The organism is Streptomyces sp. NPDC091289 (assembly GCF_044757365.1).
Classification (GTDB): Bacteria; Actinomycetota; Actinomycetes; order Streptomycetales; family Streptomycetaceae; genus Streptomyces.
In genome coordinates this window covers 1-221,790 of the sequence record NZ_JBIVUT010000007.1, presented here as the reverse complement: position 1 = coordinate 221,790, position 221,790 = coordinate 1, and the positions used below count along the sequence as shown (strand labels likewise).

At 71.9% G+C, this 221,790-nt stretch carries 204 protein-coding genes, 1 tRNA gene, 1 other RNA gene and 1 pseudogene (1 of these 207 only partly in view); 108 read left to right on the top strand and 99 right to left on the bottom strand.

Annotated features, from left to right (window positions below; translation table 11 throughout):
• Positions 1–78, bottom strand: the 5' portion of a protein-coding gene (locus ACIQPT_RS11635; protein WP_401155005.1) for an MMPL family transporter. Its footprint begins 2,040 nt before the window's first position; the window shows 78 of its 2,118 coding nt (coding positions 1–78); its start codon is at positions 76–78; the stop codon falls past the left edge of the window.
• 246 nt (positions 79–324) lie between these two features.
• Between ACIQPT_RS11635 and ACIQPT_RS11630 the strand changes: the two genes are divergently transcribed.
• The gene (locus ACIQPT_RS11630) at positions 325–1,593 is read left to right on the top strand and encodes a sensor histidine kinase (protein WP_401155003.1); all 1,269 of its coding nucleotides are present in this window, start codon (positions 325–327) and stop codon (positions 1,591–1,593) included.
• Complete coding sequence (locus tag ACIQPT_RS11625) at positions 1,578–2,225, top strand: response regulator transcription factor (RefSeq protein ID WP_007454938.1); 648 nt, start codon at positions 1,578–1,580, stop codon at positions 2,223–2,225. The genes ACIQPT_RS11630 and ACIQPT_RS11625 overlap by 16 nt, the downstream gene beginning before the upstream one ends.
• Positions 2,226–2,257: 32 nt before the next feature.
• Here the strand turns inward: ACIQPT_RS11625 and ACIQPT_RS11620 are convergent, their stop codons facing one another.
• Positions 2,258–2,752, bottom strand: coding sequence for a MarR family winged helix-turn-helix transcriptional regulator (locus tag ACIQPT_RS11620; RefSeq protein ID WP_401155001.1), 495 nt, complete (start codon positions 2,750–2,752; stop codon positions 2,258–2,260).
• A 39-nt stretch (positions 2,753–2,791) separates the two neighbouring features.
• On the opposite strand from ACIQPT_RS11620, the gene ACIQPT_RS11615 reads away from it, so the two are divergent.
• Complete coding sequence (locus ACIQPT_RS11615) at positions 2,792–3,340, top strand: carboxymuconolactone decarboxylase family protein (RefSeq protein ID WP_401154999.1); 549 nt, start codon at positions 2,792–2,794, stop codon at positions 3,338–3,340.
• A gap of 121 nt (positions 3,341–3,461) precedes the next feature.
• A complete protein-coding gene (locus ACIQPT_RS11610; protein ID WP_401154997.1) occupies positions 3,462–5,036 on the top strand; it encodes a DUF1996 domain-containing protein in 1,575 nt (524 codons plus the stop codon).
• Between the two features lie 33 nt (positions 5,037–5,069).
• On the opposite strand, the gene ACIQPT_RS11605 is transcribed toward ACIQPT_RS11610, so the two are convergent.
• On the bottom strand, positions 5,070–5,558 hold the full coding sequence (locus tag ACIQPT_RS11605; protein WP_401154995.1) for a hypothetical protein: 489 nt from the start codon (positions 5,556–5,558) through the stop codon (positions 5,070–5,072).
• Between the two features lie 27 nt (positions 5,559–5,585).
• Positions 5,586–6,338 (bottom strand): class I SAM-dependent methyltransferase, encoded by a 753-nt coding sequence (locus ACIQPT_RS11600; protein ID WP_401154993.1) that lies wholly within the window; start codon positions 6,336–6,338, stop codon positions 5,586–5,588.
• Between the two features lie 91 nt (positions 6,339–6,429).
• Here ACIQPT_RS11600 and ACIQPT_RS11595 point away from each other — a divergent pair, with 91 nt between their 5' ends.
• The 3 genes from ACIQPT_RS11595 to ACIQPT_RS11585 are packed head-to-tail and all read left to right on the top strand — an operon-like array spanning position 6,430 to position 9,193.
• Positions 6,430–7,335 carry a metal-dependent hydrolase gene (locus ACIQPT_RS11595; protein WP_401154991.1) on the top strand — a complete coding sequence of 302 codons (906 nt, stop codon included), beginning with the start codon at positions 6,430–6,432 and terminating at the stop codon, positions 7,333–7,335.
• 2 nt (positions 7,336–7,337) lie between these two features.
• Positions 7,338–8,414 (top strand): PDR/VanB family oxidoreductase, encoded by a 1,077-nt coding sequence (locus ACIQPT_RS11590; RefSeq protein ID WP_401154989.1) that lies wholly within the window; start codon positions 7,338–7,340, stop codon positions 8,412–8,414.
• Positions 8,415–8,449: 35 nt separating this feature from the next.
• Positions 8,450–9,193, top strand: coding sequence for a TetR/AcrR family transcriptional regulator (locus tag ACIQPT_RS11585; RefSeq protein WP_401154987.1), 744 nt, complete (start codon positions 8,450–8,452; stop codon positions 9,191–9,193).
• On the opposite strand, the gene ACIQPT_RS11580 is transcribed toward ACIQPT_RS11585, so the two are convergent.
• From ACIQPT_RS11580 to ACIQPT_RS11540, 9 genes are all read right to left on the bottom strand, one after another.
• Entirely contained in the window at positions 9,190–9,894 is a 705-nt protein-coding gene (locus ACIQPT_RS11580) for a DUF2470 domain-containing protein (RefSeq protein ID WP_401154985.1), read from the bottom strand. The two genes, ACIQPT_RS11585 and ACIQPT_RS11580, sit on opposite strands and share 4 nt — an antisense overlap.
• A 104-nt stretch (positions 9,895–9,998) precedes the next feature.
• Complete coding sequence (locus ACIQPT_RS11575; RefSeq protein ID WP_401154983.1) at positions 9,999–12,248, bottom strand: ATP-binding protein; 2,250 nt, start codon at positions 12,246–12,248, stop codon at positions 9,999–10,001.
• 187 nt (positions 12,249–12,435) lie between these two features.
• Entirely contained in the window at positions 12,436–17,757 is a 5,322-nt protein-coding gene (pulA, locus tag ACIQPT_RS11570; RefSeq protein WP_401154981.1) for a pullulanase-type alpha-1,6-glucosidase, read from the bottom strand.
• A gap of 220 nt (positions 17,758–17,977) precedes the next feature.
• Positions 17,978–19,708 carry a carbohydrate-binding module family 20 domain-containing protein gene (locus ACIQPT_RS11565; RefSeq protein WP_401154979.1) on the bottom strand — a complete coding sequence of 577 codons (1,731 nt, stop codon included), beginning with the start codon at positions 19,706–19,708 and terminating at the stop codon, positions 17,978–17,980.
• Positions 19,709–20,139: 431 nt separating this feature from the next.
• Positions 20,140–21,201: a LacI family DNA-binding transcriptional regulator gene (locus tag ACIQPT_RS11560; protein ID WP_401154977.1), complete on the bottom strand. Its 1,062-nt coding sequence runs from the start codon at positions 21,199–21,201 to the stop codon at positions 20,140–20,142.
• Positions 21,186–22,862 (bottom strand): glycoside hydrolase family 13 protein, encoded by a 1,677-nt coding sequence (locus tag ACIQPT_RS11555; protein ID WP_401154976.1) that lies wholly within the window; start codon positions 22,860–22,862, stop codon positions 21,186–21,188. The genes ACIQPT_RS11560 and ACIQPT_RS11555 overlap by 16 nt, the downstream gene beginning before the upstream one ends.
• 111 nt (positions 22,863–22,973) lie before the next feature.
• Positions 22,974–23,852 carry a sugar ABC transporter permease gene (locus ACIQPT_RS11550; protein WP_401154974.1) on the bottom strand — a complete coding sequence of 293 codons (879 nt, stop codon included), beginning with the start codon at positions 23,850–23,852 and terminating at the stop codon, positions 22,974–22,976.
• A complete protein-coding gene (locus ACIQPT_RS11545; protein WP_401154972.1) occupies positions 23,849–24,868 on the bottom strand; it encodes a carbohydrate ABC transporter permease in 1,020 nt (339 codons plus the stop codon). The genes ACIQPT_RS11550 and ACIQPT_RS11545 overlap by 4 nt, the downstream gene beginning before the upstream one ends.
• A gap of 19 nt (positions 24,869–24,887) precedes the next feature.
• Entirely contained in the window at positions 24,888–26,159 is a 1,272-nt protein-coding gene (locus tag ACIQPT_RS11540; RefSeq protein ID WP_401154970.1) for an extracellular solute-binding protein, read from the bottom strand.
• A gap of 357 nt (positions 26,160–26,516) precedes the next feature.
• Here ACIQPT_RS11540 and ACIQPT_RS11535 point away from each other — a divergent pair, with 357 nt between their 5' ends.
• Both ACIQPT_RS11535 and ACIQPT_RS11530 read left to right on the top strand, forming a co-directional pair.
• On the top strand, positions 26,517–27,560 hold the full coding sequence (locus ACIQPT_RS11535; protein WP_401154968.1) for a LacI family DNA-binding transcriptional regulator: 1,044 nt from the start codon (positions 26,517–26,519) through the stop codon (positions 27,558–27,560).
• 76 nt (positions 27,561–27,636) lie between these two features.
• Positions 27,637–28,626 (top strand): phosphatase PAP2 family protein, encoded by a 990-nt coding sequence (locus ACIQPT_RS11530; RefSeq protein WP_401154966.1) that lies wholly within the window; start codon positions 27,637–27,639, stop codon positions 28,624–28,626.
• 127 nt (positions 28,627–28,753) lie between these two features.
• Here ACIQPT_RS11530 and ACIQPT_RS11525 read toward each other — a convergent pair whose 3' ends face one another.
• Positions 28,754–30,352, bottom strand: a complete 1,599-nt coding sequence (locus ACIQPT_RS11525) for an amidohydrolase (RefSeq protein ID WP_401154965.1) — start codon at positions 30,350–30,352, stop codon at positions 28,754–28,756.
• Between the two features lie 25 nt (positions 30,353–30,377).
• Positions 30,378–31,856 carry an APC family permease gene (locus ACIQPT_RS11520; protein WP_401154963.1) on the bottom strand — a complete coding sequence of 493 codons (1,479 nt, stop codon included), beginning with the start codon at positions 31,854–31,856 and terminating at the stop codon, positions 30,378–30,380.
• 153 nt (positions 31,857–32,009) lie between these two features.
• On the opposite strand from ACIQPT_RS11520, the gene ACIQPT_RS11515 reads away from it, so the two are divergent.
• Complete coding sequence (locus tag ACIQPT_RS11515) at positions 32,010–32,648, top strand: TetR/AcrR family transcriptional regulator (protein ID WP_401154961.1); 639 nt, start codon at positions 32,010–32,012, stop codon at positions 32,646–32,648.
• 91 nt (positions 32,649–32,739) lie between these two features.
• Here ACIQPT_RS11515 and ACIQPT_RS11510 read toward each other — a convergent pair whose 3' ends face one another.
• Positions 32,740–35,736, bottom strand: coding sequence for a bifunctional [glutamine synthetase] adenylyltransferase/[glutamine synthetase]-adenylyl-L-tyrosine phosphorylase (locus ACIQPT_RS11510; RefSeq protein ID WP_401154959.1), 2,997 nt, complete (start codon positions 35,734–35,736; stop codon positions 32,740–32,742).
• 169 nt (positions 35,737–35,905) lie between these two features.
• On the opposite strand from ACIQPT_RS11510, the gene ACIQPT_RS11505 reads away from it, so the two are divergent.
• The gene (locus ACIQPT_RS11505) at positions 35,906–36,442 is read left to right on the top strand and encodes a pyridoxamine 5'-phosphate oxidase family protein (RefSeq protein WP_401154957.1); all 537 of its coding nucleotides are present in this window, start codon (positions 35,906–35,908) and stop codon (positions 36,440–36,442) included.
• Here ACIQPT_RS11505 and ACIQPT_RS11500 read toward each other — a convergent pair.
• Together ACIQPT_RS11500 and ACIQPT_RS11495 are read right to left on the bottom strand one after the other, a co-directional pair.
• Positions 36,435–37,256: a putative protein N(5)-glutamine methyltransferase gene (locus ACIQPT_RS11500; RefSeq protein WP_401154956.1), complete on the bottom strand. Its 822-nt coding sequence runs from the start codon at positions 37,254–37,256 to the stop codon at positions 36,435–36,437. The genes ACIQPT_RS11505 and ACIQPT_RS11500 overlap by 8 nt on opposite strands.
• 241 nt (positions 37,257–37,497) lie before the next feature.
• A complete protein-coding gene (locus ACIQPT_RS11495; protein WP_401155166.1) occupies positions 37,498–38,997 on the bottom strand; it encodes an MFS transporter in 1,500 nt (499 codons plus the stop codon).
• A gap of 215 nt (positions 38,998–39,212) precedes the next feature.
• Here ACIQPT_RS11495 and ACIQPT_RS11490 point away from each other — a divergent pair, with 215 nt between their 5' ends.
• Positions 39,213–39,812: a TetR family transcriptional regulator gene (locus ACIQPT_RS11490; protein ID WP_401154954.1), complete on the top strand. Its 600-nt coding sequence runs from the start codon at positions 39,213–39,215 to the stop codon at positions 39,810–39,812.
• A 31-nt stretch (positions 39,813–39,843) separates the two neighbouring features.
• Here the strand turns inward: ACIQPT_RS11490 and ACIQPT_RS11485 are convergent, their stop codons facing one another.
• Entirely contained in the window at positions 39,844–41,121 is a 1,278-nt protein-coding gene (locus tag ACIQPT_RS11485; RefSeq protein WP_401154952.1) for a helix-turn-helix domain-containing protein, read from the bottom strand.
• 224 nt (positions 41,122–41,345) lie between these two features.
• Here ACIQPT_RS11485 and ACIQPT_RS11480 point away from each other — a divergent pair, with 224 nt between their 5' ends.
• The 5 genes from ACIQPT_RS11480 to ACIQPT_RS11460 all read left to right on the top strand — a co-directional run bounded on the left by ACIQPT_RS11480 (position 41,346) and on the right by ACIQPT_RS11460 (position 45,235).
• Entirely contained in the window at positions 41,346–41,867 is a 522-nt protein-coding gene (locus ACIQPT_RS11480; RefSeq protein ID WP_401154950.1) for an ATP-binding protein, read from the top strand.
• An 80-nt stretch (positions 41,868–41,947) separates the two neighbouring features.
• A complete protein-coding gene (locus ACIQPT_RS11475) occupies positions 41,948–42,082 on the top strand; it encodes an albusnodin family lasso peptide (RefSeq protein ID WP_401154948.1) in 135 nt (44 codons plus the stop codon).
• Positions 42,083–42,152: 70 nt separating this feature from the next.
• On the top strand, positions 42,153–43,970 hold the full coding sequence (locus ACIQPT_RS11470) for an albusnodin/ikarugamycin family macrolactam cyclase (RefSeq protein ID WP_401154946.1): 1,818 nt from the start codon (positions 42,153–42,155) through the stop codon (positions 43,968–43,970).
• Complete coding sequence (locus tag ACIQPT_RS11465; RefSeq protein ID WP_401154944.1) at positions 43,912–44,685, top strand: lasso peptide biosynthesis B2 protein; 774 nt, start codon at positions 43,912–43,914, stop codon at positions 44,683–44,685. The genes ACIQPT_RS11470 and ACIQPT_RS11465 overlap by 59 nt, the downstream gene beginning before the upstream one ends.
• Positions 44,686–44,698: 13 nt before the next feature.
• Positions 44,699–45,235 (top strand): GNAT family N-acetyltransferase, encoded by a 537-nt coding sequence (locus tag ACIQPT_RS11460; protein ID WP_401155164.1) that lies wholly within the window; start codon positions 44,699–44,701, stop codon positions 45,233–45,235.
• 62 nt (positions 45,236–45,297) lie between these two features.
• Here the strand turns inward: ACIQPT_RS11460 and ACIQPT_RS11455 are convergent, their stop codons facing one another.
• Positions 45,298–46,062, bottom strand: coding sequence for a GntR family transcriptional regulator (locus ACIQPT_RS11455; RefSeq protein WP_401154942.1), 765 nt, complete (start codon positions 46,060–46,062; stop codon positions 45,298–45,300).
• Between the two features lie 160 nt (positions 46,063–46,222).
• Between ACIQPT_RS11455 and ACIQPT_RS11450 the strand changes: the two genes are divergently transcribed.
• Both ACIQPT_RS11450 and ACIQPT_RS11445 read left to right on the top strand, forming a co-directional pair.
• Positions 46,223–46,561 (top strand): hypothetical protein, encoded by a 339-nt coding sequence (locus ACIQPT_RS11450; RefSeq protein WP_401155163.1) that lies wholly within the window; start codon positions 46,223–46,225, stop codon positions 46,559–46,561.
• Positions 46,562–46,660: 99 nt separating this feature from the next.
• Positions 46,661–46,957 carry a hypothetical protein gene (locus ACIQPT_RS11445; protein ID WP_401154941.1) on the top strand — a complete coding sequence of 99 codons (297 nt, stop codon included), beginning with the start codon at positions 46,661–46,663 and terminating at the stop codon, positions 46,955–46,957.
• 53 nt (positions 46,958–47,010) lie between these two features.
• On the opposite strand, the gene ACIQPT_RS11440 is transcribed toward ACIQPT_RS11445, so the two are convergent.
• Complete coding sequence (locus tag ACIQPT_RS11440; RefSeq protein WP_401154939.1) at positions 47,011–47,925, bottom strand: helix-turn-helix domain-containing protein; 915 nt, start codon at positions 47,923–47,925, stop codon at positions 47,011–47,013.
• Positions 47,926–48,231: 306 nt separating this feature from the next.
• On the opposite strand from ACIQPT_RS11440, the gene ACIQPT_RS11435 reads away from it, so the two are divergent.
• Together ACIQPT_RS11435 and ACIQPT_RS11430 are read left to right on the top strand one after the other, a co-directional pair.
• On the top strand, positions 48,232–48,597 hold the full coding sequence (locus tag ACIQPT_RS11435; protein WP_401154937.1) for a peptidase inhibitor family I36 protein: 366 nt from the start codon (positions 48,232–48,234) through the stop codon (positions 48,595–48,597).
• A gap of 122 nt (positions 48,598–48,719) precedes the next feature.
• Positions 48,720–49,664 (top strand): hypothetical protein, encoded by a 945-nt coding sequence (locus ACIQPT_RS11430; RefSeq protein ID WP_401154935.1) that lies wholly within the window; start codon positions 48,720–48,722, stop codon positions 49,662–49,664.
• Positions 49,665–49,686: 22 nt separating this feature from the next.
• Here ACIQPT_RS11430 and glnA read toward each other — a convergent pair whose 3' ends face one another.
• A complete protein-coding gene (gene glnA / locus ACIQPT_RS11425) occupies positions 49,687–51,048 on the bottom strand; it encodes a type I glutamate--ammonia ligase (RefSeq protein WP_003969536.1) in 1,362 nt (453 codons plus the stop codon).
• Between the two features lie 290 nt (positions 51,049–51,338).
• On the opposite strand from glnA, the gene ACIQPT_RS11420 reads away from it, so the two are divergent.
• From ACIQPT_RS11420 to ACIQPT_RS11395, 6 genes are all read left to right on the top strand, one after another.
• The gene (locus tag ACIQPT_RS11420; protein WP_401154932.1) at positions 51,339–52,031 is read left to right on the top strand and encodes a DUF3105 domain-containing protein; all 693 of its coding nucleotides are present in this window, start codon (positions 51,339–51,341) and stop codon (positions 52,029–52,031) included.
• Between the two features lie 56 nt (positions 52,032–52,087).
• Positions 52,088–52,831, top strand: coding sequence for a DUF305 domain-containing protein (locus ACIQPT_RS11415; protein WP_401155161.1), 744 nt, complete (start codon positions 52,088–52,090; stop codon positions 52,829–52,831).
• 159 nt (positions 52,832–52,990) lie between these two features.
• The gene (locus ACIQPT_RS11410; RefSeq protein ID WP_401154930.1) at positions 52,991–53,416 is read left to right on the top strand and encodes a CBS domain-containing protein; all 426 of its coding nucleotides are present in this window, start codon (positions 52,991–52,993) and stop codon (positions 53,414–53,416) included.
• 73 nt (positions 53,417–53,489) lie between these two features.
• On the top strand, positions 53,490–53,954 hold the full coding sequence (locus tag ACIQPT_RS11405; protein WP_401154928.1) for a hypothetical protein: 465 nt from the start codon (positions 53,490–53,492) through the stop codon (positions 53,952–53,954).
• A gap of 69 nt (positions 53,955–54,023) precedes the next feature.
• Positions 54,024–55,592, top strand: a complete 1,569-nt coding sequence (locus tag ACIQPT_RS11400) for a multicopper oxidase family protein (protein WP_401154926.1) — start codon at positions 54,024–54,026, stop codon at positions 55,590–55,592.
• A 122-nt stretch (positions 55,593–55,714) separates the two neighbouring features.
• Positions 55,715–57,469: an NAD+ synthase gene (locus ACIQPT_RS11395; protein ID WP_401154924.1), complete on the top strand. Its 1,755-nt coding sequence runs from the start codon at positions 55,715–55,717 to the stop codon at positions 57,467–57,469.
• A gap of 114 nt (positions 57,470–57,583) precedes the next feature.
• On the opposite strand, the gene ACIQPT_RS11390 is transcribed toward ACIQPT_RS11395, so the two are convergent.
• From ACIQPT_RS11390 to ACIQPT_RS11375, 4 genes are all read right to left on the bottom strand, one after another.
• Positions 57,584–58,834: an MFS transporter gene (locus ACIQPT_RS11390; RefSeq protein ID WP_401154922.1), complete on the bottom strand. Its 1,251-nt coding sequence runs from the start codon at positions 58,832–58,834 to the stop codon at positions 57,584–57,586.
• A 176-nt stretch (positions 58,835–59,010) separates the two neighbouring features.
• On the bottom strand, positions 59,011–60,036 hold the full coding sequence (locus ACIQPT_RS11385) for an endonuclease/exonuclease/phosphatase family protein (protein ID WP_401154921.1): 1,026 nt from the start codon (positions 60,034–60,036) through the stop codon (positions 59,011–59,013).
• A gap of 203 nt (positions 60,037–60,239) precedes the next feature.
• A complete protein-coding gene (locus ACIQPT_RS11380) occupies positions 60,240–60,914 on the bottom strand; it encodes a TetR/AcrR family transcriptional regulator (protein ID WP_401154920.1) in 675 nt (224 codons plus the stop codon).
• A 175-nt stretch (positions 60,915–61,089) separates the two neighbouring features.
• Positions 61,090–62,727 carry a DHA2 family efflux MFS transporter permease subunit gene (locus ACIQPT_RS11375; RefSeq protein WP_401154918.1) on the bottom strand — a complete coding sequence of 546 codons (1,638 nt, stop codon included), beginning with the start codon at positions 62,725–62,727 and terminating at the stop codon, positions 61,090–61,092.
• A gap of 186 nt (positions 62,728–62,913) precedes the next feature.
• On the opposite strand from ACIQPT_RS11375, the gene panB reads away from it, so the two are divergent.
• The 3 genes from panB to ACIQPT_RS11360 all read left to right on the top strand — a co-directional run bounded on the left by panB (position 62,914) and on the right by ACIQPT_RS11360 (position 65,859).
• Complete coding sequence (panB, locus tag ACIQPT_RS11370) at positions 62,914–63,816, top strand: 3-methyl-2-oxobutanoate hydroxymethyltransferase (protein ID WP_401154916.1); 903 nt, start codon at positions 62,914–62,916, stop codon at positions 63,814–63,816.
• 172 nt (positions 63,817–63,988) lie between these two features.
• Complete coding sequence (locus ACIQPT_RS11365; protein WP_401154914.1) at positions 63,989–65,002, top strand: ATP-binding cassette domain-containing protein; 1,014 nt, start codon at positions 63,989–63,991, stop codon at positions 65,000–65,002.
• Positions 64,999–65,859: an ABC transporter permease gene (locus ACIQPT_RS11360; protein WP_401154912.1), complete on the top strand. Its 861-nt coding sequence runs from the start codon at positions 64,999–65,001 to the stop codon at positions 65,857–65,859. The genes ACIQPT_RS11365 and ACIQPT_RS11360 overlap by 4 nt, the downstream gene beginning before the upstream one ends.
• 11 nt (positions 65,860–65,870) lie before the next feature.
• Here the strand turns inward: ACIQPT_RS11360 and ACIQPT_RS11355 are convergent, their stop codons facing one another.
• Entirely contained in the window at positions 65,871–69,299 is a 3,429-nt protein-coding gene (locus tag ACIQPT_RS11355; protein WP_401154910.1) for an AfsR/SARP family transcriptional regulator, read from the bottom strand.
• Between the two features lie 183 nt (positions 69,300–69,482).
• Here ACIQPT_RS11355 and ACIQPT_RS11350 point away from each other — a divergent pair, with 183 nt between their 5' ends.
• Positions 69,483–70,289, top strand: coding sequence for a site-2 protease family protein (locus ACIQPT_RS11350; RefSeq protein WP_401154908.1), 807 nt, complete (start codon positions 69,483–69,485; stop codon positions 70,287–70,289).
• Between the two features lie 13 nt (positions 70,290–70,302).
• On the opposite strand, the gene ACIQPT_RS11345 is transcribed toward ACIQPT_RS11350, so the two are convergent.
• On the bottom strand, positions 70,303–70,485 hold the full coding sequence (locus ACIQPT_RS11345; protein ID WP_401154906.1) for a hypothetical protein: 183 nt from the start codon (positions 70,483–70,485) through the stop codon (positions 70,303–70,305).
• Between the two features lie 101 nt (positions 70,486–70,586).
• Entirely contained in the window at positions 70,587–71,297 is a 711-nt protein-coding gene (gene npdG, locus ACIQPT_RS11340; protein WP_401154904.1) for an NADPH-dependent F420 reductase, read from the bottom strand.
• 139 nt (positions 71,298–71,436) lie between these two features.
• On the opposite strand from npdG, the gene ACIQPT_RS11335 reads away from it, so the two are divergent.
• Together ACIQPT_RS11335 and ACIQPT_RS11330 are read left to right on the top strand one after the other, a co-directional pair.
• The gene (locus tag ACIQPT_RS11335; protein WP_401154903.1) at positions 71,437–72,039 is read left to right on the top strand and encodes a hypothetical protein; all 603 of its coding nucleotides are present in this window, start codon (positions 71,437–71,439) and stop codon (positions 72,037–72,039) included.
• Between the two features lie 165 nt (positions 72,040–72,204).
• Complete coding sequence (locus tag ACIQPT_RS11330; RefSeq protein ID WP_401154901.1) at positions 72,205–73,518, top strand: MFS transporter; 1,314 nt, start codon at positions 72,205–72,207, stop codon at positions 73,516–73,518.
• Between the two features lie 116 nt (positions 73,519–73,634).
• On the opposite strand, the gene ACIQPT_RS11325 is transcribed toward ACIQPT_RS11330, so the two are convergent.
• Positions 73,635–73,913 (bottom strand): hypothetical protein, encoded by a 279-nt coding sequence (locus ACIQPT_RS11325; protein WP_401154900.1) that lies wholly within the window; start codon positions 73,911–73,913, stop codon positions 73,635–73,637.
• A gap of 58 nt (positions 73,914–73,971) precedes the next feature.
• Here ACIQPT_RS11325 and map point away from each other — a divergent pair, with 58 nt between their 5' ends.
• Together map and ACIQPT_RS11315 are read left to right on the top strand one after the other, a co-directional pair.
• A complete protein-coding gene (gene map / locus ACIQPT_RS11320) occupies positions 73,972–74,829 on the top strand; it encodes a type I methionyl aminopeptidase (protein WP_401154898.1) in 858 nt (285 codons plus the stop codon).
• Between the two features lie 209 nt (positions 74,830–75,038).
• Positions 75,039–75,704: a heme oxygenase (biliverdin-producing) gene (locus tag ACIQPT_RS11315; protein WP_103530932.1), complete on the top strand. Its 666-nt coding sequence runs from the start codon at positions 75,039–75,041 to the stop codon at positions 75,702–75,704.
• Positions 75,705–75,770: 66 nt separating this feature from the next.
• Here the strand turns inward: ACIQPT_RS11315 and ACIQPT_RS11310 are convergent, their stop codons facing one another.
• From ACIQPT_RS11310 to ACIQPT_RS11300, 3 genes are all read right to left on the bottom strand, one after another.
• On the bottom strand, positions 75,771–76,448 hold the full coding sequence (locus ACIQPT_RS11310) for a PhzF family phenazine biosynthesis protein (protein WP_401154896.1): 678 nt from the start codon (positions 76,446–76,448) through the stop codon (positions 75,771–75,773).
• Between the two features lie 125 nt (positions 76,449–76,573).
• Positions 76,574–78,181, bottom strand: coding sequence for an HtaA domain-containing protein (locus tag ACIQPT_RS11305; protein ID WP_401154894.1), 1,608 nt, complete (start codon positions 78,179–78,181; stop codon positions 76,574–76,576).
• A gap of 92 nt (positions 78,182–78,273) precedes the next feature.
• Positions 78,274–79,740, bottom strand: a complete 1,467-nt coding sequence (locus tag ACIQPT_RS11300) for an HtaA domain-containing protein (protein ID WP_401154892.1) — start codon at positions 79,738–79,740, stop codon at positions 78,274–78,276.
• Between the two features lie 143 nt (positions 79,741–79,883).
• On the opposite strand from ACIQPT_RS11300, the gene ACIQPT_RS11295 reads away from it, so the two are divergent.
• From ACIQPT_RS11295 to ACIQPT_RS11280, 4 genes are all read left to right on the top strand, one after another.
• Positions 79,884–80,972, top strand: coding sequence for a hemin ABC transporter substrate-binding protein (locus ACIQPT_RS11295; RefSeq protein ID WP_401154890.1), 1,089 nt, complete (start codon positions 79,884–79,886; stop codon positions 80,970–80,972).
• Positions 80,969–82,087 carry a FecCD family ABC transporter permease gene (locus tag ACIQPT_RS11290; protein WP_401154888.1) on the top strand — a complete coding sequence of 373 codons (1,119 nt, stop codon included), beginning with the start codon at positions 80,969–80,971 and terminating at the stop codon, positions 82,085–82,087. Before ACIQPT_RS11295 ends, ACIQPT_RS11290 begins: the two co-directional genes overlap by 4 nt.
• Positions 82,084–82,923 (top strand): heme ABC transporter ATP-binding protein, encoded by an 840-nt coding sequence (locus ACIQPT_RS11285; protein ID WP_401154886.1) that lies wholly within the window; start codon positions 82,084–82,086, stop codon positions 82,921–82,923. Before ACIQPT_RS11290 ends, ACIQPT_RS11285 begins: the two co-directional genes overlap by 4 nt.
• A 131-nt stretch (positions 82,924–83,054) precedes the next feature.
• On the top strand, positions 83,055–84,089 hold the full coding sequence (locus tag ACIQPT_RS11280; protein ID WP_401154884.1) for a hypothetical protein: 1,035 nt from the start codon (positions 83,055–83,057) through the stop codon (positions 84,087–84,089).
• Positions 84,090–84,142: 53 nt separating this feature from the next.
• Here the strand turns inward: ACIQPT_RS11280 and ACIQPT_RS11275 are convergent, their stop codons facing one another.
• Entirely contained in the window at positions 84,143–84,889 is a 747-nt protein-coding gene (locus tag ACIQPT_RS11275) for a bifunctional DNA primase/polymerase (protein WP_401154882.1), read from the bottom strand.
• Positions 84,890–85,052: 163 nt separating this feature from the next.
• On the bottom strand, positions 85,053–85,703 hold the full coding sequence (locus tag ACIQPT_RS11270; RefSeq protein ID WP_401154881.1) for a TetR/AcrR family transcriptional regulator: 651 nt from the start codon (positions 85,701–85,703) through the stop codon (positions 85,053–85,055).
• Positions 85,704–85,948: 245 nt separating this feature from the next.
• On the opposite strand from ACIQPT_RS11270, the pseudogene ddaH reads away from it, so the two are divergent.
• Positions 85,949–86,785 (top strand): annotated as a pseudogene (gene ddaH / locus ACIQPT_RS11265) (dimethylargininase); the annotation flags it as partial.
• On the opposite strand, the gene ACIQPT_RS11260 reads toward ddaH, so the two are convergent.
• The gene (locus ACIQPT_RS11260; RefSeq protein WP_401154880.1) at positions 86,782–87,780 is read right to left on the bottom strand and encodes a small ribosomal subunit Rsm22 family protein; all 999 of its coding nucleotides are present in this window, start codon (positions 87,778–87,780) and stop codon (positions 86,782–86,784) included. The pseudogene ddaH and the gene ACIQPT_RS11260 sit on opposite strands and share 4 nt — an antisense overlap.
• Positions 87,781–88,011: 231 nt before the next feature.
• Here ACIQPT_RS11260 and ACIQPT_RS11255 point away from each other — a divergent pair, with 231 nt between their 5' ends.
• The gene (locus ACIQPT_RS11255) at positions 88,012–89,340 is read left to right on the top strand and encodes a hypothetical protein (protein ID WP_401154878.1); all 1,329 of its coding nucleotides are present in this window, start codon (positions 88,012–88,014) and stop codon (positions 89,338–89,340) included.
• Between the two features lie 43 nt (positions 89,341–89,383).
• Here the strand turns inward: ACIQPT_RS11255 and ACIQPT_RS11250 are convergent, their stop codons facing one another.
• Positions 89,384–90,835: a multidrug effflux MFS transporter gene (locus tag ACIQPT_RS11250; RefSeq protein WP_401154876.1), complete on the bottom strand. Its 1,452-nt coding sequence runs from the start codon at positions 90,833–90,835 to the stop codon at positions 89,384–89,386.
• Between the two features lie 98 nt (positions 90,836–90,933).
• Between ACIQPT_RS11250 and ACIQPT_RS11245 the strand changes: the two genes are divergently transcribed.
• Positions 90,934–91,929, top strand: a complete 996-nt coding sequence (locus tag ACIQPT_RS11245) for a Gfo/Idh/MocA family protein (protein ID WP_401154874.1) — start codon at positions 90,934–90,936, stop codon at positions 91,927–91,929.
• Between the two features lie 6 nt (positions 91,930–91,935).
• Here the strand turns inward: ACIQPT_RS11245 and ACIQPT_RS11240 are convergent, their stop codons facing one another.
• Positions 91,936–93,603 (bottom strand): alkaline phosphatase D family protein, encoded by a 1,668-nt coding sequence (locus ACIQPT_RS11240; RefSeq protein ID WP_401154872.1) that lies wholly within the window; start codon positions 93,601–93,603, stop codon positions 91,936–91,938.
• Between the two features lie 144 nt (positions 93,604–93,747).
• Here ACIQPT_RS11240 and ACIQPT_RS11235 point away from each other — a divergent pair, with 144 nt between their 5' ends.
• The 3 genes from ACIQPT_RS11235 (at position 93,748) to ACIQPT_RS11225 (ending at position 96,121) form a co-directional block, all read left to right on the top strand.
• The gene (locus ACIQPT_RS11235; protein WP_401154870.1) at positions 93,748–94,503 is read left to right on the top strand and encodes an SDR family oxidoreductase; all 756 of its coding nucleotides are present in this window, start codon (positions 93,748–93,750) and stop codon (positions 94,501–94,503) included.
• Between the two features lie 146 nt (positions 94,504–94,649).
• Entirely contained in the window at positions 94,650–95,129 is a 480-nt protein-coding gene (locus ACIQPT_RS11230) for a lamin tail domain-containing protein (RefSeq protein ID WP_401154868.1), read from the top strand.
• Positions 95,130–95,266: 137 nt separating this feature from the next.
• The gene (locus ACIQPT_RS11225) at positions 95,267–96,121 is read left to right on the top strand and encodes a PhzF family phenazine biosynthesis protein (RefSeq protein WP_401154867.1); all 855 of its coding nucleotides are present in this window, start codon (positions 95,267–95,269) and stop codon (positions 96,119–96,121) included.
• 31 nt (positions 96,122–96,152) lie between these two features.
• Here the strand turns inward: ACIQPT_RS11225 and ACIQPT_RS11220 are convergent, their stop codons facing one another.
• Positions 96,153–97,175 (bottom strand): hypothetical protein, encoded by a 1,023-nt coding sequence (locus ACIQPT_RS11220; protein WP_401154865.1) that lies wholly within the window; start codon positions 97,173–97,175, stop codon positions 96,153–96,155.
• 103 nt (positions 97,176–97,278) lie between these two features.
• Entirely contained in the window at positions 97,279–97,905 is a 627-nt protein-coding gene (locus ACIQPT_RS11215; RefSeq protein WP_401154864.1) for a TetR/AcrR family transcriptional regulator, read from the bottom strand.
• Between the two features lie 110 nt (positions 97,906–98,015).
• On the opposite strand from ACIQPT_RS11215, the gene ACIQPT_RS11210 reads away from it, so the two are divergent.
• The 3 genes from ACIQPT_RS11210 (at position 98,016) to ACIQPT_RS11200 (ending at position 101,249) form a co-directional block, all read left to right on the top strand.
• The gene (locus ACIQPT_RS11210) at positions 98,016–99,482 is read left to right on the top strand and encodes an MFS transporter (protein WP_401154862.1); all 1,467 of its coding nucleotides are present in this window, start codon (positions 98,016–98,018) and stop codon (positions 99,480–99,482) included.
• A gap of 69 nt (positions 99,483–99,551) precedes the next feature.
• Positions 99,552–100,259, top strand: a complete 708-nt coding sequence (locus ACIQPT_RS11205) for a GNAT family N-acetyltransferase (RefSeq protein WP_401154861.1) — start codon at positions 99,552–99,554, stop codon at positions 100,257–100,259.
• Between the two features lie 78 nt (positions 100,260–100,337).
• Complete coding sequence (locus ACIQPT_RS11200; RefSeq protein ID WP_401154859.1) at positions 100,338–101,249, top strand: glycosyltransferase family 2 protein; 912 nt, start codon at positions 100,338–100,340, stop codon at positions 101,247–101,249.
• Positions 101,250–101,266: 17 nt separating this feature from the next.
• Here the strand turns inward: ACIQPT_RS11200 and ACIQPT_RS11195 are convergent, their stop codons facing one another.
• Positions 101,267–101,779 (bottom strand): GNAT family N-acetyltransferase, encoded by a 513-nt coding sequence (locus tag ACIQPT_RS11195; protein ID WP_401154857.1) that lies wholly within the window; start codon positions 101,777–101,779, stop codon positions 101,267–101,269.
• Positions 101,780–101,932: 153 nt separating this feature from the next.
• On the opposite strand from ACIQPT_RS11195, the gene ACIQPT_RS11190 reads away from it, so the two are divergent.
• Positions 101,933–102,337, top strand: coding sequence for a hypothetical protein (locus ACIQPT_RS11190; protein WP_401154855.1), 405 nt, complete (start codon positions 101,933–101,935; stop codon positions 102,335–102,337).
• Between the two features lie 34 nt (positions 102,338–102,371).
• Here ACIQPT_RS11190 and rnpB read toward each other — a convergent pair.
• Together rnpB and ACIQPT_RS11180 are read right to left on the bottom strand one after the other, a co-directional pair.
• Positions 102,372–102,779, bottom strand: an RNA gene (rnpB, locus tag ACIQPT_RS11185) — RNase P RNA component class A.
• A gap of 57 nt (positions 102,780–102,836) precedes the next feature.
• Positions 102,837–103,406: a Uma2 family endonuclease gene (locus ACIQPT_RS11180; RefSeq protein WP_401155159.1), complete on the bottom strand. Its 570-nt coding sequence runs from the start codon at positions 103,404–103,406 to the stop codon at positions 102,837–102,839.
• A gap of 179 nt (positions 103,407–103,585) precedes the next feature.
• Between ACIQPT_RS11180 and ACIQPT_RS11175 the strand changes: the two genes are divergently transcribed.
• Positions 103,586–104,332 carry a MerR family transcriptional regulator gene (locus ACIQPT_RS11175; protein ID WP_401154853.1) on the top strand — a complete coding sequence of 249 codons (747 nt, stop codon included), beginning with the start codon at positions 103,586–103,588 and terminating at the stop codon, positions 104,330–104,332.
• Positions 104,329–105,216, top strand: coding sequence for a hypothetical protein (locus tag ACIQPT_RS11170; protein ID WP_401154851.1), 888 nt, complete (start codon positions 104,329–104,331; stop codon positions 105,214–105,216). The genes ACIQPT_RS11175 and ACIQPT_RS11170 overlap by 4 nt, the downstream gene beginning before the upstream one ends.
• Here the strand turns inward: ACIQPT_RS11170 and ACIQPT_RS11165 are convergent.
• Positions 105,167–106,615 (bottom strand): RNB domain-containing ribonuclease, encoded by a 1,449-nt coding sequence (locus tag ACIQPT_RS11165; RefSeq protein ID WP_401154850.1) that lies wholly within the window; start codon positions 106,613–106,615, stop codon positions 105,167–105,169. The two genes, ACIQPT_RS11170 and ACIQPT_RS11165, sit on opposite strands and share 50 nt — an antisense overlap.
• Positions 106,616–106,894: 279 nt before the next feature.
• Between ACIQPT_RS11165 and yaaA the strand changes: the two genes are divergently transcribed.
• Both yaaA and eda read left to right on the top strand, forming a co-directional pair.
• Entirely contained in the window at positions 106,895–107,695 is an 801-nt protein-coding gene (gene yaaA / locus ACIQPT_RS11160) for a peroxide stress protein YaaA (protein WP_401154848.1), read from the top strand.
• Between the two features lie 90 nt (positions 107,696–107,785).
• Positions 107,786–108,445 (top strand): bifunctional 4-hydroxy-2-oxoglutarate aldolase/2-dehydro-3-deoxy-phosphogluconate aldolase, encoded by a 660-nt coding sequence (eda, locus tag ACIQPT_RS11155; protein WP_401154846.1) that lies wholly within the window; start codon positions 107,786–107,788, stop codon positions 108,443–108,445.
• A 16-nt stretch (positions 108,446–108,461) separates the two neighbouring features.
• On the opposite strand, the gene ACIQPT_RS11150 is transcribed toward eda, so the two are convergent.
• From ACIQPT_RS11150 to ACIQPT_RS11130, 5 genes are all read right to left on the bottom strand, one after another.
• Positions 108,462–109,250 carry a TSUP family transporter gene (locus ACIQPT_RS11150; RefSeq protein WP_401154844.1) on the bottom strand — a complete coding sequence of 263 codons (789 nt, stop codon included), beginning with the start codon at positions 109,248–109,250 and terminating at the stop codon, positions 108,462–108,464.
• A 12-nt stretch (positions 109,251–109,262) separates the two neighbouring features.
• Positions 109,263–110,708 carry a bifunctional RNase H/acid phosphatase gene (locus ACIQPT_RS11145; protein ID WP_401154842.1) on the bottom strand — a complete coding sequence of 482 codons (1,446 nt, stop codon included), beginning with the start codon at positions 110,706–110,708 and terminating at the stop codon, positions 109,263–109,265.
• Complete coding sequence (locus ACIQPT_RS11140; protein WP_401155158.1) at positions 110,708–111,451, bottom strand: zinc ribbon domain-containing protein; 744 nt, start codon at positions 111,449–111,451, stop codon at positions 110,708–110,710. Before ACIQPT_RS11140 ends, ACIQPT_RS11145 begins: the two co-directional genes overlap by 1 nt.
• Positions 111,448–112,284 (bottom strand): Nif3-like dinuclear metal center hexameric protein, encoded by an 837-nt coding sequence (locus tag ACIQPT_RS11135; protein WP_401154840.1) that lies wholly within the window; start codon positions 112,282–112,284, stop codon positions 111,448–111,450. The genes ACIQPT_RS11140 and ACIQPT_RS11135 overlap by 4 nt, the downstream gene beginning before the upstream one ends.
• Before the next feature lie 173 nt (positions 112,285–112,457).
• The gene (locus tag ACIQPT_RS11130) at positions 112,458–113,501 is read right to left on the bottom strand and encodes an ABC transporter substrate-binding protein (protein WP_401154838.1); all 1,044 of its coding nucleotides are present in this window, start codon (positions 113,499–113,501) and stop codon (positions 112,458–112,460) included.
• A gap of 212 nt (positions 113,502–113,713) precedes the next feature.
• Here ACIQPT_RS11130 and ACIQPT_RS11125 point away from each other — a divergent pair, with 212 nt between their 5' ends.
• Positions 113,714–115,057, top strand: coding sequence for a hypothetical protein (locus ACIQPT_RS11125; protein ID WP_401154836.1), 1,344 nt, complete (start codon positions 113,714–113,716; stop codon positions 115,055–115,057).
• A 383-nt stretch (positions 115,058–115,440) separates the two neighbouring features.
• On the opposite strand, the gene ACIQPT_RS11120 is transcribed toward ACIQPT_RS11125, so the two are convergent.
• The 6 genes from ACIQPT_RS11120 to ACIQPT_RS11095 all read right to left on the bottom strand — a co-directional run bounded on the left by ACIQPT_RS11120 (position 115,441) and on the right by ACIQPT_RS11095 (position 123,697).
• Complete coding sequence (locus tag ACIQPT_RS11120) at positions 115,441–116,388, bottom strand: 3-oxoacyl-ACP reductase (protein ID WP_401154835.1); 948 nt, start codon at positions 116,386–116,388, stop codon at positions 115,441–115,443.
• 34 nt (positions 116,389–116,422) lie between these two features.
• The gene (locus ACIQPT_RS11115) at positions 116,423–117,499 is read right to left on the bottom strand and encodes a Zn-dependent alcohol dehydrogenase (protein ID WP_401154834.1); all 1,077 of its coding nucleotides are present in this window, start codon (positions 117,497–117,499) and stop codon (positions 116,423–116,425) included.
• Between the two features lie 48 nt (positions 117,500–117,547).
• Positions 117,548–118,402, bottom strand: a complete 855-nt coding sequence (locus ACIQPT_RS11110; protein ID WP_401154832.1) for a MaoC/PaaZ C-terminal domain-containing protein — start codon at positions 118,400–118,402, stop codon at positions 117,548–117,550.
• 224 nt (positions 118,403–118,626) lie between these two features.
• Positions 118,627–120,090, bottom strand: a complete 1,464-nt coding sequence (locus ACIQPT_RS11105; RefSeq protein ID WP_401154831.1) for an MFS transporter — start codon at positions 120,088–120,090, stop codon at positions 118,627–118,629.
• A gap of 132 nt (positions 120,091–120,222) precedes the next feature.
• The gene (locus ACIQPT_RS11100) at positions 120,223–121,413 is read right to left on the bottom strand and encodes a lipid-transfer protein (RefSeq protein ID WP_401154829.1); all 1,191 of its coding nucleotides are present in this window, start codon (positions 121,411–121,413) and stop codon (positions 120,223–120,225) included.
• A 28-nt stretch (positions 121,414–121,441) separates the two neighbouring features.
• Positions 121,442–123,697 (bottom strand): acyl-CoA dehydrogenase, encoded by a 2,256-nt coding sequence (locus ACIQPT_RS11095; protein WP_401154827.1) that lies wholly within the window; start codon positions 123,695–123,697, stop codon positions 121,442–121,444.
• Between the two features lie 176 nt (positions 123,698–123,873).
• Here ACIQPT_RS11095 and ACIQPT_RS11090 point away from each other — a divergent pair, with 176 nt between their 5' ends.
• Complete coding sequence (locus tag ACIQPT_RS11090) at positions 123,874–125,403, top strand: MFS transporter (RefSeq protein ID WP_401154825.1); 1,530 nt, start codon at positions 123,874–123,876, stop codon at positions 125,401–125,403.
• Here the strand turns inward: ACIQPT_RS11090 and pepE are convergent.
• Both pepE and ACIQPT_RS11080 read right to left on the bottom strand, forming a co-directional pair.
• The gene (gene pepE, locus ACIQPT_RS11085; protein ID WP_401154823.1) at positions 125,366–126,094 is read right to left on the bottom strand and encodes a dipeptidase PepE; all 729 of its coding nucleotides are present in this window, start codon (positions 126,092–126,094) and stop codon (positions 125,366–125,368) included. The genes ACIQPT_RS11090 and pepE overlap by 38 nt on opposite strands.
• Before the next feature lie 62 nt (positions 126,095–126,156).
• Complete coding sequence (locus ACIQPT_RS11080) at positions 126,157–126,984, bottom strand: IclR family transcriptional regulator (RefSeq protein WP_401155157.1); 828 nt, start codon at positions 126,982–126,984, stop codon at positions 126,157–126,159.
• A 148-nt stretch (positions 126,985–127,132) separates the two neighbouring features.
• On the opposite strand from ACIQPT_RS11080, the gene ACIQPT_RS11075 reads away from it, so the two are divergent.
• The 7 genes from ACIQPT_RS11075 to ACIQPT_RS11045 all read left to right on the top strand — a co-directional run bounded on the left by ACIQPT_RS11075 (position 127,133) and on the right by ACIQPT_RS11045 (position 134,784).
• Positions 127,133–128,086 carry a DUF1177 domain-containing protein gene (locus ACIQPT_RS11075; RefSeq protein ID WP_401154821.1) on the top strand — a complete coding sequence of 318 codons (954 nt, stop codon included), beginning with the start codon at positions 127,133–127,135 and terminating at the stop codon, positions 128,084–128,086.
• Positions 128,086–129,480: a cytosine permease gene (locus ACIQPT_RS11070; RefSeq protein WP_401154819.1), complete on the top strand. Its 1,395-nt coding sequence runs from the start codon at positions 128,086–128,088 to the stop codon at positions 129,478–129,480. Before ACIQPT_RS11075 ends, ACIQPT_RS11070 begins: the two co-directional genes overlap by 1 nt.
• On the top strand, positions 129,477–130,784 hold the full coding sequence (locus ACIQPT_RS11065; protein WP_401154817.1) for a M20/M25/M40 family metallo-hydrolase: 1,308 nt from the start codon (positions 129,477–129,479) through the stop codon (positions 130,782–130,784). Before ACIQPT_RS11070 ends, ACIQPT_RS11065 begins: the two co-directional genes overlap by 4 nt.
• 210 nt (positions 130,785–130,994) lie before the next feature.
• Positions 130,995–131,582, top strand: a complete 588-nt coding sequence (locus ACIQPT_RS11060; protein ID WP_401155155.1) for a class I SAM-dependent methyltransferase — start codon at positions 130,995–130,997, stop codon at positions 131,580–131,582.
• Positions 131,583–131,660: 78 nt separating this feature from the next.
• Positions 131,661–132,617, top strand: a complete 957-nt coding sequence (locus ACIQPT_RS11055) for an N-acetylmuramoyl-L-alanine amidase (RefSeq protein ID WP_401154815.1) — start codon at positions 131,661–131,663, stop codon at positions 132,615–132,617.
• A 176-nt stretch (positions 132,618–132,793) separates the two neighbouring features.
• Complete coding sequence (locus ACIQPT_RS11050) at positions 132,794–133,648, top strand: hypothetical protein (protein ID WP_401154813.1); 855 nt, start codon at positions 132,794–132,796, stop codon at positions 133,646–133,648.
• 125 nt (positions 133,649–133,773) lie between these two features.
• Positions 133,774–134,784: an LLM class F420-dependent oxidoreductase gene (locus tag ACIQPT_RS11045; protein WP_401154811.1), complete on the top strand. Its 1,011-nt coding sequence runs from the start codon at positions 133,774–133,776 to the stop codon at positions 134,782–134,784.
• Positions 134,785–134,794: 10 nt separating this feature from the next.
• On the opposite strand, the gene ACIQPT_RS11040 is transcribed toward ACIQPT_RS11045, so the two are convergent.
• Both ACIQPT_RS11040 and ACIQPT_RS11035 read right to left on the bottom strand, forming a co-directional pair.
• Complete coding sequence (locus ACIQPT_RS11040) at positions 134,795–135,592, bottom strand: maleylpyruvate isomerase family mycothiol-dependent enzyme (protein WP_401154810.1); 798 nt, start codon at positions 135,590–135,592, stop codon at positions 134,795–134,797.
• Between the two features lie 121 nt (positions 135,593–135,713).
• The gene (locus ACIQPT_RS11035) at positions 135,714–136,292 is read right to left on the bottom strand and encodes a hypothetical protein (protein WP_401154809.1); all 579 of its coding nucleotides are present in this window, start codon (positions 136,290–136,292) and stop codon (positions 135,714–135,716) included.
• Between the two features lie 158 nt (positions 136,293–136,450).
• Between ACIQPT_RS11035 and ACIQPT_RS11030 the strand changes: the two genes are divergently transcribed.
• Positions 136,451–136,756 carry a hypothetical protein gene (locus tag ACIQPT_RS11030; protein WP_401154807.1) on the top strand — a complete coding sequence of 102 codons (306 nt, stop codon included), beginning with the start codon at positions 136,451–136,453 and terminating at the stop codon, positions 136,754–136,756.
• 23 nt (positions 136,757–136,779) lie between these two features.
• Here ACIQPT_RS11030 and ACIQPT_RS11025 read toward each other — a convergent pair whose 3' ends face one another.
• From ACIQPT_RS11025 to ACIQPT_RS11015, 3 genes are read right to left on the bottom strand one after another with little or no spacing between them, the layout of a single operon-like run.
• Positions 136,780–137,853, bottom strand: coding sequence for a prenyltransferase (locus tag ACIQPT_RS11025; protein ID WP_401154805.1), 1,074 nt, complete (start codon positions 137,851–137,853; stop codon positions 136,780–136,782).
• Positions 137,850–138,581 (bottom strand): class I SAM-dependent methyltransferase, encoded by a 732-nt coding sequence (locus ACIQPT_RS11020; RefSeq protein WP_401154803.1) that lies wholly within the window; start codon positions 138,579–138,581, stop codon positions 137,850–137,852. The genes ACIQPT_RS11025 and ACIQPT_RS11020 overlap by 4 nt, the downstream gene beginning before the upstream one ends.
• Before the next feature lie 52 nt (positions 138,582–138,633).
• The gene (locus ACIQPT_RS11015) at positions 138,634–139,947 is read right to left on the bottom strand and encodes a glycosyltransferase family 4 protein (protein ID WP_401154801.1); all 1,314 of its coding nucleotides are present in this window, start codon (positions 139,945–139,947) and stop codon (positions 138,634–138,636) included.
• Positions 139,948–140,235: 288 nt separating this feature from the next.
• On the opposite strand from ACIQPT_RS11015, the gene ACIQPT_RS11010 reads away from it, so the two are divergent.
• Entirely contained in the window at positions 140,236–140,859 is a 624-nt protein-coding gene (locus tag ACIQPT_RS11010; RefSeq protein WP_401155153.1) for a TetR family transcriptional regulator, read from the top strand.
• Here ACIQPT_RS11010 and ACIQPT_RS11005 read toward each other — a convergent pair.
• The 3 genes from ACIQPT_RS11005 to ACIQPT_RS10995 are packed head-to-tail and all read right to left on the bottom strand — an operon-like array spanning position 140,813 to position 142,743.
• On the bottom strand, positions 140,813–141,565 hold the full coding sequence (locus tag ACIQPT_RS11005) for a 4'-phosphopantetheinyl transferase family protein (protein WP_401155151.1): 753 nt from the start codon (positions 141,563–141,565) through the stop codon (positions 140,813–140,815). The genes ACIQPT_RS11010 and ACIQPT_RS11005 overlap by 47 nt on opposite strands.
• A 13-nt stretch (positions 141,566–141,578) precedes the next feature.
• A complete protein-coding gene (locus ACIQPT_RS11000; RefSeq protein WP_401154800.1) occupies positions 141,579–141,830 on the bottom strand; it encodes an acyl carrier protein in 252 nt (83 codons plus the stop codon).
• A 55-nt stretch (positions 141,831–141,885) separates the two neighbouring features.
• Complete coding sequence (locus ACIQPT_RS10995) at positions 141,886–142,743, bottom strand: hypothetical protein (RefSeq protein WP_401154798.1); 858 nt, start codon at positions 142,741–142,743, stop codon at positions 141,886–141,888.
• Positions 142,744–143,271: 528 nt separating this feature from the next.
• On the opposite strand from ACIQPT_RS10995, the gene ACIQPT_RS10990 reads away from it, so the two are divergent.
• From ACIQPT_RS10990 to ACIQPT_RS10975, 4 genes are read left to right on the top strand one after another with little or no spacing between them, the layout of a single operon-like run.
• Complete coding sequence (locus ACIQPT_RS10990) at positions 143,272–144,387, top strand: phytanoyl-CoA dioxygenase family protein (RefSeq protein WP_401154797.1); 1,116 nt, start codon at positions 143,272–143,274, stop codon at positions 144,385–144,387.
• Positions 144,369–145,685, top strand: a complete 1,317-nt coding sequence (locus ACIQPT_RS10985; RefSeq protein ID WP_401154795.1) for a DUF6271 family protein — start codon at positions 144,369–144,371, stop codon at positions 145,683–145,685. Before ACIQPT_RS10990 ends, ACIQPT_RS10985 begins: the two co-directional genes overlap by 19 nt.
• The gene (locus ACIQPT_RS10980; protein WP_401154793.1) at positions 145,682–147,466 is read left to right on the top strand and encodes a condensation domain-containing protein; all 1,785 of its coding nucleotides are present in this window, start codon (positions 145,682–145,684) and stop codon (positions 147,464–147,466) included. The genes ACIQPT_RS10985 and ACIQPT_RS10980 overlap by 4 nt, the downstream gene beginning before the upstream one ends.
• On the top strand, positions 147,456–148,733 hold the full coding sequence (locus tag ACIQPT_RS10975; protein WP_401154791.1) for an MFS transporter: 1,278 nt from the start codon (positions 147,456–147,458) through the stop codon (positions 148,731–148,733). Before ACIQPT_RS10980 ends, ACIQPT_RS10975 begins: the two co-directional genes overlap by 11 nt.
• 25 nt (positions 148,734–148,758) lie before the next feature.
• On the opposite strand, the gene ACIQPT_RS10970 is transcribed toward ACIQPT_RS10975, so the two are convergent.
• Together ACIQPT_RS10970 and ACIQPT_RS10965 are read right to left on the bottom strand one after the other, a co-directional pair.
• Positions 148,759–149,133, bottom strand: coding sequence for a type II toxin-antitoxin system VapC family toxin (locus ACIQPT_RS10970; protein WP_401154789.1), 375 nt, complete (start codon positions 149,131–149,133; stop codon positions 148,759–148,761).
• Between the two features lie 253 nt (positions 149,134–149,386).
• Positions 149,387–149,818, bottom strand: a complete 432-nt coding sequence (locus tag ACIQPT_RS10965) for an ATP-binding protein (protein ID WP_401154787.1) — start codon at positions 149,816–149,818, stop codon at positions 149,387–149,389.
• Between the two features lie 213 nt (positions 149,819–150,031).
• On the opposite strand from ACIQPT_RS10965, the gene ACIQPT_RS10960 reads away from it, so the two are divergent.
• The 5 genes from ACIQPT_RS10960 to ACIQPT_RS10940 all read left to right on the top strand — a co-directional run bounded on the left by ACIQPT_RS10960 (position 150,032) and on the right by ACIQPT_RS10940 (position 152,962).
• Positions 150,032–150,916 (top strand): helix-turn-helix domain-containing protein, encoded by an 885-nt coding sequence (locus tag ACIQPT_RS10960; RefSeq protein ID WP_401154785.1) that lies wholly within the window; start codon positions 150,032–150,034, stop codon positions 150,914–150,916.
• Complete coding sequence (locus tag ACIQPT_RS10955; protein WP_401154784.1) at positions 150,913–151,116, top strand: DUF397 domain-containing protein; 204 nt, start codon at positions 150,913–150,915, stop codon at positions 151,114–151,116. Before ACIQPT_RS10960 ends, ACIQPT_RS10955 begins: the two co-directional genes overlap by 4 nt.
• A gap of 191 nt (positions 151,117–151,307) precedes the next feature.
• Entirely contained in the window at positions 151,308–151,577 is a 270-nt protein-coding gene (locus ACIQPT_RS10950) for a hypothetical protein (RefSeq protein WP_401154783.1), read from the top strand.
• A gap of 494 nt (positions 151,578–152,071) precedes the next feature.
• Positions 152,072–152,431: a hypothetical protein gene (locus ACIQPT_RS10945; protein ID WP_401154781.1), complete on the top strand. Its 360-nt coding sequence runs from the start codon at positions 152,072–152,074 to the stop codon at positions 152,429–152,431.
• Positions 152,432–152,524: 93 nt separating this feature from the next.
• A complete protein-coding gene (locus ACIQPT_RS10940; RefSeq protein ID WP_401154780.1) occupies positions 152,525–152,962 on the top strand; it encodes a hypothetical protein in 438 nt (145 codons plus the stop codon).
• Positions 152,963–153,112: 150 nt separating this feature from the next.
• On the opposite strand, the gene ACIQPT_RS10935 is transcribed toward ACIQPT_RS10940, so the two are convergent.
• The 3 genes from ACIQPT_RS10935 to ACIQPT_RS10925 form a co-directional block, all read right to left on the bottom strand.
• Positions 153,113–153,547: a hypothetical protein gene (locus tag ACIQPT_RS10935; protein ID WP_401154778.1), complete on the bottom strand. Its 435-nt coding sequence runs from the start codon at positions 153,545–153,547 to the stop codon at positions 153,113–153,115.
• Between the two features lie 89 nt (positions 153,548–153,636).
• On the bottom strand, positions 153,637–153,870 hold the full coding sequence (locus ACIQPT_RS10930; protein ID WP_103531809.1) for a ferredoxin: 234 nt from the start codon (positions 153,868–153,870) through the stop codon (positions 153,637–153,639).
• Positions 153,870–155,339 (bottom strand): aldehyde dehydrogenase, encoded by a 1,470-nt coding sequence (locus ACIQPT_RS10925; RefSeq protein WP_401154776.1) that lies wholly within the window; start codon positions 155,337–155,339, stop codon positions 153,870–153,872. The genes ACIQPT_RS10930 and ACIQPT_RS10925 overlap by 1 nt, the downstream gene beginning before the upstream one ends.
• Positions 155,340–155,530: 191 nt before the next feature.
• Here ACIQPT_RS10925 and ACIQPT_RS10920 point away from each other — a divergent pair, with 191 nt between their 5' ends.
• From ACIQPT_RS10920 to ACIQPT_RS10895, 6 genes are all read left to right on the top strand, one after another.
• Positions 155,531–156,613 (top strand): MBL fold metallo-hydrolase, encoded by a 1,083-nt coding sequence (locus ACIQPT_RS10920; protein ID WP_401154774.1) that lies wholly within the window; start codon positions 155,531–155,533, stop codon positions 156,611–156,613.
• Positions 156,614–156,961: 348 nt separating this feature from the next.
• Positions 156,962–158,212, top strand: a complete 1,251-nt coding sequence (locus ACIQPT_RS10915) for a prenyltransferase/squalene oxidase repeat-containing protein (protein ID WP_401154772.1) — start codon at positions 156,962–156,964, stop codon at positions 158,210–158,212.
• Entirely contained in the window at positions 158,209–158,952 is a 744-nt protein-coding gene (locus ACIQPT_RS10910) for an SCO2322 family protein (protein WP_401154770.1), read from the top strand. Before ACIQPT_RS10915 ends, ACIQPT_RS10910 begins: the two co-directional genes overlap by 4 nt.
• On the top strand, positions 158,949–160,124 hold the full coding sequence (locus tag ACIQPT_RS10905; RefSeq protein ID WP_401154768.1) for an energy-coupling factor transporter transmembrane component T: 1,176 nt from the start codon (positions 158,949–158,951) through the stop codon (positions 160,122–160,124). Before ACIQPT_RS10910 ends, ACIQPT_RS10905 begins: the two co-directional genes overlap by 4 nt.
• Positions 160,121–161,926: an ABC transporter ATP-binding protein gene (locus tag ACIQPT_RS10900; protein ID WP_401154767.1), complete on the top strand. Its 1,806-nt coding sequence runs from the start codon at positions 160,121–160,123 to the stop codon at positions 161,924–161,926. The genes ACIQPT_RS10905 and ACIQPT_RS10900 overlap by 4 nt, the downstream gene beginning before the upstream one ends.
• On the top strand, positions 161,923–162,801 hold the full coding sequence (locus ACIQPT_RS10895) for an ECF transporter S component (protein WP_401154765.1): 879 nt from the start codon (positions 161,923–161,925) through the stop codon (positions 162,799–162,801). The genes ACIQPT_RS10900 and ACIQPT_RS10895 overlap by 4 nt, the downstream gene beginning before the upstream one ends.
• Before the next feature lie 61 nt (positions 162,802–162,862).
• Here ACIQPT_RS10895 and ACIQPT_RS10890 read toward each other — a convergent pair whose 3' ends face one another.
• Positions 162,863–164,041 carry a steroid 3-ketoacyl-CoA thiolase gene (locus ACIQPT_RS10890; RefSeq protein ID WP_401154763.1) on the bottom strand — a complete coding sequence of 393 codons (1,179 nt, stop codon included), beginning with the start codon at positions 164,039–164,041 and terminating at the stop codon, positions 162,863–162,865.
• Between the two features lie 338 nt (positions 164,042–164,379).
• On the opposite strand from ACIQPT_RS10890, the gene ACIQPT_RS10885 reads away from it, so the two are divergent.
• A complete protein-coding gene (locus tag ACIQPT_RS10885; protein WP_401154761.1) occupies positions 164,380–165,633 on the top strand; it encodes a cytochrome P450 in 1,254 nt (417 codons plus the stop codon).
• A 122-nt stretch (positions 165,634–165,755) separates the two neighbouring features.
• Here the strand turns inward: ACIQPT_RS10885 and ACIQPT_RS10880 are convergent, their stop codons facing one another.
• Positions 165,756–167,840 (bottom strand): phosphatase PAP2 family protein, encoded by a 2,085-nt coding sequence (locus ACIQPT_RS10880; protein ID WP_401154759.1) that lies wholly within the window; start codon positions 167,838–167,840, stop codon positions 165,756–165,758.
• A 155-nt stretch (positions 167,841–167,995) separates the two neighbouring features.
• Positions 167,996–169,108: a serpin family protein gene (locus tag ACIQPT_RS10875; RefSeq protein ID WP_401154757.1), complete on the bottom strand. Its 1,113-nt coding sequence runs from the start codon at positions 169,106–169,108 to the stop codon at positions 167,996–167,998.
• 141 nt (positions 169,109–169,249) lie between these two features.
• Here ACIQPT_RS10875 and ACIQPT_RS10870 point away from each other — a divergent pair, with 141 nt between their 5' ends.
• Positions 169,250–169,738 carry a GNAT family N-acetyltransferase gene (locus ACIQPT_RS10870; protein ID WP_401154756.1) on the top strand — a complete coding sequence of 163 codons (489 nt, stop codon included), beginning with the start codon at positions 169,250–169,252 and terminating at the stop codon, positions 169,736–169,738.
• A gap of 55 nt (positions 169,739–169,793) precedes the next feature.
• On the opposite strand, the gene ACIQPT_RS10865 is transcribed toward ACIQPT_RS10870, so the two are convergent.
• Positions 169,794–171,923, bottom strand: a complete 2,130-nt coding sequence (locus tag ACIQPT_RS10865; protein ID WP_401154755.1) for a DHA2 family efflux MFS transporter permease subunit — start codon at positions 171,921–171,923, stop codon at positions 169,794–169,796.
• Positions 171,924–172,102: 179 nt separating this feature from the next.
• Between ACIQPT_RS10865 and ACIQPT_RS10860 the strand changes: the two genes are divergently transcribed.
• Together ACIQPT_RS10860 and ACIQPT_RS10855 are read left to right on the top strand one after the other, a co-directional pair.
• The gene (locus ACIQPT_RS10860) at positions 172,103–173,293 is read left to right on the top strand and encodes a peptidoglycan-binding protein (protein WP_401154753.1); all 1,191 of its coding nucleotides are present in this window, start codon (positions 172,103–172,105) and stop codon (positions 173,291–173,293) included.
• A 170-nt stretch (positions 173,294–173,463) separates the two neighbouring features.
• The gene (locus ACIQPT_RS10855; protein WP_401154751.1) at positions 173,464–174,126 is read left to right on the top strand and encodes an HAD-IA family hydrolase; all 663 of its coding nucleotides are present in this window, start codon (positions 173,464–173,466) and stop codon (positions 174,124–174,126) included.
• 50 nt (positions 174,127–174,176) lie between these two features.
• On the opposite strand, the gene ACIQPT_RS10850 is transcribed toward ACIQPT_RS10855, so the two are convergent.
• Entirely contained in the window at positions 174,177–174,911 is a 735-nt protein-coding gene (locus ACIQPT_RS10850) for an ABC transporter permease (protein WP_401154749.1), read from the bottom strand.
• A gap of 347 nt (positions 174,912–175,258) precedes the next feature.
• On the opposite strand from ACIQPT_RS10850, the gene ACIQPT_RS10845 reads away from it, so the two are divergent.
• From ACIQPT_RS10845 to ACIQPT_RS10835, 3 genes are all read left to right on the top strand, one after another.
• Positions 175,259–175,903 (top strand): HNH endonuclease family protein, encoded by a 645-nt coding sequence (locus ACIQPT_RS10845; RefSeq protein ID WP_401154747.1) that lies wholly within the window; start codon positions 175,259–175,261, stop codon positions 175,901–175,903.
• Between the two features lie 81 nt (positions 175,904–175,984).
• Positions 175,985–177,793: an alkaline phosphatase D family protein gene (locus tag ACIQPT_RS10840; RefSeq protein WP_401154745.1), complete on the top strand. Its 1,809-nt coding sequence runs from the start codon at positions 175,985–175,987 to the stop codon at positions 177,791–177,793.
• 84 nt (positions 177,794–177,877) lie between these two features.
• Positions 177,878–178,327 (top strand): DoxX family protein, encoded by a 450-nt coding sequence (locus tag ACIQPT_RS10835; RefSeq protein ID WP_401154743.1) that lies wholly within the window; start codon positions 177,878–177,880, stop codon positions 178,325–178,327.
• A 92-nt stretch (positions 178,328–178,419) separates the two neighbouring features.
• On the opposite strand, the gene ACIQPT_RS10830 is transcribed toward ACIQPT_RS10835, so the two are convergent.
• Positions 178,420–179,274 (bottom strand): superoxide dismutase family protein, encoded by an 855-nt coding sequence (locus ACIQPT_RS10830; protein WP_401154741.1) that lies wholly within the window; start codon positions 179,272–179,274, stop codon positions 178,420–178,422.
• Between the two features lie 199 nt (positions 179,275–179,473).
• On the opposite strand from ACIQPT_RS10830, the gene ACIQPT_RS10825 reads away from it, so the two are divergent.
• Positions 179,474–180,328, top strand: coding sequence for a DedA family protein (locus ACIQPT_RS10825; RefSeq protein ID WP_401154739.1), 855 nt, complete (start codon positions 179,474–179,476; stop codon positions 180,326–180,328).
• Positions 180,329–180,347: 19 nt separating this feature from the next.
• Here the strand turns inward: ACIQPT_RS10825 and ACIQPT_RS10820 are convergent, their stop codons facing one another.
• From ACIQPT_RS10820 to ACIQPT_RS10805, 4 genes are all read right to left on the bottom strand, one after another.
• Positions 180,348–180,569 (bottom strand): DUF2277 domain-containing protein, encoded by a 222-nt coding sequence (locus ACIQPT_RS10820; RefSeq protein WP_030075838.1) that lies wholly within the window; start codon positions 180,567–180,569, stop codon positions 180,348–180,350.
• A 79-nt stretch (positions 180,570–180,648) separates the two neighbouring features.
• The gene (locus ACIQPT_RS10815; RefSeq protein ID WP_401154736.1) at positions 180,649–181,113 is read right to left on the bottom strand and encodes a hypothetical protein; all 465 of its coding nucleotides are present in this window, start codon (positions 181,111–181,113) and stop codon (positions 180,649–180,651) included.
• Between the two features lie 155 nt (positions 181,114–181,268).
• The gene (locus ACIQPT_RS10810; protein ID WP_401154735.1) at positions 181,269–181,619 is read right to left on the bottom strand and encodes a hypothetical protein; all 351 of its coding nucleotides are present in this window, start codon (positions 181,617–181,619) and stop codon (positions 181,269–181,271) included.
• Between the two features lie 27 nt (positions 181,620–181,646).
• On the bottom strand, positions 181,647–181,865 hold the full coding sequence (locus ACIQPT_RS10805; protein ID WP_007459297.1) for a hypothetical protein: 219 nt from the start codon (positions 181,863–181,865) through the stop codon (positions 181,647–181,649).
• 139 nt (positions 181,866–182,004) lie between these two features.
• Here ACIQPT_RS10805 and ACIQPT_RS10800 point away from each other — a divergent pair, with 139 nt between their 5' ends.
• Positions 182,005–182,631, top strand: a complete 627-nt coding sequence (locus tag ACIQPT_RS10800; protein WP_401154733.1) for a histidine phosphatase family protein — start codon at positions 182,005–182,007, stop codon at positions 182,629–182,631.
• 6 nt (positions 182,632–182,637) lie between these two features.
• Here the strand turns inward: ACIQPT_RS10800 and ACIQPT_RS10795 are convergent, their stop codons facing one another.
• The 4 genes from ACIQPT_RS10795 to ACIQPT_RS10780 all read right to left on the bottom strand — a co-directional run bounded on the left by ACIQPT_RS10795 (position 182,638) and on the right by ACIQPT_RS10780 (position 185,046).
• Positions 182,638–183,456 carry an inositol monophosphatase family protein gene (locus tag ACIQPT_RS10795; RefSeq protein WP_401154731.1) on the bottom strand — a complete coding sequence of 273 codons (819 nt, stop codon included), beginning with the start codon at positions 183,454–183,456 and terminating at the stop codon, positions 182,638–182,640.
• A gap of 55 nt (positions 183,457–183,511) precedes the next feature.
• Positions 183,512–184,180 (bottom strand): GNAT family N-acetyltransferase, encoded by a 669-nt coding sequence (locus tag ACIQPT_RS10790; protein ID WP_401154730.1) that lies wholly within the window; start codon positions 184,178–184,180, stop codon positions 183,512–183,514.
• A gap of 22 nt (positions 184,181–184,202) precedes the next feature.
• Positions 184,203–184,868, bottom strand: coding sequence for a nucleoside deaminase (locus ACIQPT_RS10785; RefSeq protein ID WP_401154728.1), 666 nt, complete (start codon positions 184,866–184,868; stop codon positions 184,203–184,205).
• Between the two features lie 103 nt (positions 184,869–184,971).
• A tRNA-Val gene (locus ACIQPT_RS10780) sits at positions 184,972–185,046 on the bottom strand.
• Between the two features lie 208 nt (positions 185,047–185,254).
• Here ACIQPT_RS10780 and ACIQPT_RS10775 point away from each other — a divergent pair.
• From ACIQPT_RS10775 to ACIQPT_RS10765, 3 genes are all read left to right on the top strand, one after another.
• On the top strand, positions 185,255–186,055 hold the full coding sequence (locus tag ACIQPT_RS10775; protein WP_401154727.1) for a DUF4097 family beta strand repeat-containing protein: 801 nt from the start codon (positions 185,255–185,257) through the stop codon (positions 186,053–186,055).
• A 71-nt stretch (positions 186,056–186,126) separates the two neighbouring features.
• Positions 186,127–187,620 carry a hypothetical protein gene (locus ACIQPT_RS10770; protein WP_401154725.1) on the top strand — a complete coding sequence of 498 codons (1,494 nt, stop codon included), beginning with the start codon at positions 186,127–186,129 and terminating at the stop codon, positions 187,618–187,620.
• A 57-nt stretch (positions 187,621–187,677) separates the two neighbouring features.
• Positions 187,678–187,896 (top strand): zinc ribbon domain-containing protein, encoded by a 219-nt coding sequence (locus ACIQPT_RS10765; protein ID WP_401154723.1) that lies wholly within the window; start codon positions 187,678–187,680, stop codon positions 187,894–187,896.
• 8 nt (positions 187,897–187,904) lie between these two features.
• Here the strand turns inward: ACIQPT_RS10765 and ACIQPT_RS10760 are convergent, their stop codons facing one another.
• Genes ACIQPT_RS10760 through ACIQPT_RS10745 form a run of 4 tightly spaced genes read right to left on the bottom strand, consistent with a single transcriptional unit; the run spans position 187,905 to position 193,213 of the window.
• Complete coding sequence (locus ACIQPT_RS10760) at positions 187,905–188,564, bottom strand: O-methyltransferase (RefSeq protein WP_401154722.1); 660 nt, start codon at positions 188,562–188,564, stop codon at positions 187,905–187,907.
• Positions 188,565–188,605: 41 nt separating this feature from the next.
• A complete protein-coding gene (locus tag ACIQPT_RS10755; RefSeq protein ID WP_401154720.1) occupies positions 188,606–189,427 on the bottom strand; it encodes an HAD family hydrolase in 822 nt (273 codons plus the stop codon).
• Positions 189,424–191,985, bottom strand: coding sequence for a phosphoribosyltransferase (locus ACIQPT_RS10750; RefSeq protein ID WP_401154718.1), 2,562 nt, complete (start codon positions 191,983–191,985; stop codon positions 189,424–189,426). Before ACIQPT_RS10750 ends, ACIQPT_RS10755 begins: the two co-directional genes overlap by 4 nt.
• Positions 191,986–191,995: 10 nt before the next feature.
• Positions 191,996–193,213: an HpcH/HpaI aldolase/citrate lyase family protein gene (locus ACIQPT_RS10745; RefSeq protein ID WP_401154716.1), complete on the bottom strand. Its 1,218-nt coding sequence runs from the start codon at positions 193,211–193,213 to the stop codon at positions 191,996–191,998.
• A 221-nt stretch (positions 193,214–193,434) separates the two neighbouring features.
• Between ACIQPT_RS10745 and ACIQPT_RS10740 the strand changes: the two genes are divergently transcribed.
• A complete protein-coding gene (locus ACIQPT_RS10740) occupies positions 193,435–194,322 on the top strand; it encodes a TerD family protein (RefSeq protein WP_401154714.1) in 888 nt (295 codons plus the stop codon).
• Between the two features lie 70 nt (positions 194,323–194,392).
• Here ACIQPT_RS10740 and ACIQPT_RS10735 read toward each other — a convergent pair whose 3' ends face one another.
• The 6 genes from ACIQPT_RS10735 to ACIQPT_RS10710 form a co-directional block, all read right to left on the bottom strand.
• Positions 194,393–195,127: a Tellurium resistance gene (locus ACIQPT_RS10735; protein WP_401154712.1), complete on the bottom strand. Its 735-nt coding sequence runs from the start codon at positions 195,125–195,127 to the stop codon at positions 194,393–194,395.
• A 131-nt stretch (positions 195,128–195,258) separates the two neighbouring features.
• A complete protein-coding gene (locus ACIQPT_RS10730) occupies positions 195,259–196,410 on the bottom strand; it encodes a DUF475 domain-containing protein (protein ID WP_401154710.1) in 1,152 nt (383 codons plus the stop codon).
• Positions 196,411–196,478: 68 nt separating this feature from the next.
• The gene (locus ACIQPT_RS10725; RefSeq protein WP_010057499.1) at positions 196,479–197,054 is read right to left on the bottom strand and encodes a TerD family protein; all 576 of its coding nucleotides are present in this window, start codon (positions 197,052–197,054) and stop codon (positions 196,479–196,481) included.
• Positions 197,055–197,186: 132 nt separating this feature from the next.
• Positions 197,187–197,762: a TerD family protein gene (locus ACIQPT_RS10720; RefSeq protein WP_030585954.1), complete on the bottom strand. Its 576-nt coding sequence runs from the start codon at positions 197,760–197,762 to the stop codon at positions 197,187–197,189.
• A gap of 138 nt (positions 197,763–197,900) precedes the next feature.
• Entirely contained in the window at positions 197,901–198,359 is a 459-nt protein-coding gene (locus ACIQPT_RS10715; RefSeq protein WP_073801621.1) for a peroxiredoxin, read from the bottom strand.
• A gap of 212 nt (positions 198,360–198,571) precedes the next feature.
• Positions 198,572–199,009 (bottom strand): DUF3052 domain-containing protein, encoded by a 438-nt coding sequence (locus tag ACIQPT_RS10710; protein ID WP_030585952.1) that lies wholly within the window; start codon positions 199,007–199,009, stop codon positions 198,572–198,574.
• A 506-nt stretch (positions 199,010–199,515) separates the two neighbouring features.
• Between ACIQPT_RS10710 and aceE the strand changes: the two genes are divergently transcribed.
• Positions 199,516–202,248: a pyruvate dehydrogenase (acetyl-transferring), homodimeric type gene (gene aceE, locus ACIQPT_RS10705; RefSeq protein WP_401154708.1), complete on the top strand. Its 2,733-nt coding sequence runs from the start codon at positions 199,516–199,518 to the stop codon at positions 202,246–202,248.
• Positions 202,249–202,310: 62 nt separating this feature from the next.
• Here aceE and ACIQPT_RS10700 read toward each other — a convergent pair whose 3' ends face one another.
• Together ACIQPT_RS10700 and ACIQPT_RS10695 are read right to left on the bottom strand one after the other, a co-directional pair.
• Positions 202,311–202,718: a peptidase inhibitor family I36 protein gene (locus ACIQPT_RS10700; protein WP_401154706.1), complete on the bottom strand. Its 408-nt coding sequence runs from the start codon at positions 202,716–202,718 to the stop codon at positions 202,311–202,313.
• 177 nt (positions 202,719–202,895) lie between these two features.
• Complete coding sequence (locus ACIQPT_RS10695) at positions 202,896–204,392, bottom strand: MFS transporter (RefSeq protein ID WP_401155150.1); 1,497 nt, start codon at positions 204,390–204,392, stop codon at positions 202,896–202,898.
• Between the two features lie 250 nt (positions 204,393–204,642).
• On the opposite strand from ACIQPT_RS10695, the gene ACIQPT_RS10690 reads away from it, so the two are divergent.
• The 7 genes from ACIQPT_RS10690 (at position 204,643) to ACIQPT_RS10660 (ending at position 212,397) form a co-directional block, all read left to right on the top strand.
• Positions 204,643–205,356, top strand: a complete 714-nt coding sequence (locus ACIQPT_RS10690) for a TetR family transcriptional regulator (protein WP_401154704.1) — start codon at positions 204,643–204,645, stop codon at positions 205,354–205,356.
• A gap of 117 nt (positions 205,357–205,473) precedes the next feature.
• Positions 205,474–206,682 carry an alpha/beta hydrolase gene (locus ACIQPT_RS10685; RefSeq protein ID WP_401154702.1) on the top strand — a complete coding sequence of 403 codons (1,209 nt, stop codon included), beginning with the start codon at positions 205,474–205,476 and terminating at the stop codon, positions 206,680–206,682.
• 96 nt (positions 206,683–206,778) lie between these two features.
• The gene (locus ACIQPT_RS10680) at positions 206,779–207,744 is read left to right on the top strand and encodes a DUF4429 domain-containing protein (RefSeq protein WP_401154700.1); all 966 of its coding nucleotides are present in this window, start codon (positions 206,779–206,781) and stop codon (positions 207,742–207,744) included.
• A gap of 112 nt (positions 207,745–207,856) precedes the next feature.
• Entirely contained in the window at positions 207,857–209,260 is a 1,404-nt protein-coding gene (locus ACIQPT_RS10675) for a sensor histidine kinase (RefSeq protein ID WP_401154698.1), read from the top strand.
• Complete coding sequence (locus tag ACIQPT_RS10670) at positions 209,257–209,946, top strand: response regulator (RefSeq protein WP_401154697.1); 690 nt, start codon at positions 209,257–209,259, stop codon at positions 209,944–209,946. The genes ACIQPT_RS10675 and ACIQPT_RS10670 overlap by 4 nt, the downstream gene beginning before the upstream one ends.
• A gap of 142 nt (positions 209,947–210,088) precedes the next feature.
• Positions 210,089–211,168, top strand: coding sequence for an alpha/beta hydrolase (locus ACIQPT_RS10665; protein WP_401154695.1), 1,080 nt, complete (start codon positions 210,089–210,091; stop codon positions 211,166–211,168).
• On the top strand, positions 211,165–212,397 hold the full coding sequence (locus ACIQPT_RS10660; RefSeq protein WP_401154694.1) for an acyltransferase: 1,233 nt from the start codon (positions 211,165–211,167) through the stop codon (positions 212,395–212,397). The genes ACIQPT_RS10665 and ACIQPT_RS10660 overlap by 4 nt, the downstream gene beginning before the upstream one ends.
• A 70-nt stretch (positions 212,398–212,467) precedes the next feature.
• Here ACIQPT_RS10660 and ACIQPT_RS10655 read toward each other — a convergent pair whose 3' ends face one another.
• Positions 212,468–213,481 carry an aldo/keto reductase gene (locus tag ACIQPT_RS10655; protein ID WP_401154692.1) on the bottom strand — a complete coding sequence of 338 codons (1,014 nt, stop codon included), beginning with the start codon at positions 213,479–213,481 and terminating at the stop codon, positions 212,468–212,470.
• Positions 213,478–213,885, bottom strand: coding sequence for a MerR family transcriptional regulator (locus tag ACIQPT_RS10650; RefSeq protein ID WP_401154690.1), 408 nt, complete (start codon positions 213,883–213,885; stop codon positions 213,478–213,480). Before ACIQPT_RS10650 ends, ACIQPT_RS10655 begins: the two co-directional genes overlap by 4 nt.
• Positions 213,886–214,045: 160 nt before the next feature.
• Here ACIQPT_RS10650 and ACIQPT_RS10645 point away from each other — a divergent pair, with 160 nt between their 5' ends.
• From ACIQPT_RS10645 to ACIQPT_RS10620, 6 genes are all read left to right on the top strand, one after another.
• Positions 214,046–214,309, top strand: a complete 264-nt coding sequence (locus tag ACIQPT_RS10645) for a small hydrophilic protein (RefSeq protein ID WP_401154689.1) — start codon at positions 214,046–214,048, stop codon at positions 214,307–214,309.
• Positions 214,299–215,786 carry an ATP-binding protein gene (locus ACIQPT_RS10640; protein ID WP_401155148.1) on the top strand — a complete coding sequence of 496 codons (1,488 nt, stop codon included), beginning with the start codon at positions 214,299–214,301 and terminating at the stop codon, positions 215,784–215,786. The genes ACIQPT_RS10645 and ACIQPT_RS10640 overlap by 11 nt, the downstream gene beginning before the upstream one ends.
• On the top strand, positions 215,783–216,442 hold the full coding sequence (locus tag ACIQPT_RS10635) for a response regulator transcription factor (protein ID WP_401154688.1): 660 nt from the start codon (positions 215,783–215,785) through the stop codon (positions 216,440–216,442). The genes ACIQPT_RS10640 and ACIQPT_RS10635 overlap by 4 nt, the downstream gene beginning before the upstream one ends.
• Positions 216,443–216,525: 83 nt before the next feature.
• Entirely contained in the window at positions 216,526–217,971 is a 1,446-nt protein-coding gene (locus ACIQPT_RS10630) for an SLC13 family permease (RefSeq protein ID WP_401154686.1), read from the top strand.
• On the top strand, positions 217,968–219,173 hold the full coding sequence (locus ACIQPT_RS10625; RefSeq protein ID WP_401154684.1) for a glycerate kinase: 1,206 nt from the start codon (positions 217,968–217,970) through the stop codon (positions 219,171–219,173). The genes ACIQPT_RS10630 and ACIQPT_RS10625 overlap by 4 nt, the downstream gene beginning before the upstream one ends.
• 92 nt (positions 219,174–219,265) lie before the next feature.
• Positions 219,266–220,078, top strand: coding sequence for a serine hydrolase domain-containing protein (locus ACIQPT_RS10620; protein WP_401154683.1), 813 nt, complete (start codon positions 219,266–219,268; stop codon positions 220,076–220,078).
• Here the strand turns inward: ACIQPT_RS10620 and ACIQPT_RS10615 are convergent.
• Entirely contained in the window at positions 220,047–220,520 is a 474-nt protein-coding gene (locus ACIQPT_RS10615; protein WP_401154681.1) for an ATP-binding protein, read from the bottom strand. The two genes, ACIQPT_RS10620 and ACIQPT_RS10615, sit on opposite strands and share 32 nt — an antisense overlap.
• An 83-nt stretch (positions 220,521–220,603) precedes the next feature.
• Here ACIQPT_RS10615 and ACIQPT_RS10610 point away from each other — a divergent pair, with 83 nt between their 5' ends.
• Complete coding sequence (locus ACIQPT_RS10610; RefSeq protein WP_401154679.1) at positions 220,604–221,428, top strand: helix-turn-helix domain-containing protein; 825 nt, start codon at positions 220,604–220,606, stop codon at positions 221,426–221,428.
• Positions 221,412–221,681, top strand: a complete 270-nt coding sequence (locus ACIQPT_RS10605) for a DUF397 domain-containing protein (RefSeq protein ID WP_401154677.1) — start codon at positions 221,412–221,414, stop codon at positions 221,679–221,681. Before ACIQPT_RS10610 ends, ACIQPT_RS10605 begins: the two co-directional genes overlap by 17 nt.
• The last annotated feature ends 109 nt before the right edge of the window (positions 221,682–221,790 follow it).

Sequence of the window (221,790 nt, the reverse complement as noted above, 5' to 3'; positions counted from 1 at the left end):
GAGCAGCCAGCCGAGAATGGCCGTCTTGCGGTGGTGTGTGCTCCACACGCCGATGCGTGCGGCGAGGTTACGCCTCATGTGGTCTCTCCCCCAGAGGTAAGCGTCGGGTAAGTGGATCGGGACGCTTCGAATCTAGGAATCGGACGTGGTCCGCCCCAGCCGTCGAAGCCCCCGGTCACGGAGGTGTAGGGGGCGGATCCGGGGGTGGTGCCAGGTACACCCCCGCCGGGTGGCGGACCGGCTGCCGCGACGGGGATGGTCCGGGTGAGACTGGCACCCGGACCGGGAACCAGCCCGGGGCCGGTGATGGGGAGAGGGACCACGATGAAGGTGTTCTCGGAACGGCTGCGGCCGTCGATGGTGGCGGCGGGGCGGGGGCTGTTCCTGTCCGTCGTGGGTCTTGCGGGGTCCATCACCCTGTTCGTCCTCGCGGTGCTCTCGATCTCCTTCATCCTGCTGGGCATCGGGGTGTTCACCACCCCGGTGGTGCTGGAGGCGGTCCGCAAGCACGCCAACCAGCGGCGGCTGTGGGCGGTGACCTGGTCGGACGTACGGATTCCGGTCCCGTACCGGCCGATGCCGAAGGACCTGCGGACGGGCGTGACGGGTCAGGTGGAGCGCACGACGCTGATGCTGAAGGACCCGGCGACCTGGCGGGACCTGCAGTGGCTGCTGGTCGACATGACGGCCGGCACGGTGGTGGCGTTCCTGGCGGCGGGCCTGATGATCTACCCGGTCGAGGGGCTCGTCCTGGCGGCCGGCCTGTGGCGCGTGTTCCGCGACGACCCGTACTGGTACGGGTTCGTGCCGGTGGACAGCCAGCTGACCGCACTCGCCGCGCTGGCGCTGGGGGTCGTGCTCTTCCACTTCGGGATGTGGGCGAGCAGGCCGCTGCTGCGATCGCACTTCCTGCTCGCCCGGGCGCTGCTCGCCCCCACCCAGGACCAGGAGCTGGAGCAGCGCGTCCAGCGGCTGACCGAGACCCGGCACGAGGCCGTGGACACGGCGGCCACCGAGCTGCGCCGCATCGAGCGGGATCTGCACGACGGGGCGCAGGCCCGGCTGGTCGCGATGGGCATGAACCTGGGCACGATCGAGGCGCTGATCGAGAAGGACCCGGCGCAGGCGAAGAAGATGCTGGCGATGGCCCGGGAGTCGTCGGCGGAGGCGCTGACCGAGCTCCGTGATCTGGTCCGGGGCATCCACCCGCCGGTCCTCGCGGAGCGGGGCCTCGGCGACGCGGTCAAGGCGCTGGCCCTGCGGCTGCCGGTCGCCTCCGAGGTGACGGTGGAGCTGTCGGGGCGGGCGGAGGCCCCGGTGGAGTCGGCGGCGTACTTCGCGGTCAGCGAGGCCCTGACGAACACGGTGAAGCACGCGGAGGCCGAGCGGATCTACGTGGACCTGCACCACACGGAGGGGATGCTCCGGATTTCCGTGACGGACGACGGCAAGGGCGGTGCGGTGCTCGGATCGGGCTCGGGACTGAGCGGAATCGAACGACGACTGGGTACATTCGACGGCGTACTGGCCGTCAGCAGTCCCGCAGGCGGTCCCACCATGGTGACCATGGAGATTCCTTGCGAGTTGTCCTAGCCGAAGATCTCTTCCTGTTGCGCGACGGCCTGGTGCGCATGCTGGAGGCGTACGACTTCGAGATCGCCGCGGCTGTGGAGACCGGGCCCGAACTGACCAAAGCACTGGCCGAGTTGGAGCCGGACGTCGCCGTCGTCGACGTCCGGCTCCCGCCGTCCCACACGGACGAGGGCCTCCAGTGCGCCCTGGCCGCCCGCCGGGCCCGTCCGGGGCTTCCGGTGCTGGTGCTCTCGCAGCACGTGGAGCAGTTGTACGCCCGGGAGTTGCTGGCGGACGGCAACGGCGGCATCGGCTATCTGCTGAAGGACCGGGTCTTCGACGCGGACCAGTTCATCGACGCCGTACGGCGGGTGGCGGCGGGCGGCACGGCGATGGACCCACAGGTCATCTCCCAGCTCCTGTCCCGCCGTTCGCAGGACAAGCCGATGGGCGGCCTCACCCCGCGCGAGCGGGAGGTGATGGAACTGGTGGCCCAGGGCCGCTCGAACGCGGCCATCGCCTCGCAACTGGTGATCACGGAGCGGGCGGTGGCCAAGCACACGTCGAACATCTTCGGCAAGCTCGACCTGCCCCCGTCGGACGACGACAACCGGCGGGTGCTCGCGGTGCTGGCGTATCTGGACCACGGCTGACCCACGGGCACCGTCACGCCCCGGACCTCCGCTCAGCCCGTGAACCAGCCCGCCGCGTCCAGCCGGAACGCGCCGCCGGGGGCCATCGTGCGCAGGTCCCGCTCCAGGGCGGCCAGCCGCTCCTCGCCGAGCGTCCGGGCCCAGTCCGCCCGCAGCCGGTCGAAGCCCTCGGCGGACCGGGTCAGCAGGTCGAGGCCGTGCGGGGTGAGGTGGATCAGGGTGCGCCGGCCGTCGGCGGGGTCCGGGGCGCGCTCCACGTAACCGAGCGTCTCCAGCTTTTCGACGGTCTTCCCGGCGGCCTGCTTGGAGACCCCGAGCCGCCGCCCGATCTCGCTGATGGCCGCGCCGTCGCGTCCCACCGCCTGGAGGGCGAAGCCGTACGCGGGCCGGGTCCCGGGGTGTCCGTGCTCGGCCAGGTCCCGGTGCAGGGCGTCGATGATCGAGCGGAACCCGGCGAAGAGGAGCAGCGGCAGCTCAAAGCCATTGCGGGACTCGACAACCTGGTTTACCTTTTTTTCGTCAACCATATTGTCGATCCTAGGCGCTCCCGCACCGAGAGGTCCGTCATGCCCTTTCCCGATCTCACCCCCGAGACCGCCCCGCCCGCGTCGCGGCGCGCCATGGAGGCGGTGACGGAGCGGCTGGGCTACCGGCCCACCGCCATCGCCCGGCTCGCCGCCTCGCCCCACACTCTGGACGGCTTCCTGAAGATCAGCGCGATCTTCGAGGCCTGCACCCTGGACCCGCTCTCCCGCGAGGTCCTGATCATGACGATGGCCACCCGCAACGACTGTCACCTCTGCGTCGCGATGCACACCGCGAAGCTGACCGCCCTGGACGCCGACCCGGCGCTGATCTCGGCCCTGCGCGACCGTGACCGTACAGGGGCCCCGCTGCCGGACGAACGCCTGGAAGCCGTACGGCGGTTCACCCTGGAGGTGCTCGCCTCGGCGGGGGCGGTGGACGACGCGGTCCTGCGGGACTTCCTGGCGTACGGCTACACCGAACAGAACGCCCTCGAAGTGGTCCTGGGCATCGGCGCGTACACCCTGTCGACCCTGGCCAACCGGCTCACCGGAGCGCCGGTGGACGCCCCATTGGCCGCCTTCGCCTGAGAGCCGGTGGTTCGGGACGCTTTCCGGCTGGAGCTTCGCACGAATCGGCCGGAGGGCTGAACGGGCCGCGGGACCCGCGCGTATGGGACGTCACGCTTCTCCCTCGAAGCAGAGGAGTCCCATGCGACGCACATCGCGCAAGAAACGTTCCACACTGGCCAACCGGGCCATTGCCGCCTCCGCAGCCCTGATCCTGGGGGGAGGTGGGCTGGTCGCGGTCAATGTCTATGCATCCGCGGGAGAAGGGCCGTCCGGTTCTCCGCCCCCGCGGACGCAGAACGCCGGCCGCCAGATGTCCACCATCGACTGCCCCGAAGCCGTGAACGGACTGCCCGAGGTGCCGGATCAGGCACGCGGGGAGGTCGACCGTGAACTCGCGGCGATGGATACCCAGATCACCGACGCCTACCGGCAGTTCGCGGACCGGAAGGAGCAGATAGCCCAGGATCCCGGGCTGGCGGAGAACGCCGTGCTCGGCCCGTTGCGCAGCAAGCGGACGGCCAGCCTCGACCGCATCGGCATCGCGATCGGGCGGGTGGGCGAGCGGCCGGCGGGGCTGGAGAGCCTCGCCGGATGCAGCCTGCGCGCCGACGACAGCCGCCCCGGAACCGGGAACGGGAACGACGGTGACGGTGATAGCGGCGACGGCAACGGCAACGGCGGTCAGGACGACGGCCAAGGCCAGGACCAAGGGCAGAATCAGGGCCAGAATCAGGGCCAGAACGAAGGACAGGGGCAGGACGGTGGCCAGGACCCGGGCGGCCAGGACCCCGGCCAGGGCGAGGACCCCGGGCAGGGCGGCCAGGGCGGCAACGGGCCGGAGGCCTCCGACTTCGTCGATATCCAGTCCGTACAACCCAACGTGGACCGGCCCCGTCAGCGCCGCGGCGCGTCCCGGGGCACCTTCACCACCGACTGCGGCCGTAATGAGAACGGGAAGTTCAACCCGGACAACGTCATCGTCGCGCCCGGCGTGAGCAACGGTGCGCACCATATGCACGATTACATCGGCAACCAGGCCAACGACGCCTTCGCGAGCGACGACGATCTGGCGGACGGCGCGACCACCTGCCGCAATCAGGGCGACCGGTCGACCTACTACTGGCCCGTCCTGCGTCTGCAGAACGGGCAGGACGAGAACGACGTGGACGCCGACGGCGGCGGCCGGGACCAGAACGTCGGGGAGATCCAGACGCCGTCCGAGGTGACGCTGAAGTTCGTCGGCTCGCCCGTCGGCAGGGTCACCGCGATGCCGCGCTTCCTGCGGATCATCACCGGGGACGCGAAGGCGTTCACCAACGGCGACGCCAACGCCAACGCCTCGTGGAGCTGCACCGGATTCGAGGACCGGCAACTGACGGACAAGTACCCGATCTGTCCCGAGGGCAGTCAGGTGGTGCGGACGTTCGCCTTCCAGAACTGCTGGGACGGGCAGAACACCGACAGCGCCAACCACCGCACCCATGTGGCGTTCGCCCAGGAGAACGGGCGGTGCCCGAACGGGTTCCGGGCGGTGCCGCAACTGGTGCAGCGCATCGTCTACGACGTGCCGCCGGGGCCGGGCTTCGCCGTCGACTCCTTCCCGGAACAGTTGCACAAGCCCATCACCGATCACGGTGACTTCATCAACGTCTTCGACAGCGGGCTGATGAAGAAGATGGTGCGGTGCATCAACGACGGCCGCCGCTGCCGCTGACGCGGCGCGTGCGGCCCCCGTGAACCTGCGCGGTCAGCCCGGGTGGTGACCGGAGTGCCCGTCCTCGCTCCCCCCTCCGCCACTGTCCCCCGAGTGGTGAGGCGAGGCGGTCTCCACCGTCCCCCCGAGCCGGCCGCGCAGCGCCGCGACCACGTCCGGTTCGCCGACGGCCACCCACCGCCGTCCGACGAGGTACGAACCGCCGTAGTCCTTGGCCTCGTTGATCCACTCCCGCTGCCCGCGGTCGGTGGCGAAGGTGGTGAGGACGTAACGCCCTTCGTCCGTCCTGCAGTTGGCCTGCCGGAGCTCGGCCGCGTCGGTCTGCACGTTCGGGTCGCAGCCGGCCTTCTTGGCCAGTTGCTCCAGCGTGCCCGTCGCGGCCGGCTTCGGCGTGGGCCGCTGCTGTCCCGCGCCGTCGTCGGCCGGTTCCGCACTGCACCCGGCCAGGAGCAGAACTCCCGCCAGGACCACCGCGGTTACCCTGCCGCGCCGTGCGCCTCGCCCTTCCGGTTCTGTCGCCATCGGGCCATCCTGCACCCGAATCCGGGTTCAGGGGTGGGCTACGGCAAGACTCACGAGATAGGCCTCCTCGACCTCGCCGTCGGGGAACAGGGCGGCCAGCAGAGCCCGTTCGCGGTCGAAGAAATCGCGGACCTCGACCGGGTCACCGATCAGGAAGTCGGAGTGGGTGGCCATGTTGGCGACATGGGCGTCGACCGGGACACGGCGGCTCCACTCCACCTGCCGGGTGCGGAAGTCCAACCCGTCGGGCAGCGCGGCCCGGAAGCGGGCCCGGTGGGACGGGACGGCGGGAACGTCCACCCCGAAGAAGACCCGCATCCGGTTCTCCTGGTCGACCAGCCACTCCACGGACGGGTCGCTGTCGTTCCACCACAGGGCGAGCGCCCCGCCCGGCCGCAGCACCCGGCGGGCCTCGGGTATCGAGCGGGCCGGGTCGGTCCAGTGCCAGGCCTGGGCGTACGTGATCAGGTCCATGGAGCCGGTCCGCAGCGGGAGGTTGTTCCCGTCGCCCCGGACCAGGGGCACGTCCGGCAGGCTCCGCCGGAACTGCCCGGCCATCCCGTCGCCCGGTTCCACCGCGGTGACCCGGGCCCCGCGCTCGTACATCCGGGCCGTGCCGAGACCGGTGCCCGCCCCGACGTCCGCGACCCGGGCTCCGGCGAGCGGCAGCCCGGCCAGCTCCTCGATCGCGTCGAACAGGGCGGGCGGGTAGCTGGGGCGGTGCGCGTCGTAGGCGGCGGCGATCGCGTCGAAGGACCGGGCCTGCACAGGTTTCGTCATACAGGCAATCATCGCGCGGGGCCTCGCGGAACCGCACGGAAATCTCTGCACGCCTCTGGTCCCCCCGCATACCCGTCAGTACATTGACACCATGTCTAACACGCAGCCAGCGGCGGTCGCGTCGGAGCGGACGCCCCTCAAGGCCCGCAAGGTGTCCTTCGCCTGGGAGAAGACGCCCCTGCACTGGGTGCCGGGCGACCCGTTCACCACGCACACCATCAACGTGCTCCATCTGCTGCTCCCGGCCGGCGAGCGCTGGTTCATCCACGTCTACCGGCAGATACTCCCGTACATCCATGACGACCAACTGCGCGAGGACGTCATCGGGTTCATCGGGCAGGAGGCGGTGCACTCGCAGGCGCACGACGACGTTCTGCCGCATCTGCGGGAGTTGGGCCTCGACCCGACCCCGTACACCGCGCAGGTCGACTGGTTCTTCGAGAAGCTGCTCGGGGACCGGACCCTGCCGCCGGGGCGGGCCTCCAAGTGGTGGCTGATGGAGCGGGTGGCGACGATCGCGGCGATCGAGCACTACACCGCGTTCCTCGGTGACTGGGTCCTCAACGCCGAGGCGCTGGACCGCCGGGGCGCGGACCCGACCATGCTCGACCTGCTGCGCTGGCACGGGGCGGAGGAGGTCGAGCACCGGTCGGTGGCCTTCGACGTCTTCATGCACGTGGACGGCGGCTACCGGCGGCGGGTGCGCACCTGGGCGGCGGCGTTCTCCGCTCTGGTGTTCCTCTGGCAGCGCGGCACCCGCTTCTTCATGGAGAACGACCCCACGCTGCTGGACGGCAAGGCCTCGTTCAGGGCGTTCCACGCGAGCGGGAAGCAGGGCACGCTGCCCAGCACGGGGGCGATCCTGCGGTCCGTCCCCAGCTATCTCAGCCGGTCCTACCACCCCTCGCAGGAGGGCAGTACGGCCCAGGCCGTGGACTATCTGACCCGCTCCCCCGCCGCCCTCGCCGCCGAGGCCGCCACGACGGAGAGGTCCTGACCATGGCCCTGCCCCGACTGCGTACGGTCGTGCTCGTCTCCGGCGTCGCCCTGCTCACCCGGCGGGCCCTGAAGCGCCGGATCGCCCGGTCGCCGCTGTGGCCGCTGCCCGCCCTGCCCGAGCCGATATCGGGACACTCCCAGCGGCGCGCGACCTCGGTCCGCCGGCTGCTGATCACCGGGCGGAGCGAGGTCGCCGACGGTGTCGTGCAGCTCCGGCTGGAAGGCGTCGGGCTGCCGTCCTGGGAGCCGGGGGCCCATCTGGATCTGGTGCTGCCGTCCGGTCTGGTGCGGCAGTACTCGCTGTGCGGCGACCCGGCGGACAGCGGTGCGTACACCGTGGCGACCCGGCTGGTGGAGGACGGCCGGGGCGGGTCGCGGGAGGTGCACGAACAGCTCCAGGAGGGCCTGGAGGTGGAGGTGCGCGGGCCGCGCAATCGTTTCCCGCTGGCCGAGGCTCCGGCTTACGTCTTCGTCGTCGGCGGCATCGGGATCACCCCGGTCCTGCCGATGCTGCGGTCGCTGGCCGCGTCGGGGGCCGAGTGGCGGCTGCTGTACGGGGGCCGGTCGCGGGCGTCGATGCCGTTCCTGGAGGAGGTCGAGAAGCTCGGCGCGGACGGGGACCGGGTCACGGTCGTCGCCCAGGACGAGGCCGGGCACCCGGACGTGGCGGGGGCGCTGGCGGACCTCGCCCCGGACACCGCGGTCTACTGCTGCGGGCCGGAGCCGCTGATGGACGCCGTCGCCGCCGCGCTGCCCGAGGGACACCCGCTGCACCTGGAGCGGTTCTCGGCCGCGACGGGCCCCGGTGCGAGCTCAGAGGCGTTCGAGGTGGAGTTGCGGCGCAGCGGGCGCACGGTGCCGGTCGCGGCCGGGCAGTCGGTGCTGGCCGCCGTCCGCGCGGAGCTGCCCCATGTCGCGTACTCCTGCGAGCAGGGGTTCTGCGGGACCTGCCAACAGCGGGTCCTGGAGGGTGAGATCGACCATCGCGATGAGCTGCTGACCGACGACGAGCGGGGCGACTCGATGCTGATCTGCGTCTCGCGCTGCCGGGGCGGGCGTCTCGTCCTGGACCTGTAGGCCATTCCGGCCGGTGCCCCGGATAGGCTGTTCGCATGACGACCGGGGTGCGGCGCAGGATGGGCGTCGACGAGCGCAGACAGCAACTGATCGGCGTCGCGCTGGACTTGTTCAGCCGCCGCTCGCCCGAGGAGGTGTCGATCGACGAGATCGCCGCCGCCGCGGGGATCTCCCGTCCACTGGTCTACCACTACTTCCCCGGGAAGCAGAGCCTGTACGAGGCGGCGCTGCGGCGGGCCGCCGACGAGCTGGCGGCCCGCTTCCTGGAGCCCCTCGAAGGGCCCCTGGGGGCGCGGCTGCTGCGGGTGATGGGGCGGTTCTTCGACTTCGTCGACGAGCACGGGCCCGGCTTCTCGGCGCTGATGCGCGGCGGGCCCGCGGTCGGTTCCTCGACGGCGAACGCCATGATCGACGGGGTGCGGCAGGCCGCGTACGAGCAGATCATCACGCACCTCGGGGTGAGCGAACCGCCCGCCCGGCTGGAGCTGGTGGTCCGCTCCTGGGTCTCGCTCGCCGAGTCGACGGCGCTGATCTGGCTGGACGGACGGCGCATTCCACGCGCCGAGCTGGAGATGCAGCTGGTGCACGACTTCGCGGCGCTGGCCGCCGTCAGCGCCGCGTACGACCAGGAGATGGCGGGCATCGTGCTGCGGGTGCTGGCCCAGGAGCCGGCGGACGGTCCGTTCGGGGAACTGCTGGCCCGGCTCTCCGCGTTCGCCCCGGACGTGCCCGCCGTTCCGGCGCAGCGCCTGCCGCGCGAGCCCTCTGACCCCGCCTAGGCGGGGAGGCCGTTGCGGTGGGAGACGCGGCGGGCGGCGGCCAGCAGGGCATGGATCTGCGGGCCCGCCTGGTCGATCTCGGTGACCGGGCGGGGGAACGGCAGCCGTACGTCCTCGTGGGTGCGCGGGTATTCGAGCCGCAGGGTCACCCCGTAACGGTCCATCGCCAGCGGCACGGCCCGGGTCATGCCGCGCTCCGGGCGGGGGTGGACGAGGCGCAGGAGCAGCGGGACGAGCTCGGCGTGGTCGTCGACCAGATGGGTGAGCATGCCCGCCTCGCAGGCGGCGATCGGGTCGGTCTCGACCTCCTCCAGCTCCTCCAGGGTGACGAAGGTGCGCCCCTCGGCGTCCTCCAGGACGGCCTGTCCGAACTCCATGCAGGTGCTCTGCTCGGTGTCGTTGCTGTACGGGGCGGCCAGCAGCCCGGTGACCGTGACGCGGGCGCGCAGCCGGTCGCGTACGGGGGTGGGGGCGACGTCCGTGAACTCCAGGCGGGCCGGGACGCGTTCGGCGCTCGGCGCGTGGCTGCCGTCGTTCGGGGCGTGCAGGTGGATGTGGCCCATCGCGCCCGTGCCGTCGAGGCGGCGGACTTCGGTGTGCAGGCCGTCGCTGACCACCGTCATGGAGTGGGCGACGGTCAGGATCGACCGGACACGCTCGGTGCGGGTCGGCTGCGTGGCGCGGGGGCGGGAAAGACGCATCCGAGTTCTCCAGGAAGGTCAGCGAAACCCAAGCGGCTACTTAGGTATGCCTAACCTTACCCACATTGCCGGTGTGCGGGTAGTCCGGGGACATGACAGGCAGGTCAGAGCTGGAGTCCGGTGCGCAGCGCGGCGGCCAGACCGACCTCCGCGTTGTCGGACTGGCCGCGCTCGAAAGCGCGCTGATAGGCCTCGTCGCCGACGGCCGCCCGCGCCTGGAGCTCGCACGCCTCGCGGACCGGGCCCAGCTCGGGCGTGCCCCGCTGAGGGTGGCCGACCATGCGCCAGTACGCGTGCCCGGTGCCGTAGACCCGGGCGGCCTGTGCGCCCGCGCCCTGGGCGGCGATGGCGGCGGCCAGGATGTCCAGGCCCAGCGCGATGCCGAAGCTGTCGCGGAGCCGATGCTTGCCCGCGAGCATCGACCGGGCGTGCGCGGCGGAGGCCGCCGGCCTGCCCTGGAGCAGGGCGATCAGGGCGAGCTGGTAGTCGGCGTAGGAGCGGGTCCAGTATTCGCCGCCGCGTTCGCAGGCCCGGCGCAGTGTGGTGGCCGCCTCCTCGGACTCGGTGAGCCGACCGAGCGCGGTGAGCGCGAAGACGGTGATGAGGCGGCAGCGCAGCCGGTGGGCGGAGTCCACCGGAACGCTGTCGGTCATCCGCAGGACGCGCCCGGCCGCTTCCAGGGCCGCCGCGGGCTCCCCGGTCATCAGCTGGGTGAGGCCGGAGAGATAGGTCGCGCCGAGCATGCCCTCGTCGTCCCCGTCGTACAGGGCGGTGGCCGTGCAGAGCGCGCCGTACTTCTCGGCGGTCGCGAAGTCGCTCTGCAGGAGCGCCGAGACGCCGAGGACCCAGTGCAGCCTGGTCCGGTGGGGGCCGTCGACGGAGCCCGCGTCCAGGGCGCGCTGGGCGTAGTTCCGGGCCTCGGAGAGGTGGCCGCAGCAGGCCCAGAAGAAGCCGACGCGGCCCGCCATCTCCTGGGCCCCGCCGATGTCGTGGAGAAGCAGGTGCTCCAGGGCGGCGCACAGGTCCAGGTGGGTGTCGGACACCTTGTGGTACCAGAGCACCTGGTCCGGTCCGGTCCAGCCGTCGTGGGCGCGGCGGGCCAGACCGAGGAAGCTTCGCGCGTGCCGGTCGGCGGCGGCGCGGGCCTCGCCCAGCTCGGTGAGCCACATCCGGCCGTACTCGCGCAGGGTGTCGAGCATCCGGTAGCGGTCGCCGTCGCGCTGGACGACGGACTGGGCGACGAGGCCCTGGAGCGCCCGGTCCACCTCGTCGGCGGTGAGCGGGCCCCCGGCGCAGACCTCGCGGGCGACCTCCGCGTCGAAGTCGGTGCGCAGCGGGGTGAGGCGGGCCCACAGGAGGCGTTCCAGCGGGGTGCACAGCTCGTGGGACCAGCCGATGGCGGTGCGCAGGGTGCGGTGGCGGCGGGGCCACACGGTCGCGTCGGCGAGGAGGTCGAGGCGGGCCGTGCCCAGGCTCCCGCCGCCCCCGTCGATCCCGTCGATCGCGCCGGCCCCTTCGATCCCGTCGGCCTCTTCGGTCCCGTCGGCCTCTTCGGTCCCGTCCACCCCGCCGGCACCGGGGGCGCCCGGTGCGCCGAAACCGGGGGCGAGGGCGAGGCCGCCGCTCCGGCCGGGCGCGCCGAAGCCGGCGCTCCGGGCGTCGAAGCGGCTGCCGATGCGGGCGGCGAGCTGGGCCACGCTGTGGCGGCCGATGCCCGCGGCGGCCAGTTCGATGGCGAGCGGGATGCCCTCCAGACGGCGGCAGATCTCGGCGGCGGCCGCCTCGTCGCCGGGGGCCCGGAGTCCGGCCCCGGGGTCGGCCGCGCGCAGCCGGTCGGCGAAGAGCTGGAGGGCGTCGGGCGCGCCGTCGACCGGGAGCGGCGGCACCTGGACGACGTACTCGCCGTGGGTGCCGAGCGGCTGCCTGCTGGTGACCAGGACGGTGAGCCCCGACGAGGTGGTCAGGATCTCGGCCAGCAGATGGGAGCAGGGGCCGCGGAGGTGTTCGGCGGAGTCGAGGACCAGCAGGAGGTGTTTGTCGCCGAGCCATTCGCAGAGCGCCTCGACGGGCATCCGCAGGGTGTGGTCGGCGAGGCCGACCGCGTCCGAGACGGTGGGGAGCAGCAGCCCGTCGTCGTAGAGCGGGGAGAGGTCGGCCCACCAGGCGCCGTCCGCGTAACGGTCGGCGGCGGCGCGGGCCGCCCGGAGCGCGAGCCGGGTCTTGCCGACGCCGCCGGGGCCGATCAGGGTGGTCATCCGCCGGGTGGTCAACGCGGTGTGCAGCCGGGCCAGTTCGGCCCGCCTCCCGACGAAGCTGCTCGTCTCCTCGGGAAGGTATCCCACCGTGGTCATCATCACCGTCCGCGCGCTGGGGCAGGGGTCGCCGGCGGGCCGACCGCCCCGGGTGGGGCTTCTCCTGCCGCGCACACGGGCCGGTCCCGCCTCCCCCGACGCGGGGGGAGAACGGGACCGGCCCGGTGTACCAGGACGGCTGTCGCGGCTCCGTTGCCGACGTCTGCCGTCACCGTAGTGCCGCCCGGGGTCAGCGCAGAGTGAAGACGGCCACCGTGCGTCCCGGGACGGTGAAAGTGGCCGATTTCCCGTCGTACCTGGCTCGTTTGACCGTAAGATCCGCGCCCTTGGCCTGCACCGGGTGCAGCGCGTACGTCTTGCCGGCCGGTGCGGCGAGCCGCTGGGTGGCGGTGTCGGGCGCGGCGTTGAGGACGACGACGAGCTTGCCGAGGCGCATGGTGATCACGCCCGGGGTCTCGGCGGTTCCGGAGAGCGGGAAGGACAGGGCGGACTGCACCTGGCCCGCGGTGCTCAGGGAGAACTCCTTCTCGGTGGAGCGGATGGTGAGCAGGTCCCGGTAGGCGGCCGAGGCCCCGTCGATCTGCGCGCACTTCGGCGCGATGGTTCCGGTGGCGGCCAGGAGCGGCTTCGCGTACGCCCACTTGTCCTGGTTGTCGGCGGCGGGCGGCAGGCCCCGGCCGAAGCCGTTGCCGGCGCGGCAGTCCCAGTGCAGGGCGTTGAACCAGTCGCCGCTGTCGTAGGAGTTGCGGTCCAGGGACTTCGAGCGCAGCAGGTCGGTGCCCGCCTGGGAGAGCGAGGGCCCCTGGGAGAGGACGGCGGCGCCCATCGCCACCACCTGGGCCCTGGCCCGTTCGGCGGCCGTGGTGTCGGCCGGGAGCTTGAAGGCGAGGGTGTCGAAGAGGGTCTCGTTGTCGTGGGCGTCGGAGTAGGCGAGCGCGTCGCCGGGGACGGCCGCGTATCCGGCGGGCGCCCCGTTGTAGTCGACGTCGGAGCCCTTGACCGTGCGCCCGGTGGTGTCGGTGAAGGTGTAGTCGGCGAGGTTGCCGGTGAGGCCGACCTTGATCAGGTCCTGGTAGTGCAGCAGCCGGGCCTTCTGCTCGGCGCGGGTGCCGTTGGCGGGCGAGGAGTTGGGGTCGGTGTAGAGGCCGGTGGCGAAGCCCTGGACGCCGGGGTCCTCGTCGAAGGGGCCGCCGCCGCGCACGGCGTCGCGGGCCCGGTCGGAGAAGGTGGCGATGCCGGTGCCGGCCATGTTCTGCTGGGTGGCCTGGACGAAGCGGGCGTCGTCCGCGATCTCGCCGAAGTTCCAGCCCTCCCCGTACAGGACGATCTTCTTCCCGTCGACGCCGTCCTTGGCGAGCGTGAGGGAGTCGAGCGCCTTGCGGACGGCGAGGATGTTGTCCTTGGGGTGGTGGCCCATCAGGTCGAAGCGGAAGCCGTCGACCTTGTACTCCTTCGCCCAGGTGACGATCGAGTCGACGACGAGCTTGCCCATCATGGTGTTCTCGGGCGCGGTGTTGGCGCAGCAGGTGGAGGTGGCGACGGTGCCGTCCTCCAGGAGCCGCTGGTAGTAGCCGGGCACGACCTTGTCGAGGACGGACTTGTCGTCCTGTCCGGAGGCGACGGTGTGGTTGTAGACGACGTCCATGACCGTGCGCAGCCCGGCCTGGTTGAGTCCCTGCACCATCTGCCGGAACTCGACCGTGCGCCGCGTGCCGTCGGGGTCGGAGGCGTAGGAGCCCTCGGGGACGGTGTAGTGCAGCGGGTCGTAGCCCCAGTTGAAGCCGTCCTTGGCCGCCGCCTTGCTCACGCACTCCTGCTGCTTCTCGGAGTCGGGGGCGTGGGCGGTCAGGTCGCAGGCGGGCTTCTGCTGGTCCTTCTTCTTCTCCGGGATCGTCCCGATGTCGAAGACGGGCAGCAGGTGGACGTAGCTGGTACCGGAGTCGGCGAGCTTCTTGAGGTGCTTCATGCCGGCCGAGCGGGTGTCGGTGAAGGCGAGGTATTCACCCGGGTGCTGGGCCGTGCGGTCCGTGATGGAGAAGTCGCGGACGTGCAGCTCCTGGATCTGGGCGTCCCGCAGCGGGGTGGCGGCGGGCTTCTTCAGGCCGGACCAGCCGCGCGGCGCGAGCTTCGGGTCGGTGAGGTCGACGACGAGGCTGCGGGCGGAGTCGGCGGTCAGGGCGGTGGAGTAGGGGTCGGTGACCTTGTTGGTGACCAGCTTCTGGACGCTCGGAGCCCAGACGGTGACGGCGTACCGGTAGGGCTTGCCCCGCCAGTCCTTCTTCCCGGTGACCGACCAGACGCCGGTGCGGTCGTCGCGCTTCATCGGGTGCGTACGGCCGTCGAGTTCGAGGGCGACGGTCGCGGCGGTCGGGGCCCACACGGAGAGGGTGGGCGTCGACTTGCGAAAGACCGGGCCGAGTTGGGCGGCGGCCGCCTTCTTCCCGTACAGGTCGTCCAGGATGCCGGCCGTCTGTACGCCGGTGGCGGCGAGCAGAGCGCCGTTGGCGGCACGCTGGGTGGCGATGAGCTGACCGCGGAGGGATTCGCGTACGCGGTCGCGGTCACGGGCATCCACGGCGAACGCCGGATAGTCCTTCAGGTGCGGGTACTTCGCCTTCTGCGCGTCACTCAGCGCGGCCGAGGTGAGCCGCAGCCACTGCCCCTCGTCGGAGAGCGCCCCGTCGACGACGGAGATGCCTCCCTTCTTCGCGTACACGAGCTGCTGACTGGTGGCGTCGGTGGCCTTTACCTTCCAGACGACGGTGTTCGCGTCGATCCACTGCGCCTCGGCCTTGTCCAGGTCGGGGGCCGCGCCGCCGCCGGTCTGCGGGAGGAGGTAGCCGGGCTTGCCGCCGAGCATCCACACCTCGTGGCCATAGGTGGCGAGGTCGAGGGACTGGTCGGTGGGGAGGTCCTTCTCGTCGCCCTTGTGCAGGATGTAGCTGAGCGTGGTGGCGCCGTCGACGAGCGGCACCTCGAAGGTGACCCCGTAGGAGTCCTCCTTCACGGGCATCAGCGGCTTCGACCAGTCGGTGGGCTCCTTGGCGCCGGCCCAGGTGTGCAGCCCCCAGCCGTCGTAGTTCCCGTCCGGGCGGTGGTAGTTGAGGACGGCCTTGGCGGTGTCCTGCGGCGGGGCTTCGGGGGCTTCGGCCGTCTGCTCGTCCTTGCCCTGCTCGATCCAGACCTGACCGGTCGCACCGAGGTCGACGGTCCGCTCCGGGCCGTCGGCCGTGCCGTCCTTCTCGACGGTGTACGGGAGCGAGCTCGCGCCCTCCTCCAGGTCGATCCAGGCGAACGCGCCGTAGGCGTCCCGCCCGATGAATTCGGCGGTCGTGTCACCGGACGTGAGCTGCCAGCCGTCGTAGTCGCCGTCGGGGCGCTGGTAGTGGACGACGGCCCGGTCGCGCTCGACGGCGACGGGCTTGCCGGGGTCCGGGGCCTGGCCTGCGGTGGTCGAGGCGAGAGCACTGGAGGTGCGGCCGGTCCGGTCCACGACGACGGCCTTGTAGCGCAGCGGGGTTCCCGCCTTCACCGATGCGTCGAGGTACTGGGTGACCTTGTACGGGGCGTGGTCGGCGGTGCCGAGGGTCTTCCACTTCCCGTTGCCCGCCTGCGCGGCGAAGACGACCCGGTTGAGCTGTCCGCCGGCCACGTCGGCGGTGATCTCGACGGTGCCGGTGGCTCCGGCGGCCGGGGCCTTCAGCGAGACGGCGGGCTTGGCGGCGGGAGCGCCCACGGCCTGGTCCGCCTTCAGCACGATGCTGGAGAGGGCGGGCACGGTGACGGTGACCTTCTTGTCCTTGCCGCTGCGGACCTGGCCGGAACCGCCGTAGACCGTACGGAAGTTCATGCCGGCCGACTCGGTGGCGAGCTGGACCTTCCTCGGGCTCGTGCCGTTGTTGGAGGCGACGAGGTATTCGTACGGCCGCTTGGTGTCGATGCGCGAGGTGGCGTACACCGGGCCCTGCGCGAGCCGCTCGGTCTGGGTGCCGTCGCGCAGCGCCGGGTGGGCCTTGGTGAGCTTCGAGAGCGCGGCGATGGAGCGGTAGACGGGGTGGTTCGGGTCGTACGCGTCCGAGGCGTGGGTGCGGTCGGTGCCGAGCTGGTCGTCGTCGAGGTAGTCGGCGGTCTTCGAGGCGAAGAGGGTCTGGCGGGAGTCCTTGTCGCCGCCCGCGCCGGTGAAGCCCTGCTCGTCGCCGTAGTAGATCACCGGGTTGCCCCGGCCGAGGAACATCAGCTCGTTGGCGAGCCGGGCGCGCTTCAGCAGCTCCGCGTCGTCGGCCTTCGGGTTGTCCTGCTTGAGGAAGGTCCCGATGCGGCCCATGTCGTGGTTGCCGAGGAAGGTGACCTGCTCGTAGGCGTTGGCCTTGTCCGTGGTGTAGCGGTAGTCGTTGCCGTACACCGAGGCGAGCTTGTCGGCGGGTGCGCCCTGGGAGGCGAACTGGCGGGCGGCGTCCTGGAAGGGGAAGTCCAGCGTCGAGTCCAGGCGGCCCCGGGTGACGTAGGGCGAGGTGACCTCGGTGTCGGCGGAGTAGACCTCGCCGAACATGAAGAAGTCGTCCCGGCCGCGCTTCGCGGCATACGCGTCGAGGGCGGTGGCCCACTGGGTCCAGAAGTCCAGGTCGACATGTTTGACGGTGTCGATGCGGAAGCCGTCGATGTCGAAGTCGCGGACCCACTTCTCGTAGATCTTCTCCATGCCCTTCACGACCTCGGGACGCTCGGTCCACAGGTCGTCGAGCCCGGAGAAGTCGCCGTACTCGTTGGACTCGCCGGCCCACGTCGAGTCGCCCCGGTTGTGGTACATCGTGGGGTCGTTGAGCCAGGAGGGGACCTTCTTGCCGGTGTTCGGGGTCTGCACCGGGGTGTACGGGAAGGAGTCCTCGTCGACCTTCTTGACACCCTCGCGGTCGTCGAAGGGCCGGCCGGTCCTGTCGAGGTAGGGGAAGGCGCCCTTGGGCTTGTAGCCGTAGGCCTTCTCGGCGTAGTCGACGGTGTCGGCGGTGTGGTTGGTGATGACGTCGAAGAAGACCTTCATGCCCTTGGCGTGGGCCTTGTCGATCAGCTTCGTCAGGTCGGCGTTGGTGCCGAAGTGCGGGTCGACCTGGGTGAAGTCGGTGATCCAGTAGCCGTGGTAGCCGGCCGAGGCGTCCTCGCCGGTGCCCTGCACGGGCCGGTTCTTGAAGATCGGCGCCAGCCAGATGGCGGTGGTGCCGAGGTCCTTGATGTAGTCGAGCTTCCCGGTCAGGCCCTTGAGGTCGCCGCCCTGGTAGAACCCCTTGTCGGTGGGGTCGTAGCCGTGGTCGAGCCGCGAACCGGTCAGCCCTCCCCGGTCGTTGGAGGCGTCGCCGTTGGCGAACCGGTCGGGCAGCACGAAGTAGAACTGCTCGCGTGTGAGGTCGTGCCGGGCCGCCTCGCGGGCCAGCTTGGCGTCCGAGGGCGGCGCGGGCGGCCGGGGCGAAGCGGCGGCGGTGGTGGCCGCCGGGACGACGGGCAGCAGCGCCACGCACAGGGCGGCCACCGCCCCTCGTCTCAGGGTGGTTCGGGACACGGAGGGTGCTCCTCGGCTGGTGTCAGGAGGGGTGGGCCGCGGGGGGGGGGGGCGCCCCCCCCCCCCCCCCCGGGGGGGGGGGGGGGGCCCCCCCCCCCGCCGGGGGGGGGGGGGCCCCCCGCGGGGGCGGGGGCGGGGGGGGGGGGGGGGGGGGGGGGGGGGGGGGGGGGGCCGGGGGCCGGCCGCCCCCCCCCCCCCCCCCCCGCTGAGGGGGTAGGGGTCAGCCGCGCCAGACGTCGGCGGTCAGCGTGACCTTTCCGGAGGCCGGGACGGTGGCGGTGCGGTTCGCGCCGCTCTCCCAGGTGACGTTGCCGCCGGCGTCCTCGCGGACGTACTTGTAGGCGAACGTGGTCCCGGCGGGGAGGTTCACGTCCAGCTTCCACACGGGGTACGCCGCCGGGTCGAGCTTCGGCGCGGTCGCCGGGTTCCAGTTGCCGAGGGCGGCCTGGTCGCCGGTGACGTGGATGTTCTGGCCGGGCTGGGTGGTGGCGTTGACGCCGAAGGAGGCGCCGGACCGGCCGTTGCCGGGATCCGGGTCGGGGTTCGTGCCGCCGCCCCCGCACGTACGGGCATTCACGTGCAGGGCGACGGCGGTGCCGGCCGGGACGGTGGCGGTGAACTGGCCGGAGCCGTTCACCGTGACGCCCTTGCCGGACTGCACGTCGCAGTAGTCTCCGGCGGGCAGAGCGGTCTGGAAGGTCCGGGTGAGCGAGGAGCCCTCGTGGTTGATGGCCACGTACGCCTTGGTCCCCCGGCCGAAGGCGATCTGATCGCCGCCGTTGTCCCACCAGTCGGTGACGGCCTGGCCGCGTGCCGCGTTGCGGAGGCCGACCATGGAGGAGATCTCGCGCCAGTCGTGCTGGCACTTCCAGCCGTCGCTGTAGCAGGCGTTCACCTGGCCGCCGCTGGGCGGTCCCGCGTCGTGGTCGCTGAACTCGTAGCCGGAGTGGACGTCCGGGGAGCCGTAGGGCCAGGCCAGCATGAAGACGCCTGCCAGGGTGTAGGCGGAGCCGTTCTTGTAGCTGAGGGCGTCGCCGCCGCGCTCGGTGTCGTGGTTGTCGACGAAGACGGCGGACTTGCCGGACTCCATGAAGCCCCAGCCCTCGCCGAAGTTCTTCAGGTGGGCGAGGTTCTCGTTGAGGAAGACCTGCTTGAGGCTCCGCCCGTAACGGAACTCCTGGACGTCGCCGGTGCCGAGGTATTCGGACGGCGAGACGGCCTCGCCCGCTCCGAAGATCGCCTCCTGCTTCCAGTAGACGTTCGGGTCGCTCAGCCGGGACTTGATGTTCGCGAGGTCACCGGCGGGCATGTGCTTGGCGGCGTCGATCCGGAAGCCGTCGACGCCGAGCGAGAGCAGGTCGTTCAGATATCCGGCGATCTTCCCGCGTACGTAGTCCTCGCCGGTGTCCAGGTCGGCGAGGCCGACGAGTTCGCAGTTCTGGACGTTGGCGCGGTCGTTGTAGTCGGTGATCTCGGCCCGGCAGTCGTCGAGGTCGCTGCCGGAGTAGAGGCCCGGGTAGTCGTACTTGGTGTACGCGGAGCCTCCGGTGCCGGTGCCGCTGCCCGCCGCCATGTGGTTGATGACGGCGTCGGCGACGACCTTCACGCCCGCCGAGTGACACGTGTTCACCATGGCGGAGAAGGCGGCGCGGTCGCCGAGGCGGCCGGCGATGCGGTAGCTGACGGGCTGGTAGGACGTCCACCACTGGCCGCCCTGGATGTGCTCCTGGGGCGGCGAGACCTGGACGTAGCCGTAGCCCGCCGGACCGAGGGAGTCCGTGCAGGCCTTGGCTATGGAGGCGAAGTTCCACTCGAACATCACGGCGGTGACGTCCTTGTCGCCCGGAGCGGCGGCACGCGCGGGGGACGCGGCGCCGAATCCGGTGGGGATGACGAGGGCGGCGGCGCCGGCCACGAGGGCGAGCGCGGCAGACAGGGGTCTGCGTGCCATGTCTTTCCTCCTGCGGGTGGGGGAAACGCGGGTGACGGTGCAGCCTCAGCCGGCAACGCGCCATGCCCTCAAGGCTCCTGAAGGTTCTTGCTGCAAGAATGCAAACCTTGCCGCGGAGCAGACCGTACGAGGCCTCCCGTTGCCGGTCAACCCTTTGGACATCTCCCGCTCACATCCGCGAAACAGGGGGATTCCCTCACCGATTTCTTGCTGCAAGGTCTTTCGCAAGATATTGCGGGCCTGTTACGTTCATCCCGACTCCGGTCCGGTCGGCCGAGGGTTCCGGTACCGCATCACGGCGTCGGACCCCACGCGCCCGGCCGGCCGGGCCGGTCACGACAAGAGAGGCACCCGGAGTCGCTGCAACTCCCCGCCGGCCCTTCCTGGGCCGACTCCTGGTGCCTCTCCTGTGCGTGCCCCCAAGGGCCTCGTCAGCCCTGGGTGCGTACCGCCGCCGTCGAGCCCCGGACGACCAGCTCCGGCTGGAAGACGTACTCGGTGCGCTGCACCGGGCTTCCGCCGATCTCCTCGAGGAGCGCGCCCACGGCGGCCGCCGCCATCGCCTGCACGGGCTGGCGCACGGTCGTCAGCGGCGGGTCGGTGAACGCGATGAGCTGCGAGTCGTCGAAGCCGACGACCGAGACGTCACGGGGCACGTCGAGGCCTCTCCCCCGGGCGGCGCGGACCACGCCGAGGGCCATCAGGTCGCTGCCGCAGACGATGCCCGTGCAGCCCGCATCCAGCAGGGCGCCCGCCGCCACCTGGCCGCCCTCGACGCTGAACAGCGTGGAACAGACCAGCAGTTCGGCTTCCGAGCGGTCCATACCGAGCATCGAGACGGCCGCCTCCACGAACCCGTCGCGCTTGCGGCGGGAGGGGACGTAGCGCTGCGGGCCGATGGCCAGGCCGATCCGGCGGTGGCCGAGGTCGGCGAGATGCCCGAGCGCCATCCGTACGGCAGCGTTGTCATCGGGTGACACGAACGGGGCGCTGATGCGTTCGTTGTAGCCGTTGATCAGGACGAACGGCACGCCGCGCTCGGTGAGCGCGGCGTACCGGCCGGGGTCGGCGGAGGTGTCCGCGTGCAGCCCGGAGAGGAAGACGATGCCGCCGACGCCGCGCTCCACGAGCTGCTCGACGAGCTCGTCCTCCGTTGCTCCGCCCGGGAGTTGGGTGCAGAGCACGGGGGTGTAGCCGTGCCCGGCCAGCACCTGTTCGACGGACTGCGCGAACGCCGGGAAGATCGGGTTGGTGAGTTCGGGCGTCACCAGGCCGATCAGTCCGGCACTGCGCTGCCGCAGCCGTACGGGCCGCTCGTAGCCCAGGATGTCGAGCGCCGCGAGCACCCGCTGACGCGTGGTGTCCGCGACGCCCTGCTTCCCGTTCAGGACCCGGCTGACCGTCGCCTCGCTGACCGCCGCCTGTCCGGCGATGTCGGAGAGGCGGGGCGCGGCCGTGGTCCTGGGCGCGGGCAGTGTCACACCGTCCACCACACCGTGGTGTCGGCGGGCAGCTCGGTCTCGGCGCCGTCCACGGTGACCGGGGAGCTGGCGAGCAGCACCCGGCCGCGGGCGGCGATCCGGACCGGGGCGCCGGTCGTGTTGACGGTGCAGACGAAGCCGGGGCGGGAGAGGACGAGGACGCCTTCGGGGCCGTCCAGCCACTCGACGTCGGTGCCCGCGCCGAGGCCCGGGTGCTCCCGGCGGGTGGCGATCGCGGCGCGGTACAGCTCCAGGGTGGAGCCCTCCACGCCGGTCTGCGCCTCGACGGACAGCTCGCCCCAGCCGGCGGGCTGCGGGAGCCAGCTGCCGCCGTCGCCGAAGCCGTAACTGCTGCCCTCGCGGGTCCACGGGATCGGGACGCGGCAGCCGTCGCGGAAGCCGTCCTGGCCCTCGGCGCGGAAGAACGAGGGGTCCTGGCGGGCCTCGTCGGGCAGGTCGGTGACGTCGGGCAGGCCGAGCTCCTCGCCCTGGTAGACGTAGGCGGAGCCGGGCAGGGCGAGCATCAGGAGGGTGGCGGCGCGGGCCCGGCGCAGGCCCAGCTCGCGGTCGCCGGGGGTACGGATCTGGGTGCCGAGGCCCGGCGGGTTGGCGAACCGGGTGGAGTGCCGGGTGACGTCGTGGTTGGAGAGCACCCAGGTGGTGGGCGCGCCGACCGGGCGCATGGCGTCGAGCGAGGTGTCGATGACCTTGCGGAGTTCGGCGGCGTCCCAGGCGGTGGACAGGTACTGGAAGTTGAACGCCTGGTGCATCTCGTCGGGGCGCACGTAGTTGGCGGTCCGCTCGACGGTCGGGGTCCACGCCTCGGCGACGGCGATGCGGTCGCCCGGGTACTCGTCGAGGATGGTGCGCCAGCTGCGGTAGATCGCGTGCACGCCGTCCTGGTCGAAGAACGGCATGACGTCGTTGCCGAGCAGCTTGAGCTGCTCGTGGGAGCCGATGTCGGGCAGCCCTTCGGCCTTGACGAGGCCCTGGGCGACGTCGACGCGGAAGCCGTCGACGCCCATGTCGAGCCAGAAGCGCAGGATCGAGCGGAACTCGTCGGCGACGGCCGGGTGCTCCCAGTTGAAGTCGGGCTGCTCGGGGGCGAAGAGGTGGAGGTACCAGTCGCCGGGGGTGCCGTCCGGGTCGACCGTACGGGTCCAGGCGGGGCCGCCGAAGATGGAGTCCCAGTCGTTGGGCGGGAGTTCGCCGTCGGCGCCCTTTCCGGGGCGGAAGTGGTAGCGCTCGCGCAGGGCGGAGCCGGGGCCCTCGGCCAGGGCGCGCTTGAACCACTCGTGCTGGTCGGAGGAGTGGTTGGGGACCAGGTCGACGATGACGCGCAGGCCCAGGCCGTGGGCCTCGCGGATCAGGGCGTCGGCGTCCAGCAGGTTGCCGAACATCGGGTCGATGGCCCGGTAGTCGGAGACGTCGTAGCCGGCGTCGGCCTGCGGGGAGGCGTAGAAGGGGGAGAGCCACACCGCGTCGACGCCCAGGTCCTTCAGGTGGGGCAGGCGGGCGGTGACGCCGGCGAGGTCGCCCATGCCGTCACCGTTGCCGTCGGCGAAGCTCCGTGGATAGACCTGGTAGATCACCGCGTCCTGCCACCAGCCGGTGCGGTGGCCCGGGGCGTCGTCGGACGTGCCGGTGGAGGGGGCAGCGAGGTGCTGGGTCATGTCGTCCCTGGGGTGTCTGGGTGGGGAGCGGCGCCGGTGACCGGGTCGGGGTTTCCGGCGCCGCCGTGACGGGTGCGTTGGTGCGTGCGGGTACTGGTGTCCGGGAGGTCCTCAGCCCTTGACGGCTCCGGCGGACATGCCGGTGACGAGGTGCTTCTGGGCGAACAGGAACACCAGGGCGGCCGGGATGGCGATGAGGACGGAGGCGGCGGTCATGGGGCCCCACTGGGCTCCGTACTGGTTGACGAACTTCTGGAGTCCGCCGGCCAGCGTGAGGTTCTCGTCGCCGACCAGGAAGGCGGAGGCGTAGGCCACTTCGCCCCAGGCGGTGATGAAGGAGTAGAACGCGGTGACCGCGAGGCCGGGCTTGGCCAGCGGCAGGATGAGCCGGAAGAAGGTGCCGAACGGGGTCAGCCCGTCGACCTCGCCGGACTCGTCGATCTCGCGCGGGATGGTGTCGAAGAAGCCCTTCATCATCCAGGCGCAGAACGGCACCGAGATGGTGAGGTAGGTGATGACGAGCCCGGTGGGCTGATTGAGCAGCCCCAGGGTCGACATGATGTTGTAGATCGGCACGATGAGGACGGCGACCGGGAACATCTGGGTGATCAGCAGCGTCCACATCAGCCCGCGCTTGCCGGGGAAGCGGAAGCGGCTGACCGCGTATCCGGTGGTGGCGGCGACGAAGACGCCGATCACGGTGGAGAGTCCGGAGATGATCACGGAGTTGGCGAACCAGTTGAGGAACTCGGTGTCGCGGATGAGGTTCGTGTAGTTGACGAACGTCGTCTCGCGGAAGAAGTCCGTGGTGGTCGCGAGCTCGGCGGGCTTGAGCGAGGTCAGCAGGACCCACAGCACCGGGAAGACCGCGATCACCGAGGCGACGATCAGGGTGAGGTGCAGGCCGACGGAGGCGAGCGGGGAGCGTTCGCCGCGCGGCCGGACCTTGCGCACCGCGTGCCGGGCGGGGGTGTCGGTCACGGTGGTCACCAGTTGTCTCCCTGGGAGCGCAGGACTCGCCGGTAGACCACGGCGAAGAGCATCAGGAGTACGAGGATCAGCACGCCCCACGTGGAGGACTGCGCGTAGTCGCGCGGGCTGATCTCGAAGGAGAACTTGTACGCCTGGGTCACCAGGATCTGGGTCGCCTCGCCGGGTCCGCCGCGGGTCAGCAGGAAGATCACCGGGAACATGTTGAAGGTCCAGATGGTGGAGAGCAGGACCACCGTGGTGGAGACCGGGCGCAGTCCGGGCAGGGTGATGTGGCGGAAGCGCTGCCAGGCGGTCGCGCCGTCCATCTCGGCGGCCTCGTACTGCTCGGAGGGGATGGACTGGAGTCCGCCGAGGAGGGCCACCATCATGAACGGGATGCCGAGCCAGACGTTGACGGCGATGACGGCGAACTTCGCCCAGGTGGGGTCGTTCAGCCAGGGGATGCCGTCGATGCCGGCCCCGCCGAGGATCTTGTTGAGCAGGCCGCGCTCCTCGTTGTAGAGGAAGCGCCAGGCGAAGACGGAGACGAAGCCGGGGATGGCCCAGGGCAGGATGAGGGCCATGCGGTAGGCGGAGCGCCCGGCGATGCGGCGGTTGAGGATGTTCGCCAGGGTCATGCCGATGACGAACGTGACGCTCACGCAGGAGACGGTCCACACCAGCGTCCAGCCGAGCGTGCCGAGGAACTGCGAGCCGGTCAGCGCGTCGATGTAGTTGTCCGCGCCGACGAACTTGTAGGTGGCCGGGATCTCGTTGACGCCGATGGAGCGGGCGACGTTGCGCTCGTCGGCGTCGGTCATCGACAGGTAGATGCCGCGGACCAGCGGGTAGCCGATGATCACGCCGATCACGAGGACGACCGGGGCGACCATGGCCCAGGCGTACCAGTGGACCGACAGGGCCCGCCGGATCCGGCCGGGCCTCGGTGGTGGGGTGCCAGTACCGCGGCTCCGGCCGCGGGCGACGTTCTCGCCCGCGGCCTTCACCACCGACTGGCTGGTGTGGACAGCCATCAGTCGGCCAACCTTCCTGTTACTTCCAGCCCTCGAGGAGCTTGCGGTAGGAGTCGCCGGTGGCCTTGGCCGCCTTCTCCGGCGTGGTCTGGCCGGTGAGGACCTTGGTGTACTCGACGCGCAGCGGCTCGAAGAGGCTGCCGCCCTCGGGGATCCAGGGGCGCTCGACGGCGGTCTCGACGACCGGCTTGAAGAAGCCGACGATCTCGCTGTTCACGGCCTCCTTCTTGGCGTACGCGGAGGTGCGCGTCGGCAGCAGGTTCAGCTCGCCGGCGGCGGTGGCCTGGCTGTCCACGGAGGTCATGTACTCGACGAAGGCGTAGGAGGCCTCAAGGTTCTTGGAGCCCGCGTAGACGGCGAGGTTGTGGCCGCCCTGCGGGGCGCCCTGGGCGGCGGAGCCGGCCGGGACCGGGGCGATGCCCAGGTTGTCCTTGTCCTTGAACTCCTTGCCGGCCAGGGTGTCGGAGACGGCCCAGGGACCGTTGATCATCATCGCGACGTCGCCGTTCTTGAACGCCTGCATCATGTTCTCCCAGCCGTCCGAGGCATCCGTCTTCGCGGTGCCGTCGTCGACCAGGGCCTTGACCGCCTTGAACGCCTTGACGCCCTCGGGCTTGTCGACGGTGACGGTCTTGGAGCCGGCGTCGACCATGTCGCCGCCCTCGCCGTACAGGAAGGAGAGGAAGTAGTACGGGTCGTCGCCGCGGAGGTAGAGGCCGGTCTTGCCGGTCTTGTCCTTGATCTTCTTGGCGACGGTCTTGAGGTCGTCCAGGTTCGCGGGCGCCTCGACGCCTGCCTCCTTGAACATCTTCTTGTTGTAGAAGACGCCCATGGAGTCGATGACCTGCGGCACGGCGTAGGTCTTGCCCTCGTACTCGGTGGATGCGACGGCCTGCTTGAGGAAGTCGTCCTGGTTCTTCAGGGCGGGGGTGTCGTCCAGCGGGGCCAGGTAGCCGAGGTTCGCGAAGTCCGGCGTCCAGGCGACCTCGGAGCGGATCACGTCGGGGGCGCCGTCGCCGGCCTGGGCGGCGTTCTTGAACTTGTTCTGCGCGTCGCCGAAGGGCACGCTGACGTACTTGACGTCGACCTTCGGGTGCTTCTTCTCGAAGCCCTCGGCCAGCTTCTTGAAGACCTTGTCCTCGCTGCCGACGCTGGAGGTGTCCCACCAGGTCACCGTGCCGGAGAGCTCGCCCGAGCTCTTGCTGCCGCCGGTCTCGTCGTCGCTGCCGCAGGCGGTCGCCGCGAGCGCCAGGGCCGCGACCAGGGCGGTGGCCGTTATGCCACGTCGCATCTGAACTCCTTCAACTGCCGTACCGCTCCGTCGCGGCGCCGGGTCGACGTGAACGTAACAAGGATGAAAGACGACCGAAAGACCTTGCGGAAGATTTCTGCAAGCCCTGGTGATCGTTACATTCGCGTGTCCTCAAGGTTGCCGTCAAGCCCCTTGACGGACGTCGCTCTCCCCTGGCAGAGGCAGGCGGGGCACGGCATATCCGCAGTGCGACGATCCGACCGCAGCCCGCGATCCAGGGCCGCAAGTCCTTGCAAGACGTTGCCGGAAAGCCCGCCGTCGATCTTCCCCGCGCGCCCTCTGGAAGACCCCACGCACGGTGGGCAATCCGACACGGGCCCGGTACAGTCCCATCCCATGACCGCACGGCTTGCCGATATCGCAACTCAGGCGGGGGTCAGCGAAGCAACGGTCAGCCGGGTCCTGAACGGCAAGCCCGGAGTCGCGGCGACCACCCGCGAATCCGTCCTCGCGGCACTCGACGTCCTGGGGTACGAACGCCCGGTCCGACTGCGCAGGCGCAGCGCGGGACTGGTCGGCCTGATCACCCCGGAGCTGGAGAACCCGATCTTCCCGGCGCTGGCGCAGGTCATCGGCCAGGCGCTGACCCGGCAGGGCTACACCCCGGTGCTGGCGACCCAGACCCCCGGCGGCTCCACCGAGGACGAACTCACCGAAATGCTGGTGGACCGGGGCGTCTCCGGCATCATCTTCGTCTCCGGGCTGCACGCCGACACCTCGGCCGATATGCAGCGCTACGAGCAATTGCGCGGCCAGGGCGTCCCCTTCGTCCTGGTGAACGGCTTCTCCGCCAAGGTGCAGGCGCCCTTCATCTCCCCGGACGACCGGGCGGCGATGCGGCTCGCGGTGACGCATCTGGTGTCCCTGGGCCACACCCGTATCGGCCTCGCGGTCGGCCCCAAGCGCTTCGTGCCGGTGCTCCGCAAGATCGAGGGCTTCCACTCCACGATGCGGGAGCAGCTGGGCCTCGCCGCCGACGAGGTGGAGGAGTTGATCCAGCACTCTCTGTACACCCTGGAGGGCGGTCAGGCCGCGGCCTCCGCCCTGATGGAGCGCGGCTGCACGGCGGTCGTGTGCGCGAGCGACATGATGGCGCTCGGGGCGATCCGGGCGGCCCGCCGGCTGTCGAAGGACGTGCCGCGGGATCTGTCGGTGGTGGGCTACGACGACTCCCCGCTCATAGCGTTCACGGATCCGCCGCTGACGACGATCCGGCAGCCGGTGACGGCGATGGGCCAGGCCGCGGTCCGCACGCTCCTGGAGGAGATCGGCGGAACCCCGGCCCCGCACAGCGAGTTCGTCTTCATGCCTGAGCTGGTGGTTCGTGGCTCGACGGCCTCCGGACCCGTAGGCGGCTCAGGGTCCCACCCTCGTCCTTGAGACGCAGAATGTGCGACCGGAACCCGACCGGAGGATGATCGGAGGCAGGGGAATCTCTATGGAAGACTCTCTGCCTATGGGTGAAACACAGGTGACAGCGCAGGAAGGCCGGTCGACGGCCGGTCCTTCACCCATCACGGCCGACAGGACGGAACGCTCCGGCTGGTCGGCCCGGTTCCGCTCCCTGCGGGTCCCCCGTCGCCCCCGGCTCTGGTTCGAGATCCTGCTCATCGCGGTCAGTTACTGGCTGTATTCGCTCGTGCGCAACGCCGTGCCGGAGCAGAAGGCCGCGGCCCTGAGCAACGCGGACTGGATCTGGTCGGCGGAGAAGACCCTGGGCCTCGCCTTCGAGGAAACGGTCAATCACGCGGTCAATTCCGTGACATGGCTGATCGTGTCGATGAACTACTACTACGCGACGCTGCACTTCGTCGTGACCATCGGCGTCCTCGTCTGGCTGTTCCGCCGCCACCCGGGCCGTTACGCGGCGACGCGGCTGGTCCTCTTCGCGACGACGGCGGTGGCCCTGCTCGGCTACTACCTCTACCCCCTGGCGCCACCCCGTCTGATGAACGGCGCGAACTTCATCGACACCGTGCTGGTGCACGAGACGTGGGGTTCGATGGCCTCGGGCAACTTCAAGAACATGTCGAACCAGTACGCGGCGATGCCGTCGATGCACATCGGCTGGTCGCTCTGGTGCGGTCTGACGATCTTCGCCCTGGCCTCGGCACCCTGGGCCCGCATTCTGGGCCTGCTCTACCCGACGCTCACCCTGGTCGTCATCGTGGCCACCGCCAACCATTTCTGGCTGGACGCGGTCGGCGGCATGGTCTGCCTCGCGTTCGGTTACGCGGTCTCCCGCGTCTGGTACGGCTCGCTGCCGCACCGACTGCCGAAGTGGGTGCCCGCCGGGAACGGGAAGGGGAACGGGACCGGGAAGGCACGGCTGACCGGCCTGCGCGCCGCCCGGCTGCCACGCCCGGCTTCGGAGCCGGATCCGGCTCCCGATCCGGATGCGGGCGCGAAGCCGGAGCCGGAGGCGGCCGGGTCGCGAAGACCGTAGCAAGCGGCGGCCGCGAGAAAAACAAACAGAGGCACGAGGTACGAGGTGCGGGGTGCGGGGCGGACACGATGTCCGCCCCGCACCCTTTTCCGTACGGCACCCCGTTCGTCCTGCCGGGCCGGGGCCGCTACCCCCGGTGCACGATCCGTCCGCCGGTGACCGTGAGCCGTACCGGGGCCTCGCCCAGCTCGTCGGCCGGGGCGTCGACCGGGTCCAGCCCGAAGGCCGTCAGATCGGCCCGGAAGCCGGGCGCGATCCGCCCCGCCACCTCCTGCTCCCCCGCCGCGACGGCCGCGTGGGAGGTGCAGCCCTCCAGCGCCATCAGCCCGGTCAGTGCCTGCTCCGGGGCGACGGGCTCGGTGTCGTACGCCCCCGGCAGCCGCCGCAGCCGCGCGGTGGCCAGCACCTGGCGTACGTCGTAGTGGGCGATCGGCCAGTCCGAGCCGAGCGCCAGGTAGGCCCCGGCGTCCCGCAGACCACGGCAGCGCCAGGCGCGCGCGGCCCGCTCGTCGCCGAGCCGCCGGGACCAGGCGTCGGTGTGGTCGGCGCGGGTGTACGCGGTGTGGGTGGGCTGCATGGAGGCGATCACGCCGAGCCGGACGAACCGCTCGGCCACCTCGTGCGGGATCGACTCGATGTGCTCGACGCGGTGGCGCAGCCGCCCGCTCCCGCCCAGCCCTTCCACGGTGTCCAGGACGTGCCGCACGGCCGCGTCCCCGATGGCGTGGGTGGCGGTGCCGACGCCGGCGCGGTGCAGGTGGGCGACGGCCTCGGTGTACGCGGCCGGGTCGGGCCAGAACGCCTCGGTGCCCTGGCCGTGGCAGTCGGCGTGCTCCAGCCAGGCGGTGCCGCCCTCGACGGTGCCGTCCATGAAGAACTTCACCCCGCCCACCCGCCACAGCCGCCCCGCCCTGCTCTGGAGCCGCACCAGCTCCTCCAGCCCCTCCTTGTCGACCCCCGGCATGCACCAGGGGGCGAGCCGGAGCCGTACGGGCAGGTCGGTGTCCTCCTCCACGGCGGCCAGCAGATCGGGTACGGAACCGTCGCCGAGGTCCATCACATGGGCCCCGGTCAGCCCGGTGGCGGCCATGGCGGACAGCAGCTCCACCAGTCCGGCCCGCCGCTCGGCGTACGAGGGCCGGGGCAGGAGCCCGGTGAACAGGTCCATGGCGGCGTGCTCGATCAGATGCCCGGTGGGCCGGCCCTCGGGGTCGCAGACGACTTCGGAGCGCTGGGCGAAGGAGCGGGGGCCGGTGATTCCGGCGCGTTCCAGGGCGGGCCCCGAGACGAGGGCGGAGTGCCCGTCGTAGAGCCGGATGAAGGCGGGCGAGCCGCCGAGGGCCTCGTCGATGTGGACATGGCTGACGGGCCGGTCCCCGAAGGCGTTGTGGTCCAGCCCCCACCCGAGCACCCACCCTCCGGTGCGCGGGGCGGCGGCGAGCGCGGCCCGGAGCTGGTCGAGGTCGCGGACGGCGGTGAGGTCGGCGCCGGTGGCCATCTCCAGGCCCCAGACGGGGTGGCTGTGGGCGTCGGTCAGCCCGGGGGTGAGGGTGGCCCCGGCCAGGTCGAGGTGTTCGGTGCCGGGCCCGCGCAGTTCTCGCAGGTCATCGGCGTCCCCGACACCGATGACGGTGCCTGCCCGGACGGCGACGGCGGTGGCCTCGGGGCGGGCGGGGTCGAGGGTGCGGACGCGGGCTCCGGTGATCAGGAGGTCGGCTGCGGGCACGGTACGGGCTCCTTGCGGGTGGTTTTCAGCGGGTGGTGGCGGGGGCGGGGTCGTCGGCGGCCGCGGGCTCGTCCGCGGTGTCCGCCCGGGGTTCGGCGGCGAAGGAGGCGTACACCTCGGGCCGGGTGCGCCGGAGGCGGCGGGCGAGGAGGAGCCCGAGCAGGAAGACCCCGGGCACGAGCGCGACGAGCAGGACGTTCACGCCGGTCGAGGCCCCGGTGAACAGCTCCACGTTGTACGAGACGAGCCCGATGGCCCCGGCCAGCAGCACGGCCGCCAGCAGCGGGGCGACGACGGTGCGCAGGGCGCCTTCCCGGTGCGGGATACGCCGGAAGAAGAGGAACACGGCCAGCGCGGCGAGGAGCTGGAGGACCATGAGCCCGATCATGCCCGGGGTGTTGACCCAGAGCAGGAGCTGCGCGTACGGGTCGGCCCCGGCGGCGGCGAACCCGAGGACGACGACTGCCCCGAGCACGGTCTGCGCGGCCCCGGCGACGTACGGGGAGCGGTGGCGCGGGTGGACGCGGCCGAGGAGCGGGGGCAGGACGCCCTCATCGGCGAGGGCGAGGCCGTACCGGTTGATGGCGTTGTGGAAGGCGAGCAGCGAGGCCAGCACGCTGGTGACGATGAGGACGTGCATCAGGTCGGCGGCCCAGGGCCCGACGTAGGTGGTGATGGCGGAGAAGAAGAGCCCGCCGGGGTCGTCGGCGGCGGCCCGCACCACCTTCTCCTCGCCGAACGCCTGGATGACGGCCCAGACGATGAAGGCGTAGAAGAGCCCCAGGAAGGCGACGGCGATGTAGGTGGCGCGCGGGACGGTCCGCTCCGGACTCCGGGCCTCACGCCGGTAGATGACGGTGGACTCGAACCCGGTGAAGGCGGCGAACGCGCAGGCCAGGACGGCTGCCATGCCGGGGACGAAGACGTTGCCGGGCGAGAAGGAGGCGAGCGAGAGCCCTTCGGCGGAGCCGCCCCGGTCGAGGAGCACCCCGCCCGCGAGCAGCACGAGGATCCCCGTCTCCGCGACGAGCAGCACGCCGAGCACCTTGGCGCCGAAGTCGATGGAGCGGAAGCCGCCGTACCAGATGAGCAGCAGTCCGGCGAGGGACACGGGCAGCCAGGGCACGTCGATGCCCCACAGGGCGTGGGCGGTGTCGGCGGTGGCGGAGCCGAGGAGTCCGTAGACGCCGATCTCCATGCCGTTGTAACCGAGCATGGCGATGAGCGCGGCGGCGATGCCGACCGGCTTGCCGAACCCGCGGGTGATGTACGCGTAGAAGGCCCCGGCGCTGCGGACGTGCCGGCTCATGGTGGTGAACCCGACGGCGAAGACCGCGAGGGTGACCCCCGCGACGAGATAGCCGACGGGGGCGCCGATGCCGCCGAGCATCAGGGCGACGGGGGCGACGCCGGCCATGACGGTGAGCGGGGCGGCGGCGGAGATGACGAAGAAGGCGATGTCGGCGGTGCCGAGCGTGCCCTTTCGGAGGGTGGGCGCAGACATGTGCGGAGGAGCCCTTCTGCGGCAGGCGAGCGGGCGGCGGCCCTGGTTCAGCTCGGGAGGGATAAACCTAAAGCCTTTCGGTTTCGGGGAATGTAGCCTCACCACAGGTCATCGGGGAAGACCTTTCGCCGACGTACGTCAGGAGAACCGCACATGGGACGGCCGCGCACTCCGCTGCTCGACCGGGAGCGCATCGGCGCCACGGCGCTCGAACTGCTCGACGAGCAGGGGGAGTTCAGCGTGCCGCAGGTGGCCCGCAGGCTGGGGGTGCAGACGGGTTCGGTGTATCACCATGTGGACGGCCGGGCCGGCGTCGTCGAACTGGTCCGGGAGCGGGTCAGCTCGGCCATCGACACGGCCACCCTCGACCTCCGCCCCTGGGACACGGCGCTGACCGCCTGGGCCCGCTCCTACCGCGCGGCTTTCGCCGCCCACCCGCACGCGATCCCGCTGCTCATGACGTCACCGGTGCGGGCCCCGAAGGTGCTGGCCCAGTACGAACAGGCGGTACGCCTGCTCCTGGACGTCGGCTTCCCGGTGGATCGGGTGATGGCGGTGATCACGGCCCTGGAGAACCTGGTGCTGGGCTCGGCCCTGGACCTGGCGGCCCCGGAGACGATGTGGGAACTCCCGGCGGACTCCCCGGATACGGAGAAACTGGCGGAGGCCCTGGCGGCGATCGGCCCGGGGAGGGCGGACGCGGCGTTCGAACTGGCACTGGAGGCGTTCGTGGAACACTGCCGGACCAACGTCAGCCCGTCCGGCACACGATCCAGCCCGCCCGGCGCTTGAGGGCGTCTTTATCAGCCCCTCCGGCGTTTGAGGAGCGGGGTCCGGGGCGGAGCCCCGAGGGGCCCCGGGGCCGGGCCCCGGGAGGACACGCCTAGGACGCCGCCCCGTAGAACCGCTCCTCCACCACCGCCCGAGCCCTCCGCGTGATCCGCCGGTAGTCGTCCAACATGTCCCCGACATGCCCCGGCTCGTACCCCAGGTACCGCCCCACCGCCGTCATCTCCCGCGCATCGGACGGGAACGTGTCGCCCGGCCGCCCCCGCACCAGCATCACCGCGTTGCGCACCCGCGTGGCCAGCACCCACGCCTCGTCCAGCGTCTGCGCGTCCTCCGCCGGGATCAGCCCCGCCGCACACGCGGCGGCCAGCGCCTCGCGCGTCCGCGTCGTGCGCAGCCCCGGCTCCGCCCACCCGTGCTGCATCTGCATCAGCTGCACGGTCCACTCGACGTCGCTCAGCCCGCCCCGCCCCAGCTTCGCGTGGAGCGTGGGGTCCGCGCCGCGCGGCATCCGCTCGGACTCCATCCGCGCCTTGAGCCGGCGGATCTCGCGTACGGCGTCCTCACCGAGCCCTTCCATCGGATACCGCAGCGGATCGACGAGCTCGATGAAGTCGCGCCCGAGATCCTCGTCGCCCGCCACCGGTTCGGCCCGCAGCAGCGCCTGGCTCTCCCAGACCAGCGCCCAGCGCCGGTAGTAGGCCTCGTACGACTTCAGCGTCCGCACCAGCGGCCCGGTCTTGCCCTCGGGCCGCAGATCGGCGTCGATGAGCAGCGGCGGATCGGCGGTGGGCAGCTGAAGAAGCCTCCGCATCTCCCCCACGACCGTGTTCGCCGCCCGCGCCGCCTCCTCGTCGCTCACGCCCTCGCGCGGCCGGTGGACGAAAAGGACGTCGGCGTCGGAGCCGTAACTCAGCTCGTGCCCGCCGAAGCGGCCCATGCCGATGACGGCGAACCGGGTCGGCAGCGTGTCGCCCCACTGGGCGCGGACGGCGGCCCGCAGCGCGCCCGCGATGGTGGCGGCGTTGAGGTCGGTGACGGCCGAGCCGACGCGGTCGACGAGCGCCCCGTGGTCCTGCTCGGCGGGGTTGTCCTCGGTGCCGTACGAGCCGATGAGGTCGGCGGCCGTCGTACGGAACAGCTCGCGGCGCCGCACCGCGCGCACCACCGCGACGGCCGACTCCGCGTCCCCGGCCCGCCCCACCGCGGCCAGCACCTCCTGGTCCAGGTGGGCCCGGGTGCGGGGCGTGAGTCCCTCCGGGTCGCCGAGGATCGCCACCGCCTCCGGGGCCCGCATGAGCAGGTCGGGGGCGAGGCGGCCGGCGGAGAGGACCCGGGCGAGGTTCTCCGCGGCCGCGCCCTCGTCGCGCAGGAGCCGCAGGTACCACGGGGTCTTGCCGAGCGCGTCGGACACCTTGCGGAAGCCGAGGAGACCGGCGTCCGGGTCGGCGGAGTCCGCGAACCAGCCGAGCAACACCGGCAGCAGGGTGCGCTGGATGGCAGCCTTGCGGGAGACTCCGGAGGAGAGGGCCTCCAGGTGCCGCAGGGCGGCGGCCGGGTCGGCGTACCCGAGGGCCTCCAGACGGTGGGCCGCGGCCTTCGCGCTGAGCCGGGACTCGGCGGGGGCCAGCTGGGCGACGGCGTCCAGCAGCGGCCGGTAGAAGATCTTCTCGTGCAGTCGCCGTACGACGGAGGCGTGCCGTTTCCACGCCTTGTTCAGCTCGGCCACCGGGTCGGTGCGCATCCCGAGCGACCGGCCGAGCCGCCGCAGATCCGCCTCGTCCTCGGGGACCAGGTGGGTGCGGCGCAGCCGGTAGAGCTGGATGCGGTGCTCCATGGAGCGCAGGAAGCGGTAGGCCTCGTCGAGCTGGGCGGCGTCCGCGCGGCCCACGTACCCGCCCTCGGCGAGCGCCCGCAGCGCTTCCAGGGTGGAGCCGCTGTGCAGCGAGGCGTCGCTGCGGCCGTGCACCAACTGGAGGAGCTGCACGGCGAATTCGACGTCGCGCAGGCCGCCGGGGCCGAGCTTCAGCTCCCGCTCGATCCGGTCGGCGGGGATGTTGTCGACGACGCGGCGGCGCATCTTCTGTACGTCGGGGACGAAGTTCTCCCGGTCGGCGGCCCCCCAGACGAGCGGCGACACCGCCTCGACGTACTCCGCGCCCAGCTCGGGGTCGCCGGCCACCGCGCGGGCCTTCAACAGGGCCTGGAACTCCCAGGTCTTGGCCCAGCGCTGGTAGTAGGCGAGGTGCGAGCTGAGGGTACGCACCAGCGGCCCGTTGCGGCCCTCGGGGCGGAGGTTGGCGTCGACCTCCCAGATGGTGCCCTCGGCGGTGGTCTCGGAGCAGATCCGCATCATGTGGGCGGCCAGCCGGGTGGCGGCCTGCATGGCCTTGGTCTCGTCGACGCCGTCGCGCGCCTCCCCGACGAAGATCACGTCGACGTCGGAGACGTAGTTCAGCTCCCGCCCGCCGCACTTGCCCATCGCGACGACGGCGAGCCGGCACTGCGCGGCGTCCTCGGGCGCGGCCGTCCGGGCGATGGCGAGTGCGGCGCGCAGGGTGGCCGTGGCGAGGTCGGCCAGTTCGGCGGCGGTCTGGGCGAGATCGGTGGTGCCGCACACGTCCCGGGCGGCGAGGGTGAGCAGGCACCGGCGGTAGGCGACCCGCAGCGAGTCCGGGTCGACGGCGCCGGCGAGCCCGGTCTCGAACTCGGCGACACCGGGGTGCAGGTCGACCGCCTCGTACGTGACGAGCGCCTGCCAGTCGCGCGGGTGCCGGGCCAGATGGTCCCCGAGGGCCTCCGAGGAGCCGAGGACCCCGAGGAGCCGGTCGCGCAGGGGTTTGGCGGTGACGAGGGTGTCGAGCAGCACCTGCCGCTCGTCCGCCGCCTCGGCCTCCACGATCCGGACGAGTCCGCGCAGGGCCAGATCCGGGTCGGCGGTGGCCCCGAGCGCCTCCAGGAGGACCGGATCCGACCGTACGGAGGCGAGCTCGTCCAGGCCCAGGAGCTGCTCGGCGGCGGACGGGTCGGTGAATCCGTGCCGCAGCAGCCTGGTGAACGTACTGCTCCTGCGCCCCGGCACCGTCGTCATTGCACGCTCTCCCGCCGCCCGAACCGATCTGCGTAACCGCTCGGCCGCTTCCTTGCCAGCCTCGCAGCTCTCCGAGCCTAGTCCTGTGCCGATGAATTCGGGGCGGCGGCGGAGTCCACCCACGGGGAAAGCACCTGACAGCACCCCTTGACGCCCTCTCGGAGGAACGATGTCCACGACCGAGCGCCCCCAGCCCGCCCGTCTCCCGGCGACCGAGCTGCACTCCGGCTACAGCAGCGAGGGCGCCACGGCCCGCCCCTGGCCGGAGGCGGCCGCCGTACTGACCGATGCCCCGCTGTACTGGCTCTCCACGGTCCGCCCCGACGGCCGCCCCCACGTCACCCCGCTGATCGGCGTCTGGTCGCAGGGCGCCCTCCACTTCTGTACGGGTCCGGCGGAACGCAAGGCGCGCAACCTGACGGCCAACCCCGAGGTGGTCCTGACGACGGGGGCCAACACCCTCGACTCGGGCTTCGACGTGGTGGTCGAGGGCCGGGCGGACCGGGTGACGGACCATGGCCGGCTGACCGCTCTGGCCCGGGAGTGGGAGGCGAAGTACGGCGCCGACTGGCACTTCGACGTCGAGGACGGCAGCTTCGTCCAGGCGGAGGCGGGCCACGCCCACGTGTTCGCGGTCCACCCCCGTACGGCGTTCGGCTTCGGCAAGGGGGAGCCGTACAGCCAGACGCGCTACCGCTTCACGTAACCTTCCCCGCCGTTCCGGCGCCGGCCGTCCCGACGAGGACGGTGGCGTACAGCTCGTCGGAGACCAGGACCCGGATGCTCAGCCCGGCGGCGCGCAGGACGTCGACCGCCGTGTCCCGCTGCCGCTCGCTCGTCTCCACGAGCAGGCTGCCGCCGGGCGCCAGCCACGCGGGCGCTTCGGCGGCGACCCGGCGCATGACGTCGAGGCCGTCGCCGCCCCCGTCCAGAGCGACGCGCGGTTCGTGGACGCGAGCCTCGGCGGGCAGCAGTTCGACGTCGTCGGTGGGGACATAGGGGACGTTGGCCAGCAGCACGTCGACCCGGCCGCGCAGGCCGGCGGGGAGAGGACCGAAAAGATCACCCTCGTAGACCTGCCCGAGGGCGCCGACGTTGCGCCGGGCGCAGCGCACGGCGGCGGGTTCGACGTCGCAGGCGTGCAGTTCGGCGGCGTCCGCCGCGGCGGCGAGGGCGAGGCCAAGCGCGCCGGAACCGCAGCAGAGGTCGACGACGACGGCCCGGCGCGGCGCGAGGGCGGCGGCCTGCGCCACCAGGAACTCCGTACGGCGGCGGGGCACGAAGACGCCGCTGTCCACGGCGAAGCGACGATCGCAGAACTCCGCCCAGCCCAGGACGTGTTCGAGCGGGAGTCCGGCGGCGCGGCGTCCGACGAGCGAGGCCAGGTGGTCAGGGGACCCGGCGGCCTCGTGGAGGAGAGAGGCCTCGTCCTCGGCGAAGACGCAGCCGGCGCGGCGCAGGGTGGTGACGGTGGCGGAGAAGGAACTCCGGGGGAAACGACTCTTGGGGTGAACCGACATGCGGGCGAATGCCTTTCGGGAAATCCGATGGGCGCTCCGCGATCGGTTCGTGCCGTCCGTCCGTCCGGTCTATGCCGGTCGTGTCTATGCCGGTCGTGCGACGCGATCGTGCGAGGTGAGCACCCAGCCTGATCCAGCGGTAATGGGTCTCACCTCCTCGGTCCGTCCCCGTACCGGTGCACGAGGGGTCGTAACACTACAACAGCCCGCGCCACCTGGGCGCGGGCTGTCGTTCGGCCGTCTACAGATCGACGCTGTCCCGCAGCTTGGTGGGCGTCAGGAACAGGGAGGCGATCACGCCGATCACGGCGATGCCGGCCGAGATGAGGAAAATGTGGCCGGTGGCCTCCCCGTACGCGGCCCGGACGACGTCCTGGACCTCGGGCGGCATGGCGGCGACGTTGAGGGTGGAGCCGCTGGAGCCGGACGCGGCCGGATCGATGCCCAGCTTCGTCAGCCCACCGGCGATCTTGTTCGCGACCTGGTGGGCGAGGACCGCGCCGAGCACGGAGACGCCCATGGTGCCGCCGAGGGAGCGGAAGAAGGTGATGGCCCCGCTGGCCGCGCCGATCTCGCTGAGCGGCACGGTGTTCTGGAGGACGAGCACCAGGTTCTGCATCGACATGCCGACCCCGACGCCCACACCCAGCATCCCCAGCGACACCAGGACGAGCGAGGTCCGGTGGTCGATGAAGGACAGCCCGAGAAAGCCGAGGGCGAGGACGACCACACCGGCGACGATGAACGGTTTGACCTTGCCGGTCTTCGACACGAGGCGCCCGGCGACGGTGGAGGAGACGAGCACGCCCGCCATCAGCGGAATGGTGAGGAGCCCCGCCTCGGTCGGCGAGTATCCGCGTCCGATCTGGAAGTACTGCCCGAGGAAGACCGCGCCGCCGAACATGGCCATGCCGACGGCGAGGCTGGCGACGATGGCGAGGGCGGGGTCCCGGCGGCGGACGACGTGCAGCGGAACGACGGGCTCCTTGACGCGCGCCTCGACGAGAACGGCTGCCGTCAGAATGACGACACTGCCCCCGACCATCAGTCCGCTCTGCCAGGAGAGCCAGCCGAAGTCGTCGCCGACGAAGGTGACCCAGAGGAGCAGAAGGCTGACCCCGGCGGCGATCAGCGAGGCGCCGAGGTAGTCGACCTTGGTGTCGGGCCGGCGGACCTCGGCGAGGTGCAGGGTGCGGGCGAGCATCACGGAGGCGAGCAGCGTGAACGGCACGGCGATGAAGAAGCACCAGCGCCAGCCGAGCCAGGAGGCGTCCGTGATGAACCCGCCGAGCAGCGGCCCGCCGACGGTGGCAACGGCCATGACACCGCCGAGGTAACCGTTGTAGCGGCCGCGCTCCTTCGGGCTGATCATCGCGGCGATGATCACCTGGACGAGCACCTGGAGCGCCCCCATGCCGAGCCCCTGGACGGCGCGGAAGGCGATGAGTTGCTCGGTGGACTGGGCGAACCCACAGGCGACGGACGAGACGACGAAGAGGCCGATGGCTATCTGGAGCAGCAGCTTCTTGCTGAACAGGTCGGCCAGCTTGCCCCAGATCGGGGTGGAGGCCGTGGAGGCCAGCAGGGTCGCGGTGACGACCCAGGTGTACTGCGACTGCGTGCCGTCGAGGGACCCGATGATCTGCGGGAGGGCGACCGAGACCACGGTGGTGCTGATCATCGCCACGAACAGGACGATGAGCAGCCCGCTCAGGGCCCGCAGGATGTGGCGGTGGTCCATGGGTGCGGCGGCGGGGGCCCCGGCCGGGGCGGCGGCGGTGTCTGCTGCGCTCACGCGCAACCTCCGGAAAGTTCGTACGAGAGGCCCGTACGGGGCGGTCGTCACGGAGCTGTCCGCGTGACGCCGGTACGGGAGGGAGAAGACTTCACCATACATGCACACTGCGCAATTTTGCCCACTGCGCAACAATCTCGTGCCCGGGGGATAATGCCCTCATGGACAGCAGCACCGCGGGACCGGGACTCCGGGAGCGCAAGAAGGAAGCCACCCGGCAGGCCGTGCACGAGGCGACCCTGCGCCTGACGGTGGAACACGGCTTCGACCAGGTGACGGTCGAGGCGGTGGCGGACGCGGCCGGGATCTCCCGCCGGACGTTCTCCAACTACTTCACCAACAAGGAGGACGCCCTCCTCCACGGCGAGGAGCAGCAGATCAGAGCCCTGGTCCGCACGGTGCGCGACCGCCCCGCCGACGAACCCGCCTGGCCGGCCCTGCGCGCGGCGGTGGCCCAGTTCGCGGAACGCGTGGCGCCCCCGGAACGCGAGTGGGCGGTACGCACCCGGCTGGCGATGCGCCACCCCTCGCTGCTGGCCCGCCAGTTGGCCAACCACGCCGCCCTGGAACGCGACCTGGCCGAAGCGGTCGCCACCCGCCCGGGCCCGGCATCCGCCCCCGTCCGCCCGATCGTGCTGGCGGCGGGCTTCCTCGCCTCGCTCCGGATCGCGATGCGCATGTGGATCGAGGAGGACCTGGCCCGGGAGCCGGCGGCGGTGATCGACGAGGTGCTGGACGAGATGGGGCGGGGGTTCGTGTGAGGGCGGGGCTTCGGCCCTCACACGTGAGGCCTCAGCGGCTGGCCAGCGCCTCGCGCAACGTGTTTCCCGTACGCCCGGGAAGTGACTGGCACAACGACTCGACCCTGGAGCGGACCAATCCGCCCCGGTAGGCAGGGGGAAGCTCACGCCAGATGTCGACGGCGAGATCGGCGGCGGTGGTCGGATCGCCGTCCGCCCGGACACAGACCGCACCATCGACGGCGACCAGCGCGCGGGTCATGACGGACGGGGCCTTGGTGAGCGCGAGTGCGGACTCCTGCTCGGCGTACGCCTCGCGGGTCCGCCCCATGAGCGTGAACGCCTGGGAAAGGTGCACGTGGTGCTTCTGCGGCGGGTAGCCGAACCAGGTATCGGCCACTTGCGCCGAATCGAGTCGCGCCGCGGCGGCGCGGGCGTCACCGACCGCCCGCAGCGCTCCCTCCCGGTCTCCGATGGAGGCGAGTGACCGCGCAGTCACGGCCGCGGCCAGGGCGGCGGCAGCACTTGGCGAGCGACCTGCTTCGGATCGGGCTCGCATGGCCATCGCTGCGGCGGCATTCGGGGCTCCGTAGTTCAGCGGCACCATCGCGTGCCGACTCAGCACCCAGGCGAGCATGTGGCGATCGCCGGATTCGCGAGCAGCCTTTTCGGCCGTGGCGAACCAGCCGACCGCGTCCCGTTGCTCACCTCGATCATGCTGAATGACAGCCACCAATCCGGTGATGCCGGCGGCCGTGCGCGCCAGGTCTTTGCGCACCGCAGCCGGGTGAGGGCGGCCGAGAAGCTCCCGCAGCAGGTCGAGATCGACTTTCATCTGCTCCAGCACCTCATGGGGCGAACGCCCCCGATATCCACCGCGATGACGTTCGAATGCCCCGTTCAGATAGGCGAGATCACTGCCGTCCGAGGCGGACAGGCCTGCATTGATGCCGTGCCGCGCCTCCGAGATGTCCGGCACCCCCGCCATTCCCGTAGCTGCCGCTGCCACGCCGAGAAATTTACGTCGGTCCACTACCGACCCCTCCTCCCTCTCTTCTTGATCAATCAGCCGGTGAAGCCTTCGATGACGCCGGCTGACCACGACGGCACGGACGACTTCCTCCGTGGACCTGCCGTAGCACTCGGCCAGCAGCGCATGCCACATCGGTGTGGGCAGGCGCCGTTCGGTCTCCCAGCGCTTCAGGTTCTCCGGGTCGAACCACTTTCCGCCCTGAGCGGCCTGTAACACCGACGCTTGTTCTTCACGCGTCAGACCAGCCGCTTCGCGGCTTCCCCTCAGCAGCGCCCCGATGCCTTCCGGTGCCATCATGCCCGTCCCCCAAGCTTCTGGAAATTCGCCGTCGAATTCTGGCCCCCCAAAGCGGCCCCCCGGCAGAAATTTGCACCACCGGATGGCCCACGACCGGCAGCCAGTAACGGAGTTGAGTAAACACCAGCAGGCGTAGCGACCGGATGGAACAAGCCTTTCCCAAGGGTGGACATCCCATTCGAGTCCAGACCACACGTTCCGACGAAGGGTTTTCCGTGAGGCAAGTGAGCAGCCAAAGCTTCTTCTTGGTCCGCGCCCCCACTTCGGCGGCGATCAGTCGTCGACGGCTGGTCGAACTCGTCGGCACGTGGCGCTTGCCCGAGGACGAGGACAGCCACATGGCCATGACCACCGTGATCTCGGAACTGGTCACCAACGCTGTCTCCCACGGAGCCGGCGACATGCTCAACGTGACCGTGCGCACGGACATCCGCAGGAGCAGGCTCTTGCTCGAAGTGCACGACAGCTCCCCGGTTCTGCCCCGGCTCCGCCGCCCGAGCCCTGACTCCGAAAGCGGCCGGGGCATGGTTCTCGTCGAGCATCTGTCGATCGCCTGCGGAGCCGAGAACACCGTACGGGGCAAGCGGGTCTGGGCAGAGCTGGCCTTGCCCCAAAACCCGGCGGGTCGGCAGCGAGCCTTCGACCGTCTCGGCCCGTCGCGCGCCATCGTCCAGCGGTTCCTCAACGCCCTCCGGCCCCCTTGCCGTACAAGGTCCGGGGAACCGACAGCCGTCAGCGGCCTCTGACGCACTACCTACCCCGGTCCCGACCCGGTCTGTTCGACCCGCGTCAAGTCACTCATCAACCAACCAGAAGGAGAGACATCATGAACCCGCTTCAGATCGCGGAGAACACCGACGAGAACGACCTGCTCCCCGTCGATATCGGTGATGCGACCGTGCTCACCGAGGGCCAGGGCGGCGGCCAGAGCGAGGACAAGCGCCGCGCCTACAACAGCTGATTCCTGCTCCGTGGGTGCGGACCCCGGCGTCCGCACCCACAGAAGTGTCCTCAACTCAGGAGCTCTGATCATGATCTTCGGTGGTAGCGGTTCCCCTTCCCGGCCGGGATACCGGCCCGTGGGCTCACGCCATCTCACTTCGCGGCTTCACACGTGGGCACTCGGTGCCGTTCCCGCTCGCTCAGTGGGTTGCCCGGACGGTCAGCGACAGGTGCTCATCCTCGGACGATGCGGAGCGACGGACTCCGACCTGCATCGCCTGAGATCGACACTGCCCGAAGACGTCACCTGGAAGTGGCCCGGCACCTACACGGTCATCGAGGAATCCGAGGAGGCTGTAGTGATCCATACCGACCCGGCCTCGGCTCGCCCCATCTACCTCGTCGGCCACGACGGCGGGTGGGTGTGGTGCAGCTCCGCCCGTGCGCTGGCCTCGCTCACTCGTGCGACGGTGGATGTCGAACGGCTCGCCTGCTCGATCTTTCTGCCATCGGTCCCCGCACTCTCCGCGGGACGAACCTTCTTCTCCGGTGTCGAGCAGCTCCCACCCGGGTGCCGGATCGTTCTACCGGTAGACGGAGGCACCCCTCACACCACGGCAGTGTGGAGACCGGATCCGTGCGAAACCATGCCACCCGCGGAACGTTTACGCACGGCGCTCCTCGAGTCCGTAGCCTACAGAGTCAGGTCGGATCCCCTGATCTCCTGCGACCTCTCGGGCGGACTCGACTCCACCTCCATCGCAGCGCTCGCGACCGTCGCTCTGCCGTACAGCACTCGACTCAACGCCGTCACCATCCATCCTGAGGGCGATACAACGGGCGCGGATCTCGGATACGCACGGCAAGCTGCCGCTGCGTACTCAGGGCGGATCAACCACCGACTCCTGGCCATGTCGGCCAAGCACTTGCCGTACACCGCGATGTCGACCGTCCCGGCGACTGACGAACCGGCTCCTTCAACGATCACGCAAGCCCGGCTCACGGGGCAGTTCCGCTGGTTGCGGGAGGAGTTCGGAACCCGCACCCACATGACGGGCGACGGTGGCGACAGCCTGCTCTTCCAGCCCCCCGTTCATCTGGCCGACCTCGTCCGCCACGGCCGCATCCGACGCGCCGTGAGCGAGGGCTTCGGCTGGGCCGGACTGCGCCGCGCATCTCCTCTGCCCTTCCTCCGCGACGCGGTCCTCGTATCGCGGACGCCCCGCACCAGAGCCCTCGCCGACCTCGCCGATGCCGTCGGCGGCAGACGGCACAGCGGCCATGGAAGTGTCTGCTGGTTTCCCCTGCTCCCCTATCCCCCGTGGGCCGGTGTGGCCGCCGCTGCCTTACTGAGCGCCAGTGCGCATAGAGCCGCCTCGGCCCCGGATCAGTTGCCTGACCTCGACGCCTCGGTGCGCACGCTGGTGGACGAGGTTCGTGAGGTCGCGCGCACCGCTGCTGCGGACGTCGAACTGGCGGCGGCCTCGGGAATCGATCTCAACAACCCCTTCCTCGACCCGTCGGTCGTGGACAGCGTGCTCCGGACACCTATCGACCTGCGCCCAACACTCCACTCCTACAAGCCGCTTCTGAGCGCTGCGATGGCCGGTCTCTTGCCTCATGTCGTCGTGAACCGACAGACGAAGGGCAGCTTCGACGCCGACCACTACGCAGGTCTTCGTGCGAACATGCCCGAACTGATGGGACTGGCACACGGCCGCTTGGCGGAAATGGGGCTGATTGATGCCACATACCTGGTTCAGGCCCTGGGGCAAGCTGCTGCCGGCGTACCCATGCCTCTGGCCACTCTCGAACAAGCCCTCGGATCCGAAGCTTGGCTATCGGCGCATGCACGAGAACCTGAGCCCGCCTGGACTTCCTCTCCTGCGGGGCCGGGCCATGACTGACGTCCCACCGTTCGCTCAAGCCTCCCGGCATGTCCGTGCCGTCGCCTTCCCCCACGTCCTGGTCCTCGTCGACTACCGGACCGGCCATGTGCAATGTCTGTTGCCCAAGAGCGCGGCCCACTGGCAGGCGGCCGCCCGATCCGGTCGGCTGACCGCAATGCCGCCGCCACTCGCAGCACGCCTGATCCGCACAGGTGCCCTGTCCCCTGCGCGGGAGCCCGCTCCATGGGACACTCCGCTCCCGGCCCCAACTCCTGCGGCAAGCTGGGGCGGGGCGGAGCATCCTGCCGGGCTCACACGGGCGGTCGGCCCCTTCAGCGCGACGGCGGCATTCGCTCTCGCTGCGACGTGGAGCATCACGCGCGTCGGCAGGAGGAGACGGGCCATGAACCGGCTCATCACAGCTCTTCAGGCATCCACTTCCGCAACCTGCCGATCGGCTTCGCCCGCTGAGGCATGCGAGGCCGTCCTCGCCGTTCGCCGTGCCGCGTGGCACGCGCCCGTACGAACTGCCTGCCTGGAAGAATCGGCCGCTGCCACCTTCCTGCTCGCGGCCCGACGGCTTTCCGTGGTCTGGTGCCACGGAATTGCCGCAGACCCTGTCCGGCTGCACGCTTGGGTGCAGACTGCGGACGGCGGCTTGGTCGCCGAGCCGCCCTCGACTCGCGCGTACACCCCAGCGCTGACCATCGGAGCCCGCCATCAGCACCCCTGACCCCATCCTCTGGATCGGCACCGACACCTGCGCGCTCGGCCCCTACCGGGCGGACCTGGTGGAAACGTACTGGCGCTGGGAGCAGGATCCGGCGCTCCTGGTCGGTTACGGGCGCCAGCAGCCGGTGTCCCTGGAGGCCCGCACGGAGGGCATCGCCCATCAATTGCGCGGGGACAACATCCGCTTCACGGTGTACGACCTCGCCACCGGCACTCCGGTCCCGGCGGGCGTGGCCACACTCCTGCCCGATCCATCCGTACGCACAGCGGAGTACGTCGTCATGCTGGCCCCCGAGGCGCGCGGACGCGGTCTGGGTACGAACGCCACCCGGCTGGTCCTCGACTACGCGTTCCACGTCACGAACCTGCGGATGGTCTGGCTCAAGGTCCTCGCACCCAACAAGGCGGCGGTGCGCTCCTACGAGAAGGCCGGCTTCCGCGCCGCGGGCACCCTCCGGGAGGCGGGCTACTGGCTCGGTGAGGTCTGCGAAGAACTCGTGATGGACGCACTGGCCTCGGAGTTCAACGGACCGTCGGTCATCACGGTCTGATCCGCCGAGAGCGGGGCCCGAAGGTTCAGGCTCGGTGTGCGCCCGGACCTCCGGTGCCCAGCTCAGGAATCCGGCTGGTCGACGCGGATCTCGTAGGCGATCTCCCAGCGGATGTCCGGCACGACGATGTTCGCCGTCTCCACAGGCCGGCCATCACGGTCGAAGTACGTGCGCTCGACCTCGATGACCAGGTCGCCGATGGAGATCCCGAGCAGATTCGCCTGCTCCCGCGTCGCGCGGGCCGGACGCGGCAGTTCGAGTCCGGTGGCGATGTACACGCCGATGGACCGCATGCGCTCGACGACGCCGAGCTTGCCGTGCGGGCCCATCTCCGGGAGCAGGACCGGCGTCCCGTCCGTGATGGCCATCGGCTCCCAGCTCTTGGCGAGCTGTACGGGCAGGCCGTCGGCGAGGAACTCGTAGTCCGTCACGACGCAGAGGTCGCCGGGCTCGATCGCCAGCCGTTCGGCGATGTCCTCCGGTGCGGGGACGCGCGCCGTGCTGGTGCACTCCCAGTCCGCCTCGTGGTCGAGCTCGCTCATGTCCGAGGCGAAGGGGCTGTTGCTGCGCTGCTCGCGGTGGCGTGAGCGGACCATGCGCCGGCGTTCCCGGGCCCGGCGGACGTACGTGCCGGAGCCGGCGCGGCCTTCGAGGATGCCCTCGATGATCAACCGCTCCATGGCCCGCTGCGCCACGGACTGGCCGACGCCGTACTCCTCGGCGAACCGCGCCCGGGACGGCAGCTTGTCCCCCACGGCCCATTCACCGGCCCGCACGCGAGCCCGCAGAGCATCCGCCACCTTCAAGTACGGCGTATCACGTGGCATTTGAGCAGCTCCGTGTGTTCGGCGTCGACAGGGGCGTCGCTGTTGACAAAGCTAACCCATCAGGTTGAAGCTGAATACTCAGCATTACATGGAGTGACATTCGGTCCACCAGGGGAGAAGTGTGCGCTCTGCACAAGCGCGGGTCGCGGCGCTGACCGGCATGCTCGCCGCCGCCACGGACACCGAACCGCGCGTGACCACCGACCTGGACGCCTTCCGCGTCGAGGCCGATCTCCCCTCCGCGTTGAGTGCCACCGCCCACACCGCCGTCCTGGCCGCCCTGGCCACGGCGGACCGCTACGGCCACACGCTCACCCGCACCGCCGAATACGTCTGGGCCGAGATCAGCAGAGAGGCGAACGTGACCACGACCGACTCCCCCGACACGGCGTACCGCGCCCTGCTCGGCCACACGACGGTATGCACCGCCTGCCGGACCGGCGCGATCTGCCCCGACGCGACGAAGCTCGTCCGCATCTGGCGGGAGACCCGCCGGTGAGCCCCACCCGCCACATCGGCCCCACCACGACCAACGACGGAGTCACCTGATGCGCACTGCCTGCCGCCCCTTACCGGCACCACCACCCGGGAGGCCCGGATGATCGCCCTCTCCACCACGGACGTCCACACCTGCGAGGCGTGCTGGAACGCCCCGGTCACCGCCGCCCGGCAGACCCCCGCCGGCCGCGACCTGATCTGCGAGGAGTGCGCGGAGGGCGACTACCCGCGCCGCGTCGACCTCTTCCCGCCGTTCGGCGTCTACGGCCTGACGACCCGCAAGGTCCTGAACGACGGCAAACACGGCAGCGGCCCCCCGAAGCTCCCGCCGAACCCGGGCCCACCGCTGCCCAACCCGCCCCCGGCGCCATCGCCGCCGGGGACGCCGCCGGTGTAGCGCCCGGGACGCGGCCGGTGCAGTGCCAGGCGGTCCCGCCCTGGCCGCGTCGGCTACCGGCCGCTCGCTCCTGTCGCCTCCGCGCTCACCTCTCCGCTCGCCTTGCCGCTGTCCGTCGGCGCGGCCCTCCGGGCCGGTTCGCGTTCGTCGGTGAGCGCGGGCGGCAGGGGCGAGGGCCCGCCCGACGGGGTGCAGACCTCCTTGCCGCCCAACACCCCGCAGGCCCGTGCGGCAGCGGGGTAGGGCGCCTCCACCATGGGCGAGTAGATGTCGTTCTCGTAGGTCACCGAGCGCTGACTGTTCACCCCTTTGGGGCCCTCCACCCTGGCGGTGTCACCGACTTCGGCGTCCGTGATACGGGCCCATGCGGCCCGGCACCGCGGGCTGTAGCGCAGTTCGACATAGGTACGGCCCGACCAGGTTGCGGCGGCGGTCCATGCCCCCAGGTGGCACCCCACCCGCTGCGAGTCCTTGTTCCGGCATTCGTAGTCAGTGCATCCGGGATCGCTGCCAGCGCTCTGCCGGCCCGCCCGGTCCGCTTCATTTCCGCCGAACATCCAGGCGCCGAGCAGGATTCCGGCGACCAGCGCCAGGAACGCGGAAGCCATGGACACCAGCGTCACGCTCTTCCGGTGTTCACGACCGGGCACATCCGCCTTTTCCGGTACGGCGGCCCCTTCGGCGGGTTTCCTGTCGCCGTCCGCCCCGAGCGGTTCACTCTCGCGCTCCGCGCCGTCGTGCGGCGGCGGCCCGTTCCCGGGCCCGGATCTCCAAGAGCGCTCTTCCTCTTCCCTCAACTGCTGGAGAGGGGGCACGGCGACTCCAACAGCCGCCGCGAACTCGTTGAGCGCCGCCCGGGGTGGCACGGCCTTGCCGTTGAGGTACCGCTCCCAGGAGGACCGGCTGTAGGAGGTGCGCTCGGCCAGACCGTTGAGAGTCAGCCCACTGCGCGTGCGCAGGAAGCGCATGTGCTCTGCCAGTGAACCTTGTCTCTTTCGTCGGACCTTTCCCAACTCGTGCCTATCTGTCATTAAATCCGGCTTCCCTTGTGCGGAGATGGCGCGGGACAGGAAATCCCATTCTTTCCCAACTCCCGCCATTGCTCCACCAGAACCCCACGTCGGCGTGCTGCGCGTCCCCGGGACGTCCTGTCCCTGCCCTGGGACCTGCGGGGACGCTTCCCGGCCCGGTTCGGCGACCCATACTCATGCCGTGCCGCCGGTCGGACCGGTCGGCGGATTTCCCGAACGCAGGGACCCAGAAAGGTATTTCACATGCGCTTCACCCGAATTGCCGTCGTCGCTTCCACGCTCGCCCTCGCAGGGGGCGGAATGGTGGCCACGGCCGGCTCGGCCCAGGCCGCGAGGTCGGACTGCCCCAAGACCTACCTGTGCTCGTGGGCCGTCCCGGCCTTCGCGGGCACTCCCGGAAAGGTGGCGGGCAACAACACCAACCTGCGCCAGTACACCAAGTTCGCCAATTCCCGCTCCATGTACAACAACGGGTCGAGCTGTAGCGTGCGCGTCTGGTCGGGGACCTCCCAGACCGGCTCCTCCCTCGTGTTCAAAATCGGCTACTTCATGAACGAGACAAAGGGCAGCGCCCTCCAGAGGGGCGCGGGCTCGAACCGCTGGTGCTGATCGGTCGCATCCGCTGACCAGGTGGCGCCTGTCCCGGCCGCACGACGAAGGACAACCCGGGACGGGCGCCACCGCACCACCGCACCACCGCACCACCGCACCCAGCATTCCGAGGAGACGGCTTGAAGAACCGGATCGGCGCGACCGTGCTGCTGCTCGTCCTGACCGGCGCCACGACCGCGGCCTGCGGCACCCCCTCCCGAACTGCCGCATCCGGCGCGCAGACGGACGCCCTGGTTCCCTTCGGGAAGTCCGTACCGCATCTGACGGACAGCCAGCAGCGAGGGCTGGACGGGCTGGAGCGCCGGATAGTGGACAGCTGCCTGGCGGACAAGGGCGTCGAGGCCGAGCCGGTGGACGTTCCGCCACCGACCGCCATCAGCGACGAGATGCCCGCCTGGAATCCGTACGGCCTGCTCACCGAGGACTTCGCCGCCAAGGAGGGCTACGGCATCACCGGCCCCGTACTGCGCGGCGAGCCGCCCCTCCAGGGGGAGCCCGACCGGGACACGGGCGACGACGAGAAGGCGTACGACAAGGCGCTGACCGGCACCGAGGCGCACAAGAGGACGGTCCGTCTGCCCACGGGCGAGTCCTTCACCGTCAACACCGACGGATGCCAGTTCCGGGCCGGCGAGGAACTGTACGGCCAGGGCTGGGACCGGCTGATGTACACGTACCAGTTCCTCGCGAACCAGGTGGTCGAGAACGTCGAGCAGGCCGCGGAGGTCAAAGGGGCCAGGAGCCGGTGGGCCTCGTGCATGGCGGATGCCGGTCACCCCGTCTCCGCCGGCTCCTCCGCCCGGGAACCGGTCGAGAAGAGGACGGAGACCGCGAAGGCCCGGGCCGCGAAGGGCGAGAGCACCGACGGGACCGAAGCGTTGCGGGCGGCGGCCCAGTACGAACTCGCCGTGGCACGGAACGACGCCCGCTGCCAGCGGGAGCACGGCCTGCGGAAGGCGGTCTCCGACGCCCAGCGCACGGTCGAGCAGCCCCTCGCCGACAAGCATCGCGCGTCACTGGCCGACTACGCCAAGGCTCTGGACAAGGCCGCCCGGCGGCTCTGAGCCGCCGGGAGACCCGGCCCCGCTACAGCACCGGCAGCAGGTTCTTCAGCTCGAAGGCCGTGACCTCGCTGCGGTACTCCTCCCACTCCTGCTTCTTGTTGCGGAGGAAGAAGTCGAAGACGTGCTCGCCCAGCGTCTCGGCGACCAGTTCGCTCTTCTCCATCAGCGAGATCGCCTCGCCCAGGTTCTGCGGGAGCGGCTCGATGCCCATCGCGCGGCGCTCCGCGTCCGAGAGGGCCCAGACGTCGTCGTCGGCGCCGGCCGGGAGTTCGTAGCCCTCCTCGATGCCCTTGAGGCCCGCGGCGAGCAGGACCGCGTAGGTGAGGTACGGGTTGGCGCCGGAGTCGATGGAGCGGACCTCTACGCGGGCCGAGCCGGTCTTGCCGGGCTTGTACATCGGGACGCGGATGAGGGCGGAGCGGTTGTTGTGGCCCCAGCAGATGTACGAGGGGGCTTCGCCGCCCGCGCCGGCCGCGCGGGACGAGCCGCCCCAGATGCGCTTGTAGGAGTTGACCCACTGGTTGGTGACGGCCGAGATCTCCGCCGCGTGCGTCAGCAGGCCCGCGATGAAGGAGCGGCCCACCTTCGAGAGCTGGTACTCCGCGCCCGACTCGTAGAACGCGTTGCGGTCGCCCTCGAAGAGGGAGAGGTGGGTGTGCATGCCCGAACCCGGGTACTCCGAGAACGGCTTCGGCATGAACGTGGCCTGCACGCCCTGCTCCAGCGCCACCTGCTTCATCACCAGACGGAACGTCATGATGTTGTCCGCCGTCGACAGCGCGTCCGCGTAGCGGAGGTCGATCTCCTGCTGACCCGGGGCGCCCTCGTGGTGGCTGAACTCCACCGAGATGCCCATCGATTCCAGCATCGTGATCGCCTGGCGGCGGAAGTCCATGCCCACGTTCTGCGGCGTGTGGTCGAAGTAGCCCGAGCTGTCCGCCGGGGTCGGGCGGGTGCCGTCGACCGGCTTGTTCTTCAGCAGGAAGAACTCGATCTCGGGGTGGGTGTAGAAGGTGAAGCCCAGGTCGGACGTCTTGGCGAGGATCCGCTTGAGGACATAGCGGGGGTCCGCGAAGGACGGGGAGCCGTCCGGCATCAGGATGTCGCAGAACATCCGCGCGGTGCCCGGGGCTTCCGCGCGCCAGGGCAGGATCTGGAAGGTGCCCGGGTCCGGCTTGGCGATCATGTCCGACTCGTAGACCCGCGCGAAGCCCTCGATCGCCGAGCCGTCGAAGCCGATGCCCTCGTCGAAGGCCTGCTCCAGCTCGGCCGGAGCGACGGCGACGGACTTGAGGAACCCGAGGACGTCGGTGAACCACAGCCGCACGAAGCGGATGTCGCGCTCCTCAAGGGTCCTGAGGACGAATTCCTGCTGCTTGTCCATTGCCACATCCTTGCAGTTCAGACGGTCCGTGCACCACCGCCCGGGGTAGGGGAGACACTGCCAGTATCACGACCCGGGATTTCACCCACATTACGCACTCGGTGTGAGAGGGAGCACTCGGCCACCCACTACGATCGGCGACCGTGGCGCACGGGGGCGGCGACCGGGCGGTCGCCGGCTCTCCCGACTGCTTCCCACCTGCTTCCCGCCTGCTTTCCCGCCCGTCCGCGCGCATCGGTCCACGGACCGTTCCCCCCGCCTCCGGCCCCTTCGCAGAAGGACTCGACGACATGAGTTTCGATCCCCGGTACGCCCAGCCCCAGGCCCCCGACCCCCGCGCCCGCTCCACCCGCAACCGGGCTGTCGCCATAGGGGTGAGCGCCGCCGTCGTGGCCGGTCTCGTCGCCTTCGGCTCGTACCTGCTGCTGGAGAACTCCGAGGCGAACGAGAAGTCCGACGACGCCTCCTCGGCCCAGGACGGCAAGCATCCGGACGGGCACGGCGACTCCCACGGCGACGCCAAGGGCGGCGCCATCGAGGGGCTGAAGTCCTGGGACGCCGCGAAGCTCGGCCGCCAGCACGTGGCCGGCCCGGTCGACTATCCGATGAAGCCCCCGGTCGGCGGTGACCACAACCAGTCCTGGATGAACTGCGACGGCGACGTATACGAAAGGGCCCTCCCGGACGTCAACGCCGTGCACTCCCTGGAGCACGGCGCGGTCTGGGTCACGTACAACGGCACGGCCGCCGACGCGGAGGTCTCCAAGCTTGCCGAGCGCGTCAAGAAGACCCCGTTCACGCTGATGAGCCCGTACGCCGGCCAGGAGGGCGCGATCATGCTCAGTGCCTGGGGCAAGCAGGTCACCGTGGACTCCGCCGACGACAAGCGGGTGGACCAGTTCCTCGCCCAGTACGTCCAGGGCGCGCAGACGCCCGAGCCCGGCGCACCCTGCACCGGCGGGCTGGCGACGGTGCCGCAGTGACGGGCCAGGAGGTGACGGACGAGCCGACAGCCGTGGACCACGACCCCCACACGCTCGTGGAGCGGCGGAGGACCCGGCGTGTCCGCCGGGCCGCCGGGGCCGCCGTCGCCCTCGCCCTGCTCTTCGCGGGGGCTGCCACCGTCGCCTCCGCGCGCGGCGACGGGGACGGGGACGGAGACGGGCGGGGGAACTCCCGTGTTCCTGCCGCCTCGTCCGCCGACGCCGGGTTCGCCCGGGACATGGCCGTCCACCATCAGCAGGCCGTCGAGATGTCCTTCATCGTCCGCGACCGCACGGACGACGAGGACGTACGCCGTCTCGCCTACGACATCGCCAACACCCAGGCCAACCAGCGCGGCATGCTGCTCGGCTGGCTCGATCTGTGGGAGCTGCCCAAGGTCGCCCCGGGCGGGGAACCGCCCATGGCCTGGATGGCCCATGCGGATACCGAAGGGCACGGTGGGCATGGCGCGGGCGGTGCCGAGGCCGGTGCCAAGGCCGGTGACGAGGCCGGTGACGAGGCCGGTGACGGTGACGATGGGGTGCTCATGGCGGGCATGGCCAGTCGCTCCGAGCTGGAGCGGCTCGGGCGGCTCGACGGCGAGCAGGCCGAGGTGTTCTTCCTCCAGTTGATGACGGACCACCACAAGGGCGGCGTCGCCATGGCCGAGGCCTGTGCGTCGCTGTGCTCGGTCCCGGCCGAGCAGCGGCTCGCCCGGGGCATGGTCGAGGGCCAGCGGTCCGAGCTGGGGCTGATGCGGGACATGCTGGCCGAGCGGGACGCCGCGCCTCGGTCCTGAGCCGGGCCGGGTCCCGGCAGAGCGCATGCGTCAGCTTTCGTCCTTCCGTCGGCGCACCCGAACGGGTGATTGCGGTCGCGCGGCCGCGGCGGGCCGATGACGATGGGTTGCGCTCGGGGCCGTACGGCAGTGCCATCGGCACGCAGGAGGAAATCCCCCATGACAACCGCCAAGGACATCATGCACAGCGGGGCCCGCTGGATCCCGGCCCACGAGACGCTCGACCGTGCGGCGCAGCTGATGCGCGAGCACAACGTGGGCGCGCTGCCCGTCTCCGCCAACGGTGACTCGGACCGGATGGTCGGCATCATCACCGACCGCGACATCGTCGTCGACTGTGTGGCCAAGGGGCACGACCCGGCGAAGATCACGGCGGGCGATCTCGCGCAGGGCACGCCCCGCTGGATCGAGGCGGAGGCCGATGTGAACGCGGTCCTGGAGGAGATGCAGACCCACCGCATCCGCCGGCTGCCCGTCGTCGAGAACAAGAAGCTCGTCGGCATGATCAGCGAGGCCGACCTCGCGCAGCATCTCACCGAGGAGCAGATCGCGGGCTGGGCCGAGAAGGTCTACTCCCGCGGCTGACCGGCTCCGTGCGCGGGCGAACGGTGCCGGGCCGCCGTTCGCCCGTATACCCGCCGGGGGTAGGGTGACCCGCATGGCGGGCACGGCGCGGAGCGGCAGCGGGACGTACGGGCGGCTGATGCTGTTCGCCGCCCTGCTGTTCGGCATCGTCACCATGCATACGGTCGGGCATCCGGCGGAGCACGGTGACGCGTCCTCGCCCGCCACCGCTGTCGCCGCCGTCGAGCACATGGCCCAGGTCTCGGGCCCGGCTCAGGTCCTGGCCGCCGCCGTCACCGGCTCGTCCCACCCGCCGGCGCACGACTCCCCCGGCCCCGACGACCCCATGAGCGGCATGAGCGGCATGGATCCGCTCTCCGTCTGTCTCGCCGTCCTCGGCGTCTGGGGCCTCGCCCTCGTCGGCGCCCGGCTGCTCGGACTGCGCGCCGATGGGCGACCGCTCGTTACGCCGGTGGGCGCGGGGCTGCCGCGGGCTCCTCGGCCGGTCCCGCCGCCCCGGATATCGGTGCTCGCCAGCGTTTCGGTGCTGCGTATTTAGGAGTGGGCGTTTCACCTCCGCTCTCCCCCAGTGACACCAGCTCCACAGATCTTCAGAGGTGTATTCGGCATGCCCACGCAACCCACTCGACGCGCCGTGCTCGGCGCCGCTCTCGCCGTCGCCGGCACGGGAGCCCTCGCCGCCTGTTCCGACGGCGGCAGCGGCCACGGCGGTACGCACTCCCCCGGCGGGGCGCAGGACTCCGGTACGTACGTCTCCCCCGGCGGCAAGGAGGTCGAGGCGGCCGAGGCGGCGCGCGGGTCCGGGCCCGTACGCGAGGTCTCCCTCACCGCCACCCGTGCCCGGCTCGACCTCGGCGGCGGGCGGACCGTCGCCTCCTGGGCGTACGGGGACCGGCTGCCCGGGCGCGAGGTGCGGGTGACGGCGGGCGACACGCTCGCGCTGACCCTCGCAAACCATCTGCCGGAGCCCACCTCCCTGCACTGGCACGGCCTCGCCCTGCGCAACGACATGGACGGGGTCCCCGGGCTGACCCAGCGGGACATCGCGGCGGGGGCCGGCTTCGCCTACCGGTTCGCCGTGCCGCATCCGGGGACGTACTGGTTCCACCCGCACTCCGGCGTCCAGCAGGACCGGGGGCTGTACGCGCCGCTGATCGTCGAGGATCCGAAGGAGCCGTTGGCGTACGACAAGGAGTGGGTCGTCGTCCTCGACGACTGGGTGGACGGGGTGGAGGGGTCGACGCCCGATGCCGTCCTCGACGAGCTGTCCGGGGGCATGGGCGGCGGGATGGATCACGGCGCGCACACCATGTCGGGCGAGGACGGCCAGGACGACGGCGGGCCCTCCCGGATGATGATGGGCGCCACCAGTGAGCTGCTCGGTGGCGACGCGGGTGATGTGGCCTATCCGTACTACCTGGTCAACGGGCGGGTGCCGGAGGATCCGTCCACCTTCTCCGCGCGGCCCGGTGACCGGATCCGGCTGCGGATCATCAACGCCGGTGGCGACACCGCCTTCCGGGTCGCACTCGGCGGGCACCGGATGACCGTGACGCACACCGACGGGTTCCCGGTCCGGCACACCACGGGGGACGCGCTGCTGCTGGGGATGGGCGAGCGGTACGACGTCCTCGTCACCGCCGGGGACGGGGTCTTCCCGCTGACCGCCCTGGCGGAAGGGAAGAAGGCGTCGGCGCTCGCCGTGCTGCGGACCGGGAGCGGGGGCGCGCCCACCGCCTCCGTACGACCCGAGGAGCTGGACGGGAAGCTGGTGGAGGCGGGGCGGCTGGTCCCGGACCCGTCGGTGGCGCTGCCGGCCCGTGCGCCGGACCGGACGATCCGGATGCGGCTCACGGGCGGAATGGCGCGGTACGACTGGGCCTTCGACGGACAGCCGTACAGCGCGAAGCAGCGGCGGCCGGTCGAGGCGGGCGAGCGGGTGCGGGTCGTCTTCGACAACGGGACGGCCATGTGGCATCCCCTCCATCTGCACGGGCACACCTTCGCGCTGGCGGGGAACGCCGCCGGGGCCCGTAAGGACACCGCGATCGTGCTGCCGCACCGGTCGCTGACCGTGGAGTTCGACGCCGACAACCCGGGGCTGTGGATGGTCCACTGCCACAACGTCTACCACGCGGAGGCGGGGATGATGACGGTCCTCGGGTACCGGGCCTGACTCTCGCGTCCCTGCGGGTCGGGGCCGGATGGGCGGCCCTGACCTGCTGTTTCGGTGGGGCCGGGCAGATTTTGCCCGGCCCGCCGGGACATCGCGTCAGAAAGACGATTACACTGGCGGACGTGCCTCAACTACGCCTCGCACTGAATCAGATCGACTCGACCGTCGGCGACCTCGCCGGCAACTCCGAGGCGATCGTCCACTGGACCCGGCACGCCGCCGAGCAGGGCGCCCACCTGGTGGCGTTCCCCGAGATGGTGCTGACCGGATACCCCGTCGAGGACCTGGCCCTGCGGTCGTCCTTCGTCGAGGCCTCGCGACAGGCGCTGCGCGCGCTGGCCGCCCGGCTCGACGCGGAGGGCTTCGGCGAACTGCCGGTCGTCGTCGGCTACCTGGACCGCTCCGAGCACGCCGCGGCGCGCTACGGGCAGCCGGCCGGTTCCCCGCGCAACGCCGCCGCCGTGCTGCACCGCGGCGGGATCGCGCTCAACTTCGCCAAGCACCACCTGCCGAACTACGGGGTGTTCGACGAGTTCCGGTACTTCGTGCCGGGCGACTCGATGCCCGTCGTCCGGATCCGCGGTGTCGATGTGGCCCTCGCGATCTGCGAGGACCTGTGGCAGGACGGCGGGCGTGTCCCGGCCGCCCGCGCTGCCGGGGCCGGGCTGCTGCTGTCGATCAACGCCTCGCCGTACGAGCGGGACAAGGACGACACCCGGCTGGAGCTGGTCCGCAAGCGGGCCCAGGAGGCCGGCTGCACGACGGCCTATCTGGCGATGATCGGCGGCCAGGACGAGCTGGTCTTCGACGGCGACTCGATCGTCGTCGACAAGGAGGGCGAGGTCATCGCCCGCGCCCCGCAGTTCTCCGAGGGCAGCGTGATCCTCGATCTGGAGCTGCCCGCCGCCGAGGCCGTGGCGCCGTCGGGGGTGGTGGCCGACGGGCTGCGCATCGACCATGTGGTGCTGTCCGACCGGCCCGTGGACGCGTACGAGCCGGAGCTCGCGGGCGGGTACGCGGAGCGGCTGGAGGACGACGAGGAGATCTACTCCGCGCTGGTCGTCGGACTGCGCGCGTACGCCGCGAAGAACGGTTTCAGCAGTGTGCTGATCGGGCTCTCCGGCGGGATCGACTCGGCGATCTGCGCGGCCATCGCCTGCGACGCGCTGGGTGCGCAGAACGTGTACGGCGTCTCGATGCCGTCGAAGTACTCCTCGGACCACTCCAAGGGCGACGCGGCCGAGCTGGCGCGGCGGACGGGGCTCAACTTCCGTACGGTGTCGATCGCGCCGATGTTCGACGCGTACATGGAGTCGTTGCAGCTCACCGGGCTGGCCGAGGAGAACCTCCAGGCGCGGCTGCGGGGTACGACGCTGATGGCCATCTCCAACCAGGAGGGGCAGATCGTGCTGGCGCCGGGCAACAAGTCGGAGTTGGCGGTCGGTTACTCCACGCTGTACGGGGACGCGGTCGGCGCGTACGGGCCGATCAAGGACGTCTACAAGTCGTCGGTCTTCCGGCTGGCGAAGTGGCGCAACCGGGCCGCCGAGGAGCGCGGGCAGACCCCGCCGATCCCGGAGGCCTCGATCACCAAGCCGCCGAGCGCGGAGCTGCGGCCGGGGCAGGTCGACACGGACTCGCTGCCGGACTACGAGGTCCTGGACGCGATCCTGGAGATGTACGTCGACCGGGACCAGGGGCTGGATGCCATCGTGGCGGCCGGGTTCGACGCGGAGCTGGTGGCGAAGACGCTGCGGATGGTGGATACCGCCGAGTACAAGCGGCGGCAGTATCCGCCGGGGACGAAGATCTCGCCCAAGGGGTTCGGGAAGGACCGGCGGTTGCCGATCACGAACCGGTGGCGCGAGTCGTCTTAGCCGGGTTGGCGGTCACCGGGGGCGTCCGGTGGCCGCTTCGTCCTCAAACGCCGGACGGGCTGGGTGTGCGGCCACCCATGGCTGCCTGGCCCGTCCAGCGCATCGGTTCCGTCCTCAAACGCCGGACGGGCTGGAAGGGGTGCCGGACGGGCTGGAAACGGGCGCCCGGTCCGTGCCGTGCGAAGCCGTGGATGCGCCCATGACCACCCGCGACGCCCTTCCCTCGCCCCGGTCCAAATAGCCCGCCGTTGCCGCGATCGCCAGGCCCGCCACCGCCAGCACCGCGCCCACGAACGCCGGGGACGTCCAGCCCCAGCCTGCCGCGATGGCCACGCCGCCCAGCCAGGCGCCGCCCGCGTTGGCCAGGTTGAACGCGGAGTGGTTGGAGGCGGAGGCCAGGGTCGGGGCGTCCTTCGCCTTGTTCATCACCAGCATCTGGAGCGGGGTCGTCGTCATGAAGCCGACGCCGCCCAGCAGCACCACCATCACCAGCGCCGCCCACTGCACGTGCACCACGAACGGGAAGACCACCAGGACCACCGCGAGCGCGCCGAGCGATCCGTAGAGGGTCGGGCGCAGCGCCCGGTCCGTGAGGGGGCCGGCCGCCAGGGCGCCCAGCGTCATCCCGATGCCGAAGAGGGCCAGGACCAGGGTGACGGAGGATTCGCCGAAGCCCATCGCCTCGGTGGTCATCGCCGAGAGGTACGAGTACACCGCGAAGACCCCGGCGAAGCCGAAGACCGCGGTGAGCAGGCCGAGGAGCACCTGACGGTTGCCGAGGGCGCGGAGTTCGCGGCGTACGTCCTGGTGCGCCTCGACCGGGATGCGGGGCACCAGGCGGGCCAGGGCCGCCATCGCGGCGAGGCCGATCGCCGCGACCACGAGGAACGTGGCCCGCCAGCCGAGGTGCTGGCCGAGCAGGGTCGCCGCGGGGACGCCGACGATGTTGGCGACCGTCAGGCCGAGGAACATCGTCGCCACCGCGCGCGCCTGGCGGCCCTCGGAGACCAGCCGGGCGGCCACGACCGCGCCGACGCCGAAGAACGCGCCGTGCGGCAGACCGGCGAGGAAGCGGCCCGCGATCAGCCAGCCGAAGTCCGGGGCGAGCGCGGAGGCCAGGTTGCCGACGGTGAACAGCGCCATCAGGAGCAGGAGCATCCGCTTGCGCGGGACCCGCGAGCCGAGGCCGGTGAGGAGCGGGGCGCCGAGGACGACGCCGATCGCGTACGCCGACACGAGGTATCCGGCGGTGGGCACGGACGTCCCGAGGTCGTCCGCCACGTTGGGCAGCAGCCCCATCATGACGAACTCCGTCGTGCCTATGCCGAAGGCGCTCACGGCCAGGGCGAGGAGAGCCAGGGGCATGGGGAGGGAACCTTTCACGATCACACGGGACAGGGGCAGAACGAAGAGCCGTCGCCTCGGCGGGGACGCCGGGCGACGGCTGAGTCTTCTTTATGTATGCGACTGGAACAAATTGTCGCAGACGTTTTATGCCGCGAGGTGAACGGGCGGTTGCGCGACCGTGGTCGTGGTCATCGTCACAGCTCCACGCGGGCCGCGATCGGGAGGTGGTCGCTGTCGGTCGCCGCGAGCGTCCAGGAGGACAGCGGCTCGACGCCCTTGACCATGATCTGGTCGATCCGGGCCATCGGGAACGAGGCGGGCCAGCTGAAGCCGAAGCCGTCGCCCGCCGCGCCCTGGGTGGAGCGCATCTGGGAGGTGACCGCGTTCAGCGAGCGGTCGTTCATCGTGCCGTTCAGGTCGCCGAGCAGGACGACGCGCTTCACCGGTTCGTCGGCGATGGCCTCGCCGAGCGCGTCGGCGCTGTTGTCCCGCTGGTTGGCGGTGAACCCGGCGTGGAGCTTCACGCGGACGGACGGCAGATGGGCCACGTACACCGCGACCTGGCCCTGTGGGGTCTCGACCGTGGAGCGCATCGCCCGGGTCCAGCCCATCTTGATGTCGACCGGCCTGGTGTTGCTGAGCGGATACTTGCTCCACAGCCCGACGGTGCCCTGGACCGAGTGGTACGGGTAGCGGTCGGCCAGCGACTTCTCGTACGTGGAGACCTGCCGGCCCGGGAGTTCCTGGAGGGCCACGACGTCCGCCCCGGAACCGGCGACCTGCTGGGCGGTGCCGTCGGGGTCGGGGTTGCCGGCGTTGACGTTGTGGGTGGCGACGGTGAGGTCGCCGCCGCCGCCGGACTTGTCGGTGAGCAGACCGCCGAACACGTTGAGCCAGACCACTACGGGCAGCAGCAGCGCGATCAGCGCGGTCGCGGAGCGTCGCACCAGGCCCAGGATCAGCAGCACCGGGACGAAGAGCGCGACCCACGGCAGGAACGTCTCGATGAGGCTGCCGAGGTTGCCGAGCCGGTTGGGGATCTGCGCGTGGACGACCATCAGCAGGGTCAGCAGCACCGAGCAGAGGGCCAGCACGATCCCCCGCCGCCAGATGCCCCGGTCGGACGTCAGTCTGTCCCGCAGGCCCCGGAAGCGGGATCCGTCGGCCCCCGGCTGCTCCGCGCTGCCGTTGCCCGTGTCCGCTCCGTACGCCTGCACCATCGCGCTGTCCTCACTGCCTTGCCCTGCACATCGCCGCGCTCCCGACCCTAGGTGATGGGCGGCGCCTTTCCCTCCGTCGACCTACCGGCCTGCTGCCCGGCGCCCGACGACCGTACGGAGATCCCGTACGGAGAGCAGGACGTCGAAGGCGGGACGACGGGTTCCGGTCTGGGGCCGGCAAGAGGGGCCTTGTGACGAAACGATCACACTCGTCCGGGGGCGAGTCCCCCCAGCAGGGCGGCGATGACGCGGTCCACGAGGTCCTCGGGGAGCGGCGCGTCGGGGCGGTGCACCGTGCGGACGAGCATGGGGCCGACGAGGAGGTCGTCCATCAGCTCCACATCGAGGTCGTCGCGCAGTTCCCCGGCGGCGACGGCACGCCGCACCGCCTCCAGCATCGCGACCCGCCGGGGGGCGATCACCGTGCCGAAGTACTCCTCCCACAGCTTCGGATGGCTCTTCATCTGGGCGAAGATATTGACCAGGAGCACCGAGGAGCGCTGGGCGAGGCCCCGGGTGCGCATCGATTCCAGCATCACGCGCACGTCGGCGAGTCCGGCGGTGCCGGAGACGGGCGGGTCGGTGGGCTCCATGTCGCGTACGACGTCGACGAAGAGCTCCTCCTTTCCGCTCCAGCGCCGGTAGATCGTGGCCTTGCCGACGCCCGCCGTGCGCGCGATGCGCTCGATGGAGAGGCCCGCCAGCGGCTCGCCCGCCTCCAGGAGGGCGATCACGGCGTCCAGGATCGCCCGTTCCGCCGCGGCGGAACGGGGCCGTCCGCGGCGCGGCTCCGGATCCGCCGCCCCGACCGGCGGCTCGCACCCGTCCCGTGCCCCGCACCGGTCCCGCTCGCCGTCCTGGCCTTGCTGGCCTTGCACCTGAAGCCGCCTCTCGCCGCGCCGACGCGTCGTCGTCGTCGTTCCTCAGTACGTCCGTCGCACGTCCGCCGTACGTCCGTCGTACGCGCTTCTGCCGTTCCTCGTACGTACGTCGTCCCGATTCTCGCCGACGCCGGGGGCCCGGAGCGACGGACCTCACCTGTTCGTCAGCGGCTCAGCGGCTCAGCGGTTCCTCCGCGGGTCGTTCCTTCGCGGGCTGTCCGTCCGCGGGCCGGGCTTCCCCGGGGGCCTTCGTCGCCGCAGGGGTCCGGCCGGGCAGGAACAGGCCGACGACGACCGCGCCGATCAGGGCGACGGCAGCCGAGCCGAGCGCGGTCACGTGCATGGCGCTGATGAACGCGTCGTTGGCGGCGGCGACCAGTGGCTTTCCGGCCACCGGGCCGAGCTTCTCGGCGACGCCGAGCGTGGCCTCGATGGACTCCCCCGCCACATCCCTGACCCCGGCCGGGACCGCCCCGAGGTGGCCCTCGATGTCGCCCCGGTAGACGGTGGAGAGCACCGAGCCGAGGACCGCGATCCCGAGGGCTCCGCCGACCTGGCGGAAGGTGTTGTTGATGGCGGATCCGGAACCGGCCTTCTCCCGGGGCAGCGCCTGCATCACGGCGACGGTGACGGGCGGCATGATGTGCGCCATCCCGGTGCCCTGGACGAAGAAGACGAGGCACATCACCCACACCGGCGTACCGGCGTCGAACAGGGCGAACGAGGCGAGTCCGGCGGCGACGAGCAGCATGCCCACCGTGCAGACCGCGCGGGCGCCGAAGCGGTCGACGACCAGCCGGGCCCGGGGCGCGAAGATCATCTGGGCGGCGGCGAGCGGAACGATCAGCAGGCCCGACTCCAGGGCGGTGTAGCCGCGCACGCTCTGGAGGTAGAAGGCGGAGAAGAAGGTCACGCCCATGAGCGCGAAGAAGACCAGCGCGATGGCGGCGACGGCGGCGGAGAACGCGGGCTTCCTGAAGTACGTGATGTCGATCGCCGGGTGGCTGCTGCGCTTCTCGTGCCAGACGAATCCGGCCAGGACGAGGAGCCCGCCGACGATGGCGAGGAGAACGGTGGTGTCGGTGAAGTCGGCCAGCTCGCCGCCCCGGATGATCCCGTACACCAGCAGGACCAGGCCCACGATGGACAGGGCGACGCCCACCGGGTCGACCTTGCCGGGCTTCGGGTCGCGGGAGTCCGGGACCAGGATCGCCATGGCGACCAGGGCGATCACGACCACGGGGACGTTCACCAGGAAGATCGAGCCCCACCAGAAGTGCTCCAGGAGCAGTCCGCCGGTGATCGGGCCGATGGCGATGCCGAGCCCGACGCTGCCCGCCCAGATGCCGATGGCCTTGGGCTGCTCGTCGCGCTCGAAGACGTTCATCAGGACGGCGAGGGTGGCGGGCATCACGAAGGCCGCGCCGAATCCCATCAGCGCCCGCCAGGTGATGAGCTCACCGGGCGAGGCGGAGAAGGCGGCCAGCGCGGAGCCGACGCCGAAGACCAGGATCCCGGCGAGGAGGACCTTCTTGCGGCCGATGCGGTCGCCGAGCAGGCCGGCGGTGAACAGGAGCCCGGCGAAGACGAGCGTGTAGGAGTTGATCGCCCACTCCAGCTCACTCTGGGTGGCGCCGATGCCGGTGGGTGCGGGGGAGGCGATCGTCTTGACCGCGACGTTCAGGATCGAGTTGTCCAGCACCACGATGAGCAGGCTGAACATGAGGACGGTGAGGATCCACCAGCGGCGGCGGTGGATCGCCTCGGGAACACGGGGCACGGCGGCGGGAGCGCCGGACGGTATGGACATGCGGACGATCCTAACCTCATTTCGATACGAGACCGTCTCGTATTGTTAAAGCTTTCTCCATGGCCGACGGGGCCGACGAGGCCGACAGTGCGGGCCCACTTCCCGAGCGGCGGGGCGGGATGCCACCATGGAAGGGATCCGGGGACGCCGTCAGGGCGCCTCGAGATGACGAAGGAGCCGTTGGCCATGTCGCTTCAGGCTGCGCAGAACCAGTCCTCCCCCGCGGGCGCGTCCGCTTCCCCCGCTGGGCCGTCCCCCGACAGCAGCAAGGCGCTGTACGGAGGGAAGTCCACCCGCCGCATCACCGTCCACGACATCGCCGCCGCCACCGAGCGCGGCGAGAAGTGGCCCATGCTCACCGCCTACGACGCGATGACCGCGTCCGTCTTCGACGAGGCCGGGATCCCGGTCATGCTCGTCGGGGACTCGATGGGCAATGTCCACCTCGGCTACGAGACCACCGTGCCCGTCACGATGGACGAGATCGCCATGCTGTCCGCCGCCGTCGTACGGGGCACCAAGCGCGCCCTGATCGTCGCCGACCTGCCCTTCGGCTCGTACCAGGAAGGGCCCGTCCAGGCGCTGCGCAACGCCACCCGGCTGATCAAGGACGCGGGCGTCGGCGCGGTCAAGCTGGAGGGCGGCGAGCGGTCCCACGAGCAGATCCGGCTGCTGGTCGAGTCCGGTATCCCGGTCATGGGCCACATCGGCCTGACCCCGCAGTCCGTCAACGCGATGGGCTACCGGGTCCAGGGCCGCGGCGAGGAGGCCGCCCAGCAGCTGCTGCGCGACGCCAAGGCCGTCCAGGACGCGGGCGCGTTCGCCGTCGTGCTGGAGCTGGTGCCCGCCGAGCTGGCCGCCGAGGTCACCCGTACGCTGCACATCCCGACCGTCGGCATCGGCGCCGGTTCCGCGACCGACGCGCAGGTGCTGGTCTACACCGACATGGTCGGGCTGACCGGCGGCAAGGTGCCGCGCTTCACCAAGCAGTACGCGAACCTGCGGCAGGTCCTCGGCGACGCGGCGAAGGAGTTCGCGGACGAGGTCGTCGGCGGCACGTTCCCGGCGCCGGAGCACACCTTCCACTGACCCACCCGGTCGCCGCCGCTCTTCTACAGCGGCACCCACCGACCATTTCCCGCACCACCGACAGCCCGCCGACATCCCCCATCGGCGGGCTGTCGCCCGCGCGGCGGCCGGTGCCGGGCCGTGTCGGCGGTCTGTCGGTGGGCTGTCGGTGGGCGCTGGTCTGCTGGTGGGCATGGAACGAATCGACAAGAACCCCAGCAGCGGCCGGAACGCCGTCGAGGTGCGGGGGCTGGTCAAGCACTACGGCGAGACCAAAGCACTGGACGGCGTGGACCTCGATGTCCGCGAAGGCACCGTCCTCGGTGTGCTCGGCCCCAACGGCGCCGGCAAGACCACCCTCGTACGCTGCCTGTCCACCCTGATCACCCCGGACGCCGGACGCGCGGTCGTCGCGGGCTACGACGTGGTGAAGCAGCCCCGGCAGCTCCGCCGCACCATCGGCCTGACCGGGCAGTACGCCTCCGTCGACGAGAAGCTCTCCGGCTGGGAGAACCTCTACATGATCGGGCGGCTGCTCGATCTGCCCCGCAAGAAGGCGCGGGCCCGCGCGGATGAGCTGCTGGAGCGGTTCTCGCTCACCGAGGCGGCCAAGCGGGCCTGCATGGAGTACTCCGGCGGGATGCGCCGCCGGCTCGACCTGGCCGCCTCCATGATCGGCAGCCCCGCCGTGCTCTACCTGGACGAGCCGACGACCGGCCTGGACCCCCGGACCCGTAACGAGGTCTGGGACGAGGTGCAGCGGATGGTCGCCGAGGGCGCGACCGTCCTGCTGACCACCCAGTACATGGAGGAGGCGGAGCAGCTCGCCAAGGAGCTCACCGTCATCGACCGCGGGAAGATCATCGCCCGGGGCGGGGTCGACGAGCTGAAGGCGAAGGTCGGCGGACGCACCCTCCAGATCCGGCCCTCGGACCCGGCGGAGCTGGCCGCGATGGCGCAGGCGATCCGGGAGGCCGGGCTCGACGGCATCGCCGGGGCGCAGGCCGTGCCGGACGAGGGACTGCTGTACGTGCCGATCCTCAGCGACGAGCAGCTCACCGCCGTCATCGGGCTGCTGGGCGTCCGGGGCTTCTCCCTCGCCCATGTCGCGACGGCCCTGCCCAGTCTCGACGAGGTCTTCCTCGCGATCACCGGCGACAAGGCCACTCCCCTCTCCGACCAGACTCCCCAGGAGGTCGCCGCATGAGCACCACGACACTGACCCCGGCCCCCGTCGGGTCCGCGGGCACCGGCCCGTCGAAGGCCGCGGTCGCCGAGGAGGGCCGGATCGGGCCGCGGGCCAACCTGCGGCACATCGGGGCTCTGGCGCGGCGCAATCTGCTCCAGATCAAGAAGGACCCGGAGTCGATGTTCGACGTCCTTCTGATGCCGATCATCTTCACGCTGCTGTTCGTGTACGTCTTCGGCGGCTCGGTCGGCGCCAGCCTCGGCGGGGACCGGCAGGTCTACCTGAACTATCTGATCCCGGGACTGATGGCGATGATGGGCATGAACATCGCCATGGCCGTCGGCACCGGGGTCAACGACGACTTCCGCAAGGGCGTCATGGACCGGTTCCGGACGATGCCGATCGCCCGCTCCTCGGTGCTGATCGCCAAGATCGTGGTCGAGCTGGGCCGGATGATGGTCGCCATCGCCATCCTGCTCGCGATGGGCTTCGCCCTCGGCATGACGCTGGGCACATCCGTGTTCGGACTCCTGGCGGCCGTCGCGCTGGCGGCCGTGTTCGGCGCCGCCATCATGTGGATCTTCATCCTGCTCGGGCTGTCCATGAAGACGGCCCAGTCGGTCCAGGGAATGGGAATGCTGGTGCTGATGCCCCTGCAGTTCGGCTCCTCGATCTTCGTCCCGACCCAGACCATGCCGGGCTGGCTCCAGGCCTTCACCGACTACAACCCGCTGTCCAACCTGGCGGACGCGGTGCGGGGTCTGATGAGCGGCGGCCCGGTCGCCCACTCGGTCTGGCTGACCCTCGCCTGGGCGGCGGGCATCACGCTGGTGATGGCCCCGCTGGCGGTGTCCAAGTTCCGCAAGAAGGCCTGAGCGAAGGACCGTTACGCCGGCGGGTCCCGCCGGTACGTCTCCGCCAGGGCGATGGCCTCGTCGAGGGTGAGGCCATCGCCCTGCTCGTACGCCGCCGTGTACGCCGCGTCGTCGTCGAACCGTGCCCGGACGGCCTTCTCCGCGAGCACCAGATTGCGGGCCTCCATCACGCTCGGCACATGCCCCTTCGGCAGAAGGGCCGCCTGGAGCGCCAGCAGCCGGGCGGCGTCCTTCGCCGCGTCGGCGTCGCCGAATCCGGCGAGCGCCTGGGCGATGGCCGTCAGATGGGCCGAGGGCATCTGCGGGGCCACCATCATCGACAGCGGCTCCCGCGCGGCGGTCAGCGCGGTCAGCGCGTTGTCGAGGGCGGAGGCGTGGTCGCCGTCGAGGTTGTCCAGCCAGGCCAGCACGCCGTAGACGAAGCCGCCGAAGATGGCGACATCGCGCGACCTGAAATCCATCCGGACCAGCTCCGCCTGCTCGCGGGCCTCGTCCACCCGCCCCTGGAGCCCGAGGACGAAGACCAGGTGCATACGGGCCATCGGCGTCGCCTCGTGGCCCGACTGCCGGCTGTTCTCAGTGACGTCGCGCAGGATCGCCTCGGCCTCCGGGAGACGGTCGAGCTCAATGAGGGCGCCGGCGTACCGGGCGCGCAACAGCCCCACCTGGCTCTGGGCGCCGATCTTCTGCGCGTACTCCACGGCGGCCCGGTAGTCGTCCAGGGCCGCCAGGAACTCACCGGCCCGCTCATTGGCCTCGCCCCGCGCCGAGAGCGCCTCGGCGGCGCCCCAGTCGTCGCCCAGCCGGGTGTAGATCTCCAGGCTCTCGTCGGCGTCGGCGCGGGCGTCCGCCACCAGCTCGGGGCTGTTGGCCAGGAGGTTGGCCCGGGTGTGGAGCGCGGAGCCCAGCTCCCACTCGTCGCCGAGGCCCCGGGAGACCCGGACCGTCTCGTCGAGCACCGTGTACAGCTGGTCCAGATCGCCGGTGAGCATGATCGCGAACAGCCAGAACGTTCCGGGCAGCCGGCAGGTCTGCGGCATGCCGGGCCGGTAGGTGTCCGCGATGATCCTCAGGCGCGCCTTCCCCGCCGGGGTCGACCAGACGCCGATCGCGTCGTCCACACCGGCCAGCTGGATCAGGGACACCCCGCGCCGCGCCTCCGCGAGCTGCTCGTCGTCCATCGGCGGCGGCCGGTCGGTGGCCCGCTCCGACAGCGAGGGGGCCCGGACGCCGGGCGCGGCGAAGGGGTCGGGGCCGAGCGAGGCGGCGGACTCACCCCACTGGCGGGCGTCCGAGCGCAGATCGCGCAGCATCCAGTACCAGGCCATCGACAGCACGATGCACAGCGCCTCGTGCTCGTCCCGTACGGCGACGGCGTGGCGGAGCGCGGTGCGCAGGTTCTCGTACTCCCGCTGGAAGACCGCGATGGCCGCCCGCTGTCCGCTGCCGCGCACCTTCGGTCCGGTGATCCGGGCCAGCTCGCGGTAGTGGGTCAGATGGCGGCGTTCCACCGCCTCCCGTTCGACGGCCTCGTCGAGACGCTCGGCGGCGTACTCGCCGACCGTCTCCAGCAGCCGGTAGCGCATCTCCTCGTCGTCGCCGGGCGCGGCGACGACGAGGGACTTGTCGACGAGGGAGCCGAGCAGGGGCGCGACGTCCAGAGCGTCCACGGTGACGCCGTCGGCCGGTGCGGGCAGGGCGCAGACCTCCTCGGCGGCCGCCAGCGAGCAGCCGCCGGCGAAGACGGACAGGCGGCGCAGCACGGCGCGTTCGGCGGCGTCGAGCAGGTCCCAGGACCAGTCGACGACGGCGCGCAGGGTCTGCTGGCGGGGCAGCACGGTCCGGCTGCCGCTGGTGAGGAGGCGGAATCGGTCGTCCAGCCGGTCGGCGATCTGGCGCGGGGTGAGCATCCGCAGCCGGGCGGCGGCCAGTTCGATGGCGAGCGGCAGCCCGTCCAGGCGTCGGCAGATCTCGGCGCAGGCGGCCGCGGTCGCCTCGTCCGCGTCGGTACGGAAGCCGGGGCGGGCGGCGGCCCCGCGCTCGGCGAGCAGACGCAGCGCCATCGGGTCGGGCAGCGGCTCGACGGGGCGGACGAACTCGCCCGGTACGCCGAGGGGTTCGCGGCTGGTGGCGAGGACGGTGAGCTGGGGGCACCGGGTCAGCAGATGGTCGGTGAGGGCGGCGGCCGCCCCGACGACGTGCTCGCAGTTGTCCAGCAGGAGCAGCATCCGGCGCGGGGCGCAGTGCTCGGTGAGGCGTACGAGGGGGTCGGCGCCGGTGCGGTCGGTGGCCCGCAGCTCCTCGGCCCCAGCCCCGCGCAGCACGGTCTCCCGGGCGCCGAGTGCCGTCAGGACGGCTTCGGGCACGATGTCCGGGTCGTCGACGGGGGCCAGTTCGGCGAGCCAGACGCCGTCGGGCCAGGCCTCGGCGGCGGCCTCCGCGGCCTCCTGGGACAACCGGGTCTTTCCGGCGCCGCCGGGGCCCAGCAGGGTGACGAGCCGGGCGCGGCCGAGGTCCTCGCGCAGGGTGGCGATATCGGTGTCGCGGCCGACGAAGCTGGTGAGCCGGGCGCGGAGGTTGCCGTGGGCGGGCGGGGTCTTCGGGGAGGATCCCGCACCGGTGTCGGGCGCGTTCCCCGGGACAGGCACGGGGACGGGCGCCGGAGCGGTCTCCGGGACAGGCATCGGGACGGGCGGGGCCGGGGGCTTCGGTCCGGCCGGTTCCTGATGGAGGAGCTCGGCGTGCAGGGCACGCAGGGCCGGGCCGGGGGCCGTGCCGAGGCGGTCGTCGAGCAGGGTGCGGACCTCCTCGTACGCGGCCAGCGCCTCGGCGGGGCGTCCGGCGTCCCGCAGGGCCCTGATGCGCAGGGCCTGGAGCGGTTCGTCGAGCGGGTGCGCGTCGCAGAGCGCGGCCAGCTCCGGCAGCGCCGCCCCGGGGTTCCCGACGGCGAGGAGAGCGCCGAGCCCGGCCCGCCGCGCGTCGAGCCTGCGGGCCTCCCAGCGGGACGCGGTCGCCGCCCGGTCGGGCAGATCGGCCAGGGCGGGCCCGTTCCACAGGGCGAGGGCCTCCCCCAGGAGGACGAGGGCGCCCGAAGCGTCGCCGTCCTCCAGGGCCCGGCTCCCCTCCCCCGTCAGCCGCTCGAAGCGGTGCAGGTCCACGGCGTCCGGCGGGGCGGCGAGCCGATAGCCGCCCGCCACGGACTCGACGGCACTCCGGCCCAGGGCCCGCCGCAGCCGCCCGACGAGGGCCTGGAGGGCGCCGGGCGCGTCGGCGGGCGGGTCGCCGTCCCACACCTCGTCGACGAGGACCCCGGCCGGGACGGTCCGTCCGGGGCTCAGCGCGAGAACGGTGAGCAGGGCACGCAGCCGCGCCCCGCCGAGGGCGACGGCCGTGCCGTCGTCGCGGAGTGCCCGGGTGGTGCCGAGGATGCAGTAGCGCACGGGCCCATTGTCCGTGACGGGGCGGGGAGCGGTGTTGACAGGGGGGAACTCCGTCGCCGGTCCCCGACGTTCCCGCCCTGCCGGAACCGTACGAACCGTGGGAACCGTACGATCGGCCTTCCCGGCCCCGCGCCCTGTGCCTCACCCCGTCCCCTCCCGTCCCGCCCCAGGAGTCGAGTGCCGATGATCACCGCAGCCAAACGCGGAGACCGGCGGATCAGCCCGGTCTTCCTCGGCATCGCCGCTGTCACCGCGGTCGCGGGCTGGGCGGTGTGGACAGGTTTCGCGGACGCCACCGGCTTCGCGGTCTTCCTGTTCGTCACCGGGGCCTGGATCGTCTCACTCTGTCTCCACGAGTACGCGCACGCCCGTACCGCGCTGCACAGCGGCGATACCTCAGTCGGCGCAAAAGGGTATTTGACACTCAATCCGCTCGCCTATACCCACGCGCTGCTCAGCATCGTGCTCCCGGTCCTCTTCGTGATCATGGGCGGGATCGGGCTGCCCGGCGGCGCGGTGTACATCGAGCGCGGCCGGATCCACGGCCGGTGGAAGCACAGCCTGATCTCGGCGGCGGGCCCGCTGACCAACGTGGCGTTCGCGATCATCTGTACGGCCCCGTTCTGGCTGGACGCGCTCGACGGGGTGCCGGTCGCCTTCCGGTACGCGCTGGCGTTCCTGGCGATGCTCCAGGTGACGGCGGCGATCCTGAACTCTCTGCCGATCCCGGGTCTGGACGGCTACGGGGTGATCGAGCCCTGGCTCTCGTACAGGATCCGGCGTCAGGTGGAGCCGATCGCGCCGTTCGGGCTGATCGCGGTGTTCGCGATCCTGTGGATCCCCGAGGTGAACATCGTGTTCTTCGACGCGATCCACGCGCTGCTGCGCGGGCTCGGCGTCGAGGAGTACCAGCGGTACTGCGGTTATGACCTCTACCGCTTCTGGCGGGGCCTCTTCGACGAGCAGGATCCGGGCTGCGCGGTCACGTAAGGGGGGCGGGGGCTCAGCCCGCTTCGGCGGCGACGGCCAGCCGGTGCCTGCGGACGTAGAACCAGGTCATGTTCGACGAGAGCCCCGCGATGAGCACCCAGACGATCCCGAGCAGGCTGCCCTGGGCGAAGGAGACCACGGCCGCCACGACGGCGAGGACGCAGACGACGAGGGCGTAGAGAGCGATGCGGGGCATGGGGGTCGACTCCTGTCGGGAACGGGTCGCGGTCCCGTCCAGTGTCCCCCATGCCCCGTTGTGCCCTGCCCCGGGGAGCGCTCCCGGGCGGCGTGGCCCGGTCAGACGTCGGTGGTGCGCAGCCCGGCGTGGGCCTTGTAGCGGCGGTTGACCGAGATCAGGTTGGCGACCAGCGACTCGACCTGGTGGGCGTTGCGCAGCCGGCCCGCGAAGATGCCCCGCATCCCGGGGATCCGGCCGGCCAGCGCCTGCACGAGGTCCGTGTCGGCCCGGGCCTCGCCCAGGACCAGCACGTCGGTGTCGATCTCCTCGATGGACTCGTCCTGGAGCAGCACGGCCGAGAGGTGGTGGAAGGCGGCGGTGACCCGGGAGTCCGGCAGCAGGGCGGCGGCCTGTTCGGCGGCGCTGCCCTCCTCCGGCTTGAGGGCGTAGGCGCCCTTCTTGTCGAAGCCGAGCGGGTTGACGCAGTCGATGACGAGCTTGCCCGCGAGTTCCTCGCGCAGGGATGCGAGCGTCTTGGCGTGGCCGTCCCACGGCACGGCGACGATCACGATGTCGCTGCGCCGGGCGCACTCCGCGTTGTCCGCGCCCTCGACGCCGAAGCCCAGCTCGGCCGCCGCCTGTTCGGCGCGGGCCGCGTCCCGGGAGCCGAGGGTGACCTTCTGTCCGGCGCGGGCGAGCCGGTAGGCGAGGCCGCGCCCCTGCGGGCCGGTCCCGCCGAGCACGCCGACGCTCAGGCCGGAGACGTCGGGAAGGTCCCAGGGGTCCTTGGCAGGGGGCTTGGGCGCGCTGCCGCTGTCCTGTGTAGTCATGCGCCGACCCTACTGCCAGGTAGGCCCCGGGAAGCCGCCGCCGGGGGCCCCGGTTCCGCTCGCCGCGCGGTCCTCCGTTCGGGTGAGGGAGCGGCCGGCGGGCCCGCCGGGGCGCGCCGTCGGGGCAGGATGCCGGGCCATGGATGCCGTACGTGTCGCCCTGCTCCGCGATGTGCTGGCCGGGACCCGGTGGCCGCAGGACGCCCGCCGGTTCGCGCTGGCGCTGCGCGGCTCCGTCGTCCCCCGGGGCGGCGGTCTGCTGCTGGCGGGGACCGAGGCGTACGAGCCGTGGCATCTGGCGGCCCATCTGTCCGACGAGTCCGCCTGGTCGGGGCTGCCGGAGCTGGCGCCCGTGCTCGTACGGCACCGGGTGGCGGCGGGCGATCCAGCCCATCTGGCGGTCGGGCCGGCCAGGATCGCGGCGGCGGGGCGGGGCGAGACGCTGCTGCTGGTCGCTCCGGAGCGGCCGGGCGACGAGCTGCTGGAGCGGGTGCACGACGCCCGGCGGGCCGGGGCGCGGGTGCTCACCCTGGACGGCGGCGATCCGGAGGTCGGGGGCCTGGCGCACGAGTCGCTCGTGGTCGCCGGGGACGACGACGTGGACCTGGACATCGTGCAGCACCTGGTGAGCGCGGCGGCCGGGGAGAACGGGCGGCCTCCGGCGCGCGGCCGGCGCACCTTCCGGGACCGGCTCGCCCGGCTGGCCGACCAGCTGACCCAGCCGCCGCCCGCCCGCTGGTAGCGCCCGGACCCGGGCGTACGGGAGTCGCGGGCCCGAGGCGTACGGGAATCGCGGGCCCGAGGCGTACCGGAGTCGCGGGACCGAGGCGTACGGGAATCGCCGTCCCGGGGCGTGCCGGAATATCGGCTTGCCCGGAGCGCCCGGCAGTACGGATCATGGCCCTTCGTGACCTCAGCGCCTCCCCCGCCCTCCCCCCGTTCCTCGCCGTTGTCGGCCCGGTTCCGCGCCCTGCTGCCGGATCTCTCGCCGTGGCGTTCCTCGGCGGACTTCCGGCTGCTGTGGGTCCAGGGCCTGATCACGTACTTCGGCAGCTTCATGGCGCTCATCGCGCTGCCGCTCCAGATCAAGGACCTCACGGGCTCGCCGCTCGCGGTCGGGGCGATGGGCGCGGTGGAGCTGGTGCCGCTGGTGGTCTTCGGGCTGTACGGCGGGGCGCTCGCGGACTCGGTGGACCGCCGCCGGGTCATCCTGCTCACCGAGGCGGGGCTCGGTGTGCTCGCCGCGATCCTGCTGGTGAACGCCCTGCTCCCGGAGCCGCTGCTGTGGCCGCTGTACGTGGTGGCCGGCGGGGTGTCCGCGCTCGCCGGGCTCCAGCGGCCCGCGCTGGACTCGCTGATGGCGCGGATCGTGCCGCACGCCCAGCAGACGGCGGCGGCCGCGCTGAACTCGCTGCGCTGGCAGATCGGGGCCATCGCGGGCCCGGCGCTGGCCGGCCTGGTGGTGGCGTACGCCGGTCACGGCACGGCGTACGGGGTGACGGTGTGCACGTTCGCCGTCTCGGTCGTGCTCTGTCTGCGGCTCTCCCCCGCGCCGCCGGCGCGTGACGCGCAGAAGCCGTCGCTGCGCGGGATCGTCGAGGGGGCGCGGTACGCGTGGAGCCGGCCGGTGCTGCTGGGGACGTACGCGATCGACCTGGCGGCGATGTTCTTCGCCTTCCCGAACACGATCTTCCCGTTCCTGGCGGACGAGCTGGACGCGGAGTGGTCGCTGGGCCTGATGTACGCGGCGGGCTCGGTCGGCTCGCTGGCGCTGGGGCTGACCAGCGGCTGGACGTCACGGGTGCGCAGGCACGGGCTGTTCGTGGTGTTCGGTGCGGCGGCCTGGGGTCTGGCCATCGCCGCGGCGGGCTGGTTCTCCAGCGTGTGGGTGGTGCTGCTCTGCCTGGCCGTGGCGGGGGCGGGCGACATGCTGAGCGGGCTGGGGCGGGCGACCATCTGGAACCAGACGATTCCGGAGGAGCTGCGGGGCCGGCTCGCGGGCATCGAGGTGCTCTCGTACAGCGTCGGCCCGCAGCTGGGTCAGGTACGGGCCGGGGCGATGGCCGGCTGGACGGGGACCAGGTCGGCGATCTGGACGGGTGGGGTGGCGTGTGTGGCGTCGGTGGTGCTGTTGACGGCTGCGCTGCCGAAGTTGGTGCGGTACGACTCGGAGACGGATGAGGATGCGGTGCGGAGGCGGGAGGCCCGGGTGGAGGGGTGACCCGGGGCTCCGCCCCGTACCCCGCTCCTCAAACGCCGGAGGGGCTGAAGGATGTCCTCAAGCGCCGGACGGGCTGGGGTGCGGTCTCGAGCGCCGGAGCGGTGGAAGAGATGTCCTCAATCGCCGGACGGGCTTGAGGTGCCGCCGGACGGGCTCGGGTTGCCCCCGGACGGGCCTGGGTTGTTCTTGTCCTCGTCGTGCCACTTCGGGTCCGTGTCCCACTCCAGGTTGCGGTCGCGGGCCGTGTCCATCGCGTGTTGTGCGGCCTCGCGGGAGGTGTAGGGGCCGAAACGGTTCTGGGCAGGGCACTCCGGGCCCTCCTCGACCTTCTTGTGCTCCAGGCAGTAGTACCATTCGCCCGGTTTGCCGACCGTGCGCTTCTTGAACAGGGCCATCGACGGCTCCTTTCCTCACTGCCATGGTGCCCCGGGGCCGCTGGTTAGACTCGCTGGCATGTCTGGCCAGTCGCTTCTCGTACCAGGGGAGATCACTCCCGTCCGTTCCGTCCCCGGAAACATCCGGCGTCCCGAGTACGTGGGGAAGCCGGCCCCGACGCCGTACTCCGGCCCGGAGATCCAGGACGCCGAAACCGTGGAGCGGATGCGCGTCGCGGGCCGTATCGCCGCGCAGGCGATGGAGGAGGCCGCCAAGCACATCGCCCCGGGGGTCACCACCGACGAGCTCGACCGGGTCGCCCACGACTTCATGGTCGATCACGGCGCGTACCCCTCGACGCTCGGTTACCGGGGTTTCCCGAAATCGCTGTGCAGCTCGCTCAACGAGGTCATCTGTCACGGCATCCCCGACTCCACCGTGCTGCGTGACGGCGACATCGTGAACCTGGACGTCACCGCGTACATCAACGGGGTCCACGGTGACAACAACGCCACCTATTTCTGCGGTGACGTGGACGAGGAGTCGCGGCTGCTGGTCGAGCGCACCCGGGAGTCGCTGAACCGGGCCATCAAGGCGGTCAGGCCCGGGCGTCAGATCAATGTGATCGGCCGGGTCATCGAGTCGTACGCGAAGCGGTTCGGCTACGGGGTCGTCCGCGACTTCACCGGGCACGGAATCAACTCCTCGTTCCACTCCGGCCTGATCATCCCGCACTACGACAGCCCGCACGCCACCACGGTGATGCAGCCGGGGATGACCTTCACCATCGAGCCGATGCTGACGCTGGGCACCCACGAGTACGACCTGTGGGAGGACGGCTGGACCGTGGTGACGAAGGACCGGAAGCGGACGGCCCAGTTCGAGCACACGCTGGTGGTCACGGAGACCGGAGCGGAGATCCTCACCCTTCCGTAAATCACCCCAAAGCGTCCACAAGTGCACCCTTCGCTCCCTCTGCGCGTAAGTTTTTACCGACAGGCAGTCGGGAACCAGTTGACTTAGGTAAACCTAAGTAGGAGGATCGGGCCTACTGGCACGCACCGCCGCACCGTCGCGGCGGTCGCCTGCCGATATTTCCGTCTCTTTCTGGACTTCCCGTCCCCCTCGGTCCCCGGAGGCCCGCCTTGGACGCAACCGCCACCGTCACTCCCTTCTCGACGCTCATCCGTACCGCGTCGCACGAGCAGCACACCGAGGCCGAGACCTCGACCTTCATGAGTGACCTGCTCGGCGGGCGGCTGGGAGTGGACGCGTACACGCGCTACACCGAGCAGCTGTGGTTCGTGTACCGGGCGCTGGAGGAGGGTTCGGAGGCTCTGCGCGACGACCCGGTCGCGGGCCCGTTCATACAGCCCGAGCTGATGCGCTCCACCGAGCTGGAGCGCGACCTGGCGCATCTGCGCGGGGCCGACTGGCGCGAGGGCCTGGAGCCGCTGCCGGCCACCGCCGCGTACGCGGCCCGGGTCGCGGAGTGCGCGCGCACCTGGCCCGCCGGTTACATCGCCCACCACTACACGCGCTACCTCGGTGACCTCTCGGGCGGTCAGATCATCCGCGACAAGGCAGAGAAGACCTGGGGCTTCGAGCGCAAGGGCGACGGCGTGCGGTTCTACGTCTTCGAGGAGATCACCAACCCGGCCGCCTTCAAGCGGGGTTACCGCGAGCTGCTGGACGCGGTGAACGCGGACGACCTGGAGAAGCAGCGCATCATCGAGGAGTGCAAGCGGGCCTTCGCGCTGAACACCGCGGTCTTCCGCGATCTGGGCGAGGTCTTCCCGCTCAGCGCGTGAATATCTGAACGACGCGGGAACGGCTCCACCGGGATGTCCGGTGGAGCCGTTTCTGCTGTCCGGGGTTCAGCCCCGGACGGCCAGCAGGACGCGGCCCCCGACCTCCACCGTGCCGTCCGGCGCGGGTGCGGTGAGGATCTGGGAGCCGCGTCCCTGGGTGATGTTGAGGGCCCGGCCGAGGTGCGCGCTGAGCAGCAGGGCCGCCGCGCCGGTCGCCTCGTCCTCGACGATGCCGGACTCCTTCCCGCGCCGCGGGAAGGCCCGCGCGCGCACCCGCCCGGCGGCCTCGTCCTCCCAGGCCCAGGCGTAGAGCCACCCCTCGCCGGGCGGCGGGCCGGGCAGCGCCTCGACCTCGGCGGCGCTCGCGTACTGCTGGAGTGTGCGCGGCGGGACCCACTCGGGGCGGGCGGAGATCCAGGTGAACTCCCCGTCCTGGCGCGCGAACACGTCGCCGACCGTCAGTTCCAGGATCTCCAGGTCCAGCAGCCAGGCGGTGCCCACCAGGGGGTGGCCGGCGAACGGCAGCCGCAGCCCCGGGGTGTGGATGTCCACCCGCCCGCGCTCCGGGTCGTCGACGAACACGGTCTCGCTGAAGCCGAGTTGCCGGGCGAGCCGCTGCCGGGACGCCTCGTCGGGGTGGCCGCTTCCGTCGCGTACGACGCCGAGGGCGTTGCCGTGCCGGCCGTCGGGTCCGCAGAACACGCGCAGGACGTCGATGCCCCGGGGTACGTCGTAGTCGTTCACGGGGGCATTCAAGCACTGCCCGGTGCCGGGGCGGGAACCGAGCGGGTACGGCCGCGGGGCCGTACCGGCGAGCACTGCTGCTCGCGGGTACGGCCCCGGGGGACGTGCGGGTGGTGCGGGGTGGATCAGGCGGTGACGTTACGGCGACGGCGTGCCGCGATCACGACACCGGCACCGGCCGCCACGACGACGCCGGAGGCGGCGATCAGGGCGCCGGTCGGGACGTCGGAGCCGGTGGAGGCCAGGGCGCCGGAGCCGCCGACCGAACCGCCGGTGGAGCCGCCGACCGTGCCGCCGCCGGTGGTGGAACCGCCGGCCGTGGAGCCGCCGGTGGAGCCCGAACCGCCGGTGGAGCCGGAGCCGCCGGTCGAACCGCCCGGAAGCTGGGCGTCCTTGTCGATGGAGACCGCGACGTTCAGGGCGTCGAGCGCCTCGCCCTTCTTGTAGAAGCCGCCGAACGCCTTGGCGCCGTCCGTGGTGAGCGTCGCCGGGACGTTCTTGAGGTTCACGATGCCGCCCTTGGCGGCGAGCGCGCCGGAGGGCACCTTCAGGTCGGCGAAGGACAGGCCGGTGAACTCGCTGACCTTGCCGGTGGTCTGGTCCTTGGAGGAGACGTCGGCGAGGAGCTTGCCGGAGGTGCCCTCGATGTCGACCTTCAGGTTGCTGATCGACAGGTCGAGGCGGTACTCGCCCGCGGTCTCGTGGCCGAGGAAGCGCACCTTGCCCTGGAACGCGGCGTTCAGCGTGTTCTTGTCGGCGTCGAGGCGGCCGGTGGCCTTCGTGAAGCGGTAGCCGTCGGTGACGCTGGTGGCGCCGCCGCTCGTCTCGATCTTGCCGTGGGCGATGTTGCCGACGACGTACGAGCGGAACTTCTCCTTGACGCCCCAGTTCAGGGTGCCGTCGACGACCGGGCCGCTGACGGGCGCGGCGGTCTCGGAGGCGGTCGGCGACGGGTCGGTCGACGGGTCCTTCGTGGGATCGGTCGTCGGGTCCGTGGTCGGGTCCGTCGTCGGGTCGGTCGTCGGGTCCGTGGTCGGATCCGTGGTCGGGTCCGTCGTCGGGTCGGTCGTCGGGTCCGGGCTCGGCGTCACGGCCTTGACGGACAGCGTCGCCGGGTCGAGTTCGGCGCCCTCCGCGTAGAAGCCGGCGAAGGCGTCCGAGCCGTCGGCGGTCAGCGTGGCCGGAATATCGGCGAAGACCATCGCGCCACCCGCACCGCCGCCCGGCTTGACGGCCGTCATGTCGAGCGCGGCGATGGGGGCGTCGTCCTTGGTGACGACGGTGCCGTCCGTCTTCTTGCTGGTGAAGTCGGCGGTGATGGTGCCGGTCTCGCGGCCCGTTCCGACCTTGATGTCGCTCAGCAGGACGTCGAGCTCGCCGTGGTGGCCCTCGAAGTGGACGCTGCCCTTGAACGCGGTGTCGGAGGCGTGCGTCCCGGTGTCGTACGTGCCCTTGCCGTCGGTGAAGGTGAACACACCGTTGCCGTCGGCCTGCTGGGCGCCGTCCGCGACGGTGATCTTGCCCTGCGCGATGGGGCTGACGATGTACTTGCGGAAGGACTCCTTGATGCCCCACTCCAGCTTGCCGTCCACCAGCTCCAGCTTCGGAGCCGCGGCGGGTGCGGCGGCCGGGGATCCGGCGGCGATCGCCGGGAGGGCGAAGGCGGTGGCGCCAAGTGCGGCGGCCGTGGCGACGGCCGCTGCGAGGGCTATGGGGCGGCGAGTTGCTGCCATGTCGGTGTGTCTCCTCAAGGGACAGGGGGTGGAAGCGAAGCGTGGGGGGAGGGGGTGATGATCCATAAGGCACGCATGGGGGGATGCCGGGGTCAGGAAGTCTGGGGTGAGTCGGGGGCCGCGGAAGCGTCGGCCGGCTTCGCGGAGCGGCGGCGCAGGGCGAAGAACGCCGCTCCGGCCGCGGCCAGCAGCAGGACACCGCCGCCGATCGCGGCGTACGTGCCGGTGCCGGGGCCCGAGTCCGAGGCGGCCGCGACCGGTTCGGCGGAGGGCTCGGCCGAGGCCTTCTTCGTGGGCTCGGCGGCCGCCGTCGGCTCGCTGCCGAGGTCGGGCAGCGCGGGCAGCTGGGCCTTCTCGTCGACGGCCACGGCGAGCGACACCGGGTCCATCGCGGTGCCCGCCTTGTACATGGAGCCGAACGCCTTGGCTCCGTCGGCGGTGAGGGTGGCGGGGACCTCGGTGAGGACGGCGAGGCCCTCCTCGGGCTTGAGGTCCTTCGCGGGGAAGGTGACGATCGGGACGTCCTTGGTCGTTTCGCCCTCGCTGGTGACGTCCGCCGACAGGGTGCCCTCGCCCTCGGCGACGGCGACGGTGACGCCGGCGAGCTTCAGGTCGAGGTCGTGGGCGCCGGTGAAGCGGATGCTGCCGCTGAAGTCCGCGTCCAGCGTCTGCTTCTTCGCGTCGTACGTGCCCTTGCCCTGCGGGAAGCGGAACAGGGCCCCGCCGTCCTGGGCGCCGTCGGCGAGCGTCCACTTGCCCTGGCCGATGGAGCCGGTGACGTACTCGCGGAAGGTGCGGCGTACGCCCCAGTCGACGGCGGCGTCCTCGAAGCGGCCCGCCTTCTCCTTCTTCTCCGCCTTGTCCTTGTCCTTGTCCTTCTTCCCGTCCTCGTCGTTCTTCTTCTCCGGGGCGGACGGCTTCGGTTCGGCGGCCGCGCCCTTGGTGTCGACGGAGAGGCTGATCGGGTCGAGCGGGGTGCCCGCGGTGTAGTAGCCGGCGAAGGCGGAGGCGCCCTGGGCGGTCAGCGTGGTGGGGACGTTGGTGAGGGCGATGGGGGTGGAACCGCCCTTCATGTCGATCCCGCCGAGGCCGAGCGTGGCGAGCGGCACCTGGGAGCGGTTGGAGACCTTCCCGGTCCCCCGCTCCTTGCTGACCATGTCCGCGTAGAGCGTGCCGCTGCCGCCGTTGATGCGGACGGTGGGGCGGCTGATCGTGAGGTCCAGCTCGTTGCTGCCGTCGGGCTTCGTGTGGCCGGTGAAGTGGACGCCGCCGGAGAAGCCGGAGCTGAACGCCCCGGTGTCCGGGTCGTAGGAGCCGGTCGCCGAGTGGAAGCGGAACTGGCTGCCGCCGACCGTGGCCGCGCCGCCGGTCAGGCTCCAACTGCCGTTCGCGATGGGGCCGGTGACGTAGCTCTGGAAGGAGGACTTGATGCCCCAGTCCAGCCGCCCGCCCTGCACCGTGCGGCTTGCCGCTTGCGCGGTGGCGGCGGGGAGCAGGGCTCCCAGCAGTACCGCGAGAAGCGCGACAGCGAGCGCGCGGGCCGATCTGGACGACGACATGACGTACCCCTCCGAGGGCTGGATATGCAGGTAAGGCTAACCTAAGGTATTCCCGGCCTGTGTCGGAACCCCTCCGCCACCTCCACCTTCTCCACACACCCGAACCACTCACCGCACGCCGCAGAACGACAGGACGGTGCCCAGTGCGCATCTCGCAGGACTTCGCCCCGACGGGCCCGGACACCGGACGCACGGCCCGCCGTCGCCCGGCCCGGGGCAGGGCGGCCGCCGCCCTCACCGCCGCCGTGGCCTTCGCCCTGGTCCTGACCGGCTGCGGCGGAGGCGACGATTCCGCGCCGAAGTCCGGGTCCGGGTCCGCCAAGAGCGGTGCCGACGCCGACCGGGTCGAGCCACTGGCCGCCCCGCCCGCGCCGAAGCTGCCCGTGACGGTCGACTCGGCGGACGGCACGAAGGTCACGATCGACTCCACCGACCGGATCGTGCCGTTGACCGGGTCGCTGAGCGAGATCGTCTTCACGCTCGGCTTCGGCAAGCAGGTCGTCGCCCGGGACATCACCGCCACCTTCGAACAGGCCGAGAAGCTCCCGGTGGTGACCCGGGCCCACGACGTGTCGGCGGAGAGCGTCCTCTCGCTGAAGCCGACGGTCGTCCTCGCCGACACCAGCACCGGACCGCGCGAGGCGATCGACCAGATCCGCGACGCGGGCATCCCGCTGCTCGTCGTCGATCCCGCCAAGGGGCTCGACGACGTCGGCCGCCGCATCGACACCGTCGCCGAGGCGCTGGGCGTACCGGCCGCGGGGACCGAGCTGAAGAAGCGCACCGAGGACCGGATCGCCACCGTCCAGAAGTCCATCCCGGCCCCCGCGGACGGCAAGAAGCCCCGGGTCGCCTTCCTCTATCTGCGCGGTTCGGCCTCCGTCTATCTGCTGGGCGGCGCGGAGTCCGGGGCCAGTTCGCTGCTGGAGGCGGCGGGCGCGGTCGACGCCGGCAAGGAGTCGGGGCTGAACAAGGACTTCACCGCCATCACCAGCGAGGCGCTCGCCAAGGCCGCGCCGGACGCGATCCTCCTGATGACCAAGGGGTTCGAGTCGGTCGGCGGCATGGACGGCCTGGTGAAGATCCCCGGCATCGCGGAGACCCCGGCCGGGATGGACCGCCGGATCGTCACGGTCGACGACGGCGTGCTGCTCAACTACGGGCCGCGCACCGACCGGGTGCTCACCGAGATCGTCGAGCAGCTGTACGCGAAGGGCGGCAAGGGCCAGTGACCACCTCGTACGAGGAACGCACCGGGTCCGTGGACAAACCCACGGGCAAGGAGGCGAAGGGCGCGGAGGACACCGCCCCCAAGTCCCCCCGGAGCAGGGCGTTCCTGCTCACCGTGGTGCTCTCCCTCGCCCTGCTCGCCGGCTGTCTGCTGTCCGCCGCGATCGGCGCGTACAACATCCCGCTCGGCGACGTCCTGTCCTCCGTGCAGCACCGGATCGGGCTCGGCGGGCAGGAGTTGGACCGGGTCGGCGAGAGCGTCCTGTGGAACGTACGGCTCCCCCGGGTCGTCCTCGCGCTGCTCGTCGGCGCGTCCCTCGGCTGTGCGGGCGCCCTGATGCAGGGCGTGTTCGGCAACCCGCTCGCCGAGCCCGGCGTGATCGGGATCTCGGCGGGCGCGGCCGTGGGAGCGGTCGCCTCGATCGCGCTGGGACTGACCTTCTTCGGCAACTGGACCATCACCGTCTGCGCGTTCGTCGCGGGTCTCATCACCGTGCTGCTCGTCTACTCGCTCTCGCGGTCCGGCGGCCGGACCGAAGTGGTGACGCTGATCCTCACCGGTATCGCCGTCAACGCCTTCGCGGGCGCGCTGATCGGGCTGTTCATCTTCTTCGCGGACAACGCGCAGATCACCCAGATCACCTTCTGGCAGCTCGGTTCGCTCTCCCAGGCGACCTGGCCCAAGGTGCTGGCCGTGCTGCCGTGCGCGCTGGCGGGGCTGCTCATCGCCCCGTTCTACGCCCGCAAGCTGGACCTGCTGGCCCTCGGCGAGCGGCCCGCCCGGCACCTGGGCGTGGACGTGGAGCGGCTGCGGATCATCCTGGTGCTGGTGGTGGCGCTGCTGACGGCCGCCGCGGTCGCCGTCGCCGGGATCATCTCCTTCGTCGGGCTGCTCGTCCCGCATCTGCTGCGGATGGCGAACGGCCCCGGCCACCGCTTCCTCGTCCCGGGCAGCGCGCTCGGCGGCGCCGTGATCCTGGTGGCGGGCGACCTCACGGCCCGTACGGTGGCGGCCCCCGCCGAACTGCCGCTCGGGGTGCTGACCGCGCTGTTCGGCAGCCCGTTCTTCTTCTGGCTGCTGCGCAGGACCCGTCGTAAGCAAGGTGGTTGGGCATGAGGACGCTGAGAGATCTGTTCGCGGTACGCACCCGGGAGCTGCCCTCGCCCGTCGTCGCCGGCTCCCCCGCCGTCGAGGCCGTCGGGCTGTCGGTCCGCCTCGGGCAGCGGCAGGTGCTGGACTCCGTCGACCTGACCGCGCACGCGGGCGAGGTGGTCGCCCTGGTCGGGCCGAACGGCGCGGGCAAGTCGACGCTGCTGGCGGCGCTGGCCGCCGATCTGCCCGCCGGGAGCGGTGAGGTGCGGATCGACGGCCGCTCGGCCGCCGCGTGGTCGGCGCCCGAACTGGCGCTGCGCCGCTCGGTGCTGCCGCAGTCCGCCGCGCTGTCCTTCCCGTTCCCGGTGGAGGACGTCGTACGGATGGGGCGGGCGCCCTGGGCCGGTACGGAGCGGGAGGACGAGGACGACGCGGCGGTGGCCGAGGCGATGGCGGCCACCGAGGTGACCCGGTTCGCGGGACGCCCGTTCTCCGCGCTGTCGGGCGGCGAGAAGGCCCGGGTGGCGCTGGCCCGGGTGCTGGCGCAGCGGGCCCCGCTGATGTTGCTGGACGAGCCGACCGCCGCCCTGGACCTGCGCCACCAGGAGCTGGTGCTGCGGATCTGCCGGGAGCGGGCGGCCGCCGGGGACGCGGTGGTGGTCGTGCTGCACGATCTGGGGCTCGCCGCGGCGTACGCGGACCGGGCGGCCGTCCTGCACGACGGGCGGATCGCGGAACTGGGCCCGCCGGACGAGGTCTTCACGGGCGAGCTGCTCGGCGAGGTCTACCGGCAGCCGGTGGAGGTCTTCCCCCATCCGCGTACGGGCACGCCGCTGATCGTTCCGGTACGTCGGAGCTGAGCCCTCTCCCGCTGCCCCGCCAGGTCACGTTGTGGACGCTGTCTCCGGTCCCCGCCCGCACGCCGTTCGCCGCCCCGGTAGGGTTTCGACGGTCAGTGCGGGCGACGGATCAGAAGGCGCAGAAGCAACGGATGACGAGACACCCTGGGCTGGGCCGGCTGACGGCGGGGCTCGCGACGGCGACGGTCCTGTGCGTGACGGCGAGCGGCTGTGTGACGGTGCACGGGGAGCTCGAAGTGCTGCCCGGGGCGAAGAAGTCGGAGGCCGCGCAGGCGCTCAAGGACTTCACCGACGCCTACAACGCGGCGGACAAGGCGTTCGATCCGGCGCTGGACGCGGACCGGGTGACGGGTGCGCTCGGCGCGATCAACCAGGCGGGCCTGAAGGCCCGGCAGACGTACAACCCGGACGGCAACAAGGCGCACAAGCCGCTGGTGCTGGACGACGCGAACTACGTCATCCCCAAGAAGGCGGGCTGGCCGCGCTGGTTCCTCGCGGACACCGACTCCAACCGGGACCAGGACGGCGGGAAGCTGGACACCCGCTGGCTGGTGGTGTTCGTGCGGTCGGCTCCCGACGCGCTGTGGAAGGCGTCGTATCTCGCGGTCGTCCCGCCGTCCCAGGTACCGGAGTTCACCCTCGACAAGGACGGGCTCGCCACCCCGGTGGAGCCGCAGGACAAGGCGCTGGCCGTGGCCCCGGCGGAGCTGAGCGCCTCCTACACGGCGTATCTGCGGGACGGTGAGCCCGATGTGTTCACGCCGAGCACGGCGACCTCGGGCTGGCGCGAGACGCGCCGGACCACCCGGCGGGCGGGGTTCTCGTACCAGTACATCGACCAGCCGCTGACGGGCGCCACGTTCGCACCGCTCGGGCTGCGCACCGAGGACGGCGGGGCGCTGGTCTTCTTCAGCAGCAAGCACTTCGAGCGGCAGACCGCGGCGAAGGGGCTCAAGCCGGAGGTCAACGCGGATGTGAAGGCGCTGCTCACCGGCGAGGTGAACAGCAGCCTCACCAAGGAGCGGGTCTCCAGCCAGCTGGTGCACGTGCCGCCGCGCGCCGAGGGGGCCGGTTCCGGTTCCGACGCGGGCTCCGGCTCCGGCTCCGGCGGCAAGGTGCGGATGCTGAACCGGCTGCCGGGCCTGGTCGCGGCGAAGGGCGAATAGGCCGGCAGCGGCCCGAGCCGACGGGCCGCTCAACGGCTCAATGACTCAGCGGCTCAGCGGCTCAGCGGCCAGGCGATCGAGTCGTGGTCCAGCTCGCTCTGCTCGGCGCTGCCCGCGTACCGCGCGCAGGCGTCGGTGAGCGTCTCCAGCAGGGTCAGCGGGTCGGGCAGCTCGTGCTCGGGGCCGCGCACCCAGTGGACGTCGAGCTCACCCGGGAGCCGGGCGGGCGGCAGGAGGACGTAGCTGCCCCGGCAGTGCCAGCGCAGGCCCGGGTGGGCGTCCATGGTCTCGGGGTGGCAGTCCAGCTCGCAGGGCCACCACTCGTCCTCGTCCTCGGGGGTGCCGCGGGTGGCGGTGAAGAAGAGCATCCGGTCCTCGCCGGACTGGGCCACCGGTCCGACGTCGATGCCCGCGTCGAGAAGACGCTCCAGGGCGTTGCGGCCGGCGGTGAGCGGGACGTCCAGCACATCGTGGATCATGCCGGTCGCGGTGATGAAGTTGGCCAGCGGCTGGCCGGCGGCCCAGCGCTCGATCTGGGCGCGGTCGGTGGTCGACTGCGTCTGCCAGGCGAAGGAGATGGGATGCCGGGCGGGGGTGGGACAGCCGATGCGTTCGCACGAACATCGGTATCCGAGGGGGTGGGCGGCGGGGGCGATGGGCATGCCCGCGTCGGCGACCGCCAGGAGCAGCGCCACTCTGGCCGACTCCTCGGCCTCGGCCCCGGGTGATTTGGGACGTCGCCGCAGCCACTGGGAGATCCTGCTCTCTGTGCCGCGGAAACGGCCGGAATCGGCGCCCATCTATCCCCTCACCTCAGCAGTTCACCTCAGCGTTGCCTGTCCATCGTCGCACCATCCTGCGGTTCGGGTGGCCAGAGTTCACCAGCGAGGCCGTGTACCACTGCGCCGAGTGAGCACCATCACGCCCGATGTCACCACATACCGGATATCGATCAAGGGCGGGTCAGGGGCGCGGGGTGAGGCCGCCGAGGGTGTAGTCGACGATCGCGTCGGCGTACGCGTGGGTGAGCGGCTGGGTCCGGAGCAGCCAGCGGTGCATCAGCGGGCCGATGAGCAGCTCCAGGGCGATCCGGGGATCGGCGTCGGCGCGCACGTGTCCGGCCTCCTGGGCGGCCCGCAGCCGTGTGACATACAACGCGAGCTGCGGTTCGAGCAGCTTCTCGACGAATTCGGCGCCCAGCTTCGCGTCCACGATGCCCTCGGCGGTCAGCGCGCGGGTCGGGATCGCCAGCGCCGGATCGTTCAGCTCGTCGACGGTGGCCCGCAGGACAAGCTTGAGGTCGGCAGCCAGATCGCCGGTGTCGGGGATGCCACCCTCCGCGGTATCACCGGACCGCGCGGTATCACCGGACTGCTCCGCGGCCTCCTCGGCGGTCCTGGCCGCCAGGTCCAGGAAGGCTTCCATCAGCACGGCGGCCTTGGAGGGCCACCAGCGGTAGATGGTCTGCTTGCCGACCCCGGCGCGGGCGGCGATACCCTCGATCGTCGTGCGCCGGTAGCCGACCTCCCCGACGAGGGCGAGGGCGGCGTCATGGATCGCGCGCCGGGAGCGGTCGCTGCGGCGGCTGGAGTCGGGTGCCTTGGTGGGTGCCATACGGCCAATCTAGCGCCGGACGAGCCGATACGTATCGTCTTGATGCTGGTGTGTATCGCCTTGATGCCGGCCCGTATCCGTATCGTCCCTGGCGCATCGTCCTGGTGCCCGTACGTGTCCTCGTCGTGGCCCTGACCGGGCGGTCCGGTGAACCACCCGATCGATTCACTGCGGATCCGGCGCGCACAGCGCACCATGGGCTCACGCACAGACCGTGCGCATCCCACCGTTCCGCGGCCACCGCCGCCGTTCGCGAGGAGCCCGAGTTGAACCGTGACGCCACCCCTCGTCGCTACCTGATGTGCGCACCGACGCACTTCCGGGTCACCTACTCCATCAACCCGTGGATGGACCCGTCCAAACCCGTCGACCTGCCGCTGGCCCAGACCCAGTGGGAGGACCTGCGCGACCGCTACCGTTCCCTCGGCCACACCGTCGAGCTGCTCACCCCCCGCCCCGACCTGCCGGACATGGTCTTCGCCGCCAACGGCGCCACGGTGATCGGCGGCCGGGTGCTCGGCGCGCTGTTCGCGTACCGGGAGCGCTACGAGGAGGCCGGGGCGCACCGGGACTGGTTCCGGGAGCACGGCTTCGCCGAGGTCCATGAGCCGGAGCACGTCAACGAGGGCGAGGGGGACTTCGCCGTCACCGCCTCGTATCTGCTGGCCGGGCGCGGCTTCCGCTCCAGCCCGCTGTCGCACGCCGAGGCCCAGGAGTTCTTCGGGCTGCCGGTCGTCGGGCTCGATCTGGTGGATCCGCGCTACTACCACCTGGACACCGCGCTCTGTGTGCTGGACGCGGCGGCCGACGAGATCATGTACTACCCGGACGCCTTCTCCCCCGGCAGCCGGGCGGTGCTGCGCCGGCTGTTCCCGGACGCGCTGCTGGCCCGGGAGGCGGACGCGGCGGCGTTCGGCCTCAACTCGGTGAGCGACGGGCGTCACGTCCTGCTGCCGCAGGGGGCGACCGGGCTTCTGGACCCGCTGCGGGACAGGGGCTTCGAGCCGGTCCCGATGGACCTGGGCGAGCTGCTCAAGGGCGGCGGCAGCGTGAAGTGCTGCACCCAGGAGCTGCGGCCCTAGTCGGTCGGGTCGGCGGGCGGCCAGGGATCGCCCCAGGCGATGTCCCTGGCCGCCCGGTACAGCTCGCCGTGGCGCTTGGTGACCGTGGAGCGGTCCAGGCCCTCGTCCCGCGTGCACAGCTCCAGCAGCACCTGGCCCTTGCGGATCTGCGGCCTGCGGGTGATCCGGGCGGCCGCCGGGGCGGCGGGGAAGCGGGTGGCGACGACGTAACTGAACTTCTCGTCCTCGTGGCTCAGCGAGCCGCCCTTGACCTTCCGGTGCAGCGAGGAGCGGCTGACCCGGGCCGAGAAGTGGCACCAGTCGGCGCCGGGGGCGATCGGGCAGGCGTCGCTGTGCGGGCAGGGGGCCGCGACGCTCAGCCCGGCGGCGATCAGCCGGTCGCGGGCCTCGATGATCCGGGCGTATCCGTCGGGGGTGCCGGGCTCGACGATCACCACCGCCTGACCGGCGGCCGCCGCCGCGTCGACCAGTTCGGTCCGTGCCCCGGCGGTCAGCTCCTTGAGTACGTAGCTGACGGTGACCAGGTCCACCGGGTCCAGCTCCAGCGCCGCATCGATCCGGGCCCGCTCCCAGCGGGTGTCGCGCAGCGACGGCACCCCGGAGGCCTCGGCCAGTTCGCGGCCGAGCGCGAGGGCCGGCTCGGCCCAGTCCAGGACGGTCGTCGCCGGGCCCTCCCAGATCCCCGCCGCCGCCCAGCCCGCCGCGCCCGTGCCGCCCCCGACGTCGGTGTGGGTGGCGGGCGTCCAGTCGGGCGCGGCCTCGGCCAGGGCGCCGAGGGCGGACCGTACGGCTTCGAAGGTGGCGGGCATCCGGTACGCGGCGTACGCGACGACGTCGGAGCGGTTCCGCAGGATCGGGGCGTTCGTCGGGGTCTCCCCGCGGTAGCTGGCGATCAGCCGGTCGACGGCCTGCGCGGCCTGCTTGGGCGGCAGTCCGTCGAGCAGACCGGCCAGCGCGGCGCGCAGGGACTGTGCGGTGGGGAGGGTGACGTTCACCGCCGAATTGTAGGCGGAGGCGACCCGGCGGACGCGACCCGGCGAACACGTTCCGCTTCGCCGCCGCCGGAGGGGGTACGGGGAGAGCGCGGGCGGCGCGGAGGGCCGCACCAAGGCTTCACGTAACCGGTACGGAACGGGAATCCGGCGAACTCCACGCCCCCGTGGGCCTGTTGCTACGCTGGCCCGCGCGTGCACGGCACCAGATCAAGATGGTCCAGCGGGGGAGCCATGAGGCAGAAGATCGTGCGGCTGACGCTGGTCGGCGGGGTGGTCTTTCTCGCCCTGCTCCTGCTGCTGGCCACCTGCGGCGGCAGTCCCGGCGACCGCGACGGCGACGGGAAGGACGGCGCGGCCGCCGGGACGGCGAAGCCGGTGCTGCCGAGCGCGGGTCCGGTGACCCGGCTGACCGTTCCGCCGCAGTACACGACGGACCGGGGCTGGGAGATCATCGGCGCCTCCCCCGATGTCGCCGTCTCCCATGCGACGGGTCTGCTGGCCTATCTGGAGCGGGCCGCCGGGAACCGCTACCGGCTGCGCACCGTCGACACCGCCACCGGTGAGCTGGGCTGGCGGGGTCAGGCCTGGCGGCCGCCGGACCCGCTGCACTACCCGAAGCTCGCCACGGTGACCAAGGGCGACCGGCAGTTCTTCGTGACCTGGTCCTACGGGAAGGTCGGCGACGGGCTGTCCCCGGCGAGCACCTTCCTCGCCCTCGATCTGTACGACGTCACGAACGGGAACCAGCAGCGCGTCGAGGTGCCGTGGTCCGGGGCCCCCGACGTCCGTACGGCCGGTCCGGACATCGTGATCAGCGACGCGAAGGCGAACAGCACCCTGGTCGACCCGGTCACCGGCGAGGTGTCCGAGCTGGACGCCGCGCGGCTGAAGTACCCCAAGGGCTGCCCGGCCTGCAAGCAGCTCACCGAGGTGCACGGTCTGACCGCCGGGGGGCTGCTGCTGGGCGGGGCACGGGAGTTCTGGGTGCGCGGCGGCTGGTTCAGCCGGAACGTCGCACCCAAGGGCACCGACAAGGGCAGCGGGGTGGTGACGTCGGCGACCCCGGACCGGGTGCTGGCGAAGTGGGCGCCCGCGAAGAAGACCAAGCGGGCGGCGACCCACGAGCTGTGGGCGGTGCACGACGCGGCGACCGGCGAGGTGCTCGCGTCGGTGGAGTGCCACAAGCCCGCCATAAAGCCGGGGCGCTACCCGCAGGCGGTCCTCTCCCCCTCGGGCGACTACCTGATCGCCGGGAACCTGGCCTTCGACCTGGAGGCGAAGCAGGGCCGCTGCTTCGAGGACGAGGGCGGCACGGCTCATCTGACGCTGGCCACGGTGACGGACGACGGCATCGCGTACGGGGCCGAGAACGCGCGCGACGCCTCGGAGGCGCTGTCCGGCGGCGGGCTCCCGGTCGCGATGGACTTCGCCACCTGGAGCACCGAGCGGCTGTCGCGCGACGCCCGGCTGCCGGGGACGGAGACGACGGGGGTCGGGGTGTTCCGCTGGACCGACCGGCAGGACCGCACGCATCTGATCGGCTACCCGCGCACGGGCTGAGGGCCACCCCGGCCGGGGCGGCTCCCTCAGCCGGGGTGCTCCCTCAGAGGCCGCCCTCGCGCCCCGTGCGCTGCCAGGGGCGGCACAGGAGCAGGAAGCAGGCCATCGCCGCCACCGCGCACGCCACCTGGACGACGGCCATCGGTACGGCCGTGTCCTCCCCCGCGATGCCGACCAGCGGGGAGGCGATGGCGCCGATGAGGAACGAGGACGTGCCGAGCAGCGCGGAGGCGGAGCCCGCCGCGTGCTTGGTCCGCATCAGCGCCTGGGCGTTGGTGTTCGGCATCGCGAGGCCCATCGCCGACATCAGCACGAACAGCCCGGCGGCGACCGGCACGAGGCCGACCTCGCCGAAGACGCCGGTCGTCATGAGCAGCAGCGCGACGGCGGCCAGGACGATCACCGAGAGGCCGAAGCCGAGCACCTTGTCGAGGCGGAACCGGCCCACGAGCAGCTTGCCGTTGATCTGCCCGACGATGATCAGGCCGATCGAGTTGAGCCCGAAGAGCAGGCTGAAGGTCTGGGGCGAGGCCCCGTAGATCTCCTGCACGACGAACGGGGAGGCGGCGATGTACGCGAAGAGGACGGCGAAGGCGAGACCGCCCGTGACCATGTAGCCGGTGAAGACCCGGTCGGCGAGCAGCCCGCGCATGGTGCGCAGGGCGTCGGTGACCCCGCCGGTGTGGCGGTCGGCGGGCGGCAGCGTCTCGTGCAGCCACTTCCAGACCACGAGGGTGAGGGCGATGCCGACGCCGGTCAGGACGACGAAGATGCCGCGCCAGTCGGTGACCCGCAGGACCTGGCCGCCGATCAGCGGCGCGATGATCGGGGCGACGCCGGAGATCAGCATCAGAGTGGAGAAGAACCGGGCCATCTCCACGCCGTCGTAGAGGTCGCGCACCACGGCCCGCGCGATGACGATGCCGGCCGCGCCCGCGAGCCCCTGGAGGAGGCGGAAGCCGATGAGGAGTTCGGCGGTGGGGGCCAGGGCGCAGATCGCGGTGGCGAGGACGTAGACGACCATGCCCAGCAGCAGGGGCTTGCGGCGGCCCCAGCGGTCGCTCATCGGTCCGACGACGAGCTGGCCGAGCGCCATTCCGGCCAGGCACGCGGTCAGGGTGAGCTGGACGGTGGCGGCGGGGGCGCTCAGGGAGTCGGTGACCGCGGGGAGCGCCGGGAGGTACATGTCCATGGAGAGCGGCGGCAGTGCGGTGAGTCCGCCGAGGACCATGGTGACCAGGAATCCGGTGCGCCGGGCCGCCTTCGCCGCCGGGCCGGGGAGCCCGGAGCGGCCGGAGCTTCCCGGCGGACCGGGGGTTCCCGGCTGACCAGGGGTTCCCGGCAGGCCGGCGGGGGCGGTGATCTGCGGGGCCGCCGGGTCGACGGCGAGGGCGCCCGCGTCACCGTGCGGGGGCTGCCGGTCCTCGGTCCCCGCGCCGGTCCCGGTCGTGGGTATGTGTGCTCGCTGGGCCCGGCTGCCGCCGCTGTCCGGCATTCTCTTCTCCACATCGTTGAATCCGCATCTATGCTCTCAGCTCGGCCGGAGTGGTCGATACCTTTTTCGGGCGGACTGGGCGGACTGGGGTGGCGGGCATGGGTGGGACGGTGCGCTGGGGTGTGCTGGCGACGGGCGGCATAGCCGCGACCTTCACGGCGGATGTGCGGAAACTCCCCGACGCCGAGGTGGTGGCCGTCGCCTCGCGCACGGAGGCCTCGGCGCGGGCCTTCGCCGAGCGGCACGGGATCGGGCGGGCCTACGGCAGCTGGGCGGAGCTGGTCGCCGACGACGAGGTGGACGTGGTGTACGTGGCCACCCCGCACTCGGCGCACCACGCGGCGGCCGGGCTGGCGCTGAGGGCCGGAAAGCATGTGCTGTGCGAGAAGGCGTTCACGCTCAACAGCCGGGAGGCGCGGGAGCTGGTGGCGCTGGCCCGGGACCGTGGCCTGTTCCTGATGGAGGCCATGTGGACCTACCTCAACCCGGTGATCCGCCGGCTGACCGAGCTGGTCCGGGATGGGGCGATCGGCGAGATCCGTACCGTACAGGCGGACTTCGGCTTCGCGGGCGACTTCGCTCCGGGGCACCGGCTGCGCGATCCGGACCTGGGCGGCGGGGCGCTGCTGGACCTCGGGGTCTATCCGGTGTCGTTCGCGCAGCTGCTGCTGGGTGAGCCGGACCGGGTTCAGGCCGACGCGCTGCTCTCCCCCGAGGGTGTCGACCTGAACACGGGGATGCTGCTCGGCTGGGACTCCGGTGCGAACGCGCTGCTGTCCTGCTCGATCGTCGGCCACCACCCGACGGCGGCGACCGTGATCGGCACGGCCGGGCGGATCGACATCCCCCGCGACTTCTTCCACCCGGACCACTTCGTGCTGCGGCGGGCGGGGAAGGAGCCGGAGACGATCACGTCGGGCCCCGGCCCGGTGGGCCTGTCCGGCATGCAGTACGAGGCTGCCGAGGTAGCGCGCGCGGTGCGGGCGGGCGAGACCGAGTCCCCGCTCGTCCCTCTGGAGGGTTCGCTCGCGGTGATGCGGACGCTCGACGCGGTACGGGACCGCATCGGCGTCCGCTACCCGGCGGACCGCTGAGCCCGGTTACGCGGGGGTGAGCCCGGGGTTGCCCGCCTCGGTGACGAAGGAGGCGGCCGTGGTGAGCGGCGCTCCGGGGGTCGTGACGGCCGCCACCGTACGGAAGTCGGCGCGGGCCTCCTTCGTGCCGAGGGTGACGACCGCGTAGCCGCGCCGCCCGTTGTAGTGCTTCAGGTGCGGGTTGGCGCGGGTCTGGTTCTCCCAGTTGGCGGGCCGGTCCGCGCCGTCCTTGCCGCTGCTGATCGAGGTGGTGACGATCTCCGTGCCGACGGTGCGCGACGCGGGGTCGTCGAAGTCCTTCTTGAGGTCGAAGGCGTAGGAGACGTGGACGTCGCCGGTGAGGACCATCAGGTTCTCCACCCCGGCGGCCTCGGCCCCGGCCAGCACCCGCTGCCGGGAGGCCGGGTAGCCGTCCCAGGAGTCCATGGAGAGCTTGTAGGCGTCGGTGGGCACATCGCGCCGCTGGGCGAAGGTCACCTGTTGCGGCACGACGTTCCAGGTGGCGTCCGAGGCGCGCCAGCCGTCGGTCAGCCAGCGTTCCTGGGCGGCCCCGGTCATGGTGCGCGCGGGGTCCTCGGACTCGGGGCCCGGGGTGCGCCAGCCGTCGCCGTACGCCTGGTCGCTGCGGTACTGGCGGGTGTCGAGGATGTCGAACTGGGCGAGCCGGCCGAAGCGGAGGCGGCGGTAGAGCGTCATGTCCGGGCCGGTGGGGCGCTGCGGGGTGCGCAGCGGCTGGTTCTCCCAGTACGCGCGGTACGCGGCGGCCCTGCGCAGCAGGAACTCCTCGGGCGGTACGTCGTTCTCGGGGATCTCGCCGGCGTAGTTGTTCTCGGTCTCGTGGTCGTCCCAGGTGACGACGAAGGGGTGGGCGGCGTGGGCGGCGCGCAGGTCCGGGTCGGACTTGTAGAGGGCGTAGCGCAGCCGGTAGTCCTCCAGGTTCTCCGTCTCGCGGTTGTAGTGCGCGGGGAGGGTGCGGTCGGTGTAGTTCCGCGCGCCGCCGGTGGCGGTGACGGCGTACTCGTAGAGGTAGTCGCCGAGGTGGAACACGACGTCGACGTCCTCGGCGGCGAGGTGGCGGTGGGCGGTGAAGTACCCGTCGTGGTACGCCTGGCAGGAGACGGCGGCCAGGGTCAGGGAGCTGTTACGGGCTCCGGGGGCCGGGGCGGTGCGGGTGCGGCCGACCGGGCTGGTCCAGCTGCCGGTACGGAAGCGGTAGTAGTAGACCCGGCCGGAGCCGAGGCCCTGGACCTCGGCGCGGACGCTGTGGGCGAACTCCGGGTGGGCGGTGACCGATCCGCGCCGCTCGACACGGCGGAAGCGCTCGTCGCGGGCCACCTCCCAGCGCACCTCGACCCGCTCGCGCGGCAGTCCGCCGCCCGGCTCGTAGGGGCGGGGGGCGAGCCGGGTCCAGATCAGGACGGACGCGGGGTGCGGGTCGCCGGAGGCGACGCCGAGGGTGAACGGGTCCTCGGTGATCCGCCGGGAGTCGAGCTCGGCGGCGCTCGCCGTGCCGGCGGCGGGCAGGTTCACGGCGAAGGCGAGCGCGGCGGCGGCTCCGGTCGCGGTCAGGAAGCGCCTGCGCCCCACCCCCGGTTCGAGTAAGCGGGCGGCGGTGCGGAGTTCGGTCGCTCGGGTGCTCTGATCGGGCGTCATGATGGTCTGTGCGGCTGTCATATGCCCCTCCTCAGCCCGGATGCTGTCGGGATTCATGGCAGCCGCCCGCGACGACGCACCGTTGTCGCGTGCACAACATCCGCATGGCGGGTCGATGAGCACCGCGTGCCCCGTGCACCGATCTGTCCCGTACGCTGCCGGGCCATGAACACAGAGCAGAAGGTCGCTGTCGTCACGGGTGCGGGATCAGGGATCGGGCGGGCCGTCGCGCTCGCCCTCGCGGGTGCGGGCTGGTCGCTCGCGCTGGCGGGCCGGCGGGCCGAACCGCTGGCGGAGACGGCGGCCGCCGCCGGGGACACCGAGGCACTGTGCGTCACCACGGACGTGTCCGACGCCGACGAGGTCGGCGCACTCTTCACCGCCGTACGGGAGCGGTTCGGCCGGCTGGACCTGCTGTTCAACAACGCGGGCACGTTCGGCCCCGGCGGCGTACCTCTGGAGGACCTCGCCGCCGAGGACTGGCGGGCGGTCGTGGACGTGAACCTGACGGGTGCGTTCCTGTGCGCGCAGGCGGCGTACCGGCTGATGAAGGAGCAGGACCCGCAGGGCGGCCGGATCATCAACAACGGCTCGATCTCCGCCCACGCGCCCCGCCCGCACTCGATCGCGTACACCGCGACCAAGCACGCGATCACCGGGCTGACGAAGTCGCTGTCACTGGACGGCCGGCCCTACCGGATCGCCTGCGGGCAGATCGACATCGGCAACGCGGCGACGGAGATGACCGAGCGGATGCGGACCGGGATCCCGCAGGCCAACGGGGAGCTGGCGGTGGAGCCGGTGATGGCGGCGTCCGACGTGGCGCGGACGGTGCTGCACATGGCGGAACTGCCGCTGGAGGCGAACATCCCGTTCGCCACGGTCATGGCGACGAACATGCCGTACGTCGGGCGCGGCTGAGCCCGCATGCGATCACATTCGGCCGCTAATTAGCCATCGAGTGACCGGATTTGCCAATTTATCCGCCTGTGACCGAGCAAGCGCGTGCTGTCCGTATGATCGCATCTCGTTACGCCTTCACCAGAACACCACAGAAGGAACACCGCATGCGCATACGCACCGCTGCGCCGATCGCCCTGGCCGCCGCCACCGCACTGGCCGGCTCGCTCCTCGCCACGGCGGCACCGGCCTCGGCGGCCGCCCACCAGGGCGGGCTGCACTTCGGGACGGTTCAGTACGACGGCCCCGGCAAGGACGACCGGTCGAAGAAGTCGCTGAACGCCGAGTGGGTGAACATCCACAACAACGGCAAGAAGAAGGTCCAGCTCAAGGGCTTCAAGGTGAAGGACAACACCGGCTTCACCTACACCTTCGGCAGCTACACCATCGGCGCGGGCAAGACGGTCAAGCTCCGCACCGGCAAGGGCAAGAACGTCTCGGGCACCGTGCACTGGAACCGGGGCGCGTACGTCTGGAACAACACCGGCGACAAGGCCCGGCTGATCAAGCCGAACGGGAAGCTCCAGGACTCCTGCTCCTGGAAGAAGTCCACGAAGGCGAACAAGGGCATCAAGAACTGCCACTGACACGTCCGGGAGGACTGTCCGGGGAGGGCTGGTCGCGGGCCGGGGGGGGCGCGACCAGCCCTTTCGCGCGTCGTACCGTCGTACCGCCGTACCGCCGTACCGGGAATGACGGGAGGGGCGGCCGGGTTGACTGCTGCATGACACATGATCACGGTCCCGAAGTTCTGCGCTACACCGCCTTCTCCGCCGACCCCGCGGGCGGAAACCCCGCCGGAGTCGTCCTGGACGCCTCCGGTCTGGACGAGGAGCGGATGCTCGCCGTCGCTGCGGAGGTGGGCTACAGCGAGTCGGCGTTCCTGACCGAGCGGACCGGCGAAGGCGCGTACACGATCCGCTACTTCAGCCCGAAGGCCGAGGTGCCGTTCTGCGGCCATGCCACGGTCGCCACGGCGCTCGCCCTGGCGGAGCGCGACGGGCCGGGCGAGCTGGAGTTCGCGACGGCCGCGGGTACGGTGCCGGTCTCCGTCGTCCGCGAGAACGGCGAGCTCCGCGCCACCCTGACCAGCGTGGCCCCGCGGGTCGAGGAGACCGCCGCGGCCGATGTGGCGGAGGCGCTGGCGGCCCTGGACTGGGCGGCCGCCGATCTCGACCCGGCCCTGCCGCCCCGGATCTCCTACGCGGGGGCCCGGCATCTGGTGCTGGCCGCCGCCACCCGGGAGCGGCTGGCGGACCTGGACTACGACTTCGCGCGGCTCGAAGCGCTGATGCACCGGCTGGACCTGACCACCCTGCAACTGGTGTGGCGCGAGGGGCCGGAGCTCTTCCACGTCCGCGACCCGTTCCCGGTGGGCGGGGTCGTCGAGGACCCGGCGACGGGCGCGGCGGCCGCGGCCTTCGGCGCGTACGCACGGGAGCTCGGGCTCGTACCGGAGGCCGCCGTGCTGACCCTGCGCCAGGGGGAGGACATGGGCCGCCCCGGCACGCTCACCGTCGAACTGCGCGCGGACGACGCCCGGATCCGGGTCAGCGGCACGGGCGCCCGGATCAGCTGAGCGTCCGCGGAACCGAGGCGGCGGCCGCGGTTCAGCCGGTGGCGTCCTTGACCGGGGAGACGTGGGCGTACCAGCGCTCCGTCTCCTCCGGGTCGAGGGCGCGCTCCAGCAGGACGTCACCGCGCATGCCGGGGAAGAAGCGGCCCGCGGGCCAGGTCCTGCGGTAGGACGGCTCGTCCAGGACCAGCAGCCGGACGCCGTCGACGACGGGGATGTCGGCCGGGGCGCCCTCGTTCCACACCGGTTCGCCGTCCGGGGCGACCAGGTCGAAGGAGCCCACGGCGTCCACCTGCCCGGGGGTCTCCCGGCAGACGGCCGCCTCCTGCGGCGAGGGCGCGCGGCCCTCCACATGGCCGCCGCCTATGAGCGCGTCGGCGAGCAGGGTGTGCAGCTGGAAGTTGTCCCCGATGCCGGAGAACCGCAGGCGATAGCCGGTGCCGCTCGTCCGGTGGAGGGCGACGAGCGGTTCGTCGTCCAGCACCAGGAGGGCGTGGGCGAGGGACTTCAGCTCCAGGCCGGAGGCCCGCTCCACCGCGCCGAGCAGCCGCAACGCCTCGCCCCGGGAGCCGGCCGACCGCCGCACCCCGGGGTGGTTCAGCATCGCGACGGCGGCCATCTCCCACTGGGGAAGCGTCCACCAGCCGACGGCGGCGTCGAAGCCGGCCCGCTCCACGAGTTCCGGGCCCGGCTCGCCGCCGTCGGGGGCGGGAAACGCGCCGCCACCGGTCGCGGCCCACGCCTCGGTGCACACCAGGGCCTGCTCCAGGGTCCACCGCAGCCCGGCCAGCACCCCCGGGGCGCAGCGCTCGGCGTCCGCGCCTCGTTCGACGCAGGCCCCGACGAGCACGGCGACGACGGCACGGTGGCCGGGCGGCACCTGCTCCAGTACGGCGGCGAGCCGCGGCCCGCCGTCCAGCAGCTCCGACTCCCTGGCCTGCCCGAAGGTCTCCTGCAACCGGGCGAACGCCTTGCCGGACCGTTTGGCGTCCCGCGCCTTCACCGCGGCCTCGAAGTCGGCGACGGCACCCCCGAACCCGGCTTTACCGAATATCATTCCGGCACTTTATCGACATGCCGTCGGGCGCCGCGAAGCCGGTCACCACCGAGGGCTGCCGCATTCCTCACCGTAGGGTTTCCGCGCCCTCACCCCGCTCTCCTCACCGTACGAACACACCGGCTCGCGCAGCGGCGACCGCCGCGTCGGCGGCACGGTCGGCCGCCGCCTCGTCCAGCGGCGCGCCACTGGCCAGCAGCCGGTAGTACAGCGGCGCCGACACCGCCGCGATCACCTCACCGGGGTCCGTGCCGGCGGGCAGTTCACCGCGTTCGACCGCCGCTTCGACGCAGCCGGACCACTCCCCGATCCGCACCGCGTAGAAGCGGTGCAGGGCGTCGGCGGCCCGCGGGTCGCAGGTGGCGGCGGCGATGACGGCCACGAAGAGAGGCCCCTGCCGGGGGTCGGTCAGCGTGCGGACCACGAGGCGCGCGTTGGCCCGGAGGTCCCCGACCAGCGATCCGGTGTCCGCGCGCGGCAGCGACTGCTCCGCCATGTCCGTGAGCAGATCGGCCACCAGCCCGGCGGGGGCGGCCCAGCGCCGGTAGACGGTCGTCTTGCCGACCTCGGCCCGCCGGGCGACGTCGGCCAGGTCGAGCCCGTCGAAACCGTGCTCGACCAGCGCGTCCCCGGCCGCACGCAGCACCGCCTCCCGCACCCGCGCGGTGCGGCCGCCGGGGCGCACGGTGCCCGGCTCCCCACCGTCGGCGTCGACACCTTCAGAAGTCATAACGGGTCTCCAGTTCCATTAACAACGCTTCCCCTGTTACGGTGACGCCACCTTAACGGAACCACAGAACCGTTAAGTCATTCCGTGCTGCTCAGGAAGGCGTCCCTGCCATGTCCCGTACCGCTCCCGCATCCACCGGACCGACGGCCGTCCCCCGCGCCGCCGGCCCCCGCATGACGAGACGCCAGAAGCTCGTGCTGGCACTGCTGCTCGGCTCCCAGTTCATGATCGCGGTGGACTTCTCGATCCTGAACGTGGCACTGCCCGTCGTCGGGGAAGGGCTCGGCTTCTCCCTCGGCGACCTCCAGTGGATCGCCACGTCCTTCGCGCTCGCCGCCGCCGGATTCACCCTGCTCTTCGGACGCGTCGCCGACCTCGTCGGCCGCAAGAACCTGTTCATCGGCGGCATGGTCGTCCTCGGTCTCTCCTCCGCGCTCGGCGGCCTCGCCACCTCGCCCGGGGTCCTCCTCACCGCCCGCGTGCTCCAGGGCCTGGCCACCGCGGCCGTCACCCCCGCCGGACTCGCGCTGCTGACCACCTCGTTCAAGGAGGGGCCGCTGCGCGAACGCGCGCTGGGGCTCAACGGGGCCCTGATGTCGGCCGGGTTCACCGCCGGAGCGATCCTCGGCGGCCTCCTGACGGACCTGCTCTCCTGGCGCTGGGCCTTCTTCATCAACGTACCGGTCGCGGCCCTGGTCGTGCTCCTGGCCCCGTCCGTGATCACCGATTCCCGGCCGGAGCGGCGGCCCCGGCTGGACGTGCCCGGCGCGGTCACCGTCACCGGCGGGCTGCTGCTGCTCGTCCTCGGACTCACGCAGGCCGGCGAGACCGGCTGGACCGCCCCCACCACACTGGCCTCCCTGGCCGCGGGCGCCGCACTGCTCGCCACCTTCGTCCGCATCGAGCAGCGGGCCGCCGCACCGCTCGTCCCGATGCACATCCTGAAGCGTCGCAGCATCGTCTGGGGCAATGCCGCGGGGCTGATCGCCTTCGTCACGGAGACCTCGCTGGTCTTCCTGCTCACCCTGTATCTCCAGGAGGTCCTCGGCTACTCCGCGCTGGCCACCGGCCTCGCGTTCGGCGTGCTGGGCATCGGCACGGTCGTCGGCGGGATGCTCGGCGGACGGGCGGTGGGCCGGTTCGGCAACCGGCGCGCCATCGTGCTGGGCGGGGCCGTCCAGGCCGTCGCCACGCTCTCCCTCGTCGCGCTCGGCACGTCCGGCTCCTGGATCTGGCTCCTGCTGACGGCCACCTTCGTCGGCGGTGTGGGCAACATGCTGATGATCGTCGGCTTCATGGTCACGGCCACCTCGGGCCTGCCCGACGAGGAGCAGGGGCGGGCCACCGGACTGGCGACGATGACCCAGCAGGTCGGCATCGCCCTCGGCATCCCGGTGATGAGCGCGGTCGTCACCGCCCGGACGGGGGCCGTGACGGGGCCGGAGGCGATACTCTCCGGCGTCTCCACCGCCATCCTCGTGAACTCCGCCCTGGTCCTGGCCGGCGCCCTGCTCGCCGGGTACTTCCTGACGGAGAGGGAGACGGAGAGGGACCGGACGGCAGCGGCGGAGGCGTGAGCAGGACGGGACCGGCCACCGCCTTCCGCCCCGGGGGCGGAACAGGACCGACAGCGGGAGGATACGGACATGGCTGCTCCCGAGCGGGGTCCCGAACCCGGCCCCCGTACCGACACCGGACCGGGCCCCGACACCGGGCGAGGCTCCGGCACCGGGCGGGGCTCCGATGCCGAGCCCGGCCCCGGCCCCGACGTCGGCCCCGAACCCCTGACCGTCCCGAGCATGTCCGCGGGTCCGGACTTCGTCCTGCGCCCCTGGGAGATGAGCGACCTCCCGCTGGTCCGCGAGGCCTCGCTCGACCCGTACATCCCGCTCATCACCACGATCCCGTCCCGCTACTCGGACGCGGCCGCCGAGGCGTTCGTCCGCAGGCAGTGGGAGCGCGCGGCCACCGGCGCGGGGTACCCGTTCGCCATCGTCCGCTCCCGGGACCGGCGCCCGGTCGGCGCGATCGGGCTGTGGCTGCGCGATCTGCCCGAGGGCCGCGCCTCCCTCGGCTACTGGCTCACCGCCCCCGCCCGCGGCCAGGGCGTCGCCCGCGCCGCGCTGCGTACGGTGACGGGCTGGGCCCTGCACGACCTCGGCGTCCACCGCCTCCAGCTCTTCGTCGAACCGTGGAACACCGCCTCCGCCCGGATCGCCGAGGACGTCGGCTTCCGGCGGGAGGGGCTGCTGCGCGGCTGGCAGCAGGTGGGCGACCAGCGGCGGGACATGGCCGTGTACGCGCTGCTGAACACCGACGGGCCCGCAGATGACCGGGCGGCGACCGCGAACTGAACAGCGAGGCGTTACGATCGCGGGCACCGCTGCCGACCAGCAGCCGACGACCGGCAGCCGAGCCCAGGAGTACCGACCTTGTCCGCACCGTCCGCACCACGCATCGGCGTATCCATCGTGACCATGGGGGACCGCCCGCAGGCGGTCGAGGCGCTGCTGGCGTCGGTCGCCATGCAGGACGTCCGGCCCACCCGGCTCGTGATCATCGGCAACGGTACGGAGCTCCCGGACTACGCCTCCACTCCCGGCCTGGAGGACCTCGACGGCGGGGTCACCACCATCGAGCTGCCGGAGAACCTCGGCTGCCCCGGCGGCCGGAACGAGGGACTGCGCAGGCTCGCCGAGATCGGCGACGTGGACGTGGTGATCGAGCTGGACGACGACGGGCTGCTGGTCGACAAGGACGTCTTCCGCCGGGTACGGGACCACTTCGCGGCCGACGACCGGCTCGGCATCGTCGGCTTCCGGATCGCCGACGAGCTCGGCGAGACGCAGCGCCGCCATGTGCCGCGCCTGCGCGCGGGCGACCCGATGCGCGGCGGCGAGGTCACCGCCTTCCTCGGCGGCGGCCACGCGTTCTCCATGAAGATGCTGGAGCAGACCGGTCTGTGGCCGGCGGAGTTCTTCTTCACCCACGAGGAGACGGACCTCGCCTGGCGCGCGCTCGACGCGGGCTGGAAGGTGCTGTACGAGCCCGAGCTGCTGCTCCAGCACCCGAAGACGTCGCCGGCCCGGCACGCGGTCTACTACCGGATGACGGCCCGCAACCGCGTCTGGCTCGCCCGCCGCAACCTGCCCCTCCCCCTGGTCCCCGCCTACCTCGGCACCTGGACCCTGCTGACCCTGGCCCGCACCCGCGACCCGCAGGGCCTGCGCGCCTGGGCGGGCGGCTTCGCGGAGGGCGTCCGCACCCCGTGCGGCGAGCGGCGCCCGATGCGCTGGTCCACGGTGTGGCAGATGACACGGCTGGGCCGCCCGCCGGTCATCTGACCCGCGGGCCGGTGGGCCTACGGCGTCCAGCGGTAGAGCACATCGGGCTCGTTCTCCTCGTTGCGGCCGCCGTCGTCGAACGCGACGGCGGTGAACCCGTGCCGCTCGTAGAAGGCGCGGGCGGCGGCGTTGCGCCGGAACACATACAGGCCGATCGGCCCGTCCACCGCCCCGCGCACCTCCGCCAGCAGCCGGCTCCCGATCCCGCGCCGCAACGAGTCGGGCCGCAGATAGAGCTGATCGAGCTCGTCGTCCCCGACGAGCACGGCGAACCCCAGCACCTCGCCGCCCCCGCCTTCGCCCACTGCTTCGGCCACCCACACCGCGGTGCTGGTGGGCAGCACGACCTGGGTGATCCACGCGAGGGTGTCCTCGTCGCTGTGGACCCGGGGCAGATACGGCATGGCGGCGGCACGGGAGGCCAGGAACACTTTCGTCACAGCCTCCGCGTCCCGGCCCGCCGCCCGACGTATCCGCACCGCATCCGGCGCCATGGCCCCGCCCACGTACATGCTCTCCGTCACCCGCATCACTCCCCGTCCCAGGGCCGGTACGTCCCCGCCCGTGCGGGTGGGGAACAATGGCCGCGGGCAGCAGACCATGCCAAGGGGTCGTCGCGCAGGTGAAATACCGGTGCGGCGAGAGGGCTTGGGGAACACGGGGAACACAAGGGGGACATCGCGATGAGCTGGTTCTGGTGGATTCTCATCTTTTTCTGGGTCGGGGGCTTCGCCTGGACCCAGGACACCTTCCGCAAGGCCCTGCGCAAGCGGCACAAGCGGAAGCTGGAACTGCTGAAGGCGACGACGCGGAGTCAGCTCGCGCTCGAGGCCGCGAACAAGCCGCCGGAGCCGGTGTGCGGCTGCACCCACCATCTCGCCAAGCACGACAAGCAGGGCCGGTGCCATGAGCAGGTCGAGGTGCCGACGGCCTGGGACGAGAACAAGAAGCCGCTGCGCTACGAGCCCGGGCAGTGCACCTGCCAGCAGTACGTGGGCCCGCAGCCGCTCTCGCAGGTGTACGCGGAGGAGCTGACGGACCGCTGGCCGATCGGGCCGACGACAACGGAAGAGCCTCCGACCAGGTGAGACACCCGGCCGGAGGCCCTGGTAAGCGCACCGGCAGACGAGCCGTGCTGTACGCCGGGTTCTGTCTCACGGTCGCCTCGCGGCGGCCGTGGAGACGGCCATCCATCTAGGACCGGCATTGCTGCCGGCCTCGTGCGGTCTACCCGTGAACTCGGGCGAGCAGCCCTCGGACGTTCACGCAGGGCCGTCCCGTTTCCGGCACGCCCCCTCTTGACCTTGCTCCGGGTGGGGTTTACCTAGCCGCCTGAGTCACCTCAGGCGCTGGTGGTCTCTTACACCACCGTTTCACCCTTACCCGCGACCGAAGTCGCGGGCGGTCTGTTTTCTGTGGCACTGTCCCGCGGGTCACCCCGGGTGGCCGTTAGCCACCACCCTGCCCTGTGGAGCCCGGACGTTCCTCGGGAGGATCCGGGGATCCTCACGCGGCCGTCCGCACGACTCGTCTGCCGTGATCGCCATCCTACCGGGCTGTACAGACCGACTGCCCGGTCGGTCTCCCTCAGCCGAAGTCGCCGGTCTCCAGATCGAAGGCGAAGGGCTCGGGGAGCGGGAGCGGCTTGCCGTACGGGATGGTGAGGAGCTGGCGGTAGTCGTCGTTCTCCGGTTCGCTGAACAGCGTCACCGAGCCGTGGTCCCGGTCGATGAGCAGATAGAGCGGGATGCCGCCACGGGCATAGCAGCGGCGCTTGGCCTCGCGGTCGGCCTGCGGCTTGGTGGAGGTCACCTCCACCACCAGGGCGACGCCATCGCAGGGCATCCAGGGGTCGGCGCCGCGGAAGAGGCGGAGCTCAAGCGGGGCGAAGGTGCCGTCGGGGATGGCGTGGTTCTTCGGGCAGCCACCGCCGCTGCGGAGTCTCAGCCCTTTGTTTCCGGAGAACTGCATGCGCGTTCGGGCGCGCCTGGCCACTTGGTCGGCGATCAGCCCGATGTAGTCCTCGTGGTCCCCGTCCGGCGGCGGCGTCACGACGATCTCCCCCTCGATCAGTTCCGCCCGGAAGCCTTCCGGCGTGTCCAGGGCCAGGAAGCCCTCCAGAAGGACTTCTGCCTGCGTGAGCGGCTCGTGCGCCATGGCAGTCATGTCACGCTCCTTCCTCGGTCGCTCGCCAGACTGGGGCATCGGGGGACCAGCCGTCCGTGAGAGGGGAGTTCTTCCTCCGATCGTGGCACAGGACCGCTCGGCGTGGACGAAAGCGCGGGAAGGAACGTGGCGCTTGACCTTGCCGCAGCGTCAACGTTTCTACTGGCCACATGCGTATCGGAGAGATCGCCGCGCTCGTGGGAGTCACATCCCGGGCCGTCCGGCACTACCACCACATCGGCCTCCTGCCCGAGCCCGCCCGGCAGTCCAACGGCTATCGGGCGTACACCGTCCGCGATGCCGTGCTGCTGGCCCGGATCCGGCGGCTGACGGAGATCGGGCTCTCCCTGGACGAGGTGCGGGACGTGCTCGCCGACGACGCGGGGCGGGAGCTGGCCGAGGTGCTCGGGGAGCTGGACGCCGATCTGGCGCGGCAGGAGCGGGAGATCCATGAGCGGCGGCAGGTCCTGGCCGTGCTCCTGGAGGCGCCGCTCACCTCGGACGGGCCGCTCTCCCCCGCCCTCGCCGCGCTCCTGGAGAACGCGCCCGACACCACGTCCCCGGCCGCCGCGAAGGACCGCGAGCATCTGGCGTTGCTGGACGCGGCGGGCGACGGGGCCGGGTCCGAGGTGTTCGCCGCGCTGCGGCCGGTGGCCGAGGATCCGGGTGCGCTCGCGCTGTACGAGCGGCTCGACGAGCTGGCAGAAGCCGGGACGGACGACCCGCGCATCGCGCCCCTGGCGGCCGAGCTGGTCGCGGCCGTGCCGGACGAGGTGCTGGCGGTGATCCCCGAAGGGGAGCCGTCGGCGACGGGGTTCGGGCGGGTGCTGCTCGACGACTATCCGCCCGCGCAGCGCGAGGTGGTGCGCCGGGTGATGGAGGCGCTGGCCCTGCGGGTCCAGGGGAGAAGGTCATGACGCCGGGGCTGCGGGTGGCGAGGGCCGCCGCATGGTCGGTGCTGCCCGCCGAGCTGGTGCTGGTCGTCTGTGTGGTGGCCGGGGTGCGGATACCCGTCGGGGTCCTGCTGGGGGCCGAGGCCCTGGTGGTGGCCGTGCTCGTGCTCGACGCCTCGGTGCTGTGGCGGCTGTACGCGGCCCGGCGGCGGGACGGGACCGGGCGGCGGGCGGCCCTGCGGTCGGCGGTGGGCACGCTGGTGCCGGTGGCGTTGCGGCGGCTCGTGGTGCACGAGTTCCGGGCCCTGCACAGCCTCGGGCTGTGGGTCGTACGCCGCCGGCACCGGGTTCCGGAGGGGGCGCTGCCCGTCCCGTACACCGAGCCGCAGACCGGGGTGATGTACGCCTTCGCCTTCGTCTCGGTCCTGGAGACGGTGGTGCTGGCCCTGGTGATCCCCTGGCCGCTGGTCCACGCGATCCTGCTCGTCGTGGATGTGTACGGCGTCGTCGTGGTCTTCGCGATCCACGCGGCGTGCGTCACCCGGCCGCATCTCGTGGGGGCGGACGGTTCGCTGCGGCTGCGCTACGGCGCCCTGTTCGACCTCCGGGTGCCCGCCTCCGCCATCGTCTCCGCCCGGGTGGACCGGCGCTTCCCGGGTGGTGGACTGGTCCGGGTGGACGAGGACGGGACGCTCGATCTGGCGGTCGGGAGCCAGACGACGGTGACCGTGGAGCTGACGGAGCCGGTGGAGTTCGTGCGGCCGCTCGGCCGGCGCGGGAGCGCCCGGACGCTCCGCTTCAACGCGGACGATCCCCGGGCGGCCGTCGCTGCTCTCAAGCCCCCGCTCGCTTCCCCGCTCACGCCGGAGCGAACAGCACCGTCCTCGACGCCGGACCTGCCCGCGTGAGCCGGACCCGCAGCCGCTCCCCCAGCGGCAGCGGGGCCGTGCCGCCCTCGATCCGGCCGACGATCGCCGGGTCCCGGAGGTGGACCGTGCCGGTAGTGGGGTTCCGCTCCTGGATGTCCACCACGTACGCGTCGAAGAGTTCGCCCTCCCGCCCCTCCAGCAGCGCCGCCTCGACCAGGTCGACGCAGGCCCGCTCCACGGTGTTGGCGCGCCGCGTCCCCTCGGCCATCTCCTTCGGGAGGGCGGGGAGGGCTTCCCGGACCCACTCCGGGGGTTCCTTCCCGGCGGTCGCGGCGAGGCAGAGTTCGGACGCGTACCGGTCGACCAGGCGGCGCAGCGGTGCGGTGCAGTGCGTGTAGAGGTCGGCGACCGCCGCGTGCACGGCAGGGTCGGGGAGTTCGCCGTGGTCGAAGGCGGTGTAGCCCGCGCCGCGCAGGAGGGTCGTGCATTCCTGGAGGAACGCCGCGTGGTTGCCCTGCTCCGGGTCGAGGGAGCGGACGACCTCGGCGTACGGGACGTGGTGCGGCCAGTCGACGCGCAGGGCGCGGGCGGAGCGCCGCAGCCGGGCGACGGCCCCGTCCGGGGCGACGGGGAGGGTGCGCAGGATGCCGGTGCCCGTGTCGGCCATCAGGTGGGCGGCGGCCGTGCCGGTGAGCAGCGAGATCTGCGCGTTCCAGGCCTCGGCGGGGAGCGGGGCGCGGTAGGCGAGGCCGTAGGCGCCGTCGTGCTCGACGATCTCCTGTTCGGGGACGTCGAGCGAGATGCCGCCCCGGGCCAGCTCCTGTTCCTCGCGCAGCCGTCCGATGTCGCGGAGCAGGGCGAGGGGCTCCTCGGCGGTGCCCGCGTCGATCTGCCGCTGGACGCCCGCGTAGTCGAGCTTCGCGCGGCTGCGGACCAGGGCCCGGCGTACGTCGGTGGCGACGGCCCGCCCGTCGCCGTCCAGGTCGATCCGCCACAGCGCGGCGGGGCGGGTCTCGCCGGGGAGGAGGCTGGCGGCGCCCTCGGAGAGGACGGTGGGGTGGAGGGGGACCCGGTCGTCGGGGAAGTAGAGCGTGGTGACCCGGCGGTGGGCCTCGGCGTCGAGCGCGCCGCCCGGCCGGAGATACGCGGCGACGTCGGCGATGGCGTAGTGCACCCGGTAGCCGGCCCCGTCCCGGCGGCGTTCCAGATACATCGCCTGGTCGAGGTCTGTGGACGTGGGCGGGTCGATGGTGAGGAACGGCAGGTCCGTGGCGTCCTCGTGGGCCGCCAGGTCCGGGGCCCGCGCCGCCTCCGCCGCCTCCGCCAGTGCCTCGGGCGGGAAGGCGGCGGGCAGGTCGAGCTCGGTGCGCAGCGCCCGCAGGGCGGCCCCGAGCGAGCAGTCGGCTGCGCCGGTCATACGCAGGTGGCGGCGGGGCATGGACCGAGCGTAGGCCGGGCGGGGGCGGGCGGCATCCGGGGCGTGTCGGCGACCGGACGTGTGCGGCCGGCCGCCGTACGCGTGCACCTGCTGCCGGAGGTGCGCACCGGCCGCCGTACGCATGCACCGACCGCCGTACGCGTTCACCTGCGGACCGGCCGGTCCGGGCCGTCGCCGTACGGGAGGTGCCCGCCCGTCCCCGTACCCTTGCCGGGGACCCGGAGAGCCCGCACGCCGCCCGGGTCCGCGCTTGCGCCGTACGTACGAAGGAGAACCGCCGTGCTCGTGCTGTTGCCGCCCTCCGAAGGAAAGGCCGCCTCGGGGCGCGGGGCTTCCCTGAAGCCGGAGTCGCTGTCGCTCCCGGGGCTCGCCCCGGCCCGTGCGGCGGTGCTGGACGAGCTGGTCGAGCTGTGCCAGGCGGACGAGGAGAAGGCCCGTGAGGTGCTGGGCCTGAGCGTGGGGCTGCGGGGCGAGGTCGGCAAGAACGCCGAGCTGCGCACCGCCGGAACCCGTCCGGCCGGGGAGCTCTACACCGGCGTGCTGTACGACGCCCTCGACCTGGCCTCGCTGGAGACGGCCGCCCGGCGGCGGGCGGCCTCGTCGCTGCTGGTCTTCTCGGGGCTGTGGGGCGCGGTCCGGATCGGCGACCGGATTCCGCCGTACCGCTGCTCGATGGGGGTGAAGCTGCCCGGTCTCGGCGCGCTCGGCGCGTACTGGCGCACCCCGATGGAGACCGTGCTGCCCGAGGCCGCCGGGGACGGGCTCGTCCTGGACCTGCGGTCCTCCGCGTACACGGCGGCGTGGAAGCCGAAGGGCGAGGTGGCCTCGCGCACGGCGAGCGTGCGGGTGCTGCACGCGCAGCTGGTGGGCGGCGTGGAGAAGCGGTCCGTGGTGAGCCACTTCAACAAGGCGACCAAGGGCCGGCTGGTGCGCGATCTGCTGCTGGCGGGCGCGCGGCCCAAGGGTCCGGCGGAGCTGGTGGAGGTGTTGCGGGACCTCGGGTACGTGGTGGAGGCCGCGGCCCCCGCACGGGCCGGACGGCCGTGGTCGCTGGACGTGGTGGTGACGGAGATTCACTGACCGGCCGAGGGGAAGCAAGCGAGCTTGCTTGCGTTGCACAGTGCGCAACGCTCGTTGCAGATATTGACTTGCTCGCGGCAGGATGGCCCCATGACCTCCTCCGTGCCGTCCGCCGCGCCCTCCGCCCCGTCCGACGCCTCCGTGCTGGACCTCGCGCCCGTCGTCCCCGTCGTCGTCCTCCACGACGCCGCCGACGCGGTGCCGCTGGCGCGGGCGCTGGTGGCGGGCGGGCTTCCGGCGATCGAGGTGACGCTGCGGACGCCCGCCGCGCTGGAGTCGATCCGGGCCATCGCCGCCGAGGTCCCGGGCGCGGTGGTCGGCGCGGGCACGGTGATCTCGCCGCAGCACGTACGGGACACGGTCGGGGCCGGGGCGCGGTTCCTGGTCAGCCCGGGGTGGACGGACGCGCTGCTGGAGGCGATGAAGGCGTCCGGCGTGCCGTTCCTGCCCGGTGTCTCGACCACCTCCGAGGTGGTGGCCCTGCTGGAGCGCGGGGTGCGGGAGATGAAGTTCTTCCCGGCCGAGGCGGCGGGCGGCACGGCCTATCTGAAGGCCCTGTCCGCGCCGCTCCCGCAGGCCCGGTTCTGCCCGACCGGCGGTATCTCGCTCGCCTCCGCGCCGTCGTACCTCGCGCTGCCCAACGTCGGTTGCGTGGGCGGCAGCTGGATGGTGCCGGGCGACGCGGTGGCGGCGAAGGACTGGGACCGGGTGGCCCGTCTGGCGGCCGAGGCGGCGGCGCTCGCCCCGTAACCCCGCGAGGACGCCCTCAGCGCAGGATCTGTACGGCGTAGAGCCCGCCGATGCCCAGCGCCAGCACCCCCAGCAGCAGCCGCAGCGCCGTCTCCGGGAGGCGGGGCTGGAGGTGGGCGCCCAGGTAGCCCCCGCACAGTCCGCCGAGGCCGCAGGCCAGGCCGAGGGACCAGTACGGAGCGATGTCGCCGGTGGTGGTCAGGGACAGCAGCGCGTACGTCCCCGCGCCCACGACCGAGGTCACGAACGTGGCGGCGAGCGCGGCCGGGGCGACCTTCGCCACCGGCATGCCGCGCCCGACCAGGATCGGGCCGAGGAGTGAGCCGCCGCCGATCCCGTAGATCCCGCCGACGACGCCGACCACCATGGCCAGCCGGGTGACGGCGCGGGGCGAGGGCTCCCGTTCGGGGTCGGCCGTACGGGAGGCGCGCCGCAGGGTGCGCAGGCAGAGCCAGCTGCCCAGCGGCAGCAGCAGGACGGCGATGAGCAGCCGGAACACCGACGGGCCCGGCACCGCGAACACCCGGATCACCGCGCCGGCGACGACCCCGGGCACGGTGCCCAGGACGAGCAGCCGGGTCAGCGGCCCCCGCAGGGTGCCGGCCCTGTGGTGCCGCAGCAGGGCCCCGGGGCCCGCCACCACGTTGTAGAGCAGATTGGTCGGGGTGACCGCCGGGCTGGGCACCCCGAGCACGCTGACCTGGACCGGCAGCAGGAACACCGCACCCGACACGCCGACCGGTGCGGTGGCCACCGAGATCAGCAGCCCGGCGGCGAACCCGAGGAGCCCCGTCGACCAGCCCACGCGCGTCCGCCGCTAGCGCAGGTGGGAGGTGTCGTTGAGCAGGCGTACGGAGGCGTTGCCGTCGGCGTAATAGGCGACCGTGGAGATCGAGGCCGCCGACAGCTCCATCCTGAACAGCGCCTCCGGCGGTGCCCCCAGGGCGAGCCGGACGAGCGTCTTGATCGGGGTCACATGGGTGACGAGCAGGACCGTGCGGCCCGCGTACCGGGCGACGATCCGGTCCCGGGCGGCCGCGACCCGCTCGGCGACCTCCGCGAAGCTCTCGCCGCCGCCGGTCGGGGCGGTGTCCGGGGAGGCCAGCCAGGCGGTGAGGTCGTCCCCGTACCGCTCCCGCACCTCGCCGAAGGTCAGTCCCTCCCACGCGCCGAAGTCCGTCTCGCGCAGGCCCTCGTCGATCCGGACGTCGAGGCCGAGGCGGGCGGCGACGGCCGCGGCGGTCGCGCGGCAGCGGCGCAGCGGGGAGCTGACGATCTCCTGGACGGTGCCCAGGGCCGCGAAGTGCCCGGCGGCCCGTTCGGCCTGGTCACGGCCGGTGGCGGAGAGCTCGGGGTCGGTGCCGCCGCTGCCGGAGAACCGCTTCTCGGGCGTGAGCGCGGTCTCGCCGTGCCGGAGCAGGACGAGCGTGGCGGGCGCGCCCAGGTCGGGGGCCGAACCCCAGCCGGGCTGCGAGGCTCCGGTGGCCTGGGGACTGCTTCCGGCCGTTTCCGGCGCGGATCCGGCGGCATCGGAACGAGCCCTGGCCGCCTCCGGAACGGCTGTCCCCGGTACGGCTTCCTCCGGCGCGACCGCCTCAGCCACGGCTGCCTCCGGCACGGCTGCCTCCGGCACGGCCGCCTCCGGCACGGAGAAGAGCGTGTCGGCCGCCGGGGCGCTCGCGCCGCGTGCGGCCGCGAGGGCCGCACGGGCCTTGGCGGCACCCGCGACCTGGTCGCCGGGCGGGCCCTGGGCGGGCGTCGGCGGGGTGCTCACGGTGCCGCGGGCCGGGGCGTCGAGGGCGGCCGTGGAGGCGGACGCCTCCCACTGCCTGCCGTCGCGGCCCGCGTCCATCGCCTCGTTGGCGAGCCGGTCCGCGTGCTTGTTCTGCGCGCGCGGGATCCACTCGTACGTCACCGAGGACGGCGGCAGGACCGCGGCGGCCCGGGCCGCCAGCGGCTTCATGTCGGGGTGCTTGATCTTCCAGCGCCCCGACATCTGCTCGACGACCAGCTTGGAGTCCATCCGGACGTGGACGCGCAACGTGTCCCCCGCGTCCGGGAAGAGCGCCTTCGCGGCTGTCAGACCGGCGATCAGGCCCCGGTACTCGGCGACGTTGTTCGTCGCGACGCCGATGTACTCGGCGGCCTCGGCGAGGGGCTCGCCGGTGGCCGGGTCGATGACGACCGCGCCGTAACCGGCGGGCCCCGGGTTGCCCCGGGATCCGCCGTCGGCCTCGACCACCACCTGGCGGGCGACGCTCATTACAGGCCCGACTCCGAGGTGCGGACCAGGATGCGGTGGCAGTTCTCGCAGCGCAGGACCGTGTCGGGGGACGCGGCGCGCACGTCGCCGACCTCGGCCATGTTCAGCTCGAGCCGGCAGCCCTCGCAGCGGCGCTGGTAGAGCCGGGCGGCGCCGACCCCGCCCTGCTGGGAGCGGAGCTTGTCGTACAGCTTCAGCAGGTCGGCGGGGATGACCTCGGCGACGACCTGGCGGTCCTTGGTCACCGTGGCGGCCTCGGCGTCCAGCTCGGCGGTCGCGGCGTCGCGGCGGGCGGTGGCGTCGTCGACCTTGGCCTGGACGGCGGCGACCCGCTCGGTCAGCTCGGCGACCCGCTCCTGGGCGCCCTCGCGGCGCTCCATGATCTCCAGGACGACGTCCTCCAGGTCTCCCTGGCGCTTGGCGAGCGAGACGATCTCGCGCTGGAGGCTCTCCAGGTCCTTGGGCGAGGAGACCGCGCCGGAGTCCAGGCGCTGCTGGTCGCGGACGGCGCGCTGACGCACCTGGTCGACGTCCTGCTCGGCCTTGGTCTGCTCGCGGGTGGTGTCGCTCTCCTCGGTGGTGGAGGCGACCAGCAGGTCACGCAGCTGGGCGAGGTCGCTGCTGAGCTGCTCGATCTCGGCGTGCTCCGGCAGCGAGGTGCGCTTGTGGGAGAGCTGGGAGAGACGGAGGTCGAGGGCCTGGACGTCGAGAAGTCGGATCTGGTCGGCGGGCGCGGCGTTCAGTTGGGGGCTCCAGAGGAATGGTGGGTGGTCCAGGGGTCGGTGACCTGCTTCGAGACGTGGACCCGCAGGTCCCATCCGTGGCGGTCGGAAAGCGCGTCGAGCTGGGCGGCCGCCTGCTCGCACCAGGGCCATTCGGTGGCCCAGTGCGCGGCGTCGACGAGGCCGAGCGGCGAGTGCCGCACGGCCTCGGACGCCGGGTGGTGGCGCAGGTCGGCGGTGAGGAAGGCGTCGACCCCGGCGGCGCGCACGGCGTCGAAGAGGCTGTCGCCGGAGCCGCCGCTGACGGCGACGGTGCGCACGAGCGCCTCCGGGTCGCCGGCCAGCCGGATGCCCTGTGCGGTGGCGGGGAGCCGGGCGGCGGCCCGGGCGGCGAAGTCGGCCAGGGTCTCGGGGTGGTCGAGCTCGCAGATCCGGCCGAGTCCGCGGCGGCCCTCGGGGTCGGAGGGATCCGGCACGAGGGGGCCGGTGATCCGCAGGTCGAGGGCGCCGGCCAGGGCGTCGGAGACGCCGGGGTCGGCGGTGTCGGCGTTGGTGTGCGCGACGTGGAGTGCGATGTCGTGCTTGATGAGGGTGTGGACGACCTTGCCCTTGAAGGTGTCGGCGGCGACCGTCGTCGTCCCGCGCAGATAGAGCGGGTGGTGGGTGACGATCAGCTGGGCGCCGAGCTCCAGGGCCTCGTCGGCGATCTCGCGGACGGGGTCGACGGCGAACAGCACCCGGTCGATCTCCGCGTCCGGATCACCGCAGACCGTCCCGACCGCGTCCCATCCCTCGGCCCGCTCGGGGGGCCAGAGGGCGTCGAGTGCGGCGATGACTTCAGACAGACGGGGCACGGGTCAAAGGCTACCTGTCCGGCGTGGTCCGCCGCCCCTGGCCGCCGGACCTGTACGCCAGGACCGGCGGCCGGACACGAATCGTTACTTCACCGGCCGTCGCCGGAGAGCCGAGGAGGCGGCTGCTTCACCAGGTCGGCCACTTCACCGGATCGGCCACTTCACCAGGTCGGCTACTTCACCAGGTCGGCGCGGAGGTCGTCGAGGACCAGCTCGGCCGAGGTGACGCCGAGGCCCAGGTACCAGGTCTCGTCGGAGACGTCCTTGGCCCGGCCCTCCTTGACGGCCTTCAGGTTCTTCCACAGCGGGTTGGAGCGGGCGGTGTCGCGCTGGGTGGCCTTGGCGTCGCCGTAGACGCCGGTGAAGATCCAGTCGGCGTCCGCCTCGTCGATCTTCTCCGGGCTGATCTCGGCGGCGAGGTCGTTGATCTGCTGGTTCTTGGGACGCGGCAGGCCGACGTCTTCCAGGATCGTGCCGATGAACGAGGCCTTGGCGTAGAGCCGGAGGCGGTCGGGCATGTAGCGGACCATCGAGACGGTCGGCTTGTCGGAGCCGATGTCCTCGCCCAGCTTCGCCGCCTTCGCCCGGTACGCGTCGAGGTTCGCCTCGGCCTGCTTCGTGCGGTCCAGCGCCTGGGCGTTGAGGAGGTAGTTCTCCTTCCAGGTGAAGCCCGGGCGGATGGAGAACACGGTGGGGGCGATCTTGGACAGCTCGTCGTACTTGTCCGCGGCGCGGAGCTGGCTGCCGAGGATCAGGTCCGGCTGGAGGCCCGCGATGGCTTCGAGGTTGAGGCTGTTGATCGTGCCGACGCTCTTCGGCTCGCCCGCGTCCTTCTTCAGGTACGAGGGGATGGCCGCGTCTCCCTCGCTGGGGGCGTAGCCGACCGGCTTCAGGCCCAGCGAGACGACGTTGTCGAACTCGCCGACGTCCAGCACGACCACGCGCTTGGGGGCGGCCTTGATCTCGGTCTTCCCCATGGCGTGGGTGACCGTACGGGGGAACTCGCCGGCCGCGGCGTCGGTGCCGTACGCCGCCGTCTTCTTCGCCGCGTCCGCGAAGTCCTTGCCGCCCGTGGCGACGGCTGCCTTCTTGCCGCCGCCCGCGTCGGACTTCGCCGCGTCCGCGTCCCCGCCGTCACCGCCCCCGCAGGCCGACAGGGAGAGGGCGGCCGCCACGGCCAGGGCGACTGCGGCGGTACCGCGGGGTCGGAGGGACATCGCTTGCTCCAGTGGTCCACATACGTGCGAGGGGGCACGGGTATTCGGTTAGGGCTGCCTAACCATAGCCACGGCCACCTCCCGACAGCACACTCACCCCTGTCACCTCAGGAGAATCCGGGCATCACCACCCTTATGTGTGAAGTGCGGTGGCTCGTGTTGTTCGGCTGGAAGTGCGAAAACTAGCTTTCGTAGCCGGAGGTGACGAGTCCATGACTGCCTGTGCCATCGAGGACGGAACCGCCGGGGCCGCCACGACGGCGGACCCCGAAGCGGAACCCGGAGCGGAACCCGATCCGGAAGAGCTGGAAGAGTCCGGCGCGCCCGGAGTGCCCGCCGGGACGGACGGCTCCGCCCTGCCCGGATCCACCGCGGACGAGGAACCGGAACCGTCGTCCGCCGCGAGCGCCACCGTGATGCCGGCCGACGTCGCGCCGCTTCCCGGCGGCTTCACGCTGACCGCGGACGGGGCGTACGCCGCCCGGCTCACAGCGGCTCCCGGCCCGCCGGGCGAGCGCGCCTGGTATCCGGAGCGGTGGACGCTGGACGGGCCCGAGCCGTATGCGGTGCCTCTCCCGCTCGACCAGCCCGAGGAGCCGGACTCCCAGGTGGTGCCGCTGGCCGACGGGCGGGTGCTGATCCGGCGGCGGGTGGCGGACCGGCAGATGTTCTCGCTGCTCTACCCGACCGGGCCCGGGACCGGCGAACTCCCGCTGGGCGCGGTCGAGTCCACGGAGATGGTCCTGCTGCCGCCGTCGCCGGACGGCCGGTGCGTGTACGCCCTGGCGGCCGGCGAGCACGAGGCGTCGCTCTGGCTGGTGGCGGGCGGCGCGTTCGGACCCGAGGAGGTCGCGCGGATCCCCGGGCGCTGCTCGGGCGGGGTGTGGCTGGACCGGGCGGGCCGGATACTGGCGCTGGACCGGCAGGCGCCGGGCGGCGGACCGGTCAAGGCGGTCGCCGTCGACCTGGGGCGGGGGGCCGAGGTGACGCCGCTGCTCCAGATCGCGCCGGAGAGCAATGACCGGCTGCTGCTCGCGGACGCCGACAGCGGGCTGCTGCTGCTCCGCTCCGACGCCCCGGGCCACGACCGGCTCGGCTGGGGGGTGCTGGGGAGCTGTCTGCCGGTCAGGTTCCCGGAGTGCCTGCGCCTCGCGGACGTGGCGGTGACACCGTTCGCGGTGCAGCCGGGCCAGATGCTGATGCCGGAGAGCTGCGCGGTGGCGCTGCGGATCGACGGGGCGGCGGGCAGCTGGGTGGGCGTCTGGCGTCCGGCGGGCCGGCGGCTGCACCAGTTCGCGGCCCCGCTGGGCTGGGCTCCGGGGGCCGGATACTGGAGCCGGGACGGGGTGCTGCACCTCCCGTACGCGAACGGGGCGACGCCCTGCGGCGTGGCGCTGCTGGACGCCCCGGAGGACGGGGAACCCTCCTCCGGGACCGGCCCCGCGCAGGGCGGTGAGGGCGGAACGGAACCGTCCGCCGCCGTCGCCGCTCCTGCTGTGTGCAAGCCCGTTCCGTTGGGGCAGGCGCCTCTGCACGGAGCCGTTCGATCTGACTAGACTCGTGACCCTGGGCTACGCGGCCGTACCGCGCGGGTACCGACGGTGACCGCGTCGGGGGGCGGTGGCGGGGCTTGCGACACACGTAGGTGCGACACAGGTAAGCGATCACAACGGGGTGACTTCCCACATGTCCGAAGCACGGACCGACACGACCCAGCAGCGCCCGACGGGGGCGGACCACGGGGCCGGAACCGGCGGTTCCGGAAAGCACCGAGGGGGTGCGTCGGCGGAGAACACGTCGGTGCAGCCGCACGGCCGCCACCGCCGGCCGGCCGAAGAGGAAGCCAGGGCGGCCTGAGCCGCGCGACAGGCGAGCAGGAGAGGGCCCGGACCGGCGGACAGCCGGTCCGGGCCCTCTGCTGTGCGGCCCGCCCCCGTCGCTACCGCCGCTTCAGACCGAGGACTTCCGCGGCGGCGAAGGTCTCGTTCGGGGGCCGGTCCGCGTAGTACGGGGTCAGCAGCTCGTCCAGCTCCGCGAAGGTGAAGGTCTCCTTCGCCGCGTCGAACTGCGCGGCCACCCGGGGCCGTTCGACGACGGCGACCATGCCTCCGTGGACGACGAGCAGCTGACCGTTGACCCCGGCCGCCGCCGGTGAGGCGAGATAGCCGACGAGCGGGGAGACATGCTCGGGCGCCAGCGGGTCGAGGGTGCCGTCCGCCGGTTCCTGGAAGCCCGCGAAGACGTCCTCGGTCATGCGGGTCCGGGCGCGCGGGCAGATGGCGTTGGCGGTGACGCCGTACTTGGCGAGGGCGAGCGCCGTGGAGGTGGTGAGGCCGACGATGCCGCCCTTGGCCGCCGCGTAGTTGGGCTGCCCCGCCGAGCCCGCGAGGAACGCCTCGGACGAGGTGTTGACGATCCGCCCGTAGACCGGCCCGCCGGTCTCCTTGGAGCGGGCGCGCCAGTGGGCGGCGGCGAAGTGGGTGGTGTTGAAGTGGCCCTTGAGGTGCACGCGGACGACCGAGTCCCATTCCTCCTCGGTCATCGAGAAGATCATCCGGTCGCGCAGGATGCCCGCGTTGTTGACCAGGATGTCGAGCCGGCCGTGGGCCGAGATCGCCGACTCGACCAGCGCACGTGCCTGTTCGTGGTCGGAGACGTCGCCGAGGTGGGCGACGGCCCGGCCGCCGGCCGCGCGGATCTCGGCGGCGACCTCCTCGGCGGGGGCGGCGGACGCCTCGCCTGAGCCGTCGCGGCCGGGCTGCCCGTAGTCGTTGACGACGACGGCCGCGCCGAGACGGGCCAGTTCGAGGGCTTCGGCCCGGCCGAGGCCGCGGCCGGCGCCGGTGACGATCGCGGACAGGCCGTCCAGCGGGAGGGGAAGTGACATCACGGTCCTCGAATTCCTTGGATGCGGGCGGGGTTCAGAGCTCGATGCAGGTACGCAGCGACTCGCCCGTGCGCATCTGGTCCAGGGCGTCGTTGACCCCGTCCAGCCGGACCCGGTGGGTGATCATCGACTCCAGGTCGATGCGGCCCGCCCGCCAGAGCGCGATGGCCCGCTCGTAGGAGCGCAGGACGTCCCCTCCCCCGTACATCGAGGGCAGGATCCGCTTCTCGTCGAAGAACAGCTCGAACATGTTGACCTGGAAGTTGTCGTCCATCGCCCCGGCGCCGACGACGCACAGGGTGCCGCCGCGGCGGGTGTGCTCGTAGGCGGTGCGGGCGGTGGCGGACTTGCCGACGACCTCGAAGACGTAGTCGAAGCCCTCGCCGCCGGTGATCCGCTGCTTGGCGTCGGCCAGTCCGTCGGGGGCGACGGCCTCGGTGGCGCCGAAGCGGAGGGCGGCCTCGCGGCGGGAGGCGACCGGGTCGACGGCGATGATCTGGGCCGCGCCCTGGACCCGGGCGCCCTGGATGGTGGAGATGCCGACGCCGCCGCAGCCGATCACGGCGACCGACGAACCGGCTTCCACCTTCGCCGTGTTGATGGCCGCGCCGAGGCCGGTGGTGACCCCGCAGCCGATCAGGGCGGCGATCTCGAACGGTACGTCGTCGGGGATCGGCACCGCGCAGCCCGCGCCGACGACGACCTCCTCGGTGAAGGTGCCGGTGCCCGCGAAGCCGAAGACGTCGCCGCCGGGGCGCTTGAAGTTCGGGGTGCCCGCGTTCATGAAGCCGGCGAGGCACAGCTGGGTCTGGCCGCGCTTGCAGGACGGACAGGCCCCGCAGGCGGGCAGCCAGCAGACCAGGACCCGGTCGCCGGTGCTCAGCCCGGTCACCCCGTCGCCGATGTCGACGACCTCGCCCGCGCCCTCGTGGCCGGGGATGAAGGGGGCGGGCTGCGGGAGGACGCCGCTCATCGCGGAGACATCGGAGTGGCAGAGGCCGGTGGCGCGGATGCGGAGCTTGACCTTCCCGGGGCCGAAGCCCACCGCCTCGACGTCGTCGAGGACTTCGAGCTTCTCCTGGCCTATCTCGTGCAGTACGGCTGCGCGCATGGGTACGGCTCCCCTCAAATCGCCATCTTCATCGTGGTGTTGATGTGTTCAGGAGTGTTCGACGAGCGTGTCGGCGAGGACCGGCGCGTCGTCCCGTTCGGCGGCGGTGACCGTCACCTGGACGCGGCCGTCCCCGGCCCACATCCGGATACGGAGGGTCTCGCCGGGGAAGACCACTCCGGCGAAACGGGTGCGGTAGGCGGCGATCCGGGAGACGTCGCCGTCCAGCAGGGTGTCGGCGACGGCCTTCAGGGTCATGCCGTACGTGCACAGCCCGTGCAGGATCGGCCGGTCGAAGCCGGCCAGCTTGGCGAAGGCGGGGTCGGCGTGGAGCGGGTTCCAGTCCCCGGAGAGCCGGTAGAGCAGCGCCTGGTCCTCGCGGACGGTCCGCTCGACCATGCGGTCGGGGTCCCGGTCCGGCGGGGCGAGCCGGTCGGACGGGCCGCGTTCGCCGCCGAAGCCACCCTCGCCGCGTACGAAGATCTGGGCGTCGTTGGTCCACAGCGGCCCGTCGTCGTCGCCCGCCTCGGTACGCAGCACGATGACGGCGGCCTTGCCCTTGTCGTACACCGCCGCGACCTTCGAGGTCTGCACGGCGCGGCCGGTCACCGGGATCGGGCGGTGGACGCGTACGGACTGCCCGCCGTGCAGGACGGCGGCGAGGTCCACGTCGATGCCCTGCGCGCCCATACCGCCGAAGGCGGCCGTTCCCGCGCCCGCGACGGTGGCGAAGCTCGGCAGCACCTGGAGCCGGGACTCCAGGGTGTAGCGCAGTTCGTCGGGGTCGGTGGCGGGGGTGCCCGCGCCGAGACCCAGGTGGTAGAGCTGGACGTCCTTGTGGTCCCAGCCGATCTCGGCTCGGCGGGGTTCGGCGGCGAGGGCCGCCGAGGCATCAATGGGCATGACGGAGCAGCTCCTTGATGATCCTTGGTCCTTGGTCCCTTGGTGGTCCTTGGTGGTCCTTGACGGTCCTCGATGACGGGAAGACCTCGGCACGGCCGTCCGCACCGTCGGCCGCACCGAGGTCGTGCGGTGACCGGCAGGACACGCCCCTTCTAGAACGCGTTCTAGCCGATGGCCCATGTATAACGCAGGCCCCGGAAGTTGGGAAGACTACTGACGTCGCGTCAGATCGCTGCTTTCGTTCGACGCTCGCGGCGGGGCGTGCGGTGGTTCGGCAGCCAGATCAGCATCACGATCACCCCGGCCAGCAGCACCCCGCTCGCCGTACGGAACGCGAGCGCGTATCCGGCGGTGACCTCGGCCGCGTCGCCGGAGCCCGCGGTGCGCGCCGCGGCGACCGTGGAGAGCACCGCGAGGCCCAGCGCACCGCCCATGGTCCGGGAGGTGTTGACCAGGCCCGAGACGAGTCCGGCGTCACCCGGCTCCGCGCCGGAGGTGGCGAGGGTGGCGAGCGGGGTGGAGGCGAGCCCGGCCCCGGCCATCATCAGGATTCCGGGGAACATGATCGCGGTGAGGTAGGAGCCCTCCACGCCCATCGTGGACTGCCAGCCGAAGCCCGCGGCGGTGATCAGGACCCCGGTGACGGCGAGGCTCTTGGCCCCGGTGCGCACCATGAGGCGGGGGGCCAGCTTGGAGCCGATGATGACGGCGGCCGAGGTCGGCATCAGCGCGAGACCGGCCTGCAACGGCGTGTAGCCCAGGACGTTCTGCGCGTACACGGTCATGAAGTACCACATGGAGAAGGTCGCCGACCCCATGAGCAGCATCGATACGTTGGCCGATGACACCGCCCGTACGGAGAACACGCGCAGCGGGATCAGCGGTACGGCGGTCCGCGCCTCGACCAGGACGAAGACGGCCAGCAGCGCGATTCCGGAGAGCAGCGGCACGAGGGTGGCGGCGGCCGCCCAGCCCTCGGCCTCGGTCTGGACGATCCCGTACGCGACGGCGGCGAGGCCCGCGGTGACGAGGACCGCGCCCAGCAGGTCGATGCGGCGGCGGTCGCCCGCGCGGCCCTCGGTGATCCGCAGGGCGGCGGCGATCAGGACGAGGGCCCCGATGGGGACGTTGATCAGGAGGACCCAGCGCCAGGAGAGGGCGTCGGTGAGGACCCCGCCGATGAGCCCGCCGGCCGCGCCGCCGCCCGCGCCGACCGCCATCCAGGTGCCGATCGCCTTCGTCCGGGCCGGGCCCTCGGGCACGGCCGCGGTGAGGATGGTGAGGGTGGCGGGAGCGAGGACGGCGGCCCCGAGGCCCTGGACGGCGCGGGCGGCGAGGAGCTGCCAGCCCTCCTGGGCGAGGCCGCCCGCGAGGGAGGCGGCGGTGAAGACGCCGAGCCCGACGAGGAACATCAGCTTGCGCCCGTAGATGTCGGCGGCCCGCCCGCCCAGGAGCATGAACCCGGCGAACGCGATCGAGTAGGCGTTGACGACCCACTGGAGGCCCCCCGGGCTCAGCCCCAGGTCGGCCCGCATGGAGGGCAGCGCCACGTTGACGACGGAGACGTCGAGGACGACGAGGAACTGGCCGGTGCAGGCGGCGAGCACGACGGCCCAGGTGCTGGGCCGTATTCGGGAGGAGGCGGGCGGGGCGGAGACGGGCGCGGAGACGTCGGGCATGAAGGTCATGGTCCCAGGCGGCGAACGGCCCGTACATCGGGTATCGGATCCAGGTCCCGGGCCGGGGTCGCCGGTCGCAGGACCTAGGCCCCCTGGCCCCGGGAACCCTGGAAACTCCTGGCCCCGAAAGCCCCCGGCGCCTCAGCCGCGCCGCAGCAGCGTGACCACCGCCGCTCCGCCGAGGCCGATGTTGTGGGCGAGGGCGGTCCGCGCTCCGGGGACCTGGCGGGCTCCGGCCTCGCCGCGCAGCTGCCAGGTCAGCTCGGCGGCCTGGGCGATGCCGGTGGCGCCCAGCGGGTGGCCCTTGGAGATCAGCCCGCCGGACGGGTTCACCACCCACCGCCCGCCGTAGGTGGTCGCCCCGGACTCGACGAGCTTGCCGGACTCCCCCTCGCCGCACAGGCCCAGCGCCTCGTAGGTGAGGAGCTCGTTGACGGAGAAGCAGTCGTGCAGCTCGATGACGTCGAGATCGTCCGGGCCGAGGCCGGAGGCGGTGTAGACCTGCTGGGCGGCGGCCCGGGACATCGGGGCGCCGACCGCGTCGATGCAGCTGCCGGAGGCGAAGGAGGCCTCGGTGTCGGTGGTCATGGCCTGGGCGGCGATCTCCACCGCCCGCTCCCCCAGGCCGTGCCGCTCGACGAACCGCTCGGAGACGACGACGGCCGCCGCCGCCCCGTCGGAGGTGGGCGAGCACTGGAGTTTGGTGAGGGGGCGGTGGACGGTGCGGGCGGCGAGGATCTCCTCGACCGTGTACGGGTCCTGGAACTGGGCGTACGGGTTGTTCACCGAGTGCCGGTGGTTCTTGGCCCCGACCGCCGCGAGCTGCGCGGGCGTCGTCCCGTACCGCTCCATGTGCTCCCGGGCCGCGTTGCCGAAGATCTGGGCGGTGGGCGGGGACATCTCGAAGCCGTGGCCGGCGGCCATGATCCCGTAGTGCCGGGCGACGGGCGAGGTCGCGAAGTCGCCGCCGTCGGAGCCGCCGCCCAGCGACCCCCGGGCCATCTTCTCGAAGCCGACCGCGAGGACGCAGTCGCTGCCGCCGCCCTCGACGAACTGCCGGGCCAGCATCAGGGCGGTGGAGCCGGTGGCGCAGTTGTTGTTGACGTTGTAGACGGGGACGCCGGTCAGTCCCAGTTCGTAGACGGCCCGCTGCCCGGCGGTGGAGGCCTGGAAGCAGTAGCCGACGGGGACCTGTTCGACCTGGTCGTAGCGGACCCCGGCGTCGGCCAGGGCGGCGGTGCCCGCCTCGCGGACCATGTCCCAGTACTGCCAGTCGCGGGTCTCGGGCTTCTCGAACTTCGTCATGCCGACGCCGACGATGTAGGCCTTCATAGGGGGAGTCCCTTCTTCGTTCCTGTGGTCAGTCCCGGGGGAGGCCGAGGATCCGTTCGGCGACGACGTTGAGCTGGATCTGGGTGGTGCCGCCCGCGATGGTCAGGCAGCGGGACATCAGGAAGCCGTGCAGGGCCCGTTCGCCCGCCGACGGTTCGTCCACCGCGCCGTCCGGGCCGAGGAGTTCGAGGGTGAGTTCGGCGACCTTCTGCTGGTGGAGCGTCTGGACGAGTTTGCGTACGGAGGCCCCGGCGCCGGGTTCGCGGCCGGAGACCTGCCGGAGCGTGGTGCGCAGCCCGGTGCAGGCGAGCGCGTGGGCCTCGGCGGCGAGCGCGCCGATCCGCGCCCGGGTCGCGTCGTCCAGCCCGGCCGAGCGGGCGATCAGGGCTTCGAGTCCGCTGTCGAAGGTCATCTGGTCGGCCATGTGGACGCGTTCGTTGCCGAGGGTGTTGCGGGCGACCCGCCAGCCGCCGCCGATCTCGCCGACGACGGCGTCGGCGGGCAGCAGGACGTCGTCGAAGTGGACCTCGTTGAAGAGGGCCTCGCCGGTGATCTCCTTCAGCGGACGGATGTCGATGCCCCGGGTCCTCTTCATGTCGACCAGGAAGTAGGTGAGCCCGCGGTGCTTGGGCGCGTCCGGGTCGGTGCGGGCCAGCAGGATGCCGTGGTCGGCGGTGCGGGCGGCGCTCGTCCAGACCTTCTGCCCGGTGATCCGCCAGCCCTCGTCGGTCCGCACCGCGCGGGTGCGCAGCGCGGCGAGGTCGGAGCCGGCGTCGGGTTCGGAGAAGAGCTGGCACCACTGGAGGTCGCCGCGCAGGGTCGCGGGCAGATAGCGCTCGCGCTGCTCCTCGGTGCCGTACGCGATGAGCGAGGGCACCACCCAGGTGGCGATGGAGAGATCGCTGAGCCGGATGGCCTGCTCGCTCGACTCCTGCTGGATCGCCAGCTGTTGTACGGGTCCCGCGCCCAGCCCGTACGGGGCGGGCAGGTGCGGGGCGGCGTAGCCGGTGGCGGCGAGGACCCGGCGGGCCTCGCGGGGCGCCAGGCCCCGGGCGGCGGCGAGATACGGCCGGGCCTCGGCGCGGTGGCGGGCCGCATCGGCGGGGAGTTCGAGGGAGAGTTCGCGGCGGGCCCCGCCCTCGGCGAGGCGGGCGGCCCGCAGCCGGTGGGTGTCGGCGGACCCGAGGAGCTGGCGGGCGAGGACCGCGCGGCGCAACCGGAGGTGGGCGTCGTGCTCCCAGGTGAAGCCGATGCCGCCGAGGATCTGGATGGCGTCCTTGGCGCAGGTGTACGCGGCCTCGGGGGCGGTGGCGGCGGCGAGCGCGGCGACGAGCCCGCGTGCCCCGGGCTCCTCACCGGCGGCGCGGGCGGCGTCCCAGGTGAGGGCGCGGGCCTGTTCGAGGCGGACGAGCATGTCGGCGCAGAGGTGCTTGACCGCCTGGAACGCCCCGATGGGCCGCCCGAACTGCTCCCGTACGGTGGCGTGTTCGACGGCGGTGTCCAGGCTGCGGGCGGCGGTTCCGCAGGCGTCGGCGGCGAGGAGGACGGCGGCCAGGTCGCCGACGAGCGCCGGATCGGCCACCGGCACGGCCCGGTGCGCGGGGACGTGGACGGCGGCGGCGCGCACCTCGGCCGTGGGGCGGGTCGGGTCGGCGCTGCGGTGCGGGCGCGTGGTGAGCCCGTCGGCCCCGGCGTCCACGAGGAACCAGCGCACATCGCCGGACGCGTCGGCGGCGGGGAGGAGCAGCAGGTCGGCCGCGTCGGCGGTCAGGACGGGCGGGGCGGTGCCGTCGAGCCGGTGGCCGCCCGGGGCCGGGGTGGCGGTGAGGGTGCCGGGGGTGAGGGCGACGGCCGCGGTGCGGTCCCCCGCGGCGAGCTCCCGGAGCGGGCCGCCCAGCGCCCCGGCCCCGGCGGCCACCGCGCGGTGGAGCACGGCGGAGGTGAGCGTGGTCGTGAGGTACGGGCCGGGCAGCGAGGCGTACGCGGCCTCCTCCAGGACGACGGCGAGGTCGAGGAGGTCGCCGCCGCCACCCCCGTACGCCTCGGGAAGATGGACGCCGGTGAGCCCCTGCGCGGCGAGCGCCTCCCAGTGGGCGGGGCGGACGCCGGGGGCGGCCGGGCTCCCCGCGTCGAGGAGCTTGCGCACGTCGCCGGGTGGTGCGGCGCGGGCCAGCCACCCCCGTACGGAGTGCGCCAGCGCGCGGTGGTCCTCGGTGATACCGATACCGTTGCCTATGCCGGTACCGCTGCCTGTGCCGGTACCGCTGCCTGTGCCGATGCCCATGCGAGTCCTCGCCGGTCGCAGCCACTGGAACGGCGCAAGAGTAGAACACGTTTCAATCTGACGGAAGGTCAGGAGACTGCCGATCCGGGCCGGAATAGAAGCGCCGCCCAGAAGCGTTCACCCTGCACACACTTGGGGGGAGCCCGGGTGGTCGACGCTGCCCGGAGGCCCCACGTATGCGACGGACGAAACAGATACGGCACACCGGGGAGCTCTCCGAGCCGCGACCAGCGCGCTCCGGCCCCATCGTGCCCGTCCTCGCCTTCGCGGGTATCACCGTCGCGGTCATGCAGACCCTGCTCGTCCCGGTCATCAAGGACCTGCCGGTCCTGCTGAGCACCGACCCGGCCAACGCCACCTGGGTGATGACCGCCACCCTGCTCGCCGGCGCCGTGTCGACGCCGATCATGGGCCGGCTCGGCGACCTCTACGGCAAGCGGCGCATGCTGCTCGCCTCCCTCGCCGTCATGGTGGTCGGCTCGCTGATCTGCGCGTCCACCGACGACCTGATCGTGATGATCACCGGCCGCGCGCTCCAGGGCTTCGCCATGGGCGCGATCCCGCTCGGCATCGGCATCATGCGCGACGAGCTGCCGCGCGAGAAGCTCGGCTCGGCGATGGCTCTGATGAGCTCCTCGATCGGGGTGGGCGGCGGCCTCGCCCTGCCCGCCGCCGCGCTGGTCGCCCAGCACGCCGACTGGCACGCCCTGTTCCTCGGCTCGGCCGCTCTCGGCGTGCTCGCGATGGTGCTCACGTACACGCTCGTCCCCGAACCGCCGCTGCGCGCGCCCGGCACCTTCGACTTCATCGGCGCCTTCGGGCTCTCGCTCGGCCTGGTCCTTCTTCTCCTGCCGGTCACCAAGGGCGGCGACTGGGGCTGGACCTCGGCCCCGACCCTCGGGCTGCTCACCGCGTCCGTCGCCACCCTGCTGCTGTGGGGCCGGTTCGAACTGCGCACCCCGGCGCCGCTCGTCGATCTGCGGACCACCGCACGCCGCGAGGTGCTGCTCACCAACCTCGCCTCGATCATGGTCGGGGTCGCCTTCTACGCGGTCTCCCTGGTCCTGCCGCAACTGCTCCAGCTGCCCACGTCCACCGGATACGGCCTCGGGCAGTCCATGGTGGTCGCCGGGCTCTGCGTGGCCCCGCTCGGTCTGACGATGATGTTCGTCGCCCCGCTCTACGCCCGGATCTCGGCCCGCCGCGGCCCCAAGGTCACGCTGATGCTCGGCATGCTGGTCATCGCGGTCGGTTACGGGGCCGGGCTCGGGCTGCTCAGCGCCGCCTGGCAGACCGTGCTGATCTCGGTGGTGCTCGGCGCCGGGATCGGCCTCGCCTACTCCTCGCTGCCCGCCCTGATCATCGGGGCCGTCGACCCGTCGGAGACCGGCGCGGCCAACGGCCTGAACACCCTGATGCGCTCGATCGGTACGTCGGTGTCGAGCGCCGTCATCGGCATGGTGCTGGCCAACACCTCCGTGCCGATGGGCTCGGTCCAGGTGCCGTCGATGGAGGGGTTCCGGATCTCGTTCCTGATCGCCACGGGCGCGGTGCTGGTCGGCCTGGTGCTGGCGGCGTTCCTGCCCTCGCAGCGACCCTCCGCGCACCCGGTGCTCCTGGCGAGCAGCGCGGACGACGCACCGGCCCCGGACGACGCACGGACCGCGGTCAGCGCACCGGAGCGTCGAACCGCGGCGCCGTCGTGAGCAGCCCGGACACGTCGGACCCCGCCGGGAGCTCCTGGGGCTCGGCCGCGCGGGAGAACAGCCGGGCGGGGCGGGCGCCCCGGACATGGGCCCGGTCCCCGTCGACGCGGAGCCAGGAGCCCTCGCGCAGCCCGAGCACGGGTACGTCGTTCTCCTCCAGGAACTCGGTGAGCCGCTCCTCACGGGTCTCGCCCTTGTGGGTGCTGGCCGGGTCCGGGTCCAGGTAGTGCGGGTTGATCTGGAACGGGACCAGGCCCAGCGTCTCGAAGGACGGCGGCTGCACGATGGGCATGTCGTTGGACGTGCGCAGGGTCGGGGCCGCCATGTTGGTCCCCGCACTCGCGCCCATGTAGGGCAGCCCGTCCCGTACCGCGTCGCGCACGGCCTCGCGCAGACCGGTGCGGTAGAGGGCGGCGAGCAGCCGGAAGGAGTTGCCGCCGCCGATGAACACGGCGTCGGACGCGGCGAGTTCGGCGACCGGGTCGGCGTTCTCGTGGACGCCGCGCACGGTGATGCCGGACGGCTCCAGGGCCTCGCGGACCCGGGCGGTGTACGCGGTGTGATCGGCGAGCGCGTACGGGACGAAGGCGAGTCGGGCGTTCGCGGGGAGGAACGCGGTGACGGTGTCCAGGGCGTGTTCCAGGTAACCACGGCCGTACTGGGTGGAGTTGGAGAGCAGAAGCAGATTCACGGGGTTCCTCGGGTACGTCGGGTACGTCGGGTACGTAGGGAGCATCGGGCGGATCGGGTCGGTCAGGTGGTGCGGGGCCGCCGGGCGCGGGGCTTCGGCCGCTGCGGCGGGTGGGTGAGGCGCTGCTCCAGCAGTTGGGCCGCGTGGCGCAGCGCGTCGAGCCGGTCCTCGGGCGCCCCCCGGAACCGGTCCTCCCCGCCGCCGAGGCTGAGACTTCCGTACGGCTCGCGCCCCAGGAACACCGGTACGGCGACGGTGGCGATCCCGGTGTCGTACTCGCCGACCGTCCAGGCGTAGCCCTGGGCCCGGATCTTCAGGAACTCCTGTTCCAGCAGGTCCGGTTCGGTGACGGTGCGGTCCGTGAAGCGCGCCATGGGGCGGCCCCGGAAGAGCCGGTGGCGCTGCTCGTCGGGCAGATACGCGTAGTACGACTTGCTGGTCGCCCCCGCGTGCGCCGGGTAGAGCTCGCCGACCAGCGGGTAGTAGCGCAGCGGTCCGGCCTCGCCCTCCTCGGCGGCCACACAGCGCATGTGGAAGCTGTCCGGAAGGCAGAACAGGACCGTGTCGCCGGTGGTCCGGCGCAGCTCCTCCAGGACCGGACCGGCCAGCAGCTCCAGGGAGCCCGAGCGCTCCCAGAGCCGGCCGAGCCGCAGCACGGCGGGGCCGATGCGGTAGCGGCGGGTGGCCGGGTCGGAGACCAGGAAGCCCCGGCCGGCCAGGGTGGCGAGCAGCCGCTGGGCGACGGAGGTGTCCCAGCCGAACTCCTCGGCGACCTCGGTGACGCCCCAGTCGGGCCGGGTGCGCTCGAAGGCGAGCAGCACCAGGAGCGCCCGGTCGACGGTTTGCAGCGCCCCGGCGGGCGTACGCCGGTCCAGATCGGATTCGACCATCGTCATCTCACCATTCAGACCTGAATTGCAAATAACGGGAAACAGTTGCGCTCAACGCTATCCGATCCCGAATGTTGCCTCAGCACCCCGCCCCGCGCTCTCCCCCGTCGAGCGCCGGGCGGGTGTCAGGATCAGGAGAAATGCCCCCATGTTGAAGTACGTACTGGACATCGTCGAGCTTCTGGACGATCCCCAGGTCAATGGCAAGACGGTCGTCGAGTACCTCGACGCCTCAGCGGGGGCCGAGGGCTCGTCCGCGCAGGTCACCACCGTCACGGGTGACCAGGGCTCGACGGACTTCGTGCTCGTCCGCATCCCCGGCTCCCACGGCCGGACGGCGGGCGGCAGCGCCCGCACCCTCGGCGTGGTGGGCCGGCTCGGCGGTATCGGCGCCCGGCCCGGGGTGACCGGTCTGGTCTCCGACGCCGACGGCGCGGCCGCCGCCATCGCCACGGCGGCCAAGCTGCTCGACATGCGCCGTCGCGGCGATGTGCTGCCCGGTGACGTGATCGTCGCCACCCACATCTGCCCGGACGCACCGACCGAGCCGCACGACCCGGTGCCGTTCATGGGCTCGCCCGTGGACATCGCCACGATGAACCGGCACGAGGTGACCGCCGACATGGAGGCCGTGCTCTCCATCGACACCACCAAGGGCAACCGGATCATCAACCACAAGGGCCTCGCCCTGTCGCCCACCGTCAAGGAGGGCTGGGTGCTCCGGGTCAGCGAGCAGCTCGGCGAGCTGCTGGCCGTGGTGACCGGTGAGCCGTTGGTCACATACCCGGTGACCACCCAGGACATCACGCCGTACGGTAACGGTGCACACCACATCAATTCGATCCTCCAGCCCGCCACCGCGACCGCCGCTCCGGTCGTCGGTCTCGCGGTCACGTCGGCCGCCGCGGTACCGGGTTGCCAGACGGGCGCGAGTCACGAGAGCGACATCGCGTCCGCCGCCCGCTACGCCGTGGAGGTCGCCAAGGCCTTCGGCGCCGGGAATCTGGACTTCCACGACGCGGTGGAGTTCGACAACCTCGTCCACCGCTACGGGTCGCTGGCTCACCTGCAGACCCTCGGCCGCACCACCCAGGAGTCCTGATGGCATCCGCCCACCGGGCCGGCGCCACGGCCCCCGAAGCCAAGAGCATCGGCAGCGACGACTACGCGCTCTCGCGGGTCCCGCGCGACAAGCGCTTCGGCTTCTGGTCCATGCTCCTGCAGTGGCTGGCCCAGTCCGGCTCGATCTCCCAGTTCACGCTGGGCGCCACCATCGGCGTCGGCATGACCTTCGGGGACGCGTTCCTCGCCTTCACGCTCGGCGCGGTGATCCTGGAGATCGTGATCTTCGCGATCGGTCTGGCCGGTATGCGCGAGGGCCTGGCGACCCCGATGCTCACCCGCTGGACGGGCTTCGGCCGCAACGGTTCGGCGCTGGTCAGCTTTGTCATCGCGGTCAGCCTGGTCGGCTGGTTCGGCGTCCAGAACACGATCTTCGGCAACAGCGTCTCGGCGCTGGCCGGCGGTCCTTCCTGGATGTGGTGCGTGATCGCGGGCGTCGCCATCACCGGCCTGGTGATCTTCGGCTTCCGGTACATGGCCCTGTTCGCCAAGATCGTCACCCCGCTGTTCTTCGGCATGGTCGCCTGGTCGATCATCACGACGCTGAAGGACCACTCGATCAGCGAGCTGATCAGCTCGCCGCCGCCCGGCGAGGCGATCCCGCTGGCCGTCGCCGCCACCGCCATCGCGGGCGGTTACATGACCGGCGCGATCGTCTCCCCGGAGATGACCCGCTACAACAGGAAGGGCTCGCACGTCTTCGTGCAGAGCGCCTCCTCGATGATCCTCTCCGAGTACATCGTCGGCATGGTCGGTGTGCTGCTCGGCCACCTGGTGAAGTCGAGCGATGTGTCGCACATCGTGCTCTCCACCTCGGGCGCCTTCGGTGTGATGGTGGTCCTGATGTCCACCGCGAAGATCAACGACTGGAATCTGTACGGCTCCTCGCTCGGCGTCGTCAACTTCTTCCAGGTCGTCTTCCGCAAGCGGCTGCACCGCGGCGTGGTCACCGTCGTCCTCGGCATCGCCGGCACGCTCCTGTCCGCGGTCGGCATCATGACCCACTTCACGGAGTTCCTCTCCCTGCTGGGCGTGATGATCCCGCCGATCGGCGGCATCATCGTCGCCGAGTACTGGGTCGTGAAGCGGATGCGCAAGCCGCTGGACGACACCCGCGAGGCCGAGACCCTGCCGCTGACCTCGCCCACCTGGGTGCCGATGTCCCTGGTCATCTGGGTCGTGGCGTTCTGTGTCGGCAAGTTCTACGACGGCGGCATCCCGGCCCTCAACTCGCTGGCCACCGCCTTCCTGCTGTACTGCGCCCTCGGCCTGCTGGGCTGGGTCAAGCCGTACGGCACCTCCACCCTGGACGACGAGGACGGCAGCAGCCCCGCCCCCGCCGCCCGCGCGACCACTCCGGCAGGAGCAGCATGACTCTCACCCCCGCCTCCGAGCAGGCCCAGACCGAGGTCGTGGACCTCTGCGCCGAACTGATCCGGTTCGACACCTCCAACCCGACCAGTGACGAGCGCGCCGCCGCCGACTGGGTGGTGGACCGCCTCGCCGAGGTGGGCATCGCGTCCGAGCTGGTCGAGTCCGCCCCGGGCCGGGCCAGTGTCATCGCCCGGATCGCCGGGTCCGACCCCGCCCGGGGCGCCCTGCTGGTCCACGGCCACCTGGACGTCGTGCCCGCCGACGCCTCGGAGTGGCAGGTCCCGCCGTTCTCGGGCGAGATCCGCGACGGCTACCTCTGGGGCCGGGGCGCGATCGACATGAAGGACACGGTGGCGGTCATGCTCGCCACCGCCCGGCACTTCGCCCGCACCGGCACGAGGCCGGCCCGGGACGTAGTGCTCGCCTTCCTCGCCGACGAGGAGGCGGGCGGAAAGTTCGGCGCCCACTGGCTGGTCGAGCACCGGCCCGACCTCTTCGCCGGGGTCACCGAGGCGATCGGCGAGGGCGGCGGCTTCTCCTTCGCCCTCGACGACACACGCCGGCTGTACCCGATCGAGAACGCCCAGCGCGGCATGGCCTGGATGGAGCTCACCGCCAACGGCCGGGCCGGCCACGGCTCGTCGCCCAACGACGAGAACGCGGTCACCGACCTCGCCGAGTCCCTCACCCGGATCGGCCGCGAGACCTTCCCGATCCGGCTGATCGAACCGGTCCGCGCCCTGCTGGAGGAGGCCGCCCGGCTCTACGGCGTCGCGTTCGACGAGAACGACATCGAGGCGAGCCTCGCCCGGCTGGGCCCGGTCGCGGACTTCATGCAGGTGGTGCTCCGCAACTCGGCGAACCCCACCATGTTCACCGCCGGCTACCAGACCAACGTCATCCCCGGGAAGGCCACCGCCCGCGTCGACGGCCGTTTCCTCCCCGGCCACGAGCAGGAACTGATCGACACGATCGACAAGCTCCTGCTCCCCTCCGTCAGCCGTGAGTGGGTCAACCACGACATCGCGATGGAGACGACGTTCGACGGCCCGCTGGTCGACGCGATGTGCGATGCCGTACGCGCCGAGGACCCGGACGGCCACCCCGTCCCGTACTGCAATCCGGGCGGCACCGACGCCAAGGCCTTCACCCACCTGGGCATCCGCTGCTTCGGCTTCAAGGGGCTGAAGCTCCCGCACGACCTGGACTACGGGCGCCTGTTCCACGGCGTGGACGAACGCGTCCCGCTGGAGGGCCTGCGCTTCGGCGTCCGCGTCATGACCCGCCTCTGGCAGAGCTGCTGACCCTCAGGACCGGTCACCGTTCCGCCGGGGACCGCCCCGACCCGGGCTCACCCCACGTACGCCCCCGCCGATCCCTTCGGCGGGGGCGTACGGCACGATGGGTCGCCGTCTCAGCCGTCGTAGGCACCCCGCCCCACCTGGAGGAACCCCGTGACCGCCGCCGCTCCCTCCCCGGAAGTCCTCGCCGCGTTCGAGGCCGCCAAGGGCTTCATGCCGGTCCACGAGGGCCTCGCCCTGTACGCCGCCGCCACCGGGGCCGGTGCGCTCGGGCTGCCGCTGCTGGAGGTGGGCACCTACTGCGGGCGCTCCGCCATCCTGCTCGCGGACGCGGCCCGGGCCGCCGGGGTGGCCGCGCTCACCGTCGACCACCACCGGGGCAGCGAGGAGCAGCAGCCCGGCTGGGAGTACCACGACCCGAGCGTGGTGGACCCGGAGGTCGGGCTGATGGACACCCTGCCGACGTTCCGCCGCACCCTGCGCCGGGCGGGTCTGGAGGACCACGTGGTGGCGCTCGTCGGCCGCTCGCCGCAGGTCGCCGCTGTGTGGGGCGGGCCGCTCGGGCTGGTCTTCATCGACGGCGGGCACACCGACGAGCATGCGAACGCCGACTACGAGGGCTGGGCCCCGCATGTCGCCGAGGGCGGGCTGCTGGTGATCCACGACGTGTTCCCTGACCCGGCCGACGGCGGGCAGGCCCCGTACCGGATCTACCTCCGGGCGCTGGCCTCCGGGGCGTTCACCGAGGTGTCGGTGACGGACTCGCTGCGCGTGCTGCGCCGCACGGGGACGGGCATCTGATCCGTACGGGACCGGGTTCCGGGCCGCACCGGCCGGCTGTCCGAGCCGTCCGGACAGCCGGGTGGGTAGCATCGCCGCGTGCCGTACGACGACAGCCCTCCCCCCGCCCGCCGCGCCCGGCCCCTGTCCCTGGCCGCCGCGCTGGCCGCCGTATGCCTGACCGCCGCCGGTTGCGGCGGCGGCCCGGACGCCGACGAGGCGGGTGCGGCCTCGCCGCGACCGGGTGCCGGCGGTGCGTCCTCTCCGGCCGCGACGCCGACCGACGAGCAGCCCGAACCGTCCGGTTCCACCGACGCCACGCCCTCCGGATCCGCCTCCGGACCGAGCTCCGGACCGGCCTCCGGGAAACCGCTGCCGAGGGGCCCGCTGACCGGCCGGACCGTGGTGATCGACCCGGGCCACAATCCGGGTAACCGCGATCACACCCGGGAGATCAACCAGCAGGTCGACATCGGTACCGGCCGCAAGGAGTGCGATACGACCGGTACATCCACTAATGATGGTTATGCGGAGGCCCGGTTCACCCTCGACGTGTCCCACCGGCTGCGCACGCTCCTGGAGGCCGAGGGCGCCCGGGTCCGGCTGACGCACGACGAGGACCGGCCGTTCGGGCCGTGCATCGACGAGCGGGCCCGGATCGGGAACGAGGCGAAGGCCGACGCGGTGGTGTCGGTGCACGCCGACGGATCGGCCGTGGGCAACCGGGGCTTCCATGTGATCCTGCCCGCCGGGGTGAAGGGCGGCGGGGCCGACACCTCGAAGATCGTGAAGAGTTCGGCCGATCTCGGCGCGAGGATCGCCGGACACTTCGTCCGCACGACCGGAAGCGCGCCTTCCAATTACGTCGGTGGAAATACCGGTCTGGACACGCGTAATGATCTCGGCGGACTGAATCTGTCGACCGTGCCCAAGGTGTTCATCGAATGCGGCAATATGCGTGATCCGAAGGACGCCGCCCTGCTCACCAGCGCGAGTTGGCGACAGAAGGCCGCCCAGGGGCTGGCCGGCGGCATTATCAGCTACCTGAAGGGGTAGTTCTGCGGTGATATTGGGGGGATAGCCGCTCACGATCCGGGCGAGGGCGCAACCCGCCCGGGCAGACGATAGATTCATCCGTACGATGGGGAGCCGCTCCCGAGCTTCAAGCCGTGCCCGCCGCACCGGCGGCAGCGACGACCGCCCCGACAAGACGACCGACTAAGGACCTTCACGTGAATATCCGATCCCTCACTCGAGGCGACGGCGTGGTGATCGGAGCAGCGGTCGTGCTGTTCATCGCCTCTTTCCTCGACTACTCCAGCTACTGCCCGTCGGGCATCGACTGCTCGCGGGTCGACAACGCGAACGCCTGGGACTTGCTCGGGCCCCTGATGAGCATCTTCCTCGCCGGCGTCATCGCCGCGGCGCTGCTGATCGTCAGCCGTGCGATGCCGGGCCGCAAGGTCGCCGGGCTCGACCTCGGTCAGTTCAGCGTGGCGCTCAGCGTGTTCGCCGTGTGGACCGCCTTCTGGACGATCCTCGACGTCAGCAGCGCCGGGGCGGGTCTGATCCTCGGCCTGCTCGCCACCATCGCGCTCGCCGCGGGCGCCATCGCCGGTCCGCTGGTGCCGTTCCTCAAGGCCCCGCTCCTCAGCCCGGCCGGCCCGGCGCAGGCCGTGCAGGGCGGGCAGCCCCCGTACGGCGCGCAGCCCGGCCAGGGCTACGGCTTCCCGGGCGGCCAGCAGCAGCAGCCGTACGGCGCCCAGCCGAGCCAGGGTTACGGCTACCCCGGCGCCCCCCAGCAGGGCCAGCCCGCCCCGGCCGACGCGGCGCAGGCGCAGCAGGCCCAGGCCCCGCAGCCCGCGCAGGGCGGCGCGGCCCCGGCGGGCGACTTCACCCCGTTCTGGTTCGCCGTCCCGGTGGCGCGCCCGCTGTACGGCGAGGACGGTTCGCCGAACCCGATCGCCGAGCTGGCGCCGGGCACCTGGTACCTCGCGGTGGAGCAGCGCGGCCAGAGCCTGATCGCGCAGACGCAGGACGGCCGTCGTGGCGTCCTGCAGGACACCACGGGCATCCAGCGCGGCTGATCCCGTACGCACGAACGCCGCGGCCCCTCACCCTTCCGGGCGGGGGGCCGTTGTCGTACAGTCCAACCCGGACACCGCAACCTGACGCATCGTCAGTTTCGGTGGGAGGGACTGGAGGGAACGGAATGCGGCTCGGACTCGCGCTCGGATACTGGGGCCGCGGCCCGGACCCCGGCCAGCTCGCCCTGGTCCAGGAGGCCGAGCGGCTCGGCTACGACTCGGTGTGGACGGCGGAGGCCTGGGGCTCGGACGCCTTCACCCCGCTGACCTGGATCGCCGCCCACACCTCGCGGATCAGGCTGGGCACCGGCATCGTCCAGATGGCGGCCCGTACGCCCACCGCGACGGCCATGCACGCGCTGACCCTGGACCATCTCTCCGGCGGCCGGATGCTGCTCGGCCTCGGCTTGTCCGGGCCGCAGGTGGTGGAGGGGTGGTACGGGCGACCGTTCCCGAAGAGCCCGCTGACCGCGACCCGCGAGTACGTCGAGGTGATCCGGCAGGTCCTGGCGCGGCAGGGACCGGTCGAGCTGGCCGGCCGCTTCCACTCCCACCCGTACACCGGCCCGGACGCCACCGGCCTCGGCAAGCCGCTGAAGCCGATCACCCACCCGCTGCGCGCCTCGCTCCCCGTCCTGCTGGGCGCGGAGGGCCCGAAGAACATCGCGCAGACGGTGGAGATCGCGGACGGCTGGCTGCCGCTGTACTGGTCGCCGCTGCGCACGGACGTGTACGGGGCCTCGCTCGCCGGGCTCCGGGACGGCTTCATGATCGCGCCGATGGCCCGTGCGCACGTCTGCGACGACGTGGCCGAGGGACTGTGGCCGGTGAAGGCGATGCTCGGCTTCTACATCGGCGGGATGGGGCACGCGGCCCGCAACTTCCATGCGGACCTGATGGCCCGGATGGGGTTCGAGGAGGAGGCCCGGCGGATCCAGGAGCTGTTCCTCCAGGGCCGCAAGGAGGAGGCGGTACGGGCGGTGCCCGACGCGTTCGCCGACGAGATCTCGCTGATCGGGCCGCGCGCCCGGATCGCGGAGCGGCTGGAGCTGTGGCGCACGGGCCCGGTGACGGATCTGCTGGTCACCGCCCCGGACCCGCACACGCTGCGGGTCCTGGCGGAACTCAACGCCTAGGGCGGGCGGTTCAGCCGAACGAGGAGCGGTCCAGCCAGAAGTCCAGCAGCGCCGCGTCGCCGAGCACCTCCACCCGTGAACTGGTCGGCTCCAGGCGGCGGTTGAAGACGAGCATCAGATCGGTGAGCGACCCGCGCAGCGCGACCGTGGCCTTCTCGTGCGCGTGCCGCCAGGTGAAGCGGTCCTCGCCGAACTCGATCAGCCACTCCGCGCCGGGCACATCGGTGGCGTGCAGATGCAACGAGCGCCCGCCGCCGCGCAGTTCGGCCGCCTCCGGGTCGCCGTCCTCCTGGGAGAAGGAGACGATGCGCAGCCACTCCTCGATGGTGTCGGCGGCCACGTCGGCGTCGACCGTGTACGGGACGCGGGCGGCGAGCGCCGCGTCGGCCCGGTGCACCGCCGTCTCGTGCGTCATGCGCCGCGCCCAGAACGCCGTACGCCGCTCCCACGCCCAGGTCCACACCTCGGTGTCCGGCCCCGCCTCCCGCAGCGCGTCCACGGTGGCGGCGGCGCCTTCTGCGAGCCAGGCGTCGAGCGCGGCCGGGTCGTCGCCGGCCGGCCCTTCGATGCCGGGCACCTTGTCCTCGGGGACGGCGTCGGCGGCGCGGGTGCGGACGATCTCACCGACCCAGCGGTGCGCGCCGCCGACGTGCACGGCGAGCTCCCGCAGGGTCCAGTCGGGGCAGGTGGGGACGGTCGCGGTGAGATCGGCGCCGGTCAGCACCGCGCGCAGGGCGTCGGTCTGCGCCAGGATCTCGTCGCAATAGCGGTCGTGGGAGAGAAGGGAGAGAGGGGAGAGAGGCGTCATGCGGCGCACCCTAACCGGCGGTACCCAGCGTGCTCACCCGAATATCCGCCGGTCACCGCCGCTCACCACCGCTCACCGCCGGCGGGAGGAGGGCGGGCCCGGCCCGTGAAGTCCGCCGCCGCTATCCGGTCAGCTGGGAGGTGGAGGGAACCTTGTCCTTCACCTCGGCGCCCGCGTCCTTGCCCGCGTTCTTGATGCTGTCGATGACGCTCTCGAACGCGCCGATGTCGCCTTCGCCGGCCTCACCCTTGCGGAGCTTCGTCCCCAGCCCCTTGAGCGATTCGATCCCGGCGGTGAGCGGGGCGACCGCCTTCGACAGCAGCGGGTCGCCCTTGGCGTTCTCCGTCGCGGCCTTGAGCCGGTTGTAGGCGAACCCGCCCGCGAGGCCCGCCTTCACGAGGGCGAACTTCCGGCCCTCCGCGCCCTTCTTGAACGTCCCTGCGCGGTACGGCTTCACGATCCACTGGTACGTGGCCCCCGCCGCGAGCCCCGCGTTGGCGACGAACCGGGTCTTGGCGAGCCGCTGCTTCTCGGCGGACGCCGAGGGGCTGGCCCCGGAGGAGTTGGCCGCCGCGGACGCGCTCGCCGCGTTGCCGCCGGCGGTGTCTCCGGAGTCGCCGCACGCGGTGGTGCCCGCCAGCAGGGCGCAGGACAGCAGCAGCGCTGCCGGGGTTCGGCGGAGCGTTACGGAACGGGGCACGGCGGGCCTCCTGACCGGACTGAAACGGGCCAACCCGGGCATGTCACAGCGAGTGACGGACCTCGGCACTCCGGATCAGCCTCGCCCGTTCCCTCCCCGGTCGCCACCCGGTGGGGCCGTACGGGTTTCACCCTGCGTAAAGCGGCAACCAGAGTTCCATGTCTCCCAGAACCCGTTCAGGAAGCAGTTCAGGCAGCAGTACAGCGGCACGTGTCATCGCCGTCGTGGCCGACATCCTGGCCTTCATCATCATTCTCTGGATCCTGATGTACCTGCTCGACGCCAACCGCGGCAACGACTTCGTGCAGTGGGTGCACGACGCGGCCCGCTGGCTGGCCGGCTGGTCGTACGACCTGTTCACGTTCGACAAGGCGTGGGCGCGGGTGGTGGCCGGTTACGGTCTGGCGGCCGTGGTCTATCTGTTCATCGGGCACGCGGTGGCGGGCCGGCTCCGCCGCGGCTGAACCGGCTCCGCCTCAGGGCGCGTTCAGCGGCAGCAGTCCGGCTCGAGGCCGACCGGCAGCCGTTCGCCCGAGAAGACCGCGGTGGTCGCCTCGTCCCCCCCGAGCGCGGCCACCGCCAGCAGCAGGGAGCCCGCCGTCCAGGTGGTGAGCTCCTCGGGCCAGAACGCCCGGTTGCCCTCGAAGACGTACCCCGTCCAGTACAGCCCGCCCTCGGCCCGAAGGTGCTGGACGGACTGGAGGATCTCCAGCGCCCGGTCCGACTCCCCCGTCACCCAGAGGGCCAGGGCGAGTTCGCAGCTCTCGCCGCCGGTCACCCACGGGTTGGGCAGCACACAGCGCACCCCGAGGCCGGGGACGACGAAGCGGTCCCAGCCCTCCTGGATGCGGGCGGTGGCCTCGGCCCCGGTGACCGCGCCGCCGAGGACCGGGTAGTACCAGTCCATCGAGTAGCGGTTCTTGTCGAGGAAGCGCTCGGGGTGGCTGCGGATCGCGTGGGCCAGCGCCCCGGTCGCCAGCTCCCAGTCGGGCTGCGGCTCCTCGCGGCGCTCGGCGATGGCCAGCGCACAGCGCAGCGCGTGGTGGATCGAGGAGGAGCCGGTCAGCAGCGCGTCGTTCACGGGCGTGCCGTCGGGCTCCCGCTTCCAGCCGATCTGCCCGCCGGGCTGCTGGAGCCCGAGGACGAACTCGACGGCCGCGAAGACCGTGGGCCACATCCGGTCGACGAACGCGTCGTCGCCGGTGGCCAGGTAGTGGTGCCAGACGCCGACGGCCACGTACGCGCAGAAGTTGCTCTCCAGGCCCCGGTCGGTCGGCCGCCCCGGGTCGCCGTCGTGGTAGGCGGCGTACCAGGAGCCGTCGGCGTTCTGGTTGCGGGCGAGCCAGTCGTAGGCACGCGCGGCGGCCCCGTGCTCGCCGGCGGCGTCGAGCGCCATCGCGGTCTCGGTGTGGTCCCACGGGTCGAGGTGGTGGCCCCGGAACCACGGCAGCGCCCCGTCCTCCCGCTGCACGGCGAGGAGGGCGGCGACGGTCTCGGCGGCCTGATCCGCCGTCAGGACGCCGGGCAGGACGAGGTGTTCGGTCTGTTCGGGAGTGCTCACGCCTCGGCCTTCGGAAGGTGCGGCTTGGTGGCGTAGGCGACGAAGCTCTTGCCGACGACCGGGTTGAGGAGCTGCTCGGCGACCCGGGTCGCGAGCGGCTTCTTCATGATGTCCCAGACGAGCAGCTTGTGGTAGGCGCGGACCGGCAGCGCCTGGTCGTTGTCCACGCCGAAGGCGCACTTCAGCCACCAGTACGGCGAGTGCAGGGCGTGGGCGTGGTGGGTGCCGTACGGCTTGAGTCCGGCCTCGCGGATCCGGGCGAGGAGCTGGTCGGCCTTGTAGATGCGGATGTGGCCGCCCTCGACCTCGTGGTAGGCGTCGGAGAGGGTCCAGCAGACCTTCTCGGGGCCGTAGCGCGGGACGGTGATCGCTATCCGGCCGCCCGGCCTGAGGACCCGGACCATCTCGGCGAGGACGCCCTTGTCGTCCGGGATGTGCTCCATGACCTCGGAGATGATCACGACGTCGAAGGAGTTGTCGGGGAAGGGCAGGTTGAGGGCGTCGCCCTCCATGGCGGTGGCGGTGGCGCCCTCGGGGGCCTCCCCGGCCTCCTTCATCGCGGCGAACCACTTGGCGACCTCGCGGATCTCCTCGCCGTTCCGGTCGAGGGCGACGACCTGCGCACCGCGCCGGTAACACTCGAAGGCATGCCGGCCGGCACCGCAGCCCAGATCGAGCACTCGGTCGCCGGCGGCGAGCGGGAAGCGGGTGAAGTCGACGGTCAGCACGAGGGCCTGCCTTCGAGGTCGGAGGTACGGGTTCCGGTAAACGCGGTCGCAGTCACCTGCGGACTCCGCGGGCGGCGATCGCCTGACGGTACAGCTCGGCCGTTCCGGCGGCCGCCCTGGCCCAGGTGAAGTTGGCCAGCACCCGCTCACGGCCCGCCGCGCCGAGCCGGGCGCGCAGCTCCGGGTCGCCCAGCAGCCGGGCCAGCGCCCCGGCCAGCGCGTCCGGGTCGCCGGGCGCCACGGCGAGGCAGGTCTCCCCGTCCCGGCCGGAGACCTCGGGGATCGCGCCGCCGGTGGTGGCGACGAGGGGGGTGCCGGTGGCCATGGCCTCGGCGGCGGGCAGCGAGAACCCCTCGTACAGCGAGGGCACGCAGGAGACCTGGGCGCTGCGCACGAGGTCGACCAGCTCGGCGTCGCTGATGCCCTTGACGAACTCGACGGCGTCCGCGAGGCCGTGCCGCTCGATCGCGCGGGCGACCGGCCCGTTCTCGGCGCGCTTGCCGACGACGACGAGGTGGGCGGCGGGGTTCTCGGTACGGAGCTTGGCGAGCGCGTCGACGAGGTGGACGAGGCCCTTGAGGGGGACGTCGGCGCTGGAGGTGGTGACGATGCGGCCGGGCACCTCGGCGACGGAGGGGTCGGGCGACCACAGGTCGGTGTCGGCGCCGATGTGCACGACGCTGATCCGGTCCGGGCGTACGCCGAGGTCCTCGACGATCTCGTCGCGGGAGGAGCCGGAGACGGTGAGGACGGTGTCCAGCTTGCGGGCGACCCGCTTCTGCATCCGGGTGAAGGCGTACCAGCGGCGTACGGAGGCGCGTCGGCGGCGACCGGTCGCAGCCTCCAGGTCGAGCCTGCGGTCCACGGTGATGGGGTGGTGGATCGTCGTCACGAGCGGGGCCCCGAGCTCGCCGAGGAGCCCGTACCCGAGGGTCTGGTTGTCGTGGACGACGTCGAACTCTCCGCGCCGGGAGAGCAGATGGCGACGGGCGCGCAGGCTGAAGGTGAGCGGCTCGGGGAAGCCGCCGGTCCACATGGTGGCGACCTCGGCCAGGTCGATCCAGTCCCGGTACTCGCCCCACTTCGGCGTACGGAAGGGGTCGGGCTGCCGGTAGAGGTCGAGGCTGGGCAGCTCGGTGAGCGGGACGCCCTCGTCGAGCACCGGGTAGGGCTGCGCGCCGATGACCTCGACGCTGTGGCCGAGGCGGGCGAGCTCCCGGCCGAGGTGGCGGACGTACACGCCCTGGCCACCGCAGAACGGATTGCCCTTGTACGTGAGGAGTGCGATGCGCAACGGCCGGTCGCCGGTCCCGGCGGAGCTGCCGTCGCCCGTGCGGGGGCCTGTCTCTATGGCCTCAGCGGTCACACTCGGCCCCCTTCTGACTGCGTGTTCGCCGGAGCGTAACCGGTCGCGCTAATCTAGAACAAGTTTCAGACTTGATAGAACAAGCTCGGAACTAGCTCGGAACAAGCTGCAGACTTGATCGTTTGACGTGCATCGAATCTACCGGCAGGTAGCGTCGGCGGGACGGCCGGATCAGGTGATTCGCGCCACGACGGACGCCCTGGCATGCTGTGCGCGCCCGGCCGGGCCGCTTCGTCCGTCCGGGTGCGGGATCAAGCCATGGATCACGGATCGTGGATCGGGGACAGCATGACCGCGGACGCCAGACCGGCAGCGCCTCCGCTGACCGAGCGCCAGGAGGCCCGTCGCCGCCGCATCCTGCACGCCAGCGCCCAGCTGGCCAGCCGGGGCGGGTTCGAGGCGGTGCAGATGCGGGAGGTGGCCGAGGCCGCCGGGGTCGCGCTGGGCACCCTCTACCGCTACTTCCCGTCCAAGATCCATCTGCTGGTCGCGACCATGCAGGACCAGCTCCAGCACATGCACACCACGCTCCGCAAACGCCCGCCGGCCGGCGACGACGCGGCCCAGCGGGTGGCCGAAACGCTGATGCGCGCCTTCCGCGCCCTGCAGCGCGAGCCGCACCTCGCGGACGCCATGGTCCGGGCCCTCACCTTCGCGGACCGCAGCGTGAGCCCCGAGGTGGACACCGTCTCGCGGCTCACCACGGCGATCATCCTGGACGCGATGGGGCTGGAGCACCCGACCCCGGAGCAGCTCTCCGCGGTCCGGGTCATCGAGCACACCTGGCACTCGGCGCTGATCACCTGGCTGTCGGGGCGGGCCTCGATCGCCCAGGTGAAGATCGACATCGAGACGGTCTGCCGCCTCATCGACCTGACGGCGGAGGCGAAGCCGGAGCCGGATCGGGGCTGAGCGGCGCGACGGGGCCGAGCGGCGGGGCGTCGGGCCGCCCGGGGAGCCCGGCGGCTGGGTGCTTCGTCGAAGGCCGGGCGGCCGCGAGCGCCACCACGGCCGCACGGCGGTGGTCCGTCCACTCGGTCAGCCGGACGTCGTCCCGCCCGGCCTCGAACTCGGCGGTGAGCCCGGCAGTGACCCCGGCCTTGAACAGCGCCTCCCGCCGGACCCACAACCGCAGCAGCGCCGGTCCGGGGTCCGGCCCGGCGCCGGCGGCGTCCACCTCGTCCGCCGGCAGCAGCCGCCGCAGTACGGGCAGGGGCCCGGGCCGACGCGTCAGGGGCTCCACGTCGATACCGACCGGGCCCGGACCGACCGCCGCGGCGGCCAGCCCGTCGGCGTGACTGAGACTGACGCCCAGGCCGGGGCGGTCCGGCAGATACGGCCGACCGTGTCCGCTCTCCCCGCACCCGGGGCAGCGCTGGGCGGGCTCCACCTCGTGGGGCGGCCGCCCGGTGGCCCGGGAGGCGCACAGCCGCAGCAGCAGCCGGGCCGCCACGACGTCGTCGCGCCGGGCGGGCACCCGGATGCCCGCGAGCCGGTGCCGCTCCCACGGGGCGAGCATGTCCTCGTCCAGCTCCGGGCAGGCCAGCACCTCGGCGGTGGTGGCGACCAGCGCGACGGTGGCCGCGCTCTTCCCGTACGGCGGCGGGAGGCGGGTCACCACCGGCCCGTGCTCACCCGGCGGACGCCTCGGCGAGGCCGACGGAGCCCAGGAAGCGCTCCTTGACGCGGGCGAGGGTGCGGAAGTCGTCGATGGTGACTTCCTGCAGATCGATGCTGTCGCCGGAGATCTCCTCCAGGAGGTCGATGAACTCCAGGAAGTCCATCGAGTCGATGAGGCGGGCCTCGATGAGGTCCTCGTCGACGCCGATCGGGCCGTCGAGGCCGGGATTCTTCTCGTTGAGCCACGCTACGACGCGTTCCATGGGAGAAATCGCTCCTCTTGTCTCTGTTCTCGAAGGTTCCGGTGGCTGCCGGAGGTCAGGAACCGGCGGCACGGAGCCGCTCCAGGGCCTGCTCGGCGGTGCCGTGGGCGAGGATCATCGCGTGCACCCAGCGTTCGACGCCGAAGGCGACGCAGGAGCTGTAGGCGGGACCGTGCGATCCGGCGCGGATGCCGAGCCGCTCGCCGAAGAAGTTGCGGTGCCGGTTGACGGAGGCGATGGCCGTGCCGTCGGGGGCGCTGTACTCGTACTTCACCGGGTCCAGCGCCATCAGACGGGCCCGCGATCCCCCGTTGTCGTAGAACGGGTCGTCGGCCGCCGCCCGGGTCAGGGTCAGACCGAGCCGCCCGGCCACCTCCTGGACGAACTCGCCGCCGCGTGCCTGGTGTTCGGTGGCGCCGTCCTTGGTGCCGAGGTAGATCACCTCACGCATGTGGAACCCCCAGAGGCGACGCAGGCCGTCGTAGTGGGTCTCGTTGCGGAAGCAGCGGCCGACCGCCGAGAGCCGCAGCCCGTCCTCGCCGACGTCCTCGCCCTCCAGGGAGAGCAGCAGGCCGTAGCAGGTGGCGGACGGCAGCACATGGCCGGTCGGCCGCAGCGGAAGGTCCTGGGGTGAGCCGCCGGAGGCCAGTCCATCGAGCGCGTCCGGGCCGAACCGCCCTGCGGACACGCCGAGATGGGGGAAGTTGCGGAAGAAGTCCAGCCGTGCCAGTCCGTCGACGGACAGCAGGGGCGGCCCCACGACCTCGGGGGCGGAGAGCCGCGCGGCCAGACCGGTCAGCAGATCGTCCAGCCCCCGCAGCAGAGCGGTGCGGACCGGGTCCAGCGTGATCAGCCCGGCACCGGGGCTCTTCAGCTCGATGCCCGGCAGGGCCGTGATGCTGGATGTGTTCATGAGACCGCGTCTTTCTCGGTCGGGCCGACCATCGGCGACCCACCGGATGTACGAACCGCATCGCCGTGACGGCGGCGGCCCCGAGCAGGGCCGTCAACAGGGCCGTCACCGGCCGGAGCGCGGGCAGGAAAACGGGTTGACAGCCCGTCACGAACCCGACCGCGCCCTTGGACATTAGGCCCGTAGCTCGCTTGTTGTCTAGACCAAAAATACCGAACGCCAGGTATCGGTTCCGTGGCCACCAGACACAGGACGGCATCCCATATCCCCATATGTGCCGGGCACTTGACAGTCCGGGCGGTCTGGACCAATCCTGCTGATCGACGTGGTCACAGCTCCTCCCACCACGGCACTGCCATCCGTCCCGCCGTGGGGGGGGGCCCCCCCCCCCCCCGGGCCGGGCCCCCCCCCCCCGGGCGGGGCCCCCCCCCCCCCCCCCACACACCCCCCCCCCCCCCCCCCCCCCCCCCCCCCCCCCCCCCCCCCCCCCCCCCGCCCGGCCGAGGAGAAGGACCTGCCATCAACCTCATGACGACACCCGCCCCTCGCCGCCGGCCCCGCCTGCACCGCGCGGCGTCGGACGTCCCGTACTTCAGCGCGGACGGCGAGGCCTACCTCGCGCAGACCGCCCTGCGGGAGCTCGACAAGTCGCGTCCGCTGCGGGTGCTGTCCGAGGAGGACTTCGCCCACTGGCAGACGTACGGCTACGTCATCGTCCGAGAGGCGATACCGGCGGCGACGGCCCGCCAACTGCTCGACTTCACGTGGGAGTTCCAGGGCCTGGACCCGGACCGTCCGGAGAGCTGGTACGAGGACCGGCCGCTGCGCTCCGAGCTGGACCAGCAGCTGCACATCTACGGCTTCGTGGAGGCGTACCACCACCAACTCCTCTGGGACAACCGGCAGTCGCAGCGGGTGTACGACGCGTTCGTCGACGTATGGGACTGCGAGGAGCTGTGGGTCACCCTGGACCGGCTCAATCTCAACCCGCCCAACCGGGGCAACCGTGACCGCGCCCTGATCGAGCCGACGGACCGGGGCTTCGACATCGAGCTCCACTGGGACATCGACACCACGCTCGCCGTGCCGCCGCAGCGGGTGCAGGGCATCATCGCGCTCAACGACACCCGGCCGGAGACCGGCGGTTTCCAGTGCTGCCCCGAGCTGTTCCGGCAGTTCGACACCTGGAAGACCGGCCAGCCCGGTGACCGGGACCCGCTGCGCCCGGACATCGACCGGGACGAACTCCCGGTCGTACGGCCGGATCTGCGCCCCGGCGACCTGCTCATCTGGAACGGCCTGCTGGCCCACGGGGTAGCCCGCAACCTCTCCGAGAACGGAGTGCGGGCCGTGCAGTACCTGTCGATGATGCCCGCGCTGGAGGAGCACGAGCGGCTGCGGAAGTCCCGGGTGGAGTCCTGGCGCCATCTGCGGACCCCACGCTGGAACCGCACCCTGGTCGGCGACCCGGTACTGCCCGAGGCCAAGCGCTACCCCACGGCCGAGCTGAACGCTCTGGGCAGTCGTTTGCTGGGCCTCGCCTCGTGGCAGGACCCGGTCGAGGACACCGAGGGTGTCACGGGTGAAGCCGGTACGGCACCCGCCGCTCCGAGCGGGGAGCCTTCGTGCGCCGCGTCTGTCTGACCCTGCCCACCCACCGGGCCTGCGCCGGCACCATCGCGGCGGTCGGCGAGGAAGCGGCGTACGGGGCACGACAGTTCGGCGTCGAGGTGCACCTCCTGGTCCTGGACTCCTCCGCCGCACCGGTGCTCGACCGGCACCGGGAGGCGGTGGCCGCGCTGCCCCCGTCCCCCGGTGTGACCGTCCACCACCTCGACGAGGACGAGCAGCGCGCCTTCCTGCGCGAGGTGACCGTCCGGTCGGGCGCGGAACGGGAGCTGCAGGACCGGCTGCTGGACCTGCTGCTGCCATCCCGCGTCTCCTACGGCGCCTGCACCGACCGGGCGTTCCTCATCGCCCAGGCCCTCGGCTGCACGTCCGTCCACCGCCGGGACTCCGACAGCCGCTACCAGCGCCTCGACGGCGAACCGGTCTTCCCCCTCCACCAGGAACTCACCTACCTGGGCCAACGGGCGGACGTGGCGGGGAAGTCGGCGACGAGGAGCAAGCTGCCGCCGGGGTCCGAGGGCCGGCGGGTGGCGATAGCCGGTGGCTCCTTCGTGGGCGAGATGTCGGTGGACGTCGCGGAGATCCGCGAGCTCGACCCGGACACGTACCGCGAACTGGTGGGCCTGTCGCTGCCCGAGGGCTCCCCACAGATCTGGCGCAACCATCTGATCGACGCGTCCTTCCGGGGCGCCGGGGACACGGCGTTCAGCGGCGACCGCACCACTCTCGCCCCCATCAGCCCGATGCACGTGGACATGTGCAACATCGGGCTCGACCACGAGGTCTACCGCAGGGTGCCGCTGCCGCCCGCCACTGACACCATCGGCAGCGACTACTTCCTGCTCCACCTCACCCACAACGCACAGCTCCCCGGCCTCCAGCACAACCGGCACATCGTCAACTTCCACACACCGGAACGGCGTACGGACGCCGGGTTCCTCGCGTACCAGCTGCGCTTCGCGAAGTTCCTGCTGTCGAAGACGTACCTCAACGCCGTGTACGCGAGGACGGCGGCGGCCGGTGACGCGCTGCTCGATGGAGAGGGCCACCTCCGGGCCTCGGTGGTCGCCGGTTTCGTCCGGGAGAGCGTCGGCCTCGACCGGGCTGAGAACGCCCGCCGCATGGACGTCCTCGACCGTGCCTGCCGGCGGCTCGGCGACCGCTACACGACGGTCGCGGACACGCTCGCCGACCGCCGCTCCCGGCTCCTGGACGAGGCCCGCGACGACATGGCCGACTTCGCCCTCCTGATGGACCACTGGGAGGCACTGACCGGCGCGAGCGCCGAAGTGGGCCTGGCCGTGACCCGATGAACTCCGCAGCCGGCAAGGACACCATGCACCGGAACCCCCCGCACACGCCCCACCTCTCCCGTACGGTCACCGTCGCCTACGCGGGTGGTGACGAGCGCCGCGGCCCCCTCACCATGGGCCAGGCCAACATGATCCGCTGCATCCTGCGGGACGACCCCACCCACATCAACATCCACGATGTGTGGCCCGTGCCCGAGGGCACCACCTCGGAGGCCGTCACCGAGGCCCTGCGCGCCCTGGCCGTACGGCACGAGGGGCTGCGCACCACCTTCCCGCACCCGCCGGGGGCCGCACCGGTCGACCAGGTCGTGGCAGCGGAGGGCACGTTCACGGTGACCGTCCTCGACCACGCCGAACTCCCCGCCGATCCGGCGGGGTACGCGGAGTCGGTGGCGCGGGCGGCGCGGGCCGGGCGCTTCGCCCTGGAGCGGGAGTTCCCTATGCGCATCACGCTGCTCACCGCGGCCGGACAACCGGCCTACGTGGCACTGGCGTTCAGCCACGCGGTCGCCGACGGCAGCGCGATGGCCATCCTGCGCGAGGAGTTCGCCGAACTGCTGGCGGGCAAGGAGCTGCCGGGGCTCACTTCCCTTCCCCCGGTCGACCTGGCCGCCGTGGAGGCCTCCCCGGCCGGGCTGCGGAAGTCGGAGGCCTCCCTGCGGTACTGGGAGCGGATCCTGCGCACCGGGCCGCAGGAGATGTTCGCGGAGCCGCGCGGCAGGAGGCCGGGGACCGACGAGGAGGCCCGGCAGCTGACGCTCCGCTCCCGTCGGGGCGGCCGGGCGCTCGCCGGGGCGGCCCGCCGCACCGGGCACCCCGAGGCCACCGTGCTGATGGCCGCCTGGTGCGCCCTGGTGGCCCACCGGGCGGGCCAGGACACCTGTGTCACCGCTGTCCCCAGCGCCAACCGGTTCCACGCCCGGGTCGCCCGTTCGGTGACCACCACGTCCCAGGACGCACTGCTTCACCTGGACGTCCGGGTGCCCGCCTTCGACGCCCTGGTCGCCCGGACCTGGGGTGCGGTGCTCAACGCCTACCGGCACAGCCAGTTCGACTCCGTACGGCTGTGGGAGATGATCGACCGGGTCACCGCCGAGCGCGGCAGCCACTTCGGCCGGGACGTGGTGTTCAACGACGTGAGCGCCCTGCCCGCCCCGCTCCTGGGCACCGACGCGCAGAACGGCGGCGACGCCGAGCAGGAGCTGACCTGGGGGCCGCCCCAGACGCTGCCGACCCGGATGCTCGCCTTCACGTACCGGACGACTCCCCAGCTCCACATCTCCCTGTGGGCCGCCCCCTCGCTCTTCACCCCCGAGGAGGCTGAGGGGTTCCTCGCCGGGCTGGTCCTGCTCCTGGAGGCGGCCGCCGCCGGGGACGTACCGATGGAGGCGCTGGCCGAGGTGACGGGAGTCCGCCCCGCCGAACGCGGGCCGGGCTGGCTCCGGGTGGACGGCTGCTGGGTCTCGCCCGACGCCGTGCGCGAGACCCTCGGCCGGGCGGTGGGCGGACTGCCGGTGCGGGTGCAGGTGACCGAGGTGTCCGGCGCGGAGCCGTACCTGACGGCGTACATCGCCCTCGGCGACACCTCGTTGACACCCACCGAGGCCCACCGGGCGCTGACCGCCCTCATCCCGGCCGCCGGTTCGGGCGTCCTCGCACCGAGCCGCTACGTACTCGTCGAGCACCCACCGGCCACGCCCGACCGGAGCGACGCCTGGCGTCGGCTGCAGATCATCGAGGAAGGGACCGGCAGGAGCCGGCAGGTGCGACATGAGCGTTGACGACACGACCCTCCAGCAGAAGCCCGAGCCGCTGCCGAGCCCCTGGCGGTCGACCCGGTTCCGGCTGTTCTTCACGGCCCGCAGCGCGTCGCTGCTGGCCGACGGCATGCTGATGGTGTCCCTCACGACGGCGGTGCTGGGGGCGGGCCACGGGGCGAGCGGCGTCGGGTACGCGCTCGCGGCGTGGATGACCCCGATCGTGCTGCTGGTGCTGTTCGGCGGGGTGCTGGCGGACCGGTTCACCCCGCAGCTGATGATGATCTGCGCGGACCTGGTGCGCATGCTGGCGATGCTGACGCTGGCCGCTCTCCTCTTCTCCTCCGACAGCGTCCCGCTGTGGCAGATCATGGGCCTGATGGCGCTGAGCGGGGCCGCGACGGCGATGTTCCAGCCCGGGATGGCGAGCATGGTCCCCCGGGTCGCCGAGGACATCCAGAAGGCCAACGCGCTGCTGCGGATCTCCGAGGCCCTGAGCACGCTGCTGGGCCCCGGCCTGGCGGGCATCCTGGTCGCGTACTGGCAGGTCTCGGGCTCGTACCTGGTCATCGCGGCGGCGTACGCGCTGAGCGCCCTCGTCCTCCTCCCCCTGCGGAAGCTGCACACGGAACGCGACGAGGGCGACGCCCCGATGTGGCGGAGGCTCGCGACGGGCTGGCAGGAGTTCCGGTCGCGCCAGTGGCTGTGGGGCGTCATCGCGGTCTGGTCCGTCTACGGCCTGTTCGTGTTCGGCCCCGCGCTGCCGCTGGGCGCGGCGCTGATGATCGAGCAGCACGGGGCGAGCGGGTACGGCTGGATCGCCTCGGCGGACGGCGCGGGCACAATCATCGGCGGCCTGATCGGCATGCGGGTCCGCCCGCGCCGCCCCCTGGTCGCAGGAGCCCTGGCCATGCTCTGCTTCGCGCTCAACCCCCTGGCCCCGGCGCTGGAATGGTCCTTCGCGGCCACGGCGATCGCCCACGTGATCGCGGGCTACGGCTTCGCGTTCTGGGGGGTGATGTGGGCGACGAGCGTCCAGTCGCACATCCCCCTGACGGTCCTGAGCCGCGTCTCGGCGTACGACGTCGCCGGCTCCATCATGGTCATCCCTCTGGGCCGCGCCCTGGCGGGCCCGGCGGCGGACGCGTTCGGCGCGAACGAGGTGCTGATCTTCTCGTCGGTGATGTCGTGCGCGCTGCTGGCGGTGATGCTGAGCGTCCCGGCGATCCGGGCACTGCGACGGGCGCCGGAGGGCGTGCTCAGCAAGGTGGCGGGGGAACCGGCGGTCTGACCACCTGGGTACGGCACACCGGTGGTCAGACCCGCACGACCGGTACGTCGTACTGCGGGATCCAGGCGTTACGGGTGACGAGGACCAGCCGATGGTCTTGCGCCTGAGCGACGAGCAGCCGGTCGAAGGGGTCGGCGTGGACCATGGGCAGCCGCCCGGCCCGTACGCCGTGGGCGGCGGTGACGGGGAGGCTCGGGAACGCGAGGTCGCGCACGCGCTCGGCGAGGTCGCCCGGGCCTTCCAGCATGCCGAAGTGCTGGTGGAAGGTGATCTCCCAGGGCGAGACGGCGCTGATGTGTACGGCGTGCGCGGAATCGAGGAGGCGTTTGGCTTCCTCGGACAGCTCCGGGGAATCGTCGAGCCACCAGAGGATCACGGGTGTGTCGAGGAGAAGGCGCATCACGCCATCCCGAAGGCGGATGCGATACAGGGGTGAAGCTCATCGAAGTGACGAGCGATCCGGACCTGCCCACGCAACGAGCCACGCCCGCAGCGCCGCACAGCAGGCACAGTCGACTCCGGTACGGGCAGGACAGGCTCACCCACCCCACTGATCACGACCGCCCGCCGGTCGACGAGCTGGATCAGAGTGCCGCGAAACAATGGCCCGACAGCCGGCACCGAACGCCGACGGAGGACACGCCAGAACCACCTCATGACATCACCGAGGGGCCGGCCATCGTCGGCGCGGGAACGGCAGCGGGAGTCACGACCTCCGCCCAGATGGTCTTCCCGATCCCGGCCGGCCGTTCCTTCACCCCCCAGCAGAAGGCCAACGCGTCGACGATCAGCAGCCCGCGCCCACCCGTCTCCAGCTCATCGGGCCACCGCACCTCGGGGCGGCCGTCACCGGCGTCACTCACCTCCAGCCGGAGCCACGCACCCCGCTCCCGGCACTCGATGCGCACACCGATCATCCGGTCACCGGGGACGACGACGCGCACGGCATTGGTCACCAGCTCGGAGAGCAGCAACTCCGCCGTCTCGACCGTCTCCTGCCCGACCCGCCACTCACCGAGCCTGGCGCGAAGCAGGGCACGCGCCCGGGGAACGCTGCTGCGGCTGCGGACGAGCCGAAAGTTCACTTCACACAGTTCACCCATCACAGTCCCCATTGGTCGGAGCTCGGCTGAAGTCCAGTGCGGGCGAGATCAGTTGGTTCGTGGCCCCAACCCGTCACCAGCAGGATGAGTGCGCACCATCCGAAAATGCAACGTTGCTGATAGCCTCCACATCATTTTTCCTCCTTTCGGGTAACCGCACCCCAACAGAGCCTCTACTTTGCTAAAGGTGTTCACATGCACACGAAGAGCACCGCCGCCAACACTTCGACCGTCCTCGGACGCCAACTGGGGGACGAACTCCGGCGGTTGCGGGAGAAGGCCGGCCTGACCACCAGCCAAGCGGCGGAGGCCCTCGACTGCACCAAGGGCAAGATCAGCCGGATCGAGAACGGCCGCGTGGCGGTACGGCTCCCCGACCTGACAGCGATGCTGCACGCGTATCAGCTCTCCGACCAAGAGGTCCGGGACCGCCTCGCTTCACTGGCACGAAAGGCCAACCGCAGGCGTCGGGAGGGCTGGTGGAACCAGTACGGCGACGTGCTGGCCGACACCTACCGTGACTACATCGCGCTGGAAGCCATGGCGGGCTCCATCCGGACCTTCCAGGCACAACTGATTCCCGGCCTGCTCCAGACCCCGGACTACATTCGGGCGGTCACCGTGGCCTCACGCCAGTGGCAGACGGCGGACGAGATCGAGAAGTTCGTCCAAGTCCGCCTGGCACGACAGGAACGTCTTTTGGACGACACCCCGCTACAGCTGTGGGCCGTGCTGTCGGAAGCCGTCCTTCTCCAGCAAGTCGGTGGTGCACAGGTGATGAACGCGCAGCTTCAGCACCTGCTGGCCAGTTCCGAGCGCCCGAACGTGACGGTGCAGGTGCTGCCGTTCTCGCGTGGGGCGCATGCGAGTATGTTCGGCCCGTACGTAGTGCTGGGATTTCCCGAGGAGGGGGCGCTCGACGTGGTCCTGGCGGACAACCCGTCCGGCTCCATGTGGCTGGAACGGGAGACGGACGTCTCGCGCTACCAAGACCTGTTCGACGCCGCGCGCACGTCCGCGCTCTCCCCGGCCGAGTCCCGCGCTGTCATCCACCGCCGGGCCGAGGAGCATCAAACATGAACAGCGCACGCCACAGCACGCCGGACCTGTCGGGCGCACGGTGGCGCACCAGCTCGTACAGCGGCGGCAACAACGAGTGCGTAGAGGTTGCCCACAACCTCCCCCACCTGGTCCCGGTCCGCGACAGCACCCGCCCCGCCGGCCCCGTCATCGCCTTCGGCCACGATGCCTGGCAGGCCTTCGTCGGCGACCTGGCGTGATCCGGAGATGGACACCCGGACGGGGTGAGTGGAACCCGAAACTGACCGCCGGGAGAGCGAGTTGAACGCCCTCATCGAACTCACCGCATCCGGCTTGGTGGAAGCCGAGGACCTCGCGAGCGAATACTTCTGACGCTGCGCATGCCTCGAATGAAAGTGAGGCCATCTGTTTCGATCTTTGGAGGTTCATCATGGCTTGGAATAACGAAGAGGAGGTCGATGTCGTCATCACGCTTGTCTCGCGGGTCGGATCCCAGGCTTGCGGCGCTGACGGCGCCACAGGCTTCATCGACCAGGTCAAGCACCCATCCTGGTGGTCCAGTGACGCGGCTTCCCCACAGGTAGGCGACCGCCTGCACACAGTCGTGCTGGATGACACGAGAACTCCACCCCGGCTGAGCGCACTCCAAAGCGACATCAATATCGCACGCGTATTGCGCGAACGGGAAGAATCCCAGTGATGCGCATTACCGAGATTATCGAAATTCCTGGCAGCACCGACCTCGTCACATTCACAGGGCCCGCAGGACAAGCATGGGGCCGATGGTGTGGAGCCTTCCCAATCAGCAGCCCCTGCTGCGTAGAGGTCGACCTCCCGGAGCCGGTCACTGCGTGGGAGCACGCCAGGACTCAAGACGTATTGGCGGGGAACCCTGGAAAGGAACTGACGGTCTGCGCCGTGGTCGATTCCGTGGATGCCGATGGAGTCGTATCTCTGCGGCTGGCATCGGACATTATCCTGGTGGAGTGGGAAGCAATCGCACGCGCGGCAGTCGGAGAACGAATCAGATTTTACGCACCCGCAGCCGCAATCTACCCGTACGCACTCTAGCCTCCGCCGCCCCGGGCGCACCAAGCCCCAAACGGGAGAAAGGTCTGACCGTGGAGTCCAGGGCGAGAAGATAGACCTTCAGGGAGAACCGGTGACTACCAAACGAAACTGCAAGGGAACCAAATGCAGAAGCAATTCGTGACACCAGACCCTCAAGATCTTGTCAACGCCCTGGGAGTGGAACCGGAGACCACAGGGGAAACCCAAATGACCGTTAGGCTTTTCGACGTCACCGGCGAGGACCTCACATTCTCTTACAACGTGGTCGGGCAGTCCGTCAGCGTGCACTGGAATACAGAGTCCGGCAAGCCGGCACTGAAGCTTTTCAGAGAAGGAGCAACTTTGCTACGCATCCAGGAGGGTGATGGAATTACCGAACTTGTCGTAGAATTTGAAACTCAAGACACGGCGGGAACTCTCGAACTGCAAGTATTCCCGAACGTATCCGTGATGGAAACATCACTCCTCTCGCAGAGCCCGTAAGACGTGCAGGCGTTCGCAGTGGATGACCAGCTCTCGAACCCCAGCAGAAATGATCGGCTCCGGCGCGCAGGAGGGTGTCCATCCAATGTCCTGGTGCGAGTATCCGATGCCGGACAACGCATCCTGCATGCATGCGGTTTGCAGGTCACTGACACCGAGATCCCGCCCACGGCACCTTCCGCGATCAAGGCCATTCACATGGTTGCGGGCATCGATGTGGAGCCGACCGTCTCGATCGATGCAGCGAAGTGCGACGCCATGGAGCAGCTCGAACTTCAATGGCACGAAGAGGCGTGGCCGGTACTCACCGCTCCAGGATCTGGAGCGTTCTTCATTCTGCTGCCAGGGAGCGGTGGCGCTGCAGCCGGATGGATTCCCGTCAATAACATCGCAACGCCTGGTCTGCCGTCGCGCGTTGCCGCGGCGACGGGCTCTCATGAGTTCGTGGCGTTGTCCGCAGACGGAATGAATCTGTGCGCGGTGTCAGAGGAAGAGGATGAGTACTGGATCATCGTGCGTCCGCTGCACTGAGCTGGGCGGAAGGCTTCATGGGCTAGCGATTGTCGCCGGCGCCGGCCCTGCCGCCTCTGCCCGGGCTTCAGGCCAGGGCGGCGAAGTTCAGAGGAACTGTCCGGGTTGACGGTGGTTCAGCCGTCGGCTTTGTTCCCGACATGCAGTTCCCTACAGCGACATGCCGCAGTACAGGCGTTGTCGCGGCCCGGCGTCGCGGGCAAGTTCGCTGAGGCGTTCCAGGAAGTCGGCCAAGAGCCCTGGGTCCTGCCCGTCACCGTCCTCCGTGCAGGTCCACGCGGTGGCGGCTTCCAGAAGGCGCCCCGGGGTGGCCGCCGCGAGAGCGTCACGGAGGCCGTCCGTGAGCGAGACGAGCCAGGGCCCTTCGCTCTCGGGGTCGTTGAGCAGTTCGCAGAAGCGAGGGTCAGCTTCCACTTGCTCCTCGGATACTTCTGTCAGGTGAGCTTCGACGGTTCCGAGAAGCAGGTAGGGGTCTGCCCCTTTGAGGCCGAGCGTGCCGAATGGGTCGTCCGCACTATCGGCTTCGAACAGCGCGAGGGCTTGCCTGTCGTCGGTCGCCGCGTAGTAGTCGTAGATGTTTCCCATAGCTGGATAGTGTCAGCTCGGGGGCGGCGTCGTTCAGGGTGCAGCCTGGCGCGTACCCACAAGGCTCCGGACCGGGCTCCGGGCACCCCTCACTCCTCCGGCGGGAACACCACCTCCCCCGACCCCGCCAGCGTCAGCGTGATCGCCTCCACCGGGCAGCCCTCCGCCGCCGCGAGGACCTGTTCGCCCGCGTCGCGGTCCTCCTCCGTCGGGTGGGACTGGCGGGCCGAGTCGAGGTGGAAGGCGTCTCCCGCGTGGTTGACGCACATGCCGGAGCCGATGCAGACCGAGCGGTCCACCTCCACGTGCCAGCGGTCGCCCATCACGCCTCCCGGTAGCCGGCGGGCAGGTGGATCATCTTGTGCTCGAAGAACTCGCCGTAGCCCTCGGGGCCGAACTCGCGGCCCAGGCCCGAGTTCTTGTAGCCGCCGAACGGGCCGAGCATGTCGAGGCTGAAGGTGTTCACGCTGTACGTGCCCGTGCGGACGCGGCGGGCCACGTCGATGCCGCGTTCCGTGTCCGCCGTCCAGACGCTGCCGCTGAGGCCGTACGGGGAGTCGTCGGCGATGCGGACCGCCTCGTCCTCGTCTCCGTACGGGATCAGGCAGATCACCGGGCCGAAGATCTCCTCGCGGGCGATGCGCATGGAGTTGTCGACCGAGCCGAAGAGGGTGGGTTCTACGTACCAGCCGCGTTCCTGCGATGCCGGTACGTTGCCGCCCGTGAGGATCTTGGCGCCTTCCTCCTGACCCAACTTGATGTAGTCCAGGGAGCGTTGCTGTTGGCGTTGGGCCACCAAGGGGCCGAGTTCTGTTGTCGGGTCCAGTGGGTCGCCCACCCGCAGCGCTCCGGCCGCCGCCGCGAAAGCCTCCGCTATCTCGTCGTAGCGGCTGCGCGGGGCCAGGATGCGCGTCTGGGCCACGCACGCCTGGCCGTTGATCATCCAGGCGAACGGGACGATGCCCGCCACCGCCGCCTCCAGGTCCGCGTCCGGCAGGATCACCGCTGCCGACTTGCCGCCCAGCTCCAGGGTGACGCGGGTCAGGTTGCGCGACGCCACCTCCATGACGCGGCGGCCCGCCGCCACCGAGCCGGTGAAGGAGACCTTGTCCACGTCCCGGTGGCCCACCAGGTACTCGCTGACCTCCCGGTCGGCCGGGAGGATGGAGAGGACGCCGGGCGGCAGGCCCGCCTCTGCCGCGATTTCCGCCAAGAGGTACGCGTCCAGCGGGGTTTCCGGGGAGACCTTCAGGACCGCCGTGCAGCCGGCCAGGAGGGCAGGGGCCAGTTTCGCCGCCGCTGTGAACTGCGGGACGTTCCACGGGACCACCGCGGCCACCACGCCCACCGGTTCGCGGCGGACCAGGAGCGGGCCGAGGACTCCGTCGCGCCGTTCCTCGTACGGGAACGTACGCGCCACCGTGATCGCCGAGTCCCAGACCATCATCGCGGCCAGCGCCTGCACCATGACGCTCGAACTGTACGGAGTGCCGTTCTGGGCGCTGATCAGACGCGCGAACTCCTCGTGGCGTACGGCGAAGGCGTCCTTGATCCGGGTGATCACCGCGATCCGCTCATCCAGCGGCATGCGAGGCCAGGGGCCCTCGTCGAAGGCCTGGCGGGCGGCGGCCACCGCCCGGTCCACGTCGGCCTCGGAGGCGTGCGGCACGCGGCCGATGACCTGTTCGGTGTGCGGGGAGATCACCTCGATGACCTCGGTGGAGAGCGGATCGGTGAACTCCCCGCCGATGAACAGGTGTCCGTGTTCCACAAGCTCCGTACGTTCCGTCATGGCTGTCGCCTCCCGCGAACCCGCACACCCGTAACTGACTGTTCGTCAGAACTGATACCAGTTCCTGTTTCAGGAGTCCACGGTGCGGACCGCACCCGGGCAGCGAATAATTGGTAGACCTGGGCTACCACTGGAACGAGTTCTCGTTACAGTTGGCTCAGCGCACGCCGCCGAGCAGAGATGGGGAGCCCATGACGCAGGTGCCGCATGTGCCGCAGGTGCCGCAGGTGCCGCAGGTGCCGCAGGTGACCGACCACGGCGGAGGCGTCCACAGCATCAAGGTGCCCATCCCCGACAACCCGCTGGGACACACTCTCGTCCATCTCGTCGACACCGACCGGGGCCCGGTCCTCATCGACACCGGCTGGGACGATCCCGCCTCCTGGGACACCCTGGTCGCCGGGCTCGCCGCCCTCGGCACCGCCGTCACCGACATCCACGGCGTCGTCATCACCCACCACCACCCCGACCACCACGGCCTCTCCGGCCAGGTCCGCGAAGCCTCCGGGGCCTGGATCGCGATGCACGAGGCCGACACCGCGATCGTCCGGCGCACCCGGGAATCCGAGCCCGGCACCTGGCTCGACTACCTCACCCGCAAGCTCGCCGCCGTCGGCGCGCCGGACGACCACCTCGCCCCGTTGCGCGCCGCCCGCAGCGGAGGGCGGCTGCGGACCCTGCCCGGGCTGCGCGCCGCCCTGCCGGACAGGGAGATCGTCCCCGGCGAGCTGCTCGACCTCGCCGGGCGGCGACTGCGTGCCGTCTGGACGCCCGGGCACACCCCGGGCCATGTCTGCCTCCATCTGGAGGAGCGGCATCCGGCGGATCTGGCGGGGCACGGGCGGCTGTTCTCCGGGGATCACCTGCTGCCGGGGATCAGTCCGCACATCGGGCTGTACGAGGACCCGGACGACACCGCCGTCACCGATCCGCTCGGGGACTATCTGGCCTCGCTGGAGCGGATCGGACGGCTCGGGGTGGCCGAGGTGCTGCCCGCGCACCAGCACGCGTTCACCGATGCGGGCGGGCGGGTGCGGGAGCTGCTGGACCATCACGAGGAGCGGCTGACCGGGCTCCTCGCGCTGCTCGCCACGCCGCTCACGCCGTGGCAGGTGGCCGAGCGGATGGAGTGGAACCGGCCCTGGGAGCAGATCCCGCACGGGTCGCGGTCCATCGCCGTGTCGGAGGCCGAGTCCCATCTGCGGCGGCTCGTGAAGCTCGGCCGCGCGGAGGCCGTCCCGGGCGGGCCCCCGGTGACGTACATCGCGGTCTGAGCCCGCAGCCCGCGGAGCCCCTGCGCGCCCGGAGCGCCGTACTGCCACCCGAAGCCCCCGGTCCACGGTGACCTACATCGCGGTGTGATCCCCCGGCCCCTCCCCTACGGACCGGTAGAGTGAGCAGGTCGTCATCATGCCCGTACAGGGGGAAGCCGGTGCGAATCCGGCGCAGCGCCCCAGCCGTGTCCCGTCCGCCCGACGGCAGCCGGACCGCCCTCCGCGGAGCGTGACCGGCTCGGGCCACCGGAACCCCGGTGGCCGGCACCGTCGAGGCATACGGGGCCGGAGCCCGGTGCCCTCGTGCGCCCGGGGAGTCCGGCCCTCGCAGGAGAGGCCCAGCCAGCCATGACCGTACGCCGCAGCGCAGCCGCGCTCGCGACCACCGCCGTGCTTCTGGGCGCGGCCGCACCCGTAGCGGTCGCCGCGCCGAGTCCTTCCCCGTCGGCGGAGCTGCCGGCCGGGCTCTACGGCACCACGGACCCCACGTACGACGGGGTGTGGCGGCAGTCGCTGGCCTTCCTCGCGCAGAAGATCGAGTACGTCACGCCGGCCACCTCCGCCGTGGACTGGCTGGTGGGCCAGCAGTGCGACAGCGGCGCGTTCACCTCGTACCGCGACGCCTCCAAGCCGTGCGACGCCTCCACGGTGATGGACACCAACGCCACCGCCGCCGCCGTGCAGGCCCTCGTCGAGGTGAACCAGCACCGTGACGCCGCGAACAACGGCGCGGACTGGCTGAAGTCCGTGCAGAACGAGGACGGCGGCTGGGGCTACAACCCCGGCAGCCCGAGCGACGCGAACTCCACGTCCATCGTCATCGGCGCGCTCGCCCGGACCGGTGTCCCGGTCGGCGAGATCACCACCGCCGACGGCAGCACCCCGTACACCGCGCTCCAGGCCCTGGCCATCCCCTGCGGGGACAAGGACGGCGGCGCGTTCGCCTACCAGCCGGGCAAGAAGGGCGAGCTGACCGCCAACCTGGACGCCACCGCGGCCTCGGTGCTCGGGCTGATGGGCAAGGGCATCGCCTCCGGCACGTCCAACGCGGTCAAGGACCCCTCCTGCACCAAGGGCGACGACCTCAGCCCGGAGCAGTCCGCCCAGAACGGCGCCTTCTTCCTCGCGGACACGCTGAAGAAGACGCCCTATCTGGAGCAGGCCCCGATGCCCGGCGCGGAGGACACCGAGCCGCAGCCCGACTTCGGCAACACCGCGGACGCGGTCGTCGCGCTCGCCGCCTCCGGGCACACGGACAAGGCCGAGGCCTCGGTCGCCTGGCTGCGGACGAACGCCAGGGACTGGGCGAGGCAGGGCGGTCCGGCCGCCACCGCGCAGCTGATCCTCGCGGCGCACGCCACCGGCGCGGACGCCCGCGACTTCGGCGGCGTCGACCTCGTCAGGCAGCTCAACTCGACCGGCCCCGCCCCGGCCGCCACCGCCCTCCCCTCGCCGACGCCGAGCGGTCCGCAGCCCTCCAGCGGCACCGACAGCGACGACAGCGGGCTGAGCCTGGGGTGGCTGATCGGTATCGGTCTCGCCGCCGGTGCGGGCATCGGTTTCCTGCTCAGCATGCGCCGGAAGAAGCAGCAGCCGTGAGGCGTACACCGGGTAGGCCGAGTACAGCGCGTACGCCGAGTGCGCCGCGTACGCCGGTGCCCGCGCGGTTGCGGAATCCGCTCGTCGCGCTGCTCGCCGCCCTGGTCGCCGCCTCGGCCGTGCTGCTCGGCGCGGGCAGCGCGGAGGCCGCCGGGTACCGCTACTGGTCCTTCTGGCAGGGCAACGGCAAGAACTGGGAGTACGCCACCCAGGGGCCGTCCCTCCTGCGCCCGGACGACGGTACGGTCCAGGGCTTCCGGTTCGCCGTGAGCGAGGACTCGGGCGACTCCGACCAGCCACGCCGCGCCCCGGACTTCGGAGCGATCTGCGCGGACACCCCGGCGGAGGACGGGAAGAAGCGGGTGGCGCTGGTGATCGACCCCGGTACGGCGGCGGACGCCCCGGACGGGGAGAAGCCGCCCGCCCCGCGCACGGCGTGCGCGCAGGTCGCGCCCGACGCCAGTAGTGCGGAGGCGCTCGCCGCGGTGGCGAAGCCGCTGCGGTACGACAGCAGCGCCATGCTCTGCGCGATCTCCGGTTATCCGAAGTCGGGCTGCGGCGAGCAGGTGTCCGGCGACGGCGGCAGCGCGAAGCCGTCCGAGCCGGCCAAGACCGTCGACGGCCAGGAGAAGGGCGAGGAAGGTGACGGCGGCGGTCCCTCCGCCGGGCTTCTCGTCGGCATCGGCGCCGTCCTGCTGCTGGGCATCGCCGCCGTGGTCCAGGCCCGCCGCCGCCGGTGACCGCCTCCCCCGCCCCGGCCCCGGCCCGGCTGCTGCGCCGCGCCCTGCACGCCCCCGAGGCGGACCGCGGCAACGCGCTGCCCGCCGGGGCGTGGTGGCTGTGGGCGCTGGGGCTCGCCACCGCCGCGTCCCGGACCACGAACCCGCTGCTGCTCGGGCTGCTGGTCGGGGTGGCGGGGTATGTGGTGGTGGCGCGGCGCACGGACGCGCCGTGGGCCCGCTCCTACGGCGCGTTCGTCAAGCTCGGGCTGTTCGTCGTGGCGCTGCGGCTCGTCTTCTCCGTCTTCCTCGGCTCGCCGATCCCCGGTTCGCACACCGTCTTCGTCCTTCCCGAACTGCCCCTGCCGGACTGGGCGCAGGGGGTGCGGATCGGTGGCCGGGTCACCGCCGAGCAGCTCGTCTTCTCCCTCTACGACGGGATGAAGCTGGCCACCCTGCTGATCTGTGTCGGTGCGGCGAACTCGCTGGCCAACCCGGCGCGGCTGTTGAAGTCGCTGCCCGGCGCGCTGTACGAGGCGGGGGTCGCCGTCGTCGTCGCGATGACGTTCGCGCCGAACATGGTGGCCGACGTGGTCCGGCTGCGCACCGCGCGCCGGCTGCGGGGCCGGCCGACCGGTGGGGTCCGGGCCGTGGCGCAGATCGGGCTGCCGGTGCTGGAGGGCGCGCTGGAGCGGTCGGTGGCGGTGGCCGCTTCGATGGACGCGCGCGGGTACGGGCGTACGGCGCAGGTCCCGGCCGCCGTCCGGCACACCACGAATGTGCTCACCCTGGGCGGGCTGCTCGGGGTGTGCGCCGGGACGTACGGGCTGCTGGCCGCGCAGGGGGCGGTGTACGGGCTGCCGTTGCTGCTGGCCGGGCTGGTCACGGCGATGGCCGGGCTGCGGCTCGGCGGGCGGCGCTCGGTGCGCACCCGCTACCGGCCGGACCGGTGGGGTGCCCGGGCCTGGCTCGTGGCGTGCTCGGGTGTGGCGGTCGCGGCGGCGATGATCTGGGCGGGGGCGGTGGATCCGGACGCGCTGCACCCCGGGGTCGTACCGCTGACCGCGCCGGTGCTGCCGCTGTGGCCCGCCGCCGCGGTGCTGATCGGGCTGCTGCCCGCGCTCGTCGCTCCCCTACCGCCGTCGACCCGGGCACACGGACAACCGGCGCATCCCAGCAAGGAGCAGGCGTGATCAGGTTCGAGCGGGTCTCCGTGCGGTACGAGGGCACGGAGCACCCCACGCTGTCCGGCGTCGACCTCACGGTCCCCGAGGGCGAACTGGTCCTGCTCGTCGGCCCCTCTGGTGTCGGCAAGTCGACTTTGCTGGGTACGGTCTCGGGGCTCGTCCCGCACTTCACGGGCGGGCTGCTGTCGGGCCGGGTCACGGTGGGCGGCCGCGACACCCGTACGCACAAGCCCCGCGAACTGGCCGATCTGGTCGGCACGGTGGGCCAGGACCCGCTCGCGCACTTCGTCACGGACACGGTCGAGGACGAGCTCGCGTACGGCATGGAATCGCTCGGCCTCGCCCCCGACGTGATGCGCCGCCGGGTCGAGGAGACGCTCGATCTGCTGGGCCTGGCCGAGCTGCGCGACCGGCCGATCGCGACCCTGTCGGGCGGCCAGCAGCAGCGCGTGGCGATCGGTTCGGTGCTCACCCCGCACCCGAGGGTGCTGGTGCTGGACGAGCCGACCTCCGCGCTGGACCCGGCGGCGGCCGAGGAGGTCCTCGCGGTGCTCCAGCGGCTGGTCCACGACCTGGGCACGACCGTGCTGATGGCCGAGCACCGGCTGGAGCGGGTGGTGCAGTACGCGGACCAGGTCGTCCTGCTGCCCGCCCCGGGCACCGCTCCCGTGATGGGGCCGCCCGCCGAGATCATGAAGGTGTCGCCGGTTCGGCCGCCGGTGGCGGAGCTGGGGCTGCTGGCGGGCTGGGACCCGCTGCCCCTGTCGGTACGGGACGCCCGGCGCGGGGCGGGCGGGCTGCGGGAGCGGCTGGCGGACGCGGTGCCGCCGGGGGATCCGGGGGATCCGGGGGCGTCGTCGGCCCCGCCGGTCTCGGAGGCGTCGGAGTCGTCGACGCTCACGGAGGAGGCGTCGGGGCCCTCGAAGTCGTCGGCGGGGCTGTCGGGCGCGCCCGTGCCCGTACCCGTACCGCATGCCTCCCGGCCCGGACGGTTCGCCCGGCTGCTGGGCCGTCGTGCGGCCGACGCGCGGGTCGCCCCCGCCGCCGATCCGGTCACCCGGGTCGAGGGGCTCGGGGTGCGGCGCGGCCGGGTCGAGGCGCTGCGGCGGGTGACGCTCACCGTGGCCCCGGGCGAGACGGTGGCCCTGATGGGGCGGAACGGTGCCGGCAAGTCCACGCTGCTCGGGGCCCTCGTCGGCATGATCGAGCCCACCGCTGGCACCGTGCGCGTCGGCGGCCTGGCCCCCGCCCGGACGGACCCCCGGGCGATGGTGCGCCGGGTCGGCCTCGTACCGCAGGAGCCGCGCGATCTGCTGTACGCGGACACGGTGGCCGCCGAGTGCGCCGCCGCCGACCGGGACGCGGGCGCGGCGGAGGGTTCCTGCCGGGCGCTGGTGTCGGAGCTGCTGCCGGGCGTCGGGGACGACACGCACCCCCGGGACCTCTCCGAGGGCCAGCGGCTGGCGCTCGCCCTGGCGCTGGTGCTGACGGGCCGGCCGCCTCTGCTGCTGCTGGACGAGCCGACGCGGGGGCTGGACTACGCGGCGAAGGCGCGTCTGGTCGGCGTGCTGCGAGGGCTCGCGGCCCAGGGGCACGCGATCGTCCTGGCGACGCACGACGTGGAGCTGGCGGCGGAGCTGGCGCACCGGGTGGTGATCCTCGCCGACGGGGAGGTCGTCGCGGACGGCCCGACCGGGCGGGTGGTGGTCTCCTCCCCCGCGTTCGCCCCGCAGACGGCGAAGATCCTCGCCCCGCAGGAGTGGCTGACCGTGTCCCAGGTGCGCGGCGCGCTGGAGGCGGGCGCATGAGCCGGAAGCCGGTCGTCGTACGGGAGCGGGCGGCCCGGCCCGTGCGACTCGGGCCGAAGTCGGTCGCCGTACTGCTGCTGACCGGGGCCGTCGGTGTGGTCGCCTTCGGGTGGCCGCTGCTGGCGGACGCCGGGTCCGGGCTCGCGCACGCGCGGGACGCGCCCTGGCTGTTCGCGGCGCTGCTGCCGCTGCTCGTCGCGGTGGTCGTGGCGACGATCTCCGAGTCCGGGATGGACGCGAAGGCCGTCGCGATGCTCGGTGTGCTGGCGGCGGTCGGTGCCGCGCTGCGCCCGCTGGGGGCGGGGACGGCGGGGCTGGAACCGATGTTCTTCCTGATGGTGCTGAGCGGCCGGGTGCTGGGCCCCGGCTTCGGTTTCGTCCTCGGCTCGGTGACCATGTTCGCCTCGGCGCTGCTGACCGGCGGGGTCGGGCCGTGGATGCCGTTCCAGATGCTGTCGATGGGCTGGTTCACCATGGGCGCGGGGCTGCTGCCGGGAGCGGACCGGCTGCGCGGGCGGGCGGAGCTGGCGATGCTGGCGGCGTACGGCTGCGTGGCGGCGTTCGCGTACGGCACGGTGATGAATCTGCAGGGCTGGACACTGATCACCGGTCTGGGGTCGGGCATCTCGTTCGTCGCGGGCGACCCGCTGCACGAGAACCTGGTGCGGTTCCTCGCCTACTGTGCGGCGACCTCGCTGGGCTGGGACCTGGGGCGGGCGGTGCTGACCGTGGTCCTGACGGTGACGATCGGGCCGACGCTGCTGAAGGCGCTGCGCCGGGCCACCCGCCGCGCCGCGTTCGACGCGCGGGCCGCGTTCGGGGAGCCGGAGGAGTCGCGGAGGCGGCCCGAGGGGACGGCCCCGGGCTCACCATGAAATGCCGTTACGGGGGCTGAGCCGCTGGGCCCCGGGCTCCCCGGTCGAAGAGGACTACGGGTCACAGCCGCTGGATGATCGTGCCGGTCGCCAAGGCTCCTCCCGCGCACATCGTGATCAGCGCGAACTCCTTGTCGCGGCGTTCCAGTTCGTGCAGGGCCGTGGTGATCAGCCGGGCGCCCGTCGCGCCGACCGGGTGGCCGAGCGCGATCGCACCGCCGTTGACGTTGACCTTCTCCAGGCCGTCGAGGTCCGCCTCGAACTCCTGCGCCCAGCTCAGCACCACCGAGGCGAAGGCCTCGTTGATCTCGACGAGGTCGATGTCCCGCAGCGACATACCGGCCTTGCCGAGCACCGCCCGGGTCGCGTCGATCGGGCCGTCGAGGTGGAAGTGCGGGTCGGATCCGACCAGGGCCTGGGCCACGATCCGGGCCCGGGGCTTGAGCTTGAGGGCCCGTGCCATGCGCTTCGACGACCACATGATGGCGCAGGCCCCGTCCGATATCTGCGAGGAGTTCCCGGCGGTGTGGATCGCGCTCGGCATGACGGCCTTCAGCCCGGCGAGCGCCTCCATCGAGGTGTCGCGCAGCCCTTCGTCCCGGTCGACGAGCCGCCACATGCCCTGGCCCGCCGCCTGCTCCTCCTCGGTGGTCGGGACCTGGACGGCGTACGTCTCGCGCTTGAAGCGCTCCTCCGCCCACGCCTCGGCGGCCCGCTGCTGGGAGAGCAGGCCGAGCGCGTCGACCCGCTCCCGGGTCAGGCCGCGTTTGCGGGCGATGCGCTCGGCGGCCTCGAACTGGTTGGGCAGGTCCACGTTCCACTCGTCGGGCCAGGGTTTTCCCGGGCCGTGCTTGGAACCGCTGCCCAGCGGCACCCGGGACATCGCCTCGACGCCGCAGCTGATGCCCACGTCGATGACCCCGGCGGCCACCATGTTGGCGACCATGTGGGAGGCCTGCTGCGAGGATCCGCACTGGCAGTCCACGGTGGTGGCGGCGGTCTCGTACGGCAGGCCCACGGTCAGCCAGGCGTTGCGGGCCGGGTTCATCGACTGCTCGCCGGCGTGCGTGACGGTGCCGCCGACGATCTGTTCGACGCAGTCGGCCTGGATGCCGGTGCGGCCGAGAAGTTCACGGTAGGTCTCGCCCAGCAGATAGGCGGGGTGCAGATTGGCGAGTGCGCCTCCGCGCCTGCCGATGGGGGTGCGTACGGCTTCGACGATGACGGGTTCCGCGGCCATGAGCTCGTCCTCTCCTCGCGCTTCCGCAGGGGGCGTCCCGGCGCCCACGGAAGGAACTAGTACGCGTTCTAGTTCTGCAAGCAGTCTCGTGACGGCGGCCCGGCTGCGCAAGGGGCGTGCACGCACTGTGCGCGCGCCCTGCGAAGAGACCGCGGGCCCGCGCCGACACCGGAGGCAACAGATCCGGCCACGGCTCTTGCCACTTGTAGAACTCGTTACTACCTTGCGGTCACCTTCTGATGGAGCGTCAGACAATTGCGGCCGTCAGATAGTTGCGGCTGCCAGACAGTTGCGGCCGTCGGACGGTTCGCCGCCAGATCCGGAGTGGAGAGGTGCCCATGCGCTGCCCCCATCTGCCCGACGGGTTCGACTTCACCGACCCCGATCTCCTCCAATCCCGCGTGCCGCACCCGGAGTTCGCTCTGGCGCGGGAGACCGCGCCGGTCTGGTGGTGCACCCAGCCGCACAACATCTCCGGGTTCGGCGACGAGGGCTACTGGGCCGTCACCCGGCACGCGGACGTCAAGTACGTCTCCACGCACCCCGAGTTGTTCTCCTCGAACACCAACACCGCCGTCATCCGCTTCAACGAGACGATCAGCCGCGACCAGATCGACGTCCAGAAGATGATCATGCTGAACATGGACCCGCCGGAACACACCCGGGTCCGGCAGATCGTCCAGCGCGGCTTCACCCCGCGCGCGGTGCGCTCCCTGGAGGCGGCCCTGCGCTCCCGGGCCCGTGGCATCGTCGAGACGGCCCTGGCGTCGGCGGACACCGACGGCTCCTTCGACTTCGTGACGAACATCGCGGTGGAGCTCCCGCTCCAGGCCATCGCCGAGCTCATCGGCGTACCGCAGGAGGACCGTTCCAAGATCTTCGACTGGTCCAACAAGATGGCCGCGTACGACGATCCGGAGTACGCGATCACCGAGGAGGTCGGCGCCGAGGCGGCGATGGAGATCGTGGCGTACTCGATGAACCTGGCGGCGGCCCGCAAGGAGTGCCCGGCGCAGGACATCGTGAGCCAGCTCGTCGCGGCGGAGGGCGACGGGAACCTGTCGTCCGACGAGTTCGGGTTCTTCGTGATCCTGCTCGCGGTGGCCGGGAACGAGACGACCCGTAACGCGATCAGCCACGGCATGCACGCCTTCCTCACCCATCCCGAGCAGTGGGAGCTCTACAAGCGGGAGCGCCCGAAGACCACGGCCGAGGAGATCGTGCGCTGGGCGACCCCGGTGGTCTCCTTCCAGCGGACCGCCACCCAGGACCTGGAGCTGGGCGGTCAGCGGATCAGGAAGGGCGAGCGGGTGGGGCTGTTCTACTCCTCGGCCAACAACGACCCCGAGGTGTTCGACGCCCCGGAGGCCTTCGACATCACCCGCGACCCCAACCCGCACCTCGGGTTCGGGGGCGGCGGTCCGCACTTCTGCCTGGGCAAGTCGCTGGCCGTGATGGAGATCGACCTGATCTTCAACGCGATCGCCGACGTGCTGCCGGATCTGCGGCTGCTGGAGGACCCGCGACGGCTGCGCTCGGCCTGGCTCAACGGCATCAAACAGCTTCAGGTGAGCGTGGCCCAGGGGTCCTGACACCGTCCGCCGAGTGGCGGAGTGGGAGCGGCGGGCGGACCATGTAAGGACGCGGCGATCCATGCCGAAGGGGTGCCGGGACGGTGAACGTCGTCCCGGCACTCCTTCGGCCTGCTTTCCCGCTATGCGCCGCCTGCTGCTTTCCCGGCCGGTACGGGCTCCGGCTCGGCCGCGGGTTCCGCGGGAGACGGCTCCACGGATTCCGCCGCCGCTTCCCGCTCCCCGGTCGCCAGCCTGCGCGGCCCCGACAGCAGATACGTCAGCCCGAAGCCCAGCGATACGACCAGGGCGCCGCCGGCCGCGTCGAGCACCCAGTGGTTGGCGGTGGCCACGATCGCGGCGATCGTGAAGAGCGGGTGCAGCAGGCCCAGCGCCTTCATCCACAGCTTCGGGGCCAGCATCACGATCACCACACCGCACCACAGCGACCAGCCAAAGTGCAGCGACGGCATCGCCGCGTACTGGTTGGTGACGGTGGTCAGCGTCCCGTAGTCGGGCTTCGCGAAGTCCTGCACCCCGTGGACGGTGTCGATGAAGCCGAGGCCGGGCATGAGCCGGGGCGGGGCCAGCGGGTAGAGCCAGAAGCCGACGAGCGCGAGCAGGGTGGCGAAGCCGATGGACGAGCGGACCCAGCGGTAGTCGGCGGGGCGGCGCACGTACAGCACGCCGAGGATCGTCAGCGGGACGATGAAGTGGAACGTGGAGTAGTAGTAGTCGAAGAAATCACGCAGCCAGGTGATCTGGACGACCGTGTGGTTGACCCAGTGCTCGATGTCGATGTGCAGCCACTGCTCGATGGCATGGATCTGCCGGCCGTGCTCCTCGGCGAGCGGGCGGCCCGCCCGGGCGGCGAGGCGGACCTGGGCGTAGGCGTCGTAGACGACCCGGATGAGCAGGAGTTCCAGCAGCAGGTTGGGGCGGGTGAGGACCCGGCGCCAGAACGGCAGGAGCGGCACGCGTCTCCAGCGCGCCGCGACCGGTTTCGCGTAGTCGGTGGGGACCGGGTGCTGCCAGTACGGCGAGGTGCGGGGCAGGAACGGGGCGAGGCAGGCCGCGCCGAGCGCCGCGAGGAGCAGCACGTTGTCGCGTACGGGGAAGAGCGTCTCGAGGTTCGGCAGCAGCATCGTCGCCGGCAGGGTGACGGCCAGCAGCACCACGGACGGCCAGACCAGCCGGTCGGAGGCCCGCTTGCCGACCTTGCCGACGACCGCGAGGAGCACCCAGAGGAGCTGGTGCTGCCAGGCGGTCGGCGTGACGGCGGCCACGACGCAGCCGGTCACGGCCACCGCGAGGAGCAGTTGCCCGTCCTGGGCGTACCGCACCGCGCGCCGCAGGCCGATGACCACGACGGCGGCGGAGACCACCAGGAACAGGGCGATCTCGACCGGCCCTTCGAGCCCGAGCCGGAGCAGTGCCCCGTGCAGGGACTGGTTGGCCAGGCTGTCCGGCCGCTCGCCCAGTCCGGCGCCCGCGAGATGGTGCACCCAGTACGTCCATGAGTCCTTCGGCGCCGCGACCCAGGCGGCGGCCGTGGCGAGGGCGAAGGTCACCCCCGCGCTCACCGACGCCTGCCGCCTGCCGGTCAGCCAGAGCAGGGCGGCGAAGAGCAGCAGCACCGGCTGGAAGGCGGCGGCGAGGCCGACGAGGACGCCCGCCGCCCGGTGCTCCCGGACGACGAAGCAGGCCAGGAGCACCAGCAGGACGGGCAGGACGCTGGTCTGGCCCAGGTGCAGGGTGTTGCGGACCGGCAGCGACAGCAGGAGCAGGCCGATCGCGACGGGGGCCGCGAACAGGGCCGTCCGCCGGCCCACCGGTGTGGGCAGGGCCCGGGCCACGACGAGGCCGACGGCGACGACGAGCAGCAGGGACACCGACGTCCACACGACGCCCAGGGCCGGCTGGGCCGAGGCGGTGAGAGGTTTCAGGACCACCCCGGCGAAGGGTGTCCCGGTGAACCGGCCGCCGTCGTACAGCGAGCCCGTCAGACGCAGGACACCGTTCTCCCCGGTCCAGGCCTCCAGATCGAGGAGCCGTTCCCCCGGAGGCTGCCGGAGCACCACCGCCACCTGCCGTACCGCCAGCACGGCCACGACCAGCCAGAGCAGGGCCCGGGTCAGCCCGGTCCTCGCTCCTGTGTCCGCTGCCGCGTCACCGCGCACACTGTGATCCGCATTCGCCACGCTGCGCCGACCCTCCCACCGTTCCATGCACCGCCCCTTCGATTGGGGGCCATGCCGGATGAAGCCTCGCATTGCCCTACGAGGTAGACACAATCAACCCCCTCTTTGCCTGACTGTCATCCTGCTGCGGTCCGGAAGATGTCGTCCGCGGGGATGAGGGGGCGGCCCGCGGAGCCCGGTTCTCAGGCGTTCGGGGCGGCGGCGGGGGCGTCCGCCTGCCAGGCGGTGAACAGCGGTACGTCCTCGGCTCCGGCCAGCACGACGACGCCGAAGGGCCGGTCGAAGGCGATGTGCCGCACCCGCTGCGGCCGGGGGGCGGCTCCCGCCGGCGCCATGGCGACCACCGTCACGGCCGCGGCCTCCACCCCCTCCTCGGCGATCTTCAGGACGGCCTCCTGGACCACGTCGGAGATGGTGAGGGGTTCGGGCGAGAGGCCGGAGAAGTCCGCGGCGTCGGAGGTGGCCAGCCGTACGCCGAGGGCGGGCAGCTGCCCGGTGACGGGCACCCAGGTCCGCAGGGCGAGCCGGGGCAGCCCGATCGTCACCCGGTCGGTGTCCAGCGCGCCGCCCGCCGGCCGGGACGCCCAGCCCACGGGCAGCACCCGCTCCGGGCCCGCGCCCGGCTCCCCGAGGACGAGGCGGACCCGGGCGCCGGGGCGGCCGTCCGGTTCCGGTGCGCAGCGGAGCTCGACGACGTACGCCCCGCCGGCCGTCCAGGCGTCGGACAGCGGCACGTACGCGAACATGGTCGGCACCGAGGTGACCGCCCCGGCCTCGTCCGTGAACGGCAGGTCCTGGGTCCGCCAGGCTTCGAACGGCTTCTCCCAGCGGGCCTTCAGCGCCAGCACGTTGACCAGGGCCAGCAGGATCTCGTCGGTGATCTCCAGCGGCAGCCGCTCGATCAGCCCTCCGGTGGCCTCGCGGACCCAGGCGTCGACGGCCGCCGGGTCCATCGGGTCGAAGCGGACGTCCGGCAGCGCCTCCCGGTACGCGAGCAGCACGGGCACCCGGCTCCAGACCCGGGTGGCCACGCCCAGCGCCCCGGTCCCCGCCAGCTCGCGGGCCACCGCCGTGACGGCCGGCGCGGCCTCCCGGTCCGCGGTGCCGAGGAGGGCCCGCAGCTCGGCGGCGGTCGCACCGCGCGCTCCGGCGGCGACGGCGGCCAGCGCGAGCCACAGCCCGGCGGGCGAGCACACGAAGCCGGTGCCGGGTTCCGTACGGTCGCGGCCCTCCCCTGCCGCCATGCCGCCGTCCCGTATCCAGCGCTCGGCTAGGCGCTGGATCGCACCGGTCATGGATGCGGTGGATGGCGTGGATGGAGTGGGTGGAGTGGATGGAGTGGATACCTCAGTCACTGCTGCCCCCTGCACGTAAGTTGCGTCGTCACATATAAATCGCGTAGTCGTTCGGACCGCGCGGCAGCAAGAATGCCCCACATGACCTGGACCGTGACCGTCGAACGATTCGACTCCCCCGACGCGAGCGCACTACGCCGCGACTACTACGACGAGGTCGCGAGCCGCTACTGGCAGCGGCCCGCGACCGCCGAGGAGATCGACGACGGGCTCGCCGACGACGGCGCCGACCTGCTCGTACCGCCGACCGGCCAGTTCGTCGTCGGCCGGTACGGGAGCAAGGCCGCGAGCTGTGCCGGGCTGGTACTGACGGAGGCCGCCGGGCCGGGTACGGCGGAGCTGACGCGGGTGTACGTGCGGCCGGCGTTCCGGGGCACGGACGGCGGCGGGCTGCTGCTGGCCGCGGTGGAGGAGGCGGCGCGGGCGTACGGCGTACGGCTGCTGCGGCTGGACACCCGCAACGACCTGGTCGAGGCGCGCGGGCTGTACACGAAGCACGGGTACCGGGAGGTGCCGGCGTTCCACCGCCGCAACCAGTACGCCGAGCACTGGTTCGCCAAGGAGCTGTGACCCGGCGTACGGCGAACCGCACGGCGCCCCGGCCCGGGTGCCGGGCGCCGGGTGCTCAGGCGGGCGGGTGCGGGTGGCCGTGGTCGTCGCGGTCGTCGCGGCTCCGGCGGTGGGCCTCCGCCTCGCGCTCGTCGTGGCGCAGATGGGCCTCGTGGTCGCGGGGAGGCGTCGGGGAGTGGGGGCGCTCCTTGGTCGAGCCGCTGACCTCGGCGGTCAGTTCGCTGACGAGTTTGACCAGGTCGGTGGGGCGCTCGGGGCCCCACCAGTCGCCGAGGAGTTCGGCGAGGGAGTCCTCGCGGGCCTGGGAGAGGTGGACGACGGCCTCGGCCCCCGCGTCGGTGAGGATCATCTGCAGGCCCTCCCGGCGGGCCAGTCCGCGCTCCTCGACCTGCCGGGCGGCGTCGGTGATCACGTGCAGCGGTACGGGAGCGGTCTCGGCGAGCCGGGCGGGTTCGACGGTGCCGTGCCGCTTGATCCGCAGGAGCAGCCAGCTGGCCGCGGGCAGCAGGTCGTATCCGGCCCGTGCCGTGATCTCCTCGTAGATCTCGCGGCGGCCCTCCCGGGTGGCCAGCACCGACAGGGCGCGGGCGCACTCGTCGTACGAGGAGCGCTCGACGGGGTTGGAGGCGAGGGTCTGGCCGGCGTCCGGGGCGGTCACCGAGCCCCGGAGTTTGTCCTCGCGGAGGAACCAGGCGAGGACGAAGGCCAGGAGGACGACCGGGACGGCGTACAGGAAGACGTCCGTGATGGAGGTGGAGTACGCGCTGAGGACGGAGGGCCGCAGGTCGGCCGGGAGCTGCCCGATGGCCCGGGGGTCGGCGGCCAGCCGCCCCGCGTCGACGCCCGGCGGCAGCGACTGCCCGGTGAGCGCGTCCGTCAGCTGACCGGTCAGCCGGTTGGCGAAGATGGTCCCGAAGATGGCCACGCCGAACGCGGAGCCGATGGACCGGAAGAACGTCACGCCGGAGGTGGCGACGCCGAGATCCTGGTAGGAGACGGAGTTCTGGGCGACCAGGACGAGGACCTGCATCACCAGGCCGAGACCGGCGCCGAAGACGAAGAAGAAGGCGCTCATCAGCCAGGTGGAGCTGTTCTCGTCGAGCTGGTGGAGCAGCAGCAGCCCGACGGCGGTGATGGCCGTGCCCAGGACCGGGAAGACCTTCCAGCGGCCGGTCCGGCTGACGATCTGGCCGGAGCCGGTCGAGGTGATCAGCAGGCCGAACACCATCGGCAGCATGTGGACGCCGGACATCGTCGGGGTGATGTCGTGGACCACCTGGAGGAACGTCGGCAGGTAGGTCATCGCGCCGAACATGGCGAAGCCGATGACGAAACTGATCACGGCGACGAGGCTGAAGGTGCGGATCCGGAACAGTTTCAGCGGCAGGACGGGTTCGGCCGCGCGCCGCTCGACGGCGATGAAGACCACGAGCAGCACGACGGCGAGCACCGCGAGCACGATGATCTGCGGGGAGCTCCAGGCCCAGGTCGTACCGCCGAGGGAGGCGACGAGCACCAGGGCGGTGGCGACGGACGCGATGAGGAAGGTGCCGAGGTAGTCGATGACGTGCTTCTCGCGGCGGACCGGGATGTGCAGGACGGCCGCGATGACGACCAGCGCGACGACGCCGATCGGCAGGTTGATGTAGAACACCCAGCGCCAGCTGAGGTGTTCGGTGAAGAAGCCGCCGAGGAGCGGACCGAGGACGCTCGTCACGCCGAAGACCGCACCGAAGAGCCCCTGGTACTTGCCGCGTTCGCGCGGCGTGACGAGGTCGCCGACGATCGCCATCGACAGCACCATGAGCCCGCCGCCGCCGAGTCCCTGGAGGGCCCGGAATCCGATCAGCTGGGGCATGTTCTGGGCGACTCCGCAGAGCGCGGAGCCGATCAGGAAGATCACGATCGCGGTCTGGAAGAGCTTCTTGCGGCCGTACTGGTCGCCGAGCTTGCCCCACAGCGGGGTCGCCGCGGTCGCCGCCAGCAGATAGGCGGTCACCACCCAGGACAGATGGTCCAGCCCGCCGAGCTCGCTGACGATCGTCGGGAGCGCCGTGGAAACGATGGTCTGATCGAGTGCCGCGAGCAGCATGCCGAGGAGCAGCGCTCCGATCGCCACCAGGACGCTCCGGTGGGACTGTCCCTCACCGGGGGCCGGGGGTGACGGGCTCAGCTGCTGGGCCATGGGCGTCTCCTCGATCCGCTGAATTCACTGATCCGCTGATCCACTGATCCACTACACCCCCATCCTGGACGTTTCACCCCGTTATGGCCTGCCGAGGACGGGCCGAGCCACGGAGGGCCGTTGGGCTTCCCCGGAGCGGGCTGCATAATCGCAGGCAGCTCAAGGGGAGGGGACCCACGATGACCGGACACGCATGCCCGGAGTGCGGGAGACGGACGGCCGGGGAGCCCGGCACGGAGCACCGGGTGCCGTGCCGGTGCGGCGCGGGCGCGCGTCCGGCGCAGCTCACGGAGGACGAGCAGCGCGCCGCCCGTACGGCGGAGATCGCCGCGGCCGAGGACTTCGACCCGCTGCGCATCCGGCCGTACGTGACGCTGACGGACCCCGGAACCGGCCGCCGCCCGGAGGACAAGGTTCCAGAACATGACGTTCCGGAACACGGTGTCTCGGGGCACGGCGTCTCGGCACACGCCGATTCGGAACATGACGTCTCGGAACATGACGTCTCGGAACACGACACTCCGGGGGCGGCGGCGACCACGATGCCGCTGTTCCTGGGCGGCGACGGCCCGGGCGTGGGTACGGGCGTGGGTACGGGCATGAGCGCGGGCGCCCCCGGCGGCCCCGGCGGCACAGGTGGCCCCGGCGGCGCGGGCGGTGCGGCGTCCTCCGCGCCGGACGGAAGCCGTAGACGTACGGCGGGCGCGGAACCCGTCTTCGCTCCCGGCCCCGACCCCGTGCAGCCGCGCCGCAGGCGCCCCTTCGGGGCTCTCGCCGTGGGGGCGGCCGTGGCAGCGGTGGTCGGCACGGCGGCTTTCGCCGGTGGGCTGTTCGGCGGCGACGACAGCCGGGACGAGGCGCTGCCGGAGGCCACCACGAGCGTCCCGGACACCGAGGACGGACCGGCCGCGTCGGTGGCCCCGTCCCCCTCCGCGTCGGCCACTCCGTCCCGTACGCCGTCCGCGTCGGCCACGCCGTCCGCCACGCCGTCCGCGTCCGCCTCGCCGACGCGGAGCCCGCAGTCCACCCCGAGCGCCACCGCGTCCGCGTCGCCGACGGCGAGCGCGTCGCCCACCCCGGACGGCGACGGCGCACCCCCGGCCGCGCCGTCCGACGCCCCGCCCGCGGACCTGGCCGGCCCTTCGCTGCGGCCCGGCGACCGCGGCCCGGAGGTCGTCGAGCTGCAGAACCGGCTCATGGAGGTGTGGCTCTACGCGGGGCCGGCCGACGCGAACTACAACGACCAGGTGGAGAACGCCGTGGCGGTCTACCAGTCGTACAAGGCGATCCAGGGCGATCCGGCGGGCGTGTACGGACCGAACACCCGGCGCGCGCTGGAGGCGGAGACGAGCGGCCGCGGACGTCACTGAGCCCGGGCCGCCCGGACGCCGGGCAGAGGGATTGGCGTTCCGACCCCGGTTTTTGTATCGTGGTGGAACAAAGTAGCTCCCGCCCGCACTCCCTGACCGGCGGGCGGGGGTTGCTCTGGTACCGCACACCTCCCCGGTACCGCACACCTCCCCGCGTTCTGGAGCAGCCGATGCCGGCCACCGTCCTCACCGCACAAGCCCTCCTGCTCGACATGGACGGCACCCTCGTGAACTCCGATGCGGTGGTCGAGCGCTGCTGGCGGCGCTGGGCGATCAAGCATGGGCTGGACCCCGAGGCGGCGCTCAAGGTGGTGCACGGCCGGCAGGGGTACGCCACGATGGCCGTCCTGCTCCCGGACCGCCCGGTGGAGGAGAACTACGCGGACAACCGGGTGATGCTCGCCCAGGAGACCGCCGACGTCGAGGGCGTCGTGCCGATCGGCGGGGCGCCCGCATTCATGGCCGCGATCACCGAGCTGCCGCACGCGCTGGTGACCTCCGCCGACACCGCGCTCGCGACGGCCCGGATGGGCGCGGCCGCACTGCCGATGCCCGCCGTCCGCGTCACCGCCGAGCAGGTCGGCGCCAGCAAGCCGGACCCCGAGGGCTTCCTCAAGGGCGCGGCGGAGCTGGGCTTCGACGCGGCGGACTGCATCGTGTTCGAGGACTCCGAGGCGGGCATCGCGGCGGGCCGGGCGGCGGGCATGCGCGTCGTGGGCGTCGGCCCGCGCGCTGCGGCCCTCGCGCCGGACGCCCATGTCGAGGACCTGACCCAGGTGCGGGTGGAGGCGGCCGGGGACGGCTCGATCCGCCTGCACATCAACGAGGCCTGAGACTTCTCCGCTCCACCTCCCCACTGAACCCCCTGGCCCGGCCCGGGGGTTCAGCCCCGGTGCAGCAGCCCGCGCGCGACCAGCTCCAGGACCACCGCGACGGCCACCACCTGCACCGCCATCAGCGCCACCAGGACGAACAGCTGCACGGCGCCCGCCTCCACGGGTGAGGCGCCGCCCAGCAGCATGCCCACGAACGCCCCCGGCAGGGTGACGAGCCCGACCGTCCGGGTCTGGTCGAGCCCGGGCAGCAACGCGTCCGACGCCGCCGGCCGCACGATCTCCAGCCGGGCGTCCCGGTCGAGCATCCCGAGGGCCATGCCCGCCTCCACCTCACCGCGCCGGCCGGTGAGCTCGTCCAGGGCCCGCCGCCCGCCGAGCACGGTCGCGGTGAGCGCCCCGCCGATGAGGATGCCGGCCACCGGAATGAGCGCCAGGCCCCGGAGCGGCACGAGCCCCGTGAGCAGCAGCGCCCCCACCACGGGCAGCACGCCCGCCCCGATCGGCACGGCCGCCCACCGCCAGGTGCGATTGCCGGTGAGCCGGCGTCCGGCGGTCCACACCGCTACGGCGAACATCAGCGCCACGAACCCGAGAAGCGGCGCCAGGGAACGGACCACCCAGCCGATGAGCAGGGAGACGGCGGCGAGTTGGGCCGCCGCCCGCACCCCGGCGACGAGGATCTCGCGCGACCGGCCCAGCGAGGCCCACGCGGCGACGGCGGCGGTGAGAACCAGCAGGACGGCGAGGACGACGCCGAGGGTGAGGGAGACCGGAAGCAGCACCCGGCAACGATAGAGCCGCGCCCGAGCCCCCCGGCGACACTCCCCGCGCCCGGGCCCCTGGCGAAACCTCCCGCACCGTCACCCCCCGGGAGTGCGACCGGGGAGCGCGACCAGGGACACCGAGCGCCCCCGGACCCCCGCCGGACGCCCAACAGCACCCGGACACCTGCCCCGTGACGGATCCGCGCGCTCCCGCGATCCGTCACTCCCCTTGCACACCCCTTGATGTGACGTGCACATGTCGCCACTCTGTTACCTGACGCCCACCCCACAGAAACCTGGCGTCGCCACGATGGCCGGGCCCCACCTACCGCCCGCCCAAGCCCCCCCACATCAAGGGAGTTCGCATGTCCGGTGTCTACGCGCGTCGCCTCTCCGTCGTCGCCGCAACCGCCGCACTCGCCGCCACGTCCGCCCTGTTCAGCGCCCCGAGCGCGCAGGCCGCCATGCCCACCCCGGTCAGCGCGGCGACCGCACGCACCTATCTGAGCCAGCTCACCGTCGGCGCGGAGGGCTCGTCCAGCGGCTACAGCCGCGACAAGTTCCCGCACTGGATCACCCAGTCGGGGGCCTGCAACACCCGCGAGGTCGTCCTCAAGCGCGACGGCACCAACGTCCAGCAGGACGCCGCCTGCGCCGCGGTCAGCGGCAGTTGGTACTCGCCGTACGACGGCGCCACCTGGAGCGCCGCGTCCGACGTGGACATCGACCACATGGTCCCGCTCGCCGAGGCCTGGCGCTCCGGCGCGAGCAGCTGGACCACCGCCCAACGCCAGTCGTTCGCCAACGACCTGACCCGCCCCCAGCTGATCGCGGTCACCGACAACGTGAACCAGTCCAAGGGCGACAAGGACCCGGCCAAGTGGATGCCGCCGAGCTCCTCGTACAAGTGCACCTACGTCCGCGCCTGGGTCCACGTCAAGAAGCACTACAACCTGAGCGTGGACTCGGCCGAGAAGAGCGCCCTGCAGTCCGCCCTGAACGGCTGCTGACCCGCCGGAACCCGTGCGCCGCCCTTCCTCGTTCTGTACGTTACGGAGCCCATCCGTGACGGCGTAGCGAGGAGACATCACATGGCCGGGCTGCGCCTGGGACCACTACTGCGGTACGTCGACTGGGAGACCGGATCCACCGCGACCGTCTGGGTCGAGGCAAGCCGCCCGTGCACCGTGGAAGTCCGGTGCGCGGACGGCGCCTCGGGCTCCTCGCCCACCTTCGCGGTGGCCGGGCACCACTACGCCCTGGTGGTGGTGACGGGTCTGACGCCCGGCACCACCACGGCGTACGAGGTGCTGATCGGCTCCCGGCGTGTCTGGCCGCCCGACGACGCCCGCCTCCCGCCGAGCACCATCACCACACCGTCGGCCCCGGCGACTTCGGCGGTCGCGGCCAAGGGTGCCGGCTCGGAGGGTGCCGGGGCGGAGGGCTCCGGGGCGGAGCCGGACGGCGTGCGGATCTCGTTCGGGTCGTGCCGCTGGGCGGCCGCTCCCGGCGGCGGGCACGACCCCGTGGGGCCGGACGCCCTGGTCACGCTGGCCGCGCGCCTCGCCGCGGATCCCGCGGCCGAGCGGCCCGACGTCCTGCTGCTGCTCGGCGACCAGGTGTACGCGGACGAGACCTCCGGGGCGACCCGGCGCAGGCTCGCCGCCCGCCGGGACCTGCGCGAGCCGCCGGGCGCGGAGATCGCGGACTACGAGGAGTACACCTACCTCTACGACGAGTCGTGGCGCGACCCGGAGGTGCGCTGGCTGCTCTCCACCGTTCCCAGCTGCATGATCTTCGACGATCACGACGTCATCGACGACTGGAACACCAGTGAGGCCTGGCAGCGGGACATGCGCGCCACGCCCTGGTGGCACGAACGGATCGTCAGCGGGCTGATGTCGTACTGGGTCTACCAGCATCTGGGCAACCTCTCCCCCGCCGAACTGGCCGCCGACCCCGTGTACGCGGCGGTCAGGGCCTCGCCCGACGGCACCGAGGCGCTGCGCCGGTTCGCCGCCGAAACGGACGCGGATCCCGCCCGTACCCGGTGGAGCTACCGGCGTGTTTTCGGCCGAGTACGGCTGGTGATGGTCGATACCCGCGCGGCCCGCGTCCTGGCCGAGGAACAGCGGGCGATGCTCGACCCCGAGGAGGCCGGCTGGCTGCGGAAAGCGGTCCTGGACGACCCCGCCTCGTACGACCATCTCCTCATCGGCAGCTCACTGCCGTGGCTGCTGCCCCCGCTCGTCCACGACGCGGAACGCTGGAACGCCGCCCTGTGCGCGGGCGTACGCGGGCCACGCTGGGCACGGTTCGGCGAGAAGCTGCGCCGCGCGTCCGACCTGGAGCACTGGGCCGCCTTCCCGGAGTCCTTCGACCGGTTCACGGAGTTGCTGCGGGAGGCGGGGAGCGGCCCGGACGCCCCGGCGACGGTATGCGTCCTCTCGGGCGATGTGCACCACGCCTATATCACCGAACCCCGGTGGCCGGACACCCGGTCCCGGTGGCCGGACGCCGATTCGGGCCCCGGACCCGGCCCTGCCCCCGGGAGCGCCCCGGTGTCCCGCGTCCTCCAGCTGACCTGCTCCCCCGTGCACAACTCGATCCCCCGGTCCATCCGGACGGGCTTCCGTCTCGGCTGGAGCCGGGCGGGCCGGTGGATCGGCCGGGTGCTGGCCCGCCACGGCCGTACGGGAGCGTCGCCGGTGACCTGGAGCAGGGCGGGCGGCCCCTGGTTCGGCAATCAGCTCATGACACTCACGCTACTTGGCCGGAAGTCTGCGCTGACATTGGTACAGGCCAAGGCGAGCAAGCAGGGGGCCCAGCTAGAAGCGGTTCTTGAGCGTTCACTCACCCCTGAGAGTGAGGCGATTTTCGGCCACTCGACAGGATGTTGAAGTTGCAAGCATTGATGAGGTTTCCCTAACCTGAGGCGCCCAGTCGGTTCACGTCCCCACCCCGACCGAAGGAGCCCACCCCCCATGCTCATCCGCCTGAACCGGGCACAGCCCTATGTGCTCAGCCTTTTCCGCTTCGTCGTCGGCCTGCTCTTCGCCTTCCACGGCGCCGCCACGCTCTTCGGAGTGCTGGGCGGCAACCAGGCGGAGACCGGTGCCTGGCCCGGCTGGTACGCCGCTCTGATCCAGTTGGTCTGCGGGTCCCTGGTCGCCCTCGGCCTCGGCACCCGTGCCGCGGCCTTCCTCGCCTCCGGGTCGATGGCCTACGCGTACTTCAAGGTGCACCAGCCCCAGGCGCTCCTGCCGATCGAGAACGGCGGCGAGGCGTCGGCGATGTTCTGCTGGGCGTTCCTGCTGCTGGTCTTCACCGGCCCGGGAGCCGTCGCCCTGGACCGCTTCTTCGGTTCGCGTGACACGGCGGACACCGCCGAGGGCACGGCCCGGCGTCAGCAGGCCCCGGCCGTCCCGGTCTGACCGGTGGGCCGTACGGCGGTGCCCCGCCCTCCTCGCGGAGGAACGGGGCAACCGCCGTACGGCGTGTTCCGCCCGAGGGTGCGGCGGCCCCGTCACCCCCGCCCGTGGGGCGCGAACGGCACCGTGAAGCAGGCCGCCCGCTCCCCCGCACCGCCCTGCCGGTCGTGGACGATCACCGACCGCGCTCCGCCCTCCCGGAAGCCCCAGCCGTGCAGGGCCTCGGCCCGCCCGTCGCCGTCCTCGTCCGTCCGGAAGTCCAGCCACACCTCGTTGACCGGGTCGGCGGTCGCCGCCGGACGGTGCTGGTAGTGGGGCCCGGCCGCGGCGGGATCGGCACCGCAGGGCGAGGTGTGCACATGCATCCCGTACGCCCGGCCGGGCACGAGCCCCCGCAGACGGGCCCCGACCCGGGTACCGGACGGGTCCGCGAACTGGGTGATCTCGATCCGCGCGCCCGCCGGCACCAGCCGGGTGTCGTACGTCAGCGCGTCGGACTGTACGAAGGAACCCGGCGGGGAGAACACCCCTGCGGCCCGCATCCACGAGCTGTCGCCCGCCGCGGCGACATCGTCGGTGCGGCTCGGGTCTCCACCAGCACTCGGGGCTCCACCGCCGCTCGGGTCTCCACTGCCGCTCGGGTCCCCACCACCGCCGGGCCCCTGCGCCGGGGCCCCCTCCGCAGGAGCGCCGTGCGCGCCGTGCGCGCCGTGCGCGCCGTGGCCGCCGTGGCCGCCGAGGGTCGTGCCGGACACCCCGTCGTCCGTTCCCTGGGCGACGCCCACACCGCAGGCCAGCGTCAACAGGGCCACCGTGCCCGCCAGTACGCCCGGGACCCGTGGGACCCCCCGGACCCGCGCGGTCGCGTCGCCCTCCCGGGCCGCCGTCGCGGGCCGCCCCGCATGCGGGTGCGACGACCCGTGTCCCGTCCGTACCATCCATGCCGTCATGTGCTGCTCCTCGCTCGCGTGCCGGTCGTTCTCCCCGCCTAACGGGCACATGGCCTCCAGGTGTACGTGACCTGCACAACATCACCCGCCCTGGCCGATGCCCGGAGACCCCTCACGCGTACGCTGTACAGCTGAACCTGCCGCCCCTGCCGCTCCCCTGCGACGTCGCGGCGTTGACACGATCGGGGAGTAGTAGACGGTGCTAGAGAGTGTGGCCGCGCTGACCAGCAGTCCATGGATCTACGCGGTGGTCGCCCTCTCCGTTCTCCTGGACGTCTTTCTGCCCCTGCTGCCCAGCGGCGTTCTCGTCATCACGGCCGCCACGGCGGCCGCCGCGGGCTCCACCACCGTCAGCGGCGCCGGCGAGGGCACCGGCGGACAGGTCCCCTCGCTCGTCGTGCTGATCCTGTCCGCGGCCACCGCCTCGGTCCTCGGCGACCTCGTCGCGTACCGCCTCGCCTGGCGCGGGGGCGACCGGCTGGACCGGGCCATCGCCCGCTCCCGGCGTCTCACCACGGCGCAGGAACGTCTCGGCGCGGCGCTGAGCCGGGGCGGCGGCGCACTGGTGATCATCGCCCGGTTCGCTCCCGCGGGCCGCTCCGTGGTCTCCCTCGGCGCGGGCGCCGCCCACCGCAGGAAGCGGGACTTCCTTCCCTGGTCCGCGCTGGCGGGCCTGGCCTGGGCGGGTTACAGCGTGGGGCTCGGTTACTTCGGCGGCCGGTGGCTGGGCTCGACGTGGTTCGGCACGGCCGTTTCGGTGCTGGCCCTGTTCGTGGCGGGCGCGCTGGCCGCGTTCGTGGTGAAGCGCCCGGCGACGCGGGCGGCGACGGCCGGGGCAGCGGCGGTGCCCTCGATGGCGGACGGGGAGGCGGAGGCTCCGGGAGCAGCCGCGGTGGCAGCCGGGACGACCTCCGCGACCGCGTCCGCGGCAGCCGCCGCAGCGGCTCCCAAGGCGGCACCCCGCGTCTCCGTACCGGCGCCCACGCCTGCCCCCGGCGCCGCTCCCCCGAGCGGGCCCGGACCGGTGTCGGCGCCCGCCCCGGCCGCCCCCTGAGCGAAGGGCCGGGCTGAACTCAGCCCTTGGCCGCGCCCCGTATCTCCAGGCCGTCGAGCAGCTTCATCGTGGCTGCGGTGATCTCGTCGACGGCCCGGTCGAAGACCTCCCGGTTGTGCGCGGCGGGCGCGCGGAACCCGGAGACCTTGCGTACGTACTGAAGGGCGGCGGCCCGCATGTCCTCCTCGGTGGCCTCTTCGGGGAGGGCGGGCGGGCGGAGCGTCTTGATACTGCGGCACATGACTCCAGTGTGGACCGCCCCACTGACAACGGACACCCGTCGCCGCCCGCCCGCCCCTCTCCTCCGCCCTCCCGCCGGTTCAGCTGGTCCGCACCGCGTCGCTCGGGTTCGACCGGTCGGTGCACAGGGCCCAGATGATGAACACGTCGATCGCGATGGTGACGATGGCCCAGACCGGGGTGTACGGGAGCCACATGAAGTTGGCGATGAGGTTCAGGGCGGCGAAGGCGACGCCCACGCCGCGGGCCCAGGCCGCGCCCTGGAGAATGCCCCAGCCCACGAAGATGAGGATCACACCGAGAACGAGGTGGATCCAGCCCCACGAGGTCACGCTGAACTTGAAGACGTAGTCGTTGATCCGCGTGTAGACGTCGTTCGAGGCGATCCCCGCGATGCCCTTCAGCACGCCGAGGATGCCGTCCACGAACAGCAGGACACCCGCGAACACCGTGCCTCCGGCCGCCCACGGGCTGCCGGAGCCGCCGCCCGGACGGGGATCGGCGGGGCGTGAGGAGCCGGGTGTGGGTGTGCTGGGCTGCGACATGAGGACTCCTTGGTCGGAACAGACGCCGGGCGTCTGCTGTCCCGACCTGCCCTGGTGATGCGGGCAGATCAGCTCCGACGTTCCCCGCGCCCCCTGGGCACAGCCACCCGGACGCACCCGTTCGGGTGACCGGTCATGACACTGTCATGGCGCCGTCATGGTGCGCTGACCGTGACGATGCGCCCCTGGGCGTCGACGGTGAGAGCCACGCGCTCGACGCGGTTGGTGAGGGCGACACCGGCCCACACGATGCCCCACACCAGACACGAGAAGACGGTGAGGAAGGCGTGCAGCACATGGTTCACCGGCTGCCCGCGCACCAGCACCACCTGGCTCCCGGAGCGCGACTCGACCCGCCAGCCGCTCGCGATGCGCCGGCTCACCACCCAGTCCAGGATCAGGACGCGCTGCGCAGCGTCGGGGGGCTCGCCCCCGGCCACGTAATAGCCGGGCGGCGGCTCGACCGAGGCCGAGGCGCTCTCGCGCACCGTACGACGACGCTTCACGGGATCACTCCCAACCCAGGTCTCGGATCACTCCCAGGTGTCGAGGTCGCCGCCGCGCCACTCGATCAGCCCGGGCCGGTCCAGCTCGACGACCTTGTCGGGCCCCGGGGCGAACCCCGCGGCCCGCAGCAGCGCGGCCACCTCGCCCCTTCCGTGCGCCAGGCCCACGATCTGCCCGTGCACGGTGACCCGCCGCCCTCCGGTCGCGGACGGCGGATAGACGATCACGGGCGGGTGCTCGGCCATGCCTCCACGGTGCCCCGACCACTGCCCCCGCGCATCCCGGGAGGCGGTCCGCCCGTCCCGCTCCGGGGAACCGCCCGAGCGCGGGCCGACGTCCCTGCACACGTTCGTACGATCATGAACCGCGACGGAGGACCCGCCCATGACGACAACGACCGCTGCCCGCTATCTGTACGTGACCCGGCACGGTCAGGCCTCCGAGGACGAGACCGCGCTGACGGACGCCGGCCGCCGTCAGGCCGCCCTGCTCGGGGAGCGGCTGCGCGGGGCCCCGATCACGGCGATCCACCACGGCCCGCTCCCCCGCGCCGAGCAGACGGCGCGGCTGGTGGGCGAGCGGCTGCCGGGGGTCCCCCTGCTGCGGTCCGAACCGGCCGGTGACTACATCCCGTACCTGCCGTCACGGGAGGAGCTGCCGGCGGAGTCGGCCGACCGGACGCTCGCACGACTGGCGGAGTTCCCGGCGGCGGAACGCGAGCTGGGCCCCGGCCTTGCGGAGGAGGCGCTCGCACGGTTCACGGGAGCGGTCGAGGGCGACGAGCCCCGCCATGAACTGCTCGTCACCCACAACTTCCTCGTCGGCTGGCTCGTCCGGGACGCGCTGGACGCCCCGAAGTCGCGCTGGCTGGGCCTCCACCACGCCAACGCCGGGCTGACCGTGATCCGTTACTCTCCCGGCCGCCCCGCGGCACTGCTCCTGTTCAACGACACCGGCCACCTGCCCGCCGAACTCCGCTGGACCGGCTTCCCGCCCGAGGAGCACATCTGAGGGAATTCAGTCGTTCCCGTCGGTCCGCCCACGACCGCGGATGAAGGACAGCAACAGTTCGTGCGTCCCGGCGTCCGCGGCCACGAGGAGCCCCCTGCCGCCCGCTCCGGCCGGGGCGCCGTCGACCCCGGTGACGACGCAGCCGGCGGCCCGGCACAGGGCGATCCCGGCGGCGAAGTGCACGCTGCCGCTCAGGTCGCCGCCGTCGGTGACGTACGCGGCCCGCCGGCCGGCCGCGACCCAGGCCAGCGCGAGCGTCGTGGAGACGACGCGCGGGCGGAAGTGCTCGACGAACCCGGGGTGGGCGAGCAGGTCCACCGCCCGGAATCCGGGCGCGCTCGGGAAGGGCGGATCGAGGTTCACGTCCACCAGGCGGGAGTCCTCCGCAGGCGCCAACGGCGTTTCGCCGCCCGCGACATGCCGGACCCGGGCGGTCTCGCCGTCGGTGAGGAAGACCTCCCCGCTGAACGGATCGGCCACGGCGGCAGGGCCGTTGCGCAAAGCCACGTTGACGGCGACCAGTTGGGAGCCGACGGCGTAGTTGAGCGTCCCGCACAAGGGGTCCACCAACCACTCCCGCGCCGCGCCGGCCGCGCCCCGCCGGCCGCCCTCCTCGCCGTGCACCGCGTCCCCGGGCCGGGCGGCACGGAGGACGTCGAGGATCGCCTCCTCGGCCGCCACGTCGGCGTCGGTGGCGAAGTCCCCTGCGCCTTTGTCGATACGGGAGTGGAGCCGCCCGTACCGGGCGCGCACGACCTCCGCCCCGGCCAGCGCCGCGGTGGCCGCCACCTCGGTGTCCGTCGGTCCGGCAAGTGAGTCGATCATGCCGGGCAGGGTAGCGGGAGGCTGCCGCCGCCGTACGGCGAACCCGGCGCAGCCGTCACACTCCCCCGGCGTCACATACCTGACAGCCGCGCAGCAGCAGCGCCTCCGAGCCGACCGGCCGGAACCCGGCGGCCTGGAACGCCCGGATACTGCGCGCGTTGCCCGCGGCCTGCTGCGACCAGAGCGGTTCGCCCGGGGGCACCAGATGCCGTGCGGCGGTGGCGAGGGCGCGGCCGAGGCCCCGGTGCCGGGCGTCCTCGTCCAGCTCGACGGCCACCTCCCACCGTCCCGCCACCCCGCGCCCGAGCACCAGCACGCCCCCGCCGACCTCCCACATCCGCACCCCGTCCCGCCGCCGACGGGCGCTGACCACGCGCGGGTGCACGGGGTCGGTGACCTCCCGCAGCTCCAGCCCGGGCGCACCGGGCAACGAGGACGCCACAGTCAACAGGTCGATGGTGTCGGTGACCCGCCCGGTGCGTTCCAGGAGGGCCAGCAGGAAGCGGGGGTGCATGGTCGCGGCCAGCGCGTCGCAGTCCAGAGCGGCCAACGTCGCATGGACCCACTCGGGGTCCTCGTCGGTGAACACGACCGAGTGCGCGGTGAAGGCGATCACTCCCGTGTCGCGACCGCTCGGCGCGGCGACCACGGTCGTGCTCCCATCAGCCTCCGGAAACCGCCCGCACGCCGCCCCGTCCAGGATCTCCGCCAGCGTCTGCCCCATGAAATGCCCCCTTGCGAAACGTTCATCCACCAGTACGCAGTCGGCGCGCGGCCGATGCCTCGATGATCCCCGGCCAGACCCCCGACAGCCACGCCCGCACCGACGGGGAAGCCGGCGGTCCGGGAGGCAGACCGTCGTGCAGATGGGCGGTCTCGGGCTCCAGCACCCGGTTGCGCGACAGCGTGGCCGGCTCCTCCCCGCCGTCCCCGGCCTCCGAGACGCTCTTCAGGAACATCACGTTGGCCGCGACGAGCCACACGCCCCCGGTCGTGCGCGTCCCCGAGGAGGAGCCGTCGTTCCCGGTGGCCAGGGCCCAGGGGTCGGGCGCCAGGTAGCGCACCGCTCCGACCCCGGTGAACGACGCGGCGGCCGAGCACATCGAGCAGGGTTCCTGGGTGCTCCAGAGCGTGGTGGCGCCCAGGTCCCATTCCGTACGGGCCGAGCCCAGCACGTTCAACTCGGCGTGGGCCAGCGGCGTACCGCGCAGCGGACCGTCGCCGGGCCCGGTGTCATAGGCCTGGTTCCGCCCCTCGGCCAGCACCGCCCCGGCCGGGCCGGTCAGCACGGAGCCCACCGCGAGCCCACCGGCCTCCAACGCCTCGTAGGCAAGCCCCAGGCTCCGCCTCACGGCTTCGGGGGCCGCGGCCCAGGCCTGGTCGAAGTCCTCGTCATCTCTCTCGTCGCGCACCGGCTCAGGGTAGGCCGCAGGGCAACAGCGAGGGAGGGGGAAAGGAAAGACACCGAAGGCCCCCGACCATGATCGGTCGGGGGCCTTCGGCATGTTTCCTGACTGGTGGGCGCGGACGGTTTCGAACCGCCGACATCTGCTTTGTAAGAGCAGCGCTCTACCCCTGAGCTACGCACCCGTGGATGAGGCAACAGCGTACATGGACCCGGGCCCCTGCTCATAAACAGTTCCGGCCTCGGGTGCGTGCCCGGAACCGGGGGATAACCCCACCACGAGACGGTAGCCGTCCGGATCCCGCCGGGGGCCGGCAGTGCATACGGTTCGAGTACACCGGCAGGGACGTCCGGTGGCACCGTCCGGCAGCACGCAGTGGGGGACCGATCACCGTGGACATGGTTACGAGCGCACCGACCCGCACCCGCCTCGGGGGCCCCGGGCGGGTCCTTGCCCTGGGAGGTGGGGTCGCGTTGCTGGCCCTGGCGCTCACCGGGTGCGGGAGTACGGACGTGGACGGCGCCCCCGTCGAGCGCAAGACCTTCGCGCTGGAGGGGAAGACGCTGACCATCGAGGCCGAGAACGGCACCGTGGACCTCGTGCCCGCCGACGTGGCGCAGATCGAGGTGGAGCGGCAGGTCGACGGGTGGGCGGTGTTCGGCAGTGGGCCGGACTCCGTCTGGAAGATGGAGGGGGACACGCTCACGCTCCGGGTGAAGTGCGAAGGCGTGCTCAACAACTGCGAATCCCGGCACCGGGTGAAGGTGCCGCGCGGGGTCGATGTGACGGCCTCGTCGGACAACGGGACGATCAGCGCCACCGGCTTCGACCGCGCGCTGGACCTCTCGTCCGACAACGGGAAGATCAACGTCCAGGACGCGAGCGGCGCGCTGAAGCTGAAGAGCGACAACGGGGAGATCCGGGCGGACCGGATTTCCGGCCCCTCCGTGATCGCCCACGCCGACAACGGGGAGATCCGGCTGGGCTTCAGTTCGGTGCCCGACCTCGTGGACACCGCGAGCGACAACGGGGGCATCACCATCGATCTGCCGCCGGGCGCACAGAAGTACGCGGTGAACGCCTCCGCCGACAACGGGGACGTCTCGATCGGGGTGCCGCGCGCCGACGACAGCGCCCATGTGGTGAAGGCGCGCAGCGACAACGGCCAAGTCACGGTACGAAGCGCGAACTAACCGACCCGTGTGTTCGTCCTTACCTGGTGGGAGAATGTACCGGGCAGGGCGAATCGGCACGGGAGAGGGATGTGACGGCGACACACGCGCGGCCGGAGGCAGGAGCGGGTGGAAGTTCCGCCGTCCAGAGTGGTCACCAGAGGGGTCAAGGCAGTCGGGGTGGGCGGGTTCTGCCGGGGCAGCACGCCTCCGGCGGGCCGCGGATCCCAGGCGGTCGGGGCGTGGCCGGGGGCCGGGGCGGTTCCGGTGGCCGGGATCTCCTGGCGCTGATGCTGCTGCCCGTGCCCCTCGTGCTCGCCGCGCTGCCCGCCGCCTTCGCCGGTGGCGGTACGCGCCGCTGGTTCGGCGGGCGTGGGGAGAACCAGCGGGCCGAGGCGCAGGCCGCGAAGGACGCCGCCGCCGAGGCCTTCTACGACCTGGACAGCGCCCAGCGTGATCTGAGGATCTCCATCGAGACCATCAGCGCCGTGGACAGCTCCTCGCGCGGCCGCAAGGCCGTCGAGGACTTCGCCGCGCTCGGCCGGCGCATCGATGAGGTCAGTCACGCCTACATCACTGCCGTCGACAGCCATGACCTGGACCGGGACGACCTGGAGCCCGCCGCCGCCTCCCGGGCCCGCACCGAGCTGACCCGGGCCAAGGACGACCTCGTACGGGTCAAGGGCGAGCTGGACCGCTTCGCCCAGGGGCTCGGGCCCCTGCTGGGCAGCGCGGAGACGCAGCTCGCCCGGCTCGCCCCGGCCGTCGAGCGGGCCCGGCAGGCGCTTCTGGGCGCGAGCAACGCCCTCGACGCGGTACGGGCCGCGGGGCTGCGGGCCGATGAGCTCGCCGCCCGGCTCGCCGCGCTCGCCCCGGAGCTGACCAAGCTGAACCAGGGCGCGGGAAAGCACGGCGTCGCGGAGACCCTCCAGCGGGCCGATGTGGTGCTGCGCGATGCGGAGGCGCTGCGCACCGAGGCGGAGCGGCTGCCGGAGCGGGCCGCCGAGATCGACCGCAGGCTCGTCTCCCTGCGGACGCGTGCGCAGGCGCTCACGACGCGGACCGGTTCGGTGGAGCCGGTGCTCAGCGAGTTGCGGCGGCGTTTCTCGGCCGCCTGCTGGCAGGACCTCCAGCCCGTCCCGGAGCAGGCCGCCGTGAACGTACGGCAGGCCGAGGAGAAGCTCGCCGAGGCGGCGAAGGCGCGCGACGAGCAGCGCTGGGCGGACGCGACGTCCCGGCTGTCCACGGTCCGCGCCCTGCTCAACGCGACGGACGAGGCGGTTTCCGCCGCCGGGGACCGGTTGCAGCAGTTGAACGCCGTGGCGAAGGACCCGCAGCAGGAGATCGAGCGCACCCGGTTCGCGGTGCGGGACGCCCAGCGTCTCGCCATGTCCGGCCGGTACACGCCCGACCCCCGGCACGCCCGGCCGCTCGACGACTCCGTCGCCCGGCTCGAGCGGGCCATCGCCGGACTCGAAGGGCGCCACCCCGACTACTGGCACTTCCTGACCGAGACCGAGGCCGTGCGGCAGACCGCCGCCCGGGTCGTCTCCGACATCCGCGAGGAGCGCGGCGCCGGCGCCTGAGGCCTCGCACTGCCCGGGGGCGTGGCCCCCGGGCCGCGATGGCTCTAGCCTGAGCCCATGCCTCGTTACGAATTCCGCTGCCGCACCTGCGGAGACACGTTCGAACTCAGCCGTCCCATGGCCCAGTCCTCGGACCCCGCCTCCTGCCCCGCAGGCCACGACGACACCGTCAAGCTGCTGTCCGCCGTGGCCGTGGGCGGTGCCGCCGGCGCCGCTCCCGCACCGTCCGGCGGTGGTGGGGGCGGGGGTTGCTGCGGAGGCGGGTGCTGCGGCTGAGACCCGGTCTACTTCTTGCGGGACAGCGTCAGGCCGTCCGCGACCGTCAGCAGGACGCTGTCCATCCGGGTGTCCGCGCTCACGTGGTCGTTGAACTTCTTGATCGCCGCCGCCGGGCCCGTCGCCTCCGGGTCCGTCACCCCGCCGTGGAAGAGCACGTTGTCCGTGGCGATGACCCCGCCCTGCCGCATCCGGGGCACCAGCTCCTCCCAGTACCCGATGTAGCCGCCCTTGTCCGCGTCCAGGTAGGCGAAGTCGATGTGCGGCTCGGCGGGCATCGCGCGCAGGGTGTCCAGGGCCGGGGCGATGCGCAGGTCGATCCGGTCCGCGACGCCCGCCTTCTCCCAGGCCTCACGCCCGTACGCCGTCCACTCCTCCGAGATGTCGCAGGCGATCAGCGTGCCGTCGGCGGGCAGCGCCCGGGCCATCGCCAGGGCGCTGAACCCGGTGAACGTGCCGACCTCCACCACATGCCGGGCGCCCACCAGCCGGACGAGGAAGGCGAGCAGCGGGGCCTGCTCCTCGGCCGACACCATGCCCGCGTGGTCGGGGAATTTCGCGTACGTGGTGTCCACCAGCTCCCGCTGGACCGGGTCCAGCGGCGGGTTGTGGGCCAGCATGTAGGCGTACAGCTCGTCGGTGATCGTTGTGTCGTTGCCCTTGGTCATGACCCCAGCCTTCCCCAACCCGTGCCGTCGCGCAGCCGAACTCACACAGCCGAAGCCGCCAGGAAGCGCCGCAGGATCTCCTCCCCCGCCGCTCCGCCGCGCTCCTCCAGGGCCACCACGTGCGGGGCGCTCCAGCCCTCGTCGGCCAGTTCGCCGTGGCCGGGGCGCCAGCCGAGGTCGGCGGCGAGCAGCAGGTCGGCGTCGAGGAGGGAGTCCCCGGCGGCGAGCGTGCGCGTGGCGCCGATGCGGCGGGCGACCTCATGCATCGCGGCACTCTTGGTGAGCGGCGCCGGGACCGCGTAGATCTTGCGGCCCTGGAGCGAGACCGTCCAGCCGCGCGGCCGGGCCCAGGCGGCCAGTTCCTTCACCCACTCCTCGGGCAGCAGGGAGCGTTCGACGACGAGGTAGGCGAAGAGATCCTCGGCGACCCGTTCCTTGAGGAGCCAGGCGGGGTTCGCGGTGGTGGCGAGATGGGCGCGGATCTCGGTGAGGGGCGCGCACTCCTCCGCGATCCGGGTCTCGACCTGCCGCTGCCAGTCGCGGTCGGAGACGCCGTCGACCAGGATGTGGCCACCGTTGGCGCAGATCGCGTACCGGGAGGCGGGGCCGGGCAGGTGGATGCGGTGGTACTGCTCGCGGGTGCGGGTGGTGGTCGGGACGAAGACCGTGGAGCCGGCCAGGTCGGTGAGGAGGGCGGCCGACCTCTCCGTCATGTACGAGAGGGGCTGGTGGCCGTACACCTCGACGCACAGGAGGCGGGGGGCTTCCGCGTCCGGCATCGACAGGTCCAGCGAGGCCGCCGAGTAGATCAGCGTACGGTCGAGGTCGCTCGCCACCAGGGTGGTGGAAGAAGTCGTGCTCATGCGCCCTGCACCGCCTTGCCGTCCGCGCCCGTCGCGCCGCGTGTGAACCGGGGGTGGATCAGACCGACACAGCTGTACGGGAGGTCGTCGACCTCCTCGACCGGGACGCCGCGCTGTTCGGCCAGCAGCCTGATGTGCTCCAGGTCCGCGCCCGCGCCGCGCTTCGCGAGGATCTTCCAGGGGACCCGGCGGAGCAGGACCCGGGTGGTCTCGCCGACGCCCGGCTTGACCAGGTTCACGTCGTGGATGCCGTACTCCTCGCTGATCCGCTCGACGGCCGCCCAGCCCTCCCAGGTCGGGGAGCGGTCGGCGGCGAGCAGTTCCTTGGCTTCGGCCTCGACCTGGCCCGCCACCTCGTCGAAGCGGGCGGCGACCGTGTCGAGGAAGAGGCCCGAGACGTCGGAGTCCGCCAGTTCCCGGTAGAACTTTCCGCCGTGGAAGTCGTCGGGGCCGACCAGGTCGGCACGGAGCACCGTACGGGAAATGAGGCCGGAGACCGTGGAGTTGAGGCAGGCCGAGGGGATGAGGAAGTCCTCGCGGGTGCCGTACGTCCGGACGCAGCCGCCCGGGTCGGCGAGCACCGAGATCTCCGGGTCGAAACCGGCGGGCCCGCCCGAGGCCTCGAACTCCGTTATCGCCGCCGCCAGTTCGCGGGTGATCGCGCCCTTACCGGTCCAGCCGTCGACGAACACCACGTCGGCCGGGTCGTGATGGGCGGCCAGCCAGCGCAGGGCGGCGGCGTCGATGCCCCGGCCCCGGACGATGGAGATGGCGTAGTGCGGCAGGTCCAGGCCGTGCCGGTGCTGGGCCCAGCGGCGCATCAGGACCCCGACCGGGGTTCCGGCGCGGGCGAGCGAGACGAGCACGGGGCGCGGGCCGCGTTCGGCGAGGACCGTCTCGGTGACCGTGCCCACCGCGCGGGCGATGCGCGCGGCGGAGGTCTCCAGGGCGGCGGTGAACAGGGCCTGGTAGGCGGCGCTCGGCTGGTACTCCACGGGCAGTGACTCCGCGTAGTGCGCACCGCCGCTCTGGATCGCCTCCTCGCGCTCCTCGGTGGGCGCTTCCAGCTCGGTGTCCGAGAGGTCCTGGAGCAGCCAGCCGACGTCCTCCGGCGCGTAGCTCGAGAAGTCGGGGCCTCGGAGGGGCTCGGGCAGCACGGCGGGCTCCTGAACAGGTGTGGGGGTGTACGAGACAGGTGTGGGGGTGTACGAGGGGACGACCGCGAGGAGGACGTGGCTCGTGTGCTCGGCGAGCCGGGCCAGCAGTCCGTCGGGGGCGTGCAGTGCGGGGGTGTCGGCTGTGGAGTCGACGACGGCGACCACGGCGTCGAAGCCGGCGCCCGCCACGTTGTACGCGTACCGGTCGCCGGGGCCGTCGGCCGGGTCGTCGTGGGCCGGGAAGACGAGGCGGGTGCGTATCGCGTAGCCGGGGTCGTCGACGGCCAGGACGGGCGAGCGGGTGGTGGTGGAGTAGCGGACCTCGGCGTCGGACCCGAGGGCCGCTTCGAGGGCGGTGCCCAGGCGCAGCGGGGCGTACATCAGCTCCTCGAAGCCGAGGACGAGGATCCGGCGGGGGCGGCGGTTCCCGTCGTCGCTCAGCGCGGTCGCGATCCGGTCCGCCATGGCCGGGAGCGCTGCTTCCAGGGCCGCCCGGTGCGCGGGGGTGAAGCCGTGCCGGCCGCCGTCGGGGACGCCTGCGGGCCAGTCGAGGTCGACCCGGGTGACGGGGACGGGAGCGGGAGCGGGGGCAGCGCCTCCGGAAGCCTTCTCGACGTGCTCCGCCTGCTCCGCCTCCTGGGCCTGCTCCGCCTCCTGGGCCGCGACCAGGGCCTGGCCGCGTTCCAGCACGCCGTCCGGCAGGGCGACCGTCCCGGTGCTGCGCGTCACCAGGTCGACGCGGGCGCCGATCTCGGCGGCGAAGGCGGTCAGCCGGTCGCGGTCGCCGGCCGAGCGCATGTCGACCAGGGCGACGATGACGTACCGCTCGCGCGGGTGCAGGGCGTGCAGCGCGCGGATGGTGTTGAGGACCGTGTTGCCGGTGGAGAACTCGTCGTCGACCAGCACCAGGGTGGAGGCCTCCGCTCCGGGCCCGCCGCCCGCGAGCAGCTCACCGTCCTCCGGCAGCAGCAGGTGCGAGGTGGCGTGCGAGTGGGACTCCTCGAAGCCGCCCGCCTGCCGGACGCCCGTCACCGGTCGCCGGGTGGAGTGCAGGTACGGGGCGTCCCGCAGGCCGTCCGCGACGGCGTGGCCGAGGCCGGTGGCCGTCTCCGCGTACCCGAGGACCACCGCGCGGCGGGCCTCCCGCGCGCCGAGCAGCGCCCGTACCCGCTCACCCAGCTCGAATCCGGCCCCGTGGACGACGGAGGGCCGCTGCGGCACATGCTTGCCCAGCACGTTGGAGACCAGCAGATGCGCCCGCTTGGGGTTGCGGCGCAGGGCCAGCCCCAGCAGTTCCTGGAGCTCTCCGTCGCCTTCGAGGGCGACTCCCAGCCGTTCGGCCACCCAGTTGCCCGACCACACCACGTTCACGGTCTCTTCTCTCGTCGCGCGCTCGCTCATCGATGCGCGCTCAGTTCGTCAGGCCGGCGGCCAGCAGGTCCACGAAGCCGACGTCTTCCTTCGCCACCCCGAAGACCTCGGCGCGCTGGAGCGTGCGCTCGGCCCAGGCCCGGTGGGGCTTCACTTCGTTCATCTTGTTCGTGTACGCCGAGCGCAGCACCCCGCCGCCCCCGCGCTCGGGGCTCAGGATGTCCTGGGCGTCGGTGAACTCCTCGTGGCTGACCACGGACAGGGCGTGGACGGGCGCCACGTGCGAGGGGTGGATGCAGGTCTTGCCGAGCAGTCCGTTGGCGCGGTCGAGCTCGATCTCGCGGAGCAGTCCGTCGAGGTCGTGCTCGATGAGTGCCGTACGCAGCTCCTCGGCCCGGCCCTCCAGGAAGGGGCTGCGGCGCAGCTGGGGCTTGAACATGCGCTCCTGGCGGCGGAAGTACTCCCAGACCGGGCCGGTGATCGTGAAGCCGGTGCCGTCGGCGCGGCCGAGCACGTTGACCACGTCGGCGATGACGGAGGCGACGATGTGGACGTCGTACGCCGTCATGTCGGGCGCGCGGCGCAATCCGTAGGCCGAGCAGAAGTCGGTGACGCCGAGCCGCAGGGCGAGCACCCGGTCCCGGTACTTGTCGACGCTGCGGGCGATTCCCTGGAGAATTTCGCCGCGCGTCTCCAGATGGAGCAGCTCGGGGGATTCGAGGACCGGCATGGCGAAGAGCCGTCGGCCGCACGCCGTCTCTGCCTCGGCGAGCGCCTCCAGGAACTGCCGTCCCCGCTCTTCGGTGAATTTGGGAAGTACGAAACCGGACAACATTCGGACCGAGTCGCCGAGGCGCCGCACCAGGTCGGTGATCTGGGCCGGTTCCCGTACGCGGATGAAGAGCAGCGGGATGTCGGCGCCCGGTGTGCCGCCTGCGTCGCCCTGTCCCTCCGGAGCGGACTCCGAAGCCGCCTCCCGGGCGGCCAGCGCGGAAAACTGCCTGATCAGGTTGGCTTCGGCGTCGGTCACCTCGGAGTCGTCGATCGAGTCCTCCAGGCACAGCACCATGGAGACGACGCCGCGCCCGGCCTGCTTCAGCACGTCGTCGGCGAGTGACGGACGGGTGGCCGGGGAGTAGAGCGTGGCCCCCAGGGCGACGGAGAGCATCCGTGCCGGGGAGTCCGCGGTGAAGGTGCAGGGTTCCCTGAAGAACAGGCCCTCGCGGACAGTGGGCGATATATGCCCGAAGTGACGCATGATTTTCCCCCGAACTGCCTGACCGGCCGAACAACGTATGGCCGGTAATAGTACGTACGGACGGGTGTCAACAGTTCCCCATGTACATGAATTTCCGGTTACCCGACCCTTGTCCGGCCTCCTCCCGCGGTATCGTCGCGCCCTGCCCGCGCTGCGGCCGGGCACGGTCGTGCCGCCCCCCGCGTTGTCCGCACGGGCCCCCAGCAGGCAGGATGACGGTCATGACGCACACGATGCTGAAGGGCTCGAACGTCCCCGTCGATGCCGCGGCCGTCCGGGCCGTCCTGCGCTGGACCCCGGGCACCGAGGTCCCCGACGTGGACGCCTCCGCCCTGCTCCTCGGTGCGTCCGGGCGGGTGCGGTCCGACGAGGACTTCGTCTTCTACAACCAGCCCCGGCACCCCTCCGGCCTGGTCCGGCGGCTGCCGAAGCGCAGTGTCCCGGAAGGGCTGACGGACACGGTCGAGGCGGATCTCGGGGCGCTCGACGCCTCGGTGGACCAGGTGGTCATCGCGGCCTCCTCCGACGGGGCCGCCTTCGAGCAGGTCCCGGACCTGCGGATACTCCTCTACGACGCCGCGTTCGCCGAGGGCGAGCCGCTGGCGGTGTTCGATGTCCGGCCGGAGACCGGGGAAGAGACGGCGATCATCTGCGGTGAGCTCTACCGCCGCGGCGAGGGATGGAAGTTCCGTGCGGTCGGCCAGGGCTATCCCACCGGCCTGATCGGCCTGGCCACCGCCTTCGGTATCTCGGTGGACGAGTCGGAGGCGGTGCACGGGGCGCCGGCGGTGAACGAGGCACAGGATCCGGCCGCTCCGGCGGGCCCGGGGGCCCTCCCGGCCGCCGTGCCCCCGCCTCCGGCCGTGCCGCCGGGGCCCGGTCCCGACTCGCAGGCCACGGTCCAGCACCAGCAGCCCTCCTACGGCTATCCGCCGCCGGTCGCGCACCCCGCCGCCGCCGTCGCGGCCCACCAGGCGGCGTACGGCTATCCGCAGCCGGCCACCGAGCCGCCCGCGTACGGCTATCCGCAGCCCGCGGCAGCCGCCGCGCACGCGCCCGACCCCCATTTCGTGCTGCCTCCACAAGGTCCGCAGTTCGTCCGGTCCTGAGTCCGTCCGTTCCTGAGTCCGTCCGTTCCTGAGTCCGTCCGTTCCTGAGTCGCCGGACACGCCATCGAGCTCAGGTCCGGGACTTGTAGCCGCGCCCCCACTGCATGCCGTAGCCGTACAGCCGGTCCAGTTCCGACTGGAAGCCGTACACGAACTTCACCTCGCGGCGCACGATCAGCTCGTCCTTGATGTTCTCCACGGTGAACACCGCGCAGGAGCGGGCCTGCGGTGCGCGTTCGTCCAGCTCGATCTCGATGCGCGGGCCGTTGCCCGGGTAGAGCGTGATCTTGGCGTGCGTACGGTCGAACGCGGGCGTCCGGTCGTAGATGTAGACGAAGAACAGCAGCCGCTTGATCTTGTCGCGCTGGTCGAGGTTGACGTAGACCGTCTCCCCCGAGGGCGCGCCGAAGCGGTCGTCGCCGCTGAGCCGGACGTAGGGCGGGCCGTTGAGGTCGCCGATCAGGCTGCCCAGGGGCTGCACGACCCCCTTGGTGCCGTCCGTCAGCTCGTACATGCAGCCGAGGTCCAGGTCGACGTTGACGACGCCCTGGGTGTGCGCCTGGACCACCTCGGGCTGGAAGAGCTTGAGGGGGCGCCGCAGCCGGCCGCTCTGGCGTGAGCGGCCCTCGATGTCCGAGGTCCGCATCCGCCAGGACAGGTTGACCCGGAGGTTGCCCGACAGGGCGCCCTGCTTGCTGAGCGAGATCGTGGCGTTCCGCTTGGACAGCACGACGGCGCTCGACGTCGAGTTGCCCGCGTCGAACTGCGCCGCGCGCCCCGGCCACAGGCCGTCGAAGAATCCCATACCAACCCCCACCTGTTCCCGCGCGCCCCGGACATCGCTGCGGGGCGGCCACCGGGCCGGGTCCGGGAGATCCCGGAGAGCCGTCGCCGTGTGGGCCGCCCCGCAGAGAGCGTTCCTCAATCCCTACCGGGTCACACCCCGGAGGACACTTCGGCCTTGCTTCCCGAGCCTCCGCCCTCACCGGATTCCGCGGCGAGCGCGCGGTTGCGCTTGACCGAGGACCAGAAGGACAGGGCGATCAGGATCACGCCGACCGAGCCGGTGATGAACTCGTTGATCTGGTACTGGATGGTGATCAGCAGGATGACGGAGAGCGCGCCGATCGCGTAGTGCGCGCCGTGCTCGAGGTAGACGTAGTCGTCGAGCGTGCCCTCGCGCACCAGGTAGACGGTGAGCGAACGGACGTACATGGCGCCGATGCCGAGGCCGAGGGCCATCAGCACGATCTCGTTGGTGATGGCGAAGGCGCCGATGACGCCGTCGAAGGAGAACGAGGCGTCCAGGACTTCCAGGTAGAGGAAGAGGAAGAACGCGGCCTTTCCGGCGAGGGCGACCCCGGTGACGGGCTTGCCCTTCTTCTTGGCCTCTTCCTCGGCGTCGTGCTCACGCTCCTCCTCCTCTTCGAGCTTGTTCTCGAAGAATCCGGAGAGCCCGCCGACGACGAGGTAGGTGATCAGACCGGCGATGCCGGAGAGCATGACCGTCGCCGCCTTGTCCGCGTGCCCGCCACCGTGCTGGTGGGCCTGGGTGGCGAAGGTCATGGCGCTGACGAGCAGGATGATCAGGGCGACGCAGACCGACAGCATGTCGACCTTGCCGAGCTTGGCGAGCGGACGCTCGATCCAGCGCAGCCAGTGGATGTCCCGGTCCTCGTCGAAGATGAAGTCGAGGAAGATCATCAACAGGAACATGCCACCGAAGGCGGCGATCGACGGATGGGCGTCCGTGACCAGTTCCTTGTACTTCTCCGGGTCGTTGAAGGACAGGTCGATGGCCTCGATCGGTCCGAGCTGGGCGCTCACGGCCACGATCACGACGGGGAACACCAGTCGCATACCGAAGACGGCGATGAGGATGCCGATGGTGAGGAAGATCTTCTGCCAGAAGGCATTCATCTTCTTCAGAATCCCGGCGTTGATCACCGCGTTGTCGAAGGACAGCGAGATCTCCAGGACGGACAGGATCGCGACGATGCCGAACGCCTGCCACCCCCCGTAGAGAATCGCTGCGACCAGGCCGAGCGCGGTGACCGCGAACGACCAGCCGAAGGTTTTCAGAACCACTGGCTACCCCATCGTGTTATGTAAAGGGTCTCCCCCGGTGTGTCGGGGCCCCCCGCGCGTGCGCGGCGTTATGAAACGTTGACGCCGAAGTCTAGAGCGATGCCACGCAGGCCCGACGCGTACCCCTGGCCGACTGCACGGAATTTCCACTCGCCGTTGTACCGGTAGAGCTCGCCGAAGATCATCGCGGTCTCCGTCGAGGCGTCCTCGCTCAGGTCGTAGCGGGCCAGCTCCTGGCCGTCGGCCTGGTTGACCACCCGGATGAAGGCGTTACTGACCTGGCCGAACGCCTGGCCCCGGTTGTCCGCGTCATGGATCGAGACCGGAAAGACGATCTTGTCGCAGTGGGCGGGGACCTGGTCGAGACGGACGATGACGGACTCGTCGTCGCCGTCGCCCTCCCCGGTGAGGTTGTCGCCGGTGTGCTCCACGGAGCCGTCCGGGCTCGTGAGGTTGTTGTAGAAGACGAACCACTCGTCACCGAGCACCCGGCCCGACTGGCACAGCAGTGCGCTGGCGTCGAGGTCGAAAGCTGCTCCTGTGGTGGAGCGTGCGTCCCAGCCGAGCCCGACCAGCACCTGGGTGAGGTTGGGTGCGACCTTGGAGAGGGAGACATTGCCTCCCTTGGCGAGCGTGACGCCCATGTGTGTCCTCCCCGAGTCGTGTAAACGTGACCGGGCGCTTTCGACGCCCGGGGGCGGGCGTCGAAAGCGCCCGGTCAAGGGGGTGTCCGGCCCGGATCCGATCCGGGCCGGACACCCCTTGGGGCCAGAACCTCAGACGTTGACGCCGAAGTCCTGGGCGATGCCGCGCAGGCCGGAGGCGTACCCCTGGCCGATGGCGCGGAACTTCCACTCGGCGCCGTTGCGGTAGAGCTCGCCGAAGACCATGGCGGTCTCCGTCGAGGCGTCCTCGCTCAGGTCGTAGCGGGCGAGCTCCGTGTTGTCGGCCTGGTTGACCACGCGGATGTACGCGTTACGGACCTGGCCGAAGCTCTGCTGACGGCTCTCGGCCTCGTAGATCGAGACCGGGAAGACGATCTTGTCGACGTCGGCCGGGACACCGGCGAGGTTCACCTTGATGACCTCGTCGTCGCCCTCGCCCTCACCGGTGGTGTTGTCACCGGTGTGCTCGACGGAACCGTCGGGGCTCTTCAGGTTGTTGAAGAACACGAAATTGCCGTCGGTGGCGACCTTGCCCTCGGGGTTCGTCAGCAGAGCGCTGGCGTCGAGGTCGAAGTCACCCCCGGTGGTGGTGCGGGCGTCCCAGCCCAGACCGACGATGACCGCGGTCAGGTTGGGCGCGGCCTTGGTCAGCGAGACGTTGCCGCCCTTGCTGAGGCTGACTCCCACGAGTCCTCCAGTAGTTTTCTCAGGGGCCGGCAGACACCAGCGTCCCCGTCGTTCGTTGGCATCGGATCAACGATTGGATCCTAGTGACCGGTTCCCGGCCAAAACAGGCTTTTGGCCGGGCGTCGCCAGGAGATCGTCTCAGAGCGCTTCGAGCGCCTTGACGTAGTCGTTCAGGTCACGGGCGTCCGGGAGGCCGTTGACGACGCTCCAGCGAACCACGCCCGCCTTGTCGATGACGAAGGTGCCGCGCACCGCGCAGCCCTTGTCCTCGTCGAAGACGCCGTACGCCCGCGAGGTCTCCCCGTGCGGCCAGAAGTCGGACAGCAGCGGGTACTCCAGGCCCTCCTGCTCGGCGAAGACGCGCAGGGTGTGGATGGAGTCGTTGGAGACGGCGAGGAGCTGGGTGGACTCGTTCTCGAAGCGGGGCAGCTCGTCGCGGAGCGCGCACAGCTCGCCGGTGCAGACGCCGGTGAAGGCGAACGGGTAGAACACCAGCACCACGTTCTTCTCACCGCGGAACTCCGACAGCCGCACGGTCCGGCCGTGGTTGTCCTTGAGCTGGAAGTCCGGGGCCTGACTGCCGACCTCGATCGTCATGGAACACGTATCCCTTCGCCGCTTCTCCGCTTCCCGGGGCGTCCCCAAGCCGGGTCCGTCCGGGTGACACCCACCCTACGCAGGGGCCGCGGGCCGCTCCCGGAGGGGCCGTGGACGTACGCCGTGGGGACGGTGAGAGCCCGTGGACGTACGAAGGCCCCCACGGGCGCTGTGTGCGTCCGTGAGGGCCCCGGGGTGGTGCGAAACGTGGTTCAGCGCTTGGCCTTGGCCCCCTTGGGGGTGACCAGACGGCTGCCCGTCCAGTCCTTGCCCGCGCTGATGCTCTTGGTCTGGGCGAGACCGGCTGTCTGGGCAGCCTCATTGATGTCGCTCGGTTCGACGTATCCGTCACGGCCGGTCTTCGGCGTCATCAGCCAGACCGTACCGCCGTCCTCGATCAGACCAATGGCATCCACCAGCGCGTCCGTAAGGTCGCCGTCCTCGTCGCGGAACCAGAGCAGGACGACGTCGGCGACGTCGTCGTACTCCTCGTCGACGAGTTCCTGGCCGGTAGTGGCCTCAATGCCCTCACGGAGCTCCAGCTCGACGTCTTCGTCGTAGCCGATCTCCTGGACCACTTGTCCGGGCTCGAACCCCAGGCGTGCTGCCGGGTTGGTCCGCTCCTCCGCGTGGTCCGCGGTCGCGCTCACGGGTTGCCTCCTGATCATGTCTTCGGAAAATGCTGCAGCCACGCGCGTGCGCGGGGCGTTGGCCGTAGTCCACACGGGCTCGGCGAATCGCGCAAGTACCCAGCGTGCGAGACCGCCTATACGGTGACGTTCCCTGCCACGTCGCCGCAAGTTCCGGCATGTCTCCACGGCGGCTTCCCGAGGTCTCCCCCGAGTCGCTCCATCCGTTTACGTCCTTCCTCAGCTTATGCGGTTTCGATCCGCCAATCGGAGTCGAACAGCCTTTGGGAACGCTTGGACGCCTTGGGCGTAAGGTTGCGGTTTGCCCGTACCCAGCCGCGTACTGCCCATACTCGTGCCCCGTGGACGACTTTTCGGAACCTCGGGGTTACCCCACGGTAGAGATGACGTCCGGGCCCTCGCGGTAGCACGATGGAGGCGGCGCACACACAGTTGACAGAGTGGTCCGGGGGGTGAATCCCCCGGAACAGGCCCCGTAGAGCACCACCGAACAGCGAAGGAACAGTGTGGCTTCCGGATCCGATCGCAACCCGATCATCATTGGCGGCCTTCCGAGCCAGGTCCCGGATTTCGATCCTGAAGAGACCCGGGAATGGCTCGACTCCCTCGACGCCGCCGTCGACGAGCGCGGCCGTGAGCGGGCCCGCTATCTGATGCTCCGGCTCATCGAGCGCGCGCGGGAGAAGCGCGTCGCCGTGCCGGAGATGCGCAGCACGGACTACGTGAACACGATCGCCACGAAGGACGAGCCGTTCTTCCCCGGCGACGAGGAGATCGAGCGCAAGGTCCTCAACGCGACCCGCTGGAACGCCGCCGTGATGGTCTCGCGGGCGCAGCGTCCCGGGATCGGCGTCGGCGGCCACATCGCCACCTTCGCGTCCTCCGCCTCGCTGTACGACGTGGGCTTCAACCACTTCTTCCGGGGCAAGGACCAGGGCGACGGCGGCGACCAGATCTTCTTCCAGGGGCACGCGTCCCCGGGGATCTACGCCCGCGCGTTCCTGCTGGACCGGCTGAGCGAGGCGCAGCTCGACGCGTTCCGCCAGGAGAAGTCGAAGGCCCCGAACGGCCTGTCCAGCTACCCGCACCCGCGGCTGATGCCGGACTTCTGGGAGTTCCCGACCGTCTCGATGGGTCTCGGCCCGCTCGGCGCGATCTACCAGGCGCGGATGAACCGCTACATGGAGGCGCGCGGCATCGCCGACACCTCCAAGTCGCACGTCTGGGCCTACCTGGGCGACGGCGAGATGGACGAGCCGGAGTCCCTGGGCCAGCTGTCCATCGCGGCCCGTGAGGGCCTGGACAACCTGACCTTCGTGGTCAACTGCAACCTCCAGCGGCTCGACGGGCCGGTGCGCGGCAACGGCAAGATCATCCAGGAGCTGGAGTCGCAGTTCCGCGGCGCCGGCTGGAACGTCATCAAGCTGGTCTGGGACCGCTCCTGGGACCCGCTGCTGGCGCAGGACCGCACGGGCATCCTGGTCAACAAGCTGAACACCACGCCGGACGGGCAGTTCCAGACGTACGCCACCGAGACCGGTGAGTACATCCGCGAGCACTTCTTCGGCGACGACCCCCGGCTGCGGGACATGGTCAAGGACATGTCCGACCAGCAGATCCTGCACCTGGGCCGCGGCGGTCACGACCACCGCAAGGTCTACGCGGCCTACGCGGCGGCCAAGGCGCACAAGGGCCAGCCGACGGTCATCCTGGCGCAGACGGTCAAGGGCTGGACCCTGGGGCCGAACTTCGAGGGCCGCAACGCGACCCACCAGATGAAGAAGCTCACGGTCGAGGACCTCAAGCGCTTCCGGGACCGCCTGCACATCCCGATCACCGACAAGGTGCTGGACGAGGGCTACCCGCCCTACTACCACCCGGGCCGCGACTCGGAGGAGATCCAGTACATGCACGACCGCCGCCAGGGTCTGGGCGGTTACGTCCCGACCCGGGTGGTGCGTGCGAAGCCGCTGGTCCAGCCCGAGGACAAGACGTACGCGGCTGCGAAGAAGGGTTCGGGTACGCAGTCGATCGCCACCACCATGGCGTTCGTCCGTATCCTGAAAGACCTCATGCGGGACAAGGAGATCGGCAAGCGTTTCGTGCTGATCGCGCCCGATGAGTACCGCACCTTCGGCATGGACGCGTTCTTCCCGAGTGCGAAGATCTACAACCCGCTCGGCCAGCAGTACGAGGCGGTCGACCGCGATCTGCTGCTCGCGTACAAGGAGTCCCCGACGGGGCAGATGCTGCACGACGGCATCTCCGAGGCGGGCTGCACGGCCTCGCTGATCGCGGCCGGTTCGGCGTACGCCACGCACGGCGAGCCGCTGATCCCGGTGTACGTCTTCTACTCGATGTTCGGGTTCCAGCGCACCGGCGACCAGTTCTGGCAGATGGCCGACCAGCTCGCGCGCGGCTTCGTGCTGGGCGCGACCGCCGGCCGCACGACGCTGACCGGTGAGGGCCTCCAGCACGCGGACGGCCACTCGCAGCTGCTCGCCTCGACGAACCCGGGCTGTGTCGCGTACGACCCGGCGTACGGGTTCGAGATCGCGCACATCATGAAGGACGGGCTGCGCCGGATGTACGGCGAGGCCAGCGAGGACGTCTTCTACTACCTCACCGTCTACAACGAGCCGATCCAGCACCCGGCCGAGCCGGAGGACGTGGACGTCGAGGGCATCCTCCAGGGCATCCACCGCTTCAGCACCGGCGAGAAGGGCGAGATCCCGGCCCAGATCATGGCGTCCGGTGTGGCGGTCCCCTGGGCCATCGAGGCGCAGAAGATCCTCGCGGACGAGTGGAACGTCAAGGCGGACGTCTGGTCGGCGACCTCCTGGAACGAGCTGCGCCGCGAGGCGGTGGACGTGGAGCGCTACAACCTCCTGCACCCGGAGGAGGAGCAGCGCGTCCCGTACGTGACCAGGAAGCTCGAAGCGGCCCAGGGCCCGTTCGTGGCGGTCTCGGACTGGATGCGTTCGGTTCCGGACCAGATCGCGCGCTGGGTGCCGGGCGCGTACCAGTCGCTGGGCGCGGACGGCTTCGGCTTCGCGGACACCCGGGGCGCGGCCCGCCGGTTCTTCCACATCGACGCGCAGTCGATCGTGCTGGCGGTCCTCACCGAGCTGGCCAAGGAGGGCAAGATCGACCGGTCGGCCCTCAAGACGGCGGTCGACCGCTATGAGCTCCTGGACGTGGCCGCGGCCGATCCGGGCGCGGCGGGCGGCGACGCGTAGGCGGCAGGCGGTTCCAAGGGGCGGTGACGCGAGCGCGTCACCGCCCTTTCGCGTGTCCGGGCTCAGTTCTCCCAGATCTTGAAGGCGCGTACCTGGTACGGGGAGCGGGGCGCCCACGTCCCGCCGCCGGGGTACGTCTCGAACTCGCCGGTCTCCGCGCACTCGGCGGACTGGTAGGTGGTGACGGGCCGCCCGGTGCGGTTGGCGAGGGACTGGGCGTCGCCGCCCTTCGGCAGCGGGACGCAGCTCTCGATGTCCACGCCGGAGAGCTCGAAGGTGTGGCGGGCCCCGGTGAAGTCGGGCTTCTTCCAGAGGCAGAGCCTGCCCGCCTCGCAGGTCCCGAGGGCGATGCCCGGGGACCGCTCGGGAGCCGCTGCCGCCCGGTCGTGGGCCAGCGCCTGGGGAACGAGTGCGGTGACGGCCAGGGCGGCCGCGGCGAGAACGGTCGTACGCGTCATCGTCGTGCGCATGGTGGATCAACCCCCGTGGTTGGTCGGTGCTGTTCTTCCGCCGCTCACTCTGAGTCACCGGGCGAGGGGTGCGGAAGAGGGGACCGGGGCTGCCACCCTGATAGGCGAGAGCCCCGCCGAAAGGATTCGGCGGGGCTCCGGCCTGCGCTGTGTTGACGGTCTGCGCCGCTCCGGGCGTCAGATGTGGCCGACTCCGGCGCCCGCCTCGGCGTTCGCGCCGCGCTTGGTGAGGGTGGCGACGAAGGCGGCGATCACCGCGACGACGCCGGCGACCGTGAAGGCCAGGCCCATGCCGGACATGAAGGTGTCGTGGATGACCCCGCCGATGCGGTCGATGATGTCGGGCGTCATGCCGGGAGCCTTGGCGAGCTCCTCGGCCGGGACCATGCCGAACTCGGCGGCCTGCTCCAGCTTCGGGTCGGGGTCGCCGGGCAGGCCCGCGGCCGCCCAGTTGTCCGCGAACTCGGCGCTGACCTTGGAGGACATGACCGCGCCGAGGACGGCGGTGCCGAGCGCGCCACCGACCTGCATGGCGGCCTGCTGGAGACCGCCGGCCACACCGGAGAGCTCCATGGGCGCGTTGCCGACGATGACCTCGGTGGCGCCGACCATGACCGGGGCGAGCCCGCAGCCGAGCAGGGCGAACCAGAGGGACATCGCGAAGGTGCCGGTGGACTCGGTGAGCGTGGTCATGCCGAACATCGCGGTGGCCGTGCAGACCATGCCGCCGACCAGCGGGACGCGGGGGCCGAACTTGGTGATCAGCAGGCCGGCCACGGGCGAGGAGACGATCATCATCGCGGTCAGCGGCAGCAGGTGCAGACCGCTGTCGACCGGGCTGAGGCCGTGGACGCCCTGGAGGAAGAACGTCACGAAGAAGAGGCCGCCCATGAAGGCGAAGGCCATCAGCATCATGAGGACGACACCGGCCGTCAACGGGATGGAACGGAACATCCCCAGCGGAACGAGCGGTTCCTTGACCTTGGTCTCCCAGAGACCGAAGGCCAGGAAGAGCAGGATCGCGAGGCCCAGCCACGCCCAGGTCCGGCCGTCGCCCCAGCCCCAGGACTCACCGGCCTTGATGATGCCCCAGATGAGGGAGAACATCGCGCCCGAGAGCAGCGCGATGCCGAGAAGGTCGAAGGAGCGCGGCGCGTTGGCGGCGCGGTGGTCCTTGAGGATCACCAGGCCGAAGACGAGCGCGGCGATGCCGACCGGCACGTTGATGAAGAAGACCGACTGCCAGCTGACGTGCTCGACGAGCAGACCGCCGACGATCGGACCGCCCGCGGTGGACGCTCCGATGACCATGCCCCAGATGCCGATCGCCATGTTCAGCTTCTCGGCGGGGAAGGTGGCGCGCAGCAGGCCGAGCGCGGCCGGCATCAGCAGGGCGCCGAAGAGGCCCTGGAGCACGCGGAAGAGGATGACCAGCGAGATCTCGCTGGAGAGTCCGATCGCACCGGAGGCGAGGGCGAAGCCCGCGATGCCGATGAGGAAGGTCTGGCGGTGGCCGAAGCGGTCGCCCAGCTTGCCCGCGGTGATCAGGGCGACGGCGAGGGCGAGCAGATAGCCGTTGGTGATCCACTGGACATCGGCGAGCGAGGCGCCGAGGTCCCGCTGGATCGCGGGGTTCGCGATGGCGACGATGGTGCCGTCGAGGGCGACCATCATCACGCCGATGGCGACGGCGAAGAGGGTCAGCCAGGGGTGGCCGCGAAGCCCCTTGACCGGGGCGGGTACTGCGTTGTCTTCAGGCTCCCGCGGCGCCTTCTCGACGGTGGTCTGACTAGTCATACGGGGAGACTAGTGACAGCCGCTGACAGTTGACAAACCAATTCACAAGTCAGTAACTGTCACGTAGCTCACACGTCGCGCACAGGTATGCTGAGCTGGACAAATACGGGAAAAGAGGGACCGGTACGTGACCGACGGGCAGACAGTCGAGCCCCGAGCCGGACTGCGTGAACGCAAGAAACAGCGCACCCGTGACGCCTTGGTGCGCGCCTCCCTCGAACTGTTCACCACCCAGGGGTACGAACGCACCACCGTCGACGAGATCGTCGACGCCGTGGAGGTCTCCCAGCGGACCTTCTTCCGCTACTTCGCGAGCAAGGAGGACGCGACCTTCGCCGTGCAGGAGATGGTCGAGTCCCGCTTCGTCGAGGAGCTGCGCCGGCGCCCCGCGGACGAAGCGCCCTTCGAGGCCATGCGCCGGGCGGTGCTGTGCGCGTGGAGCAGCATCGGCGAGGCCATCGAGGAGGTCGTCTCCGTCGATCTCCACATGCGGACCTATCAGATGATCGAGTCGACCCCCATCCTGCTCGCCGCCCATATGCGGCGCGGGGTCACCCTGGAGAACCAGATCGCCCTCCTGATCGCTGAGCGCGAGGGGCTCGACGTGGACCGGGATCCCCGGCCGCGGGTGGCCGTCGCCGCGTTCTCCGGGGTGATGCGGGTGACCGGTCAGCTGTGGGGCCGGGGGCTGGACCCGAGCGTGGAGGCGCTGCGCGACCTGACCGAGGAGTATCTCGACCAGCTCGTCCCGGCCCTCGCCCGGGACTGGCGTCAGGAATCCCGGGACCGGCACCAATCCCCGGACCAACATCAGGAACCCCGGGACCGGCGTCGCGCATAGCGCACCCCGGGGCGGCGGTGACCCTGCGTGAGAGATCCGGGGTGAATCCTTCGCGGACGGGTGATGTACGTCACCCGAATCACGGCGGTCGGCGCATGTCTCCTAGGGTGTGGCGCAGTGACTTCTTTCGACACCTCCCCCACCTTGACCGCATGGCGCGCGCTGCTCGCCGTGGCGGTCGTGTTCGTGATGCTGGCGACGACGGGCTGGAGCGCCATCCGCGATCACCACTCCGACGGGCCGCGCGAGCTCGCGCTCGCCTCCTGGGCGCGGGACCGCATAGCGGGCCGTTCGCTGCCGGACGCCGACGCCCCCGCCTACCGGCTGGCCCACTTCTTCGCCACGCTGACCTCGGGGCAGCAGGTCGCGCTCGCGGGGAAGTACCCGTCGGTGGTGGGGAACCTGAACGGCGTACCGGTCACGCTGCGCTACCACGCCAACCGGCTGGCCCTCAGGCAGGCCGTGGCCGTGGAGAAGGTGCGGGCGCACGACGAGAAGCTCTCGCCGGACGGGCGCGACGAGGCGGAGGCCCGGCTCGACCGGTTCCGGTCGATGCTCGCGGGCAACCGGCAGATCCTGGCGTTCGATCCGTCCGGGAAGGGCCGGGCGGCCGAGGTGTTCGGGAATCTCGACCGGGCCGCCCGCGTCTCCGTCGTCGTCCCGGGCGTCGACACGCATCTGCTGACCCTGGAGCGCAGCAAGCGCCAGTACGCGGCCCCCGTGGGCATGGCCAAGTCCCTGTACGGCGCGGAGCGCTCGGCCTCCCCCGACACCCGTACGGCCGTCATCGCGTGGGCCGACTACACCGCCCCGGCCGGTCTCGGCATGGACGCGGCGCTGGGCGGCCTCGCGTCGGACGGCGCGGTCCGGCTGAACGCGATGGTCGGTGCGCTGCCCGGCGTCTCGAAGGTCTCGCTGTTCTGCCACAGTTACGGCTCCGTGGTGTGCGGCGTGGCCGCGCACCGGGCACCCGACCGGGTGGCCGACATCGCGGTCGCGGGCAGCCCCGGCATGCGGGCCGCCAACGCCGGGCAGTTGGGGACCGGGGCGCGGATCTGGGCGACGCGCGACGGGGACGACTGGATCGGGGACGTACCGCATCTGGAGTTCGGCGGGATCGGTCACGGGGCCGACCCGGTCGACCCGGCCTTCGGTGCGCGGATCGTCTCGTCGGCCGGGGCCGCCGGGCACAGCGGCTACTTCGAACCGGGCACCGAGAGCCTCGACAACTTCGCCGCGATCGGCGTCGGAGCATACGGATCGGTCAGTTGCGCGACCGCCGACAGCGCATGTCACAGCGGTATTTCCGGCGAGCGGGACGGCTGACGCGCGTAGAAGGGCGCGGAAGAGCGTGTCGGACGGATTAATCGGGACTTACGTTGAGGGGGGACGCGGGCGACTGTGCCGCATACGATGAGGCACATGGGTGATGTGCTGGCCGGAATTCATGCCACCTGGGAGTTCGACACCGACTCCGTGCTCATCCGCTTCGAACGGGGCATCCGCACACCGAAGCTCTTCCAGAGCCTGCGGGAACGCCGCATCCCGTATGCGGCGCTGTCGTCGGTGACGCTGACCCCGGGCAAGCGGAGCACGGTGGTCCTGCGTGCCGTGCCACGACCGGGTGCCGATCCTCTGGTGGAGGCTGCCTCCGGGCAGCTCAAGGAGGGGTGCGACCCCTACCGCCTGGTGCTTCCGGCGGAGCGGGAGGTGCTCGCCGAGTACTACGCGGAGGAGCTGCGGGCGCTGCTGGACCCGTCGTCGGGCGAGCCCGCCGACCGCTTCCTGGTGGCGGCCCCCGAGGCCCCGATGAACTTCAAGGCGTACGACGGCCGGGCCAGCTTCGACGGGGAGCGGATCTCCTTCCGGTGGTCCTGGACCGGGGCATCCAGCGCCAAATGGAAGGCTGGCGACCAGACCTTCCGGGTGAGCGAACTGGCTGGAATCGTGTGGCGCTCGCCCGAGGCTCTGGACGGTTATCTGCGTCTGGTGCCCCGCGCGGCGGCCCCGGTCGACCACCGCACCGGCGGCAGCCTGGGCGATCTGCACGGTCCCGTCGGTCCCGAATGTACGGAAGGCGGGATGTCGGCCGGCGGGTCCGCCGAGCCACCGGCCGCCCGCGCGGACCAGGATCCGGCGGCCGTGCTGTTCGGGCTGGGCTACGGGCCGGTGCACGAGTCGCTGCCCTTCGCCGCCGCCGTCCTGGAGTCCGTACGCCGGACCCAGCCGGCGCCCGCCGCCTCCGCGCCGGCCCTGGTGAACGCCGGGCGGCGCGATCCGGCGGACATCGCCGAGCGGATACATCACCTCGGCGAGCTGCATCAGGCCGGGCTGGTGACGGACGCCGAGTACAGCGCGAAGAAGGCCCAGCTACTCGCGGAGCTGTGACCCGTACGTTCGCGGAGCTGTGACCCCGTACCGGGGTATGACGCGCACCGGCCAGGGTCGGAACCCCGGTATGACGCCCGTGGGGCTCCGGTCTGCCTAGGCTGACCGGGCCATGTCCACTACCTCTTCCCCCGCCGGGCCCCCGCCGCCCGCCGACGGCCTGCTGAGCGCCGCCCGCCGCAATCTGCGCGAGCTCGCCCACGGGCTGTCCCACGCGTCCCATCCGTCCACCCCGCTGCTGGCGGAGGCCCCGAAGCTGTGGCAGCGGCTGCTGCCGTACGTCGTGGTGCTCGCCCTGGCCGCGACCTTCATCCCGGTCACGATCAACGTCCTGACCTCGCAGTACGACGTGCCGGGCGCACTGGCCGGGGCGCTCGGGGTGGCCGGGGCGGCCCCCCTGCTGATGCTGGCCCACCGGCCTCTCCAGGCGTGGTGGATCATCTTCCCTGCCGACATCGCGGGCGCGCTGGTGCTGCTGGCGCACCCCTCCGAGCAGCACGACGTCTGGCCGTGGATCCCGCCGGTGCTCGTCGCGTACCTCTTCCTGCTGCTGGCCCTCGGTCTGCGCGAGACACGGCGGACCGTGGTCGCCGTGTGGGTCGCGACGTGCGCGGCCGGAGTGGTGCTGCATCTGATCGCTCCGGCGGACCGCAGCACCGGCAGCGCCCTGCTCCTGCCGATCCTCGGCGCGGTGGTCCTGGTGATCGGCGGGGCGGTACGGGAGCGGGGCGAGGCGACCCGGCGGCTGGCCGAGCAGGAGACGATCAGCGAGGCGGAGCGGGCGCAGCGCACGCTGCTGGAGGAGCGGACCCGGATCGCCCGGGAACTGCACGACGTGGTCGCGCACCACATGTCGGTGATCACCGTGCAGGCGGACTCCGCGCCGTACCGGATCTCCGGTCTGCCGGAACCCGCGCAGGAGGAGTTCGCCGCCATCGCGGCGGCCGCGCGGGAGTCCCTCGGCGAGATGCGCCGGCTGCTGTCGGTGTTGCGCAGCGACGGCACGGAGGGCGACCTGACCCCGCAGCCGGGCCTGGACCGGCTCCAGCAGTTGGTGGAGGCGACGGTACGGGCCGGGCTTCCGGTGGAGCTGTCGCTCGCCGCGGACGTGGGCGAGGTGCCCTCGGCGGTGGATCTGTCGGCGTACCGGATCGTGCAGGAGGCGCTGGCCAATGTGGTGCGGCACGCGCCCGGGGCCCGCACCCAGGTCTCGGTCCGGGCGGCCGCGGGCCATCTGAACGTCCTGGTGGTCAACGGGCCCGCGCCGAAGCCCGCTTCACCGCTGGAGAGCGGCGGGACCGGGCACGGGCTGGTGGGGATGCGCGAGCGCGTACGGTTGACCGGCGGCACGCTGGACACCGGGCCGCTGCCCGACGGCGGGTTCCGGGTGGCCGCCCGGATGCCGCTGCCTCCGGCCACCTCGCCGTCCGTCCAGCCCCCGTCCGTCCAGCCCCCTTCTCCCCCGCCCCCTTCCGCCCCGCCCCCTTCCGTTCCGCCCCCTTCGGAGGACCTGTGACCATCCGCGTGATCATCGTCGACGACCAGGCCATGGTGCGGGCCGGGTTCGCGGCGCTGCTGTCGGCGCAGAGCGACATCGACGTGGTGGGCGAGGCGGCAGACGGCTGCCAGGGTGTCGACGTGAGCCGCAACCAGCACCCCGACGTCGTCCTGATGGACGTCCGGATGCCGGAGATGGACGGACTGGCCGCCGCCCGCGAGCTGTTGAACCCGCCGGTGGGCGTGGTGCACCGGCCGAAGGTCCTGATGCTCACCACGTTCGACGTCGACGACTACGTGTACGAGGCGCTGCGCGCCGGGGCATCCGGGTTCCTCCTGAAGGACGCCCCGCCCGCCGATCTGATCGCGGCGGTACGGGTGGTGGCGGCCGGGGACGCGCTGCTCGCGCCCTCGGTGACCCGGCGGCTGATCGCGGACTTCGCGGCGCAGCGGCCCGCCGGGGCGACGCGCGGCGGCCAGGCGCTGCGCCTGAACGGCCTCACCCCGCGCGAGAGCGAGGTGCTGGAGCTGATCGCCCGGGGGCTGTCGAACCAGGAGATCGCGGGGCGGCTGGTGCTGGCCGAGCAGACCGTGAAGACGCACATCGGGCGGGTGCTGGCCAAGCTGGACCTGCGGGACCGGGCGCAGGCGGTGATCTTCGCGTACGAGTCGGGGCTGGTGACGCCGGGGGACGCGGGGGCGTAGACATCGGGCCCCGGGCCTGGCCCACCCCCTACCCCGGTATCACCCCGCAGTTGGCTCCCCGGTGTGACGCCGCGTCACCCGTCCTCTTCCTACCTTCCTCCCGGTCGCACCGCTCGGTGCTGATCCGGAGAGGGAGGGCACGATGCGTCGATACGCGAGGACCGTGGCCGCGTTCGCACTGGCCACCAGTGTGGTGGCGGGGACCGCGGGCTGGGTTTCGGGGGATGCGCAGCAGGCGCTGACCGGGCCGCCGCCGGGCAGCACGCAGTGGCGGGCGGACCGGGCGCTGCTGGGGACGGAGCTGCCCGATCCGGAGCGGTCCACGCCTGCCGAAGTGGCGTCGTTCTTCGCCGGGTTGAGCGCCGGGGAGCGGCAACTGCTGGCGCTGCGGCATCCATCCGTCGTCGGGAATCTCGACGGGGCGCCGCTGGAGCTGCGTTACCGCGCCAACTCCCTCGCGCTGATCGCCGCCGACGACCCCCGCTACCGTTCGCTGGCCGCTCCCGGCCGCCAGATCCTCGCGTTCGATCCGCGGGGGCGCGGCCAGGTCGCCGAGGTCTTCGGGGACCTGCGCGCGGCGGAGCGGGTCTCGGTGGTGGTGCCGGGGTCCGACAACGACGCCGGGACCTTCGACCGGAAGGTGGCCGGCCACGGGGCCCCGCCCGGGATGGCCAGGACCCTGCACGAGGAGGCGGGGCCGCGGACCGCCGTCGTCGCCTGGGTCGGGTACACCACGCCCGTGGGCGTCGGCGTCGACGCGGCGACCGGGCGGCTCGCGGAGGCGGGGGCCGGGCGGCTGACCCGGTTCGCGGAGGGCCTGACGGCGGACGGGCTGCCCGAGCCCGCGATGTTCTGCCACAGCTACGGCTCCGTGGTCTGCGGGATCGCCGCACACCGTCTGCCCGCCACCGACCTGGTGGTCCTCGGCTCCCCCGGCATGCGGGCGGACGATGTCGCGGGGCTGCGGACGAAGGCCCGGGTGTGGGCGGCGAAGGACCCGACCGACTGGATCGACGACGTGCCGAACGTGCGCTTCGCCGGCCTCGGCCACGGGGCGGACCCGACCGATCCGGCCTTCGGCGCCCGCCGCGTACCGGCGGACGAGGCCGAGGGCCACGCCGGTTACTTCGCGCCGGGGACGGATTCGCTGCGGACCTTCGCCGCCATCGCGCGCGGCGACGCGGAGTCAGCCACCGCGGGCGTAGGGGGTGCGGCCCGATGAACGCCGTACGGGACGACGTCCGGCGGCTCGCCGCCCGTATCGACTCCTCCACCCCCGCCCACCGCGACCGCGCGATCGACGGCCTGCGGGCCCTGGCCCTGCTCGCCGTGCCGCTCGGCCACTGGATGCTCGGCGGGTTCCGGCTGGACGCCGACGGGCTGCACAACGCCAGCCCGCTCTCGACGTTCGGCGGGTTCGCGCCGGTCAGTTGGGTGCTCCAGATGCTGGGCATCTTCTTCCTGGTCGGCGGGTACGCGTCCGTGCTCTCCTACCGCCGCCGGACCTCGACGACGGCCGCCTGGCTGGGCGGCCGGCTGACCCGCCTCGGCCGGCCGGTGCTCGGGGTGACCGCCGTGTGGGCGGTGCTGCTCTCGGCGCTGTCCGCGCTGGGCGTGCCCGGCGACACCCTGCGTACGGCGTCGACGCTGGTGATCCAGCCGCTCTGGTTCGTCGGGGTGTACACCGTGGTCACGGCCCTCACCCCGCTCTGCGTGCGGCTGGCGCGGAGGCTCGGCGGGTGGGCGGCGCTGCCGCTGCTGGCGTCCGTCGCGGTGGTGGACTTCCTGCGCTACGGGCCCTTCGCGGAGGCGATGCCGTCCTGGCTGAGCGCACTCAACATCCTGCCCGGTTGGCTCTTCGCCTATCAGCTGGGCGTGTCCTGGGGCGAGGGGCGGATCGGCAGGCGCGGGGCGCGGCTGCTGCTGATCGGCGGCGGGGTGCTGTTCGCCGTGCTGCTGCTCGCCTTCCACTACCCGGCGTCGATGGTCGGCGTGCCGGGCGAGGCGCGGACGAACTCGCATCCGCCGTCGCTGCTGGTGGTGGCGTTGGCGGCGGCGCAGAGCGGGGCGGCGATCCTGCTGCGCGACCGGCTCGGGCGGCTGCTGCGCACGCCGCTGCTGTGGGCGCCGGTCGTGGTGATCAACCTGTCGGCGATGACGATCCTGTGCTGGCACCAGACGGCGATGCTGGCCGCCGCCGTACCGGCCTCGCTCACGGGTGCGGCGGGCACGGTGGTGGCGGGGCTGACGACCGCGCCGGACACGGTGGGCTGGGTGCTGGCCCGGATCGCCTGGCTGCCGGTGTTCGCCGGGCTGCTGGTGCTGATCGCCCGGTACGCGCGCCGCTTCGAGGCCCCGTGGCGGTCGGGCACCCGCGCCGCGAACGCCCGCCGCGCGCTGGCGGGGCTGCTCGCGGCGGGGTTCGCGGTGTTCGCGCTGGGGCTGGCGTGAGGGGACGGCGTCATCATGAACTTCATGGACCGGGCGATCACCGCGTACGTCTCCGGACTCCTGGTGCCGCCTACTCCCGCGCCGTGGACGTACTGCTCATGTCCGGGTAGCGGTCCCCCGCCACCCGGCCCGCGATCGGCTCCAGTGCGGCCAGTTCGTCCGCCGTCAGGGTCAGCCGGGTCGCCGCCACGTTCTCCAGGAGACGGCTGCGCTTACGGGTGCCGGGAATCGGGACCACGTTCAGGCCGTGCACCTCGGCGCGCTGCTGGACCCAGGCGAGGGCCACCTGTGCGGCGGTCGCCCCGTGCGCGGCGGCGATCTTGTGAACGGGCTCCAGCAGGGCCGCGTTCGTCCTGGCGTTGTCGCCGGTGAACCGGGGCTGGTGGGCGCGGAAGTCGTTCGCCGCGAGGTCCTTGCCCGCGTCGGTGAAGGCCCCGGTGAGGAAGCCCCGGCCGAGCGGGGAGTACGGGACGAGCGTGACGCCCAGCTCCACCGCCGCGCCGACCGCGCTCTTCTCCACGTCCCGGCTGAAGAGCGACCACTCCGACTGGAGGGCGGCGATCGGGTGCACGGCGTGCGCCTCGCGCAGTTCGGGGCCGGTCACCTCGCTCAGGCCTAGCTGCTTGACCTTGCCCTGCCGGACCAGCTCGGCCAGTGCGCCGATCGATTCGGCGAGCGGGACGGCGGGGTCGCGGCGGTGCATGTAGTAGAGGTCGATGACGTCCGTGTTCAGCCGGCGCAGGCTCGCCTCGACGGCGGTACGGATGTAGGCGGGGTCATTGCTGATGCCCCGGTAGTGGGGGTCGTCGGTGCGGACGAGCGCGAACTTGGTGGCGAGGGTGATCTCGTCCCGGTGGGCCCCGACGAACGGGGCGAGGAACTCCTCGTTGGCCCCGCGCCCGTAGGCGTCGGCGGTGTCGAAGAGCGTGACGCCCGTCTCCAGCGCCGCGTCCAGGGTGTCGCGGGCGGCGGCCACGTCGGTGTCGCCGTAGAACTCGCTCATGCCCATGCAGCCGAGGCCCTGGACGCCGACCCGGGGTCCGCCGGCGCCGAGCTCCGTGGTGGCGATCTTGTCAACAGTCATCGGGCACTGTGCCTCTCCGGCGCCCTGCGGGCGCCCGCGTAGAACTCGATCTTGTAGTCGAGGACGGCGAGGGTGTCGTGGAGCTCCGCGATCCGCGTGATCACGTCGCGGCGGGTCGCCTCCAGCATTTCCTGCCGTTCCTCGAAGGTGGACTCGCCCTCGCGCAGCAGCTCCGCGTACCGCACCATGTCGGCGACGGGCATCCCGGTCAGCCGGAGCTTGCCGACGAAGGCCAGCCAGTCCAGGTCGCGGCTGCTGAAGCGGCGCTGGCCGGTGTGCGAGCGGTCGACGTGGGGCATGAGGCCGATGCGTTCGTACCAGCGCAGGGTGTGCGCGGTCAGCCCGGTGAGGGCGACGACCTCGCTGATGGTGTAGCTGCCCTTGTCCGTGTCTGCGCCCGTCATGTCCTCCACGCTAGATCCTTGGAGTGCACTCGAAGCAAGCGGAAACGGCGGGTCTCCTCGAAGAGGCCCCTTCCACAGATGGCCGGAAAGCGCATCGCAGATGAAGAATTGTTCATCCTGGCTTCATGTTCGTACCGTCCGGGACCGTCAGGGTGAACGCATGGCTTTCTCACCTCGTCTGGCGGCCCTGGCAGCCGTCGTCGCCGTGCCCCTCGGCATAGCGGCCACCAGCTACGCCATGACCGACACCTCGGAGGCGCCGAAGGTGCCTCCCGCCGTTCAGCTGGACGAGAGTCCACGCGCCACCCCGCCGTCGCCGAACGGCACCCCCGCTCCGACCCGTACCCCGGACAGCTCCGTCGTGCCGGGCCCCTCCGCGGCCGACGACGACGATGACGACGACGACTTCGGTGATGACGGTTAGCCGGTCGCCCCTGGGCTTCCCGAGGATCTCCGCCCGGGTACGGATCCTGCTGTGGTTGCTCGTCGTGATGGCGGTCGCGCTGGGCGCGGTCGCCGTCACCGTGCGCTCGATCCTTCAGCGGGATGTGGACCACCGCATCAGCCAGCTGCTCACCCAGGAGACCGGCGAGTTCGCGAACTTCGTGCCGCAGGGGGTGGATCCGGACACCGGCGGCCGGTTCGACACGGCGGACCGGCTGCTCCGCGTCTATCTGCAACGGCAGTACGCGGACCCCGACGAGGAGTTGCTGGGCCTGACCGGCCGGCCCGGCGACCGGCCCGACGTCATCCGGCAGCGGCGCGACCTGCCCCCGGACACCGCCCTGTGGCGGGACCGCGCCACGCTCACCCGGATCCACGCCGCCAAGGACTCCTTCGGGACCCTGGAGCGCCCGCAGGGCGAGTTGCGCTGGGCCAAGGTCGAGATCGGGCCGTCGGCGGGCGGGCAGCCCGGGGCGTTCGTCGTCGCCTTCCACCCGGAGCGCGAACGGGCCGTCGCCGACAAGACGTTCTGGACGCTGCTCGCGCTGTCCGGCGTGGCGCTGCTGATGACGACCGGGATCGGCTGGGCCGTCGCCGGACGCATCCTCGCGCCCGTCCGGCTGGTGCGGACGACGGCGGCGGAGCTGACCGAGCAGGACCTCACGCGGCGGATCCCCGTGGAGGGCCGGGACGACATCGCGGCCCTCGCCGAGACGTTCAACGGGATGCTCGACCGGCTGGAGGCGGCGTTCGCCGCGCAGCGGGTCTTCGTCGACGACGCCGGGCACGAACTGCGCACCCCGATCACCATCGTCCGGGGCCATCTGGAGCTGATGGGCGACGACCCGGCGGACCGGGAGGAGACGGTGCGGCTGGTCACGGACGAGCTGGACCGGATGAGCCGCATCGTCGAGGACCTGCTGCTGCTCGCGGGGGCCGAGCGCCCCGACTTCGTACGTCCCGAGCCCGTCCAGCTCGCGGAGCTGACCGCCGACGTGTTCGTGAAGGTGCGGACCCTCGGTGACCGGGAGTGGCACCTCGACGGCGTCGCGGACCTCGAAGTGCGCCTGGACGAGCAGCGGATGACGCAGGCGATGGTCCAGCTCGCGCAGAACGCCGTCCAGCACACCGTTCCCGGCCAGCGCATCCGGATCGGTTCACGAGCCATCGGTTCACAAGCCATCGGTTCACGGGCCATCGGCTCCCGGACGGCCGAGGCGGACCGCGTCGAGCTGTACGTCGCCGACCACGGGCCCGGGATTCCGCCGGAGGACGCCGAGGTGATCTTCGAACGGTTCCGCCGGGGCACGTCCCGGCGCGGGACCCGCACCAGCGGCGCGGGGCTCGGCCTCGCCATCGTCAAGGCCATCGCGGAGGGCCACCACGGCCGCATCGAACTACGCCGCACCGAAGGCGGCGGAGCCACCTTCGTACTCACGCTGGAGACCGCTTCATGAACCGCATCCTGATCGCCGAGGACGAGGAGCGCATCGCCTCGTTCGTCCAGAAGGGGCTGCGCGCCAACGGCTTCACCACGGTCGTCGCCGAAGACGGCGACCTGGCGCTGGGCCACGCGCTGACCGGCGGTTTCGACCTGATGGTGCTCGACATCGGGCTGCCGGGCCGGGACGGCTTCACCGTGCTGCGGGAGCTGCGCGAGTCCCGCGTCACGCTGCCGGTCATCGTGCTCACCGCACGCGACTCCGTCCGGGACACGGTGGCGGGTCTCGAGGGCGGGGCCGACGACTGGATGACGAAGCCGTTCCGCTTCGAGGAGCTGCTCGCCCGGGTACGGCTGCGGCAGCGCACCGCCGCCCGCGCGCCCGAGGTCACCATGTTGCGCAGCGGCAGCCTCGCCCTGGACCTGCGGACGCGCCGGGCCCGCGCGGACGAGAGGACGGTGGATCTGACGGCACGCGAATTCGTGCTCCTTGAGATGTTCCTGCGCCACCCCGGCCAGGTGCTGTCGCGCGAGCAGATCCTGTCGCATGTGTGGGGGTACGACTTCGACCCCGGCTCCAACATCGTGGACGTGTACGTCCGCGCGCTGCGCCGGAAGCTGGGCGCGGAACGGCTGGAGACGGTACGGGGCATGGGCTACCGGCTGCCCTGAACCGGCGGGGGCCCGGCGCCGCATGAAAGGTCCTTCACGGGCCGCTCATCAGGTGCTCACCCCGCCTTCGGAGGCTGTACAGCGTGCCTCTCCCCCTCCGGCAGACCGTCGGCCTCTGTGCCGTCCTCGGACTCTGCGCTCTCCTCGCCGTCCCCGGCGCCGCCCCCGGCCTCAGTGCCGACGGGCGGCTCTCCCTGGCCGTGTTCGCCCTGGCCACCGCCGCCTGGATCGCCACTCCGGTGGACGACGCCTACATCGCGCTCGGCGCGGGCCTGGCGCTGACGGTGACGGGGGTGATCAGCAGCGAGACCCTGTTCGCCACCCTGGGCGACGAGACGGTGTGGCTGCTGATCTGCGCCTTCGTCCTGGCGGCCGCCGTGACCCGGACCGGTCTCGCCGGCCGGGCCGCCGTCTTCCTGGTCGGCGGGGCCAGGACCGTACGCCAGTTGGTGCACCTGACCACGGCCGGACTGGTCGTCACGGCGTTCGCCGTACCGGCCACCTCGGGGCGGGCCGCCCTCACCCTCCCGGTGTTCCTGGCGCTGGCCGCCGCACTCCGGGAGCGGACCCGCCTCGTGGTGATGCTGGCGCTCCTCTTCCCCACGGTCATCCTGCTCTCCGCCGTCGCGACCCTGATCGGGGCGGGCGCGCATCTGATCACGGTCGGGGTGCTGTGGGAGCAGACCGGGAAGCAGTTGAGCTTCGTGCAATGGCTGGTCCTCGGGCTGCCGTTGGCGGTCGTCTCCTCCCATCTCGCCGCCGAGCTGGTGCTGTTGACGACGACCCGGCGGGCCGACCGCAAGGGCCCGGTCACGATCACGGCGGCGCAGATCCAGGAACACTCCGAGACGGCCGTCGAGGGGCCCTTCACCCCGGCGGAGTCCCGGTGCCTGCTCCTGCTGGCGACGGTCGTCCTGCTGTGGTGCAGCGAGCCGTTGCACGGGGTGTCGCCGGCGGTGGTCGCGCTGATCGGCGCCCTCGTGGCGACCTCCCCCGCGCTCGGGACGGTGCGCTTCAAGGACGGTCTGCGGACGGTTCCCTGGCCGCTGCTGCTGTTCATGGCCGCCACCATGGCGATGGGCGTCGCCCTCTCCGATTCGGGTGCGGCCGACTGGCTGGTGGGCTGGATACCGCTCGGGGCGTCCACGCCCCCGTGGGTGTTCCTGGCCGGAGTGGTCGTCGTCAGTACGGCCGCCCATCTGGCGCTCCAGTCGCGCTCCGCCCGGTCCTCCGTCCTCGTCCCCCTGGTGGTCGCGGCGGCGGTCGGGGCCGGGGTCAACCCGGTCACGGCGGCGCTGGCGTCCACGGCCGCCGCCGGTTTCTGCCACACGCTGCCGTCCTCGGCCAAGCCGGTCGCCCTCTTCGCCGATGTGCCCGGCGCCCCGACGTACACCCCGCGCGACCTGCTGCGGCTGTCCGCCTTCCTGGCCCCGCTCACGGCGACCCTCGTCCTCGCCTTCGCCCTCGTCGTCTGGCCGCTGCTCGGCGTACCCGTCCTCCTCGATCCGAACGAAAGGCCCCAGCCATGACCCACCGCATCGCCATCGCCCCCAGCGGCTTCAAGGAGTCCCTGTCGGCCGCCCGGGTGGCCGAGGCCATCGCCGTCGGCGTACGACGGGTGATCCCCGACGCCGACCTCGACCTCATCCCGCTGGTCGACGGCGGCGAGGGTACGGCGGAGGCGCTGGCCCTGGCGGGCGGCGGCCGGCTGGTCCCGTGCACGGCGACGGGCCCGGTGGGCGACCCGGTCGCCTCGCACTTCGCCCTGCTGGGCGGGCCCGGTCCGCTGACCGCCGTCGTCGAGATGGCGGCCGTCGCGGGCCTCGCCCTGGTCCCGCCGGGCCTGCGCCACCCGGGCGCGACCACCACGTACGGCGTCGGCGAGCTGATCCGCGCGGCGTTGGACGCGGGGGCCCGGCGCATCCTCATCGGCTGCGGCGACTCCGGTACGTCGGACGGGGGTGCGGGCGCGCTCCAAGCCCTCGGGGCCCGGCTGACCGACCGGCACGGCCGCGAACTCCGGCGGGGCGGCGGGGCGTTGCACGAGCTGGAGCGCATCGACCCGTCCGGCCTCGACCCCAGGCTGGCCGACGCCGAGCTGCTCGTGGCCTGCAACCCGTACAACGTGCTGTGCGGGAAGCGCGGAGTGGCCCGGGTGTTCGGGCCGCAGAAGGGCGCGACCCCGGCGGAGGTGGAGTTGCTGTCGGCGGGCCTGGAGCGGCTGGCCGCCGTCCTGACCCGGGACCTGGCCCCGGCCTTCGCCCCGGCGTCCGGTGCCCCGGCCGTCGACCTGCGTACGGCTCCCGGCACGGGCGCGTCCGGCGGCCTCGGGGCCGGGCTGGCGGCCGTGGGGGCCCGTCTCCTCCCCCGTTACGACGTCCTGCTCGACGGCCTCGACCTGGACGCCCGCCTGGCCCGCGCCGACTTCGTGATCACGGCGGAGGGGGCGCTCGACCACCAGACCGTACGCGGGAAGATCCCGGCGGAGGTGGCCCGGCGGGCCCATGCCGCCGGGGTGCCGGTCCTGGTGCTGGCCGGGACGATCGGGCCGGGCGCGCAGGACGTACGGGCGGTGGGCGTGGACGCGTACAGCGCGATCCTGCCCGCGCCGATGACGCTGGTGGAGGCGATCGGCCGGAGCGGCGAGTTCCTGGCCGACGCCACGGAGCGGGCGATGCGGATCATGGCGCTCGGCACCCGGCTGGCACCGTTGGCCCCGCTGGCCGCGTGACGTCCGCGCCCGGTCCCGGGCTCCCCGGGGCCTGTCCCGGGCTCCCCGGGGCCCGGGACACCGTGGTGCGCGGGCCCGTTAGGCTCGGACGCATGGAGAGCCTGCGCATCATCGACACCTGGCCGGTCACGACGGCGGCGGCCGCCGTCGTACGGGCGGACGGCACGGTCCTCGGCACGCACGGTCCTGCCGACCACCGCTTCCCCCTCGCCTCGGTCACCAAGCCGCTCGCGGCCTACGCGGCGCTGGTGGCGTACGAGGAGGGGGCCGTCGAGCTGGACGAGCCGGCCGGGCCCGAGGGCTCCACGGTGCGCCACCTCCTCGCCCACACCAGCGGCCTCGCCTTCGACGAGCACCGGGTGACGGCCCCGCCCGGCAACCGCCGCCTGTATTCGAACGCGGGCTTCGAGGTGCTGGGCGACCACATCGCGAAGGCGTCCGGCATCCCGTTCGCGGAGTACCTGCGCCAGGCCGTCCTGGAACCCCTGTCCATGACCTCCACGACCCTGGACGGCTCCCCCGCCCGCGACGGCGTCTCCACGGTCGCCGACCTGGTCCGCTTCGCCGCCGAGGTGCAGGCCCCCCGCCTCCTCGACCCGCGTACGGTCCTGGAGGCCCAGAGCGTCGTCCACCCGGGCCTCAAGGGCGTCCTGCCGGGCTACGGCCACCAGAGCCCGAACGACTGGGGCCTCGGCTTCGAGATCCGCGACGCCAAGTCCCCGCACTGGACGGGCAACACGTCCTCCCCGGCGACCTTCGGGCACTTCGGCCAGTCGGGCACGTTCCTGTGGATCGACCCGGTGGCGGGCGCGGCCTGCGTCGCGCTGACCGACCGCGCCTTCGGCCCGTGGGCGGCGGAGGCCTGGACGCCGTTCACGGACGCGGTGCTGGCCGAGCTGGCCTGAACCGGCTGCCGCCCCTCTCCGGCGGCGTCAGGCACTCGAACCAGACGGTCTTCCCGCCGCCGTCCCACCGCTTGACGATGCCCCAGTCGTCGGTGACGGCATCGACCAGGACGAGCCCCCGGCCCCCGTCGTCCAGCGGGTCACCCGTGATGGCGAGAGGCACGGCGGGGCTGCTGTCCGCGACTTCGACGCGTACGCCCTCGCCGCGCGGCAGCCGGAAGATGAAGGTCTGGCCACGCCGGTCGGGCACGTGCCGCACGACGTTGGCGATCAGCTCGGTGAGCGCGAGCTCGGCGGCGTCGGCGAGGAACATCAGCTCCCAGGCCTTGAGGTAGAGCCGCAGGACGCGGCGCAGGTGCTGGGCGGAGTGCTCGCCGAGGGCGAAGTCGGCGCGGTAGACGGGCTCCCCGGGATTCCTCCGGGGGACGATTACGTGATTCATGTCACCAGGCTGCGACGGGATGGCTACGCTCGGCTACGTACCGAAACGAACGCCGCGAGGCGTTGCACCCGGAGGTCCGCGCCGTGGCCAACATCCAAACGCTCGATCCCGACGCCTCCCCGCTCGCCTACTACGGCGGGGAGTTGCGCCGCCGGCGCGAGGCCCACAGCCTGACGCAGCCGCAGTTGGGCGACATCATCTTCTGCACGGGCTCGCTGATCGGCCAGATCGAGACGACGAGAAAGATCCCGACGCGGGACTTCTCGGAGCGGGTGGACGCGGCGCTGGGGACGGACGGGACGTTCTCGCGGCTGGTGGGGCTGGTGCTGCGGAGCCAGTTGCCGACGTGGTTCCAGCCGTACGCGGACATGGAGGCGAAGGCCGCGTACATCTCGACGTACCAGGCGCAGGTGGTCTATGGGCTGTTGCAGACGGAGGAGTACGCGCGGGCGGTCCTGGCCACCGGTATGCCGGACGACCTGGAGGGTCTGCTCGCCGCCCGGATGGAGCGCCAGCGGATCCTGGAGCGGGAGAAGCCGCCGCTGGCGTGGGCGATCCTGGACGAGGCGGTGCTGTACCGGCCGATCGGCGGCCACGAGGTGATGCGGGCCCAACTCCAGAAGCTGTTGGATTACGCGGCGCACCGTTGGATGCGGATCCAGGTACTGCCTTTCGAGGCCGGTGAACACGCGAGCCTGGCAGGCTCGTTCACCGGCATGCGCTTCGACGACGACCCGGACATCATCTACACCGAGGACCTCATCTCCGGCCATATGACGGCCAACCCCGAAACGGTCCGGGAGGGCTCGCTCCGATACGCTCACCTCCAGGCCACCGCACTCTCCGTCGAGGAATCGGTGGCGCGGATCCGCCGCGTGATGGAGGAGCGTTATGGAGCACGGCCCTGACCTGACGAACGCGGACTGGCGCAAGTCGAGCTACAGCGGAAACACCGGCGGCGACTGCGTGGAGTGCACCGTGACCGGCGGCGCGGCCTGGCGGACCTCCTCCTACAGCGGCAACACCGGCGGCGAGTGCGTCGAGGTCGCCGCCAGCTCCACCTGCGGCTCCGTCCCCGTCCGCGACAGCAAGAACCCGACCGGCCCCGCCATCGTCCTCGGGGCCCCCGCCTGGCAGGCGTTCGTGGACGGGCTGCGCTGACGCGTCCCGTCGGGTGAGGCGGGGGGGGGGGGGCGGGGGGGGGGCCGCCCCCCCCCCCCGCCGGGGGGCCGGCGGGCCCCGCCACCCGGCGCGCCCGCTGGCGGGTGGG

What these genes read in the sequence shown, in the direction of transcription:
- ACIQPT_RS11630 (WP_401155003.1), top strand. Translation starts at nt 325, where the DNA reads ATGAAGGTGTTCTCGGAACGGCTGCGGCCGTCGATGGTGGCGGCGGGG.
- ACIQPT_RS11620 (WP_401155001.1), bottom strand. Translation starts at nt 2,752, where the DNA reads ATGGTTGACGAAAAAAAGGTAAACCAGGTTGTCGAGTCCCGCAATGGC.
- ACIQPT_RS11615 (WP_401154999.1), top strand. Translation starts at nt 2,792, where the DNA reads ATGCCCTTTCCCGATCTCACCCCCGAGACCGCCCCGCCCGCGTCGCGG.
- ACIQPT_RS11610 (WP_401154997.1), top strand. Translation starts at nt 3,462, where the DNA reads ATGCGACGCACATCGCGCAAGAAACGTTCCACACTGGCCAACCGGGCC.
- ACIQPT_RS11605 (WP_401154995.1), bottom strand. Translation starts at nt 5,558, where the DNA reads ATGGCGACAGAACCGGAAGGGCGAGGCGCACGGCGCGGCAGGGTAACC.
- ACIQPT_RS11600 (WP_401154993.1), bottom strand. Translation starts at nt 6,338, where the DNA reads ATGACGAAACCTGTGCAGGCCCGGTCCTTCGACGCGATCGCCGCCGCC.
- ACIQPT_RS11595 (WP_401154991.1), top strand. Translation starts at nt 6,430, where the DNA reads ATGTCTAACACGCAGCCAGCGGCGGTCGCGTCGGAGCGGACGCCCCTC.
- ACIQPT_RS11590 (WP_401154989.1), top strand. Translation starts at nt 7,338, where the DNA reads ATGGCCCTGCCCCGACTGCGTACGGTCGTGCTCGTCTCCGGCGTCGCC.
- ACIQPT_RS11585 (WP_401154987.1), top strand. Translation starts at nt 8,450, where the DNA reads ATGACGACCGGGGTGCGGCGCAGGATGGGCGTCGACGAGCGCAGACAG.
- ACIQPT_RS11580 (WP_401154985.1), bottom strand. Translation starts at nt 9,894, where the DNA reads ATGCGTCTTTCCCGCCCCCGCGCCACGCAGCCGACCCGCACCGAGCGT.
- ACIQPT_RS11575 (WP_401154983.1), bottom strand. Translation starts at nt 12,248, where the DNA reads ATGATGACCACGGTGGGATACCTTCCCGAGGAGACGAGCAGCTTCGTC.
- ACIQPT_RS11565 (WP_401154979.1), bottom strand. Translation starts at nt 19,708, where the DNA reads ATGGCACGCAGACCCCTGTCTGCCGCGCTCGCCCTCGTGGCCGGCGCC.
- ACIQPT_RS11555 (WP_401154976.1), bottom strand. Translation starts at nt 22,862, where the DNA reads ATGACCCAGCACCTCGCTGCCCCCTCCACCGGCACGTCCGACGACGCC.
- ACIQPT_RS11545 (WP_401154972.1), bottom strand. Translation starts at nt 24,868, where the DNA reads ATGGCTGTCCACACCAGCCAGTCGGTGGTGAAGGCCGCGGGCGAGAAC.
- ACIQPT_RS11540 (WP_401154970.1), bottom strand. Translation starts at nt 26,159, where the DNA reads ATGCGACGTGGCATAACGGCCACCGCCCTGGTCGCGGCCCTGGCGCTC.
- ACIQPT_RS11535 (WP_401154968.1), top strand. Translation starts at nt 26,517, where the DNA reads ATGACCGCACGGCTTGCCGATATCGCAACTCAGGCGGGGGTCAGCGAA.
- ACIQPT_RS11530 (WP_401154966.1), top strand. Translation starts at nt 27,637, where the DNA reads ATGGGTGAAACACAGGTGACAGCGCAGGAAGGCCGGTCGACGGCCGGT.
- ACIQPT_RS11520 (WP_401154963.1), bottom strand. Translation starts at nt 31,856, where the DNA reads ATGTCTGCGCCCACCCTCCGAAAGGGCACGCTCGGCACCGCCGACATC.
- ACIQPT_RS11515 (WP_401154961.1), top strand. Translation starts at nt 32,010, where the DNA reads ATGGGACGGCCGCGCACTCCGCTGCTCGACCGGGAGCGCATCGGCGCC.
- ACIQPT_RS11510 (WP_401154959.1), bottom strand. Translation starts at nt 35,736, where the DNA reads ATGACGACGGTGCCGGGGCGCAGGAGCAGTACGTTCACCAGGCTGCTG.
- ACIQPT_RS11505 (WP_401154957.1), top strand. Translation starts at nt 35,906, where the DNA reads ATGTCCACGACCGAGCGCCCCCAGCCCGCCCGTCTCCCGGCGACCGAG.
- ACIQPT_RS11500 (WP_401154956.1), bottom strand. Translation starts at nt 37,256, where the DNA reads ATGTCGGTTCACCCCAAGAGTCGTTTCCCCCGGAGTTCCTTCTCCGCC.
- ACIQPT_RS11495 (WP_401155166.1), bottom strand. Translation starts at nt 38,997, where the DNA reads ATGGACCACCGCCACATCCTGCGGGCCCTGAGCGGGCTGCTCATCGTC.
- ACIQPT_RS11490 (WP_401154954.1), top strand. Translation starts at nt 39,213, where the DNA reads ATGGACAGCAGCACCGCGGGACCGGGACTCCGGGAGCGCAAGAAGGAA.
- ACIQPT_RS11485 (WP_401154952.1), bottom strand. Translation starts at nt 41,121, where the DNA reads ATGATGGCACCGGAAGGCATCGGGGCGCTGCTGAGGGGAAGCCGCGAA.
- ACIQPT_RS11475 (WP_401154948.1), top strand. Translation starts at nt 41,948, where the DNA reads ATGAACCCGCTTCAGATCGCGGAGAACACCGACGAGAACGACCTGCTC.
- ACIQPT_RS11470 (WP_401154946.1), top strand. Translation starts at nt 42,153, where the DNA reads ATGATCTTCGGTGGTAGCGGTTCCCCTTCCCGGCCGGGATACCGGCCC.
- ACIQPT_RS11465 (WP_401154944.1), top strand. Translation starts at nt 43,912, where the DNA reads ATGCACGAGAACCTGAGCCCGCCTGGACTTCCTCTCCTGCGGGGCCGG.
- ACIQPT_RS11455 (WP_401154942.1), bottom strand. Translation starts at nt 46,062, where the DNA reads ATGCCACGTGATACGCCGTACTTGAAGGTGGCGGATGCTCTGCGGGCT.
- ACIQPT_RS11450 (WP_401155163.1), top strand. Translation starts at nt 46,223, where the DNA reads ATGCTCGCCGCCGCCACGGACACCGAACCGCGCGTGACCACCGACCTG.
- ACIQPT_RS11445 (WP_401154941.1), top strand. Translation starts at nt 46,661, where the DNA reads ATGATCGCCCTCTCCACCACGGACGTCCACACCTGCGAGGCGTGCTGG.
- ACIQPT_RS11440 (WP_401154939.1), bottom strand. Translation starts at nt 47,925, where the DNA reads ATGCGCTTCCTGCGCACGCGCAGTGGGCTGACTCTCAACGGTCTGGCC.
- ACIQPT_RS11435 (WP_401154937.1), top strand. Translation starts at nt 48,232, where the DNA reads ATGCGCTTCACCCGAATTGCCGTCGTCGCTTCCACGCTCGCCCTCGCA.
- glnA (WP_003969536.1), bottom strand. Translation starts at nt 51,048, where the DNA reads ATGGACAAGCAGCAGGAATTCGTCCTCAGGACCCTTGAGGAGCGCGAC.
- ACIQPT_RS11420 (WP_401154932.1), top strand. Translation starts at nt 51,339, where the DNA reads ATGAGTTTCGATCCCCGGTACGCCCAGCCCCAGGCCCCCGACCCCCGC.
- ACIQPT_RS11410 (WP_401154930.1), top strand. Translation starts at nt 52,991, where the DNA reads ATGACAACCGCCAAGGACATCATGCACAGCGGGGCCCGCTGGATCCCG.
- ACIQPT_RS11405 (WP_401154928.1), top strand. Translation starts at nt 53,490, where the DNA reads ATGGCGGGCACGGCGCGGAGCGGCAGCGGGACGTACGGGCGGCTGATG.
- ACIQPT_RS11400 (WP_401154926.1), top strand. Translation starts at nt 54,024, where the DNA reads ATGCCCACGCAACCCACTCGACGCGCCGTGCTCGGCGCCGCTCTCGCC.
- ACIQPT_RS11390 (WP_401154922.1), bottom strand. Translation starts at nt 58,834, where the DNA reads ATGCCCCTGGCTCTCCTCGCCCTGGCCGTGAGCGCCTTCGGCATAGGC.
- ACIQPT_RS11385 (WP_401154921.1), bottom strand. Translation starts at nt 60,036, where the DNA reads ATGGTGCAGGCGTACGGAGCGGACACGGGCAACGGCAGCGCGGAGCAG.
- ACIQPT_RS11375 (WP_401154918.1), bottom strand. Translation starts at nt 62,727, where the DNA reads ATGTCCATACCGTCCGGCGCTCCCGCCGCCGTGCCCCGTGTTCCCGAG.
- panB (WP_401154916.1), top strand. Translation starts at nt 62,914, where the DNA reads ATGTCGCTTCAGGCTGCGCAGAACCAGTCCTCCCCCGCGGGCGCGTCC.
- ACIQPT_RS11365 (WP_401154914.1), top strand. Translation starts at nt 63,989, where the DNA reads ATGGAACGAATCGACAAGAACCCCAGCAGCGGCCGGAACGCCGTCGAG.
- ACIQPT_RS11360 (WP_401154912.1), top strand. Translation starts at nt 64,999, where the DNA reads ATGAGCACCACGACACTGACCCCGGCCCCCGTCGGGTCCGCGGGCACC.
- ACIQPT_RS11350 (WP_401154908.1), top strand. Translation starts at nt 69,483, where the DNA reads ATGATCACCGCAGCCAAACGCGGAGACCGGCGGATCAGCCCGGTCTTC.
- ACIQPT_RS11345 (WP_401154906.1), bottom strand. Translation starts at nt 70,485, where the DNA reads ATGCCCCGCATCGCTCTCTACGCCCTCGTCGTCTGCGTCCTCGCCGTC.
- npdG (WP_401154904.1), bottom strand. Translation starts at nt 71,297, where the DNA reads ATGACTACACAGGACAGCGGCAGCGCGCCCAAGCCCCCTGCCAAGGAC.
- ACIQPT_RS11335 (WP_401154903.1), top strand. Translation starts at nt 71,437, where the DNA reads ATGGATGCCGTACGTGTCGCCCTGCTCCGCGATGTGCTGGCCGGGACC.
- ACIQPT_RS11325 (WP_401154900.1), bottom strand. Translation starts at nt 73,913, where the DNA reads ATGGCCCTGTTCAAGAAGCGCACGGTCGGCAAACCGGGCGAATGGTAC.
- map (WP_401154898.1), top strand. Translation starts at nt 73,972, where the DNA reads ATGTCTGGCCAGTCGCTTCTCGTACCAGGGGAGATCACTCCCGTCCGT.
- ACIQPT_RS11305 (WP_401154894.1), bottom strand. Translation starts at nt 78,181, where the DNA reads ATGGCAGCAACTCGCCGCCCCATAGCCCTCGCAGCGGCCGTCGCCACG.
- ACIQPT_RS11300 (WP_401154892.1), bottom strand. Translation starts at nt 79,740, where the DNA reads ATGTCGTCGTCCAGATCGGCCCGCGCGCTCGCTGTCGCGCTTCTCGCG.
- ACIQPT_RS11285 (WP_401154886.1), top strand. Translation starts at nt 82,084, where the DNA reads ATGAGGACGCTGAGAGATCTGTTCGCGGTACGCACCCGGGAGCTGCCC.
- ACIQPT_RS11280 (WP_401154884.1), top strand. Translation starts at nt 83,055, where the DNA reads ATGACGAGACACCCTGGGCTGGGCCGGCTGACGGCGGGGCTCGCGACG.
- ACIQPT_RS11275 (WP_401154882.1), bottom strand. Translation starts at nt 84,889, where the DNA reads ATGGGCGCCGATTCCGGCCGTTTCCGCGGCACAGAGAGCAGGATCTCC.
- ACIQPT_RS11270 (WP_401154881.1), bottom strand. Translation starts at nt 85,703, where the DNA reads ATGGCACCCACCAAGGCACCCGACTCCAGCCGCCGCAGCGACCGCTCC.
- ACIQPT_RS11255 (WP_401154878.1), top strand. Translation starts at nt 88,012, where the DNA reads ATGAGGCAGAAGATCGTGCGGCTGACGCTGGTCGGCGGGGTGGTCTTT.
- ACIQPT_RS11250 (WP_401154876.1), bottom strand. Translation starts at nt 90,835, where the DNA reads ATGCCGGACAGCGGCGGCAGCCGGGCCCAGCGAGCACACATACCCACG.
- ACIQPT_RS11245 (WP_401154874.1), top strand. Translation starts at nt 90,934, where the DNA reads ATGGGTGGGACGGTGCGCTGGGGTGTGCTGGCGACGGGCGGCATAGCC.
- ACIQPT_RS11240 (WP_401154872.1), bottom strand. Translation starts at nt 93,603, where the DNA reads ATGACAGCCGCACAGACCATCATGACGCCCGATCAGAGCACCCGAGCG.
- ACIQPT_RS11235 (WP_401154870.1), top strand. Translation starts at nt 93,748, where the DNA reads ATGAACACAGAGCAGAAGGTCGCTGTCGTCACGGGTGCGGGATCAGGG.
- ACIQPT_RS11230 (WP_401154868.1), top strand. Translation starts at nt 94,650, where the DNA reads ATGCGCATACGCACCGCTGCGCCGATCGCCCTGGCCGCCGCCACCGCA.
- ACIQPT_RS11225 (WP_401154867.1), top strand. Translation starts at nt 95,267, where the DNA reads ATGACACATGATCACGGTCCCGAAGTTCTGCGCTACACCGCCTTCTCC.
- ACIQPT_RS11220 (WP_401154865.1), bottom strand. Translation starts at nt 97,175, where the DNA reads ATGATATTCGGTAAAGCCGGGTTCGGGGGTGCCGTCGCCGACTTCGAG.
- ACIQPT_RS11215 (WP_401154864.1), bottom strand. Translation starts at nt 97,905, where the DNA reads ATGACTTCTGAAGGTGTCGACGCCGACGGTGGGGAGCCGGGCACCGTG.
- ACIQPT_RS11210 (WP_401154862.1), top strand. Translation starts at nt 98,016, where the DNA reads ATGTCCCGTACCGCTCCCGCATCCACCGGACCGACGGCCGTCCCCCGC.
- ACIQPT_RS11205 (WP_401154861.1), top strand. Translation starts at nt 99,552, where the DNA reads ATGGCTGCTCCCGAGCGGGGTCCCGAACCCGGCCCCCGTACCGACACC.
- ACIQPT_RS11195 (WP_401154857.1), bottom strand. Translation starts at nt 101,779, where the DNA reads ATGCGGGTGACGGAGAGCATGTACGTGGGCGGGGCCATGGCGCCGGAT.
- ACIQPT_RS11190 (WP_401154855.1), top strand. Translation starts at nt 101,933, where the DNA reads ATGAGCTGGTTCTGGTGGATTCTCATCTTTTTCTGGGTCGGGGGCTTC.
- ACIQPT_RS11180 (WP_401155159.1), bottom strand. Translation starts at nt 103,406, where the DNA reads ATGGCGCACGAGCCGCTCACGCAGGCAGAAGTCCTTCTGGAGGGCTTC.
- ACIQPT_RS11175 (WP_401154853.1), top strand. Translation starts at nt 103,586, where the DNA reads ATGCGTATCGGAGAGATCGCCGCGCTCGTGGGAGTCACATCCCGGGCC.
- ACIQPT_RS11170 (WP_401154851.1), top strand. Translation starts at nt 104,329, where the DNA reads ATGACGCCGGGGCTGCGGGTGGCGAGGGCCGCCGCATGGTCGGTGCTG.
- ACIQPT_RS11165 (WP_401154850.1), bottom strand. Translation starts at nt 106,615, where the DNA reads ATGCCCCGCCGCCACCTGCGTATGACCGGCGCAGCCGACTGCTCGCTC.
- eda (WP_401154846.1), top strand. Translation starts at nt 107,786, where the DNA reads ATGACCTCCTCCGTGCCGTCCGCCGCGCCCTCCGCCCCGTCCGACGCC.
- ACIQPT_RS11145 (WP_401154842.1), bottom strand. Translation starts at nt 110,708, where the DNA reads ATGAGCGTCGCCCGCCAGGTGGTGGTCGAGGCCGACGGCGGATCCCGG.
- ACIQPT_RS11130 (WP_401154838.1), bottom strand. Translation starts at nt 113,501, where the DNA reads ATGTCCCTCCGACCCCGCGGTACCGCCGCAGTCGCCCTGGCCGTGGCG.
- ACIQPT_RS11125 (WP_401154836.1), top strand. Translation starts at nt 113,714, where the DNA reads ATGACTGCCTGTGCCATCGAGGACGGAACCGCCGGGGCCGCCACGACG.
- ACIQPT_RS11120 (WP_401154835.1), bottom strand. Translation starts at nt 116,388, where the DNA reads ATGTCACTTCCCCTCCCGCTGGACGGCCTGTCCGCGATCGTCACCGGC.
- ACIQPT_RS11115 (WP_401154834.1), bottom strand. Translation starts at nt 117,499, where the DNA reads ATGCGCGCAGCCGTACTGCACGAGATAGGCCAGGAGAAGCTCGAAGTC.
- ACIQPT_RS11110 (WP_401154832.1), bottom strand. Translation starts at nt 118,402, where the DNA reads ATGCCCATTGATGCCTCGGCGGCCCTCGCCGCCGAACCCCGCCGAGCC.
- ACIQPT_RS11105 (WP_401154831.1), bottom strand. Translation starts at nt 120,090, where the DNA reads ATGACCTTCATGCCCGACGTCTCCGCGCCCGTCTCCGCCCCGCCCGCC.
- ACIQPT_RS11100 (WP_401154829.1), bottom strand. Translation starts at nt 121,413, where the DNA reads ATGAAGGCCTACATCGTCGGCGTCGGCATGACGAAGTTCGAGAAGCCC.
- ACIQPT_RS11095 (WP_401154827.1), bottom strand. Translation starts at nt 123,697, where the DNA reads ATGGGCATCGGCACAGGCAGCGGTACCGGCACAGGCAGCGGTACCGGC.
- ACIQPT_RS11090 (WP_401154825.1), top strand. Translation starts at nt 123,874, where the DNA reads ATGCGACGGACGAAACAGATACGGCACACCGGGGAGCTCTCCGAGCCG.
- ACIQPT_RS11080 (WP_401155157.1), bottom strand. Translation starts at nt 126,984, where the DNA reads ATGGTCGAATCCGATCTGGACCGGCGTACGCCCGCCGGGGCGCTGCAA.
- ACIQPT_RS11075 (WP_401154821.1), top strand. Translation starts at nt 127,133, where the DNA reads ATGTTGAAGTACGTACTGGACATCGTCGAGCTTCTGGACGATCCCCAG.
- ACIQPT_RS11070 (WP_401154819.1), top strand. Translation starts at nt 128,086, where the DNA reads ATGGCATCCGCCCACCGGGCCGGCGCCACGGCCCCCGAAGCCAAGAGC.
- ACIQPT_RS11065 (WP_401154817.1), top strand. Translation starts at nt 129,477, where the DNA reads ATGACTCTCACCCCCGCCTCCGAGCAGGCCCAGACCGAGGTCGTGGAC.
- ACIQPT_RS11060 (WP_401155155.1), top strand. Translation starts at nt 130,995, where the DNA reads ATGCCGGTCCACGAGGGCCTCGCCCTGTACGCCGCCGCCACCGGGGCC.
- ACIQPT_RS11045 (WP_401154811.1), top strand. Translation starts at nt 133,774, where the DNA reads ATGCGGCTCGGACTCGCGCTCGGATACTGGGGCCGCGGCCCGGACCCC.
- ACIQPT_RS11040 (WP_401154810.1), bottom strand. Translation starts at nt 135,592, where the DNA reads ATGACGCCTCTCTCCCCTCTCTCCCTTCTCTCCCACGACCGCTATTGC.
- ACIQPT_RS11030 (WP_401154807.1), top strand. Translation starts at nt 136,451, where the DNA reads ATGTCTCCCAGAACCCGTTCAGGAAGCAGTTCAGGCAGCAGTACAGCG.
- ACIQPT_RS11010 (WP_401155153.1), top strand. Translation starts at nt 140,236, where the DNA reads ATGACCGCGGACGCCAGACCGGCAGCGCCTCCGCTGACCGAGCGCCAG.
- ACIQPT_RS11000 (WP_401154800.1), bottom strand. Translation starts at nt 141,830, where the DNA reads ATGGAACGCGTCGTAGCGTGGCTCAACGAGAAGAATCCCGGCCTCGAC.
- ACIQPT_RS10995 (WP_401154798.1), bottom strand. Translation starts at nt 142,743, where the DNA reads ATGAACACATCCAGCATCACGGCCCTGCCGGGCATCGAGCTGAAGAGC.
- ACIQPT_RS10990 (WP_401154797.1), top strand. Translation starts at nt 143,272, where the DNA reads ATGACGACACCCGCCCCTCGCCGCCGGCCCCGCCTGCACCGCGCGGCG.
- ACIQPT_RS10980 (WP_401154793.1), top strand. Translation starts at nt 145,682, where the DNA reads ATGAACTCCGCAGCCGGCAAGGACACCATGCACCGGAACCCCCCGCAC.
- ACIQPT_RS10975 (WP_401154791.1), top strand. Translation starts at nt 147,456, where the DNA reads ATGAGCGTTGACGACACGACCCTCCAGCAGAAGCCCGAGCCGCTGCCG.
- ACIQPT_RS10970 (WP_401154789.1), bottom strand. Translation starts at nt 149,133, where the DNA reads ATGCGCCTTCTCCTCGACACACCCGTGATCCTCTGGTGGCTCGACGAT.
- ACIQPT_RS10960 (WP_401154785.1), top strand. Translation starts at nt 150,032, where the DNA reads ATGCACACGAAGAGCACCGCCGCCAACACTTCGACCGTCCTCGGACGC.
- ACIQPT_RS10955 (WP_401154784.1), top strand. Translation starts at nt 150,913, where the DNA reads ATGAACAGCGCACGCCACAGCACGCCGGACCTGTCGGGCGCACGGTGG.
- ACIQPT_RS10950 (WP_401154783.1), top strand. Translation starts at nt 151,308, where the DNA reads ATGGCTTGGAATAACGAAGAGGAGGTCGATGTCGTCATCACGCTTGTC.
- ACIQPT_RS10945 (WP_401154781.1), top strand. Translation starts at nt 152,072, where the DNA reads ATGCAGAAGCAATTCGTGACACCAGACCCTCAAGATCTTGTCAACGCC.
- ACIQPT_RS10935 (WP_401154778.1), bottom strand. Translation starts at nt 153,547, where the DNA reads ATGGGAAACATCTACGACTACTACGCGGCGACCGACGACAGGCAAGCC.
- ACIQPT_RS10930 (WP_103531809.1), bottom strand. Translation starts at nt 153,870, where the DNA reads ATGGGCGACCGCTGGCACGTGGAGGTGGACCGCTCGGTCTGCATCGGC.
- ACIQPT_RS10925 (WP_401154776.1), bottom strand. Translation starts at nt 155,339, where the DNA reads ATGACGGAACGTACGGAGCTTGTGGAACACGGACACCTGTTCATCGGC.
- ACIQPT_RS10920 (WP_401154774.1), top strand. Translation starts at nt 155,531, where the DNA reads ATGACGCAGGTGCCGCATGTGCCGCAGGTGCCGCAGGTGCCGCAGGTG.
- ACIQPT_RS10915 (WP_401154772.1), top strand. Translation starts at nt 156,962, where the DNA reads ATGACCGTACGCCGCAGCGCAGCCGCGCTCGCGACCACCGCCGTGCTT.
- ACIQPT_RS10895 (WP_401154765.1), top strand. Translation starts at nt 161,923, where the DNA reads ATGAGCCGGAAGCCGGTCGTCGTACGGGAGCGGGCGGCCCGGCCCGTG.
- ACIQPT_RS10890 (WP_401154763.1), bottom strand. Translation starts at nt 164,041, where the DNA reads ATGGCCGCGGAACCCGTCATCGTCGAAGCCGTACGCACCCCCATCGGC.
- ACIQPT_RS10885 (WP_401154761.1), top strand. Translation starts at nt 164,380, where the DNA reads ATGCGCTGCCCCCATCTGCCCGACGGGTTCGACTTCACCGACCCCGAT.
- ACIQPT_RS10880 (WP_401154759.1), bottom strand. Translation starts at nt 167,840, where the DNA reads ATGGAACGGTGGGAGGGTCGGCGCAGCGTGGCGAATGCGGATCACAGT.
- ACIQPT_RS10875 (WP_401154757.1), bottom strand. Translation starts at nt 169,108, where the DNA reads ATGACCGGTGCGATCCAGCGCCTAGCCGAGCGCTGGATACGGGACGGC.
- ACIQPT_RS10870 (WP_401154756.1), top strand. Translation starts at nt 169,250, where the DNA reads ATGACCTGGACCGTGACCGTCGAACGATTCGACTCCCCCGACGCGAGC.
- ACIQPT_RS10865 (WP_401154755.1), bottom strand. Translation starts at nt 171,923, where the DNA reads ATGGCCCAGCAGCTGAGCCCGTCACCCCCGGCCCCCGGTGAGGGACAG.
- ACIQPT_RS10860 (WP_401154753.1), top strand. Translation starts at nt 172,103, where the DNA reads ATGACCGGACACGCATGCCCGGAGTGCGGGAGACGGACGGCCGGGGAG.
- ACIQPT_RS10855 (WP_401154751.1), top strand. Translation starts at nt 173,464, where the DNA reads ATGCCGGCCACCGTCCTCACCGCACAAGCCCTCCTGCTCGACATGGAC.
- ACIQPT_RS10845 (WP_401154747.1), top strand. Translation starts at nt 175,259, where the DNA reads ATGTCCGGTGTCTACGCGCGTCGCCTCTCCGTCGTCGCCGCAACCGCC.
- ACIQPT_RS10840 (WP_401154745.1), top strand. Translation starts at nt 175,985, where the DNA reads ATGGCCGGGCTGCGCCTGGGACCACTACTGCGGTACGTCGACTGGGAG.
- ACIQPT_RS10835 (WP_401154743.1), top strand. Translation starts at nt 177,878, where the DNA reads ATGCTCATCCGCCTGAACCGGGCACAGCCCTATGTGCTCAGCCTTTTC.
- ACIQPT_RS10830 (WP_401154741.1), bottom strand. Translation starts at nt 179,274, where the DNA reads ATGACGGCATGGATGGTACGGACGGGACACGGGTCGTCGCACCCGCAT.
- ACIQPT_RS10820 (WP_030075838.1), bottom strand. Translation starts at nt 180,569, where the DNA reads ATGTGCCGCAGTATCAAGACGCTCCGCCCGCCCGCCCTCCCCGAAGAG.
- ACIQPT_RS10815 (WP_401154736.1), bottom strand. Translation starts at nt 181,113, where the DNA reads ATGTCGCAGCCCAGCACACCCACACCCGGCTCCTCACGCCCCGCCGAT.
- ACIQPT_RS10805 (WP_007459297.1), bottom strand. Translation starts at nt 181,865, where the DNA reads ATGGCCGAGCACCCGCCCGTGATCGTCTATCCGCCGTCCGCGACCGGA.
- ACIQPT_RS10800 (WP_401154733.1), top strand. Translation starts at nt 182,005, where the DNA reads ATGACGACAACGACCGCTGCCCGCTATCTGTACGTGACCCGGCACGGT.
- ACIQPT_RS10795 (WP_401154731.1), bottom strand. Translation starts at nt 183,456, where the DNA reads ATGATCGACTCACTTGCCGGACCGACGGACACCGAGGTGGCGGCCACC.
- ACIQPT_RS10790 (WP_401154730.1), bottom strand. Translation starts at nt 184,180, where the DNA reads ATGGGGCAGACGCTGGCGGAGATCCTGGACGGGGCGGCGTGCGGGCGG.
- ACIQPT_RS10765 (WP_401154723.1), top strand. Translation starts at nt 187,678, where the DNA reads ATGCCTCGTTACGAATTCCGCTGCCGCACCTGCGGAGACACGTTCGAA.
- ACIQPT_RS10760 (WP_401154722.1), bottom strand. Translation starts at nt 188,564, where the DNA reads ATGACCAAGGGCAACGACACAACGATCACCGACGAGCTGTACGCCTAC.
- ACIQPT_RS10755 (WP_401154720.1), bottom strand. Translation starts at nt 189,427, where the DNA reads ATGAGCACGACTTCTTCCACCACCCTGGTGGCGAGCGACCTCGACCGT.
- ACIQPT_RS10750 (WP_401154718.1), bottom strand. Translation starts at nt 191,985, where the DNA reads ATGAGCGAGCGCGCGACGAGAGAAGAGACCGTGAACGTGGTGTGGTCG.
- ACIQPT_RS10745 (WP_401154716.1), bottom strand. Translation starts at nt 193,213, where the DNA reads ATGCGTCACTTCGGGCATATATCGCCCACTGTCCGCGAGGGCCTGTTC.
- ACIQPT_RS10740 (WP_401154714.1), top strand. Translation starts at nt 193,435, where the DNA reads ATGACGCACACGATGCTGAAGGGCTCGAACGTCCCCGTCGATGCCGCG.
- ACIQPT_RS10735 (WP_401154712.1), bottom strand. Translation starts at nt 195,127, where the DNA reads ATGGGATTCTTCGACGGCCTGTGGCCGGGGCGCGCGGCGCAGTTCGAC.
- ACIQPT_RS10725 (WP_010057499.1), bottom strand. Translation starts at nt 197,054, where the DNA reads ATGGGCGTCACGCTCGCCAAGGGAGGCAATGTCTCCCTCTCCAAGGTC.
- ACIQPT_RS10715 (WP_073801621.1), bottom strand. Translation starts at nt 198,359, where the DNA reads ATGACGATCGAGGTCGGCAGTCAGGCCCCGGACTTCCAGCTCAAGGAC.
- ACIQPT_RS10700 (WP_401154706.1), bottom strand. Translation starts at nt 202,718, where the DNA reads ATGCGCACGACGATGACGCGTACGACCGTTCTCGCCGCGGCCGCCCTG.
- ACIQPT_RS10695 (WP_401155150.1), bottom strand. Translation starts at nt 204,392, where the DNA reads ATGATGGTCGCCCTCGACGGCACCATCGTCGCCATCGCGAACCCCGCG.
- ACIQPT_RS10680 (WP_401154700.1), top strand. Translation starts at nt 206,779, where the DNA reads ATGGGTGATGTGCTGGCCGGAATTCATGCCACCTGGGAGTTCGACACC.
- ACIQPT_RS10675 (WP_401154698.1), top strand. Translation starts at nt 207,857, where the DNA reads ATGTCCACTACCTCTTCCCCCGCCGGGCCCCCGCCGCCCGCCGACGGC.
- ACIQPT_RS10665 (WP_401154695.1), top strand. Translation starts at nt 210,089, where the DNA reads ATGCGTCGATACGCGAGGACCGTGGCCGCGTTCGCACTGGCCACCAGT.
- ACIQPT_RS10660 (WP_401154694.1), top strand. Translation starts at nt 211,165, where the DNA reads ATGAACGCCGTACGGGACGACGTCCGGCGGCTCGCCGCCCGTATCGAC.
- ACIQPT_RS10655 (WP_401154692.1), bottom strand. Translation starts at nt 213,481, where the DNA reads ATGACTGTTGACAAGATCGCCACCACGGAGCTCGGCGCCGGCGGACCC.
- ACIQPT_RS10650 (WP_401154690.1), bottom strand. Translation starts at nt 213,885, where the DNA reads ATGACGGGCGCAGACACGGACAAGGGCAGCTACACCATCAGCGAGGTC.
- ACIQPT_RS10645 (WP_401154689.1), top strand. Translation starts at nt 214,046, where the DNA reads ATGGCTTTCTCACCTCGTCTGGCGGCCCTGGCAGCCGTCGTCGCCGTG.
- ACIQPT_RS10640 (WP_401155148.1), top strand. Translation starts at nt 214,299, where the DNA reads ATGACGGTTAGCCGGTCGCCCCTGGGCTTCCCGAGGATCTCCGCCCGG.
- ACIQPT_RS10635 (WP_401154688.1), top strand. Translation starts at nt 215,783, where the DNA reads ATGAACCGCATCCTGATCGCCGAGGACGAGGAGCGCATCGCCTCGTTC.
- ACIQPT_RS10625 (WP_401154684.1), top strand. Translation starts at nt 217,968, where the DNA reads ATGACCCACCGCATCGCCATCGCCCCCAGCGGCTTCAAGGAGTCCCTG.
- ACIQPT_RS10620 (WP_401154683.1), top strand. Translation starts at nt 219,266, where the DNA reads ATGGAGAGCCTGCGCATCATCGACACCTGGCCGGTCACGACGGCGGCG.
- ACIQPT_RS10615 (WP_401154681.1), bottom strand. Translation starts at nt 220,520, where the DNA reads ATGAATCACGTAATCGTCCCCCGGAGGAATCCCGGGGAGCCCGTCTAC.
- ACIQPT_RS10605 (WP_401154677.1), top strand. Translation starts at nt 221,412, where the DNA reads ATGGAGCACGGCCCTGACCTGACGAACGCGGACTGGCGCAAGTCGAGC.